This is a genomic window from Bacillus sp. HNG (genome assembly GCF_003400205.1).
Taxonomy (GTDB): Bacteria; Bacillota; Bacilli; order Bacillales; family Bacillaceae_L; genus Ferdinandcohnia.
This window is the reverse complement of record NZ_QUQV01000006.1, coordinates 57672-288357: the sequence shown is the minus strand read 5'-3', so window position 1 is coordinate 288357 and position 230686 is coordinate 57672. Positions and strand designations below refer to the sequence as shown.

Annotated in this window: 218 protein-coding genes, 4 pseudogenes and 5 riboswitches (2 of these 227 only partly in view); of the genes and pseudogenes, 72 read left to right on the top strand and 150 right to left on the bottom strand. The window is 38.0% G+C overall.

All coding sequences use genetic code 11. From position 1 onward, the window contains the following. From DZB84_RS13545 to DZB84_RS13470, 17 genes are all read right to left on the bottom strand, one after another. A protein-coding gene (locus DZB84_RS13545; protein WP_116352792.1) for a branched-chain amino acid ABC transporter permease crosses the window boundary here: on the bottom strand, positions 1–712 show its 5' portion. The gene continues 152 nt to the left of window position 1, outside the view; only the first 712 of its 864 coding nucleotides appear in the window; its start codon is at positions 710–712; its stop codon lies off the left edge, out of view. A gap of 70 nt (positions 713–782) precedes the next feature. Next, on the bottom strand, positions 783–2021 hold the full coding sequence (locus DZB84_RS13540; protein WP_116352791.1) for an ABC transporter substrate-binding protein: 1239 nt from the start codon (positions 2019–2021) through the stop codon (positions 783–785). Positions 2022–2407: 386 nt separating this feature from the next. Next, positions 2408–3982: a benzoate-CoA ligase family protein gene (locus tag DZB84_RS13535; RefSeq protein ID WP_116352790.1), complete on the bottom strand. Its 1575-nt coding sequence runs from the start codon at positions 3980–3982 to the stop codon at positions 2408–2410. A 313-nt stretch (positions 3983–4295) separates the two neighbouring features. Beyond that, the gene (locus tag DZB84_RS13530; protein WP_116352789.1) at positions 4296–5090 is read right to left on the bottom strand and encodes an enoyl-CoA hydratase/isomerase family protein; all 795 of its coding nucleotides are present in this window, start codon (positions 5088–5090) and stop codon (positions 4296–4298) included. A 44-nt stretch (positions 5091–5134) separates the two neighbouring features. Continuing rightward, the gene (locus DZB84_RS13525; protein WP_116352788.1) at positions 5135–6619 is read right to left on the bottom strand and encodes an aldehyde dehydrogenase family protein; all 1485 of its coding nucleotides are present in this window, start codon (positions 6617–6619) and stop codon (positions 5135–5137) included. A 17-nt stretch (positions 6620–6636) separates the two neighbouring features. Next, on the bottom strand, positions 6637–7836 hold the full coding sequence (locus DZB84_RS13520; protein ID WP_116352824.1) for a thiolase family protein: 1200 nt from the start codon (positions 7834–7836) through the stop codon (positions 6637–6639). Next, positions 7833–8579: a 3-hydroxyacyl-CoA dehydrogenase family protein gene (locus DZB84_RS13515; protein WP_116352787.1), complete on the bottom strand. Its 747-nt coding sequence runs from the start codon at positions 8577–8579 to the stop codon at positions 7833–7835. The genes DZB84_RS13520 and DZB84_RS13515 overlap by 4 nt, the downstream gene beginning before the upstream one ends. Continuing rightward, positions 8569–9426: a 3-hydroxyacyl-CoA dehydrogenase NAD-binding domain-containing protein gene (locus DZB84_RS13510; protein ID WP_116352786.1), complete on the bottom strand. Its 858-nt coding sequence runs from the start codon at positions 9424–9426 to the stop codon at positions 8569–8571. Before DZB84_RS13510 ends, DZB84_RS13515 begins: the two co-directional genes overlap by 11 nt. A 14-nt stretch (positions 9427–9440) precedes the next feature. Then, the gene (locus DZB84_RS25715; protein ID WP_486187568.1) at positions 9441–9605 is read right to left on the bottom strand and encodes a PaaD-like zinc ribbon domain-containing protein; all 165 of its coding nucleotides are present in this window, start codon (positions 9603–9605) and stop codon (positions 9441–9443) included. Beyond that, the gene (locus DZB84_RS13505; RefSeq protein ID WP_116352785.1) at positions 9595–10224 is read right to left on the bottom strand and encodes a Phenylacetic acid catabolic protein; all 630 of its coding nucleotides are present in this window, start codon (positions 10222–10224) and stop codon (positions 9595–9597) included. The genes DZB84_RS25715 and DZB84_RS13505 overlap by 11 nt, the downstream gene beginning before the upstream one ends. A 5-nt stretch (positions 10225–10229) precedes the next feature. Next, the gene (locus DZB84_RS13500) at positions 10230–10454 is read right to left on the bottom strand and encodes a hypothetical protein (protein ID WP_116352784.1); all 225 of its coding nucleotides are present in this window, start codon (positions 10452–10454) and stop codon (positions 10230–10232) included. Further along, on the bottom strand, positions 10451–10783 hold the full coding sequence (locus tag DZB84_RS13495; protein WP_116352783.1) for a metal-sulfur cluster assembly factor: 333 nt from the start codon (positions 10781–10783) through the stop codon (positions 10451–10453). The genes DZB84_RS13500 and DZB84_RS13495 overlap by 4 nt, the downstream gene beginning before the upstream one ends. Before the next feature lie 2 nt (positions 10784–10785). Then, positions 10786–11727, bottom strand: coding sequence for a Phenylacetic acid catabolic protein (locus tag DZB84_RS13490; protein WP_411266265.1), 942 nt, complete (start codon positions 11725–11727; stop codon positions 10786–10788). Between the two features lie 807 nt (positions 11728–12534). Continuing rightward, positions 12535–13503, bottom strand: a complete 969-nt coding sequence (locus DZB84_RS13485) for an MBL fold metallo-hydrolase (protein WP_116352782.1) — start codon at positions 13501–13503, stop codon at positions 12535–12537. Positions 13504–13515: 12 nt separating this feature from the next. Next, positions 13516–14388: a PaaX family transcriptional regulator gene (locus DZB84_RS13480; protein ID WP_116352781.1), complete on the bottom strand. Its 873-nt coding sequence runs from the start codon at positions 14386–14388 to the stop codon at positions 13516–13518. Positions 14389–14460: 72 nt separating this feature from the next. Beyond that, positions 14461–14910, bottom strand: coding sequence for an acyl-CoA thioesterase (locus DZB84_RS13475; protein WP_116352780.1), 450 nt, complete (start codon positions 14908–14910; stop codon positions 14461–14463). Positions 14911–15017: 107 nt separating this feature from the next. Then, complete coding sequence (locus DZB84_RS13470) at positions 15018–15815, bottom strand: enoyl-CoA hydratase/isomerase family protein (RefSeq protein ID WP_116352779.1); 798 nt, start codon at positions 15813–15815, stop codon at positions 15018–15020. 271 nt (positions 15816–16086) lie between these two features. Here DZB84_RS13470 and DZB84_RS13465 point away from each other — a divergent pair, with 271 nt between their 5' ends. Together DZB84_RS13465 and DZB84_RS13460 are read left to right on the top strand one after the other, a co-directional pair. Next, positions 16087–17316: a benzoate/H(+) symporter BenE family transporter gene (locus tag DZB84_RS13465; RefSeq protein WP_116352778.1), complete on the top strand. Its 1230-nt coding sequence runs from the start codon at positions 16087–16089 to the stop codon at positions 17314–17316. Positions 17317–17387: 71 nt separating this feature from the next. Continuing rightward, positions 17388–17681 (top strand): hypothetical protein, encoded by a 294-nt coding sequence (locus DZB84_RS13460; protein WP_116352777.1) that lies wholly within the window; start codon positions 17388–17390, stop codon positions 17679–17681. Positions 17682–17719: 38 nt separating this feature from the next. On the opposite strand, the gene DZB84_RS13455 is transcribed toward DZB84_RS13460, so the two are convergent. Beyond that, the gene (locus tag DZB84_RS13455) at positions 17720–20311 is read right to left on the bottom strand and encodes an EAL domain-containing protein (RefSeq protein WP_116352776.1); all 2592 of its coding nucleotides are present in this window, start codon (positions 20309–20311) and stop codon (positions 17720–17722) included. Between the two features lie 277 nt (positions 20312–20588). Here DZB84_RS13455 and DZB84_RS13450 point away from each other — a divergent pair, with 277 nt between their 5' ends. Then, entirely contained in the window at positions 20589–22124 is a 1536-nt protein-coding gene (locus tag DZB84_RS13450) for a glycine betaine uptake BCCT transporter (protein WP_116352822.1), read from the top strand. Positions 22125–22170: 46 nt separating this feature from the next. On the opposite strand, the gene DZB84_RS13445 is transcribed toward DZB84_RS13450, so the two are convergent. From DZB84_RS13445 to rlmD, 7 genes are all read right to left on the bottom strand, one after another. After that, positions 22171–23139, bottom strand: a complete 969-nt coding sequence (locus tag DZB84_RS13445; RefSeq protein WP_116352775.1) for a cation diffusion facilitator family transporter — start codon at positions 23137–23139, stop codon at positions 22171–22173. A gap of 206 nt (positions 23140–23345) precedes the next feature. Further along, positions 23346–24365 carry a zinc-binding alcohol dehydrogenase family protein gene (locus DZB84_RS13440; RefSeq protein ID WP_116352774.1) on the bottom strand — a complete coding sequence of 340 codons (1020 nt, stop codon included), beginning with the start codon at positions 24363–24365 and terminating at the stop codon, positions 23346–23348. 100 nt (positions 24366–24465) lie between these two features. After that, positions 24466–25749, bottom strand: coding sequence for a TRAP transporter large permease (locus DZB84_RS13435; protein ID WP_116352773.1), 1284 nt, complete (start codon positions 25747–25749; stop codon positions 24466–24468). An 18-nt stretch (positions 25750–25767) separates the two neighbouring features. Further along, entirely contained in the window at positions 25768–26325 is a 558-nt protein-coding gene (locus DZB84_RS13430) for a TRAP transporter small permease (protein WP_189655242.1), read from the bottom strand. 54 nt (positions 26326–26379) lie between these two features. Further along, entirely contained in the window at positions 26380–27399 is a 1020-nt protein-coding gene (locus tag DZB84_RS13425; protein WP_116352771.1) for a TRAP transporter substrate-binding protein, read from the bottom strand. A 121-nt stretch (positions 27400–27520) separates the two neighbouring features. Then, the gene (locus DZB84_RS13420) at positions 27521–28198 is read right to left on the bottom strand and encodes a GntR family transcriptional regulator (RefSeq protein WP_317616456.1); all 678 of its coding nucleotides are present in this window, start codon (positions 28196–28198) and stop codon (positions 27521–27523) included. Between the two features lie 304 nt (positions 28199–28502). Continuing rightward, positions 28503–29873 carry a 23S rRNA (uracil(1939)-C(5))-methyltransferase RlmD gene (rlmD, locus tag DZB84_RS13415; protein WP_116352820.1) on the bottom strand — a complete coding sequence of 457 codons (1371 nt, stop codon included), beginning with the start codon at positions 29871–29873 and terminating at the stop codon, positions 28503–28505. A gap of 495 nt (positions 29874–30368) precedes the next feature. Between rlmD and DZB84_RS13410 the strand changes: the two genes are divergently transcribed. The 4 genes from DZB84_RS13410 (at position 30369) to DZB84_RS13395 (ending at position 34893) form a co-directional block, all read left to right on the top strand. Then, complete coding sequence (locus DZB84_RS13410; protein WP_116352770.1) at positions 30369–31892, top strand: spore germination protein; 1524 nt, start codon at positions 30369–30371, stop codon at positions 31890–31892. Positions 31893–31919: 27 nt separating this feature from the next. After that, on the top strand, positions 31920–33011 hold the full coding sequence (locus tag DZB84_RS13405; RefSeq protein WP_116352769.1) for a Ger(x)C family spore germination protein: 1092 nt from the start codon (positions 31920–31922) through the stop codon (positions 33009–33011). A 20-nt stretch (positions 33012–33031) separates the two neighbouring features. Continuing rightward, positions 33032–34135 (top strand): GerAB/ArcD/ProY family transporter, encoded by a 1104-nt coding sequence (locus DZB84_RS13400; RefSeq protein WP_116352768.1) that lies wholly within the window; start codon positions 33032–33034, stop codon positions 34133–34135. Between the two features lie 143 nt (positions 34136–34278). Continuing rightward, positions 34279–34893, top strand: coding sequence for a PH domain-containing protein (locus DZB84_RS13395; RefSeq protein WP_116352767.1), 615 nt, complete (start codon positions 34279–34281; stop codon positions 34891–34893). A 535-nt stretch (positions 34894–35428) separates the two neighbouring features. On the opposite strand, the gene DZB84_RS13390 is transcribed toward DZB84_RS13395, so the two are convergent. After that, on the bottom strand, positions 35429–35965 hold the full coding sequence (locus DZB84_RS13390; protein WP_116352766.1) for a ribonuclease H-like YkuK family protein: 537 nt from the start codon (positions 35963–35965) through the stop codon (positions 35429–35431). A 220-nt stretch (positions 35966–36185) separates the two neighbouring features. On the opposite strand from DZB84_RS13390, the gene DZB84_RS13385 reads away from it, so the two are divergent. The 10 genes and pseudogenes from DZB84_RS13385 to DZB84_RS13340 all read left to right on the top strand — a co-directional run bounded on the left by DZB84_RS13385 (position 36186) and on the right by DZB84_RS13340 (position 42269). Then, on the top strand, positions 36186–36956 hold the full coding sequence (locus DZB84_RS13385) for an SseB family protein (protein WP_189655241.1): 771 nt from the start codon (positions 36186–36188) through the stop codon (positions 36954–36956). 24 nt (positions 36957–36980) lie between these two features. Beyond that, positions 36981–38213 (top strand): glycohydrolase toxin TNT-related protein, encoded by a 1233-nt coding sequence (locus DZB84_RS13380; RefSeq protein ID WP_116352764.1) that lies wholly within the window; start codon positions 36981–36983, stop codon positions 38211–38213. Next, positions 38206–38433, top strand: a complete 228-nt coding sequence (locus tag DZB84_RS13375) for a hypothetical protein (protein WP_116352763.1) — start codon at positions 38206–38208, stop codon at positions 38431–38433. Before DZB84_RS13380 ends, DZB84_RS13375 begins: the two co-directional genes overlap by 8 nt. Before the next feature lie 451 nt (positions 38434–38884). Beyond that, positions 38885–39229 carry a hypothetical protein gene (locus DZB84_RS13370; RefSeq protein WP_116352762.1) on the top strand — a complete coding sequence of 115 codons (345 nt, stop codon included), beginning with the start codon at positions 38885–38887 and terminating at the stop codon, positions 39227–39229. Between the two features lie 213 nt (positions 39230–39442). Continuing rightward, on the top strand, positions 39443–39685 hold the full coding sequence (locus DZB84_RS13365; protein ID WP_116352761.1) for an Imm59 family immunity protein: 243 nt from the start codon (positions 39443–39445) through the stop codon (positions 39683–39685). A 204-nt stretch (positions 39686–39889) separates the two neighbouring features. Further along, on the top strand, positions 39890–40147 hold the full coding sequence (locus DZB84_RS13360; RefSeq protein WP_116352760.1) for a hypothetical protein: 258 nt from the start codon (positions 39890–39892) through the stop codon (positions 40145–40147). 75 nt (positions 40148–40222) lie between these two features. Beyond that, on the top strand, positions 40223–40702 hold the full coding sequence (locus DZB84_RS13355; protein ID WP_116352759.1) for a hypothetical protein: 480 nt from the start codon (positions 40223–40225) through the stop codon (positions 40700–40702). Between the two features lie 116 nt (positions 40703–40818). Beyond that, positions 40819–41262, top strand: a pseudogene (locus DZB84_RS13350) (toxin-antitoxin system YwqK family antitoxin). A gap of 30 nt (positions 41263–41292) precedes the next feature. Further along, positions 41293–41628, top strand: coding sequence for a hypothetical protein (locus DZB84_RS13345; protein ID WP_116352758.1), 336 nt, complete (start codon positions 41293–41295; stop codon positions 41626–41628). Between the two features lie 32 nt (positions 41629–41660). Continuing rightward, positions 41661–42269, top strand: a complete 609-nt coding sequence (locus tag DZB84_RS13340; RefSeq protein ID WP_116352757.1) for a hypothetical protein — start codon at positions 41661–41663, stop codon at positions 42267–42269. A 721-nt stretch (positions 42270–42990) separates the two neighbouring features. Here DZB84_RS13340 and mnhG read toward each other — a convergent pair. The 7 genes from mnhG to DZB84_RS13305 form a co-directional block, all read right to left on the bottom strand. Then, positions 42991–43368 (bottom strand): monovalent cation/H(+) antiporter subunit G, encoded by a 378-nt coding sequence (gene mnhG, locus DZB84_RS13335; RefSeq protein ID WP_116352756.1) that lies wholly within the window; start codon positions 43366–43368, stop codon positions 42991–42993. Further along, a complete protein-coding gene (locus DZB84_RS13330) occupies positions 43343–43630 on the bottom strand; it encodes a Na(+)/H(+) antiporter subunit F1 (protein ID WP_116352755.1) in 288 nt (95 codons plus the stop codon). Before DZB84_RS13330 ends, mnhG begins: the two co-directional genes overlap by 26 nt. Beyond that, positions 43630–44106: a Na+/H+ antiporter subunit E gene (locus DZB84_RS13325; RefSeq protein WP_116352754.1), complete on the bottom strand. Its 477-nt coding sequence runs from the start codon at positions 44104–44106 to the stop codon at positions 43630–43632. The genes DZB84_RS13330 and DZB84_RS13325 overlap by 1 nt, the downstream gene beginning before the upstream one ends. Positions 44107–44173: 67 nt before the next feature. Next, on the bottom strand, positions 44174–45664 hold the full coding sequence (locus DZB84_RS13320) for a Na+/H+ antiporter subunit D (protein WP_116352753.1): 1491 nt from the start codon (positions 45662–45664) through the stop codon (positions 44174–44176). Continuing rightward, positions 45657–45995, bottom strand: coding sequence for a Na(+)/H(+) antiporter subunit C (locus DZB84_RS13315; RefSeq protein ID WP_116352752.1), 339 nt, complete (start codon positions 45993–45995; stop codon positions 45657–45659). The genes DZB84_RS13320 and DZB84_RS13315 overlap by 8 nt, the downstream gene beginning before the upstream one ends. Next, complete coding sequence (locus tag DZB84_RS13310; protein ID WP_116352751.1) at positions 45995–46420, bottom strand: Na(+)/H(+) antiporter subunit B; 426 nt, start codon at positions 46418–46420, stop codon at positions 45995–45997. The genes DZB84_RS13315 and DZB84_RS13310 overlap by 1 nt, the downstream gene beginning before the upstream one ends. After that, positions 46404–48821 carry a Na+/H+ antiporter subunit A gene (locus DZB84_RS13305; protein WP_116352750.1) on the bottom strand — a complete coding sequence of 806 codons (2418 nt, stop codon included), beginning with the start codon at positions 48819–48821 and terminating at the stop codon, positions 46404–46406. Before DZB84_RS13305 ends, DZB84_RS13310 begins: the two co-directional genes overlap by 17 nt. Positions 48822–49075: 254 nt before the next feature. Here DZB84_RS13305 and DZB84_RS13300 point away from each other — a divergent pair, with 254 nt between their 5' ends. Next, the gene (locus DZB84_RS13300) at positions 49076–49765 is read left to right on the top strand and encodes a universal stress protein (protein WP_116352749.1); all 690 of its coding nucleotides are present in this window, start codon (positions 49076–49078) and stop codon (positions 49763–49765) included. Positions 49766–49871: 106 nt separating this feature from the next. Here DZB84_RS13300 and DZB84_RS13295 read toward each other — a convergent pair whose 3' ends face one another. Beyond that, entirely contained in the window at positions 49872–50429 is a 558-nt protein-coding gene (locus DZB84_RS13295; RefSeq protein ID WP_116352748.1) for a tyrosine-type recombinase/integrase, read from the bottom strand. A 246-nt stretch (positions 50430–50675) separates the two neighbouring features. On the opposite strand from DZB84_RS13295, the gene DZB84_RS13290 reads away from it, so the two are divergent. From DZB84_RS13290 to menC, 6 genes are all read left to right on the top strand, one after another. Next, positions 50676–52892: an outer membrane protein assembly factor BamB family protein gene (locus DZB84_RS13290; RefSeq protein WP_116352747.1), complete on the top strand. Its 2217-nt coding sequence runs from the start codon at positions 50676–50678 to the stop codon at positions 52890–52892. A 223-nt stretch (positions 52893–53115) separates the two neighbouring features. After that, positions 53116–54156, top strand: a complete 1041-nt coding sequence (locus DZB84_RS13285; RefSeq protein WP_116352746.1) for a TRAP transporter substrate-binding protein — start codon at positions 53116–53118, stop codon at positions 54154–54156. 263 nt (positions 54157–54419) lie between these two features. Then, positions 54420–54896 carry a TRAP transporter small permease gene (locus tag DZB84_RS13280; RefSeq protein WP_223254445.1) on the top strand — a complete coding sequence of 159 codons (477 nt, stop codon included), beginning with the start codon at positions 54420–54422 and terminating at the stop codon, positions 54894–54896. Further along, positions 54896–56164 carry a TRAP transporter large permease gene (locus DZB84_RS13275; protein WP_116352745.1) on the top strand — a complete coding sequence of 423 codons (1269 nt, stop codon included), beginning with the start codon at positions 54896–54898 and terminating at the stop codon, positions 56162–56164. Before DZB84_RS13280 ends, DZB84_RS13275 begins: the two co-directional genes overlap by 1 nt. 178 nt (positions 56165–56342) lie before the next feature. Continuing rightward, on the top strand, positions 56343–57149 hold the full coding sequence (locus tag DZB84_RS13270; RefSeq protein ID WP_116352744.1) for a GNAT family N-acetyltransferase: 807 nt from the start codon (positions 56343–56345) through the stop codon (positions 57147–57149). Between the two features lie 21 nt (positions 57150–57170). Further along, positions 57171–58286 (top strand): o-succinylbenzoate synthase, encoded by a 1116-nt coding sequence (menC, locus tag DZB84_RS13265; RefSeq protein WP_116352743.1) that lies wholly within the window; start codon positions 57171–57173, stop codon positions 58284–58286. Positions 58287–58369: 83 nt separating this feature from the next. Here menC and DZB84_RS13260 read toward each other — a convergent pair whose 3' ends face one another. The 6 genes from DZB84_RS13260 to DZB84_RS13235 form a co-directional block, all read right to left on the bottom strand. Continuing rightward, the gene (locus tag DZB84_RS13260; protein WP_411266266.1) at positions 58370–58840 is read right to left on the bottom strand and encodes a cupin domain-containing protein; all 471 of its coding nucleotides are present in this window, start codon (positions 58838–58840) and stop codon (positions 58370–58372) included. Between the two features lie 150 nt (positions 58841–58990). After that, positions 58991–59374 carry a hypothetical protein gene (locus DZB84_RS13255; RefSeq protein ID WP_116352741.1) on the bottom strand — a complete coding sequence of 128 codons (384 nt, stop codon included), beginning with the start codon at positions 59372–59374 and terminating at the stop codon, positions 58991–58993. An 80-nt stretch (positions 59375–59454) separates the two neighbouring features. After that, a complete protein-coding gene (locus tag DZB84_RS13250; protein WP_116352740.1) occupies positions 59455–60834 on the bottom strand; it encodes a sensor histidine kinase in 1380 nt (459 codons plus the stop codon). Then, on the bottom strand, positions 60831–61511 hold the full coding sequence (locus DZB84_RS13245) for a response regulator transcription factor (protein WP_116352739.1): 681 nt from the start codon (positions 61509–61511) through the stop codon (positions 60831–60833). Before DZB84_RS13245 ends, DZB84_RS13250 begins: the two co-directional genes overlap by 4 nt. Positions 61512–61594: 83 nt before the next feature. Then, entirely contained in the window at positions 61595–62281 is a 687-nt protein-coding gene (locus DZB84_RS13240) for an ABC transporter ATP-binding protein (protein WP_116352738.1), read from the bottom strand. A 1-nt stretch (position 62282) separates the two neighbouring features. Then, entirely contained in the window at positions 62283–63317 is a 1035-nt protein-coding gene (locus tag DZB84_RS13235) for an ABC transporter permease (RefSeq protein ID WP_116352737.1), read from the bottom strand. 201 nt (positions 63318–63518) lie between these two features. Between DZB84_RS13235 and DZB84_RS13230 the strand changes: the two genes are divergently transcribed. Next, complete coding sequence (locus tag DZB84_RS13230) at positions 63519–64715, top strand: DUF4085 family protein (RefSeq protein ID WP_116352736.1); 1197 nt, start codon at positions 63519–63521, stop codon at positions 64713–64715. Positions 64716–64774: 59 nt separating this feature from the next. On the opposite strand, the gene DZB84_RS13225 is transcribed toward DZB84_RS13230, so the two are convergent. From DZB84_RS13225 to speE, 6 genes are all read right to left on the bottom strand, one after another. After that, positions 64775–66040, bottom strand: a complete 1266-nt coding sequence (locus DZB84_RS13225; protein ID WP_116352735.1) for a hypothetical protein — start codon at positions 66038–66040, stop codon at positions 64775–64777. A 37-nt stretch (positions 66041–66077) separates the two neighbouring features. Then, positions 66078–66653, bottom strand: a complete 576-nt coding sequence (locus tag DZB84_RS13220; protein ID WP_116352734.1) for a hypothetical protein — start codon at positions 66651–66653, stop codon at positions 66078–66080. 150 nt (positions 66654–66803) lie between these two features. Then, on the bottom strand, positions 66804–67181 hold the full coding sequence (locus DZB84_RS13215) for a permease (protein ID WP_116352733.1): 378 nt from the start codon (positions 67179–67181) through the stop codon (positions 66804–66806). Positions 67182–67194: 13 nt separating this feature from the next. Further along, on the bottom strand, positions 67195–67401 hold the full coding sequence (locus DZB84_RS13210; RefSeq protein WP_116352732.1) for a helix-turn-helix transcriptional regulator: 207 nt from the start codon (positions 67399–67401) through the stop codon (positions 67195–67197). A gap of 133 nt (positions 67402–67534) precedes the next feature. After that, positions 67535–69247 (bottom strand): beta-N-acetylhexosaminidase, encoded by a 1713-nt coding sequence (gene nagZ, locus DZB84_RS13205; protein ID WP_116352731.1) that lies wholly within the window; start codon positions 69245–69247, stop codon positions 67535–67537. A gap of 144 nt (positions 69248–69391) precedes the next feature. Beyond that, positions 69392–70246, bottom strand: a complete 855-nt coding sequence (speE, locus tag DZB84_RS13200) for a polyamine aminopropyltransferase (RefSeq protein ID WP_116352730.1) — start codon at positions 70244–70246, stop codon at positions 69392–69394. A 221-nt stretch (positions 70247–70467) separates the two neighbouring features. Between speE and DZB84_RS13195 the strand changes: the two genes are divergently transcribed. Continuing rightward, positions 70468–70656 carry a DUF4177 domain-containing protein gene (locus DZB84_RS13195; RefSeq protein ID WP_116352729.1) on the top strand — a complete coding sequence of 63 codons (189 nt, stop codon included), beginning with the start codon at positions 70468–70470 and terminating at the stop codon, positions 70654–70656. 196 nt (positions 70657–70852) lie between these two features. Here DZB84_RS13195 and coaA read toward each other — a convergent pair whose 3' ends face one another. The 8 genes from coaA to DZB84_RS13155 all read right to left on the bottom strand — a co-directional run bounded on the left by coaA (position 70853) and on the right by DZB84_RS13155 (position 80648). Further along, the gene (coaA, locus tag DZB84_RS13190) at positions 70853–71776 is read right to left on the bottom strand and encodes a type I pantothenate kinase (protein WP_116352728.1); all 924 of its coding nucleotides are present in this window, start codon (positions 71774–71776) and stop codon (positions 70853–70855) included. 60 nt (positions 71777–71836) lie between these two features. Beyond that, a complete protein-coding gene (locus DZB84_RS13185) occupies positions 71837–72454 on the bottom strand; it encodes a YczE/YyaS/YitT family protein (protein WP_116352727.1) in 618 nt (205 codons plus the stop codon). 149 nt (positions 72455–72603) lie between these two features. Continuing rightward, a complete protein-coding gene (locus DZB84_RS13180) occupies positions 72604–73770 on the bottom strand; it encodes an acetyl-CoA C-acyltransferase (protein WP_223254444.1) in 1167 nt (388 codons plus the stop codon). 31 nt (positions 73771–73801) lie between these two features. Beyond that, the gene (locus DZB84_RS13175) at positions 73802–75130 is read right to left on the bottom strand and encodes an MFS transporter (RefSeq protein ID WP_116352725.1); all 1329 of its coding nucleotides are present in this window, start codon (positions 75128–75130) and stop codon (positions 73802–73804) included. A 48-nt stretch (positions 75131–75178) separates the two neighbouring features. Then, positions 75179–75598, bottom strand: a complete 420-nt coding sequence (locus DZB84_RS13170) for a Zn-ribbon domain-containing OB-fold protein (protein WP_116352724.1) — start codon at positions 75596–75598, stop codon at positions 75179–75181. Next, positions 75595–76761: a thiolase family protein gene (locus DZB84_RS13165; protein WP_116352723.1), complete on the bottom strand. Its 1167-nt coding sequence runs from the start codon at positions 76759–76761 to the stop codon at positions 75595–75597. Before DZB84_RS13165 ends, DZB84_RS13170 begins: the two co-directional genes overlap by 4 nt. After that, positions 76762–78726, bottom strand: coding sequence for an acetoacetate--CoA ligase (locus DZB84_RS13160; protein ID WP_116352722.1), 1965 nt, complete (start codon positions 78724–78726; stop codon positions 76762–76764). It lies immediately after the preceding gene. Positions 78727–78848: 122 nt separating this feature from the next. After that, entirely contained in the window at positions 78849–80648 is a 1800-nt protein-coding gene (locus tag DZB84_RS13155) for a PLP-dependent aspartate aminotransferase family protein (RefSeq protein WP_116352721.1), read from the bottom strand. Positions 80649–80752: 104 nt separating this feature from the next. Further along, positions 80753–80864, bottom strand: a riboswitch (SAM riboswitch). A gap of 205 nt (positions 80865–81069) precedes the next feature. Beyond that, a riboswitch (SAM riboswitch) is annotated at positions 81070–81175 on the bottom strand. Between the two features lie 289 nt (positions 81176–81464). On the opposite strand from DZB84_RS13155, the gene DZB84_RS13150 reads away from it, so the two are divergent. The 5 genes from DZB84_RS13150 (at position 81465) to DZB84_RS13130 (ending at position 87252) form a co-directional block, all read left to right on the top strand. Beyond that, positions 81465–83186: a sensor histidine kinase gene (locus DZB84_RS13150; RefSeq protein WP_116352720.1), complete on the top strand. Its 1722-nt coding sequence runs from the start codon at positions 81465–81467 to the stop codon at positions 83184–83186. A 1-nt stretch (position 83187) separates the two neighbouring features. Then, positions 83188–83973 (top strand): response regulator transcription factor, encoded by a 786-nt coding sequence (locus tag DZB84_RS13145; protein ID WP_116352719.1) that lies wholly within the window; start codon positions 83188–83190, stop codon positions 83971–83973. 107 nt (positions 83974–84080) lie between these two features. Continuing rightward, positions 84081–85388, top strand: a complete 1308-nt coding sequence (locus DZB84_RS13140; RefSeq protein ID WP_116352718.1) for an extracellular solute-binding protein — start codon at positions 84081–84083, stop codon at positions 85386–85388. A gap of 77 nt (positions 85389–85465) precedes the next feature. Continuing rightward, positions 85466–86344, top strand: a complete 879-nt coding sequence (locus DZB84_RS13135) for a carbohydrate ABC transporter permease (RefSeq protein WP_116352717.1) — start codon at positions 85466–85468, stop codon at positions 86342–86344. Between the two features lie 17 nt (positions 86345–86361). Continuing rightward, complete coding sequence (locus tag DZB84_RS13130; protein ID WP_116352716.1) at positions 86362–87252, top strand: carbohydrate ABC transporter permease; 891 nt, start codon at positions 86362–86364, stop codon at positions 87250–87252. 97 nt (positions 87253–87349) lie between these two features. Here DZB84_RS13130 and DZB84_RS13125 read toward each other — a convergent pair whose 3' ends face one another. Further along, on the bottom strand, positions 87350–89272 hold the full coding sequence (locus DZB84_RS13125; RefSeq protein WP_116352715.1) for a right-handed parallel beta-helix repeat-containing protein: 1923 nt from the start codon (positions 89270–89272) through the stop codon (positions 87350–87352). 133 nt (positions 89273–89405) lie between these two features. Here DZB84_RS13125 and DZB84_RS13120 point away from each other — a divergent pair, with 133 nt between their 5' ends. After that, a complete protein-coding gene (locus DZB84_RS13120; RefSeq protein ID WP_116352714.1) occupies positions 89406–90176 on the top strand; it encodes an AraC family transcriptional regulator in 771 nt (256 codons plus the stop codon). A 177-nt stretch (positions 90177–90353) separates the two neighbouring features. Here DZB84_RS13120 and DZB84_RS13115 read toward each other — a convergent pair whose 3' ends face one another. The 5 genes from DZB84_RS13115 to xylA form a co-directional block, all read right to left on the bottom strand. After that, positions 90354–90962, bottom strand: coding sequence for a YesL family protein (locus DZB84_RS13115; protein WP_116352713.1), 609 nt, complete (start codon positions 90960–90962; stop codon positions 90354–90356). Between the two features lie 59 nt (positions 90963–91021). After that, on the bottom strand, positions 91022–91636 hold the full coding sequence (locus DZB84_RS13110) for a polysaccharide deacetylase family protein (protein WP_116352712.1): 615 nt from the start codon (positions 91634–91636) through the stop codon (positions 91022–91024). A gap of 41 nt (positions 91637–91677) precedes the next feature. Further along, positions 91678–92661 (bottom strand): aldo/keto reductase, encoded by a 984-nt coding sequence (locus tag DZB84_RS13105; RefSeq protein WP_116352711.1) that lies wholly within the window; start codon positions 92659–92661, stop codon positions 91678–91680. Positions 92662–92707: 46 nt separating this feature from the next. Beyond that, entirely contained in the window at positions 92708–94207 is a 1500-nt protein-coding gene (gene xylB / locus DZB84_RS13100) for a xylulokinase (RefSeq protein ID WP_116352710.1), read from the bottom strand. Positions 94208–94275: 68 nt separating this feature from the next. Beyond that, positions 94276–95592, bottom strand: a complete 1317-nt coding sequence (gene xylA, locus DZB84_RS13095) for a xylose isomerase (RefSeq protein WP_116352709.1) — start codon at positions 95590–95592, stop codon at positions 94276–94278. 281 nt (positions 95593–95873) lie between these two features. On the opposite strand from xylA, the gene DZB84_RS13090 reads away from it, so the two are divergent. Continuing rightward, a complete protein-coding gene (locus DZB84_RS13090; RefSeq protein ID WP_116352708.1) occupies positions 95874–97019 on the top strand; it encodes an ROK family transcriptional regulator in 1146 nt (381 codons plus the stop codon). A gap of 101 nt (positions 97020–97120) precedes the next feature. Here DZB84_RS13090 and DZB84_RS13085 read toward each other — a convergent pair whose 3' ends face one another. After that, a complete protein-coding gene (locus DZB84_RS13085; RefSeq protein WP_116352707.1) occupies positions 97121–98110 on the bottom strand; it encodes a glycoside hydrolase family 43 protein in 990 nt (329 codons plus the stop codon). A gap of 269 nt (positions 98111–98379) precedes the next feature. On the opposite strand from DZB84_RS13085, the gene DZB84_RS13080 reads away from it, so the two are divergent. The 5 genes from DZB84_RS13080 to DZB84_RS13060 all read left to right on the top strand — a co-directional run bounded on the left by DZB84_RS13080 (position 98380) and on the right by DZB84_RS13060 (position 104259). Beyond that, positions 98380–99483 (top strand): NAD(P)/FAD-dependent oxidoreductase, encoded by a 1104-nt coding sequence (locus tag DZB84_RS13080; RefSeq protein ID WP_116352706.1) that lies wholly within the window; start codon positions 98380–98382, stop codon positions 99481–99483. Continuing rightward, positions 99483–100475 carry a DUF3231 family protein gene (locus DZB84_RS13075; protein WP_116352705.1) on the top strand — a complete coding sequence of 331 codons (993 nt, stop codon included), beginning with the start codon at positions 99483–99485 and terminating at the stop codon, positions 100473–100475. The genes DZB84_RS13080 and DZB84_RS13075 overlap by 1 nt, the downstream gene beginning before the upstream one ends. Before the next feature lie 249 nt (positions 100476–100724). Further along, positions 100725–101417, top strand: a complete 693-nt coding sequence (locus DZB84_RS13070; RefSeq protein WP_116352704.1) for a response regulator transcription factor — start codon at positions 100725–100727, stop codon at positions 101415–101417. Next, complete coding sequence (locus DZB84_RS13065; protein WP_116352703.1) at positions 101395–103641, top strand: sensor histidine kinase; 2247 nt, start codon at positions 101395–101397, stop codon at positions 103639–103641. Before DZB84_RS13070 ends, DZB84_RS13065 begins: the two co-directional genes overlap by 23 nt. 81 nt (positions 103642–103722) lie before the next feature. Beyond that, the gene (locus tag DZB84_RS13060; RefSeq protein WP_116352702.1) at positions 103723–104259 is read left to right on the top strand and encodes an RNA polymerase sigma factor; all 537 of its coding nucleotides are present in this window, start codon (positions 103723–103725) and stop codon (positions 104257–104259) included. Positions 104260–104308: 49 nt separating this feature from the next. On the opposite strand, the gene DZB84_RS13055 is transcribed toward DZB84_RS13060, so the two are convergent. Then, positions 104309–105481, bottom strand: a complete 1173-nt coding sequence (locus tag DZB84_RS13055) for a diflavin oxidoreductase (protein ID WP_116352701.1) — start codon at positions 105479–105481, stop codon at positions 104309–104311. Between the two features lie 357 nt (positions 105482–105838). On the opposite strand from DZB84_RS13055, the gene DZB84_RS13050 reads away from it, so the two are divergent. Next, a complete protein-coding gene (locus tag DZB84_RS13050) occupies positions 105839–106618 on the top strand; it encodes an ABC transporter ATP-binding protein (RefSeq protein WP_116352700.1) in 780 nt (259 codons plus the stop codon). A gap of 1 nt (position 106619) precedes the next feature. Further along, on the top strand, positions 106620–108266 hold the full coding sequence (locus DZB84_RS13045; RefSeq protein ID WP_116352699.1) for a hypothetical protein: 1647 nt from the start codon (positions 106620–106622) through the stop codon (positions 108264–108266). Positions 108267–108458: 192 nt separating this feature from the next. Here the strand turns inward: DZB84_RS13045 and DZB84_RS13040 are convergent, their stop codons facing one another. Together DZB84_RS13040 and DZB84_RS13035 are read right to left on the bottom strand one after the other, a co-directional pair. After that, positions 108459–109073, bottom strand: coding sequence for an Ltp family lipoprotein (locus tag DZB84_RS13040; RefSeq protein WP_223254449.1), 615 nt, complete (start codon positions 109071–109073; stop codon positions 108459–108461). Positions 109074–109528: 455 nt separating this feature from the next. Continuing rightward, positions 109529–110107 carry a hypothetical protein gene (locus DZB84_RS13035; protein WP_116352698.1) on the bottom strand — a complete coding sequence of 193 codons (579 nt, stop codon included), beginning with the start codon at positions 110105–110107 and terminating at the stop codon, positions 109529–109531. 201 nt (positions 110108–110308) lie between these two features. Here DZB84_RS13035 and DZB84_RS13030 point away from each other — a divergent pair, with 201 nt between their 5' ends. Next, entirely contained in the window at positions 110309–111358 is a 1050-nt protein-coding gene (locus DZB84_RS13030) for a 2,3-butanediol dehydrogenase (protein WP_116352697.1), read from the top strand. A 208-nt stretch (positions 111359–111566) separates the two neighbouring features. Further along, positions 111567–112160 carry a DedA family protein gene (locus tag DZB84_RS13025; RefSeq protein WP_116352696.1) on the top strand — a complete coding sequence of 198 codons (594 nt, stop codon included), beginning with the start codon at positions 111567–111569 and terminating at the stop codon, positions 112158–112160. Positions 112161–112211: 51 nt separating this feature from the next. Here DZB84_RS13025 and DZB84_RS13020 read toward each other — a convergent pair whose 3' ends face one another. From DZB84_RS13020 to DZB84_RS13005, 4 genes are all read right to left on the bottom strand, one after another. Next, the gene (locus DZB84_RS13020) at positions 112212–113030 is read right to left on the bottom strand and encodes an alpha/beta fold hydrolase (RefSeq protein ID WP_116352695.1); all 819 of its coding nucleotides are present in this window, start codon (positions 113028–113030) and stop codon (positions 112212–112214) included. Between the two features lie 118 nt (positions 113031–113148). Continuing rightward, the gene (locus tag DZB84_RS13015) at positions 113149–114534 is read right to left on the bottom strand and encodes an LLM class flavin-dependent oxidoreductase (protein ID WP_116352694.1); all 1386 of its coding nucleotides are present in this window, start codon (positions 114532–114534) and stop codon (positions 113149–113151) included. Positions 114535–114554: 20 nt separating this feature from the next. Next, the gene (gene ssuE / locus DZB84_RS13010) at positions 114555–115106 is read right to left on the bottom strand and encodes an NADPH-dependent FMN reductase (protein WP_116352693.1); all 552 of its coding nucleotides are present in this window, start codon (positions 115104–115106) and stop codon (positions 114555–114557) included. A gap of 165 nt (positions 115107–115271) precedes the next feature. Further along, a complete protein-coding gene (locus DZB84_RS13005) occupies positions 115272–115451 on the bottom strand; it encodes a YezD family protein (RefSeq protein WP_116352692.1) in 180 nt (59 codons plus the stop codon). Between the two features lie 134 nt (positions 115452–115585). Further along, positions 115586–115686: riboswitch (SAM riboswitch) on the bottom strand. A gap of 970 nt (positions 115687–116656) precedes the next feature. On the opposite strand from DZB84_RS13005, the gene DZB84_RS13000 reads away from it, so the two are divergent. Next, positions 116657–118372 (top strand): choice-of-anchor I family protein, encoded by a 1716-nt coding sequence (locus DZB84_RS13000; RefSeq protein ID WP_116352691.1) that lies wholly within the window; start codon positions 116657–116659, stop codon positions 118370–118372. Positions 118373–118518: 146 nt separating this feature from the next. On the opposite strand, the gene DZB84_RS12995 is transcribed toward DZB84_RS13000, so the two are convergent. The 8 genes from DZB84_RS12995 to DZB84_RS12960 all read right to left on the bottom strand — a co-directional run bounded on the left by DZB84_RS12995 (position 118519) and on the right by DZB84_RS12960 (position 126557). Next, positions 118519–119685, bottom strand: coding sequence for an SH3 domain-containing protein (locus DZB84_RS12995; protein WP_116352690.1), 1167 nt, complete (start codon positions 119683–119685; stop codon positions 118519–118521). A gap of 157 nt (positions 119686–119842) precedes the next feature. Continuing rightward, complete coding sequence (gene wrbA, locus DZB84_RS12990; protein ID WP_116352689.1) at positions 119843–120454, bottom strand: NAD(P)H:quinone oxidoreductase; 612 nt, start codon at positions 120452–120454, stop codon at positions 119843–119845. A gap of 172 nt (positions 120455–120626) precedes the next feature. Next, entirely contained in the window at positions 120627–121481 is an 855-nt protein-coding gene (locus DZB84_RS12985) for a glycerophosphodiester phosphodiesterase (protein ID WP_116352688.1), read from the bottom strand. Between the two features lie 275 nt (positions 121482–121756). Continuing rightward, positions 121757–123124, bottom strand: coding sequence for an ABC transporter substrate-binding protein (locus DZB84_RS12980; protein ID WP_116352687.1), 1368 nt, complete (start codon positions 123122–123124; stop codon positions 121757–121759). A 42-nt stretch (positions 123125–123166) separates the two neighbouring features. After that, positions 123167–123982: a carbohydrate ABC transporter permease gene (locus tag DZB84_RS12975; protein WP_116352686.1), complete on the bottom strand. Its 816-nt coding sequence runs from the start codon at positions 123980–123982 to the stop codon at positions 123167–123169. Further along, positions 123979–124872 (bottom strand): carbohydrate ABC transporter permease, encoded by an 894-nt coding sequence (locus tag DZB84_RS12970; RefSeq protein WP_223254448.1) that lies wholly within the window; start codon positions 124870–124872, stop codon positions 123979–123981. The genes DZB84_RS12975 and DZB84_RS12970 overlap by 4 nt, the downstream gene beginning before the upstream one ends. Positions 124873–124919: 47 nt before the next feature. Next, positions 124920–126041 (bottom strand): ABC transporter ATP-binding protein, encoded by a 1122-nt coding sequence (locus DZB84_RS12965; RefSeq protein ID WP_116352685.1) that lies wholly within the window; start codon positions 126039–126041, stop codon positions 124920–124922. Positions 126042–126359: 318 nt separating this feature from the next. Next, complete coding sequence (locus tag DZB84_RS12960; RefSeq protein WP_116352684.1) at positions 126360–126557, bottom strand: hypothetical protein; 198 nt, start codon at positions 126555–126557, stop codon at positions 126360–126362. Between the two features lie 338 nt (positions 126558–126895). On the opposite strand from DZB84_RS12960, the gene DZB84_RS12955 reads away from it, so the two are divergent. Then, entirely contained in the window at positions 126896–127651 is a 756-nt protein-coding gene (locus DZB84_RS12955) for a DUF2087 domain-containing protein (protein WP_116352683.1), read from the top strand. Between the two features lie 54 nt (positions 127652–127705). Next, positions 127706–128068 carry a GIY-YIG nuclease family protein gene (locus DZB84_RS12950; RefSeq protein WP_116352682.1) on the top strand — a complete coding sequence of 121 codons (363 nt, stop codon included), beginning with the start codon at positions 127706–127708 and terminating at the stop codon, positions 128066–128068. A 125-nt stretch (positions 128069–128193) separates the two neighbouring features. On the opposite strand, the gene opuFB is transcribed toward DZB84_RS12950, so the two are convergent. Both opuFB and DZB84_RS12940 read right to left on the bottom strand, forming a co-directional pair. Beyond that, positions 128194–129708 carry an osmoprotectant update ABC transporter permease/substrate-binding subunit OpuFB gene (opuFB, locus tag DZB84_RS12945; RefSeq protein WP_116352681.1) on the bottom strand — a complete coding sequence of 505 codons (1515 nt, stop codon included), beginning with the start codon at positions 129706–129708 and terminating at the stop codon, positions 128194–128196. Continuing rightward, positions 129705–130667, bottom strand: a pseudogene (locus tag DZB84_RS12940) (ABC transporter ATP-binding protein). The gene opuFB and the pseudogene DZB84_RS12940 overlap by 4 nt, the downstream one beginning before the upstream one ends. Positions 130668–131501: 834 nt before the next feature. On the opposite strand from DZB84_RS12940, the gene DZB84_RS12935 reads away from it, so the two are divergent. Then, positions 131502–133436, top strand: a complete 1935-nt coding sequence (locus DZB84_RS12935) for an endonuclease MutS2 (protein ID WP_116352680.1) — start codon at positions 131502–131504, stop codon at positions 133434–133436. 98 nt (positions 133437–133534) lie between these two features. Here DZB84_RS12935 and DZB84_RS12930 read toward each other — a convergent pair whose 3' ends face one another. From DZB84_RS12930 to azlC, 4 genes are all read right to left on the bottom strand, one after another. Further along, complete coding sequence (locus tag DZB84_RS12930) at positions 133535–134401, bottom strand: MBL fold metallo-hydrolase (protein WP_116352679.1); 867 nt, start codon at positions 134399–134401, stop codon at positions 133535–133537. Further along, complete coding sequence (gene nhaC, locus DZB84_RS12925; protein WP_116352816.1) at positions 134401–135819, bottom strand: Na+/H+ antiporter NhaC; 1419 nt, start codon at positions 135817–135819, stop codon at positions 134401–134403. Before nhaC ends, DZB84_RS12930 begins: the two co-directional genes overlap by 1 nt. A 203-nt stretch (positions 135820–136022) precedes the next feature. Then, positions 136023–136355: a branched-chain amino acid transporter permease gene (locus DZB84_RS12920; protein WP_116352678.1), complete on the bottom strand. Its 333-nt coding sequence runs from the start codon at positions 136353–136355 to the stop codon at positions 136023–136025. Further along, on the bottom strand, positions 136352–137065 hold the full coding sequence (gene azlC / locus DZB84_RS12915; RefSeq protein WP_116352677.1) for an azaleucine resistance protein AzlC: 714 nt from the start codon (positions 137063–137065) through the stop codon (positions 136352–136354). Before azlC ends, DZB84_RS12920 begins: the two co-directional genes overlap by 4 nt. 191 nt (positions 137066–137256) lie before the next feature. On the opposite strand from azlC, the gene DZB84_RS12910 reads away from it, so the two are divergent. Next, complete coding sequence (locus tag DZB84_RS12910) at positions 137257–138000, top strand: SGNH/GDSL hydrolase family protein (RefSeq protein WP_116352676.1); 744 nt, start codon at positions 137257–137259, stop codon at positions 137998–138000. Positions 138001–138022: 22 nt separating this feature from the next. On the opposite strand, the gene DZB84_RS12905 is transcribed toward DZB84_RS12910, so the two are convergent. Beyond that, on the bottom strand, positions 138023–139000 hold the full coding sequence (locus DZB84_RS12905) for a phosphotransferase (RefSeq protein ID WP_116352675.1): 978 nt from the start codon (positions 138998–139000) through the stop codon (positions 138023–138025). Positions 139001–139013: 13 nt separating this feature from the next. Next, complete coding sequence (locus tag DZB84_RS12900) at positions 139014–139424, bottom strand: GNAT family N-acetyltransferase (protein ID WP_189655239.1); 411 nt, start codon at positions 139422–139424, stop codon at positions 139014–139016. 150 nt (positions 139425–139574) lie between these two features. On the opposite strand from DZB84_RS12900, the gene DZB84_RS12895 reads away from it, so the two are divergent. Beyond that, positions 139575–139898 carry a hypothetical protein gene (locus DZB84_RS12895; RefSeq protein ID WP_116352673.1) on the top strand — a complete coding sequence of 108 codons (324 nt, stop codon included), beginning with the start codon at positions 139575–139577 and terminating at the stop codon, positions 139896–139898. 413 nt (positions 139899–140311) lie between these two features. Further along, positions 140312–141037, top strand: coding sequence for a CAP domain-containing protein (locus DZB84_RS12890; RefSeq protein WP_116352672.1), 726 nt, complete (start codon positions 140312–140314; stop codon positions 141035–141037). Between the two features lie 80 nt (positions 141038–141117). Here the strand turns inward: DZB84_RS12890 and aroQ are convergent, their stop codons facing one another. Beyond that, entirely contained in the window at positions 141118–141561 is a 444-nt protein-coding gene (gene aroQ, locus DZB84_RS12885) for a type II 3-dehydroquinate dehydratase (protein WP_116352671.1), read from the bottom strand. A gap of 273 nt (positions 141562–141834) precedes the next feature. On the opposite strand from aroQ, the gene DZB84_RS12880 reads away from it, so the two are divergent. After that, positions 141835–142329 carry a shikimate kinase gene (locus DZB84_RS12880; RefSeq protein WP_116352815.1) on the top strand — a complete coding sequence of 165 codons (495 nt, stop codon included), beginning with the start codon at positions 141835–141837 and terminating at the stop codon, positions 142327–142329. 97 nt (positions 142330–142426) lie between these two features. On the opposite strand, the gene DZB84_RS12875 is transcribed toward DZB84_RS12880, so the two are convergent. From DZB84_RS12875 to DZB84_RS12860, 4 genes are read right to left on the bottom strand one after another with little or no spacing between them, the layout of a single operon-like run. Continuing rightward, complete coding sequence (locus tag DZB84_RS12875) at positions 142427–143530, bottom strand: D-TA family PLP-dependent enzyme (RefSeq protein WP_116352670.1); 1104 nt, start codon at positions 143528–143530, stop codon at positions 142427–142429. A 42-nt stretch (positions 143531–143572) separates the two neighbouring features. Further along, a complete protein-coding gene (locus DZB84_RS12870) occupies positions 143573–144679 on the bottom strand; it encodes a threonine synthase (RefSeq protein ID WP_116352669.1) in 1107 nt (368 codons plus the stop codon). Positions 144680–144696: 17 nt separating this feature from the next. Then, entirely contained in the window at positions 144697–145074 is a 378-nt protein-coding gene (locus DZB84_RS12865; protein WP_116352668.1) for a RidA family protein, read from the bottom strand. 55 nt (positions 145075–145129) lie between these two features. Further along, positions 145130–145786: a helix-turn-helix transcriptional regulator gene (locus tag DZB84_RS12860; RefSeq protein ID WP_116352667.1), complete on the bottom strand. Its 657-nt coding sequence runs from the start codon at positions 145784–145786 to the stop codon at positions 145130–145132. 269 nt (positions 145787–146055) lie between these two features. Here DZB84_RS12860 and DZB84_RS12855 point away from each other — a divergent pair, with 269 nt between their 5' ends. Together DZB84_RS12855 and cuyB are read left to right on the top strand one after the other, a co-directional pair. Continuing rightward, positions 146056–147276: a dicarboxylate/amino acid:cation symporter gene (locus DZB84_RS12855; protein WP_116352666.1), complete on the top strand. Its 1221-nt coding sequence runs from the start codon at positions 146056–146058 to the stop codon at positions 147274–147276. Between the two features lie 84 nt (positions 147277–147360). Further along, a complete protein-coding gene (cuyB, locus tag DZB84_RS12850; protein WP_116352665.1) occupies positions 147361–148044 on the top strand; it encodes a cysteate racemase in 684 nt (227 codons plus the stop codon). Between the two features lie 85 nt (positions 148045–148129). On the opposite strand, the gene DZB84_RS12845 is transcribed toward cuyB, so the two are convergent. Further along, positions 148130–149614, bottom strand: coding sequence for a PAS domain-containing sensor histidine kinase (locus tag DZB84_RS12845; RefSeq protein ID WP_116352664.1), 1485 nt, complete (start codon positions 149612–149614; stop codon positions 148130–148132). A gap of 313 nt (positions 149615–149927) precedes the next feature. Here DZB84_RS12845 and DZB84_RS12840 point away from each other — a divergent pair, with 313 nt between their 5' ends. Continuing rightward, positions 149928–150287 (top strand): Lin0512 family protein, encoded by a 360-nt coding sequence (locus DZB84_RS12840; protein WP_116352663.1) that lies wholly within the window; start codon positions 149928–149930, stop codon positions 150285–150287. A 413-nt stretch (positions 150288–150700) separates the two neighbouring features. On the opposite strand, the gene DZB84_RS12830 is transcribed toward DZB84_RS12840, so the two are convergent. Beyond that, entirely contained in the window at positions 150701–151759 is a 1059-nt protein-coding gene (locus DZB84_RS12830; RefSeq protein WP_116352662.1) for an LLM class flavin-dependent oxidoreductase, read from the bottom strand. A 177-nt stretch (positions 151760–151936) separates the two neighbouring features. Then, on the bottom strand, positions 151937–152878 hold the full coding sequence (locus DZB84_RS12825; protein WP_116352661.1) for an aldo/keto reductase: 942 nt from the start codon (positions 152876–152878) through the stop codon (positions 151937–151939). 149 nt (positions 152879–153027) lie between these two features. Here DZB84_RS12825 and DZB84_RS12820 point away from each other — a divergent pair, with 149 nt between their 5' ends. Both DZB84_RS12820 and DZB84_RS12815 read left to right on the top strand, forming a co-directional pair. Then, positions 153028–153789 (top strand): IclR family transcriptional regulator, encoded by a 762-nt coding sequence (locus DZB84_RS12820; protein WP_116352660.1) that lies wholly within the window; start codon positions 153028–153030, stop codon positions 153787–153789. Positions 153790–153803: 14 nt separating this feature from the next. After that, positions 153804–154934 carry an NADH-dependent flavin oxidoreductase gene (locus DZB84_RS12815; protein ID WP_116352659.1) on the top strand — a complete coding sequence of 377 codons (1131 nt, stop codon included), beginning with the start codon at positions 153804–153806 and terminating at the stop codon, positions 154932–154934. Positions 154935–155008: 74 nt separating this feature from the next. Here the strand turns inward: DZB84_RS12815 and DZB84_RS12810 are convergent, their stop codons facing one another. The 7 genes from DZB84_RS12810 to DZB84_RS12780 all read right to left on the bottom strand — a co-directional run bounded on the left by DZB84_RS12810 (position 155009) and on the right by DZB84_RS12780 (position 161335). Continuing rightward, positions 155009–155539 (bottom strand): CueP family metal-binding protein, encoded by a 531-nt coding sequence (locus DZB84_RS12810; RefSeq protein ID WP_116352658.1) that lies wholly within the window; start codon positions 155537–155539, stop codon positions 155009–155011. Positions 155540–155671: 132 nt separating this feature from the next. Continuing rightward, positions 155672–156232, bottom strand: a complete 561-nt coding sequence (locus DZB84_RS12805; RefSeq protein WP_116352657.1) for a TVP38/TMEM64 family protein — start codon at positions 156230–156232, stop codon at positions 155672–155674. 574 nt (positions 156233–156806) lie between these two features. After that, a complete protein-coding gene (locus DZB84_RS12800; RefSeq protein WP_116352656.1) occupies positions 156807–157430 on the bottom strand; it encodes a DJ-1/PfpI family protein in 624 nt (207 codons plus the stop codon). 79 nt (positions 157431–157509) lie between these two features. Then, positions 157510–158142 (bottom strand): NAD(P)/FAD-dependent oxidoreductase, encoded by a 633-nt coding sequence (locus tag DZB84_RS12795; protein WP_189655238.1) that lies wholly within the window; start codon positions 158140–158142, stop codon positions 157510–157512. A 79-nt stretch (positions 158143–158221) separates the two neighbouring features. Beyond that, complete coding sequence (locus tag DZB84_RS12790; RefSeq protein WP_116352655.1) at positions 158222–160657, bottom strand: heavy metal translocating P-type ATPase; 2436 nt, start codon at positions 160655–160657, stop codon at positions 158222–158224. Positions 160658–160730: 73 nt separating this feature from the next. Then, a complete protein-coding gene (copZ, locus tag DZB84_RS12785) occupies positions 160731–160937 on the bottom strand; it encodes a copper chaperone CopZ (protein ID WP_116352654.1) in 207 nt (68 codons plus the stop codon). Between the two features lie 65 nt (positions 160938–161002). Beyond that, positions 161003–161335: a metal-sensitive transcriptional regulator gene (locus tag DZB84_RS12780; RefSeq protein ID WP_116352653.1), complete on the bottom strand. Its 333-nt coding sequence runs from the start codon at positions 161333–161335 to the stop codon at positions 161003–161005. Between the two features lie 376 nt (positions 161336–161711). On the opposite strand from DZB84_RS12780, the gene DZB84_RS12775 reads away from it, so the two are divergent. Further along, complete coding sequence (locus DZB84_RS12775; RefSeq protein WP_116352652.1) at positions 161712–162677, top strand: arsenic resistance protein; 966 nt, start codon at positions 161712–161714, stop codon at positions 162675–162677. Positions 162678–162857: 180 nt separating this feature from the next. On the opposite strand, the gene DZB84_RS12770 is transcribed toward DZB84_RS12775, so the two are convergent. Both DZB84_RS12770 and DZB84_RS12765 read right to left on the bottom strand, forming a co-directional pair. After that, positions 162858–163475, bottom strand: a complete 618-nt coding sequence (locus DZB84_RS12770) for a YdhK family protein (protein WP_116352651.1) — start codon at positions 163473–163475, stop codon at positions 162858–162860. 117 nt (positions 163476–163592) lie between these two features. Beyond that, positions 163593–164888, bottom strand: coding sequence for a bifunctional DedA family/phosphatase PAP2 family protein (locus tag DZB84_RS12765; RefSeq protein ID WP_116352650.1), 1296 nt, complete (start codon positions 164886–164888; stop codon positions 163593–163595). 167 nt (positions 164889–165055) lie between these two features. Between DZB84_RS12765 and DZB84_RS12760 the strand changes: the two are divergent. Further along, positions 165056–165728, top strand: a pseudogene (locus DZB84_RS12760) (response regulator transcription factor). Next, positions 165718–166989, top strand: a complete 1272-nt coding sequence (locus tag DZB84_RS12755) for a sensor histidine kinase (protein WP_116352649.1) — start codon at positions 165718–165720, stop codon at positions 166987–166989. The pseudogene DZB84_RS12760 and the gene DZB84_RS12755 overlap by 11 nt, the downstream one beginning before the upstream one ends. 13 nt (positions 166990–167002) lie before the next feature. On the opposite strand, the gene DZB84_RS12750 is transcribed toward DZB84_RS12755, so the two are convergent. Genes DZB84_RS12750 through DZB84_RS12735 form a run of 4 tightly spaced genes read right to left on the bottom strand, consistent with a single transcriptional unit; the run spans position 167003 to position 169372 of the window. Continuing rightward, on the bottom strand, positions 167003–167578 hold the full coding sequence (locus DZB84_RS12750; RefSeq protein WP_116352648.1) for a ferric reductase-like transmembrane domain-containing protein: 576 nt from the start codon (positions 167576–167578) through the stop codon (positions 167003–167005). Further along, complete coding sequence (locus DZB84_RS12745; protein WP_223254443.1) at positions 167568–168503, bottom strand: FAD:protein FMN transferase; 936 nt, start codon at positions 168501–168503, stop codon at positions 167568–167570. The genes DZB84_RS12750 and DZB84_RS12745 overlap by 11 nt, the downstream gene beginning before the upstream one ends. After that, a complete protein-coding gene (locus tag DZB84_RS12740) occupies positions 168478–168726 on the bottom strand; it encodes a hypothetical protein (protein WP_116352647.1) in 249 nt (82 codons plus the stop codon). Before DZB84_RS12740 ends, DZB84_RS12745 begins: the two co-directional genes overlap by 26 nt. 13 nt (positions 168727–168739) lie before the next feature. Continuing rightward, entirely contained in the window at positions 168740–169372 is a 633-nt protein-coding gene (locus tag DZB84_RS12735) for a stalk domain-containing protein (protein ID WP_116352646.1), read from the bottom strand. 349 nt (positions 169373–169721) lie between these two features. Between DZB84_RS12735 and DZB84_RS12730 the strand changes: the two genes are divergently transcribed. Further along, positions 169722–170261, top strand: coding sequence for a hypothetical protein (locus DZB84_RS12730; protein ID WP_116352645.1), 540 nt, complete (start codon positions 169722–169724; stop codon positions 170259–170261). 219 nt (positions 170262–170480) lie between these two features. Here the strand turns inward: DZB84_RS12730 and DZB84_RS12720 are convergent, their stop codons facing one another. After that, on the bottom strand, positions 170481–171119 hold the full coding sequence (locus DZB84_RS12720) for a pyridoxamine 5'-phosphate oxidase family protein (RefSeq protein ID WP_116352644.1): 639 nt from the start codon (positions 171117–171119) through the stop codon (positions 170481–170483). A 167-nt stretch (positions 171120–171286) separates the two neighbouring features. Here DZB84_RS12720 and DZB84_RS12715 point away from each other — a divergent pair, with 167 nt between their 5' ends. The 4 genes from DZB84_RS12715 to DZB84_RS12700 are packed head-to-tail and all read left to right on the top strand — an operon-like array spanning position 171287 to position 175534. Next, complete coding sequence (locus DZB84_RS12715) at positions 171287–172423, top strand: ABC transporter ATP-binding protein (RefSeq protein ID WP_116352643.1); 1137 nt, start codon at positions 171287–171289, stop codon at positions 172421–172423. Then, entirely contained in the window at positions 172420–173346 is a 927-nt protein-coding gene (locus DZB84_RS12710; protein ID WP_116352642.1) for a carbohydrate ABC transporter permease, read from the top strand. The genes DZB84_RS12715 and DZB84_RS12710 overlap by 4 nt, the downstream gene beginning before the upstream one ends. Beyond that, positions 173343–174155 (top strand): carbohydrate ABC transporter permease, encoded by an 813-nt coding sequence (locus tag DZB84_RS12705; protein ID WP_116352641.1) that lies wholly within the window; start codon positions 173343–173345, stop codon positions 174153–174155. The genes DZB84_RS12710 and DZB84_RS12705 overlap by 4 nt, the downstream gene beginning before the upstream one ends. A gap of 17 nt (positions 174156–174172) precedes the next feature. Further along, positions 174173–175534: an ABC transporter substrate-binding protein gene (locus DZB84_RS12700; RefSeq protein ID WP_411266264.1), complete on the top strand. Its 1362-nt coding sequence runs from the start codon at positions 174173–174175 to the stop codon at positions 175532–175534. Between the two features lie 92 nt (positions 175535–175626). Here DZB84_RS12700 and DZB84_RS12695 read toward each other — a convergent pair whose 3' ends face one another. From DZB84_RS12695 to DZB84_RS12680, 4 genes are all read right to left on the bottom strand, one after another. Further along, complete coding sequence (locus DZB84_RS12695) at positions 175627–176259, bottom strand: FMN-dependent NADH-azoreductase (protein WP_116352640.1); 633 nt, start codon at positions 176257–176259, stop codon at positions 175627–175629. 207 nt (positions 176260–176466) lie between these two features. After that, positions 176467–176763 (bottom strand): rhodanese-like domain-containing protein, encoded by a 297-nt coding sequence (locus tag DZB84_RS12690; protein ID WP_116352639.1) that lies wholly within the window; start codon positions 176761–176763, stop codon positions 176467–176469. Between the two features lie 55 nt (positions 176764–176818). Beyond that, positions 176819–178513, bottom strand: a complete 1695-nt coding sequence (locus DZB84_RS12685) for an FAD-dependent oxidoreductase (RefSeq protein ID WP_116352638.1) — start codon at positions 178511–178513, stop codon at positions 176819–176821. A gap of 148 nt (positions 178514–178661) precedes the next feature. Then, positions 178662–179057, bottom strand: coding sequence for a DsrE/DsrF/DrsH-like family protein (locus tag DZB84_RS12680; protein WP_116352637.1), 396 nt, complete (start codon positions 179055–179057; stop codon positions 178662–178664). Positions 179058–179420: 363 nt separating this feature from the next. Continuing rightward, a riboswitch (purine riboswitch) is annotated at positions 179421–179522 on the top strand. A gap of 116 nt (positions 179523–179638) precedes the next feature. Here DZB84_RS12680 and DZB84_RS12675 point away from each other — a divergent pair. Continuing rightward, positions 179639–180832, top strand: coding sequence for a NupC/NupG family nucleoside CNT transporter (locus tag DZB84_RS12675; RefSeq protein WP_116352636.1), 1194 nt, complete (start codon positions 179639–179641; stop codon positions 180830–180832). A gap of 62 nt (positions 180833–180894) precedes the next feature. Here DZB84_RS12675 and DZB84_RS12670 read toward each other — a convergent pair whose 3' ends face one another. The 21 genes from DZB84_RS12670 to DZB84_RS12570 form a co-directional block, all read right to left on the bottom strand. Next, a complete protein-coding gene (locus DZB84_RS12670) occupies positions 180895–181356 on the bottom strand; it encodes a DUF1259 domain-containing protein (protein ID WP_189655237.1) in 462 nt (153 codons plus the stop codon). Positions 181357–181531: 175 nt separating this feature from the next. Next, the gene (locus DZB84_RS12665) at positions 181532–183868 is read right to left on the bottom strand and encodes an ABC transporter permease (RefSeq protein ID WP_223254446.1); all 2337 of its coding nucleotides are present in this window, start codon (positions 183866–183868) and stop codon (positions 181532–181534) included. Positions 183869–183878: 10 nt separating this feature from the next. Then, positions 183879–184640 (bottom strand): ABC transporter ATP-binding protein, encoded by a 762-nt coding sequence (locus DZB84_RS12660; RefSeq protein ID WP_116352634.1) that lies wholly within the window; start codon positions 184638–184640, stop codon positions 183879–183881. A gap of 133 nt (positions 184641–184773) precedes the next feature. Beyond that, complete coding sequence (locus DZB84_RS12655) at positions 184774–186039, bottom strand: HAMP domain-containing sensor histidine kinase (RefSeq protein ID WP_116352633.1); 1266 nt, start codon at positions 186037–186039, stop codon at positions 184774–184776. Next, entirely contained in the window at positions 186036–186725 is a 690-nt protein-coding gene (locus tag DZB84_RS12650) for a response regulator transcription factor (protein ID WP_116352632.1), read from the bottom strand. Before DZB84_RS12650 ends, DZB84_RS12655 begins: the two co-directional genes overlap by 4 nt. Before the next feature lie 217 nt (positions 186726–186942). Next, positions 186943–187713, bottom strand: coding sequence for an SDR family NAD(P)-dependent oxidoreductase (locus tag DZB84_RS12645; RefSeq protein WP_116352631.1), 771 nt, complete (start codon positions 187711–187713; stop codon positions 186943–186945). Between the two features lie 196 nt (positions 187714–187909). Continuing rightward, positions 187910–189097, bottom strand: a complete 1188-nt coding sequence (locus DZB84_RS12640; protein ID WP_116352630.1) for an amidohydrolase — start codon at positions 189095–189097, stop codon at positions 187910–187912. A gap of 108 nt (positions 189098–189205) precedes the next feature. Further along, positions 189206–190609 (bottom strand): MFS transporter, encoded by a 1404-nt coding sequence (locus DZB84_RS12635; RefSeq protein ID WP_116352629.1) that lies wholly within the window; start codon positions 190607–190609, stop codon positions 189206–189208. A 237-nt stretch (positions 190610–190846) separates the two neighbouring features. Next, the gene (locus DZB84_RS12630; protein WP_116352628.1) at positions 190847–193183 is read right to left on the bottom strand and encodes a helix-turn-helix domain-containing protein; all 2337 of its coding nucleotides are present in this window, start codon (positions 193181–193183) and stop codon (positions 190847–190849) included. Positions 193184–193459: 276 nt separating this feature from the next. Then, positions 193460–193777, bottom strand: coding sequence for a hypothetical protein (locus DZB84_RS12625; RefSeq protein WP_116352627.1), 318 nt, complete (start codon positions 193775–193777; stop codon positions 193460–193462). Then, the gene (locus DZB84_RS12620; RefSeq protein ID WP_116352626.1) at positions 193768–194787 is read right to left on the bottom strand and encodes an anti-sigma factor; all 1020 of its coding nucleotides are present in this window, start codon (positions 194785–194787) and stop codon (positions 193768–193770) included. Before DZB84_RS12620 ends, DZB84_RS12625 begins: the two co-directional genes overlap by 10 nt. After that, positions 194780–195271 (bottom strand): sigma-70 family RNA polymerase sigma factor, encoded by a 492-nt coding sequence (locus DZB84_RS12615; protein WP_116352625.1) that lies wholly within the window; start codon positions 195269–195271, stop codon positions 194780–194782. Before DZB84_RS12615 ends, DZB84_RS12620 begins: the two co-directional genes overlap by 8 nt. A gap of 215 nt (positions 195272–195486) precedes the next feature. Then, a complete protein-coding gene (locus tag DZB84_RS12610; RefSeq protein ID WP_116352624.1) occupies positions 195487–195996 on the bottom strand; it encodes a DinB family protein in 510 nt (169 codons plus the stop codon). A 198-nt stretch (positions 195997–196194) separates the two neighbouring features. Then, entirely contained in the window at positions 196195–196884 is a 690-nt protein-coding gene (locus DZB84_RS12605; protein ID WP_116352623.1) for a HoxN/HupN/NixA family nickel/cobalt transporter, read from the bottom strand. Between the two features lie 70 nt (positions 196885–196954). Then, on the bottom strand, positions 196955–197779 hold the full coding sequence (locus DZB84_RS12600) for an urease accessory protein UreD (protein ID WP_116352622.1): 825 nt from the start codon (positions 197777–197779) through the stop codon (positions 196955–196957). A 2-nt stretch (positions 197780–197781) separates the two neighbouring features. After that, positions 197782–198393: an urease accessory protein UreG gene (gene ureG, locus DZB84_RS12595; protein ID WP_116352621.1), complete on the bottom strand. Its 612-nt coding sequence runs from the start codon at positions 198391–198393 to the stop codon at positions 197782–197784. Between the two features lie 31 nt (positions 198394–198424). Beyond that, complete coding sequence (locus tag DZB84_RS12590; RefSeq protein WP_116352620.1) at positions 198425–199111, bottom strand: urease accessory protein UreF; 687 nt, start codon at positions 199109–199111, stop codon at positions 198425–198427. Then, positions 199104–199559, bottom strand: a complete 456-nt coding sequence (gene ureE / locus DZB84_RS12585) for an urease accessory protein UreE (protein ID WP_116352619.1) — start codon at positions 199557–199559, stop codon at positions 199104–199106. Before ureE ends, DZB84_RS12590 begins: the two co-directional genes overlap by 8 nt. Before the next feature lie 10 nt (positions 199560–199569). After that, a complete protein-coding gene (ureC, locus tag DZB84_RS12580) occupies positions 199570–201282 on the bottom strand; it encodes an urease subunit alpha (RefSeq protein ID WP_116352618.1) in 1713 nt (570 codons plus the stop codon). Beyond that, a complete protein-coding gene (gene ureB, locus DZB84_RS12575; protein WP_116352617.1) occupies positions 201279–201602 on the bottom strand; it encodes an urease subunit beta in 324 nt (107 codons plus the stop codon). Before ureB ends, ureC begins: the two co-directional genes overlap by 4 nt. A 21-nt stretch (positions 201603–201623) precedes the next feature. Then, positions 201624–201926 (bottom strand): urease subunit gamma, encoded by a 303-nt coding sequence (locus DZB84_RS12570; RefSeq protein WP_116352616.1) that lies wholly within the window; start codon positions 201924–201926, stop codon positions 201624–201626. A 280-nt stretch (positions 201927–202206) separates the two neighbouring features. Here DZB84_RS12570 and DZB84_RS12565 point away from each other — a divergent pair, with 280 nt between their 5' ends. Both DZB84_RS12565 and DZB84_RS12560 read left to right on the top strand, forming a co-directional pair. After that, positions 202207–203151, top strand: a complete 945-nt coding sequence (locus DZB84_RS12565; RefSeq protein WP_223254442.1) for an urea transporter — start codon at positions 202207–202209, stop codon at positions 203149–203151. Between the two features lie 101 nt (positions 203152–203252). Beyond that, positions 203253–203480: a hypothetical protein gene (locus DZB84_RS12560; protein WP_223254441.1), complete on the top strand. Its 228-nt coding sequence runs from the start codon at positions 203253–203255 to the stop codon at positions 203478–203480. A gap of 1169 nt (positions 203481–204649) precedes the next feature. On the opposite strand, the gene DZB84_RS12555 is transcribed toward DZB84_RS12560, so the two are convergent. The 4 genes from DZB84_RS12555 to DZB84_RS12540 all read right to left on the bottom strand — a co-directional run bounded on the left by DZB84_RS12555 (position 204650) and on the right by DZB84_RS12540 (position 208661). Next, positions 204650–205390 carry an amino acid ABC transporter ATP-binding protein gene (locus DZB84_RS12555; RefSeq protein ID WP_116352613.1) on the bottom strand — a complete coding sequence of 247 codons (741 nt, stop codon included), beginning with the start codon at positions 205388–205390 and terminating at the stop codon, positions 204650–204652. A gap of 18 nt (positions 205391–205408) precedes the next feature. Further along, the gene (locus DZB84_RS12550) at positions 205409–206155 is read right to left on the bottom strand and encodes an amino acid ABC transporter permease (RefSeq protein WP_116352612.1); all 747 of its coding nucleotides are present in this window, start codon (positions 206153–206155) and stop codon (positions 205409–205411) included. 65 nt (positions 206156–206220) lie between these two features. Next, the gene (locus DZB84_RS12545) at positions 206221–207060 is read right to left on the bottom strand and encodes a transporter substrate-binding domain-containing protein (RefSeq protein ID WP_116352611.1); all 840 of its coding nucleotides are present in this window, start codon (positions 207058–207060) and stop codon (positions 206221–206223) included. Positions 207061–207160: 100 nt separating this feature from the next. Next, positions 207161–207341: riboswitch (Lysine riboswitch) on the bottom strand. 120 nt (positions 207342–207461) lie between these two features. After that, on the bottom strand, positions 207462–208661 hold the full coding sequence (locus DZB84_RS12540; RefSeq protein WP_116352610.1) for an MFS transporter: 1200 nt from the start codon (positions 208659–208661) through the stop codon (positions 207462–207464). A gap of 218 nt (positions 208662–208879) precedes the next feature. Between DZB84_RS12540 and bcaP the strand changes: the two genes are divergently transcribed. From bcaP to yidC, 3 genes are all read left to right on the top strand, one after another. Then, complete coding sequence (bcaP, locus tag DZB84_RS12535; protein WP_116352609.1) at positions 208880–210271, top strand: branched-chain amino acid transporter BcaP; 1392 nt, start codon at positions 208880–208882, stop codon at positions 210269–210271. 188 nt (positions 210272–210459) lie between these two features. Beyond that, positions 210460–210762 (top strand): hypothetical protein, encoded by a 303-nt coding sequence (locus DZB84_RS12530; protein WP_116352608.1) that lies wholly within the window; start codon positions 210460–210462, stop codon positions 210760–210762. A gap of 16 nt (positions 210763–210778) precedes the next feature. Then, the gene (gene yidC, locus DZB84_RS12525) at positions 210779–211570 is read left to right on the top strand and encodes a membrane protein insertase YidC (RefSeq protein WP_116352607.1); all 792 of its coding nucleotides are present in this window, start codon (positions 210779–210781) and stop codon (positions 211568–211570) included. A gap of 198 nt (positions 211571–211768) precedes the next feature. Here the strand turns inward: yidC and DZB84_RS24920 are convergent, their stop codons facing one another. The 3 genes from DZB84_RS24920 to DZB84_RS12510 form a co-directional block, all read right to left on the bottom strand. Then, positions 211769–211909 (bottom strand): hypothetical protein, encoded by a 141-nt coding sequence (locus DZB84_RS24920; RefSeq protein WP_189655236.1) that lies wholly within the window; start codon positions 211907–211909, stop codon positions 211769–211771. Between the two features lie 269 nt (positions 211910–212178). Then, positions 212179–213411, bottom strand: coding sequence for a poly-beta-1,6-N-acetyl-D-glucosamine synthase (pgaC, locus tag DZB84_RS12515; RefSeq protein WP_116352605.1), 1233 nt, complete (start codon positions 213409–213411; stop codon positions 212179–212181). 484 nt (positions 213412–213895) lie between these two features. Continuing rightward, on the bottom strand, positions 213896–214393 hold the full coding sequence (locus tag DZB84_RS12510; protein ID WP_116352604.1) for a hypothetical protein: 498 nt from the start codon (positions 214391–214393) through the stop codon (positions 213896–213898). Positions 214394–215129: 736 nt separating this feature from the next. On the opposite strand from DZB84_RS12510, the gene DZB84_RS12500 reads away from it, so the two are divergent. Next, complete coding sequence (locus tag DZB84_RS12500) at positions 215130–215726, top strand: DUF421 domain-containing protein (RefSeq protein ID WP_223254440.1); 597 nt, start codon at positions 215130–215132, stop codon at positions 215724–215726. A 93-nt stretch (positions 215727–215819) separates the two neighbouring features. Here the strand turns inward: DZB84_RS12500 and DZB84_RS12495 are convergent. The 5 genes and pseudogenes from DZB84_RS12495 to DZB84_RS12475 all read right to left on the bottom strand — a co-directional run. Beyond that, positions 215820–216719 (bottom strand): annotated as a pseudogene (locus tag DZB84_RS12495) (sensor histidine kinase); the annotation flags it as partial. Between the two features lie 176 nt (positions 216720–216895). Then, positions 216896–217582: a response regulator transcription factor gene (locus DZB84_RS12490; RefSeq protein ID WP_116352601.1), complete on the bottom strand. Its 687-nt coding sequence runs from the start codon at positions 217580–217582 to the stop codon at positions 216896–216898. Beyond that, complete coding sequence (locus DZB84_RS12485; protein WP_116352600.1) at positions 217557–218162, bottom strand: class I SAM-dependent methyltransferase; 606 nt, start codon at positions 218160–218162, stop codon at positions 217557–217559. Before DZB84_RS12485 ends, DZB84_RS12490 begins: the two co-directional genes overlap by 26 nt. 261 nt (positions 218163–218423) lie before the next feature. Next, positions 218424–218762, bottom strand: a complete 339-nt coding sequence (locus tag DZB84_RS12480) for a YmaF family protein (protein ID WP_116352599.1) — start codon at positions 218760–218762, stop codon at positions 218424–218426. A 31-nt stretch (positions 218763–218793) separates the two neighbouring features. After that, positions 218794–219699, bottom strand: a complete 906-nt coding sequence (locus tag DZB84_RS12475) for a DUF2935 domain-containing protein (protein WP_116352598.1) — start codon at positions 219697–219699, stop codon at positions 218794–218796. Between the two features lie 264 nt (positions 219700–219963). Here DZB84_RS12475 and DZB84_RS12470 point away from each other — a divergent pair, with 264 nt between their 5' ends. Further along, positions 219964–220854 carry a cation diffusion facilitator family transporter gene (locus DZB84_RS12470; RefSeq protein ID WP_116352597.1) on the top strand — a complete coding sequence of 297 codons (891 nt, stop codon included), beginning with the start codon at positions 219964–219966 and terminating at the stop codon, positions 220852–220854. A gap of 247 nt (positions 220855–221101) precedes the next feature. On the opposite strand, the gene DZB84_RS12465 is transcribed toward DZB84_RS12470, so the two are convergent. The 7 genes from DZB84_RS12465 to DZB84_RS12440 form a co-directional block, all read right to left on the bottom strand. Beyond that, the gene (locus DZB84_RS12465) at positions 221102–222862 is read right to left on the bottom strand and encodes an EAL domain-containing protein (protein WP_116352596.1); all 1761 of its coding nucleotides are present in this window, start codon (positions 222860–222862) and stop codon (positions 221102–221104) included. A 219-nt stretch (positions 222863–223081) separates the two neighbouring features. Continuing rightward, on the bottom strand, positions 223082–223909 hold the full coding sequence (locus DZB84_RS12460) for a methyl-accepting chemotaxis protein (protein ID WP_116352595.1): 828 nt from the start codon (positions 223907–223909) through the stop codon (positions 223082–223084). Beyond that, on the bottom strand, positions 223899–224915 hold the full coding sequence (locus DZB84_RS12455) for an EAL domain-containing protein (protein WP_317616426.1): 1017 nt from the start codon (positions 224913–224915) through the stop codon (positions 223899–223901). The genes DZB84_RS12460 and DZB84_RS12455 overlap by 11 nt, the downstream gene beginning before the upstream one ends. A gap of 644 nt (positions 224916–225559) precedes the next feature. Next, positions 225560–225793 (bottom strand): glutaredoxin family protein, encoded by a 234-nt coding sequence (locus tag DZB84_RS12450; RefSeq protein ID WP_116352594.1) that lies wholly within the window; start codon positions 225791–225793, stop codon positions 225560–225562. 161 nt (positions 225794–225954) lie between these two features. Beyond that, positions 225955–227112 (bottom strand): IS200/IS605 family element RNA-guided endonuclease TnpB, encoded by a 1158-nt coding sequence (tnpB, locus tag DZB84_RS12445; RefSeq protein WP_116352593.1) that lies wholly within the window; start codon positions 227110–227112, stop codon positions 225955–225957. 186 nt (positions 227113–227298) lie between these two features. Next, on the bottom strand, positions 227299–227457 hold the full coding sequence (locus DZB84_RS24915; RefSeq protein ID WP_189655234.1) for a hypothetical protein: 159 nt from the start codon (positions 227455–227457) through the stop codon (positions 227299–227301). 391 nt (positions 227458–227848) lie between these two features. Continuing rightward, complete coding sequence (locus tag DZB84_RS12440; RefSeq protein WP_116352592.1) at positions 227849–228829, bottom strand: tRNA dihydrouridine synthase; 981 nt, start codon at positions 228827–228829, stop codon at positions 227849–227851. Positions 228830–229169: 340 nt separating this feature from the next. Here DZB84_RS12440 and DZB84_RS12430 point away from each other — a divergent pair, with 340 nt between their 5' ends. Next, on the top strand, positions 229170–230686 hold the 5' portion of the coding sequence (locus DZB84_RS12430) for a spore germination protein (RefSeq protein WP_116352590.1). 61 nt of this gene lie beyond the right edge of the window; 1517 of the gene's 1578 nt are visible here — the first part of the coding sequence; its start codon is at positions 229170–229172; its stop codon lies beyond the right edge, outside the window.

Here is a 230686-nt window from a genome sequence, read left to right as displayed (position 1 = left end):
CTGACCCCAGCCCTCCAACTACGAGGACAACGAGTGATAAAATCAGTATGTTAAATTCCATTCCTGGAGCGACCCCTAGAATTGGCGAACCAAGTACTCCACCAACCCCAGCTAAAAAGCTGCCAAAGAAAAAGACGAGTGTAAAGACAAGGTGAATATTAACGCCTAGCCCACCAACCATCTCTTTATCTGATAATCCCGCACGGATGACGGCACCCCATTTTGTTTTTTCCTGAGTATACCAAAGGACCAACGCAATGATGATTCCGACTACAATTAAGGCAAGTCGATAAGAAGGAATCATATTCCCCATCACTTCAACAGATTGGCTTAGGAAAGCAGGTGGTGTTACGGTCATAATGTTTTTACCCCAAATAATGGAGAAGAGATCATGGAAGATATAAGCAAGACCAAAGGTTAACAATACTTGTGAGAGGTGACCAAGCTTATACGTAGGGCGAAGTAGGACCACTTCTAAAATCAATCCAATGATGGCAATAATAAATGGCACAACTAAGAGAGCAACCCAAAATGGCAGCCCTGATTTTACCACGATTGAATAGCCAATATATGACCCCAATAAATATAGCGAGCCATGTGCTAAATTTAATACCCCTAAAATTCCGAAAACGAGACTAATCCCACATGTAATAATGAAAAGGAGAAACCCGTAGCTAAGTGCATTCATCAATTGCAAAACCAATGTATCCATTACTTTCCCCCTATCAAATGTAAAGAAAGAGGCAACACATGTTACCTTTGCCTCCTTCTTTTTTCATTTCTTATTTTCCTGGGTCTACAACTTCTGGTACTGTGTCAATTACTTTATTTTCCGTCTTATCACCATCTAGATAAGTTTCAACGATATATAGGTTTTGAATAATTTGATGTGTTTCTTTATCGAACTTGATTGGACCTCTTGGGCTATTAAGTTCTACCTTTGAGATTTCCTCTACTAGTTTATCAGGATCTGAAACATCTCCATTTAAAGCTTCAATTGCTTTTGCCATGATCGCAGCTGCATCATATCCTTCTGCAGATTCGATACTTGGTCTAGCATTGTATTTTGCTTCATACGCTTCAACGAACTTTTTATTTTCAGGAGTATCTAAGCTATAATCCCAGAAGATTGAAGCAATAATTCCTTCTGGAGCCGTTCCCTGCTGTGGACGAGTGTCCTCAGCGGTTAGCCATCCAGAACCAATTAAAGGAATCTTTCCTTTTAATCCATATTGCTCATATTGTTGAACAAAGCGGATTGCATCCGTACCAGCAAAGAATGCGTAGATTCCATCAATATCATCACGATTCATTTTTCCTAGATAAGAAGAGTAGTCATTATTTCCAAGTGGCGCAAATACTTCCTCGACGATTTCTCCACCTGCTGCAATATACGCATCTTTAAATGCTGCTGTAGCTTCATGACCAAATGCATAGTCAGCAGCTGTTAAATAGATTTTTTTACCAATATTGTCATAGGCCCATTGACCCATTGAATGACCAATTTGGTAGGATGAAAAAGATGAACGCCAGATATAATCGCTGCGCTTTGATCTTGTTAAATCATTACCACCTGCATGTGATACAAGGAATGGTAATTTGTTTTTATCAACTTCATCACGAATCGCATAAGCAACGGCAGTACTGATTGGACCAGTCAAAATATCGATTTTATCCTGCTCCATTAACTTACGAAGTTTTCGTAGTGAAACTTGAGGATCTGCCTCTGTGTCTTCATGCACAATTTCTATCTTCTTTCCTGCAACTTCCCAACCGATTTCCTCAAAATAGAGTTCCATCCCATTCATCACATTTTCGCCAAGTGATGCGTATACACCTGTTGATGGTAATAGCGCACCAATTTTAATAGGCTCATCACTTGTGGAATCTGTAGTAGTTGGTTTTTCAGTTTCTTCTTTTTTATTGTTATCACTGGTTGTACTAATTGCCCCTGAGCTACATGCCGAAAGTAATAGAACAAATGCTAACATGATCAACCAATTTCTCTTTACTAGTTTCATGGTAAACCTCCCTTTTTTTAAAAAGCATAATCTGACCCTCTTTTGTGGAAATTCACGCAAATTTGTTTATGTAGGATACTTCCCCCTTATCACTTTCTAATATTCCGAATATTATTATAGTTATTACTATTAGAATATTCAATACTTATTTCAAACTTTCAATAAAAAAACATAATAAATTTTTCGTGAATAGACATAAAAAAATGGAGGAGGGATGGAACAATGGCTCGACAAAAGTCGAGTATTCATTCCATCACGACCTCTATTTCATCAGTATATATGGTAAATAGCACCATTTAATCAAGTCATTTTTATGGATTGGTTATGAAAGACTAAGGAAATAAGATACATTATGTTAATTTTACTATCGCATAGGAAACATTTAATTATTGTCTTAATTTAAAACGTTGCATTTTCCCCGAAGCGGTTTTTGGGATTTCATCCATAAACTCTATGATTCTCGGATACTTATAAGGTGCTAGGTTTGCTTTTACATACTCTTTTAATTCGGCTTTTAAGTCTTCAGATGGTGCTACTCCCTCTTTCAAAACAATACAAGCCTTTGGAAGATCCAGATTATCCTCCGTCTTCACACCGATTACCGCAACCTCAAGTACCGAGTCATGCTTAAGTAAAGATGCTTCTACTTCAACAGGTGATACCCAGATTCCACCGACCTTCAGCATGTCATCAGATCGTCCCGAATACCAAAAATAACCCTGTTCATCCTTATAATATTTATCCCCTGTGTACATCCATTCACCGTGAAACTTCCTCTGATTCTCAGCGATATTGGCCCAGTAACCGCCAGTTAGACTCTCTCCCTTAATGACTAAGTCACCCACTTCGTTTGGCCCAACCTCTTTGGCTTCGTCATTGACAATTTTCGCCTCATAACCAGGGACTGGCTTTCCTGTACTGCCAGGGCGAATGTCTCCAACTCGATTTGAAATAAAAATATGTAGGGCCTCTGTTAACCCAATTCCATCTAAAATATCAAGATTAAAGAGTTCCTTCCATTTGTTCACAAATGTATCGGGGAGAGCTTCACCCGCAGATACACAAACTCTTACAGAAGATAGATCGGGAATTTTACCTGTTCGTTCAACATAGTTAATCAAACTACCATAAAGCGTTGGAACGCCAAAAAAGATCGTAGGTTTTGTCTTCTCAAGTGTTTCAAACACTTTATCAGGTGTAGGACGATCCTTTAGTAGAACCGTTGTACCTCCAGCTCCCAATGGGAAATACATCCCGTTTCCAAGCCCGTATGCAAAGAAGAGCTTCGAGGCAGAAAAGGTAATATCATTTTCAGTTATTCCTAAAACTTGTTTCCCATACGTGTTATATGCTGCTTCCATGCTTCGTTGATGGTGAATAACACCTTTTGGATTTCCTGTGCTACCAGAACTATATAACCAAAATGCAGGATCATCCTTCACAGACATGAATGATTCAAGCTCTGTTGACTTATTATGGATAAGTTCATGGAAATCAATTTCATTTGCATCTACGGATGTGTTTTCTGTGACGACGATAACATGTTGAAGAAAGACAAATCGATCTCTATTTGCCTTAATTTTGCTCCAAAGATCCTCGTGTATAACAAGTACCTTAGAGCGACTGTGGTTTAATAGATATTCATAATCCTGAGGCTGTAGCATGGTGTTAGTTGGGATAGGAATTGCACCAATTTTTACTGCACCGAAAAAGGATACGATATTCTCGGCAGTATCATGCAGAACCATTAGCATGCGGTTCTCATTTTGAACACCTAACTCTTTGAGAGCGTTTCCAAATTGGTTAACTCGATTAAGAAGTTCTTGATAGGTGACCTGCTCGTCTCCACTCACAATCGCCACCTTTTCCCCTCGTCCATTTCGTACATTTTCTTCAATAAATCTGTCGGCAGCATTGTACTTCGTTGCGATTCCTCTTAAATCCGAAGCTACTTTTATCACATTCTTCCTCCTTACCTATCTTGTGGATAGTAAAAATTTCAGATAGTGGAGGTAAATGTTTACCTCCACCCTTTTTCGGAGTCAATCGTAGATGATATTTGATATTATCACTGTGTTAATAGTGTAAATTAGCTGCAAAGATGTATGAAAATGATTGATTAAACTTAGTAGTTGATTTGATATTATTCTGAAATTCTAGCAAATAGTAAACTGTCTGTATTTAATATTATTCGCACTATGAATATAGTGTTTTTTAGCTTAATTGTAGGATGGCAGCTTTGCCATCATGAATTCTTTTATCCTACACTAGTATTTATTTACCTTGCCAATTTGGTTCGCGTTTTTCGATGAATGCACTTAAGCCTTCTTGGGCATCCTGTGAACGGAATAATAGATTTTGAAGTTCCCCTTCGTAACGGATTGCAACGTTAAGTGGCATTTCCTTACCATTCATGATTGAAAGCTTAATGTTAGAAGTTGCATAAGTAGCGCTGCTCGCGATTTTCTGTGCATATTCTAACGTCTTTGCTCTTGTTTCTTCCTGAGGGAATACACGATCGACTAGTTTAATAGCTAACGCCTCTTGTGGAGTTAATGTTTCACCAGTGATGTTCAAATCAAGAGCTTTAGAGTGCCCAACTTGACGAGCAAGGCGTTGAGTTCCACCTGTTCCTGCTAATACACCTAGAGAAACTTCTGGAAGTCCGATTTTTCCTGCTTGGTCTCCCATAAAACGCAAGTCACATGCAAGAGCCATTTCTAATCCTCCACCAACAGTATGCCCTTCTAAGCAAGCAATCCAGATTTGTGGAGAACGAGCGATTTTATCTAACGTTTCATTACAGAATAAGCAAAATTGTGTTTTAAAGCGTGGCTCTGCTGATTTTAAGAAATTGATATTTGCACCTGCTGAGAAAAACTTCGGCATATCACTCATTAAAACAACCACTTTAATGTCATTGTCAAAACGGATATCATCAATTGCAGCATTTAACTCTTTGTAATACTCAAGATCATAGGCATTTGTTTTGTTTACATGCATGTGGACTTCAGCAATACCATCCGCTTTTTTCACCGTAAGTGTTTTCGTTTCTAAATTAACAGACATTTTACATTCCTCCAATATTTTTATTTGAAAATTACTTAAATAAACTATATTCTGAAAATGTTTAGTGGACGTTCTCCGTTATAAGAGACAACACTCTTTGTTTCACTGTAAAGATCAAGTGTTTCAACACTTAGCTCTCTTCCAAATCCTGATTGCTTATATCCACCAAATGGTGTTCCTGGAAATGCTGAAATTGGGCAGTTGACCATGACGATACCTGCACGAAGACCTTCTGCTATTCGGTGTGCTCTTCCATGATCTTTTGTCCACACGGCTGAACCAAGTCCAAAAATGGAATCATTGGATAATTTGAGTACCTCGTCTTCATCTTTAAATTTCATGATTACAACGACTGGACCGAAGACCTCTTCTTGCGCAATTCTCATATCATTCGTGACATTTCCGATAACGGTTGGCAAATACCAGTACCCTTTATCAAATTCGCTGCCTTCAGGTCTTATTCCTCCATAAAGAATTTCTCCGCCTTCTTCAATAGCAAGCTTTACATAGCCATCGACAACTTCTTCATGTTCCTTAGAAATCAGGGCTCCCATATGAGTTTCCTTATCGAATGGATCGCCGACCTTTAGCTTTTTAGCCTTTTCAATAAATTTCTCGACAAATTCATCATATATGGCTTCATGTACGAATAACCTGGAACGAGCTTCACAGGATTGACCCGTGTTATAGAAAATTCCATAAATAGACCCTACAACAGCACCTTCAATGTCTGCGTCATCAAAAACGATATTAGGAGACTTCCCACCTAGCTCTAAAGTAACTCGCTTTAAGTTGGTTGAAGCTTTCGCCATAATATCTTTTCCTGTTTCCGTTTCACCTGTAAAAGCAACTTTATCAACACCAGGATGAGTCGTTAAGTATGGACCAATAACAGAGCCACTTCCTGTAATGACATTCACTACACCGGCTGGAACGCCTGCCTCATGACAAATATCTGCAAGCATATAAGCGGTAATCGGCGTATGTGATGCTGGCTTTAAGATAACCGGACATCCCGCTGCGATGGCAGGTGCAATTTTCCATGCAGCCATCATTAATGGATAGTTCCACGGAATAATTTGTGCACAAACTCCAACTGGTTCTTTTACGGTATAGTTAAAAAATCCATTCGGAACTGGGTTGGTACGCCCGCCAAAGGTTGTAATGGCTCCCGCGTAAAATTCAAAGTCTTCAATTGCCTGACCTATTTGGCCCTTTGCAGCCGCAACCGTTTTTCCACTATTTAATACTTCAGCTTCGACCAAATCATTGAAGCGTTCACGCATGATGTCGGCAATTTTATTTAAAACTTTTGCTCTTCTAGCTTGAGGCATCTTCGGCCATTTCCCATTTTCAAATGCGTTCCTAGCTGCGTCAACAGCACGATCCACATCCTCCTTCGTTGCCTTTGCCACTCTCGCTAAAACCTCACCAGTTGCAGGGTTATAGGTTTCAAAAAATTCATTGTTGCTACTATTTGAGTATTCTCCATTAATCAATAGTTGGTACGTCTCTTTTAATTGCACCATAGATGTTGTTTCACTCCCTACATTTTCTCGATAATCGTTGCGATTCCTTGGCCAACGCCGATGCACATGGTTGCTAAACCATATCGCACATCACGTTTTTGCATCTCATGAACAAGTGTTGTAACAATTCGTGAACCGCTACACCCTAGTGGATGCCCTAATGCAATCGCACCACCATTGACATTCACTTTAGCCATATCAAGCTCTAGTTCTTTTATACATGCAACAGATTGTGCTGCAAAAGCTTCATTTATTTCGACTAAATCTAAATCCTTAACGGTTAGACCCGCTCTTTGCAATGCTTTTCTAGTTGCTGGAACTGGACCAATTCCCATATAGTCTGGGTGGACTCCGCTAACAGCAGAAGTAACAACTCTTGCAATTGGTTTCAATCCAAGCTTTTTGGCGAGTTCTTCTTCCATGACGAGAATAGCACTTGAACCATCATTGATCCCCGATGAATTCCCTGCGGTTACAGTTCCATCTTTCCGAAAAACAGGTCTTAGCTTCGCGAGTGTTTCCAATGTCGTTTCAGGTCGTGCATGCTCATCCTCTTTGAAAAGAAGCGGTTCTCCTTTTCGCTGTGGAATTTCAATTGGCACAATCTCATCATTAAATCTTCCACTTTGAATCGCTGTTGCTGCCCTTTGCTGACTTAAAATGGCAAGTTCATCCTGTTCTGCTCTTGAAATCCCATACTTTTCTGCAACATTTTCTGCGGTTTCTCCTAGATTAATAGGAGGATACATTTCATTCATCACAGGATTGATCAATCGCCAGCCTAACATCGTGTCATGTAAGGTTTGGTTCCCTTTCGCATTTGTCACATAGGGTTTCATCATAACGTAAGGTGCACGGGTCATACTTTCGGTTCCTCCTGCAATGAAGACGTCCCCTAAACCTGACTTAATCGCAGCTGCCGCCTGATTTACTGCCTCTAGCCCAGATCCGCAAAGGCGATTAACCGTTACCCCTGGAATGGAAACAGGGAGTCCAGCAAGAAGCAAGCCCATTCTCGCCACATTTCGATTATCTTCCCCAGCCTGGTTCGCACACCCGAAAAACACATCTTCGATTAATGACGGATCAAGGTCTACGCGAGCCATAAGCTGTTTAATGACATGTCCTGCAAGATCATCTGGTCGTACACTTGTGAGTGAACCGTTTAGTTTCCCAATCGGTGTCCGAACAGCGTCAATGATGACAGCTTCTCTCATATTGAAAGCTCCTTGTTTCGGTTTTGATAATGATAAAAGCATTTATCGGTTTCTCCACCAATCCACCCTGCGTACACAAGTTTACGAATAAGTGGGGCTGGTCGATAACGCTCTTCCCCTAATTCTCGATATAATCCACTTAATACGGCATATATGTCATCTAGCCCAATTCTCTCTGCCCACTCAAGCGGACCCTTTGGATAATTGGTGCCTTTTTTCATCGCGACATCAATGGCTTCCGCCTCTGCAGTCTGCTCTGTTAATGCATAAGCCGCCTCATTGACAATCATTGATAAAATTCGTGGGAACACAAAGCCTACTTCGTCCTCCACAAGTTCAACGTCTTGATTAATCAATGAAAAAATGTCTGCAACTGCATGAACATATCTTGGGTCAGCCTGTAAGGGCATTGCCACTTCAATTAGATTACCTTCTTTAAAATTCGCAAATGCCCCAAACCCTACTACTCTATCAGGGTTGTTCAGCCACGAGGCAACCTCAGTGGCTGTCACACCAAGAGTAGTGGATAAAATTAAAGTGGTAGATGAAACACTTGCTTCAATCTCTTGAATTCTACGTTTCTTTTCACCCTTATCAAGGTTGGTCGTTTCAATCACAACATCCACTTGTTCATCCAATAGTTTTGGATCCACCAAACGAATCTGCTCGATTTCTTGAAAAGAATGGGAGAGTTCTTTTGCGAGTAAGTTATCCCCTACAATGACGATTGTTTTAGTTGTCATATTCGAAGAACCCTCCTTTTGTTTTTCTTCCTAAGCTACCTGATTGAACCATTCGCTCCTGATAATAATGAGGACGGAATCTACTTTCTCCGTGAAATCCTTCATAAACCGATTTGGTTGTTGCGAAATTAATATCAATCCCGATCAAATCCTGTAATTCAAAAGGACCCATTTTAAAGTTCCCAGCGCGTTTCATAATTCGATCAATTTGTTCGACCGAAGCGATTTTATCATTCATAATTCGTAAAGCTTCATTGTAAAATGGTCGTGCCACTCGATTCACAATAAAACCTGGTGTATCTTTACACATTACAGGACTTTTACGTATCGTTTTGGCAAATTCCACTAGGGTTTCAACAGTTGAGGAAGCTGTTTTTAAGCCCTTTACGACTTCTACAAGTGGCATAATTGGTGCCGGGTTAAAAAAGTGTAAGCCGACGATTCGTTCTGGATTTGCGCTTTGTCCAGAGATTTCTGTAATCGAAAGTGAGGAAGTATTCGACGCCAAAATCGAATCTTTCGTACAGATTTCTTCCAGTTGTGAAAATATAGAACGTTTAATTTCCAGCTTTTCCGGCGCTGCCTCAATCACCAATTGGCAGTCGGCAAATGAGGTCATATCCGTTGTGGTAGCCAAATTCCTTTTTGCTTGTTCTGAGGTGCTCAGGCTTATTTTTTCTTTGACAACTAATCTATCAAGCTTTGTTTCTATTGATTCTTTTGCACGGGCCACCGTTTCTTCATCAATATCAAAGAGCATGACAGGGTATCCATTTTGAACAAGTAGCTGAGCGATCCCTGCCCCCATGGTTCCAGAACCTATAACACCTATCTTTTTTATTTGCATGTTTTCGACCCCTTTTACTTTGCCGCGTCTTCCTTTTGCCATCGAATGTATTCGAATACGCTTTTACATTCGTTACAATAGTATTGGCGAACTAATTGGGCTGTACCAAAGGATGAAATCTTTTTTACATCATTAGATGAGCAAAATGAACATTGGACGTTCTCTTTACTAGCCGACATTTTGCTTCGCCGCTTCCCTTGATATTTCTTGAATGGTTGCATTGAATTGTTCTACTAATCTCGCATCCTTTTGAATAATGTTTTCAGTGACGAGATACATGTCATTTTCTACTTTAATTAACCATTCCTTAGCTTCCTGAGCCGTTTTATCAATTGCTTCTCGGCATCTTCGCGGAATCGAACCTTTATCAAGTAAAAGTTGTTCACACCAGTTCTCTGAGTAGATGAGATGCTCCTGCTGCTCCTTTAGCATTTTTGTAAAAGGTGGGTTGACATTCGGGTTATTTGCTTCAATCATCGCCTTCATAACTAAATCTACTGCAACATTTGTGACGTAAAGCCCGGCAATGAGTTCAATCCAGTTCCCAATCTTTACATTCTGTTGAAACGCCTTTCCTGTTTGGTCCTTCACTTCCGCCTTCACACCTGTTAGGTCAGAAACCCATCGATAGAGAAGTCTAGAATGACCTAGTTCCTGCTGTGCCATTGCGATTGAAGAAAGTGTTCCTTCTAATGTAGGGCCGCTGATACCAATTTCGACTAAGCGGTCACCTAAAACAAATTTATTATCTGCAATGGTTTCACCTAGTTCTATTAACGAGATATGTTCATTAGTCACCTTTCTCACTCCTTTGCAAATAATGGTTCTGGGCTTCGAACACAAACAAGGTTTTCTTTTTTCACCACATACATTTCAACCCAGTCTTCTTCATCGTAAATATGCTGCGCGTAAATTTTTGCTAAGTCATCATTAACTGCTTTGAATGTCCCCACATGAATAAGTTCATCTCCACGATTGATTCGAGTGAGAAGAAGGTAATCATGTTTCGTCGCTACTTCTACTGTCATGAACTTACCCCCCAGTGCTTTAACTTTTTCTTTCCTTCTTCACTTAGGTTTGCCGTTGTCCAAGGTGGATCCCATACAACCTGTATCTTCACATCTTTAACCTCTTCTTCCTTTAGCAAACGCTCTTTGATATCGTTTTCAATCCACTGCATACAAGCACATCCGGTGGAGGTATACGTCATTTCAACCTCTAAGTCGTTTCCATGTTGGGTGATGTTATAGATTAAACCCATATCTACAACACTGATTGGAAACTCTGGATCCATCACTTCTTTAAGAGCATCCCAGTACTTAGTAGTTGCTTGTTCGCTTTGGGTAATTCCACTCATGTTTATGCCTCCTCTGCTCTCATTTGTTCTAACTCCCAAACTCCCTTTTGGATTCGAGCAACAAACTCTTTATTTTGAGGACCTCTTTGCTTAAAACGTTCGATTGCTCCTTCCCATGTGTCAGGCTGGTCTGTTAACCATTTTTTATTTTCTGCATCAAATTTACATGGGAATGGTACATCAATGACATATTTACCTTGCTCCTCATCGTAGTAAGCTGGAACCTTGATTCCAATCGATTCGCAGAATGGAACAGCTGTCGATAACCACTTTTGTCTTAATTCGTCATTACTTCGGCCTTTTAAGCGATAATCCAATTGTGCCGAACGGCTTTTAAGATTATCGGCAACACCGAAAAATTCAAGTGCCATTAAGAACATCCAATCCACAGCATCTTGTACTTGCTTTGCAGTTTCCGGCTTCTTCATCGCATTTCTCATAATGATTTCCCCGTTTCGGAGGTGGAACAACTCTTCTTTATCAACCTTTACGAGTGCACGCTTCCAAGGTCCATAGGAAGTATGTTCATACGCATCACCCAAAAGCGTATATCCAGATCGGTCAAACAATCCGTTAAAGACTCCTAATTCAACCCAGTTGTCTAATTTAAAATCAAAAGCATATGGATTTTTCCATCGGTTTGCCGGACGGCGATAAAGCATCTCATCAACATCTTCACCGAGGTCTTCCAGCAAGCGATATGCGATATGAGCATGACCGATTTCATCTTGCATCACTGCTAGAGCGGTAATTTTATAGTTTAAATTTGGGGCTTGATTGTAGACTGTTAATAGTGGTGGGACGCTAAGAAGTTCTGTATCTCCAACAATCGCAAGCGTTTGTTTCAGTGCCTTCAAATATTCGTCATTCATATCCTCCATGCGTTCTACTATAAATCCATTTTGTACCTTTTCCAGTAATACCTCAGCTTCCTTTATACTCATCCATGAACACCTCTTTGTATTACGTTTTTTAAACCATCGTTTATAATATGTAATATAGAATATTATAAATTGTTTGTCAATACGTTTATGTTGTTTTTTAGACGTTAATTTTAAAATCATAATGGATGGGTTAGGGAGGTGGTGTAAATACTGGGGTTGTTGGGGTTTTGGTTTTTAGAGGAATGCATGTGGTGCTGGTTCGATTGGAGGTGTGAAGGACTTTTCGTGCTTGGGCCTCAGGCGTTTAGGACTTCATCGGGGTTATGAAGATCTTTTCGCGCGTGGTGCTGGAGCGTTCGGCACTTCATCGGGGTTATGAAGACCTTTTCGCGTGTAGTGTAGGTCCGTTCGGGACTTCATCGGGGTTATGAAGACCTTTTCGCGCGTGGTGCTGGGGCGTTCGGGACTTCATCGGGGTTATGAAGACCTTTTCGCGCGTGGTGCTGGGGCCGTTCGGGACTTCATCGGGGTTATGAAGACCTTTTCGCGCGTGGTGCTGGGGCGTTCGGGACTTCATCGGGGTTATGAGGACCTTTTCGCGTGTAGTGCTGGGGCGTTCGGGACTTCATACAAAAAATGAACCGGATTGCGCCCGAGTTTCCTAACAGCTTTCCTCTTCATCCACCCTATGAAGAGGATTACCTATGATACTCCTCACAGTTTTCCTCTTCATCCACCCCATGAACGGGATTACACGTCAGACCACTCAACGCTTTCCCCTTCATCACAAAAATCAAATTTAAATCTAACCAAACAAAAACCCCAAGATTGCTATTTTCATAACAACCTCGGGGTTCTCGCTCTAGATTAACTTCGACGACTGTTTACATAAACAATCGGATTCTGATCTTGTTTCGTAATCCGTCCCTCACGCTCAAGATAGTTTAAGTGAGCAATGGTTTCTGCGATAGCAAAGCGCCATTGATGAGGGTTTAGCTCCCTATGGGAAAACAATATTTTTGCGATCTCATATGTCGTTTTATCATCTGCCAAGCTTTCGATATACGCAAGCCGCTCGTCATGATGCTGAATTAACTCGTCAATGCGTTCATTTACATTGAGAACAGGTGAGTGATGGGCAGAATATATCTTCTTAATCGGATATTTACTAATTTTACGTAATGAGTCTATATATTCATGCAAGGGATGCTGGCTGGCATCTGGCCAAACACTAATATTCGGTGTAATTTTTTCAAGAATATGATCGCCACCAATTAGGATGCCTTCTTCTTCTTGAAAAAAGCAAACATGCCCCTCACTATGACCAGGGGTATGGATCACGGACCATTGTTTACCGCCAAACTCAATCGTATCACTAATGGGTTTTGCAACAGGCAATGGGAGTACATTTTGACTGAGCTTTTCCATATGTTCGGAGATCCCATCTGCTAAGTCTTCTGGGACTCCATGCTGCAGGACCATTTCTTTCATTAATACAACCTGCTTGCTGCCTTCGCCCCAAACACGATCGATCATCCTTGCATCTATTTCATTCATATAAAGCTCAGCACCTGCTTGCTCTTGCATCCAGCCGGAAAGTCCGGAGTGATCAGGATGAAAATGAGTTAGATAAATCGTATGGATATCACGTGGCGTGATTCCAAGATGAGCAAAAACCTCTTGCCACGCTTCTCTTGCAGCCCGATAATTTAATCCTACATCAATCATGACATAACCATCATTCTGTTTAAAAAGATAACAATAAACATACTTCATCGGAAATGGAACTGGGATTCCAATCCGATAGCCACCAAACTCAATTTTTTCAATATTCATGGCTCACCTCGGTTAGATGTAGATCTCTCCAAATGGATTGAGTGCTTTATCACGTTCGACTTGAATTTCACTATCTGGCGCTTCCTCAAAAACAGACTCAAAGTATCGAATAGAAGGGATTGATAAAAGCTGATGAATATTCCAGAAAAGTTCTCGAGCCTTTATACCAATCCAGCCCTCCGGAAGCAGATCCCTTGGAAAACCTGGATCTTGAAAAAGAAATTTCCGGTATTCATGCACGAGTACAGTTCGCTCTATAAAACATTCCTCATCCTTCAAAGTGTTGTTTAACGCTTTTTCACGCAGTTCTTCAAATTTAGGCGTGAACTTATCTATGAATGTTTGATACTCATCACTTACCATATTTAAGTCCCAGCCGATATCGATAATGCTTTGATTGTCATGCGTTACAATTGAAGACGAGGTGAATAAAAACGCATACTCTTCAATCCCGTACACTCTGATCATTTCTTTGACTTGATCCTCAACGGGATTAGGCGTCACGAGTGTGCTATTTGTGAGGTTACCAAATCCGGTCCAAATTAGTTCTTTACGAATCTTATTGCGGATTTCTCGCTTTTCTTCTGGAAACGAATATGTAAGGATTCTCCACTTTTGATCCCACATGTGATTTTGAGTGGCGTATACCCTGCTAACCCCTTCGTCAACTCTCCCTTGAGAAGTTGCGGAGTAATAGCTCTTCTTCCCTACTTTTCTCACTTCTAGCAGGTTATTTTGGACCATCCGAAAAATCGCCCCCCTCACTGACGATTCAGATACCCCAAACTGCTTCATGAGTTCAATCAAACTACCAACCCAAATTTCTCCTCCATAATATTTAATATATTCACCATATAATGTAAACATTAAGGATCTAGGTTTCATCGAAGTCACCACACTTACAATTTTTTGTTATATTTCAATATTGTTAATTTTTATTATAGAGGATTTTGGAAATTATGCATTAAAAAGAGGTCTTTTTCCTGATTCATTTGTGTGGAGGTCCTCTTGTAGAATGGAGCGAACGTCTTCAGGTATTGGCACCGCTTTAATTTCCGCAGGCGTTTGTTTTACCCACCCACGTATCTCATATCCATGTCCCGTTCTCGTTTCTCCTCTATATACCTCATGCCGTAGCTTGATTGTTTTTGTTTTAATTTCTTCAACCTCTGTTCGAATCGTTATAATGTCATCATATAACAATGTTTTTTCAAAGCTACACCTTGCATCAAGCATTGGAAGGATAATTTGTCTTTCTTCTTCTAATGTGTTTGGTGATAATCCACAACTTCTAAAAAATTGGTGTCCCGCGATGTCAAACCATTTGAAGTAATTAGGATAGTACACAATCCCCGCTTTGTCGGTATCTCCCCAGTTAACGATGACTTGGAATTCATTTGATCTCACACTATATCCTCCTATTGTTGAAAAAGGCTCGAGGAAGTTCGCCGAGCCTTGGCTATTTTAAAATAGCGATATCGGAAGTACCGATATCGCCTTTGATTTAGTTGAATTTATTTTCCACTCCAGTTAGCTTCACGCTTTTCAATAAATGCACTTAAGCCTTCCTGGGCATCCTGCGAACGGAATAAAAGATTTTGAAGCTCCCCTTCGTAACGGATTGCTACGTTAAGTGGCATTTCTTTACCGTTCATGATAGAAAGCTTAATGTTAGACGTTGCGTAAGTAGCGCTGCTCGCAATTTTCTGTGCATATTCTAATGTCTTTGCTCTTGTTTCTTCCTGTGGAAATACACGATCTACTAGATTAATAGCTAATGCTTCTTGAGGAGTTAATGTTTCACCAGTGATGTTTAGATCAAGAGCTTTAGAGTGCCCAACTTGTCGAGCAAGGCGTTGAGTTCCACCTGTTCCTGCTAATACACCTAGAGAAACTTCTGGAAGTCCGATTTTTCCTGCTTGATCTCCCATAAAACGCAAGTCACATGCAAGAGCCATTTCTAATCCGCCACCAACCGTATGCCCTTCTAAGCAAGCAATCCAGATTTGTGGAGAACGAGCAATTTTATCTAGAGTTTCATTACAGAATAAGCAAAATTGTGTTTTAAAGCGTGGCTCTGCTGATTTTAAGAAATTGATATTAGCACCCGCTGAGAAAAACTTCGGCATGTCACTCATAAGTACTGCAACTTTAATGTCATTGTCGAAACGGATATCATCAATTGCCGCATTTAATTCTTTGTAATAGTCAAGGTCATAGGAATTTGTTTTGTTAACATGGATGTGGACTTCTGCGATTCCATTGGCTTTTTTTACTGTTAGGTTTTTTGTTTCGTTTACTGTTGTTGTCATTCTTTATTACCTCCCAAAATTATGTATTATGTTTTTAAAACTTTCGTAATTAATTACAAATATACTGAATCTTTTTTAAATTATCAAATCTGTATTTTTCTCATTTTTTAAAGAAAACAACCTTCTTTCTCTTAAATGCTCAATCATTCTATCTTTTTGGAGGTTTTTTAGACGCTCGTAAAAAATACGTAATTTTTATGTTAAATCTGTGTTATTATGGAACTAATTACATATTAAAAAAAGAATATTAAGAATATTCAAGGAGGGTTCAATGAAGGATAATAGGAGATTCAAAGATCTGAATGAAAATCTAACTATCAATACCGTAAGCTCTGGTATTGTCGCAGCCATTTTCGGATGTACAGGTCCTGCACTTATTATTATTGGAGGTGCATCAAGTGGTGGTTTAACCCATGAGCAAACAATCAGTTGGTTATTTGCCGTGTATTTCTTTGGTGGTTTATTGGGATTATTTTTATCCTTGAAATATAAACAACCCATTGCTGGGGCTTATTCAATCGCCGGTGCCGTGTTAGTTGCAGCTGCTTTGTCGCATTTTTCATTACCAGAAGCAATTGGTGCCTATCTTGTTGCAAATCTAATGGTTCTTATACTTGGTGTTTCCGGATTAATTGATAAAGTGATGAATTGGATACCTGTGCCCATTGTTATGGGGATGATTGTCGGTGTCATGATGCGGTTTGCGATTGAGATGATTACATCTGTTGAAGTTTCTCCCCTATTAGCCGGCTCAGCCATCATCGTTTATCTTTTATCTTCACGATTTACAAAAAAAGTACCGCCTGTGCTATCAGCATTAGTTGTATCTGTACTTCTCGCCCTTGTCATAAATGAATTTAATTTTTCAAATGTCCAAAGTTCGTTTGTGCTGCCCCAACTAGAAATGCCAGCGTTCAGTGTGAATGCGATTATTTCCCTTTCTATACCGCTTGCCATCTTAATTATCTGTACAGAGAATGCACAAACGACTGGAATTTTAATGGCCAAGGGATTTAAGGCGCCAAGTAGTGCGATGGCTATTTATGGCTCTATTTTTGGATTTTTTGCTTCTTTTTTCGGAGCCCATGCCGTTAATACGGCAGGACCAATGACAGCCATTTGTGCCTCTGATGAATCAGGTAAAAAAGAAGGTCGATATGCTGCTTCTGCTCTAAATGGTGTGTTATTTGCTAGCTTTGGTGTGTTTGCAGCTTATGTTGTTCCCGTTGTTATTGCGATGCCAGCAGTGATTGTGAGTACGATTGCAGGTTTAGCAATGATTGGTGTTCTGTTAAGCTCCTTGAAGATTGCTTTTTCGGACAGTAAATTCCAAATGGGTTCCTTTTTCGCGTTTATTATTGGCATGTCAGGTGTCAATTTCTTTAACATCGGTGCGCCATTATGGGCAATTGTTGGAAGTATCTTAGTCTCCCTTTTAATCGAGCGACATGATTTTGAAAAGCAGATCAAAACTAAACAAAACTTGAAACCAGGAGTTTAAGAACTTTGGATGTGTTGTAAATAGATGGACATACTAATCACAACCGAAAATCTCATGAGGGGTGAATCAGCATGAATATTGATATAACATCTATTTATGAAAACATGCCGGATTTTTCGAATCATATGGAAGCGAGAGAATGGTTTAAAAACGAGTTTCAAGACAGGTTTTTCTTAAGGACGCATAGTGATAACGACGGAAAAATGACGTATTATTACCACATTGTAAAGGACCCCGAAACGTATCAAAGATATATGGAGAGCTTTGCAAGTAATGAAAAACGAGATATCACCGAAATGTCGACATTTGAAAGCTATACGACTGTTGAAATTAGTGAAAACGGAGATGTAAATATAACATTATAGAAATAAGGAGGCTCCAAATGGAGCCTCCTTTTCCTTATCTATCCTGGAATCTTTTCCTTAATAAATTCAACCATATCGTCTTTGCTAATCGGTCGGCTGAATAAATAGCCTTGTATTTCATCACAGCCCATATCCATAAGCATTCTACATTCATCCCACGTTTCTACACCCTCTGCAACAACATTGAGCTTGAGCCCGTGTGCAATGTCAAAAATCGCCTTGACCAGTAAAGCTTTTTTCTCATTTTTATCGATATTATGGATGAATTTTCGATCAATTTTAATTTCATCGAGTGGAAGCTTTAATAGTTGGTACAAGGAAGAGTATCCTTTTCCAAAATCATCAATAGAAATCTGAACACCCAGCTCTTTCAGCTTTTGAATCTGTTCAGCAACTTGCATTTGATCCGAAATAAACACACTTTCGGTAATTTCAAGTTTTAAATATTTTGGATCTAATTCGGAAGTCTCCAAAGCCTTCTTAATCATGGACACAAGATAATCTTGTTGGAAGTGCTTTGCCGAAAGATTTACAGAAATCGGGACATGTAGAAGATCTTCAAGCTGCCATTGTTTATTCTGCCTACATGCCTGAACAAGGGACCATTCGTCAATTTGTGAAATTAGACCAATTTCCTCTGCCACTTCAATAAATACCCCAGGAGAAATGGGGCCTAATACAGGATCATTCCAACGAAGTAAGGCTTCAATGCTTGTAATTTCACCAGCAAATGTTTTAGGCTGATAAAATTGTTCAAACCCTTCTTTATCGACTGCAGTGCGCAAGGAATTCTCAATGATAAGACGCTCCTGGAATTTATATTTCATCGATTCATCGAAGAACTGAACAGTGTTTCCACCCTTTTCCTTCGATATATACATCGCAATATCTGCATATTTCACTAATGTATCCAAGTCTTCTCCATCCTCGGGGTACATGCTTACCCCGACACTTGCGGTGATGTAGTGATTTTGGCCGGCAATTGTAAAATAGGATGAAAATTCCTTTACGATTAAGTCTAATGTTTCATTTACTTCTTCTTTCTTTTCAACCGAGTGTACTACCACAAATTCATCCCCACCAAGTCGGAACACCTGTCTGTTATCTGATTGTAGCTTCTTCAGCTTATTCCCAGTTGCTTTTAGAAGCATATCACCTGCATCATGCCCTAATGTATCATTGATCTGCTTAAATTGGTTAAGGTCAATAAAGATAATCGCAATGTCATGATCAACATTAAGACGGATTTGCTCGCGAACGTAGTTTTGGAAAAAATAGCGGTTCGGCAAATAAGTTAAGCTATCATAAAAGGCAAGCTTATGGAGCTTGTCCTCTGATTCCTTCAGCCTTGTCGTTTGCTCCCGTAGAATCAAGTTCATTTCGATACTTTCTTGGAATAGCTCTTTCAGCTTATCCGCCATCTTCTTTAGATTTTTACTTAAAACACGAAGCTCGGAAATCGTGCTTTGAGGCCACTCTATATTTTCTAAGCTACGAAGCTTTTGTGGTAACCCAGTCGTGATTGTTGTAAGCTGCCTTAAGTTGTTCGTTAGAAGTCGGCTAATGAACATCACAAAAAAAATCGCTGACAATGCTAGAATGAATAAGTATTTAAGCTGGTCTAGTGAAGTATTAAAGAGCTGTTGTTGATATTGGGAAATTGGGAATTGCAGCATGATTCGAAATGAATCTGTATCCCTTGTATAAAAATAAAAGGCATCCATCCACCTTGTAATCGGCTGTGCATCGTTTCTAGCAACTGGCAAGGCCTCATAAAGCCTTGGTGAAATCTCCCTAATCTCATACTTTTGAGACTCGAAATCCATCATAGCTGTCGAAGCGATGATTTGATCCGAATGATCAAAGATGATAATATCACTCTCTTTATTTTTATTTCGCCAAATAATATCTTCAATTTGATTCACATCAACAGTACCATTGTTTTTTTCCAATTGGAGAAATTCATTTTCAATGCGATTAACTCTCGTTTCGCCTACAACACTCAAGTCCTTTTTTATAAGATCAAAGGTATTTAAGGCATTTGTAACAACACTTATAAAAAACGGAACAAGTATGGTGAAAATGGTGATCTGGGATAAAAACTGGTGTATTGATACGTTATTTTTATTTAGTCGGTTTTTAACCAATTTATAAAATGGAAAATAGGCCAATAACACATCTGCTACTAATACATTGAATAATCCGTTGGTGATATCCTTACATATTAGAAAGTAAAGGGAAGTACCTGACAATGATTCCCGACCACTAAAAAATAACAGTGCTATTCCAATTAACAACCAGAAAAACACATCAACGAAAAACATTTTTGCTTTTCGACCACGCAAGAAAAATGCACCAACAAAAATGATTTCAACAAGCATTAAGATGGCATAAAATGGACTGTTTGAAAAAAAGATTGTAAAGAAGATTGCAAGCAGCCCTGTTACAATCGCAGCGGAATAGCCAAATATGCGTAGTATCAGGAATAGAAAAATACTTGCAAAAGAAAATGTAATCCCATACAAAAGTGATAATCTGAAATGAGAGGCGAACAGGACCAATCCCATCAGGGCTACTAATAGGATTATGTCGCTATTCAGTTTGCCTTTTAATTGCGTAAATCCTATCATAAAGTCTCCTCTAGTTCATCCTAAATATGTAAAACGACATTTTTCACTATGATTATGATAATAATATCATACATTCGACTGATTATTCCTATATTTTCTCTCATAATTTGGCATTTTCTTATTCAATAGGGCACCTTTTCCTTTTTATTCAGTAGATTACAAAAAAATCGAATGGTTGGCTAAAAATGATAAACTTTGTTACCCTAAAAAGAGCAAATTTTTTAGGAGAGTGGGAAAGATAGTGAATACATACGCACGATAAAGAAAGGATTTTATGATGAAAAAAATATCAAATGTTTTTTGGATCTCAGTTGCAATTACACTCGCAGCTGTCATCTATGGTGTTGCGGCACCAAAAAGTTTCGAAGAAGTAACAAGTAATATTCAAGCATTTATCACTTCCGCTTTTGGGTGGTATTATCTAATCTTAGTTACAATCATAGTCATCTTCTGTATTTTCCTTATTTTTAGCCCTGTTGGCACAATCCGACTCGGAAAACCTGATGAAAAACCCGAGTATTCAAATATCTCCTGGTTTGCTATGTTGTTTAGTGCAGGGATGGGAATTGGACTGATCTTTTGGGGCGCCGCAGAACCACTATCCCATTATCTGACTCCTCCAGTAGCAGAAGGTGCTACAGATGCTGCTCAAAAAGAAGCAATGCGTTATACATTTTTCCATTGGGGGATTCACGCCTGGGGAGTATACGCGCTCGTGGCACTTGCCTTAGCTTATTTTAATTTCCGCAAAGGCGAACCTGGCCTCATTTCAGCAACCTTAAAGCCTGTCTTAGGAAAAAAAGCTATGGAAGGAAAACTAGGTACACTGGTTGATGTGTTAGCTGTGTTTGCAACGGTTGTTGGTGTTGCTACCACATTGGGATTTGGAGCTGCACAAATCAATGGAGGGCTTTCTTTTCTACTTGGAATACCTAATAATTTCTTCGTTCAATTCATCATTATTGCGATTGTTACCGTCTTATTTATGATGTCTGCATGGTCGGGATTAAGTAAAGGTATTAAATATTTAAGTAATGCAAACATGATTTTAGCAGCTGCCCTGCTCATTTTAATGTTCGTAGCAGGTCCTACAATTCTAATTCTTGACATGTTTACAGATTCAATTGGCGGATATATACAAAATATTGTTCACATGAGCTTCCGAATAGCTCCACTTAATGAGGAACACCGCTCTTGGATTAACGGTTGGACGATTTTCTACTGGGCTTGGTGGATTTCATGGTCACCATTTGTAGGAATTTTTATTGCACGTGTATCAAAAGGAAGAACGATTCGACAATTTATGATAGGAGTTTTATTGCTTCCTGCTCTTGTAAGCTTTCTATGGTTTGCGGTATTCGGTACTTCTGCAGTAGAAGTCCAAAAGGAAGGCATTGTTGACCTTTCCCAATTTGCTACAGAAGAGGTTCTTTTCGCAATCTTTAATGAATCTTCACTTTCGGTTATTTTATCAGTGGTGGCTATTATCCTTGTAGCAACATTCTTTATTACGTCTGCTGACTCTGCCACATTTGTTTTAGGGATGCAAACCACATACGGATCACTCACACCGCCAAACAATGTAAAACTAACATGGGGTATTTTACAATCAACCGTTGCTTTAATATTATTATACAGCGGTGGTTTACAAGCCTTACAAAATGCTCTTATTGCAGCAGCTTTTCCATTCTCCATTATAATGGTACTAATGATGATTTCATTGTATCGCTCATTAACAAAAGAGAAGAAGGAACTTGGTTTATATTTGAAACCAAAACATAAGACAAAAACGGCTACTCCGCAGCAACAATAGTTGACTAAAAAACCGGGATCACTTTTGATTCCGGTTTTTGCGTGTTTTATTGTGGAATAAGTCCTTGCGTCCATGTCTTGACTCCGTCATCTTCCACGAATTCGATGATGACGTCAGTCACTCCTTTTATTGACTGGATCTTTTCTTCAATTCGGTCTTTTATTTGAAATGCTTCTTTGACCGTGATATTTGGTTCTATTTCTAATTTCATTTCGATGTGGAAATCCTCCCCCTCTTTCATTGCAAATAAGGTTCGGATATCTTTTATTTCTGGATTTGTAAAAATAAACTCCGCAATTTTGTTTTCTAGATCTTCGTCTGCTTCGCCAAGTACTCCTTTTGCATTGTCTAAAAATACCTTACCTACGACATAAAACATCATTATACCGATTATAATAGAAGCAATTCCTTCTGCAGCATGGAAACCTCCATAATAGGAGAGTAAAATCCCAATGATCGCTATAAGTCCACCAAGGGTTGCTACTAAATCCTCCATAAATACAAGCTTTGTTGCTGGCGTTGCTTTTCCTAAATGACTAAAGCTTTTGCCTACAGCCGCAAAGCCACTTGCCTCCACATGTGCTTCGTGCAAAACTTCTTTCATTGCCTTAAAAAGAACGTATGACTCTAAGAGAGCGGCCAATCCTAATACAGAAAGATTAATGGCAATACCTTTTGATTCGGTTGGATGTTGAATATGAAGAAATCCTTCTTTGATTGTTTCATAACTCATAATTCCAACGATGAGAACAGCACCGAGTAACACGAGATTGACGAGTCGACCAAAACCATTTGGATAGTTTTCAGTCGGCATTTTTTTACTTAAGGCACTTCCTATATACACGAAAAATTGATTGGCGGCATCCCCTAAGGAATGCATCGTTTCTGCAAACATCGCGACATTCCCCGTGAAAAAGAACGCAACTCCTTTTATAATCGCAATAATCGTGTTCACAATGGACGCAATCAAAGAAGACTTGTTTCCATTCTTTAATAAACCTTGTTTTTTCGACATAGTGACCTCCAGTCGCTGTTTCTTGGTAATAATTGTAGTATTTATTACTTTTAATAAATTTATTAGGGGAAGTGCAGGATATAAAAATTGGATAGTGACGCTAATAGGGGATTGCGGACTTTGGGATAGCGGTTAAATCAGTGAAAACCAGTGAATTCAACTAAAAAAGAAGACCTAACATGGTCTTCTTTTAAAAATGGGATATCTTAAAATTTTAAAACAATCTTACATACTTCGGCTTGGTTGTTTTTCAAGAACTCAAAGGCTTCAGCAATTTTTGTAAAATGGAAGGTATGTGTTTTCATTTTTTCTGGTTGAACAGCACCCTTCTCAAAAAGTTCAATAACATGTGGGAAACGATTATTATTTAATCTAGAACCCAAAACATCGATTCCTTTTTTCGTAAATGCTACTTGAGGAACGGAAGAAGGTTTATTTCCTGTTCCAAGTGTCACAATTCGTCCTGATGGAGCAACTAGTTCTAATGCTTCCTCAAGGCTTTGTGGTGAACATACAGAGTCAATTATGACATGTGCTCCATCACCATTCGTAAATTCTTGGAGAGCTTCTGATAAGCTTTCGTTCTTCACATTCACAACTCGGTCTGCTCCCATATCCTTCGCACGGTCTAGTCGTTTATCTACTATGTCCGTCATTATTACGAAAGCCCCACGCGATTTTGCTACTTGCATGACGGCAATCCCAATTGGACCAGAGCCCATAACCAATACTTTATCTCCAGTTGTGGTACGTCCGCGTTCATTTGCTTCAACACCAATTGAATAAGGTTCAACTAATGCCGCACTTTCTCGATCGATTTTTGACTCATCCAATTTATAGGCATTTTTTTCAGTTATTTTCACGTATTCCGCAAAACCACCGTCACGATGGACGCCTGTTACCTCAACAGTTTCACATACATTGTGATGTCCAGTACGACATGCATAGCAGTGTCCACAGCTATTTACATTGTCTACTGCTACAAGGTCACCAACTTTTACGTTCGTCACGCTTGCTCCAACCTCTTCAATGATACCCGCAAATTCATGACCAATAATTCGTGGATACGTAGCTAATGAGTTTGTTCCATTAAAAATACCTACATCGGAACCACAAATTCCTCCAGAAACCACTTTTATTATGACATCATGTTCATCTTCAATGACTGGTTTTGGAACTTCTTTTATTTCAACTTCAAATGGTTTGTTTATGACTACTGCTTTCATGTCAATTCCCCCTGATGTAAGTTATATAATAGTAGTGTTATAGTTTCGTTTTCTTATTGCTTATCCTTCTAGCTATCGTAAATGAAACTGTCGTTTGTTTTTATTCACCTGAGAACCATTCTACTGGGACTGTTACTAGCTCTGGAATAAAGATTAGTAAGAATAGCAATGCAACTTCAACAACGAGAAATGGTATGATCGCTTTTACAAGCCGGGTAATACTAATCTTTCCTGCACCAGCTGCAACATTCAGAACTGTTCCTACTGGTGGTGTTAATAAACCGATTACGTTATTTAGAATAAATAATAATCCAAAGTACACAGGGTCAATACCTGCAGCATTAACAACAGGCATTAATACTGGTGTTAAAATCAAGATAGTTGGGTTAACATCCATTGCCATTCCTACTAAAATGACAATAATATTGATAACGATTAAAAGTAATAATGGATTATCCACTAACGGACTTAAAATATTGGTTACTGTTTCAGGAATGTTTCCAATTGTCATTAACCAAGCAGAAACCATAGCTGCTGCCGCTAAGAACATGATCACACTGGATGTTTTTGCTGAACTAATTAAGCTTTCAAAAATATCCTTTAGTTTTAATTCACGATAAACAAAGACACCAATAAATAGTGCATAAACTACTGCAATTACCCCTGCTTCTGTTGGAGTAAAGAATCCGCCTCGAAGTCCAGTTAAAATACCAATCGGCATTAAAATTGCCCAAATCGCGTCTATACAGGATTTTGCCATTTGTTTAAAGCTTGCTCGTGGAAGTTTTTCTACTTTATCTTTTCTTGCGACAAATGCCCAAACGATACATAATGCAATTGAGATATAAATAGCAGGAGCGATACCTGCAATAAATAATTTTGTAATCGATACTCCCGCTGTAACACCGAATAAAATCATCGGTACAGATGGCGGCATGATAGGTGAAACGATGTTTCCAGCTGCTATCAATGCTGTTGAACGATCACGGTTATAACCTGCTTTTGCCATCATAGGAATCAAAATAGCACCGAGTGCCGCTGTTGAAGCTACGGCTGAACCTACTAAACTAGCAAAAAGTACAATAGCTAAGATTGCAACATAGCCTAATCCACCACGGATGTGCCCAACTAATGAGGTTGCGGCAACAATGATTCGTTTCGTTAAACCACCACGGTTCATTAAGTCTCCACACAAAATAAAGAACGGAATCGCCATCATTGCAAAGCTATCTGAGCCGACCATTAAATTTTGTGCAAGGATTTGAGTATCAAAATCTCCTAAATAGATCATCATAAATACGCCGCTAAGTAGTAAAGCAAACGCGATTGGGATCCCGATTGCCATTGCTCCTAATAATGCGACTAAGAAGATTACCATTGTCATTTGTTCGACCTCCCTTTACTACCTTTTCTCGTTGTCTTCATCGTCATTTTTCATATTATCCAAAACATCATCTTCATCTGATTCATGTAAGGTTATGAGTTTATTAATTGATTCTGGCTCTTTCATAACCTTTACGATGTTTGTCACACAAATAAGCGCAATACAAATTCCAGTTAGCATTCCTACTCCATAGATAATTGATAGCGGAATCCCAGTTGCGGCTGCTCGTGCCTCCACACTTTGTAGTGTCATTGTATATGCTCCGTGAGTTAACATAATCATTATGATAATAATAATAATTTGAGCAATAATATAAGTAACTCGTTTTAAACCTTGTGGTAATTTATGCATCACAGAGTCCATACCCAAATGGACATTCGACCTCATCGCGCCAATTGCACCAATATACGTAATATAAACGAATAGATATCTTGCAATCTCTTCTGACCAGGTTAAGCCTGAATTAAATACCGTACGTAAGACGACATTTAAAAAGACAAAGAAGACAATTAAGGCAAGCATAATGCCGAGTAGGTAATCTATCCCTTTAAAAAGCCTGTCATTAAACTTTGACATGTCTTTTCCCTCCATAAAAATGTTTTCAAAAATAAAAGGTTGCGTTTACATTTTCTACTCTACTGAACGAATCCGATTGATCATATCTTCGGCCCAGTCGTATTTTTCATATAGCATTTCATAGACTGGTTGAACGGCGTCAATCAATTGCTGTCTTTCTTCGTCAGATGGTGTTTCTACAGCAATCCCTTGTTCTTCTAAGAACTTTCGGTCGTCTTCAATACTATTTTCATAGATATCCCATGTTCGATTAGAGGTTTCCAGAGCAACTTCCTGGAATATTTTTTGGTCTTCTTCAGACAATGTATCCCAAAATTCTTTGCTCATCATTAGCTCATTTGATGAAACCATATGGTTTGTCTCGTAAATATAATCTTGAACCTCGAACCAACCCTCTTGTCTAAAAGTAGACATTGGATTATCCTGCCCATCCACTACACCTTGTTCTAAAGCTGTGAATACTTCTCCAAGGTCCATGATGACAACGTTTGCTCCTAAAGATTCAGCTAATTTCACATGGATTGGATTGTTTGGCATTCGCAATTTTTGCCCCTTTAAATCTTCTGGGGATTTAATTGGATAGCTTGAGCTAAATACACGAGCACCGTTTGGATTCCATGCTAAGAATTTAATTGGCTCCTGCTCCTCAAAATTCTTGGCAATATATTCTCCTACTTCTCCTTGATAAACTCTTCTTGCATGTGCAACATCTTTAAATACAAATGGAAAGTCAGGAGTCGCCATCATCGGAACCTCGCTCCACATTACTGTTCCGATTGCCGTCATTTCTACAATTCCACTACGAGTAAAATCATATAATTGTTTTTCTCCACCAAGTTGTCCGGAATCATAAATTTCTACGTTGTACCTACCATTTGTCCGTTTTTCAATTTCTGGTTCAAATACTTCTTTTAAAGCTACATTGACAGGGTTGGAAGGTGACAGAGTTGTACCAACCTTGACCAATATTCCTTTATTTGCGCTCGTTGCTTCAGAGCATCCCGCAAGTATGATAGCAAGCATTGTAAAGACAAGGAATATTATTGTTTTTTTACCAACATTCAGTTTTTTCATTCGATATTACCTCCTCATATCACATAAAGCCCTTTCATTTTGGTTGATGATTATCGTAACGCTTACAATCAGTACACCAGTATACTTGTCGACAAGTTGTTGTTAAAAAAAATTAATGCTTTTAAAATATTGAGTTCGTTACTGTTTCACGCGTATCTTCAAAATGATCATGAACCACGTTTTTTATGAATTCTAGATCTTTTGATACGATTGAATTAATTAAAACTCGGTGTTTTTCTATCAATGAATTAATCTCATTCGATTGTTCAAGGAATCTCTTTTTTGTAGCAACAAGCAACGCCGTAAAAACAATGTCTCGAATATTGTTCCATAAATGAAGCATTCTTTTGTGCTCAGCAGCCTCAATCATTAGTTCATGAAATTTCAAATCCTGGATTGTAAATTCAATATATTGATTGTACTTGGCGGCAATTATCATCTCATCAAGAATTTTGTTTAGTTTTTTGATAAGATCCTCATTCTCCATCTTTGAAAGTCGTTCGATGACAAATGTTTCGATTAGATATCGCACATCGTACAATTCTTCTATATCCTTCCGGGACAAGCCGAGGACGACCGCACCCATACGCTCTAGTCGAATAAGCCCCTCATTTGATAAGGTTTTGAGCGCCTCTCGTACTGGGGATCTGCTAGTCCCAAACTCCTCTGCGATCGAGTTTTCAGACAGTACTGTTCCAGGAGCAATACTTTTATTAATTATTTTCAAACGTAATTCACTTGAAATCATTTCGCCAAGAGAAGTCCCTTTTAAAGCTATAGAAGGAAATTCCATCACCATCAACTCACTTACCTTATAAATAATCCCTACAAAACTAGTATAATAGTAGTTTTTATCTCCCTTTCTCTTACTGTTGTATACTTGTACACAAGTTTGTCATAATTTAATATATACTGAAAATGCCATGTTGTAAAGAGAAAACGTATTCAAATTTCAATTATTTTCGACAATTTTTTAGCGATTTTCACTCCTCTAGAATTAATGAAGGACATTATTAAACATTTATACGAAGTGACCTTCATTTTTTTCGGATAAAAAAATGCCTCCCCCAGTAAGTTACATTTTAACCTACTGGGAGACGCCCTTAATTTTCTTCTCTGACAAGCAATGCCACCGCTTCTACGTGAACTGTATGTGGGAATAAATCCACTGGTTGCACAGCTTTTAATGTATATCCAAACGGTTCGAGTTCTTTAATATCCGTTGCGAAAGTTTCTGGGTTACATGAAACATAGACGATTCTTTCAGGCTGTGAACGACCAATTCTTCTCATCACTTTGCCACCAGCACCAGAACGTGGAGGGTCAAGTAAGAGCAACTCTGGTCTTCCAAAGCTCTCAAGTACCTCATCAATTCCTTTTCTAGCGTCTTTTGCTAAGAAATAGGTGTTTGTTAAACCATTGTCACTTGCATTTCGTTTTGCAGATTCAATTGAACTTTCAACAATTTCAATTCCAGCAAGCTTTTCAACACGGCTTGCGAATGGAAGTGAGAATGTTCCTACCCCACAGAAAAGGTCAATCATTTTTTCTGTTTTCTTTGGCTCACCCATTTCAATCGCTAGGTCGACTAATTTTTGAGCTTGAGTTGGGTTTGTTTGGAAGAATGTATCAAACCAAACACGGAATCGATAGCCATCCATTTCATCGTAAATAAAGTCGCGACCCGCTAATACATGTGTTTTTTCGGATTGGGTACGGTCAGCCCAGTCCGTATTTTCAAGCCATAATAAGCTTTTTACCTCAGGGAATTTTTCTACGATGCGTTTCACTAAATCATCTGCGGCTCCTTGAAGATGCCCTTCAGGTGCTTCGGTTGCAAAAAGGGCTAACATGATTTCACCAGTAGCAAAGGATTGTCTCACCATGAGATGGCGAAGAAGTCCTTCGTGCTCATCTTTGTTATACCCTTCTAACTGATGATCCTTTGCCCACTGCGCAACTTCCATTGCACCTTCAACCATTTTTACACCTGCAATTAAACAAGTTTCAAGTGAAATAATCTTTCGGAAGTTTCCTTGTTCATGTAAGCCAAGCGCCCCTTCAGGTGAGAAGGTAAATTCCATTTTATTGCGGTAATGCCAAGGCTCGTCCATTCCTATGGTGTCATTAACAAGGTCAGGGCTGAAACCTTGTGATTCCACTTGTCGTTTTACATAATTCGTTTTGTACTGAAGTTGACCTTGGTAATCCCAGTGCTGCCATACACAGCCACCACATTTTTCAAAATGAGGACAAGGCGGTGCAAGTCTTTGTTCATTTGATGTTAGGATTTCCTCTACCGGTGTTCTCCAGCGCTTTCTATCTGGCTGGTCAACAGTAACTCGAACTTGCTCCCCAATTAATGTTTGTGGAATGGTGAGTTTTAGTTTCTTTTTATTGCCCTGCTCATTCTCGCGCCATACCGTTGCCCGGCCCGAACCCTTTTCATCTAAACTTTTTATTTCAACAATCATTGTTTCTGGTTTTGCCAATTGCTGTTCCTCCTCTAAAATCTACCTATCTATATGGAAGTGTAACTTTTCACATGTTATTTGGTTAAAAAAAATATAGGCATTGTCCATTTCTATCCTATTTTACAGCATACTAACCAAGTATAAAGCACAAAACGCAAATTTGGAATTCTTATAACCCTAGAAAGTATTAACATTCTATTAGTGTTGGTTTCAACAAAGGGGAAATTATTACCTTGGTGTGGATTTGCGTTTGGATGGGATTGTTCTCGTCGATTTCGTACGGATTTGAGTCTAAATCCCACTTTTTGTGTCAACTCCACCGAATTTGCCTCTGAACCCCATATTTTTTTATTAACGTCAACATCACAAACTTTTGATCTCGTCAGCGAAGTTTATCTGAAACAGCTGGGAGTTAAATGGTGAATATTCCCTTCTTTGTTGTTAAATACTATTTAGAAAGCATTTGGAACTATGCGTATAGGGTTGGGTGGAGGTATGTTTCGAAAAAAGAAAGAAAGAAAACAGTTAGATACAGGTTATGAAACGGTTGAAAAAACGATAGAAGAAGTATTTGAAAAGGCGAAAAAATCGAGTGATTTTTCCACAATTGCACCAATTGAGAATAACGATAAGGTTGTCGTAAATTATTTTCAAACATTAGTTGATAGCAAAATTCTGCAGCAATCATTATTACCATTTTTAAAAGAGAAGGCTGTAGACATAGAGCATCTCTCTAATTTGAAAAATATCATCCCAATAGAGGACTTTACCATTTCAAGAAACCCTCAGCAAATCGAAGAAGCTCTTCATCAAGGGGCCGTTGCCATATCCTTCAAAAATCAAATGGATGAATTCGCCCTACTTAACATTGGTAATGCGAGATTAGGGCAACGGGAAACAAATGATACACAGAATGAATTTAGTGTAATTGGACCTAAGGTTGGGTTCATTGAGGACATTGGGACAAATCTTCATATGCTAAGAGAACATCTCGATTCACCTGATCTTATTTTTGAAGAAATGGTAGTTGGAACAAGGTCCAGGATTAAGGTTGTGATTGCATATTTAGAAGGAGTTACGAATCCAGCGTATGTAAACACTGCAAAACAAAGGGTACGTGCACTCGACGTTGATACGATATTTGACAATACTCAGTTGGAGCAAATGATATCCGATCATTCGACATCACCATTTCCTTTATTTATTTCTACAGAGAGAATAGATCGAACCGTTGGAGGACTTTTAGTAGGGCAGATTGTCCTGATTAGTGATAAGTCCTCCTACGCCTTAATTGGCCCTGTAAATCTAATGGATTTCTTTTCAAATCCAGAGGATTTTTATCTTCCAACGTTGATTGCATCTTTTTTTAAATTAATACGGATTTTTGGCATGATATTTTCTATCTTTGCGACCTCCTTTTATGTAGCCATTTTAACCTACCATTTTGAGGTTATACCGAAGGACTTACTTGGTCCTATTATTAATTCGAGAGCCAATGTTCCATTCCCTCCCGTTATTGAAGTTTTGTTCCTAGAAGTAACGATTGACCTTCTCAGGGAAGCTGGAGCACGACTCCCCACTAAAGTTGGACAAACACTTGGAATTGTTGGAGGCATTGTAATTGGTCAGGCTACTGTTGAAGCAGCATTAACCAGTAATATTTTATTAATTATAGTGGCTCTTTCCGCCTTAGCTTCCTTTACAACGCCTATTTATAAAATGTCTTCTGCCGTAAGAATGTTACGATATCCATTTATCATATGTGCTGCCATTTGGGGAGGTTTAGGTATCTATGTAGGGATTCTTTTTCTAATCGGTCATTTAACTCGACTAAAATCATTGGGGGTTCCATATATGATTCCACTTTATCCATATAGAAAAGGGTGGGCTCTTGGTTCCTTTGTAAGACCTGATTTTACAAATCTAAATTCACGTCCGCAGTACGTTAGGCCATTGAGCAAGGAACGTTATGCTCCTGCTAATGCCCAAGACCCCGATGATGGATTGAATTCAGAATAAATTTTTTAATAAGGAAGCAGAGATAAAATGGGTAAATGGAGAAAAAGTTTAACATTTGTCTTACTTTTTGTTTGTATATCTAGCCTAGTAGGCTGTTCAAGAACGAAAATTGTCGATAAATTGAGCATTGTCCATATTTTTGGGTTTGATATAGATGATAACGGAGAAGTGATTGGCACCGCTTTATTTCCTGAATACACCCATAGTAAGAGTAGCACTAAAATTCATTATTTACAGGAGAAATCGGACGCAGTTGCTCTGTTATCACCCAGGATGGGGACTCATACGAGTACCCCCGTTGAGTTAGCCAAAATAAGGGTTATAGTGATTGGTAATGAATTTGCCAAAACTGGCATTCGCGATGTGGTAGATCGACTTCTTGTGCAACCACAAATAGCTACCAATATACAAATTGCTGTTTCAACACACAGCGCTGAAGAAACCCTTAAGACCTTTAAAAAACAAGGTGACCTGACATTAGCTGATCAGATCAAACATAATATGACGGGACAACTGATCCCACGCATGAACCTTCATGTCTTCTTAAATCACTTTTACGGTGAAGGATTGGATCCGTATGTACCTATGCTAACGATAGATGAGGAAGATAAGCTTCAGGTAGATCAGGTTGGTATTTTCAAAGATGATAAGCTCAAGCTTCACTTAAATGTAAGAGAAACGTTTATTTTCTCCATTCTAGAGGATTTTCGAACTCAGGCAACTTATGAAGTAGACTACGATCATGAAGATCGGAAGGAAAACATCATTATTCAGGGGTTTAGAAGTAAAAAGTCGTGGGAGTGGATCAAAAATAAGGAGCAATTAAATCTCAAATTAGATCTCATCTGGAGTATCACAGATCGTCCTGAACGATTTGATTTGGAGAATCCAGATGATATTAAGGTTATCAAAGAATTAATTGAAAAAAATGTAAAGAATGACACAGATAAACTTTTGGATACTTTCAAAGAAAAAGGAGTCGATCCGATAGGTATTGGAAATATCATTCGATCTCAGGATAGAAACTGGGATGAAAAATCCTTTTATGAGCAATACCCTTCTTTACCCATAAATGTTGACGTGCATTTAGAGATTATACATTCCGGCCTTCAAGGCTAGCTAGACTAGGATGGTTAATAATGAACAGTAAAATGAGCGAAAATAAACTGGTATCACCCTATTTCCTATTCTTTCTAATCCACGCCTCTCAAACTGGAATCACTGTACTAAAGTATCAAGGAAATGTGATTAACGGTGCTGGCCATGATGCATGGATTTCGATACTTGTCCTAGGTTTAAGCCTCCATCTATTGTTTTTCATGATGCTATTTATCCTAAAACAATCTACCGCCGGGGATATTCTTTCATTTCATAAAGATGTTTTTGGAAAGTATGTAGGGGGAGCATTAAACATTGTTTTAGCGGTTTATTTTTCTTTAGCTGGATTAGGAGTTTTGTATTCCTATATTGATGCCCTCCAAATTTGGGTATTCAATGGAATTGCTAGCTGGGAGTATGCTATTCTTCTATGTTGCCTTGTTTACTATCTCGTCTCAGGGGGATTTCGCGTCATAACTGGAATTGCATTTTGGGGTGTGATTATACCTGGTTTCTTGACCTTATCCTTTTTTTATTTAATAGGCTTTGCCGAAGTATCATACCTTTTCCCACTCTTCTACCATAATGTAAAAGACTATTTGATATCTGCTTCTGAATCCGTTCCATTATTTCTAGGGTTTGAAACAGCACTGGTTTATTTTCCTTTTATTAAAAATGGGAAAAAGGCGACCAAATGGGGGCATATTGCTTTATTATACACCACCCTCCTATATGTTGGCGTAACCATTCTTACGTTTATGTTCTTTTCTCAAGGTAAATTGCAGCACCTAACATGGCCAACTTTAACTATGATTAAAATCATTCAACTTCCCTTTTTGGAGCGATTTGAATTTATTTTTATATTCACATGGCTCTTAGTTATTATACCTGTTATCTGTATTTACCTTTGGTCTGCTGTCAGGGCCATTAAACATACCATTCCAAAGATAAAACAGACTTATATCCTAATCGTTTTTCTAGTTGCTTATTTATTCACCAATAGCTTCCTGATTGATATGTATTACACACAGTTAATTTCAAAAATGATTAAATATAATGGAATGTTATTTCTATTCGGCTACATCCCTTTTCTATTCATCATTAGTCTTATTCGTCATCAAATAAAAAAGCAAAAGAATGCTTGAGAGACTCTACACGACCTGTTGCTCCACCTGTTTTTGGTTTTCTTGGTTTTATAGTACTTCAGCAGTAAAATTTCTGGTTATATCCACTCAATAAACACGATATAATGAAGTCGGAGCTATAGTTAAATGAAGGGGGAGTTTTCATGTTAAAAAAATTTGCAGCAGATGCATTAGGTTTATCTGACATTGGAAAAATTATTGGCCCTGAGGATTATGACAAGACGGACGCAAATGATTACATACGTCATGAGGATAATGAGAAGATTTACTTTTTAATCAAAACAAAGGCTGATGAGTATTGTTTCACAAACATTGCATTCATCCATGTTGACGGTGCGAATGCCGTTTCTTCTAAAAGGGTATTAAAGCGCTATCCCTATTCACAGCATAAAATTACAAATGTGTTCCTTGAAACAGCTGGTAGAGTAGACTTAGATATTGAGATCAAATTTAATCTAGGAAACCAGGCCTATAGTATTGATGTGGATAAAAGACAGCTTGATAAATTAAATGATTTATATAAAGCACTCGTGTATATATCTGAGATCATCCATGAAAATAATGTCATGTACGATATGGCGATCAATAGTCTGGATAAAGCCGTTTCAGTGCTGCATAATTCAAGAACTTCAGATGTCGGTCTGGCTGAGGAATATAAACAATTGACAGAATACAGCTTCTCCTGGATGTCCTCAGCACGTGCTCAATACCACAGAAAAGACTTTGGTGAAGTATTCGAAAAGTATATTAATAACTAATAAGTTGTATGTTTTGACGGCGTTCGAAAAGTTGATTTAAGTTGGCTTTAGAATGCCGTTTTGTCATGGGTGTGGGGGCTAGAGGGAGTTTGAAGGAAATTCTGGTTTGGATTTAGATTAGTTTTGTGGATCAGTTAGTGCATGAAAGGGATTTCGCACACGATTCGGTTTGGTTTTCCTCTTCATCTTGCCTGAAGGGGATTCCGCTCTAGACTTCGATTCCTTTTCCTCTTCAACCCACTTATGAAAGAGATTCCGCTCCAGTTTTCGATTCCTCTTCCTCTTCATCTCGCGTATGAAGGGGATTCCGCTCTAGTTTTCGATTCCTTTTCCTCTTCAACCCACTTATGAAAGAGATTCCGCTCTAGTTTTCGATTCCTCTTCCTTTTCATCCAACCTATCCCCCAGCAGGTTAAATCCAAAGCAAAAAATCAGTGCCTGATTCCCAGCGATAGTGCAAGATTTCCAATTCGCTGGGTGCCAGGCACCGATTCCGTTTTACCGTGCAAGGTGTGTATCCACCCCAATTTCAGACCTATTTAGTGTAACGGTTTGCGTAGCTAGAAGCCACAAATGCATTTGGTTTTATTTTAGGTTCCACGCCAATCGCTTCCATTCGTGTAACCATCTCCTTCACAAATTCTCGTGTTTTATTCCTCTTCCCTGCCCCAATATCGATATGCCCTTCCATTGTAAATGAAGCGCCATCGTACACATGTGGCAGTACAATATCGATTAGTTGATTTTTCTTTTCCTCAGTAAATAATGAAACAATTTCCTCCGATAAGGATAATTCATAGGAAATTCGCTCATGCAGATGATCCATTTTTCTTGGAACAACCACTTTTCGAATACATGCCCACACACCTTTTCCTTCATTAAGTATCACAACACCGGTTATAAAGGTGGTTTGCCTTGGATGCACTTGGGAATCTGTACCAATGATGAGCCTATATTTTCCACTAGGTTCAGATCGCATGAACTCTTTTATACGCTCAAAAACTCGCTCAAATGACATTCGTTTTTCCTTTAGATTTTTAAATAAGAAGTGATGGTTTGAATTGTTTTTCATAAATTCATATCACAACTTTCCAGTCTTTTGTCGACCTGCTTTTATACATTTTATGACCGGAAACAGGTTAATGTGTGTTAATTGATAATATGGTACAAAAATTGGATGTCCACGACGCAAAAATATGTCATTTTACCTAGTACTTTATTACCTATTTTTACCTGTAACCAAATTGTATAATATTACCATAAACCTAAATTGGAGCGTGTATGTTCAAAAAATGAAAAAACAATCCATCGACCCATTTGATACCCTTCTGTCAGAAGCCATTACGAATCCGATGAAGCGTTATTATTTTTATAAAGCTTTTATGGATTTAGAGATTGTTGTAATCGGCACAGTGTCTTCAGATAAAAAAACTTCAGAGCCTATACTCCAGTTGAAACATATCGAAGTAAATAATGAACTTGTCCTACCTGTTTACTCCAGTATCGAGAAGTTTAACCAGATTTATAGAGGAAAATATAAGTATATAAAAATCACAACACGTAATCTCTTACAGTTAGTTGAACCTGAGATACCCTGGGTGCTAAATCCTGGTTTTGATATCAGTAAAAAGATCATCCAAGAGGAACTAGAAACATTACGTGATGGAAGAATTCTTCATTACTTTTTTGAGGAGTTAGACCTTGAAGAAAAACAGGATTTCCTAATGAACCAGATGACAGAGACCCCACAGCAATTCCTTGAGGTTATTTCCAGCAAACTTAAAAACTTCCCAACTATCAAAAATGCTTATTTTACACATATCTATAATCCCTCTAGATCAAGCAATCCAATCCCTTTGATTGGACTTACCCTAGATCAAGAAGAGGAAAGTGCCGAGGAACTATTATTACAGGTATATAAAGTGGCTAATGAAAATTCTCAGCAACGAATTGAAATCCTTATCCTGGTTGAGGATCTACCACTAACAAATTCTATCATTAACGGAAACGAGCCCTTTTATATTCGAACAACCATAGATGATTTAAACTCCATGTTCCGATAAGGATTCACGAAAGGAGGTAAAGAAATGGCTCAAATTGACATTAAAGTGAATAGTGTCCGTTCCTCAAACAGTCGGCTAAAAGAAATCACTTCTGATTTGACTGATACACAGAGTCGTCTTTCTAGTCTACGCTATACAATTGACAGTCAAATCACAAGCAGGCAAGGGATTGGTGCAAATTTAAGTTCCATGTCATCCTCCATCCACGCTCTAGAAAAACGTCTCAGCCAACTACATAGTTTCGTGGATACTAGTGTAGCTCGTTATGAACAAGCGGATAAACAAGTAAACTCTAATTCACAAAAATTAACCGAGCCCCCAAAAAAATCATTCTGGGAATCGGTTGGGGATTTTTTTGGAGTCGTGGGCAACTCCGTAAAAGGATTTGCAACTGGTCTTTGGGACGTCGGTGTAGACACAGTTAAAGGAATTTGGAACATCATCACTCATCCTGTTGAAACCTTTAAAGGGCTCGTACATGTCATCCAACACCCGGTCGAAACCGCAAAAGGAATATGGGATGCAATCAAAACATCATGGAACGAAGATGTGATCAACGGTGATGCCGAAAGCCGAGGAAATTGGTTTGGGCGTGCTTTTGGAGAGATTGCCCTCGCAATTGTAGGTACAAAAGGTGTAGATAAAGCGGTAAAATTGACTAAAGGTGTAAAAGTTGTTGACGAGGTCGGTGGGGTTAGGGTTGTTGATGATGTGGAAAAGATTAATAGCGTAGAGAAATCCTCTAAGGTTACTGGTGAAATATTTACTAAAGGATATAAACCTCAACCTCACGAAAGAGATATTACCCGTACAGAGTGGAAGGAACTTCATCGACAGAATCGTATAGAAACAAATTACCCAAAACCAGTAATTAATGAAAAAAATTATGAAATAGTAAAATCAAACCCAAAATACTATTCCTCCGATGGCGAAATCAATTGGCCACCTAATCGTGGTGTATTAGGAAAGACTGAAACTCAAATATTAAAGCCTGGTACAATTATAGATAGATTTGGCTACGAGGGCGGGACTTTTGTCTCGCCGTATGGTGTCCCATATGAAATGCGCGCATTAGCGCCGGAGACATTTTTAAAACCATATAATGTATATGTTGTAACAAAACCAGTAAACGTTCAATCAGGAAAAATCGCTCCGTGGTTTGATGAACCAGGTCATGGGATTCAGTATGAGTTCGACCAGTCTGTAAAAAAATTAATTGAGCAAGGCATGCTCAGAAGGGTGATAAAATATGAATAAAGTTGAATTAAAGCAATTATTAATAAGTTCTGGGGTTCCTAAAGATTTATTTAGTTTGGATGGAGGATTACCAAATGAGTCATTATGTCTAAACAATGCAGATGGAATCTGGGAAGTATATTACAGTGAGCGTGGTATGAAATCACAATTGCAAAAATTCACTTCCGAAGAAGAAGCTTGTAATTATTTTTATAAAAACGTTTTGGAATTATTGAGTTAAGGTAATGCCTATGTCTTTAGAAAGAATGAGCAACTCGTATACCAAAAGCAGGTTGCATTTGATGACATTGTTGCAATAGTAGAAATTAACAAGCCAATCTTAAAGTGGGCGAACCAGCCTGTAATACAAGCAATGCAATTAATCATAGACGAGATTCTCCAATCTTTAACTAGTTTAATAATCACGATATTCGTCCGAACGAAGTGTTAAACAGTCAAAAGGAAATACGGGGAAGGTTTCCACATCAGATGAGCGTTCAAATGGCAATTTTCGAATAAGACTTTGATACCGAGGAAAAAGCATTAGAAATTTTTATCAAACGAGTAAGAGGACTGAACATTTTCATAATTAATCTATCTAAATAAACCAGCTAGATTATTGTTACTAGGTTGCCTCTACTTTGCTTGCAATTGTATTTATATTAGACTTAACCCAATGAGAGGTAGAAAGAATGGAAAAAATACATCGTGGAAATGGATTTGCAATTATCGAGAAAGATGGAGAATATAAAATTTCTTGGGCGCTGGGACCATATAATGAGCCAGTTTTTTATCCAATTTCTAAACGGAATATGGAAAAAGCGATTAAATCAGATCAAGACGCTCATGAAGTAATGATTTACGCAGAAACAGGACAATGGCCATCAGGTGTGGAGGAAGAAGCAGAAATAAACAAGGCTTTTGTACAAAAATCCCCAGAACTACTCTTAAAAGTTCCAGAAAACCAGGAATTATTTACGAAGTCTGAACTGGATGAACTGTTGCCTTTAGCTAAGAAAGCTTCAGGAATCAGATGATTAACTTTTCGATTTATACTAAAAGCAAACCTTGAAATTTTCCTTTGGGGTAAGCAATACAAGAAACGCTGAAGTTAATAATCAGCGTTTTTTTCCTCATTGTTATTAGTTTCTAAATCAAAGAGCAGTTGGGCAGCTGTTATAGTTAGTTGAACCTGATGCACCCTGGGTCCTAAATCCTTTCTTGGATATCAGTAAGAAGAGGGTGAAAAAATGACTAAAGAAGAAGCCTTGAAAATTATTAAGACTGAAAATCTCCAGAATTATAATTGGTTTTCCCAGCGAAATACTTCCCATGATGAAGTTGGAATTATTATGAAAGATAATATATGGATAGTATACTCTGCTGACGAACGTGCCTACATTAGAAATCAAGTCAAATTTCAAAGTGAAAGTGATGCTCTGACCGAATTTATTGAACGTTTAAGAGCTGATAAGATTCTAAAGAGCCTTTAATTAATATCTAAAGTTGCCTACCCCCTAATCTATTGGTTGAACAATTTTTAAATACCGGGAATTTCATCCATGACCCACTAATATTTTAAAATGAATTGGATAAGGCTGAAAAACTCGATAGTGAATTTGAAGAGTAGTTACTTTAAAAATGTGAAAAAATCCCTGACTTCCTAATTAGTCCTTCTTAGAGGAGATATGTTTATAGTGACGAAAGAACAGGCAATAAAAATAATCAAAGACGAGAACCTACAATTCTTTAACTGGTTTAACGATCATGATATTAGTCCGAACGAAGTGTTAATCAGTCAACAGGGTAATACCTGGAAGGTTTCCACAACAGACGAACGCGCCAATGCTATTTCTGAAAAAGATTTCGATTCCGAGGAAAAAGCACTAGAAAATTTTATCAAACGGGTAAGAGGATTGAACAAGTTTCATAATCTATCTAATAGAACAAACTAGTTTTTAAAATTGGGAGAATGACAACTGTTCAACCTAGTAATTTATCTTTTTACTACCACATTAGGAGACAATTAGATGAGCGTACATTGCATTTACAAAAACAAAGTTTATAAGGTTTCAATAAACGGGGATCGATTAAACTTAATTAGTTATGATGAAAACGACAAACTAACGAATGGATTCAAAGAATATGTAGACGTCATAGGCAGGAACCATACAGACATTTTTGAAAAAAACATTGCAATCACAAAAGTAGATTACGTTTACCGTCAAACAGTAAACGCAATCTATAAAGGCAAGGAATTCGAAACATACGGGATTGATTCCTCTACTTTAGAAAAAAAGTACATTCTACTATTTAGCATGGATTACGAAGATGTAAATGACTATGGCTTTATAAAACACGAGCAATTTGTCTACCAAAAGGAAGTTGGACTTGAAGATATCGATGCATTAGTTGAAATTAAAAAGCCCATCTTAAAGTGGGAGAACCAGCCTGAATCAAGAAAAATCATTCCCTACAACATGATAAGAGCGTATTTAAGTCAAATTTAAAAAAGTGCCTAAACTTTAATTGAGGATAGACGTTTTGTAATTGTTGATCCTCTTAGCATTTGACAAGGTGACCTCATTGGTCATATGGATTGGAATACATTACGGAGGCTGTAAAAATGAAAAATGGATTTCTAACGAAAGAACAGGTACTACAAAAAGGTGTAGGGTTTGAAGAGTAATTAGGGTATGGTGGACCTTATGAGTTAGGAATAGTTGAGTATTCTGAGGATGGTGAAGAAAGACTATTTACCGGATTAGCTTATGACTTATATGAAAATGGAAATATAGAAAGTTACTTTTTTGTAGATGATGGTGTAAAACAAGGGGCATATGTTTCATTTTATCCAAATGGGAATATAAAAAGAATAGGGAACATGGATAAAGGTGCCGCAGTAGGATACCAAGTTAAATATTTGGAGAATAGCATTAAAAAATATGAATCTGAATGTATTGCTGGACGTGAGATGACTTATAAAAAATATGATGAATATGGGAATATAAAAGAACAAAAAACAGAAGCAAGCGAGTCTGATTTATTATATGCTAAAAAATTCAAGTAGAATATTGATGTGTGGTCGTGGAGGAATCTTATGAATCATTGTATACCTATTATCAAAACATCCCAAGAATTATTTAGTGACTTACTAAAAATTTTAGTACCACTTAATAATGGTGAATTAAACTACCAAATATCTGAAATCAGGTATGTACTCCAACTAATGGAACACTGTATTGAAAACAAATATGAAGACTCGCAAATTACTTTAGATGAAATTAAAATCGTTCATCAAAAAATATATCCTCCACGAGGCGGCTTATCGGACTTTTTCATTTGGCACCCAGTTTATGAAGAAAGGGTAAGATTGAACGAGCCTTTTGAAAAAATCTCATATGGGTTGTGGAAGTTACTCCAGCAGAATGCATGATTACTTTTCGAAATTTTTAAAGGATTGATAAAATGAATAGAACTCAGTTAATCAAAATAGGTCAATACCTTGGCATCCAAGTAACCACCAATAACAGATTTCTAATGGAAGCAAAGCCGCCTTATGAAGATTATATTCAACTAGAGAATAACGTTGGATCATACGAGTATTCTGAAATTAACTTTGAAAGACGGCCTAGCCCCCAAAAAGAAAACATTGTTGCATTTAATCATGAAACAACAGCTACGAAATATTTTCTAATCAAACTATTAAAGAAATTCTACTTTAAGGATATTTTTCCTGCGGATAACCCTGTCCATACTTTCAACAACATCAATGAACTACTCTCTTTTTTTCAAAAACTTGGGGTACCAAATAGCTTTTATCATTTCCACAACATAAATCCTCAAACGATCCATTACGAGATTGATAGTAACAATAGAATGCGAATTAGTTATGTTAATCGTAACAATCAAAAAACCTTGACCACTATGCCACTAAGTATTGATAAAGGCATTTTTGTAATGTATCGCTTGACGTATTCTTTGTTTTTAATAAAGGAACTTGAACAAAAGTTCAGCGAGAAGGATCTTCTTGATGAAAAGTTTGATGATGAAGATATCGAGTTATTTTTAGAATAGCTGAACCTGCCTAATCAATTTGGCAATTTACTAAGGAAGGCATGAGATGTAAGAGATATTTTCGAACTTCGGTATCGAGATTCATGAAACTGATGGTAGTTTCTATCAGACATATGATATGGGGGAAATTACGGTTCAAATGACAACTATTGAAGTCTCAAAAGTTGATGCTAAAAAAGCGCAATCAAGCGCAGAAGATGCTTATGAAGTAATTAGTAAGCATCAAAATATTGCAAGAAAAACAAAGTCGTAATTTAGTAACATCGAGTACAGGTTGCACCTAAAGTCTTTGAGTGCAGTCACGTTGTCTTTATGAAGGACATTTTGGCATTGATTTCGATTCGTTTGGGCCTTCATCGGGCTTATGAAGGACGTTCCAGCTTCAACTTCGATCCGTTTAGTCCTTCATCGGGCTTATGAAGGACATTCCAGCTTCAACTTCGACTCGTTTAATCCTTCATCGGGCTTATGAAGGACGTTCCGGCTTCAAATTAAATCCGTTTAGTCCTTCATCGGACTTATGAAGGACATTCCAGCTTCAACTTCGATCCGTTTAGTCCTTCATCAAACACAGTACCTGAACATTATCACTGGAACCACAAGAAACCGTCCCTCTGGTCCCCAAACAACCCACTGGAACCACAAGAAACCGTCCCTCTGGTCCCATACATGACAACCGGAACCACGAGAACCGTCCCCGTGGCCCCGTGGCCCTAATCTCCTACTGTTCCCTCTCCCCTTCGATTTCGATGACTCCTTTGAGGTCGTCCTGGACGCTTTGTGGAGCGAGGGGGACTTTGGAGCGGTAGGCGGAGCGGACGATGACATGCGCCGCGACGGGAGCGGTAAGGAATACAAAGAAGATTCCTAGAAATAGGCGAATGCTGAATGTTCCTTCCATGATAAAAAATAGAAACGTCCCGACTAAGGTAAAAAGAACCCCCATCGTCGAGCTCTTTGAGGCTGCATGGGCACGTGAGTATAAATCTGGTAACCGAATCAGTCCAACTGCACTAAAAAAACTAAAGATTGTCCCAACTAAAATAGATATTGCCGCTATGACTTCTAATACTTCAATCGGATTGTTTACGTCGCTCAATGACAACACCTCTTTCAATAAATCTCGCAAAGGCAATTGTTCCAATGAATGAAAGGATCCCAATTAATAAAATCACTTCAAAAAATCCGGTATTCCTTAAAAACACTGAAAAAATGGCAACTCCTGAAATGATATTTATTCCTAACACATCAAGAGCCTGAATTCGGTCAGAGGCAGACGGCCCTTTTACTAAGCGGTATATCGTAACAAAAATAGCAAATGTCAAAAATGCCATTGAAATAATTAAAATTGTTTTAATCATTAGCGCGTCACCCTCTTTATTGCCTCTTCGAATTTTGCTGTTGAACGTATCACAGCATCACTTGATTCCGGGATATCCATTGCATGAATATAAAACTTTTTCTCATCGTGTGAAACTTCCACAACGACTGAACCTGGAGTTAAGGTTAATAACATTGCGAGCAAGGTTATTTCCAAGTCCCCTTCCAATTCTGTCTCTAGGGTAAAAATGCCCGGAGTAATATTTATCTTTGGCCGCATAACCTGCTTTATCACTAACACACTTGAAGTGAATAACTCATGAATAAAGACGAGAAATAACTTAACAATGGCAAGTAAAGTCACCAAATAAAATTGATGAGGAAAATATCTCCTTAAGATAAAAAGTACGATTAAACCAAACAAATAACCACTAAAAAAGGTGAGAATGGTCCAACTATCCTGGAGAAACATCCAAATAAAACCGATAAGCAAATTGATTAGTACTTGCATGGGCATAGATACCACCCCTTCCTATAAAGAAATACCGCATGATTTTAAAAAACACATCTGCTGCTTCCATGCTCTATTCCACAAAAGCTCCACCCAATACCGCGTCAATATAGATGTTTGGATTCATAATGACTTCTACCGCAAGATCAACATACTCACTAATCCCTTCCGCCCCTACGCCAAGCGCAATCGTTAAAGCTGTAAGAATGCCCATTGGTAGTAGCATACCTTTTAACGATTTAGTTTCACTTTCTTCAGGTACGTCTGTATATCCCCAAAATCCGACCATAAAGATTTTCATAATGGAGTATAGAACCATTAAACTACTGAGCAATCCAATTCCACCTAGCCAAAAATAACCGGACGCAAACGTTCCCTCTGTGATAAAGATTTTTCCTAAAAAACCACTAAGGGGTGGTATACCTGAAAGGGATAATGCTGCGATAAAAAATATCCAGCCGAATTTCGGTTGTAGCCGCATGATTCCACTAAATTCTTTTAAATTACTAGTCCCAGTGAAATAAATAATGGTTCCGCCTAATAAAAAGATTAGTGCCTTCACAATCATATCGTGGATTAGATAATAGATAGAACCTGTAATTCCTTCTGCTGTAAGCGAAGCGACCCCAGCTAAAATAAAGCCAACACCCACGACTACATTGTAGGTAATAATCCTTTTTACATCCCAATAGGCGACTGCCCCAAATGCCCCGAGTAGCATCGTAATGGCCGCTAAAATTCCAATTAATAAATGGGTCACCTCTGGCTCATGGTAGAACACAAGCGTAAACACCCTCATGATCGAATAAATTCCTACCTTTGTTAATAGTGCTGCAAAGATAGCTGCAATCGCCGTTGGTGGTGCACTGTATGAACCTGGTAGCCAAAAGAATAAAAACAGACCTGCTTTTAGACTAAATACGATTAAAAATAAAATCGCTACCGTGGTCATGACGCCATCCTGACCAACCTCAGCAATGCGAACAGATAAATGAGCCATATTCAATGTCCCTGTCATCGCATATAAATAGGCAACTGCCACAAGAAATAAAAATGACGATATCAAGTTCACTAAAATATACTTGATGGATTCGCGTAGCTGGATCTTCGTGCCACCTAAGGAAATCAAGACATATGAAGAAACAAGCATGACTTCAAAACAAACAAATAAGTTAAAAATATCCCCCGTCAAAAAGGATCCATTTACACCAGTAATCAAAAACAAAAAGAGTGGATAAAAATAAAATAACTCCCTTTTCTCCCCGATTGTTTTAAACGCATAGATTAGACAACAGAACGCCACAATACTCGTGACCATGACAAGGATTACAGCTAACATGTCGGCAACCATACTTACCCCAAACGGGGCTTCCCAACCGCCTAATTGGAGAACCTGAATTCCGTCTATTTTAATCCGATGCATCAGCACCAGAGAAATGATGAAAATACTGATTACTGCAACAAGACTAAGCACCCTGTGCAGCCTTATATTTTTTCGAAATATAACCATGATCATCCCAACAATAATTGGAATGATGATTGGAAAAATAACTAAATTACCCATCGTTTTTACCTCTCAATTGCTCGGTATCGTCCGTGCCTAAGACCCTGTACGCACGGTAACTTAGCACTAAAAATAATGCTGTTGTTGCAAAGTTGATAACTATTGCTGTTAAAAGAAGTGCCTGTGGCAATGAATCAACATAGGATAATCCCTTTATTCCCAGCAAAGGAGGTCCACCTTTTTCTAGCCCTCCCATTGTAATAATGAGTAAGTTCACACTATGACCGAGTATAGAGGTTCCTAAAATGATTCGTAATAGAGTTTTCGTTAAGATAAGATAAATCCCGATTGCAAATAAAATTCCTACTAGAATTGACATTAAAGTTTCCATTACCTGTCATCACCTATACTCATAATAATTGTGAGCGATGTTCCTATAACTGCCAAGGCGACACCTACATCAAATAAAACAGCTGAAGCGATTTCCGTCTTTCCGAAAACAGGAAGTTCAAAATATCCAAAGGTTTGTGTTAAAAATGGAGCATCAAACAGGATGCTGCCAACTCCTGTACCAACTGCGATTAAGACGCCAATCGCTGCAACCACTTTAAAATCGAGAGGCAGATTCTTTCGAACGGTTTCAATATCATAGGTGAGGAACAGAAGAACCAGTCCGGCCGAAAATGTTAAACCTCCAATGAATCCACCGCCGGGATGGTGGTGGCCCGAAATAAACAAGTTGATGGCAAATGTAAAAATGATAATTACCGCAACCTTCGTTACACTGCGTATAATGACATCATTCGGCTCTTTCATCTGATCCCTCCTTCGCTAAACGTAGTTTAATTAATGAATAAACACCAAGACCTGCAATACTTAAAACAAGAATCTCTAACATCGTATCAATCCCACGGAAATCAACAAGGATGGCATTGACAATATTCTTTGCGCCTGCAAGCTCGTATGCATTTTCATAGTAGCTTGAAATAGAATCAAAAAGTCGATTTCCGTTCACAGATAAAGCCACGATTGTCACAACCGCTCCTGCTCCAATAGAAATAATGGCATTTGTTAACTTAAATGGAATTCGACTAATTTCCTTACGTAATTGCGGTAAGTGATAAAAACATAATAGAAACAGTGCTGTTGTCACGGTTTCCACAACTAGTTGAGTCAACGCCAGATCAGGTGCACGGAATAATACAAAGAATAACGATACAAAAAATCCAAGCGCTCCTACCGCAACAATTGACGTAATTCTTGATTTTGAGAATAACACTGTACCTGCTGAAACAACCGCAACAATCATGACGGCTATTTCGAAAAACGTAGCCGGTGCGTCATTTGAAGAATCAAAGGATACTCCATCCAATAACCAAATAGATCCTCCGACAACTAAAATCAAAAAGCCAATGATATAAACCAGATAGTCCCGAATATAACCTGTCATGTAGAAATTTGTGATTGATCCAGAAATCTGCTCCATTTTATCTAAAGCAAGATTGTAAAGATTATTAATCGTTAGGGACTGTGGATAAGAGTTATAAACTTTGTACCACTTTCTAAGATTGAGATAGAGAATCGTCCCCAATACTACAACCCCGATTGTCATCCATAACTCTGGGCTTAAAAAACCATGCCATGCTTTTATCTTAAGCTCCACTACTTCTGCCTCTGAAAGCACAGGTAATACAGAAGTTAATGCTGGCTTTAATAAATAGTTTGAAAGTAGATTTGGGAAAAAGAAGCCAATAATCACAAGCGAACCTAAAATAATCGGTGAAATCAGCATGCCTAGTGGTGCTTCATGGACAAGACGATCATTGTCGAGTTTATATTTCCCTCTAAAGGTTTTAAATACAAGGATCATACAATAGATGAACGTAAAGACACTTGCAACCCACGCGATAATCGGAATAAGTACCCCAATTGTCCCCATATGGAAAAAATCCATTTTTGCTGCATTATTAACCGCTGCAAAAAACATTTCCTTACTTAAAAAACCATTAAATGGAGGCAATCCTGCCATTGAAAAGCCACCTATTACGGTGAGTGTAAACGAAATAGGCATTAGATGGATGAGCCCACCAAGTCTTCGAATATCACGAGTCCCCGTTTCATGGTCAATAATTCCCACAACCATAAAGAGACTACCCTTAAAGGTTGAGTGATTTACTAAATGAAAAATGGCTGCAAAAACGGCCGTACCATAAATCACAGTCTCGTCTCCTAATCCGAAATACATGGCAGCAGATCCTAGACCTAAAAGGCTCATAATTAAACCTAATTGACTGATGGTCGAATAGGCTAATAGTGCTTTTAAATCCGTCTGTCTCACCGCATTGACAGACCCATAAAGCAACGTGATTAATCCGACACCTGTGACCAACCAAAACCAAACAGTAGAGCCACCAAAAATAGGTGTTAGTCGTGCGACTAAATAGATCCCCGCCTTTACCATTGTGGCTGAATGTAAGTATGCGCTGATAGGTGTTGGAGCTTCCATCGCATCTGGTAGCCAAATACTAAACGGAAACTGAGCTGATTTTGTAAATGCACCGAGAAGGATTAATACCATGGCCGGTACGAATAAATTACTTGTTGTAATGGCATCAACATTTAGTAGCATTTCGCGAATACTGTATGTTCCAGAGCTACTCGCAATCATAACAAGACCAGCAAGCATGGCTAAACCGCCAAAAATCGTGATCAACATTGATTTTTGTGCACCATAGCGCGACTTTTCACGTTCATACCAGTATGCAATTAATAAGAAAGAAGACACACTTGTCATTTCCCAAAAAACATATAACACAAAAACATTATCGGAAAATACTAAACCGAGCATTGCCCCCATAAACATCAATAAATATACATAAAAGTTATGGAGTTCTTCACGTTCCTTCGATAAATAAAAAATGGAATATAAAATGACCAATGCCCCTATACCGGTTATTAACAAACCAAAAATCAAACCTAAACCATCGATATAGGTTGTAAAATTGATATCATAGGATGGCATCCAAGGAATGCTTGAGATGATGGTATTCCCGTTTGCAATAGTGGGAATAAATGTTATAAGATAAGAAAATATCAGAAGTGGCACGAAGAGAACGAACCAGCCTGTATGAATCCTTGGGGTAAATGTTTTATATAATATAGGAACAAACACGGCAAAAATAAATGGTAACATGATTAAAAACTGGAACCAATGCAATGGAATCCCCTCCCTTAATACGGATATTTTTTACAAATCACGTTAATGGATTGACTCATTTTGTAGCATGCGATATAGTCATACATAGTTTATAAATATATAGACATTTTTTTATTTTTTTTAGGTGGTGTGTTAAATGTAAGCCCAGCTAAATTAAGGGGCTGTTCTCTTTAAGGGTTCCTTATTTTCTAGGTATTTATGAAACGGAAATTGGCTAGGCCAATGATTTCACATCAACTCTGAGGTGAGTACAAATGAAATTGATAAAAGAAAGAATGGACGAGAGTATTCTTGTCTGTGTATATTATGGACCAAATGGTGAACGTCTCATCCAACGTGGTTGCAAGATTGCAAATATGCTAGATTGTCCACTCTATATCCTAACCGTAGATCCAAAGCCTTTTGATGACCTCGATCCTGAAAAAGTAAGCTACATTGAAAGATGGAAAGAACTAGCTGACCAACATAGTGCGGATGCGTTTATTATTAAAGACAATGAAAAAAGACCCATTTCAAAAGTGATTGCAGATGTTGCTAGAGAGAAAAATGTTACTCAAATCATACTTGGCCAAACTGCGCAAAGTCGCTGGGAGCAAATCGCAAAAGGGTCTATTATTAACTCGCTATTAAAAGAAATTCCTTTTGTTGACCTCCATATCATTTCAGTTGCACGTTATCTAAAAAATACGGAAGGTCAATTTGAAAAAGGAGTTCGTGCATATTTAGTCAAAGAAGATGAGCAGTATCGTCTTATTTTTAAACATACAAAAGATGTGATCTATGAAGGAATCTTCTTCAAAGAATTTGGCACTGACTTTAATAATGGAATTTTTAAGTTTATGAAGGATCAGAAGACTTTACAGGTCCAAGTGAACGATGATATCGTAACTGACTTTACAAATGTTGATATGAATACAAATATAGATGACGATAACTTTTTATAAAACCTTCACCTCTTTGGTGGAGGTTTTTTTAGGCCCATACGATGTGGGTCACAAAGATGAAGACATCAGGTCGTGGCGTTCTTAGTCTTTAATCCGCTGAATAGAGCTATAGGTTTACATCCACTTTTACAAAATTCTTCTCTTCCTTATTGATTCCGATATACTTGAATGTCTCTGATGGGGAATGATGATTATAAATATCCATTAAGATAGATATCGCAATGCCTTTTAGGTAGGCATGATAACCAAATGTTTTCCGAAGTGTATGTGTCCCAATCTTTCCTGGTATTCCAACCTCTCTAGCGGCATGGTTTATGATCCGATAGGCCTGTTGCCTAGAAATTGGTTGGTTATCCTTTTTTGATTTAAATAAAAAATCACTGCCCCTAAACTCAATCGTGCGTAAATACTCACTCAGTTCATTCTTTATCCTATTATTTAAATAGTAGGCTTTTACTTCCTCACTATCCTTCACATACAGAAAATCCTTCATTCCTGAATCATCCCATACGTCCTCGATACGTAATGAGAGTAAATCACTTATCTTAATTCCTGTATTTATTCCGAATACAAAAAGCAAAAGGTCTCTTTGCGACTGCTTTTTTAATACAGCTTTGATTTCATCAATTTTGTTTACGTCCTTAATTGGATCGACAAACTCCATCCGTTTATCCTCCCGCTAATGTTACATAACTTAAAATTAACATAGCTTAAGTAACATGACAAGATAATTGCTTACAAATTCGTTCAAGAAAGTTTTCCCTGTTTGGTTTGAAATATTAATAGAGCAGTAAAAATCCCCCGTCAAAATCTATCTCAAAAAAGGATTATTTTATTTAAAGCCGGGCAAATTATAAAAAGTTATTTTAGCAATTATCACCATTATCACAATGGAAAGGAGTTTTTAAGCATGAAAAAGTTTGGATGGATCATTCTCGCCTTACTTCTTGTAATCGCTATCGGAGCTGGTGTGATTATTTCAAATAATATTGGCGAAGAAGAACAGGCGGAACAAGGTGTTGAAAACCAAAAGGGAGAAAATCAGAAAGTTGACAAGGACAAGCATTTTTCAGTACAGCACAAGGATTATCCAGGGAAATTAGCCCCTAAATTTTCGGCTGATGATTTAACAGCTGCACCATCAGGTGATTGGATCACTCACGGTGGAAATATCTTTAATGGTAGGTACTCTCCATTAGATAAAATCAATAAATCAAATGTTAAAGGTTTAAAAGCTGAATGGGTCACAAGTTTAGGGTCTGGTTATGAATTTAAGTACTCAGGCGAAGCTACGCCAATCGTTTATGATGGAGTCATGTTCACCATTACTGGAGCAGATGACGTTCAAGCAATTGATGCTAGAACAGGTGAGTTAATCTGGGAATATCGTCCTGAATTAGCAGCAAATTTAGATACCGTCTGCTGTGGTTGGACAAGTAGGGGTGTTGGTTTAGGAGATGGAAAGGTTTATGTTGGACTGTTAGATGCTAGGTTAATTGCCTTAGATCAAAAAACAGGTGAAATTATCTGGGAAACTAAAGTTGAAGATTGGGAAAAAGGATATAACATTACAAGTGCACCACTTTATTATAACGGAATGGTATACACCGGGGTTGCTGGTGGTGAATATGGGATTCGCGGATTTGTTGCTGCCTTTGATGCTGAAAAGGGAAAACAAATTTGGAAGACTCATACCGTCCCAGGACCAGATGAAGTTGGGCATGACACTTGGCCACAGGATAATGATTCCTGGAAAAGAGGTGGAGCAGCTGTATGGCAAACCCCTGCAATCGACCCAGAGCTAGGACTCCTCTATCTTTCTACTGGTAACCCATCTCCAGACCTTGATGGAACCAAACGTGAAGGAGACAATTTATTTGCTGATTCCGTGCTCGCCTTAGATGCAAAAACAGGTGAATACAAATGGCATTTCCAAGAAGTTCACCATGATATATGGGATATGGATGCGCCAAACCCTGTTGTTCTTTTTGATGTTGAAATGGATGGTAAGCAGAGAAAAGGGATTGCACAAGCTGGGAAAACGGGCTGGCTTTATATATTAGACCGAACAAACGGTGAGCCGCTTATCGGAATTGAAGAAAAGCCCGTTCCACAGGATGAAAGACAAAAAACAGCTGCAACACAGCCGTTCCCTATTGGGGATGCTTTTATCCCTCAGGGAGTAACAGAGGAAGATGTCAAAAAGGATTTTCCTAGCGATTGGAAAGGAAAAATCGGAAACATTTTTACACCTTTCTGGGATGAATTCGTTACCCTAAAACCGTCCCCACAAGGTGGGGCAAACTGGCCACCTTCGGCATATAATCCTAATACTGAGCTTTTCTACTTATTGGCAAATGATACGTATTTCTCATACTCACATCGTGAAGATGATGAAGCGAACAATTACAAAGAAGGCGAAGTATGGCTTGGAAGTATATGGCAGCCAGTAAATGGTGCCCCTGGTCGTGGTGTCGTAACTGCCATGGATATTAAAACAAATAAAATAGTATGGCAAAAACATTGGGATCAGATTGCCTATAGTGGATTATTGACTACAAAAGGAGATCTTCTTTTTGCAGGACACAACGATGGAAGAATCATTGCATTCGATGCCACTAATGGGGATGAATTATGGGAATTTAAAATGGATGCGGGAGCAAATGCACCACCAATCACCTATGAAATCGATGGGAAACAATATATCTCGATTTTTGCTGCGGGTAACTCGCTTGCAGGGACTACGCATGGTGACAAAATTTACACCTTCTCACTTGAAGGCGCTTATGCATCCCTAGGAGATATACCTGAAGATAAAATCAACGTATCACCAACAGCCAACGACCCTGCTGCTACTGATAAGAAGCAAGATGCAGAAGAAGGAGACAAATCGTCTGTACATGAGGGCGCGGACATTTACAAAAACAACTGTTTGGCATGTCACGGTGACAATGGTGAAGGCGGTCATAACGGACCAAATTTACAGAAGAGCGAAATGCTGAAGGATCGTGACCTACTGATTAATCAAATTAAAAATGGTAGCGCAGGAATGCCTCCATTTAAGGACACTCTAGACGATAATCAAATTAATGCGCTAGTTGAGTATTTACAGAGTCTCGGGAAATAACAGGAAAGGGAATCGTCATTGAACGATTCCCTTTTTTCTTTTTATTAAGAACCAATAAGGTGAAATATTATTTTATTATAATAAATTACTCCTCCGAATCTTCCACTTTAACGCTTTCATGAAAAAAATTATCAAAAAACATGAAATATTGTAGAAAAATGAAAAAAAGGTGTTATAATGTTCAATATCATTATTAAATTTTCTGACAATAGGGGGCTATAACATGAAAGGGAGAAAACTTTCATGGATGGTACTTTTCCTAGTGTTTGCTTTATTTTTAGCAGCATGTGGTGGTACTGAATCCAGTAAAGAAAGCGACTCATCAGGAGCTGATGGCGCTAAAGACGATGGAAAAACTTACACATTCAAGGCGGGGCATTCTCAAACAGAAGAACACCCTTATCATCTTGCATTACTTGATTTAGCGAAAAACGTGAAAGAACGTACAGATGGAAAAGTGAACATCGAAATTTTCCCACTAAACCAATTAGGTGCAGAGAGAGAATTAACAGAAGCACTTACACTTGGAACTGCAGATATGTCCATTTCTTCAACAGCACCAATTGCAAACTTCTATCCTCAAATCGGAATTGTTGATTTACCTTTCTTATTTGAATCAAGAGAGCATGCATATAAAGTACTTGATGGACAAGTTGGTCAAGATCTTTTAGCTGGTATGGAAGATGTAGGACTTGTAGGTCTTGCTTGGGCTGAAAATGGTTTCCGCCATATCACAAACAGCAAGCATCCTATTACAAAACCTGAAGATTTAAAAGGCTTAAAAATCCGTACTCAAGAAAACCAAATTCACCTTGATGCATTTAATGCACTTGGCGCACAACCAACTCCAATGGCTTGGAACGAAGCATTAACTGCCCTTCAACAAGGCGTTGTTGATGCACAGGAAAATCCATTAATTATTGCTGACACGTACAAGCTTTATGATTCGAACCAAAAATACATGACATTAACTGGACATATTTATTCACCTGCCGTTGTGATGTTTAGTAAATCTGTTTTTGATACACTTCCTGCTGAATACCAAGACATTCTTAAGGAAGAAGCAAAAATTGCTGGTGACAAAGTTCGCGAACTAAGTACACAAGCCGATACAGATTCTTTACAGGTTGTTAAAGACGCGGGCATGGAAGTAATCGAAGATGTTGATGTACAACCATTCCGTGATGCCATTCAGTCTGTATATGAAAAATACGAAAAAGACTTTGGTAAAGAAAACATCGAAGCCATTTTAAACGGAAATTAATCTAAATAAAAAAACTTGGTGAGTGCCTCGCACAATCCAAGTTTTTAACTTTATTCAGGCGGGGTTTGAACCCCTACTGAATAAAGTTAAAAGCCTCCGGCGGATGCCACAGATTTTTAAAGGAAACTTTTCGAGCTTAAGGTCAAAGACTAAGAACGCCACTTCCTGTGGCAACGTCTTTGTGACCCACCTCGTGTGGGCCTAAAAAATCTGGGCGCAAATACGCTAAAGCGCATTTGATTTGAATATAAGGGGAAATACAGGTGATTAAAAAGATAGTAGATTTTATAAATGGAATTTTTAAGTGGATACTAATCGTTCTCTTTTTTGTTTTAGTCGTAGTTGTTTTTTTACAGGTTATCTTCCGATTCGTCCTCGAGCAGCCATTAGCATGGACAGAGGAATTAGGACGTTATTTACTCGTGTGGACCACGTTCCTCGGGGCTGGCTATGGAATGAGTGTAAAGGCACACCCCGGAGTCGAAATTCTTTATGAAGCATTTGGGCCAACTGTAAAGAAAGTTCTAAATGTGGTTATTTCTATTCTTGTTATCTTTTTCTTTTGGCAGGTTATCGTTCACAGCTTCGACTTTATCGGACGTAGCATGATTCAGAAGTCTCCTGTCCTCCAGATACCAATGGGATATATCTATACAGTCATTCCGATATCTAGCATCTTGTTCATTATCAATCTGCTTTATGTCGTCATTTCTGAATGGAATAAGGAGGCGAAGAACTAATGGCTTGGTTACTTTTTGGGATCTTAATCGTTCTTTTCTTTATTAATATACCAATCGCAGTTGCTCTTGGTCTCGCTTCTATGATTGTATTGATGATTCAAGATAACGTACCATTAATGGTTATCGTCCAAAAAATGTTCACAGCAACAGACTCTTTTACATTAATGGCCGTCCCCTTCTTCATCCTTGCAGGTAAGCTTATGGAGGTTGGAGGTATTTCGAAAAGGCTAGTTGATTTTGCGATGACGATTGTGGGTAGAATGCATGGTGGTCTAGCAATTGTTTCCGTTGTAACATGTATGTTCTTTGCTGCTATTTCTGGATCTGGTGCCGCAACTACAGCAGCCGTTGGGGCAATCATGATTCCAGCCATGGTTCAAAAGGGCTATGATAAGAGCTTCTCCACTGCTATACAAGCAGCTGGTGGTACAATCGGTGTTATGATTCCACCAAGTGTTCCAATGATTTTATTTGGTGTAATCGCCGGAGCATCGATTAGTGATTTATTTATTGCTGGTATTCTACCTGGTATTTTTGTTGGGCTCTCATTAATTTTGGTTGCTTACTTTATTTCTAAAAAACGTGGTTATGGGAAGGAAGAAAAGAGTTCTATAGGGGATGTTTTCACATCCTTTAATCGAGCAATCCTTGCGATCCTTATGCCTGTTATCATTCTTGGAGGAATCTACGGTGGGGTCTTTACTCCGACCGAGGCTTCCGTTGTAGCTGTCGTTTATGGGTTAATCGTTGGTCTATTTATTTATCGTGAAATCAAGTGGAAGGATCTACCGGAAATCTTTATCCAATCAGCCGTTACATCAGCCGTTATTATGTTTATCATCGCCTGTGCATCGATTTTTGGATTTATTTTAACAAGGGAACAAATTCCACTTCAAATCACGAATGTGCTACTTGAAATTTCATCAAATCCGATTATCGTACTGATTATTATTAACATCATTCTATTAATTGTAGGTACATTCTTAGAAACATCCGCTGCGATTATCATTATGGCACCAATCCTGCTTCCAGTAACAACAGCCGTTGGAATTGATCCTGTTCACTTTGGGGTTATCATGGTTGTGAACCTAGCAATTGGTTTCATCACACCACCAGTTGGAATTAACTTATTCGTAGCTTCCAATATTGCAAATCTACGATTGGAAAAGGTGGTTCGGGCCATCATCCCGTTCCTCCTTATGTTAATTGTAGACATCATCATCATTAGTTTTGTACCAGAAATTAGTTTATTTTTCTTAGATAAATAAAGGATGTAACAAATGAATAGTGCTTCTTCCATAAGTTCTATGGAATAGAAGCACTTTTTTACGCCTATTTTTCATACCTATCCCCTCCCACTTCCCAAAAATTCGATAATTGATTTTTATCCTTTATAATAATATGTATGAATTGAAGACTTCGAATCGGAACACTAGGAGGAAAACGATGCAACAAGATATTTTATCAACCATGATCATTAAAAATGTAAAATCCATTGCAGAATTGCAGCAGGTTCACAAATTAGAATCGATGGTTTGGAGCCCTGAGGACACGGTTCCAATCAGTCATACAGCCGCTACCATAAAAAATGGTGGTTTTATTTTAGGTGCTTTCTACAAGGATCAATTGATTGGCTTTCAATATAGTTTCCCAGGTTTTGATGGGAAAAGGCCTTACCTGGTTTCTCATAGTCTAGGGATTGACCCTGATTATCGAAAGTTAGGCATCGGGGAAAAGTTAAAACTTGAACAAAGGAAATTGGCCGCTGAAATCGGATATGATTTAATTTCGTGGACCTATGACCCTCTTGAAACGGTAAACGGTAATTTGAACCTACATAAATTAGGCGCAGTCTGTACCTCGTATATCGAAAATGCATATGGAGAAATGACAGATGGCATGAACGATGGGATTTCCACGGATCGTTTCGTAGTAGAATGGTCTGTCGATGAAAAGAAACGCGAGAACAGAAATAGTGATATACGTAAGGCTGCTATCTTAATCCAAACAGGTTTTGCAGATGGATGTTTAACACCTGGTGAAATAAATTTGGAAGAATCCAGTGACGCATTGTTTGTTCCGGTCCCAGGTAATTTTCAAGAAATAAAGAAAACGAACTTTAAAATTGCGTTAAAGTGGAGAGAAAAGACAAAAAAAGTGTTTACTCATTATCTACAACAGGGCTGGATTGTCACAGATTTAGTGAAGGATCCTGAAAGCACTGGGCAATACATGTATCTTCTAGAAAAATAATGTAGACGAGGAGATTCAAGAATGGAAATTAAAAATATTATATTACGGTATATGAGAATGCGATTGCTTCATCCTTTTAAAACAAGTGTTGGAACATTAATAGATAAAGATTTTATTCTAGTGGAAGTGAAATCGAAAAGTGGCTACTCTGGTTGGGCGGAAACCGTCTCTGATGCACTCCCGATTTATCATGAGGAAACGGTCAAGACCAATTGGCATATGCTAAAGGATATTTTAATACCAAAGCTTATGAAAACAGAGATTCAACATCCTGATGATGTATCGAAAGCCTTCAAGGATTTACGTGGAAACTATAATGCGAAGGCTGCTCTAGATGGCGCTATTTGGGACCTCTACGCAAAGGAACAAGGAAAGTCATTGGCTAAAGTCATTGGCGGTGCAAAGGATAGAATTGAAGTGGGAGTAAGTGTTGGCATTCAAAAGTCTGAAAAAGAGCTCCTGCAAAAAATTGATGGGTTTGTATCTAAGGGCTACAAGCGCATTAAAGTAAAAATAATGCCTGGTTGGGATATGAATATTTTGAAAGCCATTCGCCAGGAGTTTCCTGCTATTCCGCTAATGGCGGATGCAAATTGCGCGTATACCATAGATGATATTCCCTACCTTAAACAATTGGACGAGTTCAATCTGATGATGGTCGAGCAGCCATTTGGCTTTGATGACTTGATTGATCATGCAAGACTGCAAAAAGAATTGACTACCCCTATCTGCTTAGATGAATCGATCCATACGGCAGAGGATGTTCGAAAAGCGATTGAAATTGGAAGTGGAAAAATCATTAATCTTAAAATCGGCCGGGTTGGCGGCATCACTGAATCCTTAAAGATTCATGAACTGTGTTCGAAAAACAATATTCCGATGTGGTGTGGTGGTATGCTTGAAGCAGGAATCGGACGAGCACATAATATCGCCATTACGAGTCTAGCAAACTTCACTTTACCTGGAGATACTGCCCCCTCTGCTCATTATTGGAAAGAAGATATTATTACCCCAGAAGTCACGATGAAGAATGGGTATATTGAGGTTCCAAACGGCCCTGGTATTGGCTTTGAACCGAACTTGGATAGAATTGAGGATTTTATGTTGTATAGTGAGACGTTTCATAATCACAGTTGATGGTAACAGAAAAGGGAAGGTTTACTTCTAAAATATGAAGGTACCTTCCCTTTCGTTTTTGAGCATGTCACAGAACTTCATTATTAATGATGCTCTTGTTGTTCAGCTTCCATTTTCGTTCTATGAACTGTGCCGAATGGATGATTTGGCGGTGCATAGATGGAATACAATTTTAATGGAATGTTTCCGGTATTGGTTACATTATGCCACGTACCTGCTGGAACAAAGATGGCTGAGTCCTCATTGACTTCACGTACAAAGTTCAAATGATCTTTCCGATTCCCCATTTGAACAATTCCATGCCCTTGTTCAAGACGCAAGAATTGGTCAACATTTGGATGCACTTCCAGACCAATATCCTCGCCAACTTGAAGACTCATTAAAGTCACCTGCAAGTGTTTCCCTGTCCAAATCGCAGTACGATACGTATTGTTTTGTTTTGAAGCCTCATTGATATTGATCACATATGGCCTTTGCCCATGATCCTTGAAATCAATTGGTTCTCTATACATCGGATATCCCCAATGGTCCCAGTAATGCATCGGTACATTCATATAGTACGGATGATGATGGTGGTGGTGATACATATTAGGTACATAATACATTTTTTATCCCCCTACAGATTGATAAAATATCCTATGCATATACAATCGTGAAGGTAACCTATTTTTTAGTTGGTATGGATGCTCGTCCCACTTTCCTCTCTACTTTTTTGTGAATAAAGTAATTAAGAAGAACGCAATAAAGCTTACGAGAAGGGCAACGCCACCACCAATGTAAACAATGAGGGTTACACCTTCTGGTAGAGGAAATGGTTTTACCATGTATAACCACATACCTACTGTTAATCCAGTTGAACCAATGATGGCAGTCCAGACGTGAATTTTTGTTAAAATCGATTGCTCGACCTGGAATACTTTGTAGAAAACAGCCCAAGCAAACAAGCTCAACCAACCTACGACTAAAATATGTGCATGCACGGGACGAAACGCATATGAACCAGCCCCCGCCATATGTGCTCCGAGTATTGCGCCAATCAGACCAAATATACTTGCGAATCTTACTAATACTAAACTATTGTTATTCATTCTCCATTCCCTCCGTTAATCTCATTTTTTAAAACTTTACTAAATGAATATGAACGGACGATGAATAGGAGATTACATTTCTACTTGACCGGCAATTCTACGATAAAGGTCGTACCTATACCTTCTTTACTAGAAATGGAAATACTGCCACCATGCAGGTCAACAATCATTTTAACAATCGATAAACCCAGTCCTGTGCCTTCAATCGAACGCGTACGTGATTGATCCGCGCGATAAAAGCGATCAAAGGCTCTCTCCACCTCTGAATCGTTCATCCCGATTCCTGAATCCTCAAATCTGATTAATAGAGATTCTCCTTTTTCCTCAGCTGAAATTTCAATAGTGCCATCGGGCTTATTGTATTTAATGGTATTGGATAATAGATTATCCCACACCGTATCTAGTAATGACGGGTCACCGACCATCTCAATATCCGGTAATGTATAGCTCAGCATAATCCCTTTTTCGCCAATCAACCATTGATAATTTCGGATTAACTCCTTGATTTGCTGCCCAAGATTAAATGATTTTTTCTTCACAATATCCTCATTTCGATCAAGTGAGGCGAGCAGTAACAGTTGTTTCGTTAAGCTTGAAAGCCTCTCAATCTCACCATTGATAATCGAAACATATTGGTTTTTTTCTTCCGTTGTAATGGATTCCTTCTCAATCAAGCTTGTGTATCCTTTTATATTGGAAAGGGGTGATTGAATATCGTGTGAAATATTGGAGATGAATTCCTTCCTGATTTCATCCGTCTGCTCTAATTTCCGAGCCATTTGCAAAAAGCTTTTCGAGAGCAAGCCTAGTTCATCATGACGATTTGTATCCACCTTTACATTAAAATCACCGGATTCCAAGGATTTCGTAGCCTTTGTTAAATCAGAAATCGGCTTTACCAAATATCTTGTATTGATCAAAACCATCACAACACTAAGTAAAATCGTTAATCCAACAATCCAGCCAAATAACACATGCATTTCGTTAAAAAGAAACTTAATATCAGGCCTCATAAAAAGAGCAAAACGGCTCCCATTGTGGTTCAACGGAACACCAATTGTATTTTTTAATTCATTCGCAAAAAAACCGGTCACAAAGGTTTCCTGTGGGAACTGAAGAATGCCATGGAAAACCTCCCCATTTAGAACCTTTTGTTCTATAGTGGAAGCAAGAGTTTGATCCCGAAATGGCTCCCCATAAAACGTTTTGTTTCCAGCTTCGTCAATCAGATAAAATTGATAACCTGTGGCAGCAAGGCTCTCCAAATACTCCTTTAGTGCAATCTCAGGATGAGCTTCGGTAAAACTAGCAATATCGAGTGCAACTTGAGTATTTTTTTGATCATTAATTGGCTTCAGCTTTTGTTGATAATAACTATTCGAAACGATGAAAGCTAAGATAAAGCTTATGAACATCATGCCAATCGTGATGACAATGAATTTTACATAGAGTGTTTTCATAATTGGTGAACCTCTACCATATAACCAACCCCACGCACTGTTTTAATTTGGAAGTCATCCGTTACTTTTGAAAAACGTTCCCTCAGTCTTTTGATATGAACATCAACGGTTCGCTCGTCCCCTTGGAAATCGAGCCCCCAAATTTGCTCGATTAAGTAGTCTCTCGAAAATACCTGTCTTGGATTGGAAGCGAGATAAGAGAGAAGCTCAAATTCTTTTAATGGTAAAAGGAAAGTCCTACTGCCAATTTGGACTTCATAACTTTTTTTATTGATAGTGGTCTCTCCAAAACGAAGAATCTCCTCATCACTTTGAGAATCGTATCGTCTTAGCAGAGCCTTAATTCGAAAGCTCAATTCTTTCGGCTCAAACGGCTTCACAAGGTAATCGTCCGTTCCCGCTTGAAACCCCTGTTCCTTATCTTCGATTTGACTCTTCGCCGTTAAAAGGATAATCGGAATATCATATTGCTCACGAATCTCCTTCGTCAGTGCGTAGCCATCCATGTAGGGCATCATCACATCGACAACCGCTAAATCACATGGTTCCTTTTTTAAAATATCCAAGCCTGCCATTCCATCTTTCGCCTCGAGAACGCGGTAGCCTTGTTCCGCTAAATGAATTCGAACAAGCTGTAAAATATTCGGATCATCATCTACTAGTAAAATCGTCGCCATAATTATTCCCCCTATACGTGACGCAGGGACAGGTACTTCGTCCCAGCTGGGCCAATGAACCTGTCCCCTTGTCCCCGAACAAATTAAATCGCATTTTGAATGATCTGTCCATCGCTCATTTTGATAATTCGATCAGCAAATGATAGCATTTCCTCATCATGCGTCACCATTAAGGTTGTGATGTTCAAGGTTTTCGTAATGCTTCGGATGAGCCTCATTACATCCTTCGACCGTTTGGAATCTAGACTTGCGGTTGGCTCATCTGCAAAAAGAATCTTTGGTTTATGAATAATAGCGCGTGCAATCGCTACCCGTTGCTTTTCCCCACCCGATAATGAAGAAGGATAGGCCTTCCTACGGTGGTCCATTTCCACTACTTTTAGTATGGCATCTATTTCCTTTTTTTGCTCATGTTTCGGTAATCCCGTTTCAGATACTTCGAGCATCAGTGCTAGTTGTTCCTCCACTGTAAGAAAAGGCACCAAATGGGCGAATTGAAAGACAAAGCCAAATTTTGTTGCCCGAATTTTTCGGACTTCCTCCGCGCGTAAATTTGCAATATTTTTACCATCAAATACGACCTGTCCATTTGAGGCAGGTTGGAGTCCCGCTGCAATTGTTAACAGTGTACTTTTCCCAGATCCCGATGCCCCAACTAATGCGGTAACTTCCCCTTCATTAAGGGTTAGGTTAACCCCTTTTAGAATTTCTTCCGTGACCTCACCATTTGTAAACGTTTTTCGGACATCATCAATTGTAAATATGGTCACCCTACATCTCTCCTTGTTGGATTGCTTGTAATGGTTCAACTTTTTTGATTTGGACTCCTGAAAGTGTTGCCCCAGCAAAGCCAATGAGTATAAAAATGAACGACAATTGGACAGTTGTTGCTGTTGGTAAATGAAACGGCATGCTAGTTGGTGCAAGGAGATTAAAGGTTTGACTGAGCATCACTGATAGTATTAAGGCAATGAATGTGATGACAGCCATTTGAGTCCACATCATTTTAAATAACGAACTTGTTTTTACACCAATCGCCTTTAGAATTCCGTACAGGCCCATTTTTTGAATGTTCATCAAGTAGAAAAAGATCGCAAACAACATACCACTGATGACTACTAAAAACCAAATAATCATATTCAAGGACATTTGCTCTGCTTTATAGCTTGAAATTGTATTTAGGAATTCCTTTTTAGAAAAGGCCTGTAGATTACTATAGTGTTGCGTTGTATTGGAACCCGGTATAAAAACCAATTGCATTTCTTCGATACGATAGATTTCTTTAAAATCCTCGGGGTTGATATACGCAGCAGGTGCATGACTGTATTTACTTTGTTCAACAAATCCTTTTACAGTGAACTCACCGTTATGTTGATTGTTTGTTAAGATGTCACCCGTCTTTATTCCAGCATCCTTCAGTGATTGATCAAGGATAATTTCTCCGGGGTTCACTGTTTCAAACAATGGGGAATCAGTTGATGTAACAAATGCTACACTTCGTTGCTTTCCATTTTGCTCATTTAGAAACCCCATTTGAATTGAAAAAGTAACCGCCTCTTGATGTTTGTCTAAAATTTCACTTTGAGTGTTGAGATCAATTTTTGATAGATTATACGTTTGGTCTGCATCATTCGCCATGTAAAATTGACCGTCCGGCAGGTTTTTAATTAAGGCAGCATTATCCTGCGACAATCCGTTCGCTAAGCCAGAAATGATAAAAGTTAGGAAACTCACAAGAAACACAATTGAACCTAAAATTAAAAACCGCACTCTATTCTTCTTCATTTCCTTCAATGCCATCTTCATCTTCATTCCTCCTATCATAATTGGGACAAAGGGACAGGTTCATCGTCCCAGATGCAATGAACGTACCCTCCGTCCTCTCTTGATATCCTAAGTTTATATTGGGTATGTGAATAGAAGATGAACAGGCGATTACAATTCCGTCGTATCTCCGAATGGTTAAATCCTGTATACTAATCCCATAAAATACATTGGGGTGAGGCTATGTGGAATCTAACCAAACAAGCGAAAGAGAAGTTTTCAAGATGTAATACTCTACCGATTCACGAATCTGACGAAGACTGGGAATTTTCATTAAGACAAGCCAAAGAAGAAGGAGAAGATCTTATCTCTCGTCTAAAAGAAGAACTTGAGGAAGTTAAAGGGGTACTCCTACAGACTTTGCCAGACCGCTTCCTTCCATATGTAAAGAATGGGACTTTAAATCACCCAACATTGCCGAAATCTGTTCGCGAGGATTACCTACAATGGATGCGTGAAGCGGACAAAGAATTTGAACATATTTTGGATGCTGCCCATGAGCAAACAGCAAATGCTGTTACATTTTTATCAAAGGAAGTCCAGGATGTCTTTGAGGAAAGTTTACACGATTCAACCATTGAGCGCATCGAACAAGAAGGCGATACACTTCACCTGTACATCAATACAGATGGTGGTTTTTCATCAAAAGCACTTATTCAGTTTACGTTTGAAAATGTGATGGCTGAAGAATTTGAAGTACCTTTAGAGGTTGGGCATTGGATTATCTATTACGAGTTACAGAAAACAAATGATGGATTTGCCTTTCGTGTGTTGTTCGAAGGTCCAGATAGCGAATGGACGATTTTCATGAGGAATTTGGAAGCACGCTATTATTATCGTCCGGGTCTATATACTTTATTACATCATGAAGAAAAACTAGAAGAAACACTTTTTGTGGATTATATGGCACAATTAAATCAGGATGATCGCTATTGGCTGCATACTCCACATGTGACATGCGCCTTCCAATCCATCACAGAACCTATCACATTAGAAAACGGCAAACTTGAGGTTACACAAAATGACGTGATTGTGACAGTCGGGAATAAGTCCTATACGTACGATTTAGAAGAGGTCAATCCCATTCAGTTTATTTATACGGATGTATATGAGGACCCATATGCACATTTGGATGAACCATTACCAATGGATGAAATCGAAGGAGCAGCATTATGCGATAATTTGGAGATGCAAGTACGAGCATGGAATACGATGTATGCTAACCCACTTGAATTGGCGGAAATAATTAATCGTGTTTTGACTAAAATGACAATTACCGAAGAAAATGAAATGATAGCAAGTGTTTATGCAAATCATTTTTATAACGAAGGAATCTTAACAAAAGATGTGATTGAAAAATATCGTTCATTGATTGATTAGTTCGGAGGGGAGGTCCCGTCCCAGATTCATGATTCTGGGACATAGACCACCCCGCAATTTTACAATTCTTCCAATCCAACAACATCGCCTGTTGCTGCGTTTACTCCAAACTGGCAATCTATTTTTCCGCAAAGTACATACTGCTTTTGGTCAAAATCATAAACATAACAAGGCGTAAGCTCGTACTTTCCTTTTAGTTTTTCAAAGGCTTCTTCCTTACTAATTACCACTTTCTCAGGTATTTCAAATTCATCGAACATCTTTAACATCATCTGGTTGTCCATATAATTGACAGCTTGAAGGCTCTTGGAATCAATCATTATATTCACTTTCCTTTGAAATACGCGACTATCCTGCTCGGTTGCTCTTAGTATGGCATGAATATAGCCATTTTCACGATGCAGAGTTTTTATAATCCAGATTCCTGAATCATTTGGATATTCCTGACGAAGGAAATCTCGAACCACCCTAACACATTTTTCTTGCTCAGCCTCCGTAATTGGCAGGGAATCTGGAGAAGGCTCATTTGAAAAGGCCTGCTCAGCCGTAACCTCCTCATGCCACTTCATTTCTTTTCGTTCAAACGTAGTCTTAAGAGGCTTATCCCAAGTCAAAGGTTTATCTATTTTCAAATATCCCTTCACATCCACAATTGGCTCAAAAGGGATGGTGGAAGTTTGATCATTTCGAACATAGATTTCTTCCACAGCATATGCCGCCACTAATCGTTGTTGGTCAAAAAATGGAAATTCAAGTAACTTCAATTGCTCCTTTGCTATGTCCTCAATTTTTTCGAAGGATAATGTATAGCGTTCTAACTTAACCCTTTCTTCAGATGGAAAATGACCATGAACTGAAAACAACGTAAGTTTACCCTCTTGATTATAGTTGACCTCAATCATTCCTGAAGGAGAAACATCAACACCGTCAATGCATTCACTAAAGTGCAACTCCCCCTCTTCTTCCTTTCGAAGCTGAAATTGCTGTTCATATCTTAATCCTGTTTCTTGTTCAATCCATTTGATGATGTCATTTTTACTAGCAAAGGTTACCCCATTCTTTGCGAATGTCTGACCCATTACGAAAATAGCACTCTGAAATTTCCGGCTGTGAATATTAATTTCAATTACTGCTGTACCATCTGGATTCTCATCTTCATCAACCGGTTCCAGAACAAGGTTGGGAAACCATTCCATTGATAATGTGTAAACAGTCTCATTGAAGCTATTTACACTACGATTATAACTATATCTTTCTAGGGAATAATCCCACAGGCCAAATTTGTTCTTTGTTAAATCAATTAATTCCTGAGTTCTTTCATCCATCCTTGTCACCCCATTCTTTTATCCTATTAATGATCTATCAAATTCTTGAAATAACATAATAAATGATAATAATAAACATTGCCAAACTGAATACAACACCACCAACAGCAGCGCCAATGTACGATTTCAAAGTATACCCCTTCATATCCGATTCAGATGTTGAACGATCAATCTTCCTAAAATGCAATAACATTACTATGTTAAGTAAAACTAATATCGACACGGTCATAATGAGCATTATAATCGGTTCGAATTGAAAACGATAATCCCCAAAATCCAGACTCATATATAGTTGGAGAAACATGATGGCACTCAGCACAAGACTCCATCCATTGCCTACTTTTCGAGATTTTGTCCACTCTACACCCATTTTTTGTTTTTCATAAATTGCTACTTTTTCAAGAATAGGAATGAATGAATTCGTAGAATCTCCTTTAATAAATCCATAGATAGCTTGAATGAGAATCAAAACGCCGATTGCAAAGAAAAAATGGGTAGATTTAATGGTAAAAATGCTAATGAGAGTGTAAAAGATGACGATTGCTATCAATATCGTTCCATTGGCCAACATAATCTGATTCATCCGCATTTTACGAATCTCATGTGGTTCCACTTGCACCCCTCCTTCCTTGTACGTTATTCCAAACGCCTTCTTAATACTACGAGTGGTGTTATCGTTTGGTTTCAAAAGTTACCGAATTGCACGTAACTTGAGTATAAAAAAACTGCACCAAAACAAGTGCAGTAATTTACTATTTATGTTTTAGTAGATTTTTGAATAGATGACGAAGGAAATAAATACGGTACAGATTAATAGGGCTGTTATGATATTGATAAGTTGGGCTGCGGAAAATACGAAGAATTCGAATTGAAGGCCTATATTAAATACAATTAGATAGAAAATCATCGCAACGAATGAAGCGAACATTCCTTTTTCCCGAATGAGTTTCATACGCTCATCCTTTTGCTTAAACTGTGGATACAAATAAGCCAAGCAAAAGCTCATCACCGCCATTGCTAGTGTCATATAAGCCATTGGCGCAGGTGTAGATTTCGCCATAATTCCAACAAACACCACAAATCCAGTCATCACAGAAAACAAAATTCCTAATACAAGATATGAAATTCTTAAATTGCCCATAATTTTTGCCTCCTTATTTATAATCTTCTTCCTGTAAAATGAAAATGTTCTCCACGTTGGTCTCAAAAACCTCTGCCATTATCAATGCCAAAGGAAGAGAAGGGTTGTATTTTCCCTTTTCAATCGAAATAATCGTTTGTCTCGAAACACCCAATTTTTCAGCTAAGCGATCCTGGGAGTAACCATGTTTCTTTCTAAACTCTGCAACTTTATTTTGCACCCCATTCACCACCTCTTCTATTTTTAGAATAATGTAAAGTTTCCTTTACGTCAAGTTTCCTTTACATTTTTACATAAAAAATAGAGTTAGCTCCATTCTAAAATAGAACTAACTCCACATCATCACACACTCACTACCTTGATAGCACCCGCTCAATTGCTTGGTTCAAGATATCAATTTTCACTGGTCCTACTGGTGAGTCATTCAATTTATATTTCTCTTTTAGTTGTAGAATTCTGCCTACGCTCTCGTCAATCCTCTGCTCAGAAATCTCTCCGTTAATAACTGCCTGTTTGATTGCATTTCGTACAGCGACTACATGCTGATAATTATGTGCCACCATGACAATGTCACTGCCTGCTTTTATAGACTGAACAGCCGCAACACCAATATCATATTCATTGGTGATTGCTTTCATCGTCAAATCATCAGTAATGATAACCCCCTTAAAGCCAAGGTCATTTCGTAAAAGATCCGTCATAATCTTTTTAGACATTGAGGATGGGAAGGTTTGATCGAGACTCGGTACTAAAATATGAGCAATCATCACCATGTCCGCTCCTTCTTTTATCGCCTGACGAAATGGAATAAGCTCAAGACTCTCAAGCTCAGCACGCGTTTTATTCACAGTAGGTAACTCAAGATGGGAATCAGCACGCGTATCCCCGTGCCCTGGAAAATGCTTGACTGCAGAAACAATCGACTGTGATTGCAGCCCTTTCATCGTTTGAATGCCAAGACTGCTCACTATCTCTGGATTGCTGCTAAAAGAACGGTTCCCAATTACCGGGTTATCCGGATTACTATTAACATCAAGCACCGGGGCAAAATCCACATTAAAACCAAATGCCTGTAGCTCTTTACCTAGTAGTGTGCCGATTTCATAAGACAGCGACGGATTATTTCTTTTTCCAATTTCTAAATTAGTTGGAAAATCAAGTAACCCTCCTGGTAGCTTCGAAATTCGTCCACCTTCCTGGTCAACGCCAAAAAACAATGGGATGTCGCCTTCATTCGCCTTCTTGATTTGATTTACATAGGTAACGGTTTGATTTGGACTTACCAAATTGTCACCATTAAAAATGATACCCCCGACATGGTATTTCGAAATTAATTCGTTCATATCCGGATTCATTTTCGTTCCGGTAATTCCTGCAAAAATCATTTGCCCAATTTTTTCATCTAAACTGAGGCTCCCATCCTCATTATCAACTGTTTGAACTTCTGTTACGACAGAAATATGATGTACAGGCGGATTAGGTTCCCGTTCAGTCGGTTTGGGTAAAATCCATTTCAGCTGAAATGTGGGGTTCACGTGATAAATTAAAATAATTTGGTTCACATTCTCATCCTGAAAATACTTCATTTCATCAGGTTCACCTAATGCACTTTTTATATCTTCAAAATGAATATCGCTCAAACCAGGTTCGTAAGAGCGTATATCATATGCAAGTTGATCCTTAATCCCGATTGTCACATCATGGTCCTGATAAACCGCAAAATTTCCGATTTCCGTTTCATCTATTGTTTGGGGTTCACCCCATTGTTCCTGAATATCCTCATATTTCGTCTGACCCGCTATAAAAGGTGTATGTGGAACTTTCCCTGTTTCCGATAAAGAAAAAACCTGCTTAACCTGCTCAAGGATATCCTGATCTTCCTCGGGTTTCTCTTCTGGTTCCTTCTCAATTTGATCACTGCCTTCTGGTTGAGCTAACTCCTCTTCAGGAACTGTCTGTTCACTTTCTTCACTTTGATCTTTATAAAAAATAAAATATCCTAACCCGATCACTAAGACAACGGAAAGTAAACCAATCAACCCTAATTGTAATTTCTTATTGTACATAGGCTACCTCCCTAGTTTTTTCTATATAAAAATAGACTTCGTTTCTCCCTAAAATGTTACATCAGTATGTTCATATTGGAATAGTTTGCGATCTTGTAAGGAACAAAAACATCTCCATTATTCCCTTGGAGATGTTTTTTAAAATTAAATTATTTCTACTAAAAATTGCGGCAATGAAAAACAGCTATCTACAATTTGCTCGTTCACATATTTCGTATTTTTATCGCTAACCTTGCTTGGGTTTGGCTGAATATGCTGCTTGGACCCAATGGTGAAGCTCCAAAGACCGCCAGGATAGGTAGGTACTACGGCCGTATACATTTTAACCTCTTCGAAAAGCTCAGAAATACGCGTATACGACTGTTTCATAACATCCGCATGAAAAATTGGAGATTGGCTTTGGCAAACCATGATTCCATCCTCTTTCAGTGCATCATGCAAACTTTGATAAAAGACTTTTTCAAATAATACCTTCGCAGGTCCAATTGGATCAGATGAGTCTACGATGATTAGATCATACTCATTTTTCTTGCCAGCAGCAAATTTTACTCCATCATCAAAAACAAAATGAACACGCGGATCTGCCAGTCGACCTGATACATCAGGTAAATGCTCGATACTTGCCTTTACAACAAGTTCATCAATTTCGACCATATCAATGTGCTCGACTCCATCGTACTTGCATATTTCCTTCGCGACTCCACAGTCCCCTCCACCAATGATTAACACTTTTTTTGGATCCGGGTGAATCGACATTGGCACATGTGAGATCATTTCATTATAAATATGTCCATCAACCGAAGTCGTTTGGACAATACCATCTAACACAAGCATTCTACCAAAATGATAGGAATCCAGAATCATCACATCCTGGAAAGATGATTGTTGATCAAAAATAACATCTTTAATCCGGTAGCTGACTTTCAGGTTATCGTATTCATCTTCGGTGAGCCACAAATCTCCATTTTTTCTTGATAAATATGGTTTATTAAGTTCCATCATCATCCCCCATTCGGATTTCTATCTTCCATTATAAGAATAAAAAAGAACGGGGTGCCTGTCCAGTGAAAAGGGTCAGAGGGACAGGTTCGTCGTCCCACTAGTGGTGCGTTGAGGAGGGGTATCAATTCGTGATTTATTCTATCATCCTAGAAAAGTGAATCTTTATGTATATTAAATCGTAATAGTAGTATAGTTTCTTTTTTTGGGAGGCGCTTCATATGTATGAGTACAAATTTATAAAGATAGAATTAAAGGGGATCATAGAATCGAAGCCTGAGCAAGATTATCATGAGATTGTTCACGAACATGCAAGGGATGGATGGAGACTTGTACAAGTGTTAACCCCACCTACCGGCCCTTCTGGTGCGGCAACATATTTTGAATTGATATTTGAAAAACAAGTTTAAAAGCATGGTGATACCATGCTTTTTTGCTAATAGCCATAAACGTATTTTATTAGCCGTATTTTTCTATTATTGACCATAAAATTTCTGGAATAGCCGTATTTCCAATTTAATAGCCCTAAAACAAAAAAAAGCCGCTGGTCTAATGATTGCAGCGGTAAAATAAAGCAAAGTCCTGGGAGAGGGAGCCTGTCCCAGCCTAAAATTTCTTCAGATAGACTTTCTCCATTAAGTGATCCTCACCTTTTTTCAAGACGATCTTGGCACGACGGCGAGTTGGTAGGATATTTTCCCGTAAGTTTTTTGCGTTGATTTCTTCCCAGATGTCAGTCGCTTTTTGGACAGCCTCTTCCTTCGACAAGGTCGTGTAACGATGGAAATAAGACATTGGATTCTGAAATGCTGTTTTTTGTAGCATCAAAAATCGTTCAATATACCATTTTTTGATATTCCGTACATCCGCATCAATATAAATGGAGAAATCAAAAAAGTCACTAACGAACACAGAATGGGATTTACTCACTTGTAGAACATTAATCCCTTCTACGATTAAAATATCTGGTCGATCAATCACTTCAACCTTATCTTTCAGCACATCATACGTTAAATGGGAGTACTGTGGTGCTTCTACTTTCGGTTTGCCAGATTTTACTTTCATCATAAACTGAATTAATTTTTGAGTATCATAGCTTTCTGGAAACCCTTTTCGACTCATAAGTCCCTTTCTTTCTAGAGTCGCATTTGGGTATAGGAATCCATCAGTTGTAACTAATCCTACTTTTTTATGGTTATCCCATCGTGATAATAGCGTTTGAAGTACTCTCGCTGCGGTACTTTTACCTACCGCAACACTTCCCGCAATCCCAATAATATATGGAATTTTTTTAGCTTTATAGTCTAAAAAGGAGTTGGTTACCCCTTCTAGCTTTTGCGAAGCTTCCACTTTTAAATTGATTAAACGTGTCAATGGTAGGTAGATTTCTTCTACTTCTCGAAGTGAAATTTCTTCGTTTATCCCTTTAATACTTTCAAGCTCTTCTTCTGATAGTAACAAAGGAGTTTTATTGCGCAGTGTCGCCCACTTTTCTCTATTAAATTCAATATAGTTTGTTAACGGATACATAACATTACCTCAAATTTAGATTCTTGTTCATTTTATCATTTTGTAGCTAGTTTGAGTACACTAAAAAGAAACAGTCGTGTTCGACACCTTCATGATTCTCTTCATTCTATTATTGACAACCTGAATGATTTTACCTAATAATAATGCGATAACTAACGTTCCGAGCCCTACCGGTCCTCCTAAAATAAATCCGATGACAGCACCTGTGCCTTCAATACCCATTCTTACAATGTTAAAGCTCCAACCAAACCTATTGGATATCGCTACCATCATCCCATCAATTGGTGTTTTTGGTAAATTTGCTTCCATATAAATTCCGATTCCTACGCCTGCAAAAATCAGCCCTGCAACAAAACTCCCCCACTGCAACTCCCATGAGGAAGCAAAGTCGACATTCCTTAGGACAAAATAAAACCAAATATCGAGAAAAACACTTCGTATAAGAATGGGAATGACTGACTCAATACGTAATCTCGTTTTTTCAATAATCCAGGTGATCACGGTAAAAATCACCTGCGTGATAATTGACCATGTTCCAATGGTTAATCCTGCATGCATGTTTAATCCAACCGCTACTGTATCCCACGGCCCTGCCCCAATAAGTGATAGAATAATAATCGCAATTCCTAAAGCGGTGAGAGCTAGTCCTCCTAGATAAATGCCTATACGCTTTGACATGATGCACCTCTATATGTAAAATTCAAAATAATTATTTAATTATAGCACTTTTGTAAATAAAAATATGAAAAAAATAAGCATCTGCCCCTAAAGGTCAGACGCCTACAATTCGAAAGTCAACTCTAGACTTTTTAATTACATAACTATTTTTAGTCTACTTCTATCAATATGGCTGCTCCTTGACCTCCACCGCCGCACATGGATGCAATCCCTCTGCCTCCACCACGTCGTTTAAGTTCAAGGGCAAGTGTGAGCACAAGCCGGAAGCCACTTGCACCTAGAGGATGACCAAGAGCTATCGCCCCTCCATTTACGTTCACTACATCAGATGGCAGCCCCAGATCGCGCTGACTTGCGATAACAACACTTGCAAAAGCTTCATTAATTTCGAACAAATCAATATCTGAAAGGCGTAAATTTCTCCGATTCAATAAAGCTTTTATTGCGTTTGCTGGCTGGAGATGCAAGGATGGATCTGGTCCTGCTACAAATGACCAATCGACAATTGTTGCAAGCGGTGACTTTCCTATTTTTTCACATGTATCTAAACTAGAAATTAGACCTGCACTCGCACCATCAGACATCTGACTAGCGTTTCCAGCAGTAATGGTCCCTCCCGCTTCAAATGCTGGTTGAAGATTTTGTAGCTTTTGAAGGGAGGTTTGGGGTCGAATACATTCATCCTCCGTAAGAAGCTTGCCTGAAACATTCACTCCAACTATTTCATCTCTAAAAATTCCAGCACTTTGTGCCTTTGCTGCTCTTAATTGGGACGTTAGGGCATATTCATCTTGTTCTTCTCGGCTAATCTGTAATTCACGATTTGTTTTTTCAGATAATCCTCCCATTGATTGATCAGAAAGCGCACACCACAAACCGTCGTTTAGCGTATCATAGAATTCTACTGCACCCATTTTCACTTCCCGGCGAAGATTAGAGACATGAGGAGCATTTGTCATTGATTCAAATCCTCCTACAACGAATAAGTCTCCTTCTCCTCTCTCAATCCGGCGGGCAGCATCAGATACAGCTGCTAAACTAGCAATACATACGCTGTTTAATGTTAAAGCCGGTGTGTTTATATCAATTCCAGCGTTGACTGCCACTTGACGTGCTGGATTTTGCCCTTGCCCAGCCTGGATCACTTGACCTAGTATAACGCCATCTGCCTGAGTGAATTCAGGATAACGGCGAATAAGTTCTGAAACGGTAGCCGTACCTAGTTCAGTTGCTGTATTCCTGCTAAAACTTCCCTTGAACCGTCCAATAGGAGTACGAACTCCATCGATTAATACAGTTTTATTCAATGAAATCACCCATCCTTTTAGTAGTTTTATAGAAACTAAATTACTGGGTTAGTGAATCACGGTACGTTTCCCGTGCGAATAATGTTGCAATGATGCTTATTACACCAAGTGCGACCAAATATAGAATGATCGGTAAGCTGTGGCCATCATATTTTGCTAATAACCACGTCGCAATTAGAGGGGAAAATCCACCTGCTAAGATAGCCCCGATTTGGTAGCCAATGGAAGCTCCGCTTAACCGAACCTTCGACCCGAAAAGCTCAGAGTAGTACACTGCCTGAGGGCCATAGACAGAATCATGTATAACATTTAATCCAAGCACGATTCCTATTGTGATCCAAAGTACTGATCCTGTGTCCATCAGCAAGAAAAATGGAAAAATGAACAGCGTCGTTGCTATTGTACCGCCCAAATAGACAGGTTTACGACCAATCTTATCTGATAGGTAGGACCATAGTGGCATAGTTACGAAACCAACTGCTGAAGAGATCATAACTGCATTTAGACCAATGGATCGATCGACATTAACCGTCCCAACGAGATACGTCAGGACAAACACAGAATAGATATAAAACGTTGCGTTTTGAACTAATTTCATACCAATCGTTAAGAATAATGGTTTTTTTTGAGTACGTAGAACGGTAAGTACAGGCTTTTCCTCTAACTGTTTTTTTTCTGCCAAATCCTCAAATACAGGCGATTCACTCACTCTTAAGCGAATCCAAAGCCCAATAATGACAAGTACTGCACTGAGTAAAAATGGAATACGCCAGCCCCAGGCAAGGAAAGCTTCATTTGACATACTATTATTTACCATTGAGAATACGAAAGTGGATAAAAGAAGACCAGCCGGAACTCCCATTTGTGGGAAGCTACCGTATAACCCCCGTTTTCCTTTCGGTGCATGTTCAACGGCCATCACCACCGCTGAACCCCACTCACCTCCAACAGCAAATCCCTGTACAATTCTTAGAAGACTAATTAATAGTGGAGCCATCAATCCAATCGTTTGGTAGGATGGAATCAACCCCATTAAAAATGTGGCTACTCCCATTAATAAAAGAGACAGCGTCAGCATTTTTTTACGGCCAACTTTATCGCCGAAATGCCCAAATACCATACTTCCTAATGGTCGTGCGATGAATCCTGCAGCATATGACCCAAAGGCTGCTAGTGTCCCATATAAGGGATCGAATGTTGGAAAAAACAATGCTGGAAATACTAAAGCCGCAGCTGTACCGTATAAGTAGAAATCATACCATTCAATTGTTGTACCAATAAAGCTAGCCAAACCGACCTTGCGATGTTCTTTCGAAAACCCTTTTTTCTCTGTATTTATATCCTCCTGAATTACTGGAGCTGTAGACATCGGCTTTCCTCCCCTTTTACGATGGTGTAATATGTCTTAAGGCCATTTTCATTCCTTACTTTCGAAAAATGGCATCCATACATCATTGCATTTTATATATTTAACTTTCAGTGTCAGGCCAATTTTTAATTCTTGATCAGAATCAACCAATAGTTGTGTCAACATTGATGGACCTTCTTCTAATTCAACAACCCCTAAAACATAAGGTGTAACTGCTGCCCATGCTGGATGACCAGGTCTATGGACGACGCTCCACGTCTTTAACGTTCCTTTTCCAGAAGCAGGTTTCCACTCTAGTTGATTACTCCAGCAATGTGGACAATGGGAACGAGGATAAAAAACCCATTCACCACAATCACAGCATTTCTGCAAAATAAATTCTTTACGAGCCACCGCGTCCCAGAACGGCTTCGTGATTGGTGTTACTGTTGGACCTGGGACCGTTAAATTTTCAAATTTCTCTATCATGATTCCACCCCCAATATCAGAGCAGCAGCCTCACTCAATGTAGCTCCATTCCCGGTTATCAGAGCATGATGTGCATTTGGAATTTGTCGCAAATCTGCTTCATGTCGTAATTGATGAACAGCTTCAATAATATGTGACATTCCGCCAGCGAGATCTGCCTGACCGAATCCTAATTGTCCCCCATGGGTGTTAAGTGGCCATTCGCCATCATGACCGAAAGAGTGCTCCTTCATCCAGGAACCAAATTTTCCAGGAGCACATAGACCTGCATTTTCCAATGTTTGTGCAACTACACTTGTATAGCAATCATATAGAGATAGTAAATCCATATCTTGCACGGAAAGTCCTGCTTGCTCCAACGCTCTTGGGATCGCATAGCTTAGCGGTGCATGTTCCAATGATGGTGCTTGACTAACGGCTCGATGAGTGATTTTTTCACCCGCCCCGAGTAAATAAACGGGCGGACGTCCTCCCCTTGAGGCATTTTTAACGGAGGTGACAATGACCGCTGCCCCACCTGCTACAGGCATCACAATTTCAAACAAATGCAAGGGATCCACAATTAGCGGAGAATTCAACACGTCCTTAACTGAGGCTGGTTTTCCGTATGTAATAGCTTTTGGGTTTAACTGCGCATTTTTTCGTGCCCAGTGAGCAATAAGTGCAAATTCTTCTTGAGTCGATCCATACTCTGCCATATGCCGACGCTTTAACAGCGCATAAGAGGTGTTTGCACCAGAAGCGCCAAATGGAACGTCAAATTCACGAATTGGGTTACGGTTTGGCGAACGTAAGGTTTTCCCTTTTTCATTGATATTTGCTAGCACACATACGACTGTTTCACACATTCCCGCTTCAATCGCAGCCGCAGCTCTCCATATCATTCCCGCACCAGTTGCGCCTCCTAGATCGACTACATTTGACATTGTCGGTTGAAGACCTAGGTATTCTGCGACAGTCGCTGGAACATGCTGAGGAGTCTCGCCTACTTGGGGACCAATTAATAAACCATCTATCTCGTCTTTTTCGATTCCGGCATCTTGAATGGCTAGTCTTACTGACTCGGCAATTAATCCAAGTGTCGTCGCCCCCTCGCTATAACGGACTGGAGTAAGCTCTCCAATTCCTATAATTGCACCTTTTGCAACTCGACGTTTAACCATTTATAAGAAACTCCTTTCAGACAAGCTGCTAAATTCTTCTAGGCATTCTGGATTGGCAAGTGAACCCTTGTTCTTAATTGACTGTCCAAGCACAGTTGAACGAACTGCCCCCTCTACCTTTTTTCCGTTAATTGTATAAGGAATCTCTTTGACACTGTAAATACGTCTTGGCACATGTCGTGGCGAAGCTTTTTTCCTGACTTCCTTACGGATATGTTCTACTAATGTACCGTCAAGTTGCCCATCCTCAGTAACGACACACAGCACAATCTCCTCGTCATTATCAACAGGGAAACCAAAAACGATCGAGTCCTGGACTTGTGGAATTTGCTCCACAACACGATAAATCTCCGCAGTTCCAATCCGCACGCCTCCAGGATTAAGCGTGGTATCAGCTCTTCCGTAAATGATCAACGATTGCTCTATTGTCTGTTCAGCAAAGTCACCATGTGACCATATTCCAGGACGTTCTGCAAAATAGGCGGAATAGTAGCGCTTATCTCCGTCTTCTCCCCAGAATGTAATTGGCATACTTGGAAAAGCCTTCGTACACACTAACTCCCCTTTTTGATGGATGACAGATACACCTCGGTTATCGAGCACATCAACTGCCATTCCAAGTGCTTTACAGGTGATTTCCCCCCGCCTTACTGGATGCACAGGGGAACCCATCACAAAGCATCCGATGATTTCGGTACCACCTGAAATCGAAGCCAACATGATATCCTGCTTGATTTCGTTATAAATCCAGTCATATTGTTCTGCTGCTAACGGTGCTCCACAAGAAAGGACACTTCTCAATCGGGACAGATTATGACTTTTCCCTACCTGATACCCCGACTTCATTAAGGTATCTAAATACTTCGGGCTCGTTCCGAAATGTGTAAGTCCAATTTCTTCAGCTATCTCCCAAAGTATCCCCACATTCGCTTTAGGTATAGGTGACCCATCATAGAGAAGAATCGCTGCACCACTGGCTAATCCTGAAAGAAGCCAAGGGTACATCATCCATGCAGTATTTGTGTACCAGAACATGATATCTCCAGCTTTCACATCACAATGCAACTGGTGTTCCTTCAAGTGTTGAATTAATGTACCACCGACTGAATGAACAATAGCCTTTGGCAGTCCAGTAGTCCCCGATGTATAAAGGATGTAAAGAGGATGATTGAAGGGAACTCGAGTAAACTCTAAATCAGAGGATCCATTTTGACATAGCTCCTGCCAGCTCATTACGTTCGTTGTTTGATTTATGGATAAATTTGCGTCTTCAGATAAGGTTACGATCGTTGAAACATCGTTCAGTACCTTACTTACAGCTGAGATGTTCTCTCGAATATCATAAAACTTTCCATTATATTGATAATCCAAAGTTGCAATTAATACCTTTGGATGAACTTGCCCAACTCGATCAATAATCCCCTTTGAACCAAAATCAGGGGAGCAAGATGTCCAAACAGCGCCTAACGAGGTGGTTGCCAATAAGGCTACGAAACTTTCTATTCCATTTGTTACAACTCCAGCAACACGGTCTCCAGCACTTACTCCTAAACTCTTCAACCCATACTGAGCCCTTGCCACCATATTTCGCAGCTCTCCCATTGTAATCGTTTGAGAGACGCCATTTTCGTTTGCCTCAATAACTGCTTGCTGCCCGTCATCACCACGTAAAATGTTTTCTGCAAAGTTTAATCTAGAATTAGGAAACCATTGGGTACCAAGCATTCCCCCATCGCTTGGTGGAACCATAATTTTCACGCCTTTATCTCCAATAACATCTGAAAAATCCCAAACTGCTGACCAGAATGTTTCAGGCTGAGCGACCGACCAGCGATGAAAGCGTTCATAGGGCAGGAGCGGAATACCCACCTTTTGTGAAAATTTCATCAAATTTGACTGTGAAATCCATGTTTCACTTGGCTCCCATAGAACCTTGGATTCTAGTATATTATGTTGAGTTGTCATTTCTCTTCCTCCCTCATACTAAGAGAAGCTTTATTCTCTCTGCACCTATCCCTTAGTCATCATTCAATAACACCTTTACATTCATCCCCTACCTTTAGAGGTAGGGGATTTGCAAATTAAAGTTAAATTTCACAGGCATACGTTACAATTGCACCTCTAAGACGTTGTGCTTCCTTATAGGTACATCTGTTTTGAACAACCTCAAGACCCGCTTCCTTTGCAACCTCAACTGCCCTTGGAGAAATGACTCCTTCTTGTAGCCAGAAGACCTTAGGCTGTATTTTTGCTGCTTCTACCGCAACGCCAATTGCCGCTTCAGGGCTGCGGAATACTTGAACGATATCAACCTTAACCGGAATAGATGTTAAATCTGGATATGCCAGTTCACCGAGTACTTCAGTTTCCCTTGGATTAACCGGGATAATTTTATAACCTAAACGCTGCATTTTCCGTGCAAGTCTGTAACTTGGGCGAGCTGGATTACCACTTAGACCAACAACCGCAATCGTTTTTGCACGCTGAACTTCCTTTCCATCAACTTCTTCACGGATAAATGTTGATTGAAGTGCCCAGCGAATGACTCCCTCATCGTTAACTGCTGTTTCACCTTTTTGTTCACCTTTTGATGAAATACCTGTCGCTTCATAAAATGCCTGATCCAAGTCATTAACTAAATCACGGTATGATTCAATACCAACAGATAAACGGATTAATTCTTCACTTACTCCTGTTTTTACTAACTCTTCCGCACTTAGCTGCTGATGAGTTGTTGAGGCTGGGTGAATAATAAGTGACTTGGCATCTCCAACATTGGCCACATGTGACCATAACGCAATGTTATTAATTACTTTCTTACCAGTTTCTCTACCACCCTTAATGCCAAAGTTCACGATAGAACCATATCCGGAACGCAAATATTTAGTAGCTAGTTCATGTGCTGGATGCTCTTCTAGACCAGGGTATGAAACCCATTCAACCGCAGGATGGTCTTTTAAGAATTTTGCAACTTTCAATGCATTTTCATTATGCTTTTCGATTCTTAAGTGTAATGTTTCAAGACCCTGTATCAATAGGAATGCACTATGTGGACTTAAAGATGAACCAAAGTCTCTTAATAGCTGCACTCTAAGCTTTGTACTAAATGCTAACGTTCCAAATTCATTCGCATACTTAATCCCGTTATAGCTTTGATCTGGCTCTGTAAATCCTGGGAACTTTTCACTGTTCCAATTAAAACGACCTCCATCAACGACTAACCCACCAATAGTAGTTCCATGACCACCTATCCACTTTGTTGCGGAGTGAACCACTATATCAGCACCAAATTGGATTGGTTTACAAACATATGGAGAAGCAAATGTATTATCAATAATGAGCGGTACTCCATTTTCATGTGCAATCGCTGATACCGCTTCAATATCTAGCACATGCAAGCTTGGGTTTCCAATCGTTTCAGCAAATACGGCCTTTGTTTTCGGCGTAATCGCTTTTCTAAAATTCTCAGGATCTGTTGGATCAACGAAATGAGTCTTGATTCCATATTTCGGAAGGGTAACAGCGAAAAGATTGTAAGTTCCGCCATATAAATTTGAAGCTGCTACAATTTCGTCTCCTGCTTGTGCGACGTTCATAATGGATAGTGCAATTGCGGCCATTCCTGAAGATGTTGCTACAGCTGCGACACCATCTTCCAACAACGCAATCCGTTTCTCAAGCACATCAACAGTCGGGTTACCAATTCGAGAATAAATATTACCTGACTCATCAAGACTAAATAGACTTTGAGCATGATCTGTATTATGAAATACGAAAGAACTAGTTTGATAAATTGGCACTGCACGTGAACCAGTTGTTGGATCTGGAGATTGACCTCCATGTAAAAGTATCGTTTCATCATCATACGTTTCATATTGTTTTGTCATTGTTTAAACCTCCAAGTTAATTTTCAAGAGTTTTCTTGATTAGTTGATTACCCTTTTACTTTATGTAAATAAAAAGCCCCCTCAACATAAGAAGAGGGGGCCTCATCTTATCTTTCAGATGCTTTTGCATCTGCAGGAATTAGCACCTTTTCAAGCTTTAACTTGAAGGTTGCTGGACTTCTACGGGCCTGTTCCCTCAGTCACTCTGGATAAGAATTCTTTATTAATTTGACGTGATAACACGTTAACACTTCAACCATATAAAGTATTATAAAATACATCATTTTTACAGTCAATGTATTTTTTGAAAAATTCATGTTTTCTTATAATTGCCTCTAGTCTTTTTTAACAATAAAAACCCCTTCTATAAGAAAACAGAAGGGGTACAAGAACATACATCAAACATATTCGTTCGTCCACCTTCTCATCTTCGGAATAGAAATACTTCCTCTGAACTTGGCACCGGGCATTCAATACTGGTTGCCGAGGCTTCGCAGGGTCAGTCCCTCCACCTCTCTTGATAAGAAGAATCGCATTATTAAAGGATTTAATAAGAATGTTAAAACATTTTAGACTACTTAGTCAATACCTTTTTTAATAACGATAACTGGAGTTTCGTTTTTACTTCCATGTTTTATAAAAGGATTCTACCTATTTGACTACACCCCCTCTTAGTCTAATCAATAAACAATCATTTAATTTTTATAGATTAAATGATAAAATTGAACTAAAACCTAGTACTTTCGTTTCATAACTTTACAAAGGTAACTGTTAATAGGAATATTTTAATTTACGTCATAAGAAAGGCGACTCCCTATGCTTAAGCAATTAAAAAAATGGAACACATTACGCAATCAAATATTGTTTATCTTTTTATTTGTAATGATTATCGTCCTTTTGATTGTAGGTCTATTAACATTAAGACAGGTTTCCACTCTATTAAAAAATAATGCTGAAAAGCAAATCCACCAGGTTGCAATCGAGGCTAACGGCAGAATTGATTCTTTGTACGAACAAATTAATATGTCTTCAAAACTTGTAATTACAGATGAAAGAGTTCAAGAAATCCTCACAAAAATATACGACGGAAAAGAGATCTCGTTTCATGATCGTCAACAATTAATGGGACAAGTTAATCGCATTATGGGGAACACCGATGGTATCTTTTCGTTTCAGATTTTTTCAAAGGAACAGCAGCGCGTCATTCCTCTTGATGAAGACCTATTAAAAAACCGAATAGATAAAAAGTGGGTTGAAAAGGCAAATGACGCAAAAGGTGGATTAGTTTGGATTGGAGATGATCCCCAGGATAAAAACAATTTCCTTGCCATCCGTAGGGTTAGTTTAATCGAACGGAAATATAAAAATGGCGGATACCTCTTAATAAGCATTAACCGAGATCATTTTCAGTTTGCAAAATCAAACAACCAATACTCCATTCTTTTGGACGAAAATGAAAAGCCAATTGTTCAGAATTACAATGGTGACATCTTAGAAATCATTTCAAATCCTGGAGGAACCATTCACCTTAATGAAGGCGATTACATCGTAAACAAGGAAACCTCCAATCTCACAGGATGGACTGTCCTGATTTTAACTCCTGTAAGTGAACTTACAGAGGGACTTGCGGGAATTCGGACAGGGATTATCTTATCTGGAGTAGTTGGCGCGATTATTTTTATGATTTTTTCATTATTTTTGTCAACAGTTATTACCCGGCCAATTGTCCGACTAACAAAAACAATGCAGTATGCTGGCCAAGGTACCTTAACCCTGAACCCCGAGGTTTCGTCGGTCAATGAAATCAACGAACTAAATAGTACGTACAATCAGTTGGTGAAGGAAACTAACCACCTAATAAGAATGGTCTACCAAAAAGAGATATTACGGAGTCGAAGTGAGTTAAAAGCACTTCAAGCACAAATTAATCCGCATTTTCTCTTCAATACTCTTGATTCTCTCCATTGGTCACTTGAAGAAAAAAATGAAGATGAATTGTCCGAAGTTGTCATTGCCATGTCAGATTTATTTCGTTACACAATAACCAAAGAGACCGACGATGATTGGGTCTTTTTAAAGGATGAAATCAAACACATTGGTGACTATATGGAAATTATGAAAATGCGTTTTGGAGACCGCTTGGATTGGCAAGTCTCAGTGCCACAAGAATTTGAGAAAGTTCGAATTCCAAAGCTAATTATCCAGCCGCTTGTTGAAAACGCAATTCTGCATGGAGCCGGAAACAAAGTTGGGGATAGTCTAGTTACTGTTACAGTCGAACCAGTTAAAACCGATGTGATTAGGATTGCTGTAGAGGATAATGGACCTGGAATGAAGTTAGAGCGTATTCACCAAATTCAAGAATCGATGAATAACGGAGCTGTCGCTTCGTCAAGAGGAAAGGGAATAGCCATCTCTAATGTAAATAAACGTTTAAAACTCTATTACAACGAGAAATTGCATAGTGAACTTTTAATTGAAAGTGAGCCAAATAAAGGAACACGAATTTCATTTGAAATTCCGATTAGGGGGAACTAGTATGTATATCAAAAATATTGTCATTGTTGATGACGAACCAAGAACAAGGCAAGGCTTGCATAGAACGTTGGAAACTTGGAATAGTGGCGAATTTTCAATCCTCACTGCCGAAAGCGGTGAGGAAGTTTTACAAATTGCGGAAAAGCAAAAGATTCATATTTTGTTATCGGATATTCGGATGCCTGAGATGACAGGTCTTCAACTTTTAAAATCAATACAAGAAAAAGGAATGTCCCCTGTAGTCATTGTCATATCTGCATACTCCGAGTTTGAATACGCCCAAGAAGCGCTTCGACTTGGTGTTGTCAATTATCTCTTAAAGCCTATTAGCAAAAGCAAGCTTATTGAGGCGGTTGAAGAAGCAGTACAGGTTTTGGAAAAACAGTTCAGAGTTGGAATGATTGAAAAAGTGGTCGATGAAAAAATTGTTGATGCCACAACCAAAATTGATACAACCTCAGATCCAATTCGTGAAGCCCTAACCTACATAGATCACCATATCAAAGATGAAATCACTCAGAAAGAAGTTGCAGCCCATGTCCATCTAAACCCAAGTTATTTTAGTGTGCTATTCAAAGAGGAAGTCAATGTGAATTTTAGTGAATATATAACAAGACGTCGAATCCAACATGCAAAAGAACTGCTCCTTTCAACCAAGCTTACGATCAATGAAATTGCTGATGAAGTCGGCTACAAAACTGCTAAATATTTCATTAAGATTTTTAAAGAATATGAGGATATGACACCAACTGCATACCGAAAAACCAACAATGAAAGGGCTTTCTAAAAATAGTAGTATTTTTCCCAATCACCGTTCCCTTTTTTGATAGTTTTCAAGAGTGTAGACTTAAAGTGTAAGACAAAGAGGAAAACAAATTAAGGGGGTTTTGAATAATGAAAAAGAAAGCGTTTACTACCGTGTTATCTATGGCACTAGTCGGTGGATTACTTTTAGGAGGTTGTTCTTCATCTGATGATACAGCTAAAGAATCCGGTGGGTCCAGCAGTGACAAAACAGTTGTAAAAATGATGCATTTATGGCCTGAAGGCAGCTCAAATGCACAGTTCACAATCGTAGATGACATTATCAAGGCATACGAAAATGAACACCCTGATGTAGACATCCAAACTGAAATTTTAGGAAACGAGCAATACAAGGAAAAGATCAAGGTTCTATCTGCTTCAAATGAACTTCCTGATGTTGGTATCACATGGGCAGCTGGCTATATGAAGCCTTTCGTTGATGGAAATATGTTCGCACCACTAGACGATATCGTTCAAGCAGATAATTTCGTTGCTGGTACTCTTGATGCTTTTTCAGTTGACGAAAAGACGTACGCTCTACCATTAGAATTAAACATTACTCCAGTTTATTACAATAAAGAAATCTTTGAAAAATACAATCTAGAAGCTCCAAAAACTTATGATGAATTCTTAAACGTGGTTGAAACCCTTGCTGATAACGGTATTACACCAATCACGTTAGGAAACAAAGACCGTTGGACAGGTTCTATGTGGTATATGTACCTTGCAGATAGAATTGGCGGTCCTGATGCATTAAATAATGCAATCAATCGCACAGGAAGCTTTGAGGATCCAGCTTTAGTAAAAGCGGCTGAAGAGGTTAAAAACCTTGTAGATATGGGTGCTTTTGTTAAAGGTTTTAATGGTCTTTCAAATGATGAAGCAAAAGGTTATTTCATGAACGAACAAGCGGCTATGTATTTAATGGCTACTTGGGAATTACCAAACTATACAACTAGCCCTGATGTAGATCAGGAATTCAAAGACAAAATCGGTTATTTCAAGTTCCCTACCTATGAAGGTGGTAAAGGTGACATCGACAGCTATGTAGGTGGTCCTGGTGTTGGTTTATTCGTATCTGAACAATCAAAAGTAAAAGACGAAGCGAAGAAATTTGTTTCTTACTTGGTTGATGAGTGGGGCAAGCGTTCAGTTGTTGATGCGGGTGTTATCCCTGCAACAGTTGTAGATACATCTAACGGCGAACTTGACCAAATGTACATTGACATTCTTAACGACCTAGGGAATGCGACAAACTTAACACTTTATGCGGATGTCCAAATGTCTGCTGGTGTGGCTGATGTGCATTTAAATCAAATTCAAGCATTATTTGGCGGTCAAACAACACCTGAAGATTTCGCAAAAACGCAAGAGGAAGCTCTAGCTGCCGAAAAATAATCATGGCTTAAATGACAGAGGGCATATTGCTTGTAAATATGTCCTCTTCTTTATAGAAAGGAAGGGGCAAAACCATTATGAAAAATGTGATGTCGAATAAATTCGTTATCGCCCTTTATACACTCCCTGCATTACTTCTCATTTTAATCCTTATTTATATCCCTATCGTGTTATCTGGTTACTACGGCCTTATGGATTGGGATGGAATTGGTCAAATGAAGTTTATTGGATTAGACAACTACATTACCTTAATTCAAGATAAATTATTCTGGTCCAGTACATGGCACTCATTTTTATTAGCCATTTTTTCAACCGCTAGCTTGCTTCTTTACTTGAGCATTTCACTCGTTTTAGCTAGCAAAATCAAAGGTTCTGACCTTTTACGGAAGATTTATTTAATTCCAATGCTATTATCATCTGTGGCAATTGCTCAGCTTTGGATGAAAATTTTTGACCCAACAAATGGTATGGCAAACAAGCTGCTTGAGTTCTTTGGCGTTGAAAATACACCAATCTGGTTAGCAGATCCAAAGATTGCACTTTATGCGATCTTTATTCCAATCATTTGGCAGTACGCTGGATTTTATATTTTGATTTACTATGCAGCATTGAAAAATGTACCTGATGAAGTCATTGAAGCTGCAAAAATTGACGGTGCAAGCCCACTCCAAATCGCTTTTAAAATTAAATTACCACTTATTTCAGGCGTGTTTAAAGTAACGATCATGCTTGCTGTAGTGGGGTCATTAAAATATTTCGATCTAATTTATGTAATGACTGGTGGAGGACCAAATGGCGCTAGTGAAGTTATGGCCTCATACATGTACAAGGAAGCATTCAAATTAAACAACTTCGGCTACGGAAGTGCAATTGGATTCGGACTATTAGTGATTTGTCTTGTCATGACATGGTTAACCTCTCAATTAACGAAATCTAAAGACGATGTTCAATTTTAAGGAGGAGTGAGTTAAAAATGAGTGAGGTTCGTACACAACAAGTAAAACCAAACCTTTCCGTACCAAAATCAAAGAAATCCTTCTTGAACAAAATTGGCTTTGGATTTCTTTATCTCTTACTTGGGACGTTTGCAGTTATTCAGATTTATCCATTAATTTGGTTGGTGTTCTTTTCCCTAAAAACCAACAAAGAAGTTTTCGGAATGTCTCCTTTCGCTTTACCACAGAGCCCACAATGGGAGAACTATACGAAAGCTTGGACATCTGGAAATATCGGAGTCTACTTTTTCAACAGTGTATGGATTACCGTACTTTCTGTTGTCCTAACAATCATTCTTGCTAGTTTAGTAACATTTGCAGTAACACGAATGCACTGGAAATTAAGTGGTCCTGTTTTAGGGTTGTTCTTAGTCGCTTATATGATTCCGTTACATTCAACCTTAATTCCACTATTTAAAATGTACAACAGTGCAAACTTAATTGATAACCCATTATCAATTGTATTATCATATACTGCTTTTAACTTACCTTTAACAATCATGATTTTACTAGGTTTTTATAAAACCTTCCCTAGGGAAATCGAAGAAGCGGCAGTTATGGATGGTTGTTCTGTCCACCGAATCTTTTTCCAGATTACACTACCAATGACAGTCCCAGTGCTATCAACAACTGCCATCATCAACATGATCTACAACTGGAACGAGTTCGTGTTTGTAAATACATTTATCAGCTCTGATAAATGGAAAACATTAACGGTTGGTATCAATAATTTCGTTGGTCAGTATTTAACAGATTGGGGCGCTATCGGCGCAACGCTCGTCATCAGTATCGTGCCGATCCTCATTGCATTCTTATTCTTAAGTGACAAGATCGTCGAAGGAATGGCAGCAGGTTCTGTTAAGGGATAAGTCTTTTCGAAAATAAGATAGAATGTATTACAACTACATGCCTTATGCAAAAATAACTACCACAGTCTTTTGAATTGAGGACTGTGGTAGTTTTGTATTATCCCCAAACTTTTATATAATTTTTTCCTGCTTTTAATGATGCGATTGGTCCTATTACACTCTTTTCTTCCCGTTGGTTTCCTAAAAAGTCAGTACTAAGAACGACTTCGCTTCCATCGGAATTTTCAAATTCCGCGTCTACAATACGGACTCTTTCCAACGTAGTCGTAGATTGAATCTCTCCAAGGAATGTCTCGAAATTTTCAGGGAGTTCTAGTGAAAGATATACTTCATTTCCTTCTTCGGTAATTTTCACATTCGGATCAAAAATTGCTTCCATTTTCTCCTTTTCTCTTTCGAAGGATTCTGCACCTTTAAGGTACGCATTATGATTAATATAAACCGGTTGCTCAACTGCATTAAATGCTTGATGATCCCCATCTTGTTGATGTACAGTTTCAATGTATTCCTCCAGGGAAGTCGTGTATCCGTTGTAATGCGCCGTACCAACATTTTCTAAAGTCTCATCACCGATGAAAATATTGTTAAAAAAGCGGTCATCACCACCATAAGTAACAGCAAATCCAGCTATCTCCGTACTATGTGGAACATGATATGGAGTTGCACGATCGAGCATTTTCCGGTGAACCATTTTACCTCGAATTAAATTATTTACATAGGCTCCACCTTGAGCATGATTATCTAAAGCATAGTCCGCTGTTAATATGTTGTGATCGACAATATAAGGACCACTACTTACTTCCACAAATAAGTCTCGACTATTTCGGTAGTACAGATTTCTACTGACTCTAGTTCCTTGTGTCTGCCAATCTAACCAAGTGCCTAAAGAGCAGTCATGAATCCGATTATTGTGGATTTGCACATCAATGGCTGCGTGTAACTTGATGCCTCCAATTTCATGTCCATAGAACTCGCGCTTTATGCCTATATTATAAATATGATTTTGATAGATTTCGCTAAATACACAGCCAAGATGACCTACAACACCATTTTGACCACAATCATAGATTGTATTGTTTCTAATAATATGAGAACCTATTTTTTCCTTGCTCCATCCTCCAGCCTGTTTGGCAAGAAAAACGGATTCAAGCTGGTATTGGTAACCTGGCTTATCCTTCCTTTTCGTACGATAATTATTGCCTGTCGAAGCCTCTTTCCCAATACTAATCCCACTACACTTTGAATCATGGATAATATTATTCTCAATAATCCAACCTTTACTCCAATGAGGTCCAATTAATCCTGGTTGGTCAGCTGTAGGTGGAGTCCACGGTGTCGCCGCTTGACACATTTCAAAACCACGTACGGTAATATAATCTATACCAATTTGATCTGGGTAAAAACAAGCTTTTCGAACATTAATTTCCACCAATTCTTCATTTGGATTCGATTGGTGAAAATTCGCGTAGATGGTTGTATTCTTTTCATCGACTGTTGCATACCAAACGTATTTTGTTTGCTCTGGGTGAAGTACTGGTACAATTGTTTCCGTCCAGTGGTCTAACACTTCCGTTTTTACTTCAGGGTTGTATAATTGTTCGCGATTCTCAGCTTCATAAAAGGACATGCCATTGAGATAAACATCACCTAAATGTCTACCAGGATTATACACAATCCAATCTCCAAAAATTTCTTCTTTATACGGGTTATAGTCTCCGAAAAATTCGTTTGGTAATGTGACTTTCCATACTGTTCCTTCCACTTGTTCCCATTCTTGTATCCGTTCGGAACCTTTAATAACAACCTTCTCACCTTCGGCTGCTTGATATGTAATTCTTCTATATTCACTTAGTCCTGCATTTTTCGGTTTGACCCATTCTCGATACACTCCTTCATGGACAATAATCGTATCACCCGCTACAGCAACGGAAGCTGCCCTATTTATCGTTAAGAATGGATCTTGTTTTGTTCCCTGTGCGTGATCCGAGCCATTTTTAGCTACATGATATTCAAAAGCCATTATACTTCTTCCTCCCTTAGCTATAATATACGTTCATTATAGTTGGAAAAAGCTATACCTTTCTATTCAAAAAATAGTATAATTTAAGACAATATTAGTGTTTTTCTCTACTTGATTTAGGGGGGCGTAGCTTGTGGCTTTTTTTGAACATCATGGAGTAGAAGAAAATGAATTATTTCACACTGCTACACTCTCTAATTTTTCCTTTCCCCTCCACTTTCACCATGCTTATGAACTAATCATTGTAAATGAAGGAGAATTAGTAGTAACGATTGATCAAAAGGAGTATTTGCTACAAAAAAATGATGCAGCCTTTGTTTTTAATAACCAGATGCATGAATTTAAAACAATGAATCATTCTACTATTTCCATCGTAATCTTTTCACCGGAAATGGTCGGGGACTTTTTTATGAATTATAAAGGATACGTTCCACAGAATAATATCATTCACCTAAAAGCTATTCTAACTAAGCTGGATTCTATTTATCGTCAAAAAAGTTTCCTTTATAATGTTTGTGGTATTTTAGTGGATAACACCGAATTTATCCCTGTTGAGTACTCACCAAAAACAAAAGTGTTACATAAAATTCTACTTTATGTAGATAAGAATTATAGTGAAGAGTGTACCCTGAAAGTGATCGCAAAACATCTAAAATATGATTATCCCTATTTATCCAAGCTATTTGTTCAAATGACCAATCTACCCTTTACAGAATATCTAAATCATTATCGAATTACCCAGGCTTGTTATCTATTAAAAAACAGCGAGCAGTCCATTACCGAGATATCCAGTAAATGCGGTTACAATAATCTCAGGTCGTTCAACCGTAATTTCAAAAGGATTACAAAAAATTCACCTAAGAAATATAGAGAATATCATAGGAAGCAACCTTCTATGCTGTAAAAAAACAGCTAAATAACTAAAATTAATATTGATAACTTATTCATAAAAACAGAAAAAATCCATTTTACAAATAGTGTAAAATGGATTTTATTATTATCTTTATTCTTTTTAATAATCGTTTCGATAAAGAGAGTTATTAGTGAAGGCTAAGCTTAGGGAGAACTCACTTTTTAAGTCCTATTCCTTCTTCCCCTGCTTCTTCTCCATCTTTTTGAAAGCCCGGTAGCACACTGCCATGATAATCGCTCCGGCTAAACTACCCCCAAAGAAAAAACCTAAGCCGGGAATGTATTTCACCACAAAAAACACTGTCACAAGGCTCACAATCATCACAAGATTCTCAAGCGGATTAATTAGCATCAGCAAAAATGCGTTTTTAATAATATGTACTATCTTAAGCTCATAGTGGACGAATACCGGAAAAATATAGAGCAGAGTCAACACGGCTAAAAACATAAACAAATAAATAGGGATTTGAATCACACTAAAATTCTTCACAAACACTAAATCGAGGATGATTAGACCGCCTACTATTACAATAATCAATCCAAGTCCATTACTTTTCAAAAATTCCACTTTATATATACTCCAAAAGGTATGAAAAACAGGAATATCAGTCTCGCCCATTAACCATTTGCGAATGACCGCAAACATCGCCATTGTTGCCGGAAAGAATCCTAAGACAATGAGACCGACCAATGAGAATCCAAGCCAAAGTATGTTGATATATGCAAATTTTGATATCCATAATGAAGCAGCATAGGCCCGATTTGCCGTCTTGCTCATCAAATCCCCTCCACCATCATTCCACACACACATGTTTTCTTAAAAAAATTTTATCATAATTACTCTTTAAAATCCTTTAATAGCTCACTTACTGTAACGAAGTGGTAGCCTTGATCCTTCATCCTCTGAACTAGCATTCGAACCGCTTCAACTGTTTGAATGCGATTTCCATATCCGTCATGAAAGATTAGGATACTCCCCTTTTTTACACATTTTAGTGATGCCTCAAAAATGTGTTCAACACCAGGCTGCTCCCAATCACGTGCATCCAAATTCACAGCACCAATCATTGAATAGCCTTTTTTATCAAGAACCCTACAAACTTCATCATTATAATCAAAATAAGGTGGTCGAAAGAGGACTGGCTTTTGACCAACCAATTCCTCTATTACTATCTCATTCCGCTCAATCTCGCCCAAACATTCCTCATTATTTACCTTTGACAAAAATGGGTGTGAGTAAGTATGATTTCCAATTTCGTGACCTTCATTAGCAACTCTTTTAACCAGTTCAGGATGGTTCTCCATTTCTTCACCAACCATAAAAAAGGTTGCACTCCCGCCAACCGATTTAAATATGTCAAGGATTTGCGGTGTGTAAATGGGATGTGGGCCATCATCGAAAGTAAATGCGACTACCTTTTTTGAGATTGAGAGTCCCTGAAACATTTTCATTCGGCTTCCTCCAAAAAAAGAATGAGACCAAGCTCATTCTCTTAATAGGCACCTCTGATATAATCTTTTACATTTTCATGGTAAAAGCGCTGAATCTTTCCCTTTTCTTCAAATGAAAAAGGTTTTGTTTCCAATGTAGTTAAATTGTCTTGAACCTGTTTAACATTTTTGAATCCAGGAATAATACATGTAATCTCTTCGTGGTCTAAAATCCACCGAAGGGCTGCACTTGCCATTGAATTTCTTCCTTCTGCAATCCAGGTTAATTGTTCAGCAAGTTCCACACCCTTTTTAAAACCGAGACCAGCAAACGTTTCACCTACATTGAATGCCTCGCCATTTTCGTTGAAGCGACGGTGATCATCTTCTTCAAAAACATGATTTGCTGTATATTTACCAGTAAGTAAACCGCTTGCAAGTGGCAATCTGACAAGTAGGCCAACACCTTTTTTATAAGCCTCTGGGATTAGAGCTTCCAACGGCTTTTGGCGGAACATATTAAAAATAATCTGCAGGCTCTTCACGTTTGGATTTTCCAGGCAAATTAACCCTTCCTCAACAGTCTCCACACTTACCCCATAGTGACGGATTTTCCCTTCACTTTGCAAGCGATCAAGAACTTCAAATACACTGCCATCCCTTAAAATTTCGGTCGCCGGACAATGAATTTGATACAAATCGATTGCCTCTCGGTTCAATCTACGAAGGCTATCTTCGCAGTAACGATTTACTTGTTCGTAGCTATAATTTTTCGGGTCAAAAATATCTCCTTGACGACAGAATTTTGTCGCGATATGTATACGATCTTCTTTGCCCTTTGTTGCTTTGGCTAACAGTTCTTCACTATGACCGTCGCCATATACGTCTGCCGTGTCAAAAAAGTTAACCCCTTGGTCAATTGCATATTCCAAAGATTTCAACGCTTCTTCATCATTTGTCTTTCCCCACGCGCCTCCAATTGCCCATGTTCCAAAGCTAACTTCACTAATCTCTAACCCAGTGTTCCCTAGTTTACGATAGTTCACAGTTATCTCTCCTTCAAAGAAACCCCACAGTGCTGTGGGGTTCATTTTATTTTCGAAACTCTCTCAATTGCTCATTCATCGCCTTAGTTTGTGCATAGACCTGTTGATAGATTGCAAATACCTTCTGATATGTCTCCACATTTTCTGGAATTGGTTCATATGTTTTGGAGGTTTGTAAGAATACATCGGCACACTCTTTTAATGTGGCGAACCAGCAACAGCCAAATGCAGCAAGCATGGCAGCCCCCATTCCAGGACCTTGTTCAGATGTTAATTTTTCTATTTTCGCATTAAAAATATCAGCCTGCATTTGTAACCAAGTTTCATTTTTCGCACCGCCACCGATTGAAATAATTGTATCAATCGTTTTACCACTGTTTCTAAATATCTCGATCGAGTCATTTAACGAAAATGTGATACCTTCAAGGACTGCCCGTGCAAAGTGCTTTCGTTCATGGGCTGCATCAATGCCTATGAAACTGCCACGAATAGTTGAATCTGCATGTGGAGTCCGCTCGCCAACGATGTAAGGAGTGAATATTAATCCATTGCTACCAGCTGGCACTTCATCGATACCTTCTAAAAATTGATCAAAGGCTTCTTCTTTTGCAAAAGTATCCTTGAACCAGCTTAAGCTATAACCCGCGGCAAGTGTCACACCCATCGTATAATACGTATTTTCTTCCCCATGGTTAAAATAGTGAACCTTTCCTTTAAAATCAAGGTCATTACGTTCTTCATAAGATAGCACAACACCAGATGTTCCAATGCTGCAAAGCGTTTTTCCTTCTGATAAAATCCCTGAACCAATCGCACCACAAGCATTATCCGCTCCGCCAGCAAAGACCTTTGTTTCACTAGAAAGACCAGTTGCCTCGGCAAATTCAGTTGTAATCGTACCTACAAATGCATGTGATTCCACTAATGGAGGACAGTATTCAGTTGAAAGACCAAAGGTCTCTAACACTTCCCGACTCCATTCGCGTTTTGACACGTTCAACATCAATGTTCCAGCTGCATCAGAATACTCCATATTTACGGCACCCGTAATTCGGTAGCGTAAATAATCCTTAGGGAGCACGAACACGCTAGAACGTTCAAAAATTTCTGGTTCATTCTCTTTTACCCACAGAATTTTCGGTAGCGTAAACCCTTCTAGGGCTGGATTCTTTGTTACCTCTAATAATCTTTCTTTGCCGAAAGTGTCATAGATTTCCTTACATTGCTTGGTTGTTCTTGTATCATTCCAAAGAATAGCATTTCGCAATACTTGGTTTTCTTCATCCAGTAGAACAAGTCCGTGCATCTGTCCGGAAAAACTGATACCCTCAATATCCTTGATATCTCCATCAAATTGTTCAACAAGTTCCTTAAGACCGGCTGTTGTTTTTTCGACCCACTCTTCTGGATTTTGTTCACTATAACCAGATTTTTCAATAATAAGAGGATATGACTTCGATACCTCGCCTGCCACTTCTCCATCTTGATTCACAAGTAATATCTTAACCGCACTTGTTCCGAGGTCCACACCGATTACATATTTCATACGAATCATCCTTTTCTATGAAAATGTGCTGGAGCAACATACATCCAGCACATTTTTAAGTCTATGAATTAAAGAGTCTCTAATAGATATTGATTTATTAATCCTTTTAAGCGTTCTGTTCTGCCAGATGTATTTTTGATTTCTGTTAATCCAAGTGCATATGCCTCAAGCTCACGGAAGTTTGTTTTTCCTTCAACGATATCTAAGCCGATACCCTTAGTATAACTGCTATAGCGCTCTTCAACAAAGCTATCAAGAACTTTATCCTCAATTAATTTATTCGCCACTTTTAATCCGATTGCAAATGCATCCATACCTGCGATATGCGCGTGGAATAGGTCGTCAGTATCGAATGAACCTCTTCTTACCTTCGCATCGAAGTTTAAACCACCCTTACCAAGTCCACCATTTTTCAAAATTTCATACATGGCTAATGTGTTCGTGTAAAGGTCTGTTGGGAATTCATCCGTATCCCATCCAAGTAATGTATCCCCTTGGTTTGCGTCAACTGAACCAAGCATACCGTTGATACGTGCTGTTCTTAACTCATGTTCAAATGTATGGCCAGCAAGTGTTGCGTGGTTTGCTTCAATATTAAACTTGAAGTAGTCTGTTAAGTCATATTTTTGCAAGAATGCTAGACCAGTTGCTACGTCAAAATCATATTGATGTTTTGTTGGCTCTTTTGGTTTAGGCTCGATTAAGAACGGTACATTTAAGCCGATTTCCTTCGCATAGTCAACTGCCATGTGGAAGAAACGAGCTAAGTTGTCCATCTCAAGCTTCATATCTGTATTTAATAAAGTTTCGTAGCCTTCACGTCCACCCCAGAACACATAGTTTTCTGCGCCAAGTTCTTTTGCTACTTCTAAACCTTTTTTCACTTTCGCTGCAGAGTAGGCAAACACATCTGCATTAGGAGAAGTTGCAGCACCATGTGTATAACGTGGATTTGTGAACATGTTTGCTGTATTCCAAAGTAATTTAACCTTGCTAGTTTTCATGTAATCTTTAATCATCGCTACAATGACATCAAGATTTTCATTTGTTTCCTTCAATGTGCTTCCTTCTGGTGAAATATCTACATCATGGAACGCAAAGAATGGAACATCTAATTTCTCAAAAAGCTCAAATGACGCTTCAACGCGGGCCTTTGCTAAGTCTAATCCTTTTAAGTGATCCCATGGACGGATTGCAGTTCCGACTCCAAATGGGTCTGAGCCATTTGCAGTAAATGTGTGCCAATACGCTACTGAGAAACGAAGAAGTTCCTCCATTGTCTGACCATTGATTTTTTCTTCTGGATTGTAATATTTAAATGCAAAAGGATTTGTTGATTTTGGTCCTTCATATTGAATTTTGTTCACTGATTCAAAATAAGCCATGGGGTGTTCCTCCTAGTTTTTTATAGTTTTTATTCATGTAAATGCTTTCAAAACAATATCTAAAACTTATAATCTATAAGCTTTTTACACCCCAATTATAGCACCGTGTTTTTAGTTTGTCTATATGATAAACTAAGTACGGGTAAAGTTTTTACTTTGCTTTCTTCAATAAAGGGAATTTTCACCTGATACTCTTAATTACAATAAGTCTACCGTTTGTATATTCATCATACTAAGTTTTGTGATACAATTGAAAAAATACCAAATAAGGAGTTTTAAAATTGGGAACGATGACATGGAATCAACAGGTTGTGAAAAAAAATAATAAAGCACTTGTTTTGCAACTAATTATCGAAAAAGAGCCGATTTCACGAGCAGACATCGCTCAAGTTTCAGGCTTAAATAAAACCACTGTTTCAACATTAGTAACTGAATTATTAGAGGAAGATTTGATTTTCGAATCGGGTCCTGGGGTTTCAAGTGGCGGACGCCGTCCTGTCATTCTCCATTTTAATAAGGATGCGGGGTATGCAATCGGGGTTGATATCGGTGTAAATTATGTGCTATCTGTCCTCACCGATTTAAAAGGCAATATACTAATTGAAAAAAATCAAACTGTAACTCGCACCTCATATGCAACAATCATGAGTGTTGTCCAAGGTATGATCCAGTCGTTAATAGCCGAAATGCCTAAAAGCAGATATGGTATTGTTGGAATCGGGGTTGGTGTACCGGGAATCGTGAACAATGAGGGTGCCATCCTTCTTGCGCCAAACCTTGGTTGGAGCAATATCCAGTTTAAAGAAGATCTCGAAAAACTTTACAATGTTCCTGTTATCATTGAAAACGAAGCAAATGCCGGAGCTGTTGGTGAACAGCAATTTGGTGCCGGACAGGACCAAGACAATATCCTTTATATTAGCGCAGGTATTGGAATCGGTGTAGGAATCATTGTCAACAAAGAACTTTACAAGGGTAAGAATGGATTTTCTGGTGAAATGGGCCATATGATTATTGATATGAACGGGAAACGCTGTAATTGTGGAAGCCGTGGCTGTTGGGAAGCATATGCATCAGAACAGGCTCTACTAGAAATGGCTGACTCAAGAGTTGAATCATTGGATGAGCTCATCCAATTAGCAAAAAACGGCGATAAAAAAGCAAAAGAGCTATTTGAAACGATTGGCAACTATCTAGGATTTGGTATTAATAATATCATTAATACATTTAATCCAGAGCAGGTCATCATCGGAAACCGACTAGCACTAGCAAAAGAATGGATTGAAGCACCGATACGGAATACAGTTGAAAAACACACACTCTCATTCCACCAAAATAACCTGTTGCTCAACTTTTCAAAGCTTGAAAAATACTCTACATCCCTTGGTGTCTCAGCATTTGTGGTTGATAACTTTATCAAAGTATAGACTAGGAGTAGATTTGCCTGCCTCTTCCCCCTGCTTCCCATTATAAGCAGGGCTTTTTTACAAAAAAAATCGACAGGCTGAACCTGCCGATTCCTTCTCTCTTATTTATCACCATACGGATCAATCGTTTGGATCGTTCCATCTTCATTGTATTTTAGCTCTGTGAATTTAACACTACGCTTATGGTTAACCCCATTTGATAAGGAACAATCGTGATAAAAAAGATACCATTTGTCTTTAAATTCGACGATTGAATGGTGAGTAGTCCAACCGATAACAGGTGTCAAAATTGTACCTTTAAATACAAATGGTCCCTGCGGATTCTCGCTGACAGCATATACAATTTTATGAGTGGAACCAGTTGAATATGAGAGATAGTAAAGTCCATTGTATTTATGAACCCATGGTCCTTCAAAATATCGACGGTCCTCGTCACCTGCTAAGATTGGATTTCCCTTATTATCGACGATTTTAATTTCCTTAGGATCATTTTTAAAAGTAAGCATATCGTCAGTTAATTCAGCAACGATTGGTCCCAAAGCTGGTTCTGTTGAAGCTGGTCCTTCAGTAACTTCTGCTTTAAAAGTGCCAGTCTGCCATTTTTCTAACTGGCCGCCCCACAGTCCACCAAAGTACATATAAGCCCGGTTATCATCGTCCACAAAAACAGCAGGATCGATACTGAAGCTCCCTGGAATATAGCTTTTCTCAGGTGTAAAAGGTCCTGCAGGACTAGCACCAGTTGCAACTCCAATTCGGAAAATGCCATCCTTATCGCGTGCCGGGAAGTAAAAATAATATTTGCCGTTTTTATATGCAGCATCTGGTGCCCACATTTGTTTACTTGCCCATGGCACATCTTTTACGTGAAGCACTTCCCCATGATCTACAACAGGTCCGTCTATATCCTCCATGGATAAAACATGGTAGTCTTCCATTTTATATTGGTCCCCATTGTCATTGGACGGTTCATCGTGTTCAAGGTCATGAGAAGGATAAATATAAAGCTTGCCTTCAAAAACATGCGCTGATGGATCTGCCGTAAAGATATGTGTAACGATTGGTTCATTAGGTTTTGTGTTTTTCATCATAACAGCCTCCAATAACTTTTATGATACTTATACCATTATTATAATCATATCGCGTTGACTTTGTATAGTGAAACAACTAACTTTTTTTAAAAACAGAGGCTTTTCTAAAAAAACGTTGAAGCCTGAAACCACTTTTCGAACCCATCGTTTTTACTGTAATCTTTACCAACCAAAAACATTATCCAGTTATTTGGAAATTATGGATACATTTATTATTTCATGTATGGGAATGCTCGTACTGTAGCCATTTTGGGAGGAAGTTTTTTTAAATGGAAATTGCTATTATGGGGGCTGGACTTTCAGGTTTAGCGTGTGCCATTACCCTTGAAAAGAACGGGATAGCTCCAACCATTTTTGAAAATAGAAGCAAAGTGGGAGACAGATTTGTTAATGGAGAAGTCTTACTAGACATCTTTACTCGACCAGTCCAGGATTGCATAGCCTCCTTGTCAGATGATTATGGAATTTACCTTAAACCAACATCAAGCATTCAGAAAATGGAGCTTTTCTCAAAAAGTGAAAAGGCAGTCATCGAAGGGCATCTTGGGTTTACAAATATACGTGGCAGAGATGAGGATTCATTTGAATTTCAATTAAGGCAACAAACGAAATCACCGATTCATTTCAACTCAAAGAAAACATATGAAGAATTGCTTAGTGAATATACCCATGTGGTCATAGCAACTGGAGATGGCGCTTATGCAAAGGAGACTAAAAATTTCAGAATAGATTTATCTGTGTCTATAAAAGGCGCAACTGTTGAAGGTTCTTTTGATCGTTATACAGTCATGGCTTGGATGGATTATGACATGTCTCCCTATGGGTATTGCTTCCTTATCCCATACTCAGAAAAAGAAGCATGCATTTCGATAGCCATTCCGGATTTACCTGAAAATAACGATGTGAACATCGATCAGCTTTGGGAAGTGTTTTACCATAAGGTTCGCTCATATCTCAAACAGGAATTACCCATTACAGATCAGTTTCAAATTACTCATTATCTAATGGGAATCTGTCATTCTCCCCGGATAGGCAATACCTTCTACGTTGGGAATAATTTTGGTACGATGATGCCTTTTATGGGATTTGGTCAGTATGCATCGATAGTAAGTGGAGTATATGCTGCCTATGATTTATGCGGGTTGGGTGATTATCATAAATTAATGGAACCGCTTCGTCAAAGCTACGAAGATGCACTTGTGTTAAGACGAACAATGGAGCATTTGTCCAATGAAGGACTAGACCGAATGATTCGGTCCCTACAAGGATACTGGGGTGAAACTTTATTTCTTACAAAAACAATTAATCCGATAAGAGTAGCAAGCTATTTACTTCGCCCATATATAAAAATAAAAAAAGGGATGATGTCCTAATGAGTGACCCAAAGTCAATACCCTTAACCGCTTCAGAGCTAGGCTATCTTTGGACTGGTTACTCGATTAATGAAATGTCAATGTGGTACTTAACCATATTTCAGGAACATTCGAAAGATGGAGAAATTAAAAATCTATATGAGTATGCTCTTGAGAACACGATTAAAATGCTTCGAACTCGAAATGAGATTCTTAGTAACGCAGGCTATCCAATCCCAGTGGGTTTTTCTAAATCGGACATTGATAAAAACTCACCTTCTTTATTTTCTGATCGCTTCTTGTTAATTTATCTACATAAGGCTACTAGGCTCGGCCTTGAATTTCATTCAAAAGCACTCTCTTTATCCACAAGGGCTGATGTCCGTAAATATAATATGGAATGTTTACAGTCTACCATTGGGCTATATGAAAGAGTGGTTGATCTCCTTCTATCCAAAGGTATATATTGGCGAACACCACATTTACCTACACCAACGTCGCCAGAGCATATCCATAGAAGCAGTTATCTGAATGGCTGGTTTGGAAGTACCCGCCCGATGAACAGTATGGAAATTGCCAATTTATATTCAATCATTGACCTACTCAACATCACGGAAACTCTCTTTACAGGTTTTGCTCAAACCACGGATTCAGTAGAAACGCTTGAACTTCTTTCGAATGGAGTCACGGTTGTTAAAAAACAAAGTCATGCCTTAACTGACTTATTGCAGGAAGAGCACTTACCAACCCCACCTGTTTATTCTGCAGAAGTAACGGATTCTAAGAAAAGAGTTTTCTCTGACCGAATCATTGTTTCCCACATGGCTGGGTTGTTTGGAAGTCTATTATCCCTTTACGGATATTCACTTGGATCGGTTATGAAGCATGATTTACTTGCAGCCTATATTGCACAAATCGCCAAAGCTGGCGCATTTTCAGAAAAGGTTACGAAATTCCTCATTAAAAAGGAATGGTTGGAAAAAGTACCTGGAGCCATTCAGCGAGAACTATAATATAACCTTGTATCAAAGAGCCCAATTCAATTTGGGCCTATTTTTTTACATTTGAATCCTCATTGAACCTCTACTATTAAAATACTTTTCTACAATCCCCTAGTTTTGTAGTATAAAATGATGAATAAACAAAGAGTTCATTTAGGTTTAAATAATGTTAAGAAATTCTTAAGACTTTTTGATATGGAATGTTAAGATTTACCGGTTATGATAGAACCAATGAAAGCGGATTAGAAGGTTGGGTGAACAATGGATCATTATTTTGTGCTAGTTGTTGATGATGAAAAAGAGATTCGGGATGCGATTGAGATTTACTTAAAAAATGAAGGAATCACCGTGTTGAAGGCAAAAGATGGAGTCGAGGCATTGGAGATATTACATGAAAACCAGGTTCATCTGATTATTTTAGACGTGATGATGCCTAAACTGGATGGGATTTCGGCAACTTTTAAAATCCGGGAGACCCAAAATATTCCCATTATCATTTTAAGTGCAAAAAGTGAAGATACGGATAAGATTTTAGGACTCCAGGTTGGCGCTGATGATTATGTTACAAAGCCGTTCAACCCTATGGAGCTAGTCGCACGTGTAAAATCACAGTTGAGACGATATGTCACGTTTGGTACGTATGAAGGTGCCAACAAAGTGATTGACCTTAATGGTTTGACACTCGACAAGAATGCAAAAGAAGTAGCGGTTCACGGCGAGCCTGTGAAACTCACCCCAATCGAATATAAAATCGTTGAATTGCTTATGACCAACGCTGGTCGAGTGTTCTCAATCACTGAAATCTATGAACGGGTATGGAAAGAACCAAGCTATAACGCGGAAAATACGGTAGCAGTTCACATCCGGAAAATCCGTGAAAAAATTGAAATTGACGCAAAAAATCCTAGATATTTAAAGGTGGTATGGGGCATTGGCTACAAAATGGAAAGGTAAAATGACAATTGGTTTGATAGCTCTATTGTATACATTTGGTCTATGTGGTCTCTTGTCCGTAATCGCAAATGGCAATGATTATATCTACCAAGATTATTTTCACACTCCATACTTTCAAGATGAACTAGGTCAGTTCGCCGGTTATGTTAGCATGTATGAGCTTTATGATATGACCGTAGAGGAAGCCAAAGAATCAATAATCGTGACGGAAGAAGAAATCAACGAGCACCGCTATCGCTATGGCGACCTTCCCGAACAAATTGAGAACATTAACTTACAATACGAAGGACGAATTCAAGATGCCTTGAACGCGAACTACCAAGACATAGCTGATACATACATAGCTGAACGCGATCAAAAGATTGAAGACATTACAAAGAATTTCAAAAGCGATGACTATGTAAAAAACAAGATTATAAAGGAAAAAGAAAAAAGCATTGAGGAATTTTACAAAGCAAGAGAAGGTTACAAATCGCAATATGAAACATATAAAAAGAAGTTCATCTATTATTTTACTAATCCTACAACAGGAAAAGTTTATACCAATATTAAACGAACAAATGATGATTCCATTGAAACCGCTATGAGTGAGGAAAATACCTATTTTCTTAAGGATTACCCCATTACGAGGGAGCATTTTATTCATTTTAGTCCCTATCATGATTTCGAATTGCTCGAGTCGATTATTCCTTCTGATATTGGAATCCTTGAAGGTAATATTGCAGTACCAGTAACACTTTCTGCCTCAAACCCATTGATGATTCAATTTGACACCTATAAACGAAGTCAATTGATTTTACTCGTGACTGCAATAGCAAGCATCCTATCGTTCCTTATTTGCTATATTCTCGGTAAAAAGGTGCAAGCCGTCCGAACTGAAATCGAAAAATGGAGACCTTATTACAATAAGCTCCCCATTGATTCACGTGTAATCTTTTTTATTCTTTCAGGCTTAATCTCGATTTTCTGTCTATTTTATGTAGTAAACGAGTTCTATTTTATTCTTGACACTCTTAATCTTTATCGTTCAATTGAACCCGGGATCGTACTCATACTAGGTTCATGTTTTGTAGGTCTGACTTACGTGCAAGGAAAATACCTTTTTACAGAATTAAAGGATTGGCAAAACGTAAAAACTGAATGGGAAAATGGCCTTGTCAGCAAAGCAAAAAAAGAGATTATCGTCCTTTTGAAAAAAGGAAAGCAAAGCCTTAAGGACGCATTTTTAAATCAAAGTACTGGAACACAGTTTTTTGTCGTACTCGTCGTTGTCTTTAGTTTAGGTTTTGGAGTTGTTTTCATTTTTTTAAACCCCGTTTTTATCCTTTTTTATATGCTGTTTCTTGGGGTTGTAGGAATTCCACTTCTCATAACCCTAATAAAAAAGGTGGGATATTTTAATAAAATTGTCGAGAAGACAAATGAACTAGCCGCCGGAAAATTAGGAGAGGACCTACCTGTCAATGGGAAATCCGTGTTTGAAACACTAGCAGGTAATATTAATCTGTTAAAGCATGGCGTAAAAACATCTCAAAATGAACAAGCAAAAAGCGAACGGTTAAAGACGGAACTCATTACGAATGTAAGTCATGACCTCCGAACCCCGTTAACATCGATTATTACGTATACGGAATTAATGAAAACTCAGAATCTAACGGATGATGACCGCGCCGCCTATCTAGAAATCATTGACCGTAAGTCAAAACGCTTAAAGGTGCTTATTGATGATTTATTCGAAGTGTCAAAAATGGCTAGTGGAAATATTGAATTAAACTTGGAAAAGGTTGATCTCGTTCAACTTTTACAACAAGCACTAGCTGAACATGATGATACGATAAACACATCCAACCTACAATTCCGTGTGACAAACAGTGAGAAACCACTCTACGCACTTGTGGATGGACAAAAAATGTGGCGTGTATTTGATAACTTACTAGGAAACATCTTTAAATATTCACTTGAACATTCACGTGTTTATATTTCAACAGACAGAATTGCAGAACAAGCTATCATTACGTTTAAGAATGTATCAAAATATGAACTTAGTGAAAATAGCGACGAGCTTTTCGAACGTTTTAAACGTGGTGACACCTCACGACACACGGACGGTTCTGGTCTGGGTCTCGCCATCGCCCAATCCATCGTCGACCTCCACCACGGAAATCTCGAAATCGAAACAGACGGCGACCTTTTCAAAGTCAAAATCACATTGGCGCTCATGTAATGGGACAGAGGGACAGGTTCATTGACCCACGTTTTGTAGTGAATCTTCCTCTCTATCCTGTACCAAAGGGGGTGAATTTCTATGGAATTTTCAAAGATTTATCACGAATACAATACTCGGCTGTTTCGAATTAGTTATTCGATCACGAGGGATATCCATACAGCAGAAGATGTCGTTCACGAAACATTCATTAAAGCGATCAAAAAAATGGATACACTCGAAGACAAAAGTAAAATGGGAGCCTGGTTGTCTTCCATTGCAACAAGAACAGCAATTGATTTTGTTAGGATGGAGAGAAATAAGAAAGGGACCCCGATGGACCATGAATTAATCGAATGCCTAGGGAAAACAATGAAGCAAAATGTGGAAGAGGAAGTTGAAACGACCATTGTAATGGAGCAAATCCATCAAGCTACCCTGAAGCTGAAACAAGAATACCAGGACGTTCTCACTCTTAAAATATGGCATGGTTTACAAGAAAGCCAAATTGCCCACATCCTCAACCTTAAGCCATGCACGGTTAAAACAAGAATCTACCGGGCTAGGAAGGAATTGAGGGAATTTCTGAGTAAGTTGGAATTGTTCAATGACCCTGCCCCCCTTATAAACGATAGCTGAAAAGAAAATGCCCCTCACACATGGTGAAGGGCTATTTTCAAACTATATATTAATATACGTCACGTAGGTAACGTCCTTGTGTTTTCATGTCTTTTAAATAAGCTTCTGCCGCTTCTCTGTCCATGCCGCCTTCTTGTTCAATGATGGTAAGAAGAGCTTCGTTTACGTCTTTTGCCATATGGTCTTTATCTCCACACACATAGAAATAAGCACCATTGTCAATCCATTCGAATAATTCTTTGCTGTGCTCAAGCATCTTATGCTGTACATATACTTTTTGCTCTGTATCACGAGAGAATGCAGCATCAAGTTTGGTTAAAATTCCGTCTTGTTGGTATTTCTCTAATTCATTTTGATATAAGAAGTCAGTCGCCTCATGCTGATCTCCGAAGAATAACCAAGAACGACCTGTTGCTTTATTGTTAGCAAGTTCTTCGATAAATGAACGGAATGGCGCAATACCAGTTCCAGGTCCAACCATAATCACATCTTTATCAAAAGTCTCAGGTAAATGGAAGTGTTTATTCACTTGAACAAATACTGGAAGAGTATCACCTTCTTGAACACGTTCCGCACATTGAACGGAGCAAACTCCTTTGCGTTCACGTCCATGAGCTGTATAACGAACAGCACCGATTGTTAAATGAACCTCATTTGGATGTGCAGCTAAACTACTTGCAATGGAATAAAGTCTTGGTATCATTTTTCGTAATAAAGCTACGATTTCTTGAGCAGGAGCCTTCCATGGACCAAAATCACGTAACATATCAAGTAAGTCACGACCATCGCAATATTCTTTCACAGCCGCCGCGTCTTCCACAAGCTTTTGGAGCTTCTCGTTGTCTGTGAAGTCTGCTGCAGTTTGTAAAATCTTTCTTGAAAGTAACGTAATATCAAGGTACGTTTCCAGCGCTTCTTTAAGCGGCATGGACTCTCCTTGACGACCAACGGTTACGATTTCTTCTGCTTCCCACTTCATCTCTTCAAGTATGGCTGCAACTAATTCTGGATCATTGGTAGGCGCAATTCCAAGGGTATCGCCAGGAATGTATGAAAATCCTGATCCTTCTAATGATAATTCAATATGTCTGGTTTCCTTATTTGAACCTTCTCCATTTAAGTTTATGTTCTTAAGAACCTTTGCAGGAAATGGATTTGTTCTTGAATATGTTGCAGGAACAGGCTTTTTCGGATTTTTTTCATCATCTATAGTTCGTTGCATTTTTAAAAAACCTCCAACAATGATATATATATTAAGAATAACACATGTACAAGTTATCTAGCGTGTATTTTAGCACACTATTGGCATTTATTTATAATTTAACCATTACATCGCACATCTTTTTACATTACCCAATATATGTTACAACAAAAAAAGAACGAAATCCATTTGTAGGGTCATAGGAGCCACGGGGACGGTTCCTGTGGCTCCAACAGTTGCACGATGGCGGGACACTGTACCTGTCCCTTTGTCCCTTAACTACCTTAATCAGGATGAGAGGGTAGTTTTTTTATCTCTAAATTTAATTCTCTAAATATGGTAAAATAGGAAAAAACTAATAGTTATGGAGCTGATGGAATGACTGAAGCCATTGTGGAGATTGATAATTTACAAAAAAGGTATGGCAGCAAGTCTGTTCTTCAAGGGGTTTCCTTTACAGTAAATAAGGGCGAAATCATCGGATATATCGGACCAAACGGTGCGGGAAAAAGCACGACAGTAAAAATCATATTAGGAATTGAAGAAGACTTTCAGGGTGAAGTAAAGATTTTCAGCCAAAGTATTTTAGATGGCAATATGGAATACAAACAGAAGATTGGGTATGTGCCAGAAATTGCCGATGTCTATGACAGTCTAACCGGGCAAGAGTACCTCACTTTTATTGGTGAATTATATGGTCTTGACTATGATCTAGCTGACTATAAAGCCAAAAACCTAATGGAGTTGTTTGGAATTGGGGAGGTATATCATTCGAGAATCGCTTCCTATTCAAAAGGAATGCGACAAAAGCTCCTGATTATTTCAAGCTTATTACATAATCCTGAACTTCTCTTTTTTGATGAACCGATAAACGGACTTGATGCAAACAGTGTCATGGTTTTTAAAGAAATCATGGCGCAGCTGGCACAGCAGGGAAAAACCATTTTTTATTCTTCACATATCATGGATGTCGTTGAAAAAATAAGCAGTCGGATCATTCTTCTCCATGACGGAAAGATTGCGGCTGACGGAACATTCGAGGAATTAAAGGTACAAAATAAGGAAGGCTCTTTAGAAGGGATTTTCAACCAATTGACGGGATTCAACGAGCATACAGAACTTGCTTCACGTTTTGTATCCATTGTTGGTGAGGTGTGATATGCAGGACTTTCCTTCATTAAAACTACTGGATCGTTTTGAAAAAGTCTTTACTCGTTTTGGTATTGATTATCGAGTGATGCGGAAAATTCTACAGGCGAAACTCGTGATGGACCGACGTCGTGTGCCAACCATTTTCTCACAAAATAATAAAAAGGATAAAAGAGATAAAAATCATTATATGTTATCCTTGTGGATCTATGTTTTGTTCGGGCTCTTTTTAATTCCTTTTACCATTATGGGAGACAATTACCTTTTTCAAATGAGCCTTGTCTTTGGATTGATTATCTTTTTCTTAATGACCTCCATGATTTCTGATTTTTCGTCAGTGCTCCTAGATATTCGTGACAGAAATATTCTTTATCCTAAGCCAATTGATCGAAAGACTATCAGTGCGGCGAAACTCACACATATCGTGATTTATCTATCTTTGATGACGATTGCCTTGACGGGTCCTTCGATTGTTGCAGGACTTTTTAGACATGGTATTGTGTTTTTTCTTATTGCGCTTTTAAATGTCATTTTAATAGATTTATTGATTATTGCATTGACGGCGTTGATATATGTAATCATCCTTCAATTTTTTGATGGAGAAAAACTAAAGGATCTTATCAATTATGTCCAAATCGGCTTGTCCTTTTCGATAATGATTGGCTACCAGCTTCTCATCAGGTCCTTTGAAATTGTCGACCTGTCGATTAGCCTTGAACCAGCATGGTGGCATATCCTTGTTTTTCCTATTTGGTACGGTGTTATTATGGAGCTGTTCTTGAACGGAGGCTCTCAACCTTTTTATTTTTTACTAGCAGGGCTAGGTATCGTAGTTCCATTTGTTTCGATTTGGATATACGCAAAGCTTACTCCTTCATTTGAGAGAAATCTTCAAAAGCTTTCTCAACATAATAAAGGGAGAATAAAAAAACGTCTTAAGTTGGGAGAATCTTTTAGAAAGTTTATTTGTCCAACAAAAGAGGAAAGAGTTTTCTATCAGTTTTCTAGTCTCATGCTTAAAAATGAAAGAGAGTTTAAATTAAGGGTCTATCCTTCTTTAGGATTTTCTATCGTAATCCCTTTTATTTTTTTATTCACATTTATGGATGATTTTAGTTTGCAGTCTTTTAACCTGATTAGAGAAGGCAAATCCTATTTGAATATCTATTTTAGCTTGTTGATGATGCCAACTGTTATCATCACGCTAAAGTACTCAGGAACGCATAAAGGAGCTTGGGTATATAAGCTCACACCTTTAAAAAACCTAAAACCTATTTTTAGTGGAACGATGAAGGCTTTTATTGTAAATCTATATATGCCCATTTATTTCATACTCTGTATTGTGTTTATTCCTATTTACGGAGTAAGGATTATTCCTGACCTGATACTTGTCTTTGTTAGTGCGATGATCTATGCAGTGATTTGCTTTTCCATTTTGGAAAAATCCCTTCCTTTTTCCAGGTCGTTTGAAACCTATAGTTCAGGCAATGGAGCCATTATTTTTATGCTAATGCTTGTAGCCGGTCTCTTTGCTGGACTGCATATAATCAGCATGCTTTTTCCATATGGACTCTATATTTATCTTGCCCTAGCCGTACTGACTTTGCTTTTACTATGGAGAAAAGTTTTCAATGTTTCGTGGGAAAAGGTAGAGTAAAGGTCTAAAGCGACTAATATTAACTTTGTATCATTGATATGTTTTCTCAATTGTAGATGTCATAAAAAGAATACTATAAAGCAGAGGTAATGTTCCTCTGCTTTACTATTTATTGCATCATTTTTAAAACCGAAGAGCGAACTACTCAGAATAGTTATATTGCTTTTTAAAATACCCCCTTCCCTTCACTTTTTAAAGCCCGATTTGTTCAACTGCATATGTCGAATCCTCTTGGCTGTGCCCTTCATACATCAATTGGTCAATTAAACCTTGCCTTGACATTGGCATTGTGTCATTGTAATTTTTGGCATGTCTCACCGCTTGTTCTCTCCAATCTACTTCAATATGATCAACTGCAAAAGTGGCATCCTCTGTGGAATATCCTTCATATTCTAATTGTTCAATAAGACCAGTCTTTGAAAATGGCATTGTCGAAATATAGTTTTCGGCATGACGAATAGCATTTTGTTGTGAAACCGTTAATTGAGGTTCTTCTTTCACTTCTTCTTTAGGTTGTTCGGGTTCTTCTTTTACTGGTTCTTCTTTCTCTTCAACTTCAGGTACTACTTCCTCTTCCGTTGGTTCTTCTTGCTCAACTTCGTCTTTTTCTGTTTCTGTTATTGGGGATTCTGCTTGATCAGTTTCAGACGGCTCACCACTAAATGATAGAGCAGCGATTAACAATACAAAACATACACCTGTTATAATAAAGTTCCTCTTCGTTTTCTTAGACTTCCTAAATGCCCCAACAATACCTAAGATAAGAAATACAATCATTCCTACAAAACTGATTAAGCCGATAAACATAGCCAATACAATCATCTCCATTTGCATAGTTTATTATCTAAAAAGTGGAACACTTATGGATTCCTGTAACTAATTACAGTGGATACCCCTCCTGCATTAGAATGTTCCTTTTTAATTTGAAATACTCACTTTTCACAACAAGGAGAACTCAATACCATTATTATTAGGAACTTTTTCATAATTAATCACTCCTTTAAATGAATCTTTAATCTCTAATAGCCTCGGCAAACTTTTCACTTCTCCTCTAAGTATTTTTTACTATTTATTCTTGATTTCTGGCGAATTAAAGCGAAGATAAATGAATTGTTTCCAAACAAAAAACGCTTAGAAAAAATCTAAACGTTTGTTTGCTAATTACTAAGGTATTACATCCACTAAAGTAGATGGTAAAAATATGTACTTTGATATGTTATTTCCCATTAACCAAACCCGTTACTTTCGACATGAGGGGAGGATTATTGGATAGATTTCCTCTTTTTCAGATATAGTAGAATGAATAGAATGACAAAAGCGGCTACAATTAAAAATAAGGGAAAGTTTAGCTTATCATGATGTTTGACATTTGTTATTTCAAATGTCTTTGTCGGCGTTTCTTTGAGAAATTCTTCGAAAAAAGCATTTTTTTCGTCATCCCGCTCCTCAATTTTTCCGTCCAACACTTCTATCATGCCATTCGGTCCACCTACCGGAAGAAGTAATTTACCATTCTCACTTTCTTCTAAAAATAAAAGAAACACGCCACCCCTATCTTGGAATTCCTCTGCCCAACCTACATCATAAGGATCAATACCTACCGTTAACGGGCTCGTAACATCCCCTTTATACACACTACTAACCTTGAATACTCGCCCTCGAAAAACGGACTCACCACGTTTTGGCTTGCTGGAAAAGTCATACTGCCCCATCACAATTACTTCTGCACGATCGAGTACCTCTTGTAGCTCTAATTCCGCCCAACTTGTGGCCGAAACGCTAGTTACTACTAAAAATAAAAATGAACAGGTTAACAAAATGGCACGAGCTAAAATACGCATGAAGCACCCCTTTTTCTTTTTTAGACGTGATTTTATCTTAATAAGTTTCATTCATAATGGAACCACAAGAACCGTCCCTTTGGTCGCTTTGTGAAAAAGTTCACAAAGTTTTAATACTCTTTTCATTTTTTTCACAAAATGAATGTTATGCTGATATTGTATTTGAGAATCTACTATTCTATTTTTGAAAGGTTGAGGATCATGAAAGCACTTAGATGGTACAAGGCAAAAGATTTACGTTTAGAAAACATTCAAGAACCAAAAGCGAAAAAAGGTGAGGTAAAACTCAAAGTAGAATGGTGCGGAATCTGTGGAAGTGATTTACACGAATATACAGTAGGGCCTATCTTTATTCCAGCTGAAACTCCGCATCCGCTAACCGGCGATAAAGCGCCAATTGTAATGGGACATGAGTTCTCAGGTCAAGTGGTTGAAATTGGTGAAGGCGTTACAAGGGTACAGGTTGGTGACCGTGTTGCAGTTGAGCCAATCTATTCTTGCGGGGAATGTGAGGCTTGTAAACAAGGGAAATATAACCTTTGCGATAAAATGGGATTCTATGGCCTTTCTGGAGGCGGTGGAGGATTTTCTGAATTTGCTTCTGTTCCTGAGCATATGTTACATAAGCTTCCTGAAACAGTATCCTATGAACAAGGAGCACTTGTTGAACCAGCCGCTGTTGCCCTTCATGCGGTGAAACAAAGCAAGCTTCAAGTAGGGGATAAAGCTGCCGTATTCGGAACAGGTCCAATCGGTTTATTAGTAATCGAGGCCCTCAAAGCTGCTGGGGCAACCGAAATCTATGCTGTAGAGCTTTCTGAACAACGAAGACAAAAGGCAGAAGAACTAGGGGCAATTGGAATTAATCCACATAACGGTGATGTGGTAGAGCAAATCCAACAGCTTTCAAACGGTGGAGTTGACGTTGCTTATGAAGTTACCGGGGTACCGCCTGTCTTGGTACAAGCTATAAACTCTACAAAATACAATGGTGAGACCATGATTGTCAGCATTTTTGAAACAGAGGCCTCTATCCACCCACAAAATATCGTAATGAAAGAACGTACAGTAACAGGCATTATCGGATATCGAGATGTATTCCCTGCCGTTATTAGTTTAATGGCTAAAGGATATTTTCCAGCAGAAAAACTAGTAACAAAACGCATTACACTTGATGACGTCGTTACTGAAGGATTCGAAGGTCTTCTTAAAGAAAGAAATCACATTAAAATCCTAGTAAAAGCTGAATAACGCTATGAATGAGCCAATAGATCATGAACCACTGACTATTGGCTCATTCTTTTAGAGCTTAAGATGAATAAAACATGTTACGTTTACATCCCTCTTTTTAATAGAGTATGATAGGCTTAGGAATTATGTTACGATGTTGTCATTCAATAGTCCTAGCGGCACCAGTTAAACTGCCCGTGTACAACGTATTTGGAAAGGGATATTTAATATGGGAGAGCAATTTTATTATTTATTGGAGCATTATGGGTATTTTGGCTTAATTATTGTATTGGCTGCAGGGATCATTGGATTGCCACTCCCTGATGAAATTCTACTTACATATGTGGGATACACTGTTTATCAAGGTAAAATGTCATATTCCCTTTCTTTAGTAAGCGCTTCGATTGGATCAATTATTGGTATCACTATCAGCTATTTTTTAGGAATCAAATTAGGCATTCCGTTTCTGCGGAAATTTGGACCTAAACTTCATCTAACCGAAAAAAGAATTCAAACAACAAGCAAGCTTTTTAATAAATTCGGACCGTATTTATTATTTATCGGTTATTTTATACCTGGTGTTCGTCATATTACAGCTTACCTTGCAGGATTAAACTATTTAAACTTTAAAAGATTTGCCATATTCGCATACTCCGGGGCTATCTTTTGGGGCTTTACATTTATTACATTAGGACATGAATTAGGTAAGAATTGGATGAAGGTTGAAATGATGATGAATCACTACATCATTTACGTAATCGGGTTTGCAATCATTATTGTTCTGGGAGCTGTCTATTTAAACCGAAGGAAGTTGGTAAGATAAAAAGGGACAGATTCCTTGGTCAAGGGACCACAGGAACCGTCCCTGTGGTCCCTAATTTTCATCCAAAAAGTCTTGGACAATCTCATTAAATTTTTCTTCATGCTCCCAAAACATCATATGGCCTCCTAGTACTTTTACTTGAGATTCAGGCGTTAGTTGGTTTGTGTATTTTGCTGCAATATCCGCCCAGTGCTCCGCGACAATCGTTAAAGTAGGGACAGCTTTACTAGCCTTTTTTGCTTCCTCTCGATAATCAGAAAACATACCTGATGCAAATAAATTACCTGCGATGTAGTATGGCGTTTTCAATGATTGCTCTACTAGCCAGGTTAACTCTTCTTTCTCAAGCTCTCTTTGCACCATAACTTGAGTGATATAGCTTGTTATGAACTCGCGATGCCCTGCTGAATTACGTAAATAAGCATTGTAAATGGCTGCAATATCATCTAGCTTCCCTTCCACCCAATCATCATTGACAGATAAGGATTTAGGCGGCATATCTACAAATATTAAAGATTTAATATGATCAAAGCCATTTTGCTTTACATACTCCCAAACCGTAAAACAACCAAACGAACAGCCCACAAGTGTTGCAGTTTTCACATTTAATGCTTGGAGAACCGCAGTTAAATCAGCTCCGTGTGTAACATAATCATTTCCATGAAGAGAGATAGTCGATCTTCCGTGACTTCTTGGATCAATCACAATGACTCGGTTCGTTTTTGAAAAATAGTCAATTTGCTTTGAAAAAACCTCCGTTGTGAATGTGAAGCCAGGGATGAAAACAAGGGGTTCTCCTTCCCCTACATCTTGGACGAATAGTTCGACCCCTGAATCGACTTCAATATATTTCCCATCAATAAAACCCATCAATATCCCCCCTATAGTAAACTGTTAAACACTATATTCATCAATTTATCTATTAATTCCTCTTAAAAGAGACATTTAGAAAAGCCTTCTTTGATGGTGAAGGCTTTTCTAGTTTGTATTACTTTACTGCTAAGGCTGCAGTTTTTGAGTACTGTTTTCCTGGATGATGGGCAGGCAATTGGCTGCCTTGACCAAATAGGCTATCTCTTAATGTGTCGCCCTCGTATTCTTTTCGGACCAGACCTCTTTCTTGTAAAACCGGCACAACGAGTTCTATGAAATCTTTAAATGTACCAGGAGTAATCGCATATGCAATGTTAAATCCATCTACTCCAGTATCTTTTACCCAACTTTCCAAATCATCTGCAACCTGTTCTGGACTTCCAACCGTGACCGGACCCAATCCACCAATTCCCGTGTATTTTTTTATTTCATCGATCGTCCAATTTTTACCCGAATCAATTCTAGTAAAGTTTTCAACTGTCGATTGAATCGCATCATTTTTGACAAACTTAAGATTTTCATGGGGACCATATTCTGAAAAATCAATTCCAGTCCATCCCCCAAGTAGTGCGAGTGCCCCTTCATAGCTCACATGATTTTGATATTCATTGTACTTTTCACGTGCTTCCTCTTCAGTTCGACCCACGATTGGAGTAATACAAGTAAGAATTTTTATTTCCTCTGGTGCCCTACCTGCCTTTATTGCCTCTTCACGGAGTTTTTTTACAGAATGCCTAGCAGCGTTTTTAGTCGGTGCCCCAATAAAGATTAGCTCTGCATTTTGACCAGCAAAAGCGCGACCCTTTGTGGAAGTTCCTGCCTGATAGAGTACCGGCGTTCTTTGTGGAGAAGGCTCACATAGGTGGGAACCTGGGACTTTAAAATATTTGCCCTCATGGTTGATATCATGGACCTTACTTGGGTCTGCAAAAATTCGATTCTGTTTGTCTACTAAAACTGCATCATCCTCCCAGCTACCTTCCCATAACTTATAGCAAACTTGTAAATATTCTTCAGCAATATCGTACCGTTCATCATGTTTAATTTGGTCTTCCAATCCCATATTCACCGCGGCGCTTTTTAAGTAAGAAGTGACAATATTCCAACCGACACGCCCCTTTGTAATATGATCCAGCGTCGACATCCTGCGAGCAAATGTATAAGGATGCTCATGTGTGACAGATGCCGTAACTCCGAATCCTAAATGCTTTGTCACCGCTGACATTAATGGCACAACAAGAGACGGGTCATTTACAGGTGTTTGGGTACCCTGACGGATAGCGGCATCTCTAGAGCCTTGATACACGTCATACGGCCCCAGTACATCTGCTAGAAAAATCGCATCGAATCGACCCTTTTCTAGAAGCTTTGCTAGTTCTATCCAATATTCACTATCTTTATAGCGGTGTGATTGATCCTCTGGATGTGTCCACAGACCTGGAGATTGATGGCCCACACAGTTCATATCAAATGCATTTAAATAAATTCTTTTCTTTGCCATTGTTATTAGCTCCTTTTTTATTAATGTTTTAAAGCAAAAGCTTTATTCTGATTGACTGCTTCAACAAAGTAATAAAGCTCTTTTTTCAATCTTTCTAACACATTTACATCTGTAATAGGGGTAACCACTTGTGTTTTATCGATTTGGCAATCTTGGAAGTAAACTCCCTGCAGGCTTTGCCCCTTTAATGCGGCCAATAATGGTTTGAGGCTGAAGTCAATTGCTAGTAAATGCGCTTGGCTTCCGCCTGTCATAATTGGCAAAACGGTTTTTCTTGCTAACACATCTTGTGGCAGCAAATCTAGTACAGCTTTCAGCACTCCTGTGTACGCTGCCTTGTAAACGGGCGATCCTACAATCACACCTTCTGCCCCTTGGATTAATGAAGTTAGATCCTTAAGGGCTGGACTATCAAACTTCAGATTAAATATGTCATCAGAAGGAATATCTCTCACGGATACATATGTGATTGTAAAACCTTCCTGTTTAAGCTTTTTCCCTACAAACTGTAGAACCAAATCTGTTCTAGAACTTTCTGAAGGACTTCCCGATAAAATAACGATTTCGCTCATTTTGATCTTCCTTTCTCCTTTTTATTGAAATCATTTTCTTATAAGTTTTTGAACATCAACCTCCCCCTTCCAAAGAAAAAAGGAAATAAAAAAGACATCTTTATTCAAAACGTCAATCATGGACGCTTTGAAAATAAAGATGCCTTTAGTGGTCTAATCGGCAAATTACTTTTTCGTGGTTTGTTTTTGGGATGATGTGGGTTTTTGTAATGTAAAACGCTTCTTTTCCGTCGCATCAATTTGCGTGATTTCCCCATTGTGGACGGTAATCACAACAGATCCAAATTCCAGGTTCTCCAAGGTTGATAAAATATGTGTCACTTTGGATTCATCAAGTTTTGCCATGTCACTCCTCCTTGTAAAAGATGTAGATCATTTCATTGCCACTGGTTGACCAGTATGGCAAATATTCATTTTGGCCAAAATAAAAACCCTCTTCTAACAAGAAGAGGGCATACATGCATAGTTCAAATACACTCTTCTTATCTTTCAAGCTTAACGCTTGCTGGAATTGGCACAGTACATAATGTCTGTTGCCGAGGCTTCGTCGGGCCAGTCCCTCCGCCTCTCTGGATAAGAATCAATAGGTAATTAAGTTGTTGTTTGTTGATATTAAATTACATGGAATTTTACATTCTGTCAATCACTTTATCCAAAAATTTTTAAAAGAGGGAACTTTTAGTTATTTAGTCATAGTTCGTTCATGAGTTTGAGTATGATGATAGAACCCTTGGCACATAAACACTTTTTATATTTGGAGTTTTGGAGATTATTGGTAAAACTAACAGTTTATACACTATTTATATGCGGACTATTGGATATTACTGGTAATACCCATTGCTTATACACCATTTATGTATAGACTTTTGGAGATTTCTGGTAATAACCATTGCTTTTACACCATTTTTGCATAGACTTCTGGAGATTACTGGTAATACTCATTGCTTATACACCATTTTCACATAGATTTTTGGAGATTTATGGTAATACTCATTGCTTATACACCATTTTTGTATAGACTTCTGGATACTACTGGTAATAACCATTGCTTATACACCATTTATGTATAGGCTTTTGGAGATTACTGGTAATACTCATTGCTTATACACTCTTTATGTTCAGACCTTTGGAGATTACTGGTAACACTCAATGCTTATACATGCTTTATGTTCAGACTTTTGGAGATTACTGTAGTACTCATAACTTAAGCACAAAAATCTTTTACTTTCTCTAACAAAGTCTATTTACAGTTCAAGTTTTCCTTTCCCATCAATTACTTCAAACGGTATAGATAAACTTATGTATTTCCACTTTAATATGTTTCTATAAAATAGTTCATTTCAATTAATTTAGATTTCCTCTACGAAAAAATAGAGTAAGAATAGCAAAGTCAATTGTTCACGTTTCTCTTCACCCTTACAATCTTTTAACAAGGAATCTAAACATTCTTAACATATACTAAATACTCTTGAAATATTGCTAGGTTACTATTTTTATAACTGTCGAGTTATCTTGGATTTAGGCAGAAATTAAAACGTGGAGGCAAATAGATGAAGAACCATACAAAGCTTAAAATGTTCAGTAAAATTCTTTTAGCCGGGTTTTTAATAAGTTCAGTAAGCCCAATTAACAGTAACCTTGCACATGCAAAAACGGACATTCCTAATTCAAACGGAATTAAAAAAATTGCAGGTTATAGTATGGGTGTAACCAATGAGGATGGCGGGGTTGCTGAAATTGTTAAGTATAATGCTGCCAACCAAAAATTTTACGCGATTAATGGTCATGGACAGACAATTGATATTGTGAGTCTTAAAGAATTAGCATCTACAGGCACTGTACAAGAACTGCAAAAAGAAAAATCTATTAACATTGCAGACGTCGTGAACTCCGATACGTTTACATATGGAGACTTAACAAGCATTGATATTAATAGCCCTCAGAATATAATTGTTGCAGCCGTTCAAGAAGCGGATTATACCAAAAACGGAAAAATTGTTGTCATGAATCAAAATGGGGAAGTTCAAAAAACGTTTGATGCAGGTGTACAACCTGACATGGTTAAAATCACATCAAATGGAAAGTATATTTTATCAGCAAACGAAGGGGAACCCCGTGAAGGTCTTAATGCGAAGGACCCCGAAGGATCGATTACAATTGTTGACACTACTTCTGGGAAAGTTACACAGCTCACTTTTGATGATACAAGTGTGATTGATGATGATGTGCATATTCGTAACAATGGTACAAAAGAAGATGCCCGTAGAGATTTTGAACCTGAATACATCGCTATTTCAAAAGATAACCGAAAAGCATATGTTACCCTACAAGAAAATAATGCCATTGCTACTATTGATATTAAAAAAGGCAAAGTTCTATCTGTTAAATCTCTTGGTTATAAAGACCATTCCATGTCAGGAAATGAATTGGATGCAGTCAGAAATGGTAAAATCGAATTTGAAAGACTTCCAATTTTAGGAGCTTATATGCCAGATGGAATTGCACATGTAACTATTCGTGGCGTCGATTATCTTATTACAGCTAACGAAGGCGATGCCACAGAGTGGCCTGAGGATGACTCAACTTTTATCAATGTCGAAGATTTTAAAGTTGTAAAAAATAATATTACACTTAACACAAGTCTGTTTAAAGGAATGACCGCAGAAGAAGCACAGACTGCATTTGATAGAATGAAAGCTTCAACTGACTATGATAAGCTTGAAGTATTAACAGATCGTGGAAATGATGCCATTTATACATTAGGAGGACGCTCTTTCTCGATTTGGAATGCAGATACAATGGAACTTGTCTACGATAGTGGTAGTGATTTCGAAACGATCACAGCGGAACTTTTACCAGAAGGTTTTAACTGGTCTAACGACGATGACGCGTTTGAGAAGCGCAGTTCCAAAAAGGGACCTGAGCCTGAAGATGTGAAAGTTGGTATGATTGGAAATCAAGTATATGCATTTGTAGGACTTGAAAGAATTGGTGGAGTCATGACCTACAACATTACCGCCCCACAGAATCCGCAGTTTGCAAACTATATTAATACTAGAGATTTTTCGCAAGCGATAGCTGGTGATGTAGCACCTGAAGGACTTGAATTTATTGCCCATAATGAAAGTCCAACTGGAAACCCACTCGTTTTAGTTGGTAACGAAGTAAGCGGCACTGTTTCTGTTAATGAAATTCATGTAAAAAATGAAAAACATAGCAAAACACACCCTGTAAAGAATAGCAACGATGCAAGCAAACTTAAATAAAGAATAGATTTTTCTAAAAGAAGCTTAATTTCTCAATCGGGAAATTAGGCTTTTTAATTGGTTAAATAGTTCTATTCCCTCAAAAAAAAGGGTCTGCCGCTGTGACTGTTTTACTGTCACAAGGATCAGACCCTTTCATTAGCAGTTTAGTATTTGTTCAGCTCTTGTACCGGAGTCTGAAGAATAACAGGATTTTTTGCGGGATCTAACCACTTCAAAAGTTTAATTACATTCGCTTCCGATGTTGCAGTACACCCCAATGTATAACCACTGCCAACATGGAAGAATATCGCACTTCCTTTATAGGGAGTTCTCTCTGTATTGTAGTTGATCACAAATCCATAGGTATATAGACGATGCATCATATTCTCTGCGTTTTTCCACTGACCTTGGGTTGCATTTCTTGACTGCCAGGAGTTGTAAAGTGGGGACTCTGGATCATCTACCCATACATCATCATTTGTTATGTTTCGAAATGGTAACTTTGTACCCGGATTTCCTTTTTGTCCAAAAGCTGTTCCGATCGTATATTTTCCTACAGGTGATTTACCATCGCCTTCTTTTTTGTTGGCTGTGAAGCCATTTTTCCCGATATAGCCAGTTGTGTTCAGGAACAGATTCCACTTTCCACTTTCATCCTTCTCAAACGCTTGAATCGTTGCCCGATTGGTGTTGTATCCATTCGTAGTTACGAGAATAAGCTGTTGGTTTCCATTAACCGTTTTTAATGTATCAGCTATATTCCCACTTTTTTCAGGTTTCGTTACAGTAGTTGTAGATGGGGCCGGTGTAGCACCCACAACGCTTTTTTCACCAACAGGTTTTGTCTCGGATAAGTATTCACTATACACCCAGCCGGTTTTATCATTCATTTTCACTTTGCTCCAAGAATCTGTAACCTCACTAACGATAAGGGCTTGTCCTTGCGTAACAGCTATAACAACTGGATAATGCGTACCTGCCCCGCTACGCATGTTTAAAGAGCTAACATTAACATATTGGGTGACAGGCTTTTCTAAAATAGAAGAAGTGACAATAGTCTCATCCTCTGTCTTTTCTGTATCAACTTTTACCTTATTTTCTTTTTGAATTTCCTCGTTTACCGCTTCCTCACTTTTATTGGTAACTATTTCTTCCTCTTTTATATCCTCATCTATTTCGCCTGTTACTGGAGCAGACGTTGTTTTTTCTTCTTTTACCTTTTTGGTGGTTGCAACTGTATCGTTGCTCCCTATCGCAAATGTAATTGCAATTATTATTACAGCAATTATCAATGTTGTTATAATTCCGATTAGCTGTCTTTTCTTTTTCATGCTGTATCTATCCCCCTAATGAAAAACCACACAAATAATTATATTACGATAATAGCACCTAGAGGAATTGTCAATATTTTTCCAACTAAACATAATAAACCCCACAAAAAAAGAGACCCCGAATATACCACTACTCAAGGTCTCAAATTCATGTTTTTTATTGATTTGCTTTTTTCACCCATTCCGCTACTGTAACGGTACGTTTTGCTTGATGTTTCACTGCTGCTTGTACGTCTTCAATCATTTTTCCATCTTGACCAACTGTAACACTTGTTCCATACGGGTTTCCACCCGCTCCAAACAATACTGGATCTGTATAACCAGGAGCAGCAATAATTGCTCCCCAGTGCATCATACTTGTATATAAAGAAAGGATTGTCGCTTCTTGTCCACCATGTGGATTTTGAGCAGACGTCATCGCACTTACAACTTTATTAACTGTTTTTCCTGTAGCCCAAAGTCCACCTTGAGTATCAAGAAATTGTTTCATTTGTGAAGGCATATTTCCAAAACGTGTCGGAACACTGAAGATGATCGCGTCTGCCCATTCAATATCATCCGATGTGACCACTGGAACGTCCTTTGTTGCTTCAACGGTTGCTTTCCATACTTCATTTCCCTGGACGACAGACTCAGGAGCTAATTCCTGAACCTTTAATACTTTAACTTCAGCCCCAGCTTCTTTAGCTCCTTCTTCTGCCCATTTTGATAACTGATAATTTGTTCCACCCATACTATAAAAAATGACTGCTAATTTTACATTTGACAATTTTACATTCTCCTTTTTCGATGATATTTAATGGTAAAGTAACATCGCATCTCTTACCCATCCTATTATTTCTTATAATTTGCTTTAATATGCGGGACAGAGGGACAGGTTCGTTGTCCCAAAAGGCACAAAATGGGACGCAGTACCTGTCCCTGCGTCCCCTTTATCTTCTTTATACATACTTCATTTGTTGATTTCTTATCCGTATTGCCCTTTCAGGATAATCGGTAATAATTGCTTCGACTTGCAATCTTAGTAATTTTTCTATTTCATTTGGATCATTGACAGTCCAAACTCTTACTTTATCGTAAAGACCTTGCAAGCATGATCCGTAGTCCTCATTTGCCCGATTGTTAAGATAATGAATGACTTCAATTGGTAGATGCACTGGAAATTGTTTGCTTAATTGTAGTAGCTGTTGAAAAATTTCAGTCTTAGGTAAAAGAATGGACTTGTTTAAATGCAGTGCTTCCAGTTCTAACGTATTGATATAATCGTACGGAAGGGAAATACTATTATTGAGTAACCATGCTATTTTGGCACTTGGATTAAGCTGCTTCATTCTTAAAATGGTCGGCAAATGGAACGAAGAATAAATCACCTTCCGATTTTTTGCGTATTGTTCAACGACATTTTGAACTTTCTCTTCAATTCCTTCATAAGGTACTGAACTTGTTTTTAATTCGATATTAAGTTCAATATCATAAGGAGCCAATAGTTCTAGAACCTCTTTTAATGTCGGTACCCGTTCTTTGTCCCAAGCTTCTTCATATTCACCAAAGTGAGTAAACGGTCTTCCGGCACTATATTTTTTGATTTCAGCTAAGGTTAAATTCATAATCCAACCTACTCCACTTGTTGTCCGGTCCATTGTTTCATCATGGATCACTACAACTTCCCCGTCTTGTGTCAAATGGACATCTAATTCCAACCCATCAACACCTTGCTCAATCGCTTTTTTAAAACTAAGTAACGTATTTTCTGGATAAATCCCCTTTGCTCCACGGTGGCCATAAATTTTCGTCATGATAAATCTTCCCTCCCTTATATATTTAATGAAGGCTATTTTCGTAAACTTTGTTGTTATTTATGTCGGTGATTTCCGCTTCAGGCGGACGCTTTCTGCGGGCGTGACTTGAGCCTCCTCGTCGCTGTCGCTCCAATCAACTAGGTTGGTGCTTTTTTTCTAAAAGCAACAATCTTTTAGAAATGAGCCTTAACGAAAAAGCATATTATCCACATTTCTTGCGGTCCTTATTAAAAAATGGTGGGACACGGTACCTGTCCCCGTGTCCCATTTGATTACTTTGCTCTTGCTTTGTTTGCTTGTTCGATTGCTTTATTAAATTGGTCTACCGCTGTTTTATAGGCTTCATCGACAGAGCCGCCATTATAAACGGATTCAAGAGCTGTTTCCATGACTTTTCTTCCTTGTGGAAGCATATCCATTAACGCACCTTGCGTAGCAAATGATGATTTAGTTGCTTGTAATTGTTCAACTGTTACACGTAATTGTGGCTTTTCCTCATGTGCATCCTTTACGAGTTGTTCCTCATATGCATCTGGATTGATGGCAAAATAGCCTGTACCAACGTGCCATTTAGCCTGAACTTCAGGAGTTTGTAAATATTTCATAAATTCCCATGCTGCATTTGTTTCTGCTTCTGGTTTTCCATCGATCATCCAAAGACTTGCTCCCCCAATGACGACCCCTTCACGGTCCTTATTTTCAGGGTGTGGAAGGAAGGCAATCCCTACTTCAAAAGGAGCATTATCGATAACATCTCTTGCACTTGCTGAAGATTGTAAGAACATAGCAACATCTCCTGCTAAAAATCCAGCAACCATGTTATCTCCATTTGTTCCATAATTCGCAAAGGTACCGTTATCTACCATTCGTTTAACCCATTCAAAAATAGACTTTCCTTCTTCTTCTGTCCAGCCAATTTCAGTCGGTGTGTCAGAACGGCCATTGTCATTGTTCAGTAGTAATGCACCTTGGTTTGCTAATAATTGCTCCCATAACCACCCATAAGCTTGTAAAGCGAAACCTTTCATTTCAGGATTCGATTTAACAATTGCTTTACCTGCTGCTTCTACTTCTTCATAAGTTGCTGGAGGTGTTTCTGGGTCTAAACCAGCTGCAGTAAATGCATCCTTGTTGTAATACATAACGGGTGTAGACGAGTTAAACGGCATCGAATAAAACTTTCCATCTAATGAATAGTAATTAATAATGTTTTCTTCTAAACCACTCATATCGTACCCATCAGCATCTACTAATTCCTGAATCGGTTTGATATTTCCACTATTAATCATAGACATCGTTCCAATTTCGAACGTTTGAATCATAGTCGGTGCACTATCAGTGCCAGCAACAGCATTAAATTTTGTTAATGATTCATCGTAGGTACCTTGGTATTCTGCATTTACTTGAATCTCTTCTTGTGAATTATTGAAGTCTTCCACAATACTATTTAATGCTTCTTGTCCGGCTCCACCCATCGAGTGCCAGAATGTGACGGTCTGTTTTTCACTTTTTTCTTCAGTATCCGAGCCATTACCTGAGCCAGTGTTTTGGTCACCTTCTCCCGCTGTGGATTCACCGCCTGCACAAGCTGCTAATAGTAAAACGAAACCTAATGCAAGGATCATCATGATTTTTTTCATTTTTTTTGCTCCTTTTTTATTGGTATATTTTCGAGGAATCTGCTATTTTACAGCGCCCTCTGTTAAACCTGTTTGAAGCTTCTTTTGTCCTAGGAAAAGCAAAATTAATGTCGGGATGATTACAATCACGGCACCTGCCATGATGACGCCCCAATCATTTAATTGTTCCTGTGTCTGCAATTGCTTCAAGCCGATTTGTACCGTACGAACCGTATCATTGGTGGTCGCCAATAGTGGCCATAGATACATATTCCATGAAGTTAAAAATCCATAAATCCCTAATGTGACTAAGCTTGTCTTTGTTACAGGTAATACAACTGTTAAGTAAAATTTGAAATCACCAATTCCAGCTATTTGGCTTGCTTCCCTTAATTCTTTAGGAATTTGTTTAAAGTTCTGTCTGAGCAAAAACGTCCCAAAGGTTGTTGCAAAAAATGGTACAGTTAGTCCCGCATAATGATCTAGCCAACCTAAATCACGGATGATGTGAAAGTTTGGGATAATCGATGCCTCAAAGGGAACCATCATCGTCGCAATAAAAAGATAAAATAAAACATCTCTTCCCTTAAACTCTAAAAATACAAAGGCATAGGCTGCTAGACTGGATAATGCCAATTGTCCTAGCATAATCACAATCGACACTACAAAACTGTTAATCAAGTATTGAACTAAAGGAAATCGTTCAAAAGCAGCAACATAATTATCAGCTGTTAGTGTGGTCGGTAAACTTGCCGTTAAGATATCTTGGTTCGTCATAAGACTCATAACAATCGCCATTACAGCTGGTCCAGCAATTAGAATCGCTGAAACAATCAATAAAAGATAGAAGATCACTTTTCTTCCCGTTGGCATCATCATTGATAGTGAACCCTCCTCTCACCCAGCTTAAACTGCAGTGCCGTCATCAATAAAATAAGAATGAATAACACGATTGCCTGAGCACTAGCTGAGCCGAACTGATAATTCACAAATGCCTCACGGTAAATGGAATACACAATCAAATTCGTTTCATTTGCTGGTCCACCTTGGGTTAAAATATCAATTTGCCCAAATGTTTGGAACGAATTAATAATCGATACGGTAATCACAAAAAATAAGGTCGGTGACAGCATGGGCACTGTGATTCTTCTAAACTTATAAAAATAACCAGACCCTTCAATATCCGCACTTTCATATAAAGATGTGTCGATGGATTGTAATCCACCTAACAAAATTAAAAATGTAAACCCAATATTCATCCAAATCGTAGTAATCGCAATTGCAATCATTGCCCATTTCGGGTCCGTCAACCAGCCGATCGATTCGGCTCCAAATACGGTAAGGATTTGATTTAATAACCCCATTGTCGGGTTGAATAAGTACAGCCAGAATACAGATGCTGCCGCAACCGATACACCCATAGTTGAGGTAAAAATGGTTCTAAAAAAGCCAATCCCTTTTAGCTTCTCATTGGAAATGACGGCTAAAAACAAACTAATCACAACCGTTACAGGTACCGTATAGAGCACAAACAAAAACGTATTTTTAAAGCTTTTTAGAAAAATTGGATCTGAAAACATATACAAATAGTTTTCCAAACCAACAAATACCGTTGTCGCACCCTTCGCATCTGTCAAAAAGAAACTTAAGTACATGGTCTTAAATAAGGGGTAAAACACAAAAACACTAAATAAAACAATTGATGGTAATAAAAATAAAATTCCTTTAAGTAAACTTGAAATCCGTTTTTGCTTTTTTATTTTCTCCATTTGAACAGTATAGGTTTCTTTATTTTCAATGATTGGACTGACCATACTCATATCGCTACAACCTCTTGTTTCTTTCCAAGTTCAGCAGATTTAAGTAACGTGCCTGAATCTCCATCAAAGAATAGGAGGTATTGGGGCATAATTTGCACAGGAACCATTTGTCCAAAATGGATATTCCACTGGCCCGGCCATTTTGCCGTCCATAATTCCGAACCAACATCAAAAGAAACCGATGTTTCATTCCCCAATTGTTCAACATTCACTGCTTCCAAGTATGTAAGATGTTCTTCTTTTTCAAGACCTGAAAATAAATGCTCTGCTCGGATCCCGACCACTAGATTCTGATTTATCGGTATATCCCTTATCATCATTGGATCTATTGGTATATGTATTTGATTTTCAATGATGAGTGTTGTACGGTCCTCTGAAAGAACAGCTTTTCCTAGATTCATTTTTGGGGAGCCAATAAAAGACGCAACAAATAAATTTTCTGGTTCATTATATAAGGTAATGGGTTTACCCACTTGTTGAATCTTCCCCTCATTTAAGACCATAATTCGGTCACCCATCGTCATTGCTTCGACCTGATCATGAGTCACATAGATCATTGTTAGCCCCAAGCGTTTTTGCAATCTTCGAATTTGAACCCGCATATTTGCACGAAGCTTTGCATCTAAATTAGAGAGTGGCTCATCCATTAAACATAAAGGCGCATGACTTACAACTGAACGTCCAAGTGCAACCCGTTGTCTTTGTCCTCCGGAAAGTTCCCTTGGTTTCCGCTTTAATAATTCGCTTAGGCCTAACATTTCCGCTGCTTCGGTAAGCCTTCTTTGCTGCTCGTGTTTATCCACTTTTCTTGCTTTTAATCCAAACAAAATATTTTGCTCAACTGTTAAATGTGGATATAAGGCGTAATTTTGAAAAACCATAGATAAATCCCGGTTTTTTGGTGGGAGATGATTCACGACTTCATTGTTAATCTTTAGGATTCCCCCCGTGATCTCTTCAAGCCCTGCTATCATCCGAAGCAATGTACTCTTTCCAGAACCAGAAGGACCAACAAGAACGAAGAATTCACCTTCCTCAATCGAGACATTGATTCCATTCAAGACATCCTTTTGTTTATCGTATGATTTCGAGATGTCATTCAACTCAACCTGACTCATGCCCAGCCTCCTTTCCAATTTACAAGACCATTTAACCACAATTTCTTCTCAAAAAAAGCGTATTTACTGTTTTTTGACAAACCTTAACATTGTATTGAATAATCAAAATCTATCTTCACAAACTAAACAAATTTTTCATAATAAATAAGGACAATGCACTATTTACTTTGGGACAGAGGGACAGGTTCATTGTCCCGAAGATTATTAATAAAAAAGATGGGACGCAGTACCTGTCCCCGCGTCCTCCTACATCTTAGGCTTATAATAGAAAAGACCCCCACCTGGGAGCCTTTTTGCAAAATAAGTATGGTGAAACTTCTATTTTTCCTCTTGGTCCGCAGCATTATTGGCACCTTCGCCAGCCTTGTTGCCCAGTGCACCTCCAGCAATAGCACCCGCAACTGTGCCAAGTGGCCCTAACACTGATCCAACTACAGCACCTGCAGTGGCACCAGCACCAGTTCCTACTGCTTCAGACGTATTGATATCATCGCGATTTCGTTTGTTATCAGCCAATTATCCCACCTCCTCGTTTAGGAAATGCTTTTGATTATCACACTTCCCTCAAACATAGTTTGCTCAAAGTAGTTACATATTTATCGTGTGTTTATTTCCTCATTTGCCCAATTCATCAATTAAGTTCACGTTTACTCTTACTCTATTTCTGTATCAACAAAGTAGGTATAGTTAGCGTGTTTCATTGCCTTTTTATACTTCATTCTATTTCATGAAGTATTTTAGTCACTCATCCACATTTCAAAAATTTAAACTTTAGATAGATATGTTTGTTGATTAACAAACAAAAATATTATATATTTGTTTTATAACAAACTTTTAATGGATGTGTTTAGACAATGGATATTTCAGATATTTTTTGGAGTGCGACGTTAGAAGAACTTAAACAGGGATATATGGAAGAGTCAGATTCTTATTATTGTCTTTTGTGTGGTGAGAAAATTGAAAAAGGGATCATTTACCCTCATGAAGGAATTTTTTATGAAGCGGAAAGATATATGCGTGTTCATATCGAAAGTTCTCACCAATCCGTATTTGATTATTTAGTTGGACTTGATAAAAAACTGACAGGGCTAACCGATCATCAAAATCAGTTGATTCGTCTTTTTTATCAGGGCAAAAGTGATAAAGATGTTCAGTCTGAGATGGGGATAGGCAGCACTTCTACCATTAGGCACCATCGGTTTGCATTGAAAGAGAAAGAACGTCAAGCAAAGACCTTTTTAACCATAATGGAACTTTTAAAAGAGAAAGATCAGCATGCACCTGCATTTGTTCCACCTCATAAAACAGCGACAATGGTTGATGATCGTTATGCTGTTACGGATGAGGAACAAAAAGAAATCACCAAAAAATTTCTACCTGAAGGAAAAAATGGGCGATTAAAGAAATTTCCACCAAAAGAAAAACAAAGACTAATTATCCTTCGGGAAATCTCAAGGCGATTTGAAAAAGATATGATCTATACAGAAAAAGAAGTCAATCAGATTTTAGAAGACATTTATGATGATTATGTCCTAATTCGAAGATACTTAATTAGTTATGGATTTTTAGAAAGAAAGACGGATGGAAGTCAATACTGGCTGAAAAAATAGTGGAAAACAGCAACTGGTGCATCGTAAAATACCCATTGAAAGGGAGAATTTAAAATGGATCGAAAGAAAGAATTGAAACAACAATACAAAGAAACACCCATTGAGGCCGGTGTTTATCAGATAAAAAACACTCAAACTGGAAAAGTATTTATCGGTAGCACCAGAAATTTTAAAACGTTAAACGGATTAAAATTCAGCTTAGAGGCAGGCACAGCTTCACCTATGAACAGGGAGCTACAAGAAGACTGGAGGCATTATGGAGCAAGTGCATTCAGTATTGATATTTTAGAAACACTCAAGAAGAAAGATGACCCATATTTTAATGAAAAAGAAGCCTTATCAGAACTTGAGAATAAATGGCTAGACCAGCTTCAACCATATGAAGAGCGGGGATACAACAAGAAAAAGACCCGTTAATTAAGGGACAGTGGGATAGGTTCATTTTCCCATTTTTTATCATACTTAATATTATAGAAAACCTTAGATAGAAATAGTGGACACGGGACCTGTCCCCGTGTCCCACTTTTTAATAAACAAACAGCCTACTTTATTAAACCATGTGTTTTCAAATATTCCTTAGCAATGGCAAAAGGCCTTTTTCCCTCTACATTCACTTGATAATTCATTTCTCTCATTTCATCATCTGTTATCTTCCCAGATAATTTGTTCAAAGCTTTTTTAATTTCAGGATACTCTTGGACTGTTTCTTTACGTAATAATGGCGCCCCTTGGTAGGGAGGAAATAACTGTTGATCATCCTCCAACACTTTAAGCTGGTATTGTCGAAGCTCACTATCAGTTGAATAGGCATCAACTAAATTAATCTCACTTGATTCGACTGCCACATAGCGTAATTTCGGCTCCATCGTGACAGGATTCGGAAACTGAATACCGTATAGTGACTGGATACCTTGATAGCCATCTTCACGGTCGGAAAATTCCATTGTAAACCCAGCATGTATTTTATCTTCGATACCCTTCAAATCGGAAATCGTTTCTAGTCCATATTGATCTGCAACCTCGTTCGGTACTGCCAATGCATATGTATTGTTATACTGCATTGGTTTCAGCATAACCATATTATATCGGTCTAACAATCCATCTTTTGCTTGTTGATAAACCTCTTCGCGATCTGTACTGTTTGCCGTTTCTTTTAAAAACTCTGAAATGGCTGTGCCCGTAAACTCCGGATAAATATCGATGTCTCCCGATTTAAGTGCGTTGAAGACAAAAGAGGTTTTTCCCAGACCTGGTTTCAATTCAACTTGCAGATCTGTTTCATCCTCGATTAAGATTTTATACATATTAATTAAAATTTCTGGTTCAGCCCCGAGTTTTCCAGCAATCACCACTTTTTGATCTTGATATCCCCAAAAAGGAGCTACGATAATAGCGAAAGCCAATAGCCCAATTGTTCCAAGTGTTAGCATAACTTTCTTATATGATAGATTCTCAAACTTTTTTAGTAAATAATCAAATAGGATCGCAAGGAGTGCAGCTGGTATTGCCCCAAGCAAAATCAGATTTGTATTATTTCGATCAATACCTAGTAGAATTATATCCCCAAGACCTCCAGCACCAATTAATGCCGCAAGTGTGGCTGTCCCTACGATTAACACCATTGCGGTCCGGATTCCCGCCATGATAACAGGCATTGCAAGTGGGAATTCCACCCTGATTAATCTTTTTCTTGAGTTCATTCCCATTGCACGGGCTGCTTCGATTAATGATGAATCAACTTCTTTAATTCCTGTATAGGTGTTTCTCAATATAGGTAGTAGTGCATAGGCAACTAAAGCGATGATCGCTGGGACTTTTCCAATACCGAATAAAGGAATTAGGATTCCCAACAGAGCTAAAGAAGGAATAGTTTGAATGACAGATGTTATGCCGATTACTCCTTCCGCTACCTTTTTATGCCTTGTTACATAAATTCCGAGTGGAATAGCAATGATTACTGCAAAGAAAAGGGCGATAAAAGAAATCTGGACATGCTCTACCAAAGAACTGACTAATTCATCTTTTCTTTCCAGAAATATTTTAGTAAAATCGTTCATTTGTCAGCCCCCCTTCTCAGTATTGTAGATAGATGTTTCATAACAGTCTTACGATCAATATATCCGATTAGACCCCCATCTTTTTCTATGGCTAGTTGTTCATGTTGGGAAAGGTTTTCCATAATCTCTTGCAATGGGGTTGAGATAGATACTCTAACTGAAGAAGTTTTCTCTATTTCATTTCCATTGATTGGTTGAAGTAAATCTTCTAATTTAATATCAATGACCGACTTTTCACTTTTTCCTCTTACAAATTCTTTTACAAAATCATTGGAAGGACTTGTAATCAGTTGATGCGGTGTTCCGATTTGAACAATTTTACCATCCTTCATGATGCAGATTCGATCTGCTAGTTTTAATGCCTCTTGCATATCATGGGTGACAAAAACAGTCGTCTATCTGAGACTTTTCTTTAAACTTAATAGTTCATCTTGCAGTTTTTCTCGGCTTATTGGATCCAAGGCACTAAATGGCTCATCCATTAATATAATCCCAGGATCGGCAGCAAGTGCCCGAATAACACCAACTCGTTGTTGTTGTCCCCCAGACAGTTCGTTTGGTTTTCTGGTAGCGTATGTTTCATAGTCTAATCCAACCATGTCCATAAGTTCTGAAATACGATGTTTAATTTGATCTCTTCTCCATTTTTTCAGTTCAGGAACAATCGCAATATTTTCCTCAATTGTCATATGTGGAAAAAGAGCAATCTGTTGAAGTACATATCCGATATTCCACCTTAATTCATGAATGTCATATTCGCTTATTTTTTTTCCATCCAAAAAAATAGTGCCATCTGTTAGAGGAATTAACCGATTAATCATTTTTAAGGTCGTTGTTTTTCCACAACCACTTGGACCGATAAGGACTACAAACTCACCTTGTTGAATTTCAAATGTTAATGAATCAACAGCAACTGTTCCATCTGGGTATTTTTTAGATACATTTTCAAATTTAATCATTGAAATAAATCTCCTTGTCATAGGATTACTTTTAACAACTCTCACCAATAGACTTTAGTAAATGAACATACCACAACTACTAGTTAAACCTATACTTCATAACATTAGCATGTATATCACGTTTATCATAAGAACATGCTTCTTTATTTAAGGCTGTTTTCACAAACTTTGTTGTTTTTGGATAAGATTGCGCGAAGGGAAATAGTAATTATTGATCTTCCAGTAATTTAGCGGATGGTACGAGATTCTATAAAATGCAGGCATTTCTTCGTGCGGTGTAGTTTCAAGGAAGCAAATTCAACGTCCTGAGAGAAAAGCGAGACCCCGAAGTGAAACGAGGAGGCTTGCGGATCGCCCGCGGAAAGCGAGTACCAGAAGCGGAAATCACCCATTGTTTTAAAAGCAACAATCCCCTAGAATTGAGCCTTATTAAAATACAACGTAACTTGCACTTGACTTCTTGAATGTACATAAGATATAAAGAAAGAGTAAGTAAAAAAATTCCTTACCTAAAGGAGTATGAGTTTATGTTATCGGTGGTTCTTAACTAATCCATAATTGGATAGGTGGAAGAAGCAATAACGTAGCAAACGCTATGTTTATTTCACTATGGCTTCTTTTAGAAAGTTAAGAACACGCATCATAGCTATGAAAAATAGATCCTGCTATGGCATGTTTGTCATGGTTTTTTTGTGTCAAAAACCAGTCAAACATTTCAAGCACAAGGTCTATCTTCTGCCGTCATGAGCGCTTTGTTCATGACGGCTTTTTGTATATGGCCTCGTGATCAAGTCCTCATGAAATTTTTCACACATAAAAAAGGAGGATTTACCATTGAATACTCAAACAATGGAAGCACTAGGGTATTTCCAAGTTTTAAATGATATCTCACAATTCACTCGAACAATCAGAGGAAAAGAAACACTTCTCTCGTTAAGACCAACAGAAGACAAAAAGAAAATCGAGAATTCTTTACATGAAATTTTAGAAGCGATGAACATCTTAGCAATCAGTGGAAGTATACCTATTCATTCACTGGATCAAATCGGTCATTTCATCACACAAGCGAAAAAAGGCATGGCTCTAAAAGTAGACCAATTCACGCAAATTGTCTCATTCCTAGACCACTGTCAAAAGCTAAAACAATTTATGATAGATAAGGAATATGCTGGTCCGATGGTAAGCATGTACGCTTCATCGATTGGCGATGTATCAGAATTAGAATCGGAAATTAGCCGTTGTTTACGAAATGGCCAAGTAGATGATTATGCATCAAGTGACCTTAACTATTTACGGAGACACCTTGCAACTCTACAGGAAAAACTAAAGGAGAAAGCACAGTCATTAGTGAAAAGCGGAAGAATTTCTCCGTACTTGCAAGAAACAAACGTCTTTGAACGGTCTGGTCGCTATGTACTTGCCGTGAAAAAAGAATATCGGAAGAAAATTCAAGGCTCGGTATTAGATACCTCAGCTTCTGGCTCCACCCTCTTTATCGAGCCTGTTGAATTAAGCTCCCTTCAGGAGGATATCGAACTTATAAAAATTGCGGAAGAAACAGAGGTAGAGCGGATTTTATATGAACTGACTCAGTTGTTTCTTTCATATGAACAAATTATCCAGATTGCCATTGAGACGATGCATCATTATGATGTTCTTTTCGCAAAGGCGAAATACAGTCAAATGATTCAAGCAGAAATCCCCACAATCAACGAAGAGTTCCGGATTGATTTAGTTGAAGCGCGTCATCCTATGCTTGGAAACAAGGCGATTCCGCTCACGATTCCGATTGGAGAAAAGGAACGAGCTCTCGTGATTACTGGTCCAAACACTGGTGGAAAAACAGTTACATTAAAAACGGTTGGGCTCTTAACATTGATGGCGCAATCCGGTCTCCCTATTCCAGCTAAAAAGGGGAGTGAAATTGCCATCTTCCAACATATCTTTGTCGATATTGGAGATGGTCAAAGCATTGAGCAAAACTTAAGCACGTTTAGCTCCCGCATGGTTAATATTATAGACATTTTACAAAATACAAACGATGCCTCACTCGTTTTAATTGATGAACTTGGATCTGGTACTGACCCGAGGGAAGGTATGTCTCTTGCCATTGTTATTTTAGAGCAGCTATATGAAAAAGGCGCTACCTTATTTGCAACTACCCATTATAGTGAAATGAAGAAGTTTGCTGATGAAACGGAAGGTTTTTTAAATGGTTCGATGGAGTTTGATATCGATACATTACAACCAACGTATCGACTATTACTCGGAAAGAGCGGACAAAGTCAAGCATTCGATATAGCAGCAAAACTAGGGATGCATCCTTCACTGCTCGAACGCGCACATCAAAAAGCATACCAAGAGCAAAAGGATTTTCACCAAAACATGTCACAAGAAACATTACTATCTCCTTCCTATCAAAAGCAGGTCATTGTAAATAGATATGCGCGAAGGAATGTAGGAACGAAGAAACAAGAGCAACCTGTAGCTAAAGTAACTCTCTATAATCAAGGAGATAACGTCCTCCTCCCTGCAACAGGTGAAACAGGCATTGTGTACAAAGGACCAAACGATCATGGGGATTACATTGTCCAAATCAAAGGAGAAAAAAGAACCATTAATTATAAAAGAATGGAGCTGAAAATTGCTGCTGAGGAGCTCTATCCACCTGATTATGACTTTGACATCATCTTCAAAAGCAAAGGATACCGTAAACTAAAAAAAGACATGAATCGGAAATACGTTGAAGGTCAATGGCTGGAGGAGTAAGGCATTAGTGGGACACAGGGACAGGTACCGTGTCCCACCATTTTAAACGAAAAAAAGATGTTCATGAAAGAGATCCTTCTCCTTGAACATCTTTTTTATCATATTCTAAATTCCATCTCTTCATCAGCAATATAAAAGCCTTTTGCCTCAATTTCTTTCCTTAATACTCCATCTTTTTGCAATACCGGGTTTGAATGGTTAAGATGTGTAAAATAAATCTTTGTTTCCCCAACTAAGTCTTGAAGCAATTCCATTGTCTCTGTCATGACTGGATGGGGGATTTGACGATAATCGCGACCAATCTTTTCTAGGTCTTGTGGAGAATGAAATGTGCCATCAAGAAAACAAATGTCCGCCTCTTTCGCTGCTTCACGAATATCGATATCCCATTCATCCCAACGGTCAATGTCTGGAATAAATAAAACCTTTTTATTCGGACCTTTGATCCAGAATGCAAAAGTCTCGGAAAACTCGTTTCGATGCGGAACGATAATCGGGGTAACCGTTACTTCCGAAGAAATGCTCACAGGCTGTCGATCAAAGATTTCTTGAACGTTGATGTTTTCAAGCACCGTTAACTGACTCCATGGCGCATTATTTTCCAATACCTTTATCATTTTTGTTCCTGCCATAACGGGCAATTGATGCGAATTAATTGATTCTTTTCCTAAAAACATCAAACCTGGATAATGACCGATATGAGCATGTGATAGAAAAATACTACTCATCAGCTTTGATTCCATCCCATACCTCATTTGTAATCGTGCCATTTGTTCCCGCAAATCAGGGGTAGCCTCAATTAAATGCCATTTATTCTCTTCTGGTAGAACAATCGCTAATGAGGCGGCCATTCTTTTAAACCTCGGATCTGCTAGCGCCCTTTTACAGTTTTCACAGAAACAATTCGCTTGTGGCAATCCTCCATCTTGAGCGGTACCAACCACACTTAAGATAACTTCACTCACTATACAACTTCCCCTTCTACATGTGCCTGTTGTAATTCTTGGCTGTAATCCTTTTTAGCAATTGTCCAGCCTGTAAAACCAAACAACAGATTTACGAGCGGAACAAGATAAATAAAGAACGCATATGGGATAAACTCCCATGCACTAACCCCTAAAATGCTCGTTGCAAACACGGCAGGAACGCTCCATGGGATTAGATTAATTCCGACAGTTCCCATCGACTCAACTGTTCTTGAAAGATTTTTCGTATCAATATTCATATCTTTATATTTTTGAACAAAGGTTCTTGCTGGTAAAATGATCGCCAAAAACTGAGCACCACTTGCTAATGCAACAACAAATGTCGTTAAAAGAGTAGAACCGATAAGCGATCCAGTCGTTCTCACTTTGTTCAACATTTTGCCTGTTAAGACATCGAATGCTCCAGTTTCTTCTAAAATCCCACCGAGGGCAGTAGCAATCATTAGCATTCCCACAGTTCCAAGCATCGAAGCAAGTCCACCACGATTTAACAATGAATCAATTTCACCTACTCCAGTTTCGATACTAAAACCACTCGTCATAAATTGTACAATTGAACTGACCGAGGTTCCTTGAACCACAACAGCTATAACTGCTCCTAGTAACCCTACACCCATTAATGCGGGTAACGCTGGAGCTCGCTTTAGCATTAAAAAGATCGTAAAAACCGGTAGCAATAACAATAATGGATGAATAACAAAAGCATTATCTAAACCAGACATAATGGTTTCGATGGTTCCAGAACTAAAACTCGCGCTTGACTCTTCAAAACTACCAAACACCCAAAACAATAGAAGTGATAGCAAAAATGCAGGGATCGTGTCCCAAAGCATGTGCTTTATGTGACTAAATAAATCCGTATCGACTAGTGCAGCAGCGATATTGGTCGTATCTGATAATGGAGAAAGCTTATCTCCTAAATAAGCACCTGATATAACTGCCCCCGCAACAAGAGCTGGTGAAAATCCTAACCCCTCACCAATGACCATGAATGCCAGACCTACAGTTGCGATCGATGTGAAAGATGTTCCTAGTGTAATTGAAACAATTCCCGTTACAAGTGCAACAATTGGAACAAACCAGGATGGATCAAGAATTGAAATACCATAATAAATCATGGTTGGAATAACACCACTCGCGATCCAAGTTCCGATTATCGTCCCAATGACCAATAAAATAAACACAGCTGGTAAAGCCCTTGTTACTCCATTGACCATCATTTGTTGAATATCATTCCAACTCCATCCACAGCTAATTGCAACGATGGAAGCTAAAATCACACCAACCATTAACGGAAAGTTCATTCCTGCTTTCCATATAAAGATAGAACATGCCGCAGCTATAATTAATCCCAATAATGGAATGATAGATTTCCAAATTGTTAGTTTTGTCTTCACCATTTTCCCCACCAGTCAAATAAAATCATCCTATACTCACTTTACTACTTTAAAGCTTTTATGCTTTTAAGTAAATAATCATTCACTAATAATAATTTATATTGTTTCATTAGTCAATGGGACAGAGGAATGGGACAGAGGGACAGGTTTATTGTCCCAGGTTTTATTAACAAAAAAATGGGACGCGGTACCTGTCCGCGTCCCTAAAAGATCATTTGAACCAAAATCATATATACGATTGTTCCTCCTGCAATAGAGAGGAGCATATTTCTTTTCCAAAAGTGGAGCACGGCAACGACTGCCACTGAAATGAATTCAGGCATACCATGACTTCCTGCTAATAGATTAATATCTTTGAAGCAATAGATGACTAAAAGTCCAATAACCGCTGATGGCAACACTTTCCCGAGATATTGTACATACATCGGTGTAGGTTTGCCAGATGGAAAGACGATGAACGGAAGAAACCTTGTAACCACCGTGCCTAATACAACCATCGCAATAATGATAATCTGTTGTGTTACACTCATTGTCATGCCGCTTTACCCCCCACTTCCTCCAATGACTTTCTAGTTAGGGTAAGCAGTCCTAATATCGCAATCATCGCAGGAATAATGAAGTTGCTCCCCCCAAAAATAAGAAGACAAACAATCGATGCCCCTAGCCCAATTAGTGAGCTTAGATGCTTTTCTTCCTTCATCCACTGCTCTATAAAAATGACAACAAAGAGAGCCGTCATGACAAATTCAAGACCTTCCGTATTGAAGGTAACGAAAGAGCCAAAAACACCGCCAATGGTAGCTCCCAATACCCAATAACAATGGTTGAGAAGTGTGACAAAGAACATCACCCAGCCTTTATCTACATTCTCCGGCACTTTTATCGAACTGTTAATCGCAAAAGATTCATCACACATACCAAAAATTAGGTAATTACTTTTCTTTCCTTTGCCTCTATATTTATCAAGCATCGAAATACCGTAAAACAAGTGTCTGGCATTCACCATCAAAGTTAGAAAAAGAGCACTAAACGGATTAAAGGCTCCAATCAGTAAGCTTGCTGCGACAAACTCCATTGACCCAGCAAAGATGAGCAGACTCATTAAAATCGGATAGATAGCACTAAAGCCTAATGAATTCATATAAATCCCATAAGCGATTCCTAAAAAAGTAAATCCCGCAAAAATAGGGATCGTAAAAGGAAAAGCCGTACGAAATGCACGTAATACTTGATTTCTTTTTTCCATGATGTTCACGTCCTAAATTGTCTATGTTGTCTAATTTTATATCAAAAAATCCACATAATATAAAGAGAATTATTCTAAAATACATATTCCCTTATGGGGCAAATCTCTTGTATTTGTTAAAATAGTAATAATGGAGAGCTATTATCCGCCATCTAGAAAGGGAACCTGTCCTAAATGAGAAGGAGATTCATATGAAAAATCTCTCAAAAGTTTATCTGTTTTATTTTATATCTGCACTCTTATGTGTATTTGTGCTGCTAACCATTCAAAAGAAAGGCAAAGCAGCTAGACCAGTATCCATTTCAGAACACGAGTACTCAATTATTGAAAAACTTAATTATAAACAACCTGTAACTATTGTGGCCTATGGTGATTCCATTACATGGGGTTATGATCGAGATACAAGAGGCAACGTAAGTCAGGTTCAACATCCATATCCAAAAGTTCTAGAAAAGCAGCTCAGGAAAAAGTACGGCTATAATAAAATAAACGTGATCAATAAAGGGCATCCTGGCTGGACCTCTATTCAAGCTCTCGAAAATCTTGAAGAAGAAGTTCTTAACTATCATCCAGACTTAGTCATCTCTATGTTCGGCATAAACGATGCAAGAGGTCATATGAAATATAGCCCAAATGCACTCCCCGTCCCTGTTGATCACTATAAAGAAAACAACCGACAAATCCTGCAAAAGCTCAAAGAAAATGGAATTGAAGTGGTCGTCATCTCCCCAACAACCATAACGAACAACAAAAATAACGGAAAGAAAACACAAGTATACTACATAACGGCGATTAAATCCTTAGCCCAAGAAGAAAAGATCCAATATGTAAATGGTGGGGACATTTCAATCCACGGGAATCTTTATGACGGAATTCATTTTAAAGCAGAAAAGTATCGATTAATTGCGGAAAAATTAATGAGTGACATATTTTAAGGGACAGGTTCACTGTCCCATTTTACATGGGTGGGACGCGGTACCTGTCCCCATGTCCCTTTAACAAGTATTCTGTTTTTTCTTTTTCAAATTGGAGTAATGATTTAATTTGCTGTGGGGATTCGGTTTGAGTAACATCTTTTAGTAGAAGAGTTAAGGCATTATGTGGAAATGTGAGATACAAAATAATAAGTGATACCAGTTGATCGCTTATTGGATTTTCTTGGGTATATGCTTCTAGAATGGATTCGAAAACCGCGTTGTCCCACTTCCCTGTTGCCTTCCCCATTATTTTGATTAATCCATTCAGATCCTTAGCAGGAATATCATATTTTGCTAAATCCCAATCAATGATAAAGAGCCCCGATTCACTTTTTAATAGATTACCCATGTGAAGGTCATTATGGCACAAAAATTGTTCTCCTAGAGGAATGTTTTTCAAAAACGGAAAGAAAGCTGATTTGTCCAATTGACTTACAACCCAGTTCCCAGCATCTAAAAAGAAATCAATCTCCTCCCTGTTAGGTTTCACCAAACGCAACCCTTCTAGAAGTAAAAGAGCTCGCTTCATATTATGTTCCCAATTGATTTCCTTAAAGAAAAGGTGGGCGTTTGGAGAACGATAGTTTAACGTCAACTTGTGAACCCTTCCAATTTGTTTTGTTAGCCCCACCAAGTCTTCTACTGAAACGACTGGTGTTGAGATAGACGGTATCCATTCTTGAAGATAATAGATGTTTCCTTCCCAAGTAACATAATCGTTTTGTTGTATCGTTTTAATTGTTTTCGGAATTAGGACGCCTGCTCCCCTTAAATACTCCGTTGCTTGCAAAAGAAATTGTAGCCTCTCAAAACTTATAAATACTTGTTTCAAAAGGAAAAGTCCTTGATTGGTCGTGCACTTTATCACTAATGAACGCTTTGTGTTACGTATGATTTCATAGCTTCTCAAAGATAGATCATAGTGCTCCATGAGCATCTTGGAAAAATCAATATTCATGACTTCCCTCCTGCTAGATGACCTTTTCTATATAGACGGTATCAACATAATATCTCTTGATGCGAAAACCCCAATACTTGAATAATTTCAACACACGCTCATTCTTTTTATAAACCATTCCTCCAATTGATATAGCCCCTTTGTCTTTCGCATAATCTAGTAAGGTTGGCAAAAAAGACTGTGCGATCCCTCTACCTTGATAGAATGGGTCGAAAGCCACCATATCTATGAAAAACTCACTCTTTTCTTTTAAGCGATAGCTTAAAAAGCCTACTATTTTATCCTGGTCATCACAAACGAGTAACACTTCCTCCGCAAGGTTCAACCTTTTTTCGATCAACCCAGCATCGACCCCAAAAATATCAGAACCCATCGCAATGATCCGCGAATCATCCTTTTCGGGTATTCGAGTACGAACTTTCACACTTTTCCCTCCTATTCTATTTTTGTTTTCACTATATGAATGGAAAAGCTTTTTGTTAAAAAAATGTGCTTTTGCAGTATGGTAAATGGCGTGTACAGTCATTGAACAGAAACGTAAGATAGAGTAATACATTTGAAGGGAGGGAAAATTGTGGATAGAAAAATCAATAGAGAACAAGTGAAGAACTTGGTCGAAGCTTCCGTTTCTTCATTTGCAACAGCATTTGCTGAAGCTTTTTCAAATTCCTTTGCCGAAGGCATTAAAAAAGCAGCAGCAACAGAAAATAGTAATCCAGCATTAGCGCAATTAAATGTGCTTGCACCAGTCATTGCTGAATCCTTTGCCCAAGCTTTTTCAACCGGATTTTCAGAAAGCCTAACGACGCTTTCTCAACAATCAGGTTCTGACAAATTCTCAGATAAATTCTCTGACAAGTTCTCTGACAAATTCTCTGACGATGCGCAGCAGGATTAGTAGATGACTCAGAAGATTCATCTAACTAGTAACAAAATTTTCATAGAAGCAGTAGATTTTGTTAAGCAGACTACTGCTTCTTACCTTAAGGACAAGCTCGTTTTCCTGTACCCAATACTGGTGGGACGCCGTACCTGTCCCCTTGTCCCAAAAAGTCATATTCGTCATTTTTAAGTAATATACGTCATAAAACATCATTGGCTTCAATCCTGTCAATAGGTATATCCGAGTAGTTTTTTCCTATATTGACAAAAAAGAACAACAAATTCATTTCATCAAATCTATTCATTTTCAACTCTCGATTGCTGGTAAAATAGTAGGATTGATTCAGAAGGAAAAGTCTTCCTCAAATATTACAAAAATCACATGCTATGATGTTGTTGTATCTTGGTACACAACAAGGAGGACTAAATATGAAGAAAACAGTACTATCTTTAGCAGTAGCAGGTGCATTATTGGTTACTGGACCATTAGCAAGTTCTGCGGAACAAGTAGATGGCTCCAATAAAAATGTTTATGAAGGTCGTTACGTCGTATCTGTTAACAACTCTACGAATTGGAATGACCTCATTCAAAACTTACTAAAAAAATATTATTCTCAATATGGACAAACTCCGTCGAAAGTAGAGGAACCTACACAACCAGCTAAGAAGCCAGTAGAACAAAAGGCAGAAAAGCCTGTTCAGGAAAGCCCTGTTGCTCAGCAACCTGTGCAACAACAGCCTGTAGATCAAAAGGAAACAACAAATCAAGCTACTTATTCATTAAGCCAATTTGAGCAAGAAGTTGTTACATTAACAAATAAAGAACGTGCAAAAAACGGCTTACAGCCCCTCAAAATTGACTTAAAATTAAGTGAGGTGGCGAGAACAAAATCTTCTGATATGAAGAAGAATGGCTATTTTTCTCATACTAGCCCAACCTACGGATCACCATTTGATATGATGAAACAATTTGGCATTCAATACCGTGCAGCTGGTGAAAATATTGCGATGGGGCAACGTTCACCACAAGAAGTTGTTAATGCTTGGATGAATAGTGAAGGACATCGTAAGAACATTTTAAGCTCAAACTTTACTCACATTGGTGTAGGTCATGTAGAAGGCAACTATTGGACACAGATGTTTATTGGAAAATAAACCCATTTTAATTGAAATGGCACTCAGCGAAGGACGTTGAGTGCTTTTTTTGGATTTCATTCAGTTGTATAAAACCTTACTTATTTATCTTTAATCAGTGATACAGCCGCACGTAAACCAAGATAGTAGCTGTCGATTCCAAACCCACAAATTTGACCTTTTGCAATTTCTGCAAAAACAGAATGATGTCTGAATTCTTCTCGAGAATGAATATTGGACATATGAATCTCAATGATTGGTACTTCGAGAATCTCTAGTGCATCCCTTAATCCATAACTATAATGTGTCCATGCTCCTGCATTTATGATCACAGCGTCTTTTTTTTCAAAATAAGCCCTATGGATTCTTTCGCACATCTCACCTTCATGATTCGTCTGAAAGCTTTCAATCTCGACGCCGAGTTCGTTTGCTAATTCGTTAAGTCCTGCATCAATTTCCTCTAACGTCACCGTACCATATTGAACAGGGTCTCTTTTTCCGAACATGTTATGATTAATTCCATGTAGCATAAGAATTTTTTTCACTTTTTTCTTCCCCTAACCTTTAAATTTAGAGTTCTTAAATACCATTTAAGTATAACTTGTATTAGAATTTTCAGGCAAATAATAAAAGAATTATCTATGTTCATTCTATTATTTCATGTTTGAACTGAAATATTTCTTTTTGAAAAGTAAAAGACATATGATAGTATTTATTAAAATAAACCATTAAAGTATATCAAACTTACAATAGGAAGTGCCGAAGTGAATAATCAAAACATTTCATTAAGAGAAAAGAGTATCGTTTTCATCGGTTTTATGGGCGTTGGAAAAACAACGATTGGTAAACTTGTTGCCAAAAAATTATTTAGAAGTTTTGTAGATATTGATCAAGAGATTGAAAAAGAATACAACATGCCCACTTCACAAATTTTTAAACAAATTGGTGAAAAGGCTTTTCGAGAAAAAGAAAAAGAAGTTATTTCTAACTATTGCACGCAAAAGTTAAAAATTATTTCTCTCGGTGGTGGTGCCTTTTTACAAAAGGAAATCAGAGATATTTGTTTAAAAAACTGTATTGTTTTTTATTTAGACGTTTCCTGGGATTCTTGGAAGGAAAGAATAGACATCCTAATTGATAGCCGACCAGTTTTACAAGGTCGCTCTTTAGAAGAAATTGAGAAACTTTTTATAGAAAGACAAGATATCTATTCATTACACCATTCCAAATTAAATACTGACAACCATGATGTTGAAGAGATTGCAGATTATATTATCGAATCATTAAAGTTAGCTTGGGAATTATACGATTAAAAACGGAAAGAGGGTCGCCCCATCAGGCTCACCCTCTTCCCTCCTATTCCCAGGAGTAACAGCAATGGTTTAAGCTATCTCCCCTACCTTTATTTCTTTACTGCAGTTTCCCTCTACATAGGATTGGAATTTCTTCTACTACCTCATCTCCAGAAACTAAATAGGCGTGATCATAGAGGTTGCAGACTGGACAAATATGATTTGGAATGACTTCAACCTTTTCACCAATTGCAACTTGATTTCTAAATTCCTCATTATAAATGATCGCATGTTCATCGTACACCTGGTCAATATGAACACCGTAGTTTTTAATATAGCCTAAACCTGTAGTTGCACATATTCCTTGACTCCGTGACTGCATCGTAATTCCCTTTGCCCCAACATCAGTAATGACTCGTTCATTTGTTGGTTTGCTGATGACAGTTGTTAGGACACTCGCTGCACATCTATCATATGTACCAATTGCATTTCCTTGTGAGACATCCATGAGGATATACGTTCCGATACGAAGTTCGGTAATCCCCTCCATGACGCCAAAATCATGCATGAGCGGTGGTGTAGAACCAATGCTTACCGTCTCCAGTGTGCAGCCTAATTCTTGCGCAAGATTGGCAAAGTGAAGAGTGCGTTTTTGCGCTGCGTTGTAAAGCTCGCGACATTCCTCTAGGTCTTTAGCTTTGTATGTGTGGCCATCATGCGAAAAGATTCCTTTTAAATTCAGATGGGAGCAATTTTTAATATACTCTACTAACTTAATATAATCGCTTTCTTCAATTACTCCAGAGCGGTTTTCCCCCACTTCAATTTCAATCAGAACTTGCGCTGGTTTTTGGCTGTCACTGAACACCTTTTCTATTGTTTCACATTGTTCAATACTGTCCACGCCAAAGGAAATATCAATGGTTTCTGCAAGCTTCTTGATGCGATTTAGTTTGACCTCACCGACGATTTCATTTGCAATAAAAATATCATTTAGTCCATTTTCAGCCATGACTTCTGCTTCGCCAACCTTTGCAACGGTAATTCCTTTGGCACCTGCATCTACTTGTAGTTTTGCAAGAGCAGGCATTTTATGCGTCTTTGTATGCGGACGAAGGGTAACACCATATTTGTTAGCGTAGGATTGCATTCGTTCAATGTTATCCATCATGATTTCACGGTCAATAAGTAAGGATGGCGTATCTAATTGATTCTTTTTCATCATTATCTCTCCTTAAAAAATCGATTCTCTCATTTTTAAAGTCTAGTTACTTTTAAGACCTGCCCCACATAACGGAAAAACGATTTGTTGGTCTTTTAATTCAGGGTATTTCTTAATATAGTGTAAGTAGCCAGCGTAATTAGCCGCGGAAGTGATCTCCACATAAATTCCTTTTAATGCAAGCTGCTTTCTGGCTTCTATGATACTTTCCTCGGACACACCGATTATATCTCCTTCTGTTGCACGTATTGCTTGTAAGATTTCTGTTCCCCTTGCCGGTGCAGCAATGGCAATGCCCTCAGCCAAGGTCCCTGAATGTTCAATAGGTTCAACCGTATCGCTACCTTCCGCAAAGGCTTTCATTATTGGAGCACAAGCTTCTGCCTGGACGGCAAGGATTCTAGGCATTTTTTCAATTTGCCCATTTGCCAATAACTCTTGAAAAGCAATATACGCTCCCATTAACAAGGTTCCATTCCCTACCGGAATAATGAACGCAACAGGCATTTTGTTATTCATTTGCTCAAACACTTCATACACATACGTTTTCGTACCTTCCCAAAAAATCGGGTTATAAATATGACTTGCATAAAACGAATCTGTGCTTTCAACCATGGCAATCGCTGCGTTCGCTGTATCTTCTCTTGTTCCAGGAACCTTGTGAATGACCGCACCATGTGCTTCAATCTGTGCTATTTTTTTACTTGAAGTAGATGCTGGAACGAAAATATCACATTGGATTCCTGCCCTTGCCCCATATGCCGCAATGGCTGTACCAGCATTACCGCTACTATCTGCAACAACCCTCTTAATGCCCATTTTTTTCGCCATGGCAATTAGAAGAACAGCACCACGATCTTTGAATGATAGCGTAGGCATATAATAGTCAGCCTTTGCGTAGACATGATCAGCTATTTTGATTAGTGGGGTATCCCCTTCTCCAAGCGTAATCTCCTGCCAGACATCTTCCTTTTCAAAAGGGAGTGCATCGATATATTTCCAAAGAGAGTGATTTCGAGAAGTGGCTGTTTCAGTAAAATCAACTGCCTTTTTCTCATATTCAAGGTTTAGTAGACCTCCACAATCACATTTCCATTTATTACTTTCCAACGGATATGTTGAATGACATTCTTTACAAATATAGTTCATCTTCACTCTTCCTTTTCTTAATCAATATAGGCAACTGCCTCAAGCTCAATTGAATATCCATAGTGTAGTTGATTAGTAGGAACAACAGCCCGTGCTGGCTTGTGGTCACCAAAGTACTGCTTATATATGGAATTGACAGTATCCCATAATGAAATATCTGAAATATAAATGGTGACCTTCATGATATCTTCTTTCTTTGCACCTGCAGCTTCTAGTACATGGTCTAAGTTTGACAACACTTGGTTTGTTTCAGCCGTAATATCACCACTTGTCCCTTTACCAGTAAAAGGATCAACCGGAAGCTGTCCTGAAATAAAGAGGAAGTTGCCTTTTTGTGTTGCAGCGGAATAATGACCAGGGTTAGGCTTTGCACCCTTAATTGAAATAAATTTCATACGAATACCTCCTTGGGCTTAGAATTTTTTATATAATAAGTGGAAAGGGATTGATCTATCCTTTATTATTTTTTTCTTTAATTTCCTCTATATAGCTGTAAACTGTGACTTTTGAGATATTTAACTTCTCCGCAACTCTGTCGATTGTTCCACGAATTAAGAAGATTCCTTTTTGCTCCATGAATCGAACCATCTCCACCTTTTCATCACGCCTTAGCTTTTCTACCGGCTTAGTGCCAATAATTTTATCGATTAAATCATGAGCAAACTCTTGTATATGCTCAGTTTCATTCGTTCGATCTTGCTGATAGTTTGGATTTAGAGGCAAATCAGGATTCTGAGGAATGAAGCTACTTAGCCAATTAATATTTTCTGTAATTCTAGTCGTATCAATGTTTATACATAGTGCACCAATCACTTTTTTGTCAGGATTCCTAATTAATAGGGTAGAAGATTTTATTAATCTACCATCATCAGTATGAAAATAGTAATTTGCTGAATAATCATTCGTAAAGTTTTGAGAGAGCAACACATCTGTAATGAGATGGTTAAAACTTTGTCCCACTTGCCTTCCAGTTACATGATTGTTGACGGTGTATACAACAGAGCTCTGGGGAACGGTTAAATCATGCAAAACAACTTCGCAATCGTGCCCAAATGTTTTGGCAATCACCTCTGCTACTGGAATGTATTGTTCATGTATCGAATTCATTAAAAGATTCCCTTCCATAGTAGATTTAATTAAAATATATATAATATTTTATATATAATCAATAACTTTTTATACAACCCATTCCTTATACCTTACTTTTTCATTTATTTCACAAAAGGCTATTGACTATTTCTGTTAATTTATATATAAAAAGATTAAGAAATATATAAATTTTTATATTTTTTTACCTATATTTTTCTGAATCTTTACAAATTTCTATGTTGTGAGAAAGAAGTGTCTTTTCCCGAATAATTTAAAAGGAGGTTCTTATGAAAAAAATTGGTTTGCTTTCACAGATTTTAATTGCATTTATTCTTGCTATTATCGTTGGGGCTATCGTTGGACCTAGTGTTGAGGTTGTTAAACCTCTTGGTGATTTATTTTTACGTATGATTAAGTTCATTATCGTTCCTTTAGTCCTTGCTTCCCTCGTTGTCGGTGTTGCAGGTACTGGGGACATTAAAAAAATTGGACGTATGGGTGGAATTACATTTACTTATTATATTTTAACTACTGCTTTTGCTGTAACCATCGGATTAATTCTTGCAAACATCTTCTCACCCGGTAAGGGCGTCAATATTGATGCAACTGTCGATAAAGTTGAAGCAACAGAGGCTCCAGGAGTAATTGATACCTTACTAAATATCATTCCTACGAATCCAATTGCTTCTTTAGTAAATGGGGATATGTTACAAATCATTTTCTTTGCCATTTTCCTGGGACTTGGAATTACGATTTTAGGCGATAAGGCAAAGACAGTCTATAATTTCTTTGATGAACTTGCTGAAATCATGTATAAAATCACTGCGATTGTGATGAAATTAGCTCCAATTGGGGTTTTCGGTTTAATTGCACCTACTGTTGGAGAATACGGAGTTTCTGTACTTCTTCCACTTTTAAAAGTTATTTTAGTCGTCTATCTCGGATGTATACTTCACGCTGTATTAACATATTCAGTCTCCGTCAAGGTTTTCGCAAAGATGAATCCACTGAAATTTTTCAAAGGAATTGCACCTGCTAGCTTGGTAGCATTCAGCACAACAAGTAGCTCAGGAACTTTGCCAATAACCATTAAAAATTCTGAAGAGAACCTTGGAGTTTCTAGAAAAGTAAGTAGTTTCGTCCTTCCGTTGGGTGCCACCATCAATATGGATGGAACCGCATTATATCAGGGTGTATGTGTTTTATTCATTGCACAATTTTTTGGATATGATCTTTCTTTTGCACAACAGTTAACCATCGTATTAACGGCAACTCTTGCTTCCATTGGTACAGCCGGTGTACCAGGAGCTGGATTGATTATGCTTACGATGGTCGTTACTTCAGTCGGACTTCCAGTAGAAGGTATTGCTCTTATTGCTGGTATCGATAGAATCTTGGATATGATTCGTACATCTGTAAACGTCACAGGCGATGCTTCTGCAGCAGTTGTAGTGAATGCTATAGAAGAGAAACGAGAATTAAAATTATCGAATGAAGTAAGCGTATAAACCTATCTGGTAAAAAAATAAAACGGTTGTTGGAGATTTGAAAGTAAATCTTCAACAACCTGTTTTTATAAGGCGGAGTATAACATGACAAAAACACTAGGTATAATGGGTGGAATGGGACCACTTGCAACAGTCGATTTGATGACAAAAATCATTGGATTAACACCTGCCCAGAATGACCAAGATCATATTCATATGATTGTTGATAATTACCCACAAATACCGGACCGTACTTCGGCAATATTAGGAAAAGGAATAAACCCTCTTCCTTTTATGAGCGAATCCGCAAAAAGATTAGAAACGGCTGGAGCAGATTGGATTGCGATAGCCTGTAATACTGCTCATTATTATTTCGATGAAATCCAAGCTTCGGTCAAGATCCCGCTTATGAATATGCCAAAAGAAACTGTCAGATTTATAGACAAAGTAGGCTTAAAAACAATAGCTTTGTTAGCCACTGATGGCACATTGTATACCAATCTATACCAAGAGTCTCTTCACGAACGAGAAATTGTTGTAATAGAGCCCGATAAAATGACACAAGAAAGTGTTATGGCGGGAATTTATGCAGTAAAAAGTGGAAATCTCGAAAAAGGAAAGAAGTTATTGCTACAAGCATCAAAAACAGTGATCAATCAAGGAGCAGAGGCAATTATCGCAGCATGTACTGAAATCCCACTTGTTTTAAGTGAAGTAGAAGGGTTTAAAGTGATTGATCCCACAGAAATATTAGCGAAAAAGATTGTAGATATGTGTTATGAATCGTAGCGTGTTTTCGTAAGCAAAGAGGTACCTAATCCCTTTAATTAAAAGGGTCAGGTACCTCATTTAGATTTTACACCCTCCTATCCTTTTAAACTGGTAGTCTAATTTTTACTGTTGTTCCTAGGTTTTCTTTGCTTTCGAAGGTTATCGTTCCTTTGTGCTCCTTTATTATTCGAAAACATAGCATAAGACCTAAACCAGTTCCCTTTTCTTTATTACTATAGAAAGGTTCCCCTAGTCTTTTGAGGCGTTCTTCGCTTATCCCTATCCCGTTATCAACTACCTGAATGCATAATTGATTTTTATCCTCTATATGAGCAGAGATAATTAATAATCCTCTCTTGTATCCGTCGGTAGCTTCAATGCTATTTTTACAAAGATTCAATAAGACTTGTTTGATTTGATTCGCATCACACATTACAAGTGGAATACTCACATCACTATCAATTATGATTTGAACATTTTTTAGATAGGCTTCAGGTTTCATCAAGGTGTTAATCTCTTTTAACAAAGAGGGAATACTTACTGACTTAAGCTGAATTTCCTGCGGCTTTGCAAGGGAAAGAAATTCCTTTATGATATCTTCAATTCGATTAAACTCTGAAAGAATCACATTAAAATATTCTTCGTTCCTAACTCCTTGCTGAAATAGCTGAATGAACCCTTTTATTGAAGTCAGGGGATTCCGTATTTCATGTGCAACACCCGCTGCTAACTCCCCAACTAATGATAACTTCTCAGACTTCCATAAAAGTTCTTCCGCTCTTCTTTTCTCAGTAATGTCTTTTGCTACAACCATAATATGCTCAACTTCACCGTCTTCATCCAATACAGGGGTAGCCGTACAGTCAAATAATTTCCAACCATGTTCAGCGTGTAAAAGGCGAAACTCGACCCTTAAAGGAATTTTCGTTTTATTTACCTCTTCAAACCCATTGATGATGAGTGAAGTGTCATTTGGATGAATAAGATGCAATGTATTTTGGCTCAAAAAATATTCAGGTGGATAGCCTAATACAGTTTCATGAGAAGGTGATGCATAGATACACTTTCCTTGTCTATCAAATAAAATGATTAAATCGGTCATGTTTTCAGCAATCAAACGGTATTTATTTTCACTTTCAAGTAAAGCCTTTTCGACCTTCTTTCTGTCGGTAATATCCATACATGAACCAATAACCTCAATAACTTCCCCATTTCGTATAACTGGCCGTAACGCAGCAAAATAATGAATTCCATTTAATTCTGCTTCATAGGTAACGTGGTCTTCCCCATTCCACGCTCTTTCATATAATAAGTGCTTTCTTTTTGTAATCTGTTCCGGAAGAAAGCCTATTAACTGTTTTCCTACTACGTGACTTGGAGTTAGGCCTAAACGATATACTAACTCACCATCACATAAAGTATGGATAAATTGCCCCGCTATTTCTTTGAATTTGAAAATCATGCCCTGGTGCAAACGAATTGTTTCATTTAATTCCTTTCGATCAATACTCACTAATTCATCAGAGCATAATTCTTCATCTAGTAGGCTGATATCTTTGGTTTTTTCTGTAATCGCATATTGTTTCATAAGACGAATTTCCTTTCAATGAAAGTAGAAAATTTTTTTCGAGAAAGTCGAAATAATTTAAATCAGGGCACCTTTTTCATCAATTCTAAAAGTAGGCATTAGACATCTAAATACTCACAATTTTTTGACCATTTGACTAATTTTGTTACTATTATACTATTTTTTAGGATTAAATTTAATTATTTTCATCAGGTTGGTTGTTTAAAAGTGCTATTTTGATGGAGATTTTATACACATGGCAGGTTTAAAACATATCAAAAACCCTATTTTAAGGTAAAATAGAAATATCAATTAATAACGAGGTGTCTATCTGATGGAAAAATTGATGTTTATTGAAACAGGCATGGGGATTGATGTTCACGGTCAAAACATTACGAAGGCAGCCATTCGCGCTGTAAAGAATGCGATCCATTTTAATTCAATGCCTGGAATTCGCTCGGTTCTACCAGGAAATAGCTTAGACAATATGGTAGTTAATGTGAAACTAGCAGTCCCTTGTGATAAAGAACAGCTAGATATCGAAGCGGTTAAAGGAGCGATACCATTCGGTAAAGTCTCTGTAGAGGTCATGGACGGAGGTATGCTAACAACAAGCGGAATCGTCCTTGAAGAAAAAGGCGATCAAAATGATCTAATGTACATCGTTGTAGCATCTGTCGAGGTTGGATACTAAAAGAGAGGAAGTTTATTATCCAAAGGTTGTGGGACACATGCCCGTGTCCCACTTAAGCTCTAAAAATTCTACTAATTTCTGCGTTTAGTCCTTTAAAAATGAAGGATTGTACAGCCTCATTATTCTTATAGGTAGCACTGTTACTGATATTATAATCCTCAAAAAAGTAGACTGTCTGTAGCATTTCTTGTAACGATAATGTCCTCTTGTGCCGCAAGTATCAAATACTTTCCAAAATTATTTTGCAGTTCTTTCGAGTTTACAATCATTTCAGTCCCACCTCACGTTAGCTAATATAGCTAAATTAGCTACCTCGATTATATGGATTTTTTTCCATTTTCAAGTAAGCGAGGGATTGGGCGATAAAAAGAATATCAGACACCTAAACAGCGTCTGATATTCATAATTCCATGTTATTTACTTGTTTCTCTTCGAACAATTGGAGCAACCTCCGTTGCTAATAATTCAATTCCTTTTGCAACGTTTTTAAATGGTTGACCTCCTATATCTAACTGTGCAAGGAAACGCTGGTGTCCAAAGAGTTCGTATTGTTGAAGAATTTTTTCGACGACCTGCTGTGGACTACCCACGAACAAAGCAGTATCCGGACTAGCCATATGCTCAAAGTCAGCCCTTGACATCCTTGTCCCCATTCCGCGCTGACGGTTCACATATTCCCAGTAATTCGAGTAATAAGGGTAAAACTCATCTTTGGCTTGTTGCGTTGTTTCCGCTAGATAGGCATGTCCCGTTACACCAACCTTCAATGTCTCTTGCGAATGTCCAGCATCTACTCCCGCCTGACGATAAAGGTCAACAAGTGGTTTAAAACGTCTTGGTGGGCCACCCAAAATAGCTAAAGCCATTCCTACCCCAAATCTTCCAGCACGAACGGCACTCTCTGGTGTCCCTCCAACTCCAATCCAAACAGGTAATTTTTCCTGTACCGGTCTTGGTGCAATTTGAGCATTACTCAAAGATGAACGGAAGTTCCCTGACCATGTAACCCTTTCATGCTCGGTCAATTGCAAGAGGAGCTCCATATGCTCTTCAAACAATTCATCATAATCATTTGTACTATAGCCGAACAAAGGAAATGATTCGATAAAAGCCCCTCTTCCTGCTAGTATTTCGGCACGACCATCTGAAAGTAAATCTAATGTAGCAAAATCTTCAAACAGGCGAACAGGATCAAGCGTACTTAAAACACTTGTTGTACTTGTTAATCGAATCTGTTTTGTTGCTTGTGCAATAGCTGCTAGTAGAACTGCGGGAGATGAAGAAGCATAATCCAGACGATGATGTTCTCCTACCCCAAATACATCTAGCCCTGCCTCGTCCGCAAGTTTTGCAGCTTGAATCATTTCTTTTATTCTTTCTTTTGCAGTTATTGTCTTTCCTGTAAGAGGGTCCGGACCAATATCTGCAAGTGTGTATATCCCAATTTCAAATCCACTCTTCTTATCATTCATAAAGGTTACCACCTTTTCTTAGTTACTTTATGTAAGTAAGTATATTTTTATAATAAATTTATGTCAAGTAAGTAGATTCCGCTGATGTCCCTTTTGGAAAAGACGTTGAAATTAATCCATATAAAAAGGGCTGTTCCAAAGTCATATGAATAGCTTTTGGAACAACCCTTATTTTTATCAGTTTTTACTTAAAATATCATTTATAACGTTTAATTCCTCACTTGATAAACGAATTTCGTTGGCTTGAATATTCTCAAGGATACGTTCTTTTCGTCTCCCCCCTGGGATGACTGCATCTACCCCTTCTTGAGCAAGCAACCAAGCGAGCGCTAAGTTAGGTAGAGTTGTTTCTTTTTGGGTAGCAAATTCTTTTAGCTTTTCTATTGTTAGAAGGTTTTTTTGAAATAATTCCCCTTGGAATAATGGAACTGAATTACGCCAATCCTGTGCGTCTAAGGTAGATTCCTTTGTGAATCCACCACCTAGTAACCCAAATGCTAAAGGACCATATGGAATAAACGAAATATTATTATCAATACAATATGGTAACAATTCTTCTTCAGCAGAACGATCTAGCATACTATAATGTGATTGTAAGACCGAGATATTGCCATGAACGTTTGCCTCTTTTAAATGCTCAAGGGAAACATTCGAAATACCAATTGCACGTATTTTTCCTTCTTCTTTTAATCTAGCTAATTCCCCAATTGACTCCGATAATGGCGTCTTTTGATCTGGAAAGTGCAAATAATATAAGTCTATATAATCTAGTTGCAATCTTTGTAAACTTTTTTCAACTGCTTCACGCATATATTCAGGACGATTATCCGTTTTTACAGTGCCATCTTCAAACCAATGTTGCGCACCTTTTGTCGCAATCAAATAGTCGTCACGCTTAATTTCCTTCAATACCTCTCCAACCAGCTCCTCTGAACGACCCAGACCATATATATCAGCTGTATCAATAAAGTTCACACCGTTTTTTAGTGCTTCTCTTACAAGGTCTTTTCCATCTTCTTCATTTAAGTTTTGGAATAAATTATGCCCTCCAACCGCATTTGTACCCAGTCCGATTACTGACACTTTGAGATTCGATTTTTTTAATATAGTATATTTCATCTTTTCTCCTCCTATCTTTGATTAGCCATATCATATCTCCTTATATTCAGACTCACAAATTTCTTTGATTAAGTTTCATTTAATGAAACTTACGCCATATATTTTGAATCCAAAAAATAAAGCATCTATACTATCAGGAGACTGAGGTGATGAAAATGGCAAGGAATGAAGTTTCAACATTAAAAAAAGGACTCCTAGTTCTAGAATTAGTAAAACAACACAAAGGCATTACGTTAAAGGAAGTGATGGATTTACTGAATTTAAGTAAATCCACCGCTTTTCGAATTTTAACAACCCTAGAAGAAATGGGCTATATCTATAAACTTCAAACTCAATATTTTATTCATTATAAAATGTTTCTCGAAAGTTTTGAAAAGCGTTCAGAAATGGATTGGGCTTCATTACGATCGATTTACCAAGTGGCGCAAGATTTACAAATGAGCACCTATATTGGAAAAGTGGATGGGACTGATCTTGTTATGACACAAGTATTACACACTCCATATGAAGTTTCCGCAGACGAAGAGATTGGAAACCGGTCTAAATTACATCAATCCGCTTTAGGTAAAGTCATTTTAGCTAATGTAGATGAGGATTCATTCGCATCCATATTTGAAAGATTGTCACTGGAAAAAGCAACAAAAAATACGTTTCAAGATTCGCAACTATTCCGGTATCATTTAAAAGCCATTCAAGAGGATGGGTTTGCCTTTGATGATGAGGAACGGATTATCGGTATCCGTTGTGTTGCTGTCCCAGTTTTTCGAAATAAGAAAGTAATTGCTGCCTTAGCAATCGCTGCACCTGCCGAGGAAATTTCTCGTAGCAATCTCAAACAAATCGCGACAAAGCTACACGCAGGCAGTAAAGCCATAACGAAAGAAATCGAAACCTTAGTAAATATACATTAAACCGGAGGAATTCCATGAATAGTAAATATCAAGATTTATTTCAAGAGTTCACTTTTAAGAGTGGTGTCCATGTAAAAAACCGTCTCATAATGGCACCCATGACGACTTTTTCTGCAGATGAAAATGACTTTGTTTCCGAAGAAGAACTAGCCTATTACGGTGAGCGTGCAAATGGCGTAGGAACAATTATTACAGCTTGCGCTTATGTTTCGAAAAATGGTAAAGGCTTCGATGGTCAAATGGGGATTGATCATGATGGGACTATCCGCGGTCTTTCGAAATTAGCAGATGTGATTCACTCGGGTGGTGCTAAAGGAGTTGTTCAACTTTATCATGGAGGGCGTTTAGCCGTTCCAAGACTTATTCCAAATGGAGAAACTGTGAGTGCAAGTGCTATCGCTCCCCTTGGGGACCGTGGTTTTTATAGTGTAGAAACAACACCTAGAGCTTTAACAACTGAGGAAATCTATGATATTATTGATGACTTTGGCGAAGCAACACGTCGTACAATTGAAGCTGGATTTGACGGCGTAGAATTACACGGTGCAACTGGTTATTTACTTCAACAATTTGTTTCACCGCATTCTAATCACCGAACAGATGAGTTCGAAAACCGCTATCTATTTGCTTTAAAACTAATTCATGAAGTGAAGCGCGTTATCAAAAAACATGCAACAAAACCTTTCTTGATTGGTTATCGTTTTTCACCGGAAGAGCCTGAAACTCCTGGTATCACTATGAAAGAAACGTTTGAGTTACTTGATGAACTAATACAAGCAGATATTGATTATATTCATATTGCCACAACAAATGCATGGGCAAAGCCACGTAGAGGAATTGATAGTAAGAAATCACGTACAGAATTAATCGCAGAATATATTAAAGAGCGTGTGCCTGTTATTGGTGTTGGAAATATTCATACACCAGATGAAGCAGACCTTGTATACGAGAAAGGAAAAACAGATTTTGTCGCACTTGGACGAGCACTTGTAGTCGATCCCCATTGGGTTGAGAAGGTCCAACATAATGAAAGTGAAACAATCAGGCACCAATTAACAATAACCGATCAACATAAAGCAGTTATACCCACTCCATTATGGAAGTTAATTTTAGAAGTTGAAGGATGGTTTCCTGTTGTACGATAGTGAGATGTAGGGGACAGGTTCACTGTCCCCTGTCTAATATTGATGGGACGCGGTACCTGTCCTCTTGTCCCCCACTACATTAACTGCATGGTTGTAATACAAGTATTGTCGCCTTTAAATGTGGAAATTTGGGATTCTGCTGTTTTTCCATCATATTCGATTCTTACTTGGTACGTTTTATCCCGAGGTAACCATAAATCGATAAATCCATTTTCGAACGATGTCATCGTTTCATCAACAATTACATTACCTGCCTCGTCTTCGATGTAAACATCAAATTCTTTTTCTACTAATTCACCCTGACATCCTGTTAAACTATGAATGGCACATTCGTGTGTTTCTTTTACAAATGGTGCAATCGAAACAAAAAATTCATCCTCAGGAAGGTCATAAGCTGTTTCCTTTTTATTACTATCCGTTACAATCAGTTCATGCGATGTAATTGAAGCTGACACATCTTCAAAACTTCCAATACTATAATCGAGTACCATTTCTTTTATATCTTTTACCTCTGTTGCTTCCTTCTCATTTGAAGTGCTATTGTTACAGGCCGCTAATAGAAGGATTAGCAACAATCCAGCTATTCCTATTATCCCTTTTTTCATTCCATGTCCAACTCCTTTTTTATGTAGGCTACATTTATAATCCCCATTAAATGGGTGTTTTTTTTACCCCACTCAACTTTAACAAAAAATTATGAAGAAATTATGGAGAAACTTGTGTAATAGATTTATATCTTATTTTTCCTTTTGATTTTTACTGATATTTCTAATGACGTAGATTAGCCCTACGATAGAAAGGATTGATAAGATGAGTTTTCCTTCTGTTGTCCAATTGGTTACTTGGTGCACTGAATATGCTTCAATAAGCAAGGCTGGTATTTTTCCGATTGAACTTGCAAATAGAAAAACGATTAGACTAACTGTCCCTACTGCAGAGGCAAAGGTGACTAAACCAGATGGAATAAACGGTAATAATCGCAAAGAAAGAATGAGAAAAAAGGCTTCCTTCCCCTTGGTGTCAAGGAGTTTAGATACAAGTGGATATTTATTCAGCTTTTTCCCCACTACCCTTTTAAAACCCTTTCGGTATAACCAAAAAGTTACAATTGCACCTATTGTCTCTCCAAGAAAAGAAAGGAAGGTTCCCTTCCAAAAACCAAAGACTAGTAAGTTTGCAGCTGTGATAAAAACACTAGGAATAACGCCAAAAAGGCTGATCAGAATATTAACCAGCAAACTGACGACAACAGCGAACTCTTTATTATTAACTAGAACCTCCACTAGCCAATCTTGCATACTCTTCCTCCGTGAACAAAGTCTCCAAAAATATGTTAATCCTTTCTCTCTTAAACTTATTTGCAACCATCCAATTCAATCGATACCTTCGTTCCTCGACAAAAAGGGGTGAACAATGAAAAAAGCGAGCCAAAACTTCTGTCAATTGCAATGGCGTTTCGAGGACCTACCTTATCGGTTGCGGGAACAGGCTAAGCACCCAGGCCGGGACGTTGAATAGACGGAAAAATTCCGCCTAATCCGTAAAAAGCACTGAAAATACCCTAAATAGACGGAGAGATTCCGCTTATTGATTCTAAAAATAGAAAAAAGAAGGGTTTTTCTTTGAATAACCACAAATCCTCCTCTTATTTTGGCCAATCCGAACCCCATTTTGAATTTAAACGGAAAACCTCCGCTTATTTATTTTCAGCAGTTCCTCATTAATGGCAAGACCACTCACCAATTGCTAGGACAAGTTTAATGGACAATTATGATGCCGATTCTACTGTCATTTCGGCACTTATTTTAAGAAAAGCACCTCATAACAGAACCCTCTTACATACACAAGCCGACCCTTGTTTCAGTGATTAAATCACATGATAAATTCAATCGTTTTGGCAGTTCTTTCAGCAGTTGATTTCCCCAGGATTTTCTCAACAAGATATAGTGCCATATTAATTCCTGAAGAAACACCACTTGATGATATAACATTACCATCCTGCACTACTTTTCTATCGGATAAAACATCAATTTTAGGATATTTTTCTCGAAGCAATTCCAATGCTAAATGATGGGTAGTTGCCTTCTTTCCGTCCAATAAGCCAGTTTCACCTAATATGTATGCCCCGGTGCAAACTGAACATAAATACTCAACGTTTTTATGTGAAATAATCCAATCTATAATTTTTAGGTTTTTAGCTATACTCTGTACTGCTCTTAAGGGGCCACCTGGAATGATTAGAATATCTAATTCGGGACTAGTATCAATGCTAAAGTCTGGTTTTACTTTTATACCTGAATGGGTTGTAATTTCCATTCCTGTTTCCGAAAGAGTATAAACTTCGAATGGTCTTGTTGGTAGTAAATGTTTTTTGTAAAGGGTTAATGCTTGCTCAGGTTGGGTTTTAGCGGTTAAAGATAAAACCTCAGCAGGGCCTGCAAAATCTAAGATATCTACATAGTCAAACAGTAAGATTCCAACCTTTCGCTTTTTCATTTTCTTATCCCCTTAATAACATAACTATTAATCTAATAAGTTTTATCTTTAACCCCTTGAGCTTAACCATTGAGAAAATTTATAAAACTAACTCTTTTATGTCTTCTAATCCAAACCGAGTGACAAACTTAGCAAATTGTTCCCTTTTCTTACCTTGTTCAGCATAGATCGTAATTAATTGTTCAACAACCTCATAAAGTTGTTCTGGTGTTAGATGCTCCCTCAATAAAGTACCTGTTCGAGCATCTTTTCCTTTCGCTTTTCCACCAATATATAAATCATATCCGTCTTTCACCTTCATGATGCCAATATCATTTACTAACGGTTCCCCACATCCAACCGGACATCCGGTGTAAGCTGGGCGAAGTGTAAACGGAACTTGTTTACCCGCTATTCGCTTATTGAGCTCTATCGCAACAGGCATCCCTTCTTCTTCCGCACCTTTACAAAAATTACAAGTTCTTAAGCTTTTTACAAAATTCCCTACTGGATAACAAGCTAATCCGACTTCCGCAAATTTTTCTTTAACCATTTCAACTTCACTTTCTAGTACTTCAATGTATAGTTGTTGGAAAGTCGTTAACTCCAATTCATCACCATCATTCATGTACTCAGCAATGGTAACCAGTTGTTTGGCATTTAATTTAGCACCGAATGAAATCCCACCATTTATAGCTAATTTAACCTTCATTTCTGTTTGCTCCACAACCATTTTACACCCCTCGGGACTCAAGGGACAGGTTCACTGTCCCGGATTTGAAGTGGGACAAGGTACCTGTCCCCTTGTCCCTTTATTTATTTAATTTTACTCGTTGTAAACGTAATGCGTTTAAGACAACCGACACGGAACTAAACGCCATCGCGGCACCTGCTACCCATGGTGCAAGGAATCCTGCTGCAGCAATTGGAATCCCAATTGTGTTGTACGCGAATGCCCAGAATAAGTTTTGCTTAATATTTCGCATTGTTTTACGGCTCATTAAGATCGCATCGGCAATGCTATTAAGGTCACCACGAATGAGTGTAATGTCGGCAGCTTCCATTGCAACGTCAGTACCTGTTCCAATGGCCATCCCAATATCAGCTGTAGCAAGTGCTGGTGCGTCATTAATGCCGTCACCGACCATCGCCACTTTTTTGCCCTGCTGCTGTAATTTTTTCACTTCCTCTGCTTTACCTTCAGGAAGTACTTCAGCAATAACTGAATCAACGCCAACCTCTTTTCCAATGGATTGTGCTGTTCGTTCGTTATCACCCGTCATCATAATGACTTCAATGCCCATGTCATGTAAGCGACGGATCGCTTCTTTAGATGTTTCTTTAATGGTATCCGCTACGGCAACTAACCCTGCGTACTGTCCATTAATTCCAGCAAGCATCGCTGTCTTACCGTTCGTCTCCAATTTCTCCATCTCTGGTAAAATCGTTTGTATGTCAATTCCATATTGTTGCATAAGTTTCCGTGTACCAATAACGATACCTTGACCTGAAACCGTTGCAATAACACCATGACCCGGTATTGCTTCAAAGAACTGAACATTTCCATGTTCGATACCTTTTTCTTGGATACCTTCAACAATCGCTTGTGCGAGTGGATGCTCAGATTGCTTTTCTGCTGCCCCGATCAGTGATAAAAATTTCTCTTCATCTTGACCATCTGCTACTAAAACATCTGTTAAAACAGGCTTACCATGCGTTACCGTACCAGTTTTGTCGACTACAACTGTATTAATACCTTGGGTTTGTTCTAAATGCTCGCCACCTTTAAATAAAATCCCAAATTCTGCTGCACGACCGCTTCCGGCCATAATGGAGGTCGGTGTTGCTAACCCAAGGGCACATGGACATGCAATCACAAGGATGGCAATTAACACCTCAAGTGCTGGTGTAAATTCTCCCGGGCTTACCCAAATGATCCACACTAAGAATGTAAGGATGGCAATTCCTACTACAATCGGAACAAAAATACCCGAAATTTGGTCCGCCAAACGCTGGATCGGTGCTTTTGAACCTTGTGCATCCTCAACTACTTTAATGATTTGAGCCAATGCTGTGTCGCGCCCCACTTTTGTTGCTTTCATTTTAATGAAACCATTTTTGTTAATCGTTGAGCCATATAAGACGTCACCTGACGTTTTATCAACTGGTAAACTTTCGCCCGTTAACATGGATTCATCAACAGCTGTTGTTCCTTCGACAACTTCACCATCAACCGGAATTTTTTCACCTGGCTTCACTAAAATAGTATCGCCTATAACAACTTCCTCTAACGGAACTTCTTTTTCAACTCCATCACGAACGACGATGGCTGTTTTTGCCTGAAGCCCCATCAATTTTTTAATCGCTTCAGATGAACGCCCTTTTGCTCTTGCTTCAAATAATTTTCCTAATAGAATGAGCGTGATAAGCACTGCACTTGTTTCAAAGTATAGGTGTGGCATGTGGTGTGTTCCGGCTGTAACAATTGCTTGATATACGCTATAAAAGTAAGCTGCTGATGTACCCATGGCGACGAGAACATCCATGTTTGCACTTCCATTGCGAAGCGCTTTATAAGCCCCTACATAAAACTGTTTCCCGATAATAAATTGTACCGGTGTCGCCAAAATCAGTTGAATCCAAGGATTCATTAAGAAGTCTGGGACATATAAAAACGATGTAAATGAAAAGTGCCCGACCATCGTCCATAAAAGTGGTAACGATAAAATGGCTGAAAAGATGAATTTTCGCTGTTGATCTTTAATATGTTTTTCCCGGTAATCTACCTGCTCTTTATCCTCTTGCTTTTGGTGTGCCCCATAACCCAGTTTTTCTACCTTCGCAATGATGTCTGCAATCGCTACTTCAGAAGGATTAAATTCAATCGTTGCTTTTTCGAGCGCTAAGTTGACATTTGCTGTTGCAACACCATCCATCCGATTTAACCCTTTTTCAATGCGCGTTGCACATGCTGCACAAGTCATACCGGTAATATCAAACTCTGCTTTTTGTTTCACAACACCGTAACCTAATGCTTCAATTTTCTTTTCAAAATCGGCTTCACTCAATTTTGAAGGGTCATATTTAATGGAAGACTTTTCAAGTGCTAAGTTAACAGCCGCCTGCTCGACACCTTCCATTTTATTTAGCCCTTTTTCAATACGTGTCGCACACGCAGCACAAGTCATACCGGATATTTGAATGCTTGCTTCTTTCAACTTACTCGCTTCTGATGCTTCGGTACTCATGATTTGTCCTACCTCCCTTATACCTTATAGGGGTATATTTTTGTGAAAATGAGAGAGTGCTATGGAAGCACTCTTACTCTACGTCATATCCTTGGTCTTCAATGGTTTCTTTAATTGTATCAAGAGAAACTTGTGATTCATTAAATGATACTTCAACTAAAGCTTCATCTAATTTTACGTTTACTTGATCAACACCTTCTAATTTACCAACGCTACCTTCTACAGCCTTTACACAATGGCCACATGACATTCCTGTTACGTTTAATGTTACTTTTTGCATATTTTTTCTCTCCTTTTAATGCATTGTTACATACTCCACTGGGGTATATACGACTTAAAAAAATTTTACTTTTTCATTAGTTTTTGGATTGTAACAACTAATTCATCTAAAACCTCGTTGTCACCCTCCGAAAGACGGTCTACGACACATCCTTTTAAATGACCTTCTAAAAGAATTTTAGCAACGCTATTTAATGCGGATTGTGTTGCAGAAATCTGCGTAATCACGTCATCACAGTAAACATCCTTATCGATCATTCCCTTAATGCCTCGAATTTGACCTTCAATACGATTTAAGCGATTTGTTAAATCCTTCTTAACTCGCTCAGGATGATGGCTTTTACGACCGGACGTTTCACACTCTGTGTGACATGCTACTTCTTCAGCTTTGTTTTCCATAGCACAACCTCCTAACTTGATTTTATCTTACCATACCCATGTTAGGTATGTAAAGTAAATAGTTGGAATTTTTTTCAATAATATTTAATTAAAACAATCCATATTCTATTCCTATTTATACCCAAACTGTTTTTAATTGGTTTTCAATCGGAAACCCCGTTTTTCTAAATTTTTCACGTTATTTTGAACATGAGAGTCTACTGTTCGATCCTCAATTAGAATGATACTTTCTTCATTTAAAAATACATCGAGTGGTTATTTTCATAGCTCCTACAAGATCACACGGCTTTTAACATTTTTCTAAGTAATATATGATATTGATAGATAACGGCAAATTCACCATATAAGTTGTTTTTAATAAAGGATGATTTTAAACATGAATATAACTAGAGAAAAGGTCGAGAATAAACAAATTTGGATATATGGGATATCTCTTCTGCTTGGAGGAGTTTTAGGTATCACAAACGAGGATTTAGGAAAAAGCTTAGGTTGGGCTATTTCGCCACTCATCGCCATTCTTATGTATGGCATGTTTACACAAATTCCATTCTTAAAACTACGTGAGGCCATTTCAAATTTCAGATTTATGTTGGCATTGTTAGTTGGAAATTTTATAGCTGTTCCCATCATTGTATGGATATTAACTAAGATATTTCCACAATCACCACCCGTTTTATTAGGGGTTTGTTTGGTTTTACTTACGCCATGTATTGACTACGTAATAGTCTTTACTCAACTTGGAAAGGGAAATGAGAAATTAATGCTAGCTTCCACGCCTATTTTATTTGTAGTTCAAATGATACTACTCCCATTGTATCTATGGCTATTTATTGGTGAAGAAATGGTTGGAGTTGTTCATATTGCGCCTTTCCTAGAAGCTTTTTTATTACTAATAGTTGTGCCTTTACTAGTAGCCATCATCACTCAATTGTGGGCTAAACAGAAAGCACTAGGTGAGACGGTATTAGATATGACAGCATGGCTCCCAGTTCCATTTATGGCTTTAGTATTAATTGTGGTAGTGGCTTCTCAAATTGGTAAGGTATACAGTGATTTTGCGTTGATTGTGCGTGTGATTCCGATCTATATTTTGTTTTTAATCATTACACCACTTGTGTCGCGCTTCATCGCATTTGCGTTCAAATTAGATTCCGGTGCAGGAAGAGCATTAATCTTTAGTACCGGAACAAGGAACTCCCTTGTCGTACTCCCTTTAGCATTAGCGTTACCCAATTCTTGGGGGACTTTAGCTGCGGCTGTAGTCGTTACCCAGACAATTGTCGAATTAGTAGGAGAATTATTTTATATAAGAGTTATTCCAACCATCATCATGAAAGACTAGGTATAATTTTTCTATTATAAAACGAATTATTTATTCAATTTGATCTACATCCCAATTGTTTAATCATACTAACAATTAGGAATGTAGTTTCTTGTTGTAAAAAGAAAGGAGCATCCTAATCAAGTTTTTGAGAGTTGAGCACCTCGCATGTTTAACTCCTCTTTATATAACAAGTCAGGTTTATTCAACCGGTGAAAGTTCGTCTTCGGTTACCCACTTATGATTTGTGATCTTTTCTCCTGTTTTTGTATCCGTGAAATCCACCATATAAACTGTCGTTTGTTTAGCTGTATCGATCGTTGCAGTGGCCCCCTTCATCCCTTCCATATGATCAGCCGTTAATACAACTTCATCACCCGGTTTATACGGTTGGGAACCGGCATTTTCAATTTCTTCATGAATCACCCATTTGTGGTTTTTCACAGGTTCTCCACCAGTTGTTGGAGTATATGTAACGGAATAGACTGTTGTATTAAAAGCTCCAGAAACGGTTGCTTCAGCTCCATTCATACCAGGCATATGATCAGCATGCATAATCACTTTACTACCAACTGGATAGGTTGGATTTTCTGCCTCAGCTAAGCCTTCTGGAACCTCGCCCGAACCTGAGTGTTGCATGCCTGAGTGATCCATCCCCTCCTTCGTATCAGATTCTTCTTCATTCATATCTATATTCTCCTGAGCGCCTGAATCAGTATCTGCATTTTCATTAGATGTTTCATCATTACCACCACATGCTGCCAAAATAAATACCAACAATAAGGTAGCTAGGCTTAACCATATTTTTTTATTTTTCACTATTAACAACCTCCCAAACTTGTTTAAATCCATATTAAATTATCAATAAAATATGCAGATTTTATGCAATAACGCTAGCACTTTTTCCTACTTTTCAAAAGACCCAAACACGACTTTTTACCTTTTTGCAACAACACGCATTAAACGAAAACTTTCCAATAATAAAATACTCATACTTAGCCATAGTCCTCCAAAAACGTAGCCCGCAACAATATCACTCGGTAGTTGAATCTCAAAATAAACTCTACTAATCGCCATAAGAAGAAAAAGGATAACAGCACCAATGGCTACTCCTGTTTGAACCCGAACACTATGTATGTGACGTACGAGAATATATATAAAGAACCCATAAATAACAAACGCCATTAAGGACTGTTCACTAGGAAAGGAATAAGAAATGGGTTCTGTTTGTTTAACATGATTTGGGCTGATTTGATGAAAAAAACGTCTTAAAATCTCTTCATACAACTCACCACCCACAATAGTGATCAATAGAAATAAACTTTCAAGCCATTTATTTCTTCCTTTCCACAGGATAAAAAGGAATGTCACGATTGTTATGGCAATGAGCACTTTCTGCATACCTACATTGAAAAGGATTACCATAAATGGCTCCCAATTTTCATCAAAAATGAGAGGTACTAATAAAACAACGATTTCATTGAAATCAACAAACTCATTTGCTAGAAAGTCTTGTATCATACCAATCATCAATAAAACAAATCCTAAAGTAATCATCAGAATTCCTACTATAAATACTCCAGTACGTCTTTGTGTGTGAAACAAATGGATTCCTTTATTGATCCACACCATCGTACCTTCTTTGATTTGAGCTTTGTATTTTTTTATCACGTAAATAATACCTATCACTATTGCAGCAATTATCCCTGCTATCACGAGATATTTCTTAACAGCTCCATGAAACTGCTCCCACTGTGGCCCTAGTATTTTTCCTAACGAAATAAAAACACTAACCCAAATAAATGCACCACCATATGCAAAAAGTGCATAGCTTCGAAATGGTATTTGTGTGATTCCTGAAAAATAACCCGTAATGTGACGAACCCCAGGAATATAATAGGCAATCATAATCACTTTATTTCCATAGGTTGTAAACCACTGCGATACTTTTTGTAATCTTTCTGGACCTAGATGGATTCGGTGACCATGTTTTTCAAAAAAAGGTGAACCTAATTTAAAACCAATCCAATATGAAATTGTCATCCCAATCGAACTTCCAAGTCCTGCAACTAAAATACTTAAGAACCAATTAAGACGTCCTTGATAGACTAAGTATCCTGCATAACCCATTACCACTTCACCAGGTATAGGCAGTGCCAAAAGCTCTAATAATAATGCAAAAAATAATACCAAATAACCATGTTGATCAAGGTATGTCGTTATAAAGTCCATTTTGTTTTTTTGTCCCCTTTTAAGAGATTATTAACACATATCATAGGTTTCCCCTTTTAAATGAAAGTATATGAATACGTCTACTAAGTGTCCTAAATTTTTCAATCTTTTTTCAGTTTCAGTTGATATGATTAGAGTTACAAGACGTTATAAAAGAAGGTGTAGAAATGAATATCTTATTTGCAGAGGATGATGAAAGTCTAGGAAAATTGATTTTTCATTTACTGCAGAAGGAATTTCACAGGGTTGATTGGGTTAAAGACGGCCAGAGTGCTTATGAATATGCCATGTTGACTGATTATGATGTGATTATACTGGATTGGATGATGCCAAAATTAAATGGAATTGAAGCCTGTGAAAAACTTAGAAAAAAAGGATATAAAGGTGGCATTTTATTTCTGACTGCCAAGGATTCATTTGAGGATGTCGTCACAGGATTGGACTCCGGAGCAGATGATTAAACCGTTTAAATTTGAGGAACTTGCAGCAAGGCTTCGGGCACTATCACGTCGGACAGAGAAGCCTTTTGAAGAGATACTATCCGTAGATGATCTGCAGTTGAATCTTAATACACATGTTGTGCAACGTAATGGACAGGTGATTGAGCTTTCAAAAAAAGAATTTTTGCTGTTAGAATTATTGCTTCGAAACAAACATCAACTTCTAACAAGGGAAATCTTGATTGAAAGAATTTGGGGATTTGACGTGGATATAACAGAAAACGCTTTGGACGCATTGGTTAAGTTGGTTCGAAAAAAAGTGGACCTACCTGGGAAGCCTTCTATCATCAAAAATGTAAGAGGCGTTGGCTATAAATTGAGGAGTAATCATGGAATTTAATCCCGTAAAATCAAAGCTCAACCTCATTTATACAGGTTCACTCCTGATAATTTTAATTATTTTTATCGTGGTATTATATCTTTTTATTTCTGGAGCAATAAAAAATGAGGAAGTCGAACAATTAAATCGATTTTTTGAAAAGGAAAAACACGATTTTGTAGAAGAGATTTATGAACACAGTTATGAGAAAAATAAAGACCATGAACATGAGCAAGAACGTTTAGAATATCAACCAGGAAAGAATATCTTTTACTATATATTTGATAATAGTACTAATCTTGTAGAGGGAGAAGAGACTGTAGAAGGATTAGTTCAATATCTCACCAGAAAAGATCTCGATTCATTACCTTTGAGGTTTACGAAAGAAATGGAAGTGAAGGAGACACATGTGCTTTTAATCCGTTTCCCTCTCCAGGTTCAAGAAAAAAATCTCGGAAGTGTAATCATCGGGATGGATATTACAGATGAAAAGCACTTAATTCAACGTATTATTTGGATACTTCTGTTGCTAACCCTATTGTTCAGTATCCTTTTTGCTTGGGCGGGTAATTTTTTTGCAGGGCAAGCAATGAAGCCTATACAAACAGCTTTTCAAACACAACGAAAATTTGTCTCAGATGCTTCGCACGAACTAAGGACTCCGCTGAGTATCTTTTATAGCTCAATAGATGTTCTTGCCAGGGAGGAACGGGAACATTTAAGTCCATTTGGCAGAGAGATTTTAGAGGATGTCAAAAATGAATCTGAAATGATGAAAAAACTGCTTAATGATTTATTGTTTTTGGCGCGAAATGATCAGAAGAATTTTGAATTAGATTTAGAAGAGTTAGATCTATCCCATCTACTTCACTCTTTATCAAAAAGATTTAGAAGGATTGTCCCACCCCATCTTTCGCTTGAAGAGCATATTCAAAATGGTATATCTATGAAGGCAGACAAGGTTAGGATAGAGCAATTAATCTATATCCTTTTAGACAATGCTATTCGATATACAACAGAAGGCATGATTACGTGTTCATTAGTATCAGATGGAACTGAAATTGTGATACGTATTAGAGATACTGGACCTGGTATACCTCAGTCTGATTTAAATCACATTTTCGACCGTTTTTATCGAGGGGATTCATCAAGAAAAAGAGATGGTTCAGGTCTTGGACTTGCGATTGCAAAAGCCATCGTAGATGCTCACAGAGGAAAAATTGAAGTTAAAAGTGAAATCGATAAAGGAACTGAATTTGTCATAAGCTTTCAAGTAAAATAAACGCCGTTATGTATTACGGCGTTTTTTTCAGTACCTTTCTTTTGTTGTTACCAGTTGACTCAAGGAGACTTTCCACATAACGAAAGACCAGTAACATTATAACCAGTATGGTCCCGCACCCATATATAAAGGCCGCCCAAGGTTGGGTAGAATCTGTCCCCATGATGATGCCATGAAGGACCATTAGAAACCATGCAGGTATGACAAGAAAGTGAATTTTTTTCCACAAAGAACGTCCTAACGCTTTGATGAAAAAATCTGAAGTCCCTAAGGTCACCAAAAATAAATAAAAGGATATTGATCCAATTCCTGAAAAGACTGGGTCATTATCCGCTGAAAACGGAATCAATATTTCAAAGATAGTGTATGGCATATATGAATCTACCAAAAGTAATGTGGCATGAAATACAACCGTCAGCATTCCTATCCATCCACTTAATTTATGCAATTCAAGCATTAGTGGCTTTTGCTTTTTGAAAAGAGATAGACGGTTCATCAAACCGGCTGCAATCGAGAGTGTAAAAAGAAAGTATGCTAAGAAACCGGATATACGGATTAAACTCCAAGTGTTTAGCCAATCAATGTTCATTTTCTCTACTTCCCCCAATCTCTATTTTTCCATTAGCTTTAACAAGAACATAACTAAATTTCCGATTGATTTTAGAGAGCACTGATTTTACAGATGCAACATCGTCCATAAAAAATAGTTTTGCACTGATTTCGGCATCTAGACAATGTTCCGTTACAACCGTTGCCTGGACGATTTCTGATACTGCGGGCATTCCGGTTCTTCCGTCCAAAATATGGTGTTTCTTGGTTTCCCCCTGCAGCCAGCTTCTATAGATGGTATTGGAAGTAGCAACGCCTCCATTACGAATTGAGAAAGACCCGATTTCCTTTCCTTCGTCAAAAGGGTCCATAATCCCAATCGTCCATGCTTTATCGCCTTTTGACCACATCGCCATATCACCGCCACCGTCCACAATTCCATACGTGCTACGTGTGTGATTCTGCAACCATTTTGAGACAGCTTCCACGGCATAGCCTTTCGCAATTCCACCAAGGTCTACTTTTTGATCCGTCTTTTTCATGACCTGACAACCTTCCATAAAAATAAGCGACTGGTCTTCATTTTTATATCTCGGAATCATCTCATGGTGTGGTGCAACCTCAAAAGGAAATGATTGCTTATATCCATGAACCTCTAGCTGTGTCAGCAGATAGGGCGAAAAACGTCCCTCTGTTTTCAACCGATATTCTTCTGCCTTTTTTAAAAGGTCAAAAAGAATTGGCGAAACAACAATGATTGAGTCCCTTTTGACTTCATTCAAGGAGCTTAGCTCATTGTTGCGAAGAAATCTTGAAAATTCCCGTTCCATGTATTGAAGAAAAGAAAGAATGGTCTCTTTCCAATTTGTGTTGTACTCATTCGAAATTGCAATATAAAAGGAAGTATTCATCACATTTACCTGTAAAGAATCAATCTCATCAAGATCTTCTGGTGGTACGTTCACGTTCAACCGCCCCTTGATTGTCATTTACTTGAATGGAAAATTCACTCCAGTCAAGCTGGATTAACTCTTTTTCCCGTTCACTCATTGAATCATTTATTTCCACTGCCATTGCAGTTGAATTCTTTGTATCAACATTGGGATCATTTATTTGTCCAATTACTAAAGCAGAAAATGCCGCCCCTGTGATACCAACAATCCATTTTGCTTTATTGTTCGCTTTCATCCATCATCACCTCTTACATCATTTTATTCATCGTAATCTTACCATTAGCCTCATCCCAGTTCACTCGGTATCCGAAAGCAGTTGCCATCACTGAAATGGGCAGATAGACAGACTTCTCGAAATACTGAGCCCTTGTCGGCATTGGTGTTTTCACCATATTCTCATAGACTACATTGGAACCTGCACGAATAATCAGCTCCACCTGATTAGTTGAAGCTTCGAAGATTCTACTTTCTTGATAGAATGTGTACTCCGCACCAAAAAACTTAGCCATTTTCTCACCAGAAATGAGCAATTGACCGTCCATAGGTACGATATAAAAACGTTCACTTTTTCCATTCAGTTCAACTGTGACTTCTTTTGGCTCTTGAAAAGGAAGATTATCAGCTATTGAAGTGACGGTGTCTCTCGTCCAAATATTCCAATAAGATGGTTGAATCTGATTTTCGTGGAAGTAGTTTCGATTATCATAATCCTCCTCTTCCTCCCATTCTCCATGTTCATCATCTTCCTCTTCATATCTTTCATACCTTTCATGCTCGTCTCGTTCATAATCGTCATCATCGGCCTTTACTATATTGACAGATTGAAAAATGAACAAGAGCAAGACCACCGATAAGATCCATGTAAATTTTCTTGTTTTCATACTTTTCGCCTCCTTGTAAAAACATATTAATCAGCTTTTCTGAAAAAATAATGAAAGACAGATTCATTTTTTAACAATGGCTCTTTTTTAAAAGATTGTTGCTATTGGATAACCATAATATTGGTTGAAGTGGAAGGTGGCGACTCCTCGAAAATGCATTCGCATTTTCTTCGTGCGGTGCAAATTCAAGGGAGAACTTTCAAAATGCAGCGGAAAACATCTGTGTCAATAACAAGAAAGATTGCGAAAACAACCTTAACAAAAAAACACTCAAACAGTTTTTCAGTTATTTTTCATTTTTCGAGTTTAGTCTAGTAACGATAAATCTTAATTTAAGAAGGAGATTTTTATGAAATACATTAAAATGTTACTACTCCCATTTTTTATTGTTTTTACACTTAGTTTCTTAATTATAGGAAATCACCCTGTTTCGGCAGACCATGATTTTGACGAAAGATATGAACATCATGATGACGAGGAAGGAAAATATGAAGATGTAAGTAAAGCAGTTGGCTGGGGTACGGTCATTACACTAGGTGCTGCTGGATTCATTTTTCCGATTAGACGATCCATGAAATGGCTAATCAGTAATTATCCAAAATCGAAAAAGACGTTTATTTCTACTTCCAAGTTTTTTGGAAAATACCATATCTCAATCGGAATCCTTGCCCTGGCTTTAAGTATCATTCATGGGATTACCATGTATGTAAGTGAAGGTGAATTGGAGGGTGATGGTATTATTGGATTGGTAGCCGTTCTATTAATGTTAGTTGCAAGCCTATTCGGATTGATATTATCGAAGAATAAAAAAGGGAAAAGTCTGCGAAATACCCATATGACCTTGATCGCTCTCACTCTATTTATTGTCTTTGTCCATATCATTTTGTAATTGAAAGGACCTGCTCCCAAGTACAGGAACGCTTTTGTACAATGGGGGCAGGCCCTTTTTTCTTTTGTTCTTTAATTCACGACTGCTTCGACCTAGCTCAATATTTTACCGAGAAGTATACCCAGCATCCCCATGGATTGTTGTTCCTTTAATATTTGAAGAAGGCCCAGATGCCAACCATTTCCTTGCTTGATCATTTGTTGTATGACACATCTTTATCTAGTAAAGTCTTTTTGTATAACTTTCATCTAGTCTGTCTTGAATGGATTCAACAGTGCTATTAGGGAGATTAGCATGTTCAAATAGTATTTTGGATGCAGATGGTAATGTGGCTTTATCAGCCCAAGTATTTGGATTCCATAGCCCTGATCGTTTAAAAGCTTTTGCACAATGAATGAAACATTCTTCTACCTCTACACCGATGCCCAAAAGAGGGCGTTTATCCTTTACAGCCATTTTCTCAAGCAATTCTTCATCGTTTATTATTGTTGCATTGCCATTCATTCTTAGCGTCTCTCCAAGCCCTGGGATTAAAAAGAGAAGACCTATCTTGGGATTGGACAAGATATTACGCAAAGAATCTATTCTTTTATTGCCTGGTCTTTCTGGTATGATTAACTGTTTTTCATTTAACACAAGAACAGATCCTGGCTGGTCTCCCCTTGGTGAAACATCACAAAATCCAAATTTATCAGACGTAGATAAAACGACAAACGGTGATTTAGAAATAAACTCTTTACAGTGATGATCAATATATGTAATACCCTTATTTTCTACTAACTCACTTGGAAAACCTATTATCGTACGTAATTCTTCCTCTGTTTCAACTGAATTTTTAAATGCCCCACTTTTTATCAATGAGCTCACTCCTCATATACGGATTACTAACCCCCATTGTACCACGAGGATTCATAATTCTCTTTATATTCGCATTTTTACATAATGTAATGAATATTTTATAAGTAATTAATAAATAACCCTAAAATTTCCAAATTAGGTTTCTTGTAAAAGAAAGGATTGATCGAATGAAAAAAGTCGAACTCATCAATATTTCGAAATCCTATGATAAGACAACAGAAGTCATTTCAAATATCAATGTCACCATAAACCCTGGAGAGTTTTTTGTATTAGTGGGTCCTTCAGGTTGTGGGAAAAGTACGATGCTTCGAATGATCGCTGGATTGGAAGATATAACAGGAGGCGTTTTAAAGATAGGTGATAAAGAAGCAAATCTATTGCCACCAAGTAAAAGAGATATTTCGATGGTATTTCAAAACTATGCTTTGTACCCTCATCTCTCCGTCGAGGAAAATATCGTGTTTGGTCTACATGTTAAAAAAGTTTCAAAGGATGAACGTAAGAATCGCTGTACGCAAGTAGCAGAAATGCTGGGTCTATCAGAACTACTAAAGCGGAAGCCACGAGAACTCTCTGGAGGTCAAAGACAAAGGGTAGCATTAGCAAGAGCAATTGTTAATCAAGCACCGATATGTTTGATGGATGAGCCTTTGTCTAACCTAGATGCAAAATTACGTGCACATATGAGATCTGAAATTCGACAGATCCAGCGAAAGCTTGGTATTACGATGATTTACGTAACACATGACCAAGTTGAAGCCATGACAATGGGTGACAGGATTATGATTTTACACAACGGAAAGATCCAACAAATTGGAGAGCCGATCGAAATCTATAACCAGCCTGCAAATCCTTTTGTAGCAACCTTTATTGGATCTCCCCCAATGAACTTAGCAAGGGGAATTGTACATAAGGAAAAGAGAGAAATTTCGTTTGGAAACAATGTCACCATAAAAGTTCCAGAAAAAGATACACATCTATTAAACTCTGACCAAATCATTGTCGGTATTCGACCAGAACATTTAAAGCCTGCCGTTAAGGAGGTAACAAATATAAATCATATTTTTGCAGAAGTAAAAAATGTAGAGGTCTTAGGAAATGAAACGATCCTTGCTTTTGCTTTGGCGGACAAGGAATGGTTGGCAAAATGGAATGGGCAATGGAAAGTTCAATTAAATCAGGTCATACGGATAGCAGTACACTATGACTCTATTTGTTTGTTTGATGGTGAAACTCATGAATTACTCAAGTCACCTTCAAACATTGAAAATTATGTGATCGATCGTGAGGTGACCATCGAATGAGTTCTGCTTTAAACAGCAAAGAATACAAACCTCCAAAAATGAATTTTTGGAAACGATCACTGAATGCACGAACTGCTCTTTTGTACTTATTACCATCTATTGTCTTATTCAGTGTGTTTGTTTTCTATCCGATGTTTCGAACGATATACTTAAGTTTTTTTCTTACCGATCAACAAGGTCATGCAGCCCTTTTTGTTGGACTAGAAAACTACACCTATTTATTTGAGTCAGATAGCTTTAAACAAAGTACAAAAGCAACCATATTATTTGTCCTTTACACGGTACCAGCAACGATTATTCTTGCATTGTTTCTATCATTATTAGCCAATGAAAAACTGAAAGGGATTGGTTTTTTCAGAACAATCTTCTCATCGACGATGGGGATATCAGTTGCAGCCTCTTCCGTTGTTTGGTTGTTTCTTTTTCATCCTAGTATTGGAATGTTTAATCGTTTCTTAGGAATCTTTGGTTTAAAGGACATTCAATGGTTATTAGACCCCGAATGGGCCTTACTATCCGTCTCCATTTCAACTATTTGGCTTAATCTTGGTTTCTCGTTCTTAATTATTCTTGGGGGATTGCAAAACATCGATGAACATTTGTACGAGAGTTCAAAAATTGATGGTGCTGGTTATTTTTATCGGTTAAGAAGAATTACGATCCCTATGCTCTCTCCTACTTTGTTTTTTATCATCACCATCACGATGATTAATGCCTTTCAAACGTTTGGACAAATTGACATCTTAACAAAAGGTGGTCCTTCAGAATCTACGAATCTTATTGTTTATTCCATCTATAAGGAGGCATTTATCAACTATCAATTTGGAACAGCTAGTGCACAAGCAGTCTTTTTATTCATTACGATTTTAATTGTCACAATTCTTCAGTTTAAGTTTGGTGAAAAGAAGGTGCACTATCAATGAACAAGCCCACAAAAGTTTTATTTTATGTCCTTTTAGTATTAGCTGCTTTCTTAGTGTTTTTCCCTATTTTATATGCTCTCATGATCAGTTTCATGGGCAGTAAGGAAATCTTACAAGGAAGCTTCTTCCCCGAGTCTATTAACTTTGATAACTATGCCAAGGCATTTGACCGATTACCATTGATGAAATATTTATTAAATAGTTTTATCGTCTCTACAACTGTTATGTTAGGCCAATTAATCGTATCGAGTATGGCAGCCTATGCCTTTGTGTTCATTCCATTCAAAGGTAGAAATTTCGTTTTTTTCCTATTCATTTCTACCATGATGATTCCATGGGAAGCCACGATGATTCCAAACTTTTTAACGATTCAAAAGTTGGACTGGATTAACACGTATCAGGGATTAAATGTCCCCTTCTTCGCCCTTGCATTTGGAACGTTCTTACTTCGTCAGCATTTCAAGACCATTCCAAAGGAATTGCATGAAGCTGCACAGGTTGCTGGATTAAGTAGATTTCAATTTTTTATAAGGGTTATCCTTCCTGTTTCTCGAACTAGTTTGGTTACTTTGGGGGCATATGGTTTTTTAACAACATGGAATATGTACCTATGGCCACTTTTGGTCACAAACAACGATTCTGTAAGAACCGTACAAATAGGATTAAAGCAGTTACAAACACAAGAAATGGCGACAGATTGGGGGGTGGTCATGGCAGGAGTTATGGTAGTAATTATCCCAACGTTAATTTTATTATTCTTAGGACAAAAGCAGTTACAGAAAGGTTTATCACAAGGGGCATTAAAATAAGAGGGAGGTTTAAAAGTGTGAAGAAATCTACAAAGTTTTTTGCTGGGTTGTTCATCATTGGCTTACTTTTTACCACTGCTTGCTCAAATAGCGCAAATAAAGATAATAAGCCTAAGGATGAAGGAGCGGAATCAACAGGACCAACAGAAATCGTTTTTTGGCATGCAATGTCTGGTGCTGGCCAAGAAGCGCTCGACGAAATTGTGAATGACTTCAATACATCTCAAGATAAAGTAAAGGTGAACGCTGAATTCCAAGGTACGTACGAAGAATCATTAACAAAATTCCGAGCTGTTGGAGGCACGAATGATGCACCAGCCATTATTCAAACATTTGAAGTAGGAACAAAATATATGATTGACAGTGGTTTCATTGAACCGATGCAATCATTTATTGACAAAGATAATTATGATCTGTCACAGCTTGAAAAAAACATCTTAAACTACTATACGGTTGATGATAAATTGTATTCAATGCCGTTTAACTCGTCTACACCGATTTTGCTGTATAACAAAGATGCTTTTAAAGAAGCTGGTCTAGACCCTGAAAACCCACCAAAAACCTTCAGCGAAATAAAAGCTGCGGCAGAAAAATTAACAAAAAAGAATGGTGATAATACAGAGCAATACGGTTTTTCTATGCTAACGTATGGCTGGTTCTTTGAAGAACTTGTCGCTACACAAGGCGGTCTATATGTAAACAATGATAATGGTCGTTCAGATGATGCGACAAACGCCGTTTTTAATGGTGAAGAAGGATTACGTGTTTTTAAGTTTTTAGATGAGATGAATAAGGCTGGTACATTTGGAAATTTCGGAACGAATTGGGATGACATTCGTGCTGCCTTCCAAACTGGAAAAGTAGCCATGTATATGGATTCCTCTGCCGGAACGACAAACGCCGTTAAAACGGCTCCATTTGAAGTAGGTGCTGCTTTCATTCCACATGCAGATGAAGTTGAGAGCAATGGGGTAATCATTGGTGGAGCTTCCTTATGGATGTCAAAAGGAATTGATGAAGCAAAGCAAGACGCGGCATGGGAGTTTATGAAGTATTTGGCAACTCCAGAAGCACAAGCAAAATGGCATGTGAAGACAGGATATTTCGCCATCAATCCTGCAGCATATGAAGAACAAATCGTAAAAGATCAATGGGAAGAGCTACCACAATTAAAAGTAACGGTCGAACAGCTTCAAGCAACGAAGCCATCTGTTGCCACACAAGGTGCATTGATTTCCGTATTCCCTGAATCAAGACAACAAGTTGTAACGGCATTAGAAAACTTATATCAAGGTCAGGATCCTCAAGAAGTACTTGATAAAGCAGCAGCAGAAACAGACCGTGCGATTGAAATAGCCAATAAAACCAAAAAGAAATAAAAAGGAGGCCCTCCCCTCAGTTCGTAGGGGGCTGGCCTCTTCATATTCATTTTCCAAAAAAGGGACCAGGAGAACCGTCCCCATGGTTCCTATTAAACCAATACGCCTGATAATTTTTTAGCTAAAGCTTCAACTTTTTCTAGTCCTTCAGCTATAATGTTTTCGGCTTGGTCTGGTGCTGCAGCATGACCTTCAATAATGACTTCATCTGTGATTTCCATACCGAATACACCGCCAGCTACATTTTTAATATAAGTAGCAGCCATTTCCATTGGTGCTGTTTCTGGTGTGGAGTAAATACCACCACGCGCACTTAGAATAACAGCTTTTTTATCAGTCAATAGTTGCACTAATTGACCATTTTCATCATATTTGAATGAGTAACCCGCTTGGTACACATAGTCGATGAATGTTTGTAATTTAGCTGGGATTGTTAAATTCCATAATGGGAATACAAAAACAACTACATCTGCTGCTGTTACGGCATCCATTGCTTTTTGCTTTGCCGCTAAAATACGTTTCTCGATGTCTGTCATTTCTTCGCCTGATTGGATTTTACCAAAAGCGTTGAATAAATCTTGACCGAGGTAAGGCATATCTTCTGCGAACACATCGTAAGTTATTACATTTACTCCTTCAATGTTATTCATAAAAGTTTCATACATTTTACTTGAAACAGCTTCAGAAGCTGGACGATTATTTGCTTTTACTACTAAAACGTTCATATATTAACTCCTCCATTTATCTTGGATTTAATTATCTCGAAAGTATTATACTAAGATAATATGAAGGACAATTCAATACAACTTTACTACCAATTTTTTCTGTTGCTTTCTACTAGCAGTGACTTACCCCGGTGCGGAACCGCTCCTGAGGGGTATCATTTACTAAGTGTCAATGTCTGCAACATTTTGAAGATATTACCAATTGGGTTATTCTACGGATCCTTCCCATGCAAGCATTCCGCCCTCCAAGTTGATCACCTTGAACCCCTGATTTTCAAGGAATTGAGATGCTCTTCCACTTCTACCGCCGGAACGACAAACCATTACATATTCTTTTGATTTATCAAGTTCATGCATGCGAAATTCAATTAAACTTAGCGGAATATTGACTGCTCCAGGAATTTTACCTGCTGCAACTTCATCTACTTCACGAACATCAATAATATTTAATGTTTTTCCCTCTGCTAATAATTCTTCAACTTCTTTTGCAGTATATTTTTTCATGTTCCTTCCTCCTAAAACGTTTATCATCACTAGGCACTTATAGTATCCTCTTTACTTATTTAAAGTTATATTCAGTTACGATTTTATCTCTACCTGTTACTAGGTCATTAAAGTATTCATATAGATTAACACCTAAATAGGACCCAGAAATATTGTATACATTGTCATAGCCTAAATGTTGCAAGGCCATTACCATATTATAGCTTCTTTGCCCTGAACGACAGTGAACATAGACAGGTTGATCTGTTGGAATTTCATCAAGTCTATTCCTAAATTCACTTAATGGAATGTTTACCGCATTTTTAAAATGGCCAGCCTTATATTCCCCTTTTTCACGTGCGTCAATAATATACGCATTGTTTTCTACTAATTCTCGAATTTGTGATACTTTCACTTCTTTATATCTACCTTGAAGTAGGTTTAGTCCCACTAATGCCGCATGATTTACAACATCTTTAGCTGTCCCTAACATTGGGGAATAGCTTAATTCAAGGTCTTTTAAGTCTTCTAATGTGCCGTTCATCGTAATCATCGTTGCGATGACATCGATTCGTTTGTCGACATTTCCTTTTCCAATTGCCTGTGCACCTAAAATTCGACCTGTTGGGTATTCATAGATCAATTTAAAATGCATTGGATTACTATTTGGCATAAGTCCCACTTTATCTCCTGGCATTAGATAAACATAATCATGCTGAATTCCAGCTTGCTCAGCTGTTCTTGCATTTAGACCAGTAGACGCTGCATTTAGTTCAAACAGTTGGATGGAAGATGATCCAATTACCCCTAAATTCCTACTCGGAATTCCATACATATGGTCAGCGACCGCTCTTGCTTGTTTTTGGGCCGGACCTGCTAATGCTAGTCTCGTTGGCTTGTGTAATAATCGATGATACACTTCAATGGCATCTCCAACCGCATAAACATCCTTGTCATTTGTTAAATAATTGTGGTCCACCTTAATGGCACCCGTTTCACCAATTTCAAGACCCGCTTCTTTTGCTAAACTCGTTTCAGATCGTACGCCAATGGCCAATACGACAGCCTGCGCATCTATTTTCTTACCTGAGTTTGTTGTAATATGTCCCTCACCAATTTGGGCTAATCCATCATCTAGAACAAGGTTTACACCACGGTCCACCATTTCTTTATGAAGGATTTGTGCCATATCATAATCAAAAGGTGCCATGACTTGCTTAGCAAACTCAACTAAAGTTACCTGATAACCAGCTAACTTCAGGTTTTCCGCAACTTCAACTCCGATAAAGCCACCACCAATAACAGCTATATCTTGAATGTTGCTTTGTTTAATATATGAATTGATTCTCTCAATATCGACTACATTACGTACCGTAAAAACATTAGAATTGTTAATCCCCTCTATGTTTGGACGAATAGGTGTCGCCCCTGGGGAGAGGACTAATTTATCATATTTTTCATCATAGGTTTTATTGGTTAAAACATCTTTAACAGTGATTGTTTTATTACCGCGGTTAATTTGAATGACTTCTTGATGGACCCTTGCTTCAATCTTGTAACGATTTTTAAACACTTCAGGAGACATTAAAACAAGTTTCTCACTATCTTCAACAATCCCACTTAGGTGATAAGGTAAAGAACAATTCGAAAAAGAAACATGAGGACCTTTTTCGAACATGATCACTTCCGCACTTTCATCCAATCTTCTTACCCTTGCAGCAACTGATGCCCCACCAGCTACCCCACCAACAACTAATACTCGTTTTGACACAGATATCCCTCCCAGGAATAAATTTGCTACCTATATCTTTCCTAAAAACAATATGTTTTCATCCGCCTACCCTCAAGGGGTATATTTTTTATATTTTTATACAGTGAGGGAAATCCCCACTGAATATTAGTGTTCTATTTTAATGTCTTTAGAAAGTTAGTGTTGGAGACGCATCTTTTGCGTATTCTAGGAATGTTACGGCTCCCCCAACCTCAATACCATCAACGAAATCTTCTTTAGTAAGCCCCATTACGTCCATTGTCATTTGACATGCAATAAACTTCACACCTAAATCTTGTGCCATTTCAACCAAATCCGGGATATTAGGTACATTCGCTTTTGCAAAACCTTCAGCAAAATGTTCCTTTCCAGCTGGCATTTCCAATGCATGCATTCCTTGTTTATGAATGAGATTTAAACCTTCAAAAGTAAAGAAGATCGCAACTTCTTTATCTGAAGCTGCTGCTGCTGTTGCGATATTAAATACTTTGTAAGCATCAAACATTCCACCATTTGCTGCAATAATTGCTACTTTATTTGACATATTAAATTCCTCCAATATCTATTTTAATATTTTATTTCTACTCAACCCAGTTGAGCTAGGTAGAACTTTGATCTTATTAATAAAGCCACCTAAATACCCACATAGGTATAATTTTAACTAAATTTTTTTCGCAGTGAAATTCACTACACGACTTATAGTATACCCCTATGGGTAAAATGTCAATGTGTTTATTCTCTTTATTTTTTTGTTGGTACTTTATGGTTTTGTTCCTTTTACTTTAAATAGATCAATCCTTTAGTTGTGAAGATATATAGGTTTGAAAAAATGTAATTCAGTAAGTTCAGTATTTTATTACTTTTTATTGACCTATTGTTTGTTTAAAAAACGTCTGTTAAAATTCAAAAATCAACTTCATACGACCCTTATATATCTATGGAAATATGGTCCATAAGTCTCTACCTGGCAGCCGTAAAGTGCCGGACTATAAGGAAAGTAGAACGCAGGTGCATTCTCTTCTTTCTTTATAGATTGAGAGGATGTACTTTTTTTATTCACACATAAGAATTCATACTTATACCGATAATAAAGGTCGTAGTAGAAGCTATTTTAGGAGGTTATTCATGGATATTTTATTCGGTTTATTATCCCTAGTGGGTTTACTATTTATAGCTTGGCTTCTAAGTAAAAATAAAAAGGCCATTAAATGGCGTACGATTATAGTTGGTGTAGTGTTAGAAGGCATTTTTGTATACTTTATGCTTAATGTTCAGCTTGGTCGTTGGGTTCTGACGAATGCTGCCCAAGGCGTGCAGCACGTCCTCAACTATAGCCAAGAAGGCATTAATTTCTTATTTGGTGGTTTATTTGCAGAAGGAACGAACATCGGATTTGTTTTCGCGATACAGGTATTATCTGTTATCATTTTTATCTCTGCACTTGTCTCCGCTCTCTATTATCTGCGAATCATCCCAATTGTCGTACGGGGGCTCGGTTGGGTTGTCGGTAAAGTATTTGGTACCACTCGTGTTGAATCTTTTAATACAGTTGCAAATACAATGTTAGGCGTAGTAGAATCACCGTTACTGATCAAGCCTTATCTTGCTAAATTGACACGTTCAGAATTATTCACCGTTATGGTTGGGGGCACAGCTTCAGCAAGTGGCGCGATTCTCTTATCCTATGCTCAAATGGGGATAGATATTAGGTATTTACTGATCTCCGTATTCTCCGTTCCATTTGTTGCTATTGTTATGTCTAAAATGATGGAACCCGAAACAGAAAAATCTGAAACGAACGAAGATGTTAAAATGGAACAGGCAGGATACACAAATATTTTTGAAGCTATTTCTGAAGGGGCTGTGAGTGGAGTTAAGCTTGCTGCAAGCATTGGTGGTTTACTTATTGCGTTTATCAGTATATTGGCTTTAGCAGATGGCATCTTAGGCATCATCGGAATGGATTTAGCTACGGTATTTGGTTATGTATTCTATCCTTTCGCTTTACTTGTTGGGATTCCTGTTGAAGATGCTTTCCGTGCCGCATCCATTATCGGAACAAAGATTACAGCCAATGAACTGATTGCCTATCAGGACCTACTCAAATTACAAGGTGAACTAAAACCACAAACGATTGCAATTTTAACAGTTGCATTATGTAACTTCGCAAACCTCTCTTCCATTGGACAGTTAATTGTTGGTCTTGGTTCATTAGCACCATCAAAGAAAAAACTAATAGCCTCAATGAGTTTTAAGGCCATCATTGCCGGAACGTTAGCAAGCTTTATTACAGCTATTTTTGTAAATATGTTTATATAAACACAAAAATAGAGACCTGCTCCCATGTAACGCAATAATGTTAATGGCGGCAGGTCTTTTTCTTATTTTTGTTGGACTACATCTATAGCGGATTTGACCGTTTGAGCAAGGGTTTCGGGGTCACCTTTACCTTGGAAATGGAGATAAAGGACCATAGGCTTCTCAAACCAATGATTATGCAATGCTGAAACTTGTATACCCCCTTTTCGAAGTGAATCAATGACAGGATTTACTTCTTGAGGAAGCAATGCAAACTCTCCCAGAACGAGTGTTTCATTTTCAGTCCTTTCAAAATCAGCATTAAGTGAAAGCCCCGCCAGTTCCGGAGAAACCTTTACTCCCTCTACCGAGACGTTCAGGTTTTTACGACTAACCTCCACTTTACAAATTTTTCCCGTCTGCTTTACGTGATCTGCAAACAGATTCTCAAACAAACGACATTCAGAGTCTCCTGCTCCATAAGTTGTATCAACTGGATACCATAAGGACAAGCACAGAACGAAAATTGGAATTATTTTTTTCAAAATCAAACCTCCTATTTTTTTCTTTATTATGTGCTTAACCTGACAATCCATAGCTTTTTTTAAAAGATTTTTCTCTTTTTTGGTGTTATTAATGATTGAGCAGTCAATCTACAAGAGTAAAACAGAACCTACCCCCTATACAATTTCAGGGGCAGGCTCTTTGATTTGATTCATTCTATTCAGTTATTAAACCATATGCAGAAATTTTCTTTATTCTTCGAGACACAAGCATGGAGACCAAGTAGGCTAAAATAAGGATTCCCACACACAGCATAAAAATAGTTGGTAAATGAACGATAAAATCCAAACGTTTAACCCCCGCACTAGATAACAATACCGAAAGCATAGGATTCGTAAAAAAGTACCCAAGTACACCACCGATTGCAACACCCGTAAGGATCACAGGGAGAAAGCTAATCGATATTTGATTCATTAGTTGTATCGTGGTATAACCTATTGCTTTCATGACACCGAACTCTTTCTTTCGCTTAATAATCATCGTTTTGATAACCAGGTATAAAATCATCACAACAACTAGAACGGTAATTGCCAAAACCATTACCATAACAGCATACACTGCAGCCGTATACATACCTGTTTGGGTCTCTATGTTTTCATCGATATCTAACGTATCTGCTATATTGTCCCCATACTGTCCCTCGACCCTTTTGATAAAGTCTTTGTTCGAGATTCCATCTAGGTAGGCATAAAGGGTCGTACCTTGATAATCGGTTTGTAATTGCTGCATTCCTTCCATTGTTAATGCAGCTACCTGTCCTAAATTACCAATTGATTGACTTAGACCCGTTACCAAATATTTTTTTGTTTCAGCTCCGTACTCTACCTCAACTGTATCACCAATTCCTTTATTTATTTGATCGGATACAACCCAGGAAATGGATATTTCATTTTCATATTTTGGTTGACGCCCTTCATAGACGATATTATTCTCTAACCGGTCATAACGATCCGTAATATTTGTATATACGGTTTGACCATCTATTTTTGTTGTCATTAAATCGAATATGTTCACTTTCCTTACATGGTTCATTTGTTCAATATCTCTCAATAATTCACTTGTATCTATATCTGGCTTAACTGCAATCAATACATTCGCAGGTTCTGAGCCAAACAAGTTAACAAATGCAGTCTTATCTGAAGCGATGTTGTAATAAAGGACCATGGAAAAGACGGAAGCAAACGTTAATGCAATAATAATGACAAGAATCATCATATTTTGTTTCGCATTTGCTAGCATCGATTTAATTGCAAGTAAAAAGTGCAGACCACCCTTTGCTTTATCCAAAGGGAAGTGATTTTTTCTAAAACTGTGAGTTTGAATCCCCCCCCGAAGCGCCGCAACAGGTGAAATTTTTCGAACACGGAAGGCGGATAGTATTGTAACAATTACTACACTTAACATAACAAGGAAAATACTGATTAAATTCATGATGCCATCAAAGCTTTGAACCCATACCAAACCAGATAAAGTCGAAAGAATTCCTCCAATAAAAGGCATTAGTCCATATGACAAGGCAACCCCTACTGTACTTGCAATAAGAGCAATTGAGCTAAACTGGAGTATAATAGACGAAAGAATTTGTCCACTTGTATAGCCGATTGCTTTCAGGGTTCCGATATTTGTCATCCCATCTTCAATACTATTCGAAATACGGAAGCGGATGACAATTAACGATACAAGTACGATAATTGCAGCAAAAATAACTAATATGGTCGCTATGATGTTAATCGTCAATGTACTTACGTTTTTCACCAATTCGATATCTAATCCCCATATATAGGAAGTAGATTCTCCTACAATCGATTGCGGGAATTCCTTTGAGAAGTCACTTAGTACCTTCGACGATTGAGTTTTATCCTTCATTACTGCAGATATAATCATCCCTTTTGATTGGCCGTCTAGATTGTCTGTTAATGTATGATAGGATGACTCTGGTAGCATAAACTTCATGATCCCGATGTTGGTTGTACCCATGATTGTAGTTTCTAAAAATCCAGCAATTCGATAATCGTAGTCCATATTTTGATAGGTAATGGTAAAGATATCACCTAATTCATATCCCCCGTTTGTTTTAAAACTATAAGGTAGATAAATATCATTTTCACTTGATGTATTTAGCTTTTCAATTAGCTTGAGCGGTCCAATACTGCGATTGTTCTCAGCATTAAAAATAGCGACAGTACTCGTTAATTCACTGTTACCAAAATGAAAGGTCGCAATATTCATCATGACGATCTCTTCTGTCTCAGTCTCAGTTACTCCAGAATAGCCCGCTAAAAACTCTTCATAAGCCGGATTAAAACCTGCTTCGGCCATCATAATCGTGACATGTGGATCATTTAATTGTTCAACTTTATGATCAAAAAACGGATTGATTTGAGTGATAACCATAAGACCAATATTAAGTAGTAAGGCAGCGACCAAAATAAAGATAAATAATGAGATATGGGCAGATTTACTTTTTTTAATATTCGTCAAAGCTAGATTCATAATGTTCACCTTACCACCCCATTTCAGCAAGGAAGGTCTTCAGCTTTTCATGGCGCTCTACATTCTCATTTTCACTATATGCGCCTAGCTGCAAGTCACCGCAAATCACGCCATCTCGTAAATATAGAATTCGATTTCCACGTAATGCTGTTTTCAAATCATGAGTTACCAAGACAATACTTTGACCACTCCGATTCACATCTGTAAATACATCTAATACACGATCGCTAGATGCCGAGTTTAATGCACCAGTTGGTTCATCTGCAAATAATATTTTCGGGCTATTAATGATTGCTCTCACAATACCTACTCGTTGAGCCTCACCGCCAGAAAGCTGACTCGGAAATTTGGACCAAGAATTTTCAGTGATTCCTACTTGTATTAATCGTTCTTTCACTCTTTTTACAAGTTCACGCTTATTCTTATTTACTAAAAATCCACTTGCTAGTACATTATCAAGTACACTCATATTGTCGAGTAAATAAATTTGTTGGAATACAAAACCACAATTATTTCTTCTAAACACCGCTAGTTGGTCATTATTCAATGTAGCTAAATTTTTTCCAGCAAAATTAATTTCACCTAATGTCGGCTTATCCATGCCACTAATTGCATAAAGTAGGGTAGACTTTCCCGATCCAGAACTGCCCATTATAATCGTGAAATCCCCTTCTCCTAAACTGATATCTAAATTCTTTAAAACATGCTGCTGAATACCACCGCTTGAAAAGGTTTTACACAGCTTCTCCGTTCGAATAATTGTTTTTGTCATGATTGATTGGCATCTCCCTTTATATCATTCATTTTTCAACCAAAGAAAAAAAGACCGCAATAAAGATTACAGTCTTATCATACAAAATGAATTCTTATTAAATCTTTGTGCAATTCTTAACTAATTCTTAAATCTACGCAAGCTTGATTTTCAATACGACTGTGAACCCGTCTTTTCGGTTGTTACAGCTAATATGGCCATCCATATTTTCCATGAAGTATTTTGAAATATACAGACCCAGTCCAGAACCATTCTTACCTTCGATATTTTTGCCTCTAAAATATTTATTAAAAAGTAAAGGTACTTCTTCCTCGCTAATTCCCGGTCCGAAATCTTGAATATTTAGTTCAAGATACCCATAATTAATTTGTGATTTAATCATGACTTTTGTTCCCGCATATTTATATGAATTACTGATAATATTGTCTAGTACTTGCTGCATACGCAACCGATCCATTAAAAGAATACATGGTGGTATTGGATCATAGACAATTTGCTGATCATAATTGACATTTTCAATCATATCAACTAGTACCTCACTTGATTCTTCGGTTACTGTTAATTTTAATTGTTGCAGTTCTTCTAAAGTGGCATGAAACATATCTGTAATAAGCAAATTAATTTGCTCGGCTTTTGAATAAATAGTATTCACTTGTTTCATTACCTTATCATCGGTTGCCTGCAAAAGCATTAACTCACTAACCGCTTTAATTGAAGCGACTGGCGTCTTAATATCATGACTTAATGTAGCTACAAGCTCTTTCTTACTACGGTTGGATTCATATTCCCTTTGACGTGCAGCTTCGAGTTCTTCTCGCAGGATATCAAAACTTTCCGTGAACGCACCAAAGTAATTGTTCTTCTCCATATTTAACGGGATATCTAGATGACCTCTAGCCACATTCGCTGCGAATTGTTGAAGCTGCTGAAATGGTTTCAAAAACGTACTGTAAATATAAAAGATATAAAGAATAAGCACGATCATTAATAGTCCGAATATCAAACTTAAAAGTGTGACTAGTTCACTTTTTTGTTGGTGTACCATTTCTTGTTCATTATTTTGAATAACGATTTTCCCAACAATCTCGTTGTTTTTCTCCAGGTCTATCAATATATCTCTATTTTTAATAGCATTGTATACATCGACAAAATCACTTCCAGGTGTTTGATATATCACGCTTTCTGAGTTATCAATGATGGAAAATGGTTGTTTTAGATCGATATTGAAGAAGGTTTCTTCACTAATCTGTCCCCAATTTTTTTCAGTCGTTTTAACCACATCATTGATGGCGACAAGATCCACTTCTGAAATCTTATTATTCTTAATCACTATAATGGAGAAGACAATGCCCACACTAAAAATGACGAAAATCGAGCCAATTAGTAATTTAATTCTCATTGGCTGGTATCCTCTAGAACATATCCTGTTCCCCATACCGTTTTAATAAATTTCGGGTCCTTTGGATTCCTTTCAATTTTTTCTCGTAAATGACGAATATGTACATTGAGGGTTCCATCCCCTACAAAAGAATCTTCCCATACGTTTTGAAACAATTCATCCTTTGTAATAATTCGATTTTTATTTTTTGCCATATAAAATAAAAGCTTATATTCCATCGCTTTTAATTGAATCTCTACACCATTTACGCGGACACGTTGCAGATTTGTGTCAATTTGTATGTTTCCAAAATCAAAAACTTCTTGTTGATTATTAGAACCATTGCCAAGTCTTTTGAGTACTGCTTTTACTTTTGCGAGTAAGATACTGAGTGTATATGGCTTCTGAATATAATCGTCTCCGCCTATGTTTAGCGCAATGAGTATATCATCATCGCTAGAACGGGCACTGATAAATAAAATCGGAATCTGTGTTGTTTGGCGCAATTTTTTGCATAAATCAAAGCCTGAAGAATCCCCAAGATTGATATCCAGAAGGATCAATGACGGTTCATTGTCTAGCATGAAACGCTCGCACTCCTCAGCACTTGTTACAAATGTCGTTTTGACTTCAAACATATTGAAATATTCACTCGTTGTTTCGGCTAAAGCCATCTCATCATCAACGATCAAACAATCTACTTTCATCACAAATCTCCTAAAAAATTTTTTCCTCATATTGTTAATGGATATATACAGTATATAGTAGATTTTGTTAAGTGGGTGTAAAATTTGGGGGCTTCATATTTACTAGAAAGATGTTATGAAAATGGTGCTGACACTTTTGAGGTAACATATTTGAGCAATTCAAAAAAGCAACCAGAGAAAACTTTACGTTTTCCACTGGTTGCTATGCTATTTTGGATTAAACGTTATATAAAGCACCATCGACAGTAAATGAAGATGAGCTTACATAAGAAGCTTCGTCTGAAAGAAGGAATGTAATGACGTTAGCTACCTCTTCAGGTTCACCATAGCGTTTCATTGGTACTGCATCGTTATAAGCGGCTTGAGCTGCTTCCGCTGCACCTGGTGCCACATTTGCTTCAATTTTACGCATCATTTGTGTATTAATAACACCTGGGTTTACCGTGTTTACACGAACGTTAAATGGTGCTGCTTCTAGAGCCGCAACTTTGTTAATACCCATTACAGCATGTTTAGATGAATTATATAAAATCATGCTCGGTGAGCCAATTAAACCAGCCACTGATGACGTATTAACGATTGCACCTGATTTTTGTTCTTTCATGACTGGTAATACATATTTAAGACCAAAAAGTACACCTTTTACGTTAATTCCATATACGAAATCAAAATCTTTTTCTGTTATTTCTTCAAGTGGCTTAGCTGGACCTTCAACCCCTGCATTATTTACGAAGCCATCAATGCGGCCAAACTTTGAAACAGTTTGATCTACATAATTTTTAACATTTTCTTCATTCGACACATCTGCTTTTACAACTAAGCTATTTTCTTCATTTAAACCAAGCTCAGCTTGTACAGCTTTGATCGCGTCTTCATTTAAATCCACTAACACGACCTTCGCTTTTTCGTTTGCTAACTTACGTACAACTTCTTTTCCAATACCGCCTGCTGCACCTGTAACAATGACTACTTTACCTTCAAAATTCATTTCTTAACCTCTCCTTATTTATTCGGATTAGCTCAAAATAATCTCGAATTTATTTATCTTAATTTCAAGATATTGAATTAATTATATTACTAAAATAAATACAAAACAAGAAATTAGCCTTCTCCCTCTAAATTCATACAAAAAAACCATATGACATTTCCAATAAGGAATGTCATATGGTTTTTTCTTCATTCTATTAATCTATTTCATAATAACTGCAAACAACTTGTCCGACAGCTTTAGCCGCTACGAGAAGCGCATCCTCATCAATATCAAATTTTGGATGGTGATTAAAGTATGGGTTTTCTACTCCTTTTGGCGTGCAAGCGATGTAGAAAAAGCAAGCTGGGAATTTTTCAGCATAATAGGCAAAATCCTCTGACGGAGACATTGCCGGAAATTCTTTTACTTCTTTTATATCCTTATCGTCCATGCTTCGTAAGCTTTCGGCAACCTTTGCTGTTAGCTCAGGATTGTTGTATAAAGGCGGATAATCTGGAGTATAAGTAAGTTCACAGGTTACGCCGAACTCTTCTTCTATTCCTCTTACAATCCGTTTCACTTCTTTTTCAATCGTTTCTTTTGTTTCTACTGTCATATAGCGAATATCACCTTCAAGCTCAACACTATCCTTGATAACATTGAAGGTGCCTTTACCATCAAAAGAGCCAATTGTGATTACACCGATGTCGAATGGGCTTAATCTCCGACTAACAATGGTTTGTGCAGCTGTAACAAAATGAGCAGCAGCCACGATTGCATCGTTAGCTAGATGTGGAGATGAGCCATGTCCACCTCTTCCTTGCACTTTCAACTTCATATAGGCACGTCCATTAAAGGAATACCCAGCATGATATCCGACTGTTCCTGCAGGTCCCATTGGTAATAAATGAATACCATAGATCGCGTCTAAGTCATCAATCAAACCAGATTCTACGATACTTTTCGCTCCACCTGGCGGAACCTCTTCTGCATGTTGGTGAATGATTTTAATAGTACCTGGAATGGAATCCTTTAATTGAATTAAACAATCTGCTAAAACTAATAAATAGGCCGTATGTCCATCATGACCACATGCATGCATAACGCCCTCATTCTTTGATTGAAAGGGTACATCCGTTTCTTCTGTAATTGGAAGAGCATCAAAATCTGCGCGGAGACCAATTGTTTTTCCTGGCTTTCCACCTTTAATCGTTACAACAATCCCATAACCATTTCCAACATTCGTTTGAACCTCAACGTCTTTTCCCTTGTAAAAATCTGCAATAAATTGAGCTGTTTTTTCCTCTTTAAATGAAATCTCAGGATTTTCATGTAAAAAACGACGGATATTAATGATTTCCTCTTTACGTGATTCTAGCATGCTCATTAATTCACTTTTCATCATGTTTGTCTCCTTCTTTGACGGTACAGAATGAAAGGCACTCCATTCTGTACCAAATAATAAAAATGAGCTGAATCCGACTTCTATCTAATTTCTCTTATTTAGTGTTTATGCTGTTTTTTCTAATGACACGTCTGATGTTTTACCAGCATTTTTTGGTACCATGAATGTAATTGAAAGAATAGACAGGATACCAAAGATTACATTTACGATAATTCCTACAGAGGCTGCTAGCTCAACACTTCCAGCTGCTGCTACTGAGCTATACACCGTTGCGGAAATGGCTACACCAATCGCACTTCCTAGTGAACTTGCCATTTTGTAAACCCCTGCAGCCTCCCCCACTTTATCTGATGGAGCATTTGAAACAGATGTATCTGTAGATGGTGTTGCATATACTCCAAGTCCAAGACCGAATAAAACAAAACCAATAAATACGACAACTGTATATGAAAGATCAGGTAAGAAGGTTAGGCCCATCATCGCTACACCAACTGTTGTAATAATCGCGCCCCAAACCATTGGTGATTTCGCTCCTACTTTTTGCAGGATTTTTTCTCCAACCCGAATCATCGCAAGAACAACGATTAAATATCCAATTGATAGCATACCTGATTGGAACGCAGTGAATCCGCGTCCTACTTGAACATACGTATTCGCAACAACAAGTGTCCCAGCTATTGCATTTAGTAAAAAGTTTGAATAAGTAGCACCTGCATATGGTTTATTCTTAAATAATGAGAAATCAATAAGTGCAATAGATTTTCCTTTTTCAACATTGAAGAAGACAATGGCTCCAACAATCGTTACGACAGCAAGAAGTATCGTAATAGGACTTGTCCAACCTAAATCTGCACCAAATGTAATAAAAACGTTTAAGGCGATCATTGTAATGATAAAGATGGCTAAACCACTATAATCAAATTTAAAAGTACCATTTCCTTTTACCTTGCTTTCAGGTGTATCTTTAATTAACCACATTGCAAGAAGAGCAAAAATAATAGAAAAGATAAAGATCCATCTCCATCCCATATACGTTGCGATGGCACCACCAGCGAATGAACAGACACCTGAGCCACCCCAAGACCCGATTGACCAGTAACTAAGAGCGCGCTGTCTATCTTTTCCGTCAAAGTAAGCTTTCATTAAAGCAATTGTTGCTGGCATAATACACGCTGCGGAAATACCTTGAATGATACGTCCGATGATCAATAAAACCGAACCTTGTGCTAACACAAGACATAAAGAACCGATAACACTTAAAATTAATCCAACATACGTAATTTTTTTACGTCCAATTTTATCTGCGAGCCCACCAGCTGCTACGATAAACATACCTGAGAATAAGGCAGTTAAACTAATGGCAATGTTTAACGTTCCATATGAAATCCCTAAATCAGATTGAACAGCTGGAACGACATTGACCATTGCTTGTGCAAAGAGCCAGAACGTAATAACCCCGAACACAATCCCTGTAATTAACTTATCTGTACCTTTATATGTTGTCTCCATTGTAAAACCCCCATATCACCTAGATTTTTGTTTCGTTTCTATACTTTAATTATAGAAATGTAGGCCCTATCAGGAGAGTCAATTATTGTGCAAATCATCATACAACAGAGAGAAAATATTAACCTATGATTTTATCAAGGAAAAAACAGGGGGTAAATTATTGTCATTCACCCACTCAAAAAGGGACCTTAACACATAATCGTGATGGCCCTTTGTCATGATTTATAAATACTCATTTTAGTACACTGTTCGAATTTCAAAAAAGTGGACAGCATTGCTTGTTAAATAAGAATAAAACGACCAATGATCTTCAATCGACTCATCGAAGATTTCTAAGGATGGTCTACTGGAATTGATAATATAGTCAATGATTTCAGCATCCATGCCATACTTACTATTCAAACGCCACCACTTAGTGTACAGCGCGCCATGATTTCTATCAAACACAAGCTTACGTATTTGATAGTCTCCTCTCGGAATTCCAGAAATCGTGAGATGAATTTCTTTATTAAGCTTCTGCAGAAACGTCTCTTCAATAGAAAGATAAGGATTTATAATATTACAGTTCATCAGAATCAACTGATATCCCCGGTCATTCCTTGTCATCACATAATCCTTACCCTGTGCAACAATTTCGCCGCGCAGACGTTTCAAAAACATTAATGCAAAATAGGCTGGACGTTTTCCTTTTAAATAATGGAATAATTCAACCGCATCCATTCGATAGCGCTGATCTTTTCCCGCTTCCTCATGTGCAATGGTGTTAATCCAAAGAGCAACAGATTGCACCTCATTGGAGATATCCAATACATTTTTCAATAGCAGTGCCCCTCGAAAAAACGTGCCATTCGTATACCGAGTATTGCCGGACAAAGTGTTCCATGAAACGAGATGAAGTGGTTTTTCTAGATGATTTCTCTTTAAATAGAGCTTCAGCTTATTTGTTTTTTCTTTAATGTAATTTTCAGCCAAGTCAACTTTCATACCCGCCATATCTTTAAAATCAATGACCTCATTTTGATTCGCGTTATATCCGATAAAATCAATAAACTCACCTTGCTCTAGCTGCCATTCGTGATGAACTCCCGTTTTTTCTTTCCGGAAAGAAAAAGGCATATATACGCCGACCTGAATTGAAGGGAGTAACGCTTTTAACGCCTTATGTAATTTTAAATAAACTCTTTGAAGTTCATTTGCTCGAACTCCTGTATAATAGGGCTCGTGAAAGATCACATGCCAGTGCTTAACAAATGATTCACCATAAAGCTGCAAACAATGTCTGGTGAATTGAATGAGTTTTGTAAAGTAGCGTTCTTCATTTCTTGAAATATCTAGATAATCTGCACGAATAAATAAAGATAAATCATGCCTCTTCATAAATTCCAGCGCACTATCAATATTAAAGTAAGGGGATGTTGTCGGAATCTCCTCATCCGTCTCTACCTCAGGTGGAATAACTGTATTACTCATGAGATGATGAACTCCGATATACTTTAATTGCAAATCCTTTTTGACCTCTACTATTTGAGAGCGAACATCTTCTTTTAACAGCTCAAAAATTTCTCCAACAATTAATGTATGTTCAGGATATTGAAAGTCCACTGGCTTAGCTTCATTCAAAGTTATCGATAGCTTTTCATATCTTGTCTCTGTTTGGTTATAAGGTTTTTGATCATCTTCATTCATTCTGCTTAGTCTGGCAATAATCTCTGAAGATTGGATTAGATTTGAAGCATCTTCCTTCGTATAGTTATGAACCGAATCCTCTTTTTGGACAGAATGGCTCTCTCGATATGCATGAGGTGTCATCCCGTTTTCTTCTTTAAAAAACGTTGTAAACGATTTTGTGTTTGGAAAGCCATTATTCATGGCAATCTGTGAAATAGAGTCATTGGTATAAAGTAAATCCTTCATACAATGCTTTAGCCTAATTCCCGTTAAATAACGACTAAATCCCATTCCCATTTTCTGTTTAAAATAGCGAGAAAGATAGCTTTTTGACAGAAAGTATTTCTGTGCAACGTCATCTAACGTAATCATTTGATCATAATTTCTTTCCATGAAATCGATTATTTGCAAGAGGCGATGATCATCCGTATCTATTTTCTGGATGACACTTCCTTCTTCTTTAAAACTTCGAATCAAAATCAGTAGCATTTGACAAATATAGCTTTTCACTTCTATTCGGTAGCATTCATCTTGTCTGTAATAACTAATCATCACATTAGCCAGAAGCTTGCGAATGGCATGAATCATCTCTTCTCTTCCAAGATCAATTTCCCTTGAATAACATTCAAACCGCTGATTCCGATAGTCAGCATAATGGTGGTCCATGAAACCGTCAGAAATGGATAAGATCATGACCCGATTCCCTTCATCTCCTTGAACCTGATAAAGCTGATTTCGATTCACTACAAGTAAATCGTTTTCTTCCAATTGATAAAAGCGACTAGATGTCTCTATTTTTAATTTTCCACTAATGACTAGAATAAATTGAATTCCTTTGTTTATTCGTGGAACGAGTGATTTTATATGTTGAAATGAAAGTTGAAAATCTGACAATGGATCGTTCAATCCACTCCCCCCTAACTTGTGCGTTCAAATCATGACCCTTAACATTCATAGTATGAATATCTTTTCAAGAATTTAGGTATTGTTTAACAATCATGATGGTAATTACTCATCATTTCTTCCCTGTAATTAGAAAAACACGCTGAATTCCTCAGCGTGTTTCCTTTAATCCTATTATCATACACCTTGATACTTAGGCTGTCATGTTTAACAGCCTCTAAAAATTTCGAATTGCTCTTACACCATGCCCCGAATCATTTATTACCCTGCACGAATAAATCAAGGCTTCGGATTTATACCAACCCAGGATAAGCCGATCATTAAAAATGTAAAAAGTAAAATAAACAAACTAAGCCCGATTCCCCAAAATGCATATAGTCTTGATCTTTTAGATGTGATCAAACCAAGCAACCCAAGGACAAGCCCGACAACGGGTAAGTTGATAAGAACCATTTGAGGGAAGTCATCAAAATCCATCAATAACGCAATATTAACCCCTGCTAATGCGAGTAGCGCGACCAGAAAGGAAAGGAAACCCGAAATGGTGGGTAGCTTTCTATGTTTTCCCTTGTTCTTATTGTTCATTTCTAGTTCCATAGCTTCACTTCCCCCACCTTCATGACTCCGATCATAGGATTATCCTTGAGTTTTCGTAGTTCCGGAATTGGTCCCGTTACTACTGCTCCGTAAACTTGGATCCCATTTTTCTCGATGTACGGGATTCGTTCTTTTAAAACTAAAGATCTTGCCCGCGATATTCTTTCAGCTGTTTTTTCATCCTTCGCGAGGAAATGTAAAATATCTAAAAACACTTCTTCATTTGACTTTTGTCTACCATTAAATGGTGACCATGTTGTTGTGTCAACCTGCAGCGGATAGCCAATTGGCGCAACCGAGTATCCCGCATCATATAAACTCTTATCTTCAAGACCTGTATAAACGGCAACCCATCTTACTTCAACATCTTCCCCAAGCTGTTTTTCAATTTCCCCAGGCTTCATTAATTGGTTCAAAGAAAGATAGATCTCCCCCACTGTTCCATCTGGAAGGTGATCCAGAATATCCCAATCTGATCCAACTGTTTTTCCATATGGTCCACCCGGATGAAAAAGCTTGTTAGTCTCCATGTCTCCCCTAACTGGAAGTGGCCTCTCTAGTTTCATATCCCGTTCAGGAAAGTTGGGTTTATCTAGTGCAAAACTAACCGAATACTCACCCGCTTTATAGTCCTCTTTCCCAATCCGCTTAAACACATCAAAATAAAGATCCATCGTAAAGAATCCGATATCCTCTTCTACTTCCATCTCTTCTAAACTCATATTCGGTTCCGTAACATAAATAGTTTTTGTCGCGATTTCAATTAGATGGTTTGCTTTTCCGCCAATCGCGTAATACAAATAACTACTTAATGTAAGGATTGGCACAATTAATAATAAGACTGCCAGGCTAATCATTATATTTGTTTGTAATGCGTGATTTCTCCCTGCTTTAATCAGTCTTTTTTGTTTTGTTTCTGGTACCTTGTGGCTTTTTTCATAGTCTTGCATCGATTCATTTAAAAAAGATTGATAAATTTCCTCATCATGATGGTTTTGCTCTTTATCCATCGTGCCTCCTCCTTTCCTTAACCCGTTCAACCACCTTTTTCCTTCCTCTTGATAAATGGCTCTTTAGCGTATTTATATTTAATTGAAGAATGTCAGCCGCTTCTTTTAATCGTAACTGGTGCAAATCACAAAGAACCAGTGCATGCATTTCCGTTTCTTTCAATGAATGAATATCGTTCATGAGAGCGGTAAAACCTTCTTTCTCTAAAAGATAACTTTCAGGTGTCTTGATGCTGATTTGATTATGTACTTCATCGGTTATGACCAGCCGACTGTGTTTTCTATTAAAATCGATAAAAGCATGATAGGCCACTTTAAACAGCCATGGCTTAATAGATCGGATGTCATCTTCCGCCAGCTGTAAATACGCTCGGTAAAACGTCTCTTGAACCAAATCCTCCGCCGTATGGTGATTTTTTGAAAGGGAAAATAAGTATCGATATAGATCATTTACATATGCTTCAAACACTTCATCTAAATCCACCGCTTTCCCCCCTCCAATCTATCCACGAAACAGCTATAAAAAAAGTTGCAAAATCTGAATAGTTATTTTCGATTTTTATAAAAGAATATCGAACCATAGTGTTTCCGTATTCAAAACGAAACGAGGGTCTGCCCCCAGTTCGGCAACGTTTTCGCCGAGGGACAGACCCTTTCATTATGACATAAATATAGAAGCAATTAATAACCATCCGTTTATTAACTCACATCTACATGTAATTTTATCTCTTTTATTTGTTCGATGTGTCGTTGTTCATGCAAATAGATTTGTTCAATCCATTGATCAAGCGGTAATTCTCCAAGGGCAGGATGATTTGTTGATTTTAAAGCTAATATCGACTTATCCTCAATTGCACTAAGGAAATTGAGCAGTTTTTTTCTCGAATCAGCTAACATGTCAATGATTGATTGAACTTCAAATGGTTCTACATCTGGTTCAACGATTTTTGGAGCTTTAATCTTTTTCGTTCGATCTAATATAAGTTGTACGTTTTTACGTTTTTTTACAGTATTGTCTACCTCTTTTAATCCCCATTCTATCGCCATTATTGTTGCTTGTTCCACTAATACTAAGTGATGACAAACCTGTGCTATGCTCCATTGGTTAAGAATAGGTCTATCATTAAATTGTGTGAAATTTAATGAAGAGATCTCTTTTACTACGTTATTTCTCGTTTCATACAGATTGTTATATACTTCGTTACTCATGCAAGTCCACCCTTTACGAGAATAATAAATACCTAGATTCCTATTTAAGTATATATTCTTCAAGATGAAAAGTATTCTAGAGTTCGAAATAGGTTCAATACGAATGGAATGATGGAACATCCTACTTAATAATGTTGAAGTCAAAAAAACGGATTCGAATTAAATCAAACCCGGGACGTTTTGGAACCTGCCAAATCCTTAGACCCAGAGGTTCAATAATCCTTCATTGATTCCTAAATTATACATATAATAGACACCAAAAACAGTACTGATTGCCCCCGTTATTAAACCAAATGTCCCACTTACAGTCCTACGTTTTTTGCTTAATACAAATGGAATGCCAATGATGGTGGTAAATAAAAGCATGCCAATGACCGTTCCTACACCAAAAATAAGGATGAAGATAGCCGCTTCCCCCACACTTTTTACAGTCCCCATCGTCAATAGAACCATGGCTCCGCTTCCTGCTAGTCCATGGACAAAGCCTATAAACATGGACCCCAAATACGAAGTGCCTTTATGCTTATTATGATGCTCATGTTCCATACTAGTTTGGTGGTGATGGACATGTTGTTTATGTATAACAGTATTTTTGAAAGAAACAATTGTTTTCACCCCTAGGTAAACTAGCATGATTCCTACTAAAAATTCTAAAGACATGGCCCACTTTTCGGGTATTTCGTTCTTCATTAATATGACGACAAGACCGACTAGAAACAGTGTTACAGTATGTCCAATTCCCCAAAATACTCCCGCCAAAGAAGCGTTCCACAATTTTTTACTTTGGCTCGCAATTGTTGAAACTGCAATAACATGGTCAGGTTCAATCGCATGCCTTATTCCCAAAATGAAACCCAGGGCCAAAACTGAATAAAAAGTAACTTCCATCAAATCTCTCCTCCTCATTTCTTTACTTGCTAATAACCCAGCAATTATGCGAATTGCTGGGTTATTAACATTAATATTTTCTTAGCAAGCTAGGGGTTTTGTTAAACCACTCTTGGCTAATTATATGATGGAATTCAGAAAATATATTTTCAATCGTCTGTGTTTTATAAGCTAACACCCGTACCGTGAATCCTGGGATTGGCAAAGTTGACATTCCCACTTTATATTCCTTAGTATTTGGATCGATAGCCTGATATAAACGGTCAAGGAGAGTATGATTGGCTTTTTCGTCAATCACAAGTAAAGACCCTAGATGTGAATAACCTTCCATCAGACCCAGTTCCTCCATGTTCCTTATAGCCGGATTTAGTTTGATATGATCGTATACCACCAATTCATTTTCCATATAAACTTCATTTAACAGCTGAAGTATATCATAACTAAACCTTTCCCCGCCCGGAGACCATCCTGGAGTAATAATATCAGAGTAAAGAAGAGTGGTTCCTTTCTCCATACGGATAACATTTTTTTGTTTATAACGTGCATCCCGGTAACCTATGAGCGGATCGGGAATATACTCGAGGTAGCTACCTTCTTTCAGGTTAATTTCTGTTTCTTGATAAGCATGGGTCTTTGGTGTCTTATAAATTTTAGTGGCTGACTGTGTGGTTAATGTTAGCTTTGCTTGCTTTTCTAACGAAATCTTGAGTTGATAGCGGTCCCCATCCAGATAGCCACCACCTGGATTTAAAATATAATAACAGACTTGTCCAGAATCATCATGATAGATGGGTCGCATAACTTTAAACGCGCCTTGAAAGTAAACATTCTTTGCGACGGTCTTTCCATTCCGCTCCTCAGCATCTAAACGCAAAACTCCTGTCCAGTCCTGCATTTTTATGCCAACCCTTTTAAAAGTGCGTTCTTCTTGATCCAATCTATCACCTGATCAAGTCCTTCATTGGTTTTTAAATTAGTGAAAAAAAATGGTTTATCACCGCGGAATACTTTTGTATCGGATGCCATAACATCCAGATTCGCCCCAACTAAAGGAGCCAAGTCTGTTTTATTGATGATAAATAGGTCAGACTTAATCATCCCTTGTCCACCTTTACGCGGGATTTTTTCACCTTGAGCCACATCAATAATATAAATGGAAAAATCGACAAGTTCTGGGCTGAATGTAGCAGCCAGATTGTCCCCGCCACTTTCGACAAAAATGAGTTCAACATCAGGATGTCTCTTAATTAATTCTTCGATTGCTGCGGAATTCATGGAAGTATCCTCCCGTATGGCCGTATGCGGACATCCTCCTGTCTCTACACCAATAATTCGATCTTCCGGAAGCACGCCGTTATTCATCAGAAATTTCGCGTCTTCTTTTGTATAGATGTCGTTTGTAATAGCGGCCATACTGATTTCACCTTGTAAATGACGAGTTAACTTTTCAACCAACGCAGTTTTTCCTGCTCCTACTGGTCCCCCTACTCCAATTTTAATAGGTTCCATACCAACACTTCCTTTTATCTATTAATTAGCATTAAGACGCGAAAATTCGGACATTCACACGTTCATGCTGCATTTGCGATAGTTCCAGACCGGGAGAGACGATGCCAAAGTCGTCTTCATCCATTTCCTCTATCTTTGCAACAGCCTCTGTTAAAACATCTTGAAACTCTTGAATCGTTTTCTGACCTGCTGTTTGGCCCAATGGTATAGCCCGAACCGCATTTTGGACAAGGCTTGAAACTGCCGAATATAAATAATACAAAATAGTAGTGAATGCGGGCACACCAAGATGGTGGCCCACAATCGTAAATACAATCCCTGGATGACCGAAAGATTTGTTTTGTTTGATGCGCTCGCCATACTCAGACAGGACCGGAATGTCGTATAGGGATTTTACGAGGATTAGCATCCGGTCGCCTACCCTTTGTGTACCCTCTCTCGTTTCCCGTGGCAAGTTTTGTGCGTTCAACATCCGGTCTACTTTCCAAACTTTTTGGAAGTCTCCCTTTTCTAATGCTTCGTATACGAGACGGCAAGCAAGACCATCTGAATAAATAAGCTGCTCATTTACATACACATGCAACCAGCTATTGAATGATTCTCGATTATGTACTTTGTCTGCTTGTATATAAGTCTCCAGCCCATAGGAATGACTAAACGCTCCTGTCGGGAAATTGGAATCACATAACTGAAATAATGAAAGAGTATTTTTATCCATGGCTGTGCCCGATATGGCGAAAGGCCTTTTTCACTTTCCGCTTTTCTCGTTGATAAGGAATCTGAAGTTCGTTCAGTAATTCTTCAACAAGGTAATCATACTGGACAAGCATCTCGTCCCCTTCAAATTGGGCGGGTAGATGACGATTCCCCAACTGATGGGCAATTGTCCCCATCTCCATCAGGGTACGTGGTTTTATTACAATTAACTCATCGGAGAGGACATCTATGATGATTAAGTTCTTATCATCCATATAGAGAACATCACCAGCAACGAAGTCACGCGGTTCTTTTAATCGAATTCCAATTTCCTTGCCATGGTCGGTCGTCACCCTCTGAATCCGTTTCATCAAATGATCGCTCTCAAGGAACACCTTTTCAATATGGCGCTTTTCAATCTCTTCTTTTTCCATATCATCAATATTTGTTACAATTCTTTCTACTAACAAGATCTTCACCTCAAAATAGGAAATATCGTTGTCCCATCGGTACCTGGTCAACCGGTTCACATGAAATTAATTCGCCGTTTACTTTTACTTCATAGGTTTGCGGATCCACCGTTATTTCGGGAGTTTCGGAATTCAATTTCATGTCTTTCTTCGTCAGTTTCCGAATGCCGCGAACAGGAAGAATCATCTTTTGCAATCCAAGCTTTTCATGCACTTTCTCATCGAAAGCAGCTTGAGAAATAAACGTAATCGATGAGCTAGATAACGCTTTTCCATATTGCGCATACATTGGACGATAAATAACTGGCTGCGGTGTGGGGATAGACGCGTTCGCATCGCCCATCAAGCCCTCAACAACAAATCCATTTTTCAGAATCATTTCTGGTTTCACCCCGAAGAAGGCTGGATTCCAAATCACAAGGTCGGCAATTTTTCCAACTTCGATGGATCCCACATACTCAGAAATTCCATGGGTGATTGCAGGGTTAATTGTATATTTAGCGACATAACGCTTTGCACGATTATTATCAGAAAGCTCCGTGTCACCCTCTAAACTTCCTCTTTGCTTTTTCATTTTGTCAGCCACTTGCCATGTCCGCAAAATCACTTCGGCTATCCGCCCCATCGCCTGTGCATCCGAGCTCGTCATACTAAACACACCCATATCTTGGAGAATATCCTCAGCAGCAATGGTTTCACGTCTAATACGCGAATCGGCAAATGCAAGATCCTCGGGAATAGAAGGATTTAAGTGATGACAAACCATTAGCATGTCCATATGCTCATCCACTGTGTTTATTGTATAAGGCAGGGTCGGATTTGTTGAAGATGGAAGAATGTTCATATAGCTTGCGGATTTGATAAGATCCGGTGCATGCCCGCCGCCTGCTCCTTCTGTGTGGTACATATGAAGGACACGGTCTTTAATCGCTGCCATCGTATTTTCCATAAAACCGCCTTCATTTAACGTATCGGCATGAAGAGCGACCTGCACATCATATTTTTCAGCAACCCTTAATGCATAATCTAGGGCAGAAGGAGTTGCTCCCCAGTCTTCATGAACTTTCAGACCTATAGCACCAGCACGCACTTGCTCTGCCAGTGGCTCTTCAGCAGTCGCTTGTCCTTTTGAAGTGAATCCAACGTTAATTGGCAATCCTTCAGCTGCTTGGAGCATTTTGTGCATATGCCATGCACCAGGAGTAACCGTTGTTGCTTTTGATCCTGCAGCTGGGCCAGTCCCGCCCCCAATCAATGTTGTAAGTCCTGAAGCTAATGCTGTTCGTATTTGTGTCGGGTTAATAAAATGAACGTGGGTATCGATTCCACCAGCTGTTACAATCATTCCTTCACCAGCAATGATTTCCGTTCCGGCCCCAATCACAATATCCACGTTGTCCATGATCAATGGGTTACCAGCTTTTCCGATTCCCGCAATTTTCCCATCGCGGATTCCGATATCCGCTTTATAAATGCCGGTATAGTCTAGAATGACAGCGTTGGTAATGACCACATCGGCAATTCCATCGCCACGTGTTACTAGAGGGTGTTGCCCCATTCCATCACGAATTACCTTTCCTCCACCGAATACCACTTCTTCTCCATAGGTGGTATGGTCCTTCTCAATTTGAATCAGTATATCCGTATCTGCTAAACGGATAGAATCTCCTGTAGTCGGTCCATACATTTGAGCATATTGTTTCCGAGACATCTTGAAACTCATTGGTTACCCCCCTTTTCTAGTGAGCCGTCTACCTTATTATTAAATCCATAGACACGGCGTTCTCCGGCATAATCAATCAGCTCGATTTCCTTTTCATCCCCCGGTTCAAAACGTACAGCTGCTCCAGCTGGGATGTTTAGGCGCTTTCCGTATGCTTGATCTCTATCAAATTGAAGTGCTTCATTAACTTCATAAAAGTGAAAATGAGACCCTACCTGAACAGGACGGTCTCCTGTATTTGTCACAGTCAATTTGGATGCTTCCCTTCCGGCATTACAAATGATGTCTTCTTCTTTTAAAAATAATTGGCCTGGCTGCATGAAATAGCCTCCTGTCACTTTTTATTTAATTGGACTATGTACTGTTACAAGCTTTGTTCCATCTGGAAAGGTAGCTTCTACCTGGATATCATCAAGCATCTCCGGGATTCCTTCCATTACATCATCACTTGTCAAAATCGTGGCGCCATATTCCATCAATTCTGCAACTGTCTTTCCATCCCGTGCACCTTCTAATACTTCATAGGTAAGAAGTGCAACTGCTTCCGGATAGTTTAATTTCAAACCTCTTTCTCTCCTGCGCCTAGCTAGGTCAGCCGCAACAACGATCATGAGCTTGTCTATCTCACGCGGTGATAATTGCATAGTAAATCCTCCTCTTTCATAAGAAAGTACTCTAAACCTTTATGTATGTTCTCCAGATTTTACCTTATTTAAACCAGCGTTTGTTTAGTTTACAAAACCACTGACAAACAACTGGATTTTTTACGTTAAGCTCCCTTCTGAAATAAGTTCTTTTTATTTTATCCTTATTAACAGGGGATACTAGCTAGGTGAAAACAAACAAAGGATAGAATTACTGGCGTGAAGTAGCAGTTTCTGCTTTGGAATCGATTGCGGTTCATTTTTGAAAGGATGGATTTTCGTGCAAAACACTAATCACAAGCCATGGGCAGAAGGAAGACTATTTCCCTTTCTGACGGCGGCACTAAAAGGCGTTTCTCAAGTTATGCTCATTGAAAATGCTCTTTCTGGAATTATCATACTCATAGCGATAACAATCTTTTCCTATACTTTAGGAATCATCGCCTTTTTATCAGCCTTGATTGCTACCATGATGGGGAAAATAGGAGGTGTCGAGGAAGAAACCATTAATCAAGGGCTGTTAGGTTACAACTCTGTTTTAACAGGAATAGCGCTAACCCTATTCCTAACAGGATCTTACGACTGGATAATTGCCCTTGTTGGCGCTGCAGTTACGGCATTATTTACAGCCGCCATGATTCATGTAATGAAGAATACAGGCATCCCCGTTCTTACTTTTCCTTTTATCGTCCTGACATGGTTCACATTGCTCGCTTCTTACCGTTTAAAGGCCATTCACTTAACCTCAAAGTTAGTACCAGAAGATATTGCCTATTGGGGATTGGATACCTCTGGGAGGATAAACTGGTCAGAAGCGGCATTTAACGGAATTGGACAGATTTTCTTCATTCATAGCACTTTATCAGGTATTCTGCTTTTTGTTGCGGTATTTTTGGCTGGATGGAGGCTTGGTCTTTATGCTGTTTTAGGAAACGTGCTTGCTTTATTGACATCGTTTTTACTTGGCGGAGAAGATAATCCGATTTATATGGGGCTTTATGGATACAACGCTATCTTAACCATCTTAGCTGTGTCTGTCGTATTTAAGACGAAGCAAAACCGTTTTGCATTATTCTCAGGCATTATTGCTACTTGTGTTACCGTTCCATTAATAGCAAGTATTACGACTTGGCTTCAGCCATTCGGACTTCCGGCCTTGACCATGCCCTTCGTTCTTAGCACATGGCTTTTCCTTGGTGCCAGAAAAGTCATGCCAAACTTATAGATCGAAATTCCTCTAGATATTTCTCTATCTCTACATAAATAGTAGGCATACACCATCATGTTTAGGGAAAACTTGAAAAAATGACTTCTTAGGAGGAATACATGATGTTTAAAGATATTGAAGTAAGACCAATGTTTGAGGATCAGGTTCATGAACGTCATCAATTCACAATAAGTGTTGATGGATCAGACTATCAAGGACTTATCCACGAAGGAGAGATTCATTGGTTTCATCCCCATCCTAAACATACTTTCGAGGAAAGTCATGTTGAAGCGATAGAATCCCAGGTCCACGAGAAGATTTCGGAACACTTGGAACAACAACAATAAAAAAGTAGCGGATTTATTTGTAAAATCTGTTGGTTTCTTGGTCGGAATGTCCTTCATAACCCCGATGAAGGACTTTTTCGAACGTTTTCTTCGTCGGAATGTCCTTCATAACTTCGATGAAGGACTTTTACGCGTGGGTTCTTCTTCGGAATGTCTTTCATAACCTTGATGAAGGACTTTTCTGTATGGGTTCTTCTTCGGAATGTCCTTCATAACCTTGATGAAGGACTTTTCTGCATGGGTTCTTCTTCAGAATGTCCTTCATAACCTCGATGAAGGACTTTTTCGAACGTTTTCTTCGTCGGAATGTCCTTCATAACCTCAATGAAGGACTTTTACGCGTGGGTTCTTCGTCGGAATGTCCTTCATAACCTCAATGAAGGACTTTTACGCGTGGGTTCTTCGTCGAAATGTCCTTCATAACCTTGATGAAGGACTTTTCCGAACAAATTCATAGACGGAATGCCCTTCATAACTTCGATGAAGGACTTTTCCGCATGGGTTCTTCTTCGGAATGTCCTTCATAACCTCGATGAAGGACTTTTCCGCATGGGTTCTTTTTCGGAATGTCCTTCATAACCTCGATGAAGGACTTTTCCATGTGGTTTCTTCTTCGGAATGCCCTTCATAACTTCGATGAAGGACCTTTCCGCATGGGTTCTTCTTCGGAATGTTCTTCATAACCTCGATGAAGGACTTTTCCGCATGGGTTCTTCTTCGGAATGTACTTCATAACCTTGATGAAGGACTTTTCTGCATGGGTTCTTCTTCAGAATGTCCTTCATAACCTCGATGAAGGACTTTTCCACATGGGTTCTTCTTCAGAAAGTCCTTCATAACCTTGATGAAGGACTTTTCCATGTGGGTTCTTGGTCGGAATGTCCTTCATAACCTCGATGAAGGACTTTTCCGCATGGGTTCTTCTTCGGAATGTCCTTCATAACCCCGATGAAGGACTTTTCCGAACAAATTCATAGACGGAATGTCCTTCATAACCTTGATGAAGTACTTTTCCGAACAAATTCATAGACGGAAAGTCCTTCATACCCTTGATGAAGGACTTTTCCGAAAAAATTCATAGGCGGAATGTCCTTCATCCAAATGTGGTCATAAAAAAAAACCGAGCCAACGCCCGGTCCTTCAATAATCAAATACATTATTTCATTATGTTATGCGTGAACTAAAGTGCGTTTTAGGAATTCCCTCGTACGCTCTTGTGTTGGGTTATTGAAGATGTGCTCTGGTTTTCCTTCTTCTGCAATAACTCCCTTGTCCATAAATACGACTCGGTCCGATACTTCTTTTGCAAATTCCATTTCGTGCGTTACGATTAACATCGTTAGACCAGAGTCAGCAAGCTCTTTCATGACTTTAAGAACTTCTCCTACCATTTCAGGATCAAGAGCTGATGTTGGTTCATCAAACAACATAACATCTGGTTCCATCGATAGTGCTCTTGCAATCGCCACACGCTGCTTTTGCCCACCTGATAATTGCTTTGGCTTGGCGTTAATATATTTATCCATGCCAACAACCTTTAAGTATTTCATCGCTACTCTCTCAGCTTCTTCCTTGGAGCGTTTCAATACTTTTACTTGTCCTACCACACAATTGCTAAGGACATTATGATTATTAAATAAGTTAAATTGTTGGAAAACCATTCCTAAATGTCTACGATAGGTAGCGACATCATGCTTGTTATCCAATATATTTTCACCTTGATAGACAATTTGCCCGCCGCTAGGTCTTTCTAATAGATTAATACAACGAAGAAGAGTTGATTTACCAGATCCGGAGGAACCGATGATGGAGACAACTTCTCCTTTATTCACCGAGAAATCAATATCTTTTAATACTTCATGAGTGCCAAAGGATTTGCTTAAATGTTGAATATCAATAATCTTTTCCATATTCTCTCCTCCTTCTTCCTATTGTTGTTGATTTGCTTGGATAGGTCGATCATTCCCAATCATCGTATAGGTATCAGAGCCATCTAATTTTTTTTCAAAGTATAGTAGTATTCTAGTGACTATGAAGGTCATCACAAAATAGATCATACATGCTACGAAAAATGATTCAAAATATCTAAAGTTATTGCCTGATATCGATTTTGTCACGAAATATAATTCTGTAACTGAAATCACATTTAAAACGGATGTATCTTTAATATTAATCACAAATTGATTACCTGTTGCAGGTAGAATATTACGTATAACCTGTGGTAATACAACATTCCACATCGTTTGAAAATGATTCATTCCAATTGCATGTGCTGCTTCAAACTGTCCCTTATCAATCGATACAATCCCACCGCGAACATACTCAGCCATATAGGCGCCTGTATTGATTGATACAACAATAATCGCTGCAACAAAAACATTCATATCTATACCAAATGCTAACGCAGAACCATAATAAATAACCATCGCTTGTACAATCATCGGTGTTCCACGGAAGAATTCAATATAGATGGAGAGGATGGCATTAATGACTTTTAAAAAAATCTTGTTCACTCTGCGTTCAGGCATCGGAATGGTACGAATTACTCCTGCGATTAATCCAATCACTGCCCCAAAGATTGTCCCAATAAGAGCAATTAATAGTGTTACACCCGCACCACGAAGGAACATTGGCCAGTTTTCTGTGATAATTCGTATGACCCACTCAAAACTCATCTTTCTTCCTCCTTTACTCTTTAAAACCGACTGTAAGTGAGGTACAGCCGGTTTCTAGCATTTTTTTATTGTGCTGCAGGTTGATTTTTAATCGCTGAATCCATAATGCTTGTACGTTCTTCTTCAGAGATACCTGCTAAAATTTCATTGATTTTATCTGTTAAGGCACTGCCCTTTTGAAGTCCAACTGCGATTGCTGTATCATCTGGTGATGTTTTAAATCCATCTTCAAACTCTACCATTACAAAGTTCTCATTTGCAGATGAAGCACTAACACCTTCTGGACGCTCTGAAACGTATCCATCAATCATTCCTGATTCAAGAGCCACTCTCATTGCTGGGAAGTTGTCCATCGCTGTTTTCTTCTCAACGCCTTCAATTTGATTGATCACTGAATAGTGGAACGTATTTAATTGAGCTGTAATTTTTGCTCCAGTGAAATCTTGGATTAAAGTAGCATTTTCATACTTGCTGCCTTTCTTCACTACCATTACTAGATTTGAAGTATAGTAATTTTCCGAAAAGTCGATTGCTTCTTTACGTTCTGCTGTCGGTGACATACCTGCAATAATCGCATCAATTTTCCCTGATGTTAGAGCCGGTACAAGTCCATCCCACTCTGTTTTGACAATCACTAATTCTTTTCCTAATCCTTCAGCCACTTTTTTCGCGATTTCTACATCATATCCGCCTGCATATTCTTGAGACCCTTTAATTTTAACTGCACCGTTAGAATCATCGTTTTGAGTCCAGTTAAATGGCGCATATCCAGCTTCAAGCCCAACCTTAAATGTATTCTCCTCTGAAGTTGATCCAGAATCAGAACTACTGCTTGTCCCACACCCTGCTAATAAAAGAATAGTAGAAGTCAATAAAACTGCGAATAAAAATAGTTTGTTTCTCATGATGTATTTCCTCCTGTTTTTTGTTAGATTTCGACAAAAAAGCGACCTGAGATATACCCAGGTCGCTGTATCGTTTCCCTAAAGTCCTCTCTTTTATCCCAAATGAGATAGCACAACTCAATAAACGGAGGGTTTATTGAGACAGTCCTGCAGCTCTTAACTGCAGACCCAGCATGTAATACTGAGATTATTACACACTTCGGCGACATTTCCTTCTCCTTAGTATCACTGCTTCTCAAACTCCACTAAAGACTGTTAAATATCGCGCCTCTACCTCACTATGAAAAAGTGAGGCCTTATTCGATTGTTTTTTTATACTACAATAATATCTATAAATCCGTCAACCCTTAATTACTAGAAATATCTTGAAATCTATACCATTGTCTACTAATAATTCTTTTTTAGGTTAATTCAATCTGCTTTGTTTCTTTCCCAAAAAAGGCAAGTGTAATGACACCTATTACAATACTTATGCAAAATAGCGTAAAAATGAAACTAATGGATTGACCTTTAGAAACAAGTGAGCCTACGAGGAGTGGTCCAAGAATTCCACCGACTCGCCCAATTGCTGCGGCCATACCAGCACCTGTCCCACGAATGATAGCCGGATATTGTTCTGGTGTGTACGCATATAAAGCCCCCCATGCACCAAGGTTGAAAAATGATAATAAGATACCTGAAACAATGAGAACTGCAGTCGTTTCTGCCTGCCCGAAAACAAGAGCAGACCCTGCGGTTCCTAGCAAATAAGTAACAAGTACAAATTTTCTCCCTACCCGTTCAATGAGCCAAGCAGCTGTAAAATAACCTGGTAGCTGAGCGAGGGTCATGATTAACACATATTCGAAACTTTGAATCATACTAAATCCTTTCATTACCATAACACTTGGTAACCAAAGGAACATTCCATAGTAAGAAAAAACAACTGTAAACCAGACCATCCAAAGAACGAATGTGGAGCGTGCATATTTCTTCGACCACACATCTCGGACGTTTTGGAAAACCGTACGTTTCTCCACTTTCTTTGGTGCAAACGCTGGAGAGTCTGGAAGATTAAGCCGCAAATAAATCGCATAAAGAGCAGGTACCGCACTAATAATAAGGGCAATTCGCCAGCCATATGACGGAATAACAAAATATGAAATAAGTGCTGCAAGGAGCCAACCAAATGCCCAAAAGCTTTCAAGTAGAACAACTATTCTCCCACGCTCTTTCGCCTCTACACTCTCTGAAACGAGTGTTGAAGCAACCGGTAATTCTCCGCCAAGCCCCATCCCAACAAAAAAGCGAAGTACTAAAAATAAAAATAGGGAAGTTGTTAATGCGGAAAATCCACTCGCAAGTGAAAATAATAATAAGGTCATAATAAAGATATTCTTCCTACCAATCTTATCCGCCCAAAGGCCGAATAGAAGAGCGCCGACAGCCATCCCGATTGAGTTGACACTCCCGATCCAGCCCATCTGTTCCGGTGTCAAACCCCAATCTGTGTGCAGTGCTGCAATAATAAAAGAAAGCATCCCGACATCCATGGCATCAAACATCCAGCCGAGCCCTGCAATACCAAGAAGCCTCCTCTTTGAGATTGTTTTTTCTGTCATGATATATCCTCCTAGTGTCTTGACAGTTGTCATTACCACTTTACTATAATCGGCTTCAATCAAAATGACAAGATATTTTTTAAGACATCGTTTTAGTATGTGCCCTTACATCTCAATTTATAATTCGACAAAAATTTTGGTAATTCGACAAAAGCGGTTGACCTTTAATTCATATACAGATAGAATTTTTACATATTTTCAAAAAATGAGGGTTCAGTATGAAAAATGTATTATTCAGAAAAAAAAATCTCGGGGAGCTACTTAAAAATAAGGGAGAAATCCAGCTACCGCAAACGTTAGGAGCCTTTGACTTAATGTTGCTTGGTGTAGGTGCTATTGTCGGAACAGGTATATTCATTCTTCCTGGAACAGTAGCTGCGGGGCACGCTGGACCAGGTATTGTATTTTCCTTTATTATAGCTGCAATTGTTTGTGCATTCGCCGCGATGTGTTATTCAGAATTTTCTTCATCCGTACCAGTAACGGGTAGTGCATATACGTATGTATATATTGTATTTGGAGAACTGGTCGCTTGGTTAGTTGGATGGGCTTTATTATTAGAATATGGTTTAGCTGTTGCAGCAGTTGCAACTGGTTGGTCTGCCTATTTAAGTGCCTTGTTAGAAGGTTTTAATGTTACCCTTCCAAAGGCTATATCTGGTTCTTTTAATCCTGCAGAAGGAACATTTGTAAATGTACCAGCTATCGCTATTATATTTGCCACTGCATTTTTATTAACGCTCGGAATAAGAGAATCTACGAAGGTTAATATGATCATGGTATTTCTTAAAGTGGGGGTTATTCTCTTATTTATTGGAGTAGGTATTTTTTATGTTGAGCCTGCTAATTGGCAACCATTAATGCCGTTCGGAATAAATGGAGTCATAAGTGGTGCAGCCCTTGTTTTCTTTGCTTATCTTGGGTTTGATGCTGTTTCGTCAGCTGCAGAAGAGGTAAAAAACCCGCAGCGAAATATGCCAATTGGGATCATTGGATCATTAATTATTTGTACAATCCTTTACGGAGCTGTTTCCCTAGTTCTAACTGGGATGGTTTCATATACGAAGCTAAATGTAAGTGATCCAGTTAGCTTCGTCATGCAAATCGTTCATCAAGATTGGGTGGCTGGAGTGATTTCACTTGGTGCCGTTGTTGGGATGATGACAGTTATACTAGTCATGTCATATGGCGGAACGAGACTTCTTTACGCGTTTGGCCGTGATGGATTGCTGCCGAAAAGTATGTATGAGCTTAGTAAAAAATATAAAACACCCGTTAAAAACACATGGATATTTGCCGCACTTGTCGCTTTTTGTGCCGGCTTCGTTCCATTGTCTAAGTTGGCAGAACTAGTAAACATGGGAACATTACTTGCATTTACAATCGTTTCAATTGGAGTTATTTATTTAAGAAAAAATAAAAGTATCCCATCCAATGGTTTTAAAGTACCTTTCTTTCCAATTTTACCGATATGTTCATTCTTATTATGTTTATTTTTAATTACCCAGCTCTCTTTCTTTACATGGGTTGCATGCGGTGTTTGGTTTCTATTTGGACTACTATTCTATTTTGCTTATGGCAAAAAGCATAGTGTCATGAATGAAGAATAAGAAATGCATGAAGTGAGCTTACGTTGTCATACAGAGGACAATATAAGCTCACTTTTTTTGATGAAAGAACATGATGCCCATCCTCTTTCTATCTGGCGCTGCTTAGCTTCCATAATTTAATTTTGTGAGATAATCAAAATTCATGTATAGTTAAAGTATTCACAAACGAAATTGGAGGTGAAAATCCTTTGCTGATAGATTTTCTTCTAATAGAGCCGGAAGTTTATACTCAAATGGCGCTTAACGTTAGTGTCTGTATTGGATTAATGCTTCTGTTACTTTCTACACAAAGGGTTCATATTGGTTTTAGTTCACCTTTATCCAATTTTACAGACACGAAAATTAGTGAATGTAAGAAGTTTGATGGTAATCGAAGTCTTTTAATTCAGTACTTTATCACAAGAAGAATTACCAAATCGATTCGAAATAAACGATATACAAGTGATGACTCTGAGAGTTTTGTTTCCTTTTATCTTAACAGTTCAATCTAACTTTTAAGGAGGAAACATGAAAAATTCTCGTTTTTACACCAAACTGATTATTCTTTTATCCGTACTGACTGCACTTCTGTCTGGGTGCGGAATAAATTCAAATAACAATAATGAAGGTTTTTTTAACACTATCTTAGTAAACCCTATCACACAGTTCATAAATTTTATCGCAAATACATTTGACGGTAGTTACGGTATTGCGATTATTGTTGTAACCATATGCATACGATTGATTATGATGCCTTCTATGTTAAAGCAGTATAAAAACCAATCCGTGATGAAAGAAAAGATGGATTTAGTAAAGCCCGAAATGGAAAAGATTCAGAAGAAAATTTCAGCTGAAACGGATCCGAAAAAGAAACAAGAACTTCAACGGGAAATGATGGGCCTTTATCGACAACATGGAATTAACCCACTTAATATGGGGTGCTTGCCATTGCTCATTCAAATGCCTATTTTAACTGGATTATATTATGCGATTCGTGGTTCAGCAGAAATCTCGCAACACACCTTTTTATGGTTTAGTCTAGGGCATCCTGATTTATTGTTAACGATTATTGCGGGGGTTATTTATTACATTCAATTTAGAATCTCGCAATTAAATATGTCCCAAAGCCAACAACAACAAATGAAATTTATGGGGTTATTGTCACCGATTATGATTGTTATCATTTCATATAGAGCTCCAGCTGCACTACCACTTTATTGGGCAGTAGGCGGAATCTTCTTGACACTCCAAACACTGATTGGTCATCGACTTTATCGAAACCAGAAGGTAGGAAAAGTCGTGGAAAATAAACAAATATAAATAAAAAATATGGCCTGATCTCCGGTAATGCTTATTCGCTAGGGGTCAGGCCCTTTAATATTCTATTAGATAACCTTTAAAATCCACTCTTAGTCTCATAATTTGCTCATTTATAAGCTCTGTATTTCATCAATTCCTCTGATTTAGTATTTAAACCAACTATTTGATAAATTACATTTTCATTATGAACTATTCCCTTCACTCAACTATATCTCGAATTGGATTTTTCTCCAATGTAATGTCCTTCGCATTTTGTAAAGTATCATAATCATCCTTACCAATTAAGCCAAGTCCCAATAACTCTCCCTCAGTTGTTGGCTGCGGATATTTCCTTCTCATCGAGGGGCCGAACCTTTTTGTATTATAGTACTTCCACAACCACAGTCCTAAGTAGCATGCAATAAAAATAACGAAAACAGTATAAAGGAAATCTCTGATTTCTACGTTTGTCATTTTAAATGAAGTTTTTATTAAATTGATATAAGTACTATTATTATTGATAAGTGCACTGAAAAAAAAGCAGATCACAACTATACAAAATAGCCATATCAAAATGGAGAAAAGGCCGATCATCACTTCATTTACCCAATTACGCTTTGTTTTAATAATCAAGTCATTCTGTTTCCTCTGTCTGGGCTTGTCCATGTTGCATAACCACCTTTAATCCTAGACTTAATCGCTTTAGGAAACGCAAACACCACAATAACCGCGTTTAACACCCAATAAATAACAGGATACCAAGCTGCCCAAAGATAATATTTTGTAATGTTGTCATAGGGTGAGTCAACTTTAATCGAAATCCATAATTGAACTAGGCTTAAAAAGGTTAGAGTAAAAGAGGAAAATGTTAGCCAAATCAACAGCTCATGTAGATTGCTAGCTGTTAAGAAATAATATAGTGTTACAAAAATCCAAGTGTATGACCAAGTTAGGCTTACCCACTGCTCAAAATAAATGGGCCAAATCCTTCTATGCTTCCAACTACGCAATACATTCCAATGCCTGAGTATAACCTCTTGACCACCTTGTGCCCATCGAATCCGTTGTTTCCATATCCCTTTGATCGTTTCAGGCACAAGCATCCAACATAGTGCACGTGGCTCATAGCGAATATCCCAAAATTTCTCTTGTAGCTTCCAGGAAACCGAAATATCTTCTGTAATCATGTCACGGTCCCATAGTCCAACGTCTACCAATGCCTTTTTTCGAAAAGCCACAACCACACCTGAAACCGTCATAATTTTTCCTAATATACGTTGAGTTCTTTTTATAGATCCAATAATAGAAGCGTACTCAACAATTTGAAGGCGACTTAGTAATGTATCACGATTTCGTATCCGTGGGTTTCCTGTTACAGCACCCAGCCTCTCACCACGATTAAAAAAGTGATGAATTAAATAATGGGGAGCATCAGGGTCTAGAATCGCATCTGAATCAATACAAATTAAATATTCCGATTTAGATGCATGTAAAGCAATATGTAAGGCGTTTGCCTTCCCCCGATTCTCCTTACAATCAATCACTCTTAGTTCTGCATACTTCGGAGCTAACTTATGAAGAATATCAGCAGTCTTATCTGTACTTCCATCATTCACAACAATGATTTCTTTATATGGATAATTCACTTTTGCAATATGTTTGATTGTTTCCTCAATTGTCTCTTCCTCGTTATAACAAGGGATTAAGATACTAACAAAAGGCCATTCAATCTCATCAAAATTAATCTTTTTCTTTCTTTCTCGATATCTAAAAAACAAACTTGCACCCGCTATCCAGAATAAGGACATAACAAGGGGGTACCAAAAGATAAACTGTGAAAGATATCTTACTAGGTGTTCCATGTTATCAACCCTGTTTCTATTGTTTTTAATTTCTAGTGATACCTGAGCCGATAAATAGTATTCATCAACCCATTAAATTTCTATGAAGTTTATGTGGAGTTTTATGGAGAATATATCATTCACAATTTAGTCTGTGTAATTTGCGCTATTTTCATGAAGACGAACGCAGGACTTTAAGAGGAACGTTAATGAACGGAGATGTGGGAAGGCGTTGAAGCATTTATTAGCAGAAAAATGATTATGAACCTTGAGAATTCTACACAACCTATTATCTTTAAACCTTTTCCCAAACCATAAATCAATCAATATAGGCTCCCTTAAAAGAGACTGTCTTCATGGTTCTAAGAATTTTTTTACTTAAGAAATAGACATGAATATTACAATCAGTAAACAAGTATGTTTTAAAAAATTTCTAGAATGCTGTTTATTTGTGGTAAGAATAACAAAAGGTGATTCCCCCTGAATGTATCTTAAAATACTTTGTTTATTGGAACTTTATAAATAATTTTAGAATGTGGTAATACAAAATGGTTAATGACTGAACAAACAAGTAAACTGGAAAAGAATAAATAGACTTCCATTCCTTGAATGTAAAAACACCGAACACGACAGTAATCCATTCGTATGCCACACTAAATATAGAAAACACCACTATATATAAAAAGGAGTATATATGCTTTATTTTAAATTTTTCATATAAATAAAGGTATACATAAGCAAATGGACCGTATAAAAGATAGGAAAAAATATTAAACATCTCAAACTTACCAGTATCCATCAAGTCATATAAATCCAGTGGTGGGCCAGCTAATACATGATCAGCAATTCTTGCTATTGTTGCAGAAAATAAAACAATTAAGATGATCATACTCAAAGAGAATTTTCTTTTGGGTAAAAAGAATACCGAATAAGAAGTTATTAGGGATATGATGACAAACCATTCATTTTTGCTTAATTCATCAGGTAGCGGAAATAAGTTCATGATACAATTCCTTCCTTACGAAGTACCGTTCTAAATCCTTGTTGAGCAAGTATAGTAATGAACAATATAAGAATCCACACCATACCTAACATCACTAGATTCCAAGCATGAAATCGGTATACACCATAAAATCTTAATATATAATCACCTATGTACAAGAGAATAAAAAGACACACTAAAAGGGATCCACCTCTATAGAAATTACGTTTTGTTGCCTGCCAAAGGTCGATTAGCCATAAGATTGCTAGCGGAACATTTATTACTGCGTTTAGACGAAAGGCGATTAGATCCTGTAGCCTCTTACTAACTTCCCACAATTCAAGGTTTACGCTAATGATCGACACAAAACTGGTATAGATAAACACCAAAAGAAAAAATACAAATACCTGTTCTAAAATGTTCAAATGCTTCTTGGTAGAAAAAAACGCGATCACCAATAACATGGTCAAACAAAAAGTAAGTGTTAGGGACACAACAAATACCTCCAACCAGGTTTTATAGCTAAAACACTATACTCTAACTATCACAAACTGAATCTTCGTAATTGCTATTTCGATAACTTTTATATTTATAAAGTTGGTTTGTGATTATGGTTCCCAATAATATGGAAACTATTGTTAGTTACTATGTGTTTTGTAATAGAAACACTTTTAACAGTGATTAGGTTGTTACTTAATAAAGAAGAGATAAAATGGGAATTTTAAAGGAAATGCAGTAAGTAGGAGGAGGTTCAATCATGGAACTATCGTTTATTTGGAAATCATTTTTATTAATTCTTGGTGGTATTCTTTTATTAAGAATTGCAGGAAGAAAATCCATATCACAAATGACTCTTGCTCAAACCATTGTGATGATTTCGATTGGGACGATTATTGTACAGCCTATAGTACAAAAGAGTATCGTCAAGGCACTTGCTGGAGCAGGTATCTTTGTGGCAACTATTCTCATTATTGAATATATGGAATTGAAATTTAACATTGTAGAAAAATTCATTACCGGTAAATCTAAAGTCGTGATTGAGAATGGTTCATTGAATATCAAGAATTTGAAAAAGTTACGTCTCACCGTTGACCAATTGGAAATGAGGTTTCGTAATCAAGGAATAACCACTATTGTGGACATTAAAACAGCGACCATTGAGCCTAATGGATTGCTTGGTTATGAATTAAAGGAAGATGCTAAACCACTTACAGTTGGCGAATTTAAAAAACTTTTAGATGCCTATTTCCCATCCCTTCAAAATGAGGAACAAAATCAATCGACACAAAAAGAAAATATTTTTGATGAGATTAGTAGTAATAAACCGCAGGATCATCCAAAATATTTACAGTAAAGAAATAGTGGCACGGCGATACTCAACATTTAAAGTATCGCCTTGTATGTCTTACACAACCAAGGGACAAATAATCTCTCCACTCTTCTCTTTCTATCTCAGGATAGAATGCTCAACAAGAAAGGTTATCCATCCTTCCTTATAATCTGCATAAATGGAACCATCATGAAGTTCAACAGTTCTTTTTGAGATAGCTAGTCCAAGCCCCGTTCCTTGAGTATCTTTTCTTGCTTTGTCTCCTCTGAAAAACCGATCAAATAATTTATTCATATCACTAACAGGAGGCTTTTCCACTCTGTTTGATACTTTCAAAATGGCTTGGCTGTCTTTTTTTTCAAGGCTAATTTTTAGTTCCGAAGGTTTTTTACTGTATTTTATGGCATTCATGAACAGATTTTCGTAAACACGAACCATTTTATCTACATCCATAGAAATCGGGATTTCTTCATCCGGTATTGATTTTTGAACTGTTAATTGTTCATTTTCAAATACAGGAACGTATTCCCCTACTATTTGCTCCAGTAATCTTACTAAATCTATTTCCGTTAGATTTAACCTCACATCAGGGCTTGATAAACGAGTATATTCGAATAACTCATCAATCAGGTATTTGAGTCTTCTTGTTTTTGAATGAATGGTCTCAATGTATTCTTCTAATTGATTGCTATTATATTGACCTCTCTTTAGCAAGTCTATATACCCCAATACAGATGTCAAAGGTGTTCGCAAATCATGAGAAACATTGGTAATCAGTTCATTTTTTGCAGTTTCTAGCTGTCTTGCATGCTCAAATTTTTTTTCCAATTCGCAGGACATATCATTAATATTCCTAGCAAGTTGAGTCAATTCGTCATTACCCTCAATTCCAATCGTTAAACCCAGTTTTCCATTAGAGATATGATTAACGCTCTCTGAGATGTGCCTTAAATAGATTATTTTTTTCCTTACCATTATTAAAAAAACGAGAATAAAAGTAAGGATTGCTACTGAAAACACTAAAAATGTCATTACGTTATACTTTATTGTGCTAAATCCTGTAGGGTATGTCGTAACGTAAGGATTCAAGATAAATTGGATACAGAGGAGAATCAAAGCAATCGAAACGAATAAACTAATGGCAACTGCAACAAGGAGCTCACCAATAAGCCTATTTCTAATCCCAATCCCTTTCATATTTTATACCCAACTCCCCATACTGTCTTTATGTATATAGGTCGTTTCGGATCCTCTTCGATTTTGTCTCTAATCTTTGTGATATGGACCATGACTGTATTATCGGATTTATAAAAACTCTCTTTCCAAACAGCCTCATAAATTTTTTCTACACTTAGGACAATTCCTTTGTTACGAGAAAGAATTTCTAGTATATCGAACTCTTTTGGAGTTAACCTTATCTCCTTCTTCCCCACCCATACCTGGCGTGTATCTGTGTTTATGGTTAAATCACCAATTTCGATGATGCTTTTATTGTTGTCCGTATGGCTATTATATTTTTTGAACCTTCTTAATTGAGACTTTACCCGTGCAGTCAATTCTAAAGGATTGAACGGTTTAGACAAATAATCATCAGCACCTGCAATTAGACCTTGGATTTTATCCATATCTTCAGACCTTGCTGAGACCATAATAATTGGCAGATTACGTTCTTCCCTAATTTTCAGACACGCTTCAATTCCGTCCATTTTCGGCATCATGATATCCAAAATAATGAGATCAAAGTCCTTTTCTTCCAGCAGTTTTAAAGCCTCAATGGCATCTTCAGCTTTTTGTGCTTGCATACCTTCATTTTCTAAATAAATCGATATAAGATTTCTAATCTCATTATCATCATCAACAATAAGAATTCTGGACTCCATGGTTTTCCTCCACACTTTTCTCTGACATACCACAACTGAAAACATAAGCTGGCGGGAAATTTCTATATTCCCTTTTAACCCTTATCTCTTGGAAGTATTGCTCAATAAATGCCTTTTTAAATTTAGTGTATTGGAAAGTAATAAATTGTCCATCTTTTTTTAAGATCCTTCTAGTATTTTTTAAAATGTTGCTAGAAACCTGTTTTGGTAAACTTGCAAAAGGTAGACCTGAAACAACGTAATCGGCATAAGGAATACCGTAGTCCTTTACATATTGCTCGATGTTTTCAGCTGAACCATTTACTATAATTAAATATCTTTCCCCATTAAATTTTTCTTTCAACTCACCGTAAAATTCATTATTGCTTTCTACTAATAAAATGATTACCTCAGGATTCCGATTCTTTAGCAACTTTTCAGTGAATACTCCTGTACCTGGGCCATACTCAATAATGTATTTGGCTTTTTGAAAATTGATTCCTTCGACCATTCTATCTCCTAGAAACCTTGAGCTAGGGCTAATAGCTCCTACCGTCTTTGGATTACCTATATATTGAAACAAGAAAAGCAACTGTTTCATATTTCATCACTCCAATGGCTTGAATTTATAATCTAACTTTAAAATTCAAACCTTAAGAAATAGGAGCAAAAATCCTTAAGAATTCTTAAGCTTTTATAGTAATGCACGAGCTGAATTTACTTTTATAAATTTCCGTTATAAACCAAAAAAAATATCAGATTTGTTGTCTGATATTCTTGGCTATTTATATTTAGCTGTTTTTTAAAGGTAAGCTCTCCACCCTTTTGAATAACTTAATCAGAAGAGGACCTATAATGATTCCTATTTGTTACCGGGTGCTGCTCGGTCCACACCCTTTACATGGTGCCTGTGTCCATCATTTTCGCTAGTGTAAAAATCATAATAATGAACATGCATCCCATTACCTACCGGAATAGCTGGTCCCGAATAAGCCCGGTAATGATGAGAATGCCCATTTTCAAAGACAACATATCCCTCCGTATAATGGATATGGCTTCCATCCTGAGTAGGAATCGGTGGTGAAGTGACATCTAAACACTGGTGAACGTGGCCATCCTCTACAGAAGTATAATCAACCGAACCATGGTTATGATGCGGAACAAAACCGTTTATGAAATCATCTTTCCCTACCTTTGCCATAAAACCTCTCCTTCCATTTTATCGTCCTTCGCTATAAATGCCGTTCATTCATCTTTTTTGTATTTAATCTTTCTTCTAAAACATGAATCATGTAAAGGAAATGGTCAGCCTCCCTTACAACATGGTCTGCTAATAAAGGATTAATTACGTTCCGAATTTGACAAGATTTGATGAGTTCCAGACCAGCCTGCTTAAAGTCACGTAATTCATGAGCAGCATTCTCACTATCTTTATTCATTTTTCCGATAATTGGATAGGTAGGCTGTTTATGATATAACATTGATTCCACATCCCTAGCTTGATTCAGCAGTGTTTCAAAGTCATCCCCAAACTTCAAGGCAGCCTTCACCAAATTTCTTTCTGACTGATCAAGTAGAGATGCAATAAAACGAGAATGTTCCATCATAATTTTTAACCAAAATACATTTTCACTGATGATCGCATCTTGGATAGGATCCAAGACTCCCTGGTTAAACTTTTTCAGTGTCCTCATAAAATATTCAGCCTCACGAGCAATATGGTCAACGAGCAATGGGAAATTAAAACCACTTATTTTGCAATTGATGATTAAAATCAGGAGGTTCCTTTTAAAGTTGCGAAAACCATGTACCAACTCAATACTTTCCTCGTTTAATTTCCTTACTAACGTTACATTGTTTGGTGTTTGGTGAGCCTTTTTTTCCTGTTGTTCAAAGTAATAGTAAAACCTATCTGTTTGTTGAATGAGATGAATATCTTTTCGGTTAAATCCCTCACCTAGGAACAAGGCATGCTCCTTCATAATCCTTAGCCAAAATCTATTTTCCGTAAGGGAACGCTCAACAAATAATTGCTCTGAAAGAGATTCAGGTTTTGCAGCAAACGATTCAGGTGAAACTAACATTTGATTAAACTGCCCCATACTTACATGACCAGGGAGTTGAGGCTGATTCTGCATGGTACCCCACCTTTGCTCTGACTTTATTACTAAAGATATTTGCTTAGTAATCTATTTATGTACCGGACAAGAGCAAATATTTATCAGCTATATAATGAATAAAAATCAGATAGCTACCTATGCCTTTCTACAAAAGTTTTTCCTTCAGTAAAAACTCTTTCCTACCTAGTTAATTTGTTGCTATTTCACAAAAACGTTGCCATAGACTAACACGAAACCCCTTTGTTACAATAAGATTCAATGTTAATTTTTGGAGGAAGAGAAATGGAGCAGAGGTATCAAGATTTGAAATTAGGGGAACGTGGTGCGATTTTAAGCATTGCCGTATATATCTTGCTATCTTTTTTGAAATTAATCATAGGATACATGGCCGATTCAGAAGCTCTAAAGGCCGATGGTTTAAATAACACAACCGATATCGTTGCTTCAGTTGCAGTTTTAATTGGTTTAAAGTTTTCTCAAAAACCTGCTGATGACGATCATCCTTATGGCCATTGGAAAGCCGAAACCGTTTCGTCCTTAATTGCTTCTTTAATCATGATGGTTGTCGGAGTTCAAGTTTTGTATGGTGCAGCAACCTCTATTTTTAATGGTAACCATGAATCACCTGATATGATAGCAGCTTGGACAGGATTTGTTTCCGCTTTTATTATGTTATTGGTATACCGCTATAATAAAAATCTAGCTAAAAAAGTAAAAAGTCATGCCGTTATGGCCGCCGCTAAAGATAATCTCTCTGATGCATGGGTTAGTATTGGTACAGCAATCGGTATTTTAGGTTCCCAACTCGATATACCTTGGCTTGATCCAGTGACTGCATTTGTTGTGGGATTATTAATCTGTAAAACAGGATGGGACATTTTCCGAGAATCTTCCCATTATTTAACGGATGGCTTTGATATAGAGGATTTAGCAGAATACAAACAGACCATTTTAAATATAAACGGGGTTCTAGAAGTAAAAGACATTAAGGGAAGAACATACGGAAATAGCAATGTTGTGGATGTTGTCATATCTGTTCCGAATCATTTAGATATTACCGAGGCACATGAAATATCAACCAAAGTAGAGGTCGTTTTAATGAAGGAACATAACGTTCAAGATGTTCATGTCCATGTTGAGCCAGTCGGAGATGACAAATATATTATGAGTTGATTAAAAGCAACGTCAAATGACGTTGTCTACACCATATTTCACAGGATATCTAGGATATAAATTACTCTCCCCAGTCTGTCTTGAAAACGCTTGTCAGACAAGGCGCGCAGCCGATTGAAGACGCGAATAGAAGTTGCCTTCATGAGCGGACGAAAGAGGCAAGGAACGCAGTATGCAAGCGTTTGTCAACAGTCTGAAGCAACGTCAAATGACGTTGCTTCTTTAATGACAGGAATTTGGATTCCTCTCAAGCATTTATTTCTTTTAACAGATATTCTTCAAATGCTTGACTATTCAACGGCTTGCTAAAATAGAAACCTTGTCCAAATAATAAACCATCTTTGTTTAGTTCATTGACATGTTCCTGCGTTTCAATTCCTTCTGCAATGACATTTAAACCTAATGTCGTTGCCAGTGTTAATACGGATTTTACAATGGCTTTGCTTTCATCATTCTCATGAATATCTTTAATGAATGACGCATCGACCTTTAGGGTATCTATCGGAAGATGCTTAAGATAACTAAGCGAACTATATCCCGTTCCGAAATCATCAATTGAAATTTGAATTCCCAACTGTCGAATTTCCTCAAGAACGGATGCAGCATCATTCACATCCATAAAAACACTTTCTGTCACTTCAATTTCCAGCCATTTTGGGTCTAAATCTGTTTCTTTTAGGATCTTCTCAACTGTTTTGATGAAATTAGGATCCTCAAGCTGTCGGATGGATACATTAACCGAAATGACCAAAGATCGATAGCCAATTTCTTGCCATTTCTTCATTTGCCTACAGCTTTCCCGAAAAATCCATTCCCCTAATGGTACAATTAATCCCGTTTCTTCAGCTAATGATATAAATTTTCCTGGTGGAATGGTACCTAACTCAGGATGTCTCCATCGAACCAAAGCCTCCATACCAATTAGTTGCTTGGTAGAGATATTTAGTTTGGGCTGGTATTCTAAATAAAATTGTTCTTCTTTTATCGCATTTCTCAATGCATTTTCTAGCAATCTACGTTCCAATGATTCATTTTTAATTTTATTATTAAAGATTAAATAATGATTTTTTCCTGTATTTTTGACGTTATAAAGAGCATCATCTGCATTCTTAATCAGCTCCCTCGAAGAAATACCGTCATTAGGATAAATAGCGATTCCAATACTGCATGTCAAGATATACTCCTGTCCAGAAATGTAAATCGGAGAGTTAAATTTCGTTATGATTTGATTCACATATTTTTTTAAATCCTCTTCATCTTTTATATGCTTTAATAAGGCTATAAATTCATCCCCACCTACGCGACCAACTAGATCGCTAGGGCGAATTGCGTTCTTTATAATTCTTGCGGCTTCGATTAAAACTTGATCGCCTACATCATGGCCCCACTGATCGTTAATCGATTTAAAATTATCAAGGTCAATAAAAAGAACCGACATTTTAGATGGCGTCTTCATCTTTTTTCTGTCGAGAATTTCCCTATTCAATTCATTCATAAAAGAACGTCGATTAGGCAGATTGGTTAATGTATCATGAAAAGCCAGATGGTATATTTTTTGTTCGAAAATCTTTCGAAATCGAATATCACGCATGACAACCAGAATTAAATCATTTTTAGAAAATGATGATTTATCGATGACACTAAAACTCGCCTCAATGTTTATATAATCACCTTTGTTATCGCGGATACGAATCTCAATATGCCGGACCGTTTTCTTCCTCTTGCAAAAAATACTTATTTCCTTGTTAACCATCGATTGATCGTCTGGATGGATCATATCAAAAAAATTTAGATGTCGGATGGTAGATATGTCATAGTTTAATATAGCCTCAAATGAAGGTGACGTATATTGGAATGAGCCGTCTACTTCGATGAGACTAATTAAATCTGTTGTATTTTCAGCTATCAATCGATATTTTTCGTTTTGTTCTTCTACTTGTTTTTGTTTCACACTATCAGAGCTTATGGATTTATCTACATAATTTAGGGTACTATTCATGTTTTCCATTTCATTAAACTCCTTTTGGTTACAATTACCTTGCTTTTGGATTAAGGAATTGTGAGACTTCTATATTGATTTTATAGTAGCATTGAATGATAATTTGGGTCAATTTTAAGACTCTTGAATTCGAGATATTTTGTTTGCGAATAAAAATGAACAAAAATAGAGCACTGTATTACTGCGCCAAACAGCGTATTCTTGTTCATCTCTTTGGGGGGTATTTCACTAATTAACAGCCACACCTTCAAATTCGCTGATTGTTTTTTCGAATCTACTTTTTGTTTCCTTAACACTTTTTTGTAAATTTTCTGTGATATCACCTACTTTTGTAACTTCAAAAATGATGTGATCCACATTATTATTTACTTGATTAATAGATTCCGAAACATTCCCAGCTAATTTACGGACTTCATCAGCAACTACCTTAAATCCTCTTCCATGTACACCTGCGTGTGCCGCTTCAATTGCAGCATTTATTGCTAACATATTCGTTTGTGCCGAGATATTACGTATTAATTTTGAAACCTCTCTTATTAACTCCGTTTGGCTTTTTAATGATTGTAACGCATCTATTTGCTCAATCGAATTAGTGACCACCAATTCAACTAGTTCTTCTGGCATTTCTTTTAGTTTTGTAATAATATCTCCGGTTCTGTTTTCTCGTTCTGTAATATCCGTAGCCATTTTTAATACACCCTCTACTTTCCCTTCTTCATTAAAAATAGGTATATAAGTTGCTTCAAGCCATAAAAGGTTTCCTCTTTTACCTAGCCGTTGAATTTTCTCTTGAAACTTAAATCCTTTATGGAGGCTATCCCAAAATTCTTGATAACCTCTACTATAGACGAATTCAGTTGTACAAAATTGCTTATGTGACATATTAATCATTTCATCTACTGTATAGCCCAAGGTATTGGCAAAGTTATCATTTACCCAAATAACTTCCTTATTTAGATTGAATTCAATCATTGCTAAACTGGTTTCTAACGCAGACAAAACAGCATCACTGTTTAAAACCTGTCTATTATTTTTTATATTTATGTTATTTTCCATTGTTCTCCACCTTATGTAAGTCGGTATGTATATGAGGAGATGGCTTTCCAAATAGATATCCTTGGAATAACTGATATCCCATATTCCTTAGCCAAAGAAAATCTTCTTTTTCCTCAATCCCTTCAGCAAGTGGTATGGCACCTACTTGAATGGCTGCTTTTAAAAAGTGCTTTGCCGTTTCCTGTTTATCTTTATCCTCTGAAACCCCTTGTACATACCGCATATCCAACTTCATATAATTAGGAGCTAGTTCCCTAAGGACTTCTATTGAACTAAATCCTTCCCCAACATCATCCAAAGCATAGTTAAACCCTTTTTCTTTGTAGTACAACAATATTCTTTTTAGATGTTCTAAATCCTCGACTTGCTCTGTTTCAACTACTTCAAAAACAAAATTGGACGGATCAATACCAAGTTGTTGTGCAAGTTGGACCGTAGATTTTAGACAGTGTTCTGGTGAATAGATAGAAGTCGGCACAAAATTTATAAATACCTTCTTATTTAAAAGGCTAGATTGTTGTACGGCATTCATACGGCAAACCCGGTCCAATGAATACATTCTATTTCTACGTTTTGCAGCTTTATATGCTTCTAATGGTGGTATGGGGTTCCCTACTTCATCGAAAAATCTAGATAAAGCTTCATACCCGTATACTTTCCCCTCTACATCAACTATAGGTTGATAATAACAAGTAACTAGTTGTTCACGTATAACCTTATCTATCCATTGCGATTGGATTAACTCTTCGACTTCATGAATAGGTCTCCATTTTTCTTTATCCACTCGAAAACGTATTGAACTTGTATCTAAATGATCTGTAAAAAAATCATATAACTCTACTATTCCTTCCTCTTTAATCAAGAAAGAAGTTTTTTCCTCATGAATGAGCATGTTATTTCTCTTTAGTTGTTTAATGATATCAGGAATATAATTTCGATTACTCTCACCATCAATTACTATTTCATAGCAAATACTCGTTGGAAAGCAGTTCCTGCAATTAATCAAATGGATTTCCCCCCTTAGTAATAATCATATAATTATTTCTTGTATTGTACAATGTTTATTATAGTATATTATACAAACATTGTACAAATAGATAACAACATTCTATCAACCATACTATTTTAGTTTCATGGAATAATAAAAAGGCCTGTCCTATTGGATACACACTTACTCCAATAGGACAGGTCTAATAGTTTTTATTATTCGGGCTAACATTTTTCAAAAGATCGGCATGTTGTCGTTCGTACCAGACTTTTGAATTCTTACATACAGCGGATCTTCAAGGTCCCTACACTCGGAGGACCTTAAATTGTCCGCCACCAAATAATGCCTTGACGTAATCAAGTTTTGTATTTTCAAAATACACTTTGTCTCTTTCGTTTACCAAAAACTGTATTCCATCCTGTTCAGTGATTTCATCACTATCTAAAGCCGACTCTTCCAGAGTCAGACGAAGCTGTGGTCCCCCTCAGCCAATTCCCATTTCTAAGCGAATAAAGGGCTTTTTACCTTCCTCAATAACATCCTTCACTTCATTTTTAATCACCGATATAGCAGCATGCGTAATTTGAAGCATACGGTCACCTCCTTTACCTTGTAATAATAGAATTTGTAATCCGGTATTGTTTATAACACAACGTACTAAATTATTGCTTTACCAATTGCATAACTTTTTCAGGATCAAATCCTAAAACCCACTGGCCATTAATTTCAGTTTGCGGAACTCCCATCTGCCCTGTTGTTTTAACTAAACGATTTGCAGCAATCGGGTCTTGCTGGACGTTTACCTCTTTAAAAGAAAGTCCATTTTCCTTTAAAAAGTTTTTCATCATTACACAGTAAGGACATGTATTTGTTGTATAGACTGTAATTTGGTTCATAATAAAAGCTCCTTTGTAATCGTATTTTTGAAACGTAAGGCAAACTTTAGCTGAATGCTTTTTGAACCTCCAATGACTAAAGTCACAGGATTCCTACGCTATTACTCCTTATGGAGCAAGGTAAGTAGGCTATCCCCGTAGTCCCTACGGTTCTATAGTGTTTATGCTGTTAAGAGACTTTTCCCTTCGGCAAGTAGATTGATACTTGCATTGTGGTCTCGGTCATGTTGTGCATGACAAGATGGGCATACCCACTGACGTACTTGAAGATTTTTCACTTCTTTATGTTGATAGCCACAGCAAGAGCATAACTGACTGCTTGGAAAGTTCTTAGGAACTACAACAAGTTGCTTCCCATACCAGTTGCATTTGTATTTCAACATCGTGCGAAATTCAGCCCATGAGACATCACTAATGGCTTTGGCTAATTTGTGGTTTTTTAGCATATTGGCCACTTGCAAATCTTCTATAACAATCAGGTCGTGGTTGTTGACCAATTGTGTAGAAGTATTGTGCAAGTAATCCTTTCTTCGATTGGAGATTTTTTCATGAAGTCGAGCGACTTTGACCTTTTGTTGTTGCCACTTCGAAGAACCCTCTATTCTACGAGAAAGGGTACGTTGTTCCTTGATTAATTTTTGTTCCATGTTCCGTAGGAAATGGCGATTTTCAATTTTTTCTTTATGAGAAAACACAGCAAAATCCTTCAACCCAAGATCAATACCGACTTCCTTTTGGGTTTTTGGAAGGTGTTTAATGTTTACTTCTGCAACGATGGATACAAAGTATTTGTCCAAAGTGTTGCGTCTAATCGTTGCATTCAGAATTTTACCTTCCACTTCTCTTGATTTGGCAAAACGAACCCAACCCAATTTTGGCAATTTTACTTTATTGCCGGCAATCGCAATATTTCCATTCGTATATTTTGTTGTATAGGATTGCACAGGGTTCTTTTTGCTTTTAAAACGTGGTGAGCCATTCTGTTTCTTGTAATAACGAGTATAAGCATCATTGAGATTTTCAACGGATTTCTGCAAGGCAATACTGTCCACTTCTTTTAAGAAGGAGTAATGCTGTTTTAATTCTTTGACGGCTTTAATCGACTCATTTTTATTAAAAAATGAGCCTTTCCAGTTGTTAGTGGGAAGTTGACCATTTTGAACCATCAGTTCAACTATATACCAATAAGCATCTTTTTCTTTTTGCTTCCCTAGGAAATGATTAAACACGAAACGAGTACAACCAATGGTTTTATTGATTAAAACTGCTTGTTCATTCGTTGGATAGATGCGAAATTTATAGGCTTTATGTCGATTCAAAATGTACACCTCCTTTGGAAAATAGCTACCCTTATTATAGAACATATGTACGGTTAGGACAACAAAAAAGGTTCAATTCATCTTATGACTAAAGTCAAGTGTGTTCTCGAACTACTACATAAATAAGGTAAAAGGCTCTTCCCAGGAGCCAGACCAATGTTCCTGGTCATATAGGGATCTGTTTTCTTACCGGTTTTCCTTCTTCAGATACGTTAGGTCGACTAATTCCTCAGGAACCGGTTGTGGTGCAATCCCTTTTTTGATTCGGTTTATCAGACATGTTAAATCCTCCCTACATCTATTCACTTTAATTAAAGAATTTCTTTTGTACTTCTTTTTATACATTATATACCCTCATGGGTATATAAGCAATACAAAAGGTAGGGTCTGTCCAACAGAATGGTATATCCGATAAATGATTACCGCAGACGGCTTTAACGGTATACCACTCAACCGTAATTCGATAAATGATATACCGCAATCTGCATTAACGGTATACCACTCAACCGTAAAACGATAAATTGTATACCGCAATCTTCTTTAACGGTATATCACACAACCGTAAACGATAAATGATATACCGCAAATGGCTTTAACGGTATACCACTTAACAGTAAATATAACTTTAGAAGGGTGAGGTTCAAACAAAAATCGGCGGGAATGAATTCGGTTCAATACCGTATTCACACCCGCCAATCACTTTACTATAAAAGATAACTTTTTGAAGGTACATCTACTATTCTAAAATCCCATCAACTGTCTCTAATTCAAAGTTATCAAGCAATGCACGAACCTCATCGGTTGACTCTGTGCTCATCAATTGAACTCTTAATTCACTTGCCCCTCGAAAACCTTTGACGTAGATTTTGAAAAAGCGATGAAGAGGCTTGAATGAACGTGGCTCTATTTTTGAATATTTATCATGGAGGTCAAGATGCAATCTTAAGAGATCGAGTAATTCCTGACTACTATGTTCTCTTGGCTCTTTTTCAAAGGCAAATGGATTTTTAAAAATACCACGCCCTATCATAACCCCATCAACACCATATTGATTAGCAAGCTCTAGGCCCTTTTGACGGTCAGGAATATCCCCATTGATTGTTAAAAGAGTATTAGGTGCCACTTGATCACGAAGCTTCTTAATCTCCGGAATCAGCTCCCAATGCGCATCTACTTTACTCATTTCCTTTCTTGTCCTCAAATGAATAGATAGATTCGCAATGTCTTGTTTCAATACATGTGTTAGCCAGTCGCGCCATTCGTCTATATCCGTGTAACCAAGCCTTGTCTTTACACTTACAGGTAATCCTCCTGCTTTTGCTGCTTGGATTAAATCTGCTGCAACTTCCGAACGGAGGATCAGACCCGCTCCCTTCCCTTTCGATGCCACATTTGGTACAGGGCAGCCCATATTGATATCTATTCCCCGAAAGCCAAGTTCCGCCATTCCAATACTCATTTGCCGGAAATATTCGGGCTTATCTCCCCATATATGAGCCACAATGGGCTGTTCATCTTCTGTAAAAGTCAATCGGCCACGCACACTTTGGTTTCCCTCTGGGTGACAATAACTCACCGTGTTTGTAAACTCTGTGAAAAACACATCCGGTCTTGCTGCTTCACTCACAACATGTCGGAAAACAACATCTGTCACATCTTCCATTGGTGCTAGTATAAAAAATGGCCGTGGTAATTCACGCCAAAAATTATCTGTCATGTTCAAACACAAATCCTTTCATAATGGGATACTCTTCCAACTCTTGTCCCAAAATTAAAAAAGCAAAAATGTTTTTTGCTTCTTTTACACTTATACCATGCTTAGGTACTTTTTATCAAATGTACGTTTTGGATGTCACAGAGATGACCTGAATATTCTTGTTTCACCGGTTGTTCCATGGAAAAACAATTTGAGTTGTATGCTACCTTTCGAGGGATTTTTTTGAAATATGCACAAAAAATTGATACAAGTTTCTACAAATCCAAAAATTGGAACATCGGCATAACCTTTACAGATTGTGCAAATAATACACTTAAAACACGCCAAGGAGAACCAATTAATGAAGTTGTTGGGATTATGGAAAAAGAAGGGCCATTTTCGAAATATACAACTGAATGAATCGATAGATACTTTACCGGAAATCCCTCTACATTCGGAGTTAAAGCAAAATATAGAAGTCCTAAAAACAGTATATAAAGATTGCTCCGATGTGGTATTTCGTGAATTTAGTATCGGCAGCAGCATTAATGCGGTTCTTCTTTACATAGATGGTCTTTCAAATACTGAAGAGGTCGATCAGCATGTGCTTATGCCGCTTATTCAGATGAAAAACCATGAACAAGGTGCCATATTTGAAAAAACAAAAAAGGAAATAACGGTTTCCGATCTTAAGGACATTTACTCGATTAATGATATTTTCAAACAAATTTCAATGGGTAACTCGATTATTTTAATTGAAAAAGAAACAAAGGGAATTTCCATTGGGCTGCCGAAGTGGGAACAACGCAGTATTACGGAACCAGAAGCAGAATCAGTCATACGCGGACCAAGAGAAGGGTTTATTGAAACATTAAGAGTAAATACCTCCCTTTTACGCAGAAAAATTCGCCATCCATTATTAAAAATGAAACAAATAAGTATTGGCCGTTACACAGATACACAAGTCATCGTTGCTTATATTGAAGGAATTGCCGATCGCACTTTAGTTGATGAAGTGACTAGCAGGCTAAAGCGAATTAAGATTGATGGCATATTAGAAAGTGGATATATTGAGGAAATGATTGTAGATCACCCGTATTCTCCTTTCCCACAAGTTTTAACAACGGAACGGCCGGATGTAGCAGGTGCCTGCCTTTTGGAAGGGCGTGTTGTGATCTTGATAGACGGCACCCCTATTACACTAATTGCTCCTTGTACGTTCGCAAGTCTGATGCAGGCACCGGAAGATTACTATAATCCGTTTTATATCAGTACCTTGATCCGTTGGCTGCGATATGTGTTCTTTTTTATTGCGTTGCTCGCACCATCAGCATATGTGGCGATCTTAACGTTTCATCAAGAAATGCTTCCAACCACGTTGCTTTTAACCATTGCTCAAAGCCGCGAACAAATCCCTTTTCCTGCATTGATTGAGGCGTTTATCATGGAAGTCACTTTTGAGGCACTAAGGGAAGCAGGTGTAAGATTACCAAAACAGGTTGGCGCTGCTGTTAGTATTGTCGGAGCCCTGGTAATCGGACAAGCGGCGACGGCGTCAGGACTGGTTTCATCACCGATGGTCATGGTAGTTGCCATTACAGGTGTCGCATCGTTTTTAATGCCAAGATATGCGACCGGTATATCGATTCGTATCTTGCGCTTTCCCATCATGATTCTATCTGGAATGTTCGGTTTATTAGGTGTCATGCTCGGCATTACCGCAATTGTCGCACATATGTGTACCATAAAGTCCTTTGGTGTACCCTATTTCAATTCGATAGCACCACTTAAGATTGAAAATTTAAAGGATGTTTTAATTCGAGCTCCGTGGTGGGCCATGGATACACGACCTGAGTTTTTTTCAAAGGATGCAAGTCA

Excerpts from the sequence above, each read along its gene's own strand:
- DZB84_RS13250 (WP_116352740.1), bottom strand. The coding sequence starts at position 60,834 with ATGAAAACACTCTATGTAAAATTCATTGTCATCACGATTGGCATGATG.
- DZB84_RS12605 (WP_116352623.1), bottom strand. The coding sequence starts at position 196,884 with ATGGAAGTTACTTTTTATTCAGTTTTGGCCCTGGGTTTCATTTTGGGA.
- DZB84_RS13055 (WP_116352701.1), bottom strand. The coding sequence starts at position 105,481 with ATGCAACGAACTATAGATGATGAAAAAAATCCGAAAAAGCCTGTTCCT.
- DZB84_RS13015 (WP_116352694.1), bottom strand. The coding sequence starts at position 114,534 with ATGGCAAAGAAAAGAATTTATTTAAATGCATTTGATATGAACTGTGTG.
- DZB84_RS13000 (WP_116352691.1), top strand. The coding sequence starts at position 116,657 with ATGAAGAACCATACAAAGCTTAAAATGTTCAGTAAAATTCTTTTAGCC.
- DZB84_RS13385 (WP_189655241.1), top strand. The coding sequence starts at position 36,186 with ATGAAAAAACAATCCATCGACCCATTTGATACCCTTCTGTCAGAAGCC.
- DZB84_RS12715 (WP_116352643.1), top strand. The coding sequence starts at position 171,287 with ATGAAAAAAGTCGAACTCATCAATATTTCGAAATCCTATGATAAGACA.
- DZB84_RS13435 (WP_116352773.1), bottom strand. The coding sequence starts at position 25,749 with ATGACAATGGTAATCTTCTTAGTCGCATTATTAGGAGCAATGGCAATC.
- DZB84_RS13365 (WP_116352761.1), top strand. The coding sequence starts at position 39,443 with ATGACTAAAGAAGAAGCCTTGAAAATTATTAAGACTGAAAATCTCCAG.
- bcaP (WP_116352609.1), top strand. The coding sequence starts at position 208,880 with ATGAAAAATGTATTATTCAGAAAAAAAAATCTCGGGGAGCTACTTAAA.
- DZB84_RS13045 (WP_116352699.1), top strand. The coding sequence starts at position 106,620 with ATGCAGGACTTTCCTTCATTAAAACTACTGGATCGTTTTGAAAAAGTC.
- DZB84_RS13255 (WP_116352741.1), bottom strand. The coding sequence starts at position 59,374 with ATGAATAACAATAGTTTAGTATTAGTAAGATTCGCAAGTATATTTGGT.
- DZB84_RS13390 (WP_116352766.1), bottom strand. The coding sequence starts at position 35,965 with ATGAAAAACAATTCAAACCATCACTTCTTATTTAAAAATCTAAAGGAA.
- DZB84_RS13125 (WP_116352715.1), bottom strand. The coding sequence starts at position 89,272 with ATGGCTTTTGAATATCATGTAGCTAAAAATGGCTCGGATCACGCACAG.
- DZB84_RS13050 (WP_116352700.1), top strand. The coding sequence starts at position 105,839 with ATGACTGAAGCCATTGTGGAGATTGATAATTTACAAAAAAGGTATGGC.
- xylB (WP_116352710.1), bottom strand. The coding sequence starts at position 94,207 with ATGAAATATGTAATCGGTGTGGACCTCGGAACAAGTGCGGTTAAGATA.
- DZB84_RS13170 (WP_116352724.1), bottom strand. The coding sequence starts at position 75,598 with ATGATAGAGAAATTTGAAAATTTAACGGTCCCAGGTCCAACAGTAACA.
- DZB84_RS13510 (WP_116352786.1), bottom strand. The coding sequence starts at position 9,426 with ATGCAAATAAAAAAGATAGGTGTTATAGGTTCTGGAACCATGGGGGCA.
- DZB84_RS13085 (WP_116352707.1), bottom strand. The coding sequence starts at position 98,110 with ATGATGAAAAACACAAAACCTAATGAACCAATCGTTACACATATCTTT.
- DZB84_RS12660 (WP_116352634.1), bottom strand. The coding sequence starts at position 184,640 with ATGACAAAAACAATTATTCGAACGGAGAAGCTGTGTAAAACCTTTTCA.
- DZB84_RS12860 (WP_116352667.1), bottom strand. The coding sequence starts at position 145,786 with ATGAATTCGATACATGAACAATACATTCCAGTAGCAGAGGTGATTGCC.
- DZB84_RS12815 (WP_116352659.1), top strand. The coding sequence starts at position 153,804 with ATGAATAGTAAATATCAAGATTTATTTCAAGAGTTCACTTTTAAGAGT.
- DZB84_RS12500 (WP_223254440.1), top strand. The coding sequence starts at position 215,130 with ATGGAACTATCGTTTATTTGGAAATCATTTTTATTAATTCTTGGTGGT.
- DZB84_RS12805 (WP_116352657.1), bottom strand. The coding sequence starts at position 156,232 with ATGCAAGATTGGCTAGTGGAGGTTCTAGTTAATAATAAAGAGTTCGCT.
- DZB84_RS13375 (WP_116352763.1), top strand. The coding sequence starts at position 38,206 with ATGAATAAAGTTGAATTAAAGCAATTATTAATAAGTTCTGGGGTTCCT.
- DZB84_RS12695 (WP_116352640.1), bottom strand. The coding sequence starts at position 176,259 with ATGAACGTTTTAGTAGTAAAAGCAAATAATCGTCCAGCTTCTGAAGCT.
- DZB84_RS24920 (WP_189655236.1), bottom strand. The coding sequence starts at position 211,909 with ATGAGAAGGAAATATCCGCAGCCAACAACTGAGGGAGAGTTATTGGGA.
- DZB84_RS12810 (WP_116352658.1), bottom strand. The coding sequence starts at position 155,539 with ATGAAAAAAGGGATAATAGGAATAGCTGGATTGTTGCTAATCCTTCTA.
- DZB84_RS13020 (WP_116352695.1), bottom strand. The coding sequence starts at position 113,030 with ATGGGTTTTATTGATGGGAAATATATTGAAGTCGATTCAGGGGTCGAA.
- DZB84_RS13130 (WP_116352716.1), top strand. The coding sequence starts at position 86,362 with ATGAGTGAGGTTCGTACACAACAAGTAAAACCAAACCTTTCCGTACCA.
- DZB84_RS13290 (WP_116352747.1), top strand. The coding sequence starts at position 50,676 with ATGAAAAAGTTTGGATGGATCATTCTCGCCTTACTTCTTGTAATCGCT.
- DZB84_RS13420 (WP_317616456.1), bottom strand. The coding sequence starts at position 28,198 with ATGGTGATGGAATTTCCTTCTATAGCTTTAAAAGGGACTTCTCTTGGC.
- DZB84_RS12465 (WP_116352596.1), bottom strand. The coding sequence starts at position 222,862 with ATGGAAAACATGAATAGTACCCTAAATTATGTAGATAAATCCATAAGC.
- DZB84_RS13245 (WP_116352739.1), bottom strand. The coding sequence starts at position 61,511 with ATGGCGACGATTTTACTAGTAGATGATGATCCGAATATTTTACAGCTT.
- DZB84_RS12750 (WP_116352648.1), bottom strand. The coding sequence starts at position 167,578 with ATGAACATTGATTGGCTAAACACTTGGAGTTTAATCCGTATATCCGGT.
- DZB84_RS12795 (WP_189655238.1), bottom strand. The coding sequence starts at position 158,142 with ATGGTTGTGGAGCAAACAGAAATGAAGGTTAAATTAGCTATAAATGGT.
- DZB84_RS13185 (WP_116352727.1), bottom strand. The coding sequence starts at position 72,454 with ATGTCAAAGCGTATAGGCATTTATCTAGGAGGACTAGCTCTCACCGCT.
- DZB84_RS13340 (WP_116352757.1), top strand. The coding sequence starts at position 41,661 with ATGAATAGAACTCAGTTAATCAAAATAGGTCAATACCTTGGCATCCAA.
- yidC (WP_116352607.1), top strand. The coding sequence starts at position 210,779 with ATGAAAAATTCTCGTTTTTACACCAAACTGATTATTCTTTTATCCGTA.
- DZB84_RS12965 (WP_116352685.1), bottom strand. The coding sequence starts at position 126,041 with ATGAGTCAGGTTGAGTTGAATGACATCTCGAAATCATACGATAAACAA.
- DZB84_RS12950 (WP_116352682.1), top strand. The coding sequence starts at position 127,706 with ATGGATCGAAAGAAAGAATTGAAACAACAATACAAAGAAACACCCATT.
- menC (WP_116352743.1), top strand. The coding sequence starts at position 57,171 with ATGGAAATTAAAAATATTATATTACGGTATATGAGAATGCGATTGCTT.
- DZB84_RS13345 (WP_116352758.1), top strand. The coding sequence starts at position 41,293 with ATGAATCATTGTATACCTATTATCAAAACATCCCAAGAATTATTTAGT.
- DZB84_RS13530 (WP_116352789.1), bottom strand. The coding sequence starts at position 5,090 with ATGTCTGTTAATTTAGAAACGAAAACACTTACGGTGAAAAAAGCGGAT.
- DZB84_RS12600 (WP_116352622.1), bottom strand. The coding sequence starts at position 197,779 with ATGCAGGACTGGACAGGAGTTTTGCGTTTAGATGCTGAGGAGCGGAAT.
- DZB84_RS12765 (WP_116352650.1), bottom strand. The coding sequence starts at position 164,888 with ATGGACTTTATAACGACATACCTTGATCAACATGGTTATTTGGTATTA.
- DZB84_RS13455 (WP_116352776.1), bottom strand. The coding sequence starts at position 20,311 with ATGATAGGATTTACGCAATTAAAAGGCAAACTGAATAGCGACATAATC.
- DZB84_RS13080 (WP_116352706.1), top strand. The coding sequence starts at position 98,380 with ATGGAAATTGCTATTATGGGGGCTGGACTTTCAGGTTTAGCGTGTGCC.
- pgaC (WP_116352605.1), bottom strand. The coding sequence starts at position 213,411 with ATGGAACACCTAGTAAGATATCTTTCACAGTTTATCTTTTGGTACCCC.
- DZB84_RS12545 (WP_116352611.1), bottom strand. The coding sequence starts at position 207,060 with ATGAGAAACAAACTATTTTTATTCGCAGTTTTATTGACTTCTACTATT.
- DZB84_RS13005 (WP_116352692.1), bottom strand. The coding sequence starts at position 115,451 with ATGGCAAAACTTGATGAATCCAAAGTGACACATATTTTATCAACCTTG.
- DZB84_RS13160 (WP_116352722.1), bottom strand. The coding sequence starts at position 78,726 with ATGACAACTCAACATAATATACTAGAATCCAAGGTTCTATGGGAGCCA.
- DZB84_RS12995 (WP_116352690.1), bottom strand. The coding sequence starts at position 119,685 with ATGAAAAAGAAAAGACAGCTAATCGGAATTATAACAACATTGATAATT.
- DZB84_RS12880 (WP_116352815.1), top strand. The coding sequence starts at position 141,835 with ATGGGCGTTGGAAAAACAACGATTGGTAAACTTGTTGCCAAAAAATTA.
- DZB84_RS12870 (WP_116352669.1), bottom strand. The coding sequence starts at position 144,679 with ATGAACTATATTTGTAAAGAATGTCATTCAACATATCCGTTGGAAAGT.
- DZB84_RS13540 (WP_116352791.1), bottom strand. The coding sequence starts at position 2,021 with ATGAAACTAGTAAAGAGAAATTGGTTGATCATGTTAGCATTTGTTCTA.
- DZB84_RS13300 (WP_116352749.1), top strand. The coding sequence starts at position 49,076 with ATGAAATTGATAAAAGAAAGAATGGACGAGAGTATTCTTGTCTGTGTA.
- DZB84_RS12955 (WP_116352683.1), top strand. The coding sequence starts at position 126,896 with ATGGATATTTCAGATATTTTTTGGAGTGCGACGTTAGAAGAACTTAAA.
- DZB84_RS13260 (WP_411266266.1), bottom strand. The coding sequence starts at position 58,840 with ATGAATGTACCGATGCATTACTGGGACCATTGGGGATATCCGATGTAT.
- DZB84_RS12635 (WP_116352629.1), bottom strand. The coding sequence starts at position 190,609 with ATGGAGACAACATATAAAGGTACAGATAAGTTAATTACAGGGATTGTG.
- DZB84_RS12475 (WP_116352598.1), bottom strand. The coding sequence starts at position 219,699 with ATGCAGAATCAGCCTCAACTCCCTGGTCATGTAAGTATGGGGCAGTTT.
- DZB84_RS12620 (WP_116352626.1), bottom strand. The coding sequence starts at position 194,787 with ATGGATAAAGAGCAAAACCATCATGATGAGGAAATTTATCAATCTTTT.
- DZB84_RS13485 (WP_116352782.1), bottom strand. The coding sequence starts at position 13,503 with ATGAATATTGAAAAAATTGAGTTTGGTGGCTATCGGATTGGAATCCCA.
- DZB84_RS12560 (WP_223254441.1), top strand. The coding sequence starts at position 203,253 with ATGATGTTTAAAGATATTGAAGTAAGACCAATGTTTGAGGATCAGGTT.
- DZB84_RS13225 (WP_116352735.1), bottom strand. The coding sequence starts at position 66,040 with ATGGATGAAAGAACTCAGGAATTAATTGATTTAACAAAGAACAAATTT.
- DZB84_RS13040 (WP_223254449.1), bottom strand. The coding sequence starts at position 109,073 with ATGTTTATCGGCTTAATCAGTTTTGTAGGAATGATTGTATTTCTTATC.
- DZB84_RS13410 (WP_116352770.1), top strand. The coding sequence starts at position 30,369 with ATGTTTCGAAAAAAGAAAGAAAGAAAACAGTTAGATACAGGTTATGAA.
- DZB84_RS13425 (WP_116352771.1), bottom strand. The coding sequence starts at position 27,399 with ATGAAAAAACTGAATGTTGGTAAAAAAACAATAATATTCCTTGTCTTT.
- DZB84_RS13370 (WP_116352762.1), top strand. The coding sequence starts at position 38,885 with ATGGAAAAAATACATCGTGGAAATGGATTTGCAATTATCGAGAAAGAT.
- DZB84_RS12655 (WP_116352633.1), bottom strand. The coding sequence starts at position 186,039 with ATGAGAATTAAATTACTAATTGGCTCGATTTTCGTCATTTTTAGTGTG.
- DZB84_RS12975 (WP_116352686.1), bottom strand. The coding sequence starts at position 123,982 with ATGATGATGCCAACGGGAAGAAAAGTGATCTTCTATCTTTTATTGATT.
- DZB84_RS13060 (WP_116352702.1), top strand. The coding sequence starts at position 103,723 with ATGGAATTTTCAAAGATTTATCACGAATACAATACTCGGCTGTTTCGA.
- DZB84_RS13355 (WP_116352759.1), top strand. The coding sequence starts at position 40,223 with ATGAGCGTACATTGCATTTACAAAAACAAAGTTTATAAGGTTTCAATA.
- DZB84_RS13400 (WP_116352768.1), top strand. The coding sequence starts at position 33,032 with ATGAACAGTAAAATGAGCGAAAATAAACTGGTATCACCCTATTTCCTA.
- copZ (WP_116352654.1), bottom strand. The coding sequence starts at position 160,937 with ATGCAAAAAGTAACATTAAACGTAACAGGAATGTCATGTGGCCATTGT.
- DZB84_RS13480 (WP_116352781.1), bottom strand. The coding sequence starts at position 14,388 with ATGAAACCTAGATCCTTAATGTTTACATTATATGGTGAATATATTAAA.
- DZB84_RS12845 (WP_116352664.1), bottom strand. The coding sequence starts at position 149,614 with ATGAAACAATATGCGATTACAGAAAAAACCAAAGATATCAGCCTACTA.
- DZB84_RS13430 (WP_189655242.1), bottom strand. The coding sequence starts at position 26,325 with ATGTCAAAGTTTAATGACAGGCTTTTTAAAGGGATAGATTACCTACTC.
- DZB84_RS13325 (WP_116352754.1), bottom strand. The coding sequence starts at position 44,106 with ATGCCCATGCAAGTACTAATCAATTTGCTTATCGGTTTTATTTGGATG.
- ureG (WP_116352621.1), bottom strand. The coding sequence starts at position 198,393 with ATGGAACCTATTAAAATTGGAGTAGGGGGACCAGTAGGAGCAGGAAAA.
- DZB84_RS24915 (WP_189655234.1), bottom strand. The coding sequence starts at position 227,457 with ATGTATAAAAAGAAGTACAAAAGAAATTCTTTAATTAAAGTGAATAGA.
- DZB84_RS12650 (WP_116352632.1), bottom strand. The coding sequence starts at position 186,725 with ATGAAAGTAGATTGTTTGATCGTTGATGATGAGATGGCTTTAGCCGAA.
- DZB84_RS13165 (WP_116352723.1), bottom strand. The coding sequence starts at position 76,761 with ATGGTTAAACGTCGAGTTGCAAAAGGTGCAATTATAGGAATTGGAGAG.
- DZB84_RS13230 (WP_116352736.1), top strand. The coding sequence starts at position 63,519 with ATGTGGAATCTAACCAAACAAGCGAAAGAGAAGTTTTCAAGATGTAAT.
- DZB84_RS13525 (WP_116352788.1), bottom strand. The coding sequence starts at position 6,619 with ATGGTGCAATTAAAAGAGACGTACCAACTATTGATTAATGGAGAATAC.
- DZB84_RS12840 (WP_116352663.1), top strand. The coding sequence starts at position 149,928 with ATGGAAAAATTGATGTTTATTGAAACAGGCATGGGGATTGATGTTCAC.
- DZB84_RS12510 (WP_116352604.1), bottom strand. The coding sequence starts at position 214,393 with ATGAACTTATTTCCGCTACCTGATGAATTAAGCAAAAATGAATGGTTT.
- DZB84_RS13320 (WP_116352753.1), bottom strand. The coding sequence starts at position 45,664 with ATGGGTAATTTAGTTATTTTTCCAATCATCATTCCAATTATTGTTGGG.
- DZB84_RS12855 (WP_116352666.1), top strand. The coding sequence starts at position 146,056 with ATGAAAAAAATTGGTTTGCTTTCACAGATTTTAATTGCATTTATTCTT.
- DZB84_RS13520 (WP_116352824.1), bottom strand. The coding sequence starts at position 7,836 with ATGAGAGAAGCTGTCATCATTGACGCTGTTCGGACACCGATTGGGAAA.
- DZB84_RS12820 (WP_116352660.1), top strand. The coding sequence starts at position 153,028 with ATGAAAATGGCAAGGAATGAAGTTTCAACATTAAAAAAAGGACTCCTA.
- rlmD (WP_116352820.1), bottom strand. The coding sequence starts at position 29,873 with ATGATTGTTGAAATAAAAAGTTTAGATGAAAAGGGTTCGGGCCGGGCA.
- DZB84_RS12680 (WP_116352637.1), bottom strand. The coding sequence starts at position 179,057 with ATGTCAAATAAAGTAGCAATTATTGCAGCAAATGGTGGAATGTTTGAT.
- DZB84_RS13270 (WP_116352744.1), top strand. The coding sequence starts at position 56,343 with ATGCAACAAGATATTTTATCAACCATGATCATTAAAAATGTAAAATCC.
- DZB84_RS12970 (WP_223254448.1), bottom strand. The coding sequence starts at position 124,872 with ATGGAGAAAATAAAAAAGCAAAAACGGATTTCAAGTTTACTTAAAGGA.
- DZB84_RS13145 (WP_116352719.1), top strand. The coding sequence starts at position 83,188 with ATGTATATCAAAAATATTGTCATTGTTGATGACGAACCAAGAACAAGG.
- DZB84_RS12490 (WP_116352601.1), bottom strand. The coding sequence starts at position 217,582 with ATGGAGTCCAGAATTCTTATTGTTGATGATGATAATGAGATTAGAAAT.
- xylA (WP_116352709.1), bottom strand. The coding sequence starts at position 95,592 with ATGGCTTATTTTGAATCAGTGAACAAAATTCAATATGAAGGACCAAAA.
- DZB84_RS13310 (WP_116352751.1), bottom strand. The coding sequence starts at position 46,420 with ATGAAAGAGCCGAATGATGTCATTATACGCAGTGTAACGAAGGTTGCG.
- DZB84_RS13330 (WP_116352755.1), bottom strand. The coding sequence starts at position 43,630 with ATGATTAAAACAATTTTAATTATTTCAATGGCATTTTTGACATTTGCT.
- DZB84_RS12875 (WP_116352670.1), bottom strand. The coding sequence starts at position 143,530 with ATGAAAAAGAATCAATTAGATACGCCATCCTTACTTATTGACCGTGAA.
- DZB84_RS12640 (WP_116352630.1), bottom strand. The coding sequence starts at position 189,097 with ATGAAAAGTGAATTAATGAGCATGCTAGAATCACGTAAAGAGGAAATC.
- DZB84_RS12645 (WP_116352631.1), bottom strand. The coding sequence starts at position 187,713 with ATGAATTTTGAAGGTAAAGTAGTCATTGTTACAGGTGCAGCAGGCGGT.
- DZB84_RS13075 (WP_116352705.1), top strand. The coding sequence starts at position 99,483 with ATGAGTGACCCAAAGTCAATACCCTTAACCGCTTCAGAGCTAGGCTAT.
- nagZ (WP_116352731.1), bottom strand. The coding sequence starts at position 69,247 with ATGTACAATAAGAAATTACAATTAGGGTTGATTGGTTTACTTTCCGTT.
- DZB84_RS13500 (WP_116352784.1), bottom strand. The coding sequence starts at position 10,454 with ATGACAGTAGAAGTAGCGACGAAACATGATTACCTTCTTCTCACTCGA.
- DZB84_RS12625 (WP_116352627.1), bottom strand. The coding sequence starts at position 193,777 with ATGGAACTAGAAATGAACAATAAGAACAAGGGAAAACATAGAAAGCTA.
- DZB84_RS13295 (WP_116352748.1), bottom strand. The coding sequence starts at position 50,429 with ATGGAGTTTGTCGATCCAATTAAGGACGTAAACAAAATTGATGAAATC.
- DZB84_RS12665 (WP_223254446.1), bottom strand. The coding sequence starts at position 183,868 with ATGAATCTAGCTTTGACGAATATTAAAAAAAGTAAATCTGCCCATATC.
- DZB84_RS13115 (WP_116352713.1), bottom strand. The coding sequence starts at position 90,962 with ATGAGCAAGACGGCAAATCGGGCCTATGCTGCTTCATTATGGATATCA.
- DZB84_RS13195 (WP_116352729.1), top strand. The coding sequence starts at position 70,468 with ATGTATGAGTACAAATTTATAAAGATAGAATTAAAGGGGATCATAGAA.
- DZB84_RS12755 (WP_116352649.1), top strand. The coding sequence starts at position 165,718 with ATGGAATTTAATCCCGTAAAATCAAAGCTCAACCTCATTTATACAGGT.
- DZB84_RS12800 (WP_116352656.1), bottom strand. The coding sequence starts at position 157,430 with ATGAAAAAGCGAAAGGTTGGAATCTTACTGTTTGACTATGTAGATATC.
- DZB84_RS12690 (WP_116352639.1), bottom strand. The coding sequence starts at position 176,763 with ATGAAAAAATATACTGCAAAAGAAGTTGAAGAATTATTAGCAGAGGGA.
- DZB84_RS13155 (WP_116352721.1), bottom strand. The coding sequence starts at position 80,648 with ATGACAAAACAATATGAAACGTATGATGATGAAACGATACTTTTACAT.
- DZB84_RS12540 (WP_116352610.1), bottom strand. The coding sequence starts at position 208,661 with ATGACAGAAAAAACAATCTCAAAGAGGAGGCTTCTTGGTATTGCAGGG.
- DZB84_RS13515 (WP_116352787.1), bottom strand. The coding sequence starts at position 8,579 with ATGACAACTAAAACAATCGTCATTGTAGGGGATAACTTACTCGCAAAA.
- DZB84_RS13405 (WP_116352769.1), top strand. The coding sequence starts at position 31,920 with ATGGGTAAATGGAGAAAAAGTTTAACATTTGTCTTACTTTTTGTTTGT.
- DZB84_RS13380 (WP_116352764.1), top strand. The coding sequence starts at position 36,981 with ATGGCTCAAATTGACATTAAAGTGAATAGTGTCCGTTCCTCAAACAGT.
- DZB84_RS12555 (WP_116352613.1), bottom strand. The coding sequence starts at position 205,390 with ATGGAAAAGATTATTGATATTCAACATTTAAGCAAATCCTTTGGCACT.
- DZB84_RS25715 (WP_486187568.1), bottom strand. The coding sequence starts at position 9,605 with ATGTCGGCTAGTAAAGAGAACGTCCAATGTTCATTTTGCTCATCTAAT.
- DZB84_RS13440 (WP_116352774.1), bottom strand. The coding sequence starts at position 24,365 with ATGAAAGCAGTAGTCATAAACAAACCATTTGAAGTTGAAATAAAAGAA.
- DZB84_RS12890 (WP_116352672.1), top strand. The coding sequence starts at position 140,312 with ATGAAGAAAACAGTACTATCTTTAGCAGTAGCAGGTGCATTATTGGTT.
- DZB84_RS12910 (WP_116352676.1), top strand. The coding sequence starts at position 137,257 with ATGAAAAATCTCTCAAAAGTTTATCTGTTTTATTTTATATCTGCACTC.
- DZB84_RS13150 (WP_116352720.1), top strand. The coding sequence starts at position 81,465 with ATGCTTAAGCAATTAAAAAAATGGAACACATTACGCAATCAAATATTG.
- DZB84_RS13140 (WP_116352718.1), top strand. The coding sequence starts at position 84,081 with ATGAAAAAGAAAGCGTTTACTACCGTGTTATCTATGGCACTAGTCGGT.
- DZB84_RS12710 (WP_116352642.1), top strand. The coding sequence starts at position 172,420 with ATGAGTTCTGCTTTAAACAGCAAAGAATACAAACCTCCAAAAATGAAT.
- DZB84_RS13070 (WP_116352704.1), top strand. The coding sequence starts at position 100,725 with ATGGATCATTATTTTGTGCTAGTTGTTGATGATGAAAAAGAGATTCGG.
- DZB84_RS13450 (WP_116352822.1), top strand. The coding sequence starts at position 20,589 with ATGAAAAAAATATCAAATGTTTTTTGGATCTCAGTTGCAATTACACTC.
- opuFB (WP_116352681.1), bottom strand. The coding sequence starts at position 129,708 with ATGAACGATTTTACTAAAATATTTCTGGAAAGAAAAGATGAATTAGTC.
- DZB84_RS12825 (WP_116352661.1), bottom strand. The coding sequence starts at position 152,878 with ATGAAATATACTATATTAAAAAAATCGAATCTCAAAGTGTCAGTAATC.
- DZB84_RS13030 (WP_116352697.1), top strand. The coding sequence starts at position 110,309 with ATGAAAGCACTTAGATGGTACAAGGCAAAAGATTTACGTTTAGAAAAC.
- DZB84_RS13035 (WP_116352698.1), bottom strand. The coding sequence starts at position 110,107 with ATGCGTATTTTAGCTCGTGCCATTTTGTTAACCTGTTCATTTTTATTT.
- DZB84_RS13490 (WP_411266265.1), bottom strand. The coding sequence starts at position 11,727 with ATGAGTATAAAGGAAGCTGAGGTATTACTGGAAAAGGTACAAAATGGA.
- DZB84_RS13495 (WP_116352783.1), bottom strand. The coding sequence starts at position 10,783 with ATGAGTGGAATTACCCAAAGCGAACAAGCAACTACTAAGTACTGGGAT.
- DZB84_RS13460 (WP_116352777.1), top strand. The coding sequence starts at position 17,388 with ATGAATATTGATATAACATCTATTTATGAAAACATGCCGGATTTTTCG.
- DZB84_RS12735 (WP_116352646.1), bottom strand. The coding sequence starts at position 169,372 with ATGAAAACAAGAAAATTTACATGGATCTTATCGGTGGTCTTGCTCTTG.
- DZB84_RS12450 (WP_116352594.1), bottom strand. The coding sequence starts at position 225,793 with ATGAACCAAATTACAGTCTATACAACAAATACATGTCCTTACTGTGTA.
- DZB84_RS12480 (WP_116352599.1), bottom strand. The coding sequence starts at position 218,762 with ATGGCAAAGGTAGGGAAAGATGATTTCATAAACGGTTTTGTTCCGCAT.
- DZB84_RS12920 (WP_116352678.1), bottom strand. The coding sequence starts at position 136,355 with ATGACAATGAGTGTAACACAACAGATTATCATTATTGCGATGGTTGTA.
- speE (WP_116352730.1), bottom strand. The coding sequence starts at position 70,246 with ATGGAACTTAATAAACCATATTTATCAAGAAAAAATGGAGATTTGTGG.
- DZB84_RS13175 (WP_116352725.1), bottom strand. The coding sequence starts at position 75,130 with ATGTCTACAGCTCCAGTAATTCAGGAGGATATAAATACAGAGAAAAAA.
- DZB84_RS13215 (WP_116352733.1), bottom strand. The coding sequence starts at position 67,181 with ATGGGCAATTTAAGAATTTCATATCTTGTATTAGGAATTTTGTTTTCT.
- ureB (WP_116352617.1), bottom strand. The coding sequence starts at position 201,602 with ATGCAGCCAGGCCAATTATTTTTAAAAGAAGAAGACATCATTTGTAAT.
- DZB84_RS13025 (WP_116352696.1), top strand. The coding sequence starts at position 111,567 with ATGGGAGAGCAATTTTATTATTTATTGGAGCATTATGGGTATTTTGGC.
- DZB84_RS12550 (WP_116352612.1), bottom strand. The coding sequence starts at position 206,155 with ATGAGTTTTGAGTGGGTCATACGAATTATCACAGAAAACTGGCCAATG.
- DZB84_RS13110 (WP_116352712.1), bottom strand. The coding sequence starts at position 91,636 with ATGAAAATGTTTCAGGGACTCTCAATCTCAAAAAAGGTAGTCGCATTT.
- DZB84_RS13395 (WP_116352767.1), top strand. The coding sequence starts at position 34,279 with ATGTTAAAAAAATTTGCAGCAGATGCATTAGGTTTATCTGACATTGGA.
- coaA (WP_116352728.1), bottom strand. The coding sequence starts at position 71,776 with ATGTATCCGTTAACAAACTATATTGAATTTAATAGAGAAAAGTGGGCG.
- DZB84_RS13465 (WP_116352778.1), top strand. The coding sequence starts at position 16,087 with ATGAAGGATAATAGGAGATTCAAAGATCTGAATGAAAATCTAACTATC.
- DZB84_RS13235 (WP_116352737.1), bottom strand. The coding sequence starts at position 63,317 with ATGAAGATGGCATTGAAGGAAATGAAGAAGAATAGAGTGCGGTTTTTA.
- DZB84_RS12865 (WP_116352668.1), bottom strand. The coding sequence starts at position 145,074 with ATGAAATTTATTTCAATTAAGGGTGCAAAGCCTAACCCTGGTCATTAT.
- DZB84_RS13275 (WP_116352745.1), top strand. The coding sequence starts at position 54,896 with ATGGCTTGGTTACTTTTTGGGATCTTAATCGTTCTTTTCTTTATTAAT.
- DZB84_RS12485 (WP_116352600.1), bottom strand. The coding sequence starts at position 218,162 with ATGAAACAGTTGCTTTTCTTGTTTCAATATATAGGTAATCCAAAGACG.
- DZB84_RS13470 (WP_116352779.1), bottom strand. The coding sequence starts at position 15,815 with ATGACAACAACAGTAAACGAAACAAAAAACCTAACAGTAAAAAAAGCC.
- DZB84_RS12460 (WP_116352595.1), bottom strand. The coding sequence starts at position 223,909 with ATGGAAAATAACATAAATATAAAAAATAATAGACAGGTTTTAAACAGT.
- DZB84_RS12675 (WP_116352636.1), top strand. The coding sequence starts at position 179,639 with ATGGATATTTTATTCGGTTTATTATCCCTAGTGGGTTTACTATTTATA.
- DZB84_RS12470 (WP_116352597.1), top strand. The coding sequence starts at position 219,964 with ATGGAGCAGAGGTATCAAGATTTGAAATTAGGGGAACGTGGTGCGATT.
- DZB84_RS12790 (WP_116352655.1), bottom strand. The coding sequence starts at position 160,657 with ATGAGTACCGAAGCATCAGAAGCGAGTAAGTTGAAAGAAGCAAGCATT.
- DZB84_RS12775 (WP_116352652.1), top strand. The coding sequence starts at position 161,712 with ATGAATATAACTAGAGAAAAGGTCGAGAATAAACAAATTTGGATATAT.
- DZB84_RS13135 (WP_116352717.1), top strand. The coding sequence starts at position 85,466 with ATGAAAAATGTGATGTCGAATAAATTCGTTATCGCCCTTTATACACTC.
- DZB84_RS12705 (WP_116352641.1), top strand. The coding sequence starts at position 173,343 with ATGAACAAGCCCACAAAAGTTTTATTTTATGTCCTTTTAGTATTAGCT.
- DZB84_RS12590 (WP_116352620.1), bottom strand. The coding sequence starts at position 199,111 with ATGGATAAAAATACTCTTTCATTATTTCAGTTATGTGATTCCAATTTC.
- DZB84_RS12740 (WP_116352647.1), bottom strand. The coding sequence starts at position 168,726 with ATGAAAGCGAACAATAAAGCAAAATGGATTGTTGGTATCACAGGGGCG.
- cuyB (WP_116352665.1), top strand. The coding sequence starts at position 147,361 with ATGACAAAAACACTAGGTATAATGGGTGGAATGGGACCACTTGCAACA.
- DZB84_RS13285 (WP_116352746.1), top strand. The coding sequence starts at position 53,116 with ATGAAAGGGAGAAAACTTTCATGGATGGTACTTTTCCTAGTGTTTGCT.
- DZB84_RS12730 (WP_116352645.1), top strand. The coding sequence starts at position 169,722 with ATGAAATACATTAAAATGTTACTACTCCCATTTTTTATTGTTTTTACA.
- ureC (WP_116352618.1), bottom strand. The coding sequence starts at position 201,282 with ATGAGTTTCAAGATGTCTCGGAAACAATATGCTCAAATGTATGGACCG.
- DZB84_RS12570 (WP_116352616.1), bottom strand. The coding sequence starts at position 201,926 with ATGCAATTATCACCGCGTGAGATAGACAAGCTCATGATCGTTGTTGCG.
- DZB84_RS12830 (WP_116352662.1), bottom strand. The coding sequence starts at position 151,759 with ATGAATGATAAGAAGAGTGGATTTGAAATTGGGATATACACACTTGCA.
- azlC (WP_116352677.1), bottom strand. The coding sequence starts at position 137,065 with ATGGAAAAAAGAAATCAAGTATTACGTGCATTTCGTACGGCTTTTCCT.
- DZB84_RS12780 (WP_116352653.1), bottom strand. The coding sequence starts at position 161,335 with ATGGAAAACAAAGCTGAAGAAGTAGCATGTCACACAGAGTGTGAAACG.
- DZB84_RS13315 (WP_116352752.1), bottom strand. The coding sequence starts at position 45,995 with ATGGAAACTTTAATGTCAATTCTAGTAGGAATTTTATTTGCAATCGGG.
- DZB84_RS12905 (WP_116352675.1), bottom strand. The coding sequence starts at position 139,000 with ATGAATATTGATTTTTCCAAGATGCTCATGGAGCACTATGATCTATCT.
- DZB84_RS12440 (WP_116352592.1), bottom strand. The coding sequence starts at position 228,829 with ATGACAGATAATTTTTGGCGTGAATTACCACGGCCATTTTTTATACTA.
- DZB84_RS12985 (WP_116352688.1), bottom strand. The coding sequence starts at position 121,481 with ATGACGAAAATTTATGGCCACCGTGGAGCAAAGGGGATTTATCCAGAA.
- DZB84_RS12610 (WP_116352624.1), bottom strand. The coding sequence starts at position 195,996 with ATGAGTAACGAAGTATATAACAATCTGTATGAAACGAGAAATAACGTA.
- DZB84_RS12980 (WP_116352687.1), bottom strand. The coding sequence starts at position 123,124 with ATGAAAAAAATCATGATGATCCTTGCATTAGGTTTCGTTTTACTATTA.
- ssuE (WP_116352693.1), bottom strand. The coding sequence starts at position 115,106 with ATGAGCGAAATCGTTATTTTATCGGGAAGTCCTTCAGAAAGTTCTAGA.
- DZB84_RS13445 (WP_116352775.1), bottom strand. The coding sequence starts at position 23,139 with ATGTCGAAAAAACAAGGTTTATTAAAGAATGGAAACAAGTCTTCTTTG.